Below are 230,686 nucleotides of genomic sequence, written 5' to 3' on the forward strand. Positions count from 1 at the left end.
TGCGTGGGGGTTGAGCGCGCAGTTCCCCGCGCCCCTGTCGTGCCAGCGCCTCGTCCGTACGTGCGGGTGTGGGGGGCTGAGCGCGCCGTTCCTCGCGCCCCTGTCCCGCCTGGGTGGGCGGCTCGTTGCGCGTGCGGGTGTGTGGGGGGGGAATTGCGCAGTTCCCCGCGCCCCTGGCGCCGGGGGGGGGTGGGGGCGTGGGTTGCTGCGTCTCTGCGCTGTTGGGGCTGCTGTGTGTCTAGGTGAGGGGTGGGCCCGGTTCTGGGGTTGGGGTGGGCTCCGGGGACGGTGGGACCGGGGACGGGGCGGGTTCTGGTGTCGGGGTCGGGGGTGTGGGGACCGGCGGGGGTTCCGGGGTGGGTACCGGGCCCGGGGTGGGGCCCGGGTGGACCGGGTCGGGGAACGGGGTTGTCATGGGCGGGCCCTCCAGCCTGTTGGTGAACGTCGGCTCTGGACTACTCCCCCGCGTACCCGGGGCACGGACGGCCACTCACCCGTGCGGCCGCCGCCAGGCCTGGACGTGGGCTGGACAGCACCGGTACCGCCGTCGCCGTGAGCCGCTCCGCGGGGGACATCGAGGCCTGGGCCAGGACTATGGCGTCGGCGTCGGTTACCGCGTCGGCCGCCTCGGCCACCAGGTGGGCGTACTTCGTCCGGTCGCCGGCCGCGAAGCACTCCCACGCGCCGTCGACGAGCCGGGTCCGGACATGCACCGGGCGCCTCGCGCGACGGGCTTCCTCCTGTACCAGTGCCGCCGTCGGGGACAGGGTGCTTTCCACTGTGGCCAGGACGACGATCCGGGGGCCCGCGGTCACCGCGGCGGCGGCCATCGGCCGGTCGACCCGCAGGACCGGCACCGGGGCGCCGACCGCCTCGGCGACCGCGCCGATCGTCGAGCAGGTGCACAGCACGGCGGTGGCACCGGCGTCGACCGCGCGGGTCACGGCGTCGCGCACCTCACCCGTCACGGCCTCCGGCCCCTCGCGGCGGGCCCGGTCGAGCAGGTCCTCGTGGACAAGGTGCGTGAGGACCAGCCCGGGGTGGTCCTCGTCGCGCAGCGCGTCGAAGACGGGGACGTGGACGGGTGAGGTGTGCAGCAGCGCGAGCACCGGCGGCTCAGAACCCCTCGGGGTGCGCCTCGAGCCACTTCATGGCGGCGCCCCGCAGCGCGGGGTCGGCCGCGGGAGCCTCGTCGGGGTGCCGCTCCGCCCAGCGGACGACGTACGGGCAGAGCGGGGCGACGGTGACGCCCTCGCGGCCGGCGATCGCGTACAGCTCCCGCGCGAGCGAACCCGCGATGCCCTGCCCCTCGTGCGCGCGCTCGACGACGGTGTGCACGGGCACCAGCGCCCGCTGCGGCGATTCGAGCACGAAGTACTGGATGTGGCCCACGACTTCGCCGTCCTGCACGGCCTCCAGGCGGCCCGCCGCCCGGTCGTCGCGGATCTCGGTCTCGCTCATCGGCACTCCTTGTCGCACAGGGGACGGTTCAGACCGCTCCGGCGGCCTGCGGGCTGCGTCGCTGGCCGGAGCCCGGCACCGGTTCGCCCGGGTCGGCCCCCAGCGCCACGATCCGGTTGCCGCCGTCCACATGCACCACCCGCGGCACCAGCGCCCGCGCCTCGGCGTCGGTGACCTGAGCGTAACTGATGACGATCACCAGATCGCCGGGGTGCACGAGGTGCGCGGCGGCCCCGTTGATCCCGATCACCCCGGACCCGCGCTCGCCCTCGATGACATACGTCTCCAGACGGGCGCCGTTGGTGACGTCGACGATGTGCACCAGCTCACCGGGCAACAGATCGGCCGCGTCGAGCAGTTCCGCGTCGATGGTCACCGATCCCACGTAGTGCAGGTCGGCCTGGGTGACGGTGGCCCGATGGATCTTGGACTTGAAGAGGGTACGCAGCATGGAGTGCTCCCGGAATCCGCTCCCTGCCCGCTTTCGCGGGTCAAGGGCTGTTTCTCACGTGTGGCGCCGATCGTACGCGGGGCGTGAAGGTCCTGCGCTCCCCTGCCACACCCGGTTCCGGGGCCGTGGCCACCTGCCATGATGGGGGCGGACGGACACCTACCCGTTCTGTGTCTCAGTGGGGGGCGAGGGGCAGTGGCACATCGGAATTCGGCCGACGACCACCAGCAGCAGCTGCATCAGCAGGGCTGGGAGGCCGCGGTCTCCCTGCACCGGTATCTGAGCGGCGGAGGCGAGTTGGCCCCGGTCCCCACTCCGGGCATCCTGCTCGAACAGGGGGAGATCGCGTACGGAGACGTGTCGGCGCACTACTCGCGCTTCTACGGCACGAACGCGTCCTACAACCACCACTCGGGGTTCTACTTCGGGTCGCCGATGTTCGTCGCCGCCGGGCTGATCGGGGAATCGGTGGTGAACAGCAGCAACCGCAACCGGGCCCAGGCGGCGGCCCAGCCGCAGTGGCGGGACTTCTCGCCCTGCCGCGCGATCCTGACCGAGCGCCGCATGCTGCTGCACGTCGCGGCCGAGAACCGCTGGGTCACGGTGCGCCACCACGAGCTCGTCAGCTTCCTGCCGGTGCTCGAACAGTGGGCGCTGTTCACCGACTACCAGCAGTGGGAGCCGATGCGGCTGGCCGGGCCGAGCGTGCCCTGGCTGACCGCGGCGACGATCTCCGTGCTGAACCGGGGCCGCTCCGAGTACCAGCAGCTTCCTCCCCTGCCGCTGCCGGGCTGACGGCCGGGCGAGCGGGGCGCGCCCGCGGGTCAGCCGGCGCGCTTCAGCGTGCCGGTGTCCTCCACACCCTTGACCTCGTAGCGCAGGCTGCCGTCGCCGAGCGAGGTCAGGACGACGTCGACCTCGTCGAGGCAGCTGGTCGGGCTGTCCTCCTCGGTGATCTCCTCGTGGAGCTGGATCGAGTGCCCGGTGTCCATGGTGAGGGTCCACCGGCCGCTGCACGCCAGTGACGGGTACGCGACGGTGGCCACCCGGTCGCCGAGCTTCCCGCCGGTGTAGTCGACCGAGACCGAGTACTGGCTGCTGCCCGAATTGCTCACGTTCCCGGTCCACTTGCCCTTGTAGTCGGCGAGCGGCACCTTCGGGGACTCCGTGGAGGAGCCCGCACCGGACGCCCCCGAGTCCGCCGGATCGTCCTTCCCGCGCAGGCCGGGAATGATCATGGAGAGTGCCACGGCGACCACGGCGAGGGCGGCACAGGTGACCAGCACGGGGCCGACCCGGCCACCACGGCGGTCGCCCGGCCGACGGCCGCCCTGAGGGAAGCCTCCTCCCGGGACCGGCGGCATCGGCGGTGTGGCCGTCGTCGTCCAAGGCGTCGGCGTGGGCGTCGGCGTCGGCATCGGTGGCATCCCCGGCACGGGGGTGGGTACGGGCGGCATCGGCGTCGGCGTCGGGGTGCCCGGCGGCGGAGGCGGGACGTGCCCGCCGTGCATCGTCGGCATGGCGTGCACGTCGTCCCCCGCACGGCCCGTGGCCGGGTTGACGACCTGGGTGGGCGACGGCTCCTCCAGGTCGAGGAGGCTGGAGGCGTGCCGGCCGAGCTCCGCCATCAGGCTGCCGGGCAGCCAGGCGTCCGGGTCGGCGTCCGCCGTGGCCGCCTCGGCCATGGTCACGATCTCGGACGGCGGGATCCGGTCCTCGGGCCGCTTGGCGAGGCAGCGCGCCACCAGCGCGGCCAGCGGCTCGGACATCCCGTCCAGGTCCGGTTCGTCCTCGGTGACGCGCAGCATGATCGCGTGGGCACTGCTGTCGGGACTGCCGAACGCCTGCCGGCCGGTGGCCGCGAACACCAGCACCAGACCGAGGCTGAACACGTCGCTCAGCCCGGTGATCTCCCGGCCCAGGATCTGCTCGGGCGACATGTACGCCGGGGAGCCGACCATCGCGCCGGTGCGGGTCAGCACACCGCCGTCCGCCGCGCGGGCGACACCGAAGTCGATCACCCGGGGTCCGTTGACGGTCACCATGACGTTCGACGGCTTGAAGTCCCGGTGCACCAGCCCGCAGCCGTGGATGCTCTGCAACGCACGCGCCAGGCCGGAGGCCAGGTGCCAGACCGACCGCTCCGGCAGCGGCCCGCCGACCCCGGTCACCGCCTGGTGCAGTGTGGGGCCGGCGACGTATCCGGTGGCGACCCAGGGGGTGTCCGCGTCGGTGTCGGCGTCCAGGACCGGTGCGGTCCACTCGCCGCCCACCCTGCGCGCGGCGGCCACCTCGGCGCGGAACCGCTGGCGGAACTCCGCGTCGTACGCGAACTGCGGGTGGACCAGCTTCACGGCGACCGTACGGCCGCGCTGGGAGCGCCCGAGGAACACCTGCCCCATGCCTCCGGCGCCGAGCCGCCGGAGCAACCGGTAGTCCCCGACCCGTGTCGGATCTCCGGGCCGCAAGTTCTCCATGATGGTCCTGTCCCCCGTATCCCCTCGTCCGAGGGATGCGACTGCCGCGCCTTGCGCGCCGCCCGACGCCGGGTCGTTCGACACGGCACGGCGGCGCGACGCTCATTACAACATCAAGGTTGCGACGCGAGGTTACTCGCTCAGTTCCGGCCGCCGGGCCCGTACGCCCTTCGTCACCTCGGCAGGCGGTCCTGGAGGCGGCGGTAGTGGTCGCGGACCGGTTCCGGCAGGGCCGGCTCCGGGCTCGCCCTCGCCCAGCAGTACCTCCTCGGCCGCGTCGAGGAGACGGGCGCGCGGCGCGGGGGCGGTGGGCTCCGGTACGGGCACCACCGCGCGGGGCCGCGGCAGCGCGCCGCGTTTGCGGGCCCGGTACGCCTTGGCCTGGCAGGCGCGTGAGCAGTAGACCGGCGGGCGGCCGCGCCCCGTCGGCGCGGTCGGGCCGCCGCACACCGCGCACGCACTCATCGACGCCTCCAGGCTTCCTCACGCGTGACGCAGAACGTAGTCCCTCATGTGACGAAAAGGACAGGTCTCCCGGCGCACGGGGCACCGTCGACACAGGGCCGCAGCCCGTCCGTAAGCAGCCGTCCCCACACCCGCAACCCGCAGTTGATGCGGTACGGAAAACCTCTCCGAGTGTGACAGCCGTACAGACACCACCCGGAAGCGCCCCCCGGACCTCCCGGTTCTCCCGGGCGCTCCGGCGTCTTCCGGTTCGCCGGATACTCGTACTGCTTCCGCTCGCGCTCGTCGCGGTGGTGGCGGTGCGGCACCGTGCCGTGCTCGTCGAGGGCTTCGGGCATCTCGCGACGGCCAAGTGGCCCTGGCTGCTGGCCGCGGCCGGTGCCACCTGTCTCACCTGGGTCGCGGCCGCGGTGACCCGGCAGGGCGCGGTGGTGGACCGGCTGCCCGCGCTGCGGCTGCTGGTCACGCAGTTCGCGGCCGGCTCGGCCAACCATCTGCTGCCCACCGGGCTCGGCGCGAGCGCGGTCAATCTGCGGTTCATGACGGTGTGCGGGCTGCCGCCGGCCCGCTCCTCGGCCGCGGTCGCCCTGTATCTGATGGCCGAGTCCGTCGCCCGGGTCGGTCTGCTGGCGGCGCTGTTCATCGCCTTCCCGCACGCGCTGCGGCTGGACTCCCTGCTGCCGGACGGCGCGGTGCTCCCGCTGCTGGCGGGTGTCGGAGGCGCGGCCTTGGTTGTGGTCGTCGTCCTTGCCCTCGTACGGCGGCTGCGGACCGCCGTCTTCACCTTTGTGCGCAGCGCCCTTGGCGAGGCGCGCTCGGTGCACACGCGTCCCTCGCGGGCGCTCGCGCTGTGGGGCGGCTCGCTGGCGTTCCCCGCGCTCCAGGCCGCCGGGCTCGCGGCGGTCGGGACGGCGCTGGGGCTGCCGGTGTCGCCGTGGCACATGGCCCTCGCCTATCTCGCGGCGACGGTCGCCGTGGCGGTGGTGCCCACGCCGGGCGGGATCGGCTCGGTCGAGGCCGCGCTGATCGTGGCACTGGTCGCGGCCGGCGGCCCGGTCGCGGTGGCGACGGCCGTGGTGCTGGCCTACCGCGTCATCACCGTGTGGCTGCCCCTGCTGCCGGGGGCACTCACCCTGGGCGCCCTGGTCCGCCTGAAGGTGATCTGAGGCGCGGGCGACCTCTCACCCCCGGTGCTCACCACGGCACCCGCACCCCGTCCCGGAAGAAGCCGCCCGTCGGCCCGTTGTCCGGCAGGGTCGCCGCCCAGACGATTCCGGCGGCGCCCTCGCGGACGGGGCGGCCGCCGTGGCCGCCCATGTCCGTGGCGACCCAGCCGGGGCAGATGGCGTTGACCAGGACGCCGTAGCGGCGCAGTTCGCCGGCCAGGAGGCAGGTGAGGGCGTTGAGCGAGGCCTTGGAGACGCTGTACGCGGGGGTGCCGCCGCTCATCGAGGCGAGCGAGCCGCCCTCGCTGCTGACGTTGACGACCCGCGGACGCGGGCTGCGCTCCAGCAGCGGCAGCAGGGCCTGGGTGACCCGCCAGGCGCCGAACAGGTTGGTGTCCAGGGCCCGTTGGACCTCCGCCAGATCGGCGGTACGGGCCTGGGCCCAGGTGTCGTAGAGGATCGCCGCGTTGTTCACCACGACGTCCGCGCGGCCGTACCGGTCGGCCACCCACTCGCCCATCGCCGTCACGCTCGCCGGGTCGGCGACGTCCAGCTGTACGGCGGTGACGCGTTCGCCGCCAGGGTCGATGCGGGCCGCGGCGGACTCGCCCTTGGCCCGGTCCCGGGAGCCGAGGACCACCAGGTGGCCCCGGTCGGCGAGTTGGCGAACCACCTCCTCGCCGATGCCCCGGTTGGCGCCGGTGACCACGGCGACCGGCGCCGCCTGCTGCTGTGCCATCTGGAAACTCCCCCAGTAACGTGCGGACTCGCGGAGTCGTACGGAAGGGGATTTCACCATGTCGGTCCGTGTCGAGCGTCAGGGGCCCGTCACCACGGTCGTGCTGTCCCGTCCGGAGGTCCGCAACGCGGTGGACCGGCCCACGGCCGACGAACTCACCGCGGCCTTCCGGGAGTTCGACGCCGACGACGAGGCGCGCGTGGCGGTGCTGTGGGGCGAGGGCGGCACGTTCTGCGCGGGCGCCGATCTCAAGGCGCTCGGGACCGCGCGCGGCAACCGGGTGATCGAGGACGGCGACGGGCCGATGGGGCCGACCCGGCTGCGGCTGGGCAAACCGGTGATCGCCGCCGTGGCCGGGCACGCCGTCGCCGGGGGTCTGGAGCTGGCCCTGTGGTGCGATCTGCGGGTGGCCGAGGAGGACGCGGTGTTCGGGGTGTTCTGCCGCCGCTGGGGTGTGCCGCTCATCGACGGGGGCACGGTACGGCTGCCGCGGCTGATCGGCACCAGCCGTGCGCTGGACCTGATCCTCACCGGCCGCCCGGTGCCGGCCGCCGAGGCGTACGAAATCGGCCTCGCCAACCGTCTGGTGCCCACCGGCACGGCCCGTGCCGCCGCCGAGGAACTGGCCGCCGGCATCGCCCGTTTCCCGCAGTCCTGTCTGCGCTCCGACCGGGCGTCCGTGCTGGAGCAGGACGGACTGCCGGAGGAGGAGGCGATGCACGGTGAACTGCGTCACGGCTCCCGGGTGCTTGCGGAGAGTCTGGAGGGCGCCGAGCGGTTCGCCTCGGGTGCGGGGCGGCACGGGTCGTTCACCGACGTCTGACCCGGGTGTGTCTCCGGCCGTACCTACGGAACTCCTACCGCAGCCGTCCACGGCGGCGGCGCACAACCGGCCGAACTGTCCGTCAGAACCCGCTGAGCCGCAGCTCACGTCGTCGCGCGGGTACGAACTGGTGTGCCGGATACGGCAGGATGAGCGGTCGTGCCCCGCCGTGCGGGCGGGTGCCCTGGCACATCCCGGAACCGAACAGGTGACTACGTGACGAGACTCCCCATCCGGCCGTCGGCCGTGCCGTCCGCCGCAGAGCCTCTGCCCGGAGGTGAGCGGTGACCCGCGAGCTCACCCTGGACGATCTGATGCTGGCCGGCATCGCCCTCGTCGCGGGCATCCTCGCGGCGTTCCTGCTGCGGCTGCTGCTGCGCTGGCTGGGCCGGCAGGCCGACCGGACCCGCTGGGACGGGGACGACGTGATCGTCTCCGCGCTGCGCACACTGGTGCCGTGGGCCGCGGTGTTCGGTGGCGCGTCGGCCTGTACGGCGCTGCTGCCGCTGACGAAGACCGTGCAGCACCACACCAACCAGACGCTGACCGTGCTGCTCATCTTCGTGGTGACGGTCGCGGCGGCGCGGCTGATCGCCGGCATGATGCGCTCGGTGACGCAGTCCCGGTCCGGGATCGCGAGTTCGGCGACCATCTTCGTCAACATCACCCGCGTACTGGTGCTGGCGATCGGTTTCCTGGTGGTGCTCCAGACGCTGGGCATCTCGATAGCCCCGATGCTCACCGCGCTGGGCGTCGGTGGTCTGGCCGTGGCGCTCGCGCTCCAGGACACCCTCGCGAACCTCTTCGCGGGGATCCACATCCTCGCCTCCAAGACCGTGCAGCCCGGCGACTACATCAAGCTGAGCAGCGGCGAGGAGGGCTATGTCGAGGACATCAACTGGCGTCAGACGACGGTCCGCAACCTCTCCAACAACCTGGTCGTCATCCCCAACGGCGAGCTCGCCAAGACGAACATGACCAACTACATGCGTCCCGAGCAGGAGCTGACGATCCTGCTCCAGGTCGGTGTCGCCTACGACAGCGACCTCGACCAGGTCGAGCGGGTGACGAACGAGGTCATCGCCGAGGTGATGAAGGACGTCGAGGGCGCACTGCCCGACCACGAGCCGATCGTCCGTTTCCACACCTTCGGCGACTCGCGGATCGGGTTCACGGTGATCCTGGGTGTCGGCGAGTTCAGCGACCAGTACCGGATCAAGTCCGAGTTCATCAAGCGGCTGCACCGGCGGTACCGCAAGGAGGGCATCCGGATTCCGGCGCCCGCGCGGACGGTGGCGCTCCAGCAGGGCGCCGTGGTCATCCCGCAGCAGCGGGGTGCGGAGAACGAGCCCGGCGACATCCACTCCGCCCGCGTCGACTGAGGTTCCCGCGGTCCTTTCCACCGAAGCCCCCGGTCCCGACATCCGCCGGGACCGGGGGCTTCGTCCTGCTGCTTCAGAGAGGGGAACCGAACCCGGCTACAGCGTGGCCGAGTTGTCGTGGTGGTTGCTCCTGCGCCGCTCGGGGGCGATGGAGGCGGACGACTTGACCGGGGTGACGGTCCAGTCCGGGTGTCCGGGCATCCGCGGGGTCTTCGTGCCGTAGAGCCAGTCCCGCAGGAAACCGGTCACGTCCCGGCCGGAGGCCTCGGAGGCGACGGCGATGTAGTCGTCCGTGGACGCCGAGCGGTTGCGGAAGCGGTCCAGGAAGGTGCGCTCGACCGTGTTGAACGCCGCCTCGCCGATCTCGTTGCGCAGCGCGTAGAGCACCAGGACGCCGCCGAGGTAGCGCTGGCTGTCGAAGAGGTTCACCGCGTTCGGGGCGGCGACCGGACCGGAGGTGTGGCGCCACTGGTCGCCCTGCGCGTAGGTGTTCTTCATCCGGGCCTCCAGCGTGGTGAGGCCGATGGAGTCCGGCCAGCCGCGCTCGTAGCGGTACAGCAGCCCGTAGAAGTCGGCGTGGCCCTCGTTGATCCACAGGTCGGCCCAGGTGGCCGGGGAGACCAGGTTGCCGAAGTAGGTGTGGACCAGCTCGTGCATCATGTGCGAGCCGATCTTGGACTCCTCCTGGAGGAGGTAGCCCGGCCGGTACACCGTGAGGGTCTGCGTCTCCAGGCCGGTGAAGCCGCCGGGGAGTTCGGAGACGTCGGCGTTGACCGGCAGCAGACCGTAGGTCTCGAACGGGTAGGCGCCGAGGCGGTTCTCCAGCCAGCTCACCAGGTTCGGGGTGAGCGCGAGCGCCGGTTCGAGGGCGGTGGCCCGGGAGACCGGGACGACGTCCCGCAGCGGCAGCCCGTGCGGGCCCTGCCGGTCCTTGATCACGTAGTCGCCGACGGTGATCTGCACGACCTCGGTGGCGATCGGCGAGCGGGAGCGGTACGTGTACGCGGTCCGGCCGCCGGCGAGCTTCTCGGTGCGGACGAGCTGTCCGCTGGCCACCCCGCGCACCGCGTTCGGGACGGTGAGGCGGAAAGTGAAGTCGGCCTTGTCGGAGGGGTGGTCGTTGCACGGGAAGACCGTGTGCGCGGAGTCGGGCTGCGGGCAGATCGCGTAGCCGTCCTCGGTGGGTATCCACGCGGTGTGCGCGAGGGCGCGGCGCGGGTCGGCGCCGTAGGTGACGCAGACGGTGAGCGAGGCGCCGGAGGGCAGCGACTTGGCCGGGGTGACGCGGAGCTTCTCACCGGCCTGCTCGAAGGCCGCCGTGCGGCCGGCGACCTTCACGCCGCGTATGTCGAGGCCGAGGGCGTCGAGCGAGAAGCGGGACAGGGCCTGCGTGGTGGTGATGCTGAGGGTGGCCACGGCGTCGACGAGGCGGGTCGTCGCGTCGTAGGCGAAGTCGAGGTGGTAGGCGGAGACGCGGTACCCGTCGTTGCCCAGGCTCGGGTAGACGGTGTCGCCGAGGGTCTCCGCGCCGGGGGTGCCGGCGCTCTTCGCGCTGCGCTCCCCCGTGGCCGCGTATGCCGTAGAGCCCCCGGTCAGTGCCGCGGCGGTGCCGATCAGTGCGGCTGCCGGTGCGGTCACTCTGCTGCGATATCTCATGTTCAGCTTTCGGTCGGGCGGCCGGGTGGTCAGTCCCGGTCGTCGTCGGATCGGAAGACGATCTACTTCCATGACCATCACAGCGGTGATTCGGTTGCACGGAGAACGACTTGATTTCGCTCAACCTCGTGCGGCCCCCCGCCGGAGGCACATTTGGTGTCCGGCCGCTGTCGAGGCGCGGCCGGTCACGAGATATCTTGATGTCGAGCAATGTTGCAGACGTGGAGCGGAGCACCCGGTGACTGACTCGACCATCATCTACACGCACACTGACGAGGCCCCGGCCCTGGCAACGTATTCCTTCCTGCCGGTGGTCCAGGCGTACGCCTCGCAGGCGGGTGTCGACGTGGAGACGCGTGACATCTCGCTGGCCGGGCGGATCATCGCCGTGTTCCCGGAGTACCTCCAGGAGGGGCAGCGCATCCCGGACGCGCTGGCGGAGCTGGGCGAGCTGGCCAAGACGCCCGAGGCCAACATCATCAAGCTGCCGAACGTCTCGGCGTCGATCCCGCAGCTCAAGGCCGCCGTGGCCGAGCTGAAGGAGCAGGGTTACGCGCTTCCCGACTACCCGGACGACCCGAAGAGCGACGAGGAGCGCGAGATCCGCGCCCGCTACGACAAGATCAAGGGTTCCGCCGTGAACCCGGTCCTGCGCGAGGGCAACTCCGACCGCCGCGCCCCGGCCTCGGTCAAGAACTACGCGAAGACCCACCCGCACCGCATGGGCGCCTGGAGCGCCGACTCCAAGACCAACGTGGCGACGATGGGCGTGGACGACTTCCGCTCCACCGAGAAGTCCGTGGTGATCTCCGAGGCGGGCTCGCTGCGGATCGAGCTCAAGGGCGACGACGGCTCCACCACCGTGCTGCGCGAGTCGGTACCCGTCCTCGCGGGCGAGGTCGTCGACGCCTCCGTGATGCGGGTGGCCGCGCTGCGCGAGTTCCTGACCGCACAGGTCGCCCGCGCCAAGGCGGAGGGGGTGCTGTTCTCCGTGCACCTGAAGGCCACGATGATGAAGGTCTCCGACCCGATCGTCTTCGGCCACGTCGTGCGCGCCTTCTTCCCGAAGACGTTCGCGCGGTACGGCGCCCAACTCGCCGCCGCCGGTCTGTCCCCGAACGACGGCCTGGGCGGCATCCACAAGGGCCTCGAAGGTCTGGCCGAGGGCGCCGAGATCCGGGCGTCCTTCGACGCCGAGCTCGCCGAGGGCCCGGCGCTCGCCATGGTCGACTCCGACAAGGGCATCACCAACCTGCACGTGCCGTCCGACGTGATCGTCGACGCCTCGATGCCGGCCATGATCCGCACCTCCGGCCACATGTGGGGCCCGGACGGCCAGGAGGCCGACACCCTCGCGGTGCTGCCGGACTCCTCGTACTCCGGCGTCTACCAGGCCGTGCTCGACGACTGCCGCGCCCACGGCGCCTACGACCCGTCGACCATGGGCTCCGTCCCGAACGTCGGCCTCATGGCGCAGAAGGCCGAGGAGTACGGCAGCCACGACAAGACGTTCGAGATCCCGACCACCGGCACGGTCCGGCTGGTCGACCAGAACGGTGACGTGGTCATCGAGCAGACCGTCTCCGCCGGTGACATCTTCCGGGCCTGCCAGACCAAGGACGCCCCGATCAAGGACTGGGTGAAGCTCGCCGTCACCCGCGCCCGCGCCACCGGCGACCCGGCCGTCTTCTGGCTGGACGAAACCCGTGCGCACGACGCCAACCTGATCGCCAAGGTCGAGGCCTACCTGCCGGAGCACGACACCGAGGGCCTGGACATCCGCGTCCTCGCGCCGGTCGACGCCACCAAGCTCTCCGTGGAGCGCATCCGCCGCGGCGAGAACACCATCTCGGTGACCGGCAACGTGCTGCGTGACTACCTCACCGACCTGTTCCCGATCCTGGAGCTGGGCACCAGCGCCAAGATGCTGTCCGTCGTGCCGCTGATGGCGGGCGGCGGTCTGTTCGAGACGGGCGCCGGCGGCTCCGCGCCCAAGCACGTCCAGCAGCTGGTCAGGGAGAACTACCTGCGCTGGGACTCGCTCGGCGAGTTCTTCGCGCTGGTGCCCTCCCTGGAGCAGTACGCGAAGACCACGGGCAACGCGCGTGCCCAGGTCCTCGCGGACACGCTGGACCGCGCCACGGCGACCTTCCTCAACGAGGACAAGTCCCCGACCCGCCGGGTCGGCGGCATCGACAACCGCGGCAGCCACTTCTTCCTGTCCCTGTACTGGGCGCAGGAGCTGGCCGCGCAGACCGACGACGCCGATCTCGCGAAGGCGTTCGCGCAGCTGGCGGAGACGCTCGCGGCGAACGAGCAGAAGATCGTCGACGAGCTGAACGCCGTCCAGGGCTCCCCGGCCGAGATCGGCGGCTACTACCAGCCCGACCCGGCGAAGGCGGCCGAGGTCATGCGCCCGTCCGCCACGTGGAACACGGCCCTCGCGTCCCTGAGCTGACCCTCACGGGCCCCACGCCCCACGAACCGTCTCCGCCCCGACCGGCACATGGCCCGGCCGGGGCGGAGGCGTCCGCGCCGCTGCGGGTCCGCTGTGGCTGTCCGCGCAGTTCCCCGCGCCCCCAGGTGCGTGAACTGACCGGCCGCCATCAAGAGCCCCCGCCTCGTCCGAGGCACGTGCGGGTCCGCTGTGGCTGATCGCGCAGTTCCCCGCGCCCCTACGTGCGTGGCCTGACCGGCGGCCATCAAGAGCCCCGCCTTGTCCGAGGCACGTGCGGGTCCGCTGTGGTTGATCGCGCAGTTCCCCGCGCCCCTGGGTGGGCGATCTGAGCGTCGGCCCCACCGGGTTCGGCGTCATCCGCCCAGGGGCGCGGGGAACTGCGCGACAAGCGGCAACGCCGGGGCCCTGGTGGCCGACGGCCGGATCCCCCACCCGTACGCCACTGACAACGCCCCCGGAGCCGCCCCATGGCCACCGCCCAGCCGCCCTCCCACGAGCTGCTGCCCGGCGCCGCCGACTCCCCCGTGCTGCTCCACGTCCCCCACTCGGCGCGCGAGATCCCGTCCGACGTGCGCGGCGGCATCGTGCTCGACGACGCGGCGCTGGAGCGGGAGCTGGACCACATCACCGACGCGCACACCGCGCGGATCGCCGCCGAGGCCGCCGGGCTCGCCGCGCTCACACCCTGGCGGTTCGTCAACCGGCTCTCGCGCCTGGTCGTCGATCCGGAGCGGTTCCCGGACGAACGGGAGGAGATGCTCGCCGTGGGCATGGGGGCCGTCTACACGCGGACCACCCACCGGGAGCCGCTGCGCGCCGACGACACCGACCCCGGGCCGCTCGTCGAGCGCTACTTCCACCCGTACGCCCGCGCGATGGCGGCGGCCGTCGCGGACCGGCTGGCGGCCACCGGACGGGCCGTGATCGTCGACGTCCACTCCTACCCCGGCGCCGCGCTGCCCTACGAGCTGCACGGCGCCGGACCGCGCCCGGCCGTCTGTCTGGGCACCGACGCCTTCCACACCCCGCCCGAGCTGCTCACGGCGGCCCGCCGGGCATTCGCGCGCTGCGGCGAGACGGGGCTGGACAGCCCGTTCGCCGGTACGTATGTGCCGCTGGAGTTCTACGGCACCGATCCGCGGGTCGGCGCGCTGATGGTGGAGATCCGGCGGGACTCGTACATGACGGAACCGGGCGGGCCCACGACGGACGGTCTGCCGCGGCTCGCGGCGGCACTGGCGGAACTGATCGACGCCGTACCCCGGTGAACGCCATTGAGCCATGACCTCGTAGGCCTCCGCTCCTTCTTTCGGCTCCTCCTGGGGCGCCCCCGCGCGACAGGCGGGCGGGGTGAGGAGAGGGTGAGGTCATGACCGAGGAGACCACCACGCTGACCGGGCAGGCACCGCCGCCGGTACGGGACTGGCCCACGCCCGACCTGGACGGGACCGCCTTCGACCCGGTCCTCGCCGACCTCATGCGCGAGGGCCCGCTGAACCGCATCCGGCTGCCCTTCGGCGAGGGCTGGGCATGGCTGGCCACCCGCTACGAGGACGTGAAGGCGATCACCAACGATCCGCGCTTCGGCCGCGCGGAGGTGACACAGCGCCAAGTGACGCGGATGGCACCGCACTTCAAGCCACGGCCCGGTTCGCTCGCCTTCGCCGACCAGCCGGACCACAACCGGCTGCGCAAGGCGGTGGCCGGCGCGTTCACGGTCGGCGCGATGCGGCGGCTGCGCCCGCGCGCGCAGGACCTCCTCGACCCGCTGGTGGAGGGTGTCGTCCAGGACGGCCCGCCCGCCGATCTCATCGAGCGGGTCCTGGAGCCGTTCCCGATCGCGCTGGTCAGCGAGGTCATGGGGGTGCCGGCCGGCGACCGGGAGAAGGTGCACGCCTGGACGCGGCAGATCATCTCCACGTCCGGCGGCGCCGAGGGCGCCGAGCGGGCCAAGCAGGGGCTGTACGGCTGGATCACCGAGACGATCCGTGCCCGCGCCGCCGGGGGCGACGAGGACGTGTACTCGATGCTGGGCGCCGCCGTGGCCCGTGGTGACCTGGCCGAGGAGGAGGCGATCGGGCTCGCCGGGCCGCTCCAGATCGGCGGCGAGGCCGTCACCCACAACTGCGGGCAGATGCTGTATCTGCTGCTCACCCGGCCCGAGTTGATGGCGCGGATGCGGGACGGCACGGACGGGCGCGGGGAGCTGATCGAGGAGCTGCTGCGCTTCGTTCCGCACCGCAGCTCGGTGGGGCTGGCGCGGATCGCGCTGGAGGACGTCGAGGTGCGGGGCACGCTGATCCGGGCCGGTGACCCGGTGTACGTGTCGTACCTGGCGGCCAACCGCGACCCGGAGGTCTTCCCCGACCCGGACCACATCGACCCGGACCGGGCCGCCAACCCCCATCTGGCGTTCGGCAACGGGCCGCACTACTGCACCGGCGCCGTACTGGCCAAGCTTCAGACGGAGCTGCTCCTCACCACGCTGCTCGACCGGCTGCCGGGTCTGCGGCTCGCGGTCCCGGCCGACCAGGTGATGTGGCGGAAGAAGACCATGATCCGGGGGCCGCAGACCCTGCCGTGCACGTGGTGAGGCGCCGCTGAAGGGGCGCGGGGAACCGCGCGACCGGCCAGGGCGGCGCCGCGGCGGACCACCGCGCGCCACCGTGATCCACAGCGCGCCACCACGCGCCACCGTGATCCGCCGTGATCCGCCGTGATCCGCCGCGGACAGGGTCCTAGGCCCGGAGCCACTCCGTCACGACGACGTCCGCGTCGGTCCGCAGCCGCAGGGCGAACGGGCCGATCGGCGGCGCCTGGCTGGTGAACCGGCCGAGGGCGTCGACGGTCAGGACGTCCGGCGTGGCGGGCCGGGGCCCGCCGAGCACCTCGATCCGGGCCGGCTGGGGCGGCAGCACCTGACCCATGAGTCCCTGGGACGTCACCTCGACGTCCACGGTCAGCTCACCGGTGCGGAAAGTGAGCATCCGCGGCGGGTCCGTCACCCCCCTGACCGGGATTCCGTCGACCAGGGAGTCGAACGTCAGCTCGGCGATCCGGGCGTCGAGGTCGTGCAGCACAAACGCCTCGACGGCGAGCCTGCGCAGCTCGACCGGGACCGGGTCCAGGACGGCGACCGCGCGGCGGAGGTCCGCCTCCAGTGGGCGGATGTCGAACTCCTCCTCGTCGGCCTGTTGGTTCTGTTCGTCGAGGGGCTCGTCGCCGTAGCCCTCGAAATCGTCGTCTTCGTGGCGGTTCACAGTGCTCCCCGTGCTTCGAGTCGGGCCCGCAGGCGACGCAGACAGCGCTGGCGCAGTGGCCCGATGCTGCCCACGGCGATGCCGAGTGCGGCCGACACCTCCTGGTAACTGGGCGGCGGCGAGGCCATGAGCACGCGCAGCAACTGCCGGCAGCGCTCACCGAGTTCCTCGAACTCCTGCCACACCCGGCGGATCCGCTCGCTCTGCGCGGCGGCCTCCTCGGAGTCGAGCAGCGACTCCTCCGGTGTGGGTTCCTCGCTCACCCGGTCCAGCACGTTCGGGTCGTCGGTCGGCGTCAGCCGCCGCAGGCTCTTGATGACCTTCAGGCTTTCGTGCCGCGCGGTGCTCGCCAGCCATGATCCGGCCTTCTGCGGCTCCCGGATCCGGCCGAGATGCTGGGCGAAGCGGAACCACACGGTCTGGTAGACCTCGTGTGCGTCCGCGTCCGACAGGCGGTGCGCGCGCACCACCGACCACACCAGCGGGCTCAGCCCTTCGACCAGCGTCTTCCATGCCGCCGCGTCGCCGTCGACGGCGGATTGAACGAGCACGCCGACATCTGCACGATCCACGGACCCACCCCTCGTGTACGGCATGTCATCGTACGCCGTGACAGGGGTGGCTCCCGCACTCGAGCGGAATCCGGCGTTCAGTGTGGATCTCATCCGTCGATCGTGGGGTTCGCGACCGGAACCGGCTGCCACGTGGACGGCAGCAGCGCGGGCACGTGTCCGCCCCGCACCTCGGCCAACTCGGTGTTCTTCTCCAGGAGTTGGCGGGCGGCCTCGCGCGGGTCGCGCTCGCCCTCGGCGGTCATGTGGGCGGCGACCATGGCGGCGACGACGGGGGTCGCGAAGGAGGTGCCGCTCCACTGGGCGAGGCCCTCGAACATCACCTGGTCGGGCTTGCCGGAGGTGGTCTCGCGCTCCTCGCTGAGCACGCCGCAGTGCCGGGGGTGGGTGCAGGTGCAGCCGTAGGTGTAGCCGTAGCGGCAGTCGTCGTACGTCGAGTGCTGGTACACGTAGGGGCGCGGGGCGTCGAAGCCGGTCAGGGCGCTGGTGACGCGCTCGCCCGGGGCGAAGACGCGGACCCAGGGGCCGTGGTTGCTGAAGCAGGCGGCGTACTCGCCGTCGCTGCGCAGCGCGCCGACGGACAGCACCGCGTCCTCGTAGCCGGGCCGGGTGGCGTAGGCGGCGGGCCAGAACGGGGTGGCGCTGCCGTTGTTGCCGGCGGCGGCGACCAGCAGGGTGCGCTGCTCGCGCAGAGCCTGCACAAAGCCCTCCAGGCCGAGCAGGCCGTCGGTGCGGCCGTTGGAGGTGCCGGCGGACAGGCTGAGGATGTCGGGCCAGCCGCTCTCGTCGACCGCGTCGAAGAGCTTCTCGCCGAACTCGGACTCCAGGATGGCGCCCACGTCGTTCAGCGTGTTGCGCACGGTGACGTCGGTGTTGGGGGCGACGGCGGCGACCAGGCCCGCGATGAACGTGCCGTGGCCGACGTACAGGCGCAGCAGGCCGTCCGCGCCGGTCTCCTGTATCTGGAGATCGCCCTCCGCGCGGGCGATGGGCGGGTAGGAGCGGTAGTCGTGCACGAGGCCGTTGTCGATCACCAGGACGCCGACGGCGCCGGCGGGGTCGTAGGCGGTGTCGGCGACGGCCGGGTTGGGCTGCGGGCTCTCCAGGGCGGGCACCGGCTCGTCGCCGGGGCAGGAGTTCACCGGCGCGATGTGCACCACGTGGTTGCGGCTGATCAGACGGCGTCCGGTACGGCCCTCGGGGCCGCGCAGCGCGCGCAGGGCGCCGGCGACGGCCAGGTCGCCGCTGCGGCCGCCCTGGGCGGGGTCGCCGACCTGGATGCGGGTGATGCCGGAGCGGTTCGTCTGCGGGCTCGCGCGCCGCACGTGGTCGGGGACGAGGCCCTCGGTCGCGGTGAAGTGGGTGCGGACGGCGTCCTCGACGGCGACGGCGTCCTCACCGTCGCGCGCGAGGACCACACCCTTCTCGTAGATGAACTCGGCGGAGTCGTCCGGGCCCATCGCCAGCGGTACGTCGGGCAGGGCGCGCTGGATCTCGTCGAACTGCTCGTGGAATCGCTGTAGTGCCATGGCGTGTCCTCCCACTGAGGCGGCGGTCGTCAATCAGAGCCGGTTGATGGCCGATTGATACAGACCCAAACCCGTGTGACGTGGTTCCGCGCGCACTACCATCCCAGGGGTGACAGCGGGAAGCGACTCGGTTCTCGAACTGCTGCCGATGGTGTTCGCGGCGCCGAACGACGCCCTGGCGGGGGCACGGCGTGTGCTGGGTGCCGAGGCGGCGCCGTTGCACGCCTCGGTGGCCCATCAGGTGATCGGGATCTGGCAGCGGGACTTCGGCGACACCCGGCTCGCCCTGCACCATCTGCGGCGCGCCCGGGACTTCGCGGTGCGCGCGGACTCGGCCGAGCGGGAGGCGGACGTCCTCGGCACGCTCGGGGTGGCGCTGATCCACGCGGGGCAGACCCGGCAGGGTCAGGAGGCCCTGGAGCGGGGGGTGGCGCGCGGCACGGGGCACACCCGCGCGCGGGTGCTGTACCGGCGGGCCTACGCCGGGTGGGTGCTCGGCCATCATCGTGCGGCACTGGAGGACGTACGCCGGGCGATTCCGGTGCTGCGGCAGGCGGACGACGTCATCTGGACGGCGCGGGCGCTGACGCTGCGGGCGACGGTGCATCTGGCGCTGGGCGCGGTGGACCGCGCGGACGCCGACTTCACGTCGGCCGAGGCGCTGTGGGAGACCACCGGCCAGGAGCACGACAAGGCGGACGCGGTGGAGAGCCGGGGACTCGCCGCGTTCCGGTCCGGGGACGTGCCTGCGGCGCTGCGACTGCTGGCGGAGGCGGAGGAGCGGTACGCGAAGCTGGGCACGCCGACGTTCATGCTGAACATCCGGCGGTGCGAGGTGCTGATGGCGGCCGGTCTCGCACCGGAGGCGCTGGCCGAGGCGGACGCGGCGATAGCGGAGCTGGACGGTATCGGCGGCCAGTCGACCCGCAAGGCGGAGCTGCTGCTGACGGCGGCCAGGGCCGCGCGGCTGGCGGGTGATCCGCACACGGCGATCGCGCGGGCCGCGCTGGCGGTACGGCTGTTCGCGGGGCAGCGGCGCAGCTGGTGGGAGACGCATGCCCGGCTGGTGCTGATCGAGGCGCGGGTGGCGACCGGGCGGCGTTCGGGACGGCTGGTCGCGGACGCGGCGGCGGTGGCGGAACGGCTGGCCTCGTTCGGGGCGCCGGCCGCTCCGGAGGCGTCGCTGCTGGCGGGGCGAATCGCGCTGCGGCTGGGCTGGCGCACGGACGCGGAGCGGCATCTGGCGCTGGCCGCGCGCAGCAGGCACAGCGGGCCGCCGCTGGCGCGGGTGACGGGCTGGGCCGCGCACGCGCTGCGGGCGGAGGCCGCGGGTTCCCGGCGGGGTGTGCTGGAGGCGTGCCGGCGTGGCCTGGACGTGCTGGACGACCACCGGATGACGCTGGGCGCCTCGGAGCTGCGGGCCAGGGCGACCGAGCAGGGTGCGGAGCTGGCGGCGCTGGCGCAGCGGGCGAGTCTCGCGCACGGCGGGCCGCGGCGGCTGCTGGTGTGGAGCGAGCGCTGGCGGGCGACCGCGCTGAGCGCGCCGCCGACCCGGCCGCCGGCCGACCCGGAGCTGCTCGGCGATCTGACCGCGTACCGGGAGATCGCCGCCCGCGCGGAGGAGGCCCGCAGGGACAGCCGGCCCGTGCCGGCCCTGGACCGTGAGCAGCGGCGCCTGGAGCGGGCGATCCGCTCCCGGACGCTGCATCTGCGGGGCGAGACGCCGGGCGGGAACGACCGCTTCGACGTGGGCCGGCTCCTGGACCGGCTGGGCTCGACGCTGCTGGTGGAGCTGGCGGTGGTCGACGGGCGGGTGCAGGTGCTGCTGTGCGGGCAGGGTCGGGTACGGCGGTTCGAGGCGGGGCTGCTGGCCGAGGCCGAGCAGGAGGCGGAGCACGTACAGGCGGGGCTGCGGCGTCTCGCCCATCCCGGCGCGGACGCCCGGCTGCCGCTCGTGGAGGCGATGGGGGCGCGGCTGGAGGAGCTGCTGCTCGGCCCGGCAGCGGCGCATCTGGGCGGCGGCCCGGTGGTGGTCGTACCGCCGGGACGGCTGCACCGTGTGCCCTGGGCGCTGCTTCCGGCGCTGCGGGAACGGGTGGTGAGTGTGTCGCCGTCGGCGACCAGCTGGCTGCGGGCGCGGGAGACCGAGCCGCCGCCCGGTGGCCGCCATGTCCTGGTCCGTGGTCCCGGTCTGTCGACGGGGGGCGCGGAGGTGCCCGAGGTCGCCGACCGGTACAGCGAGCCGACCGTGCTGGAGGGCGACGACGCGGGGGTGTCCCGGGTCCTTGAGGAGCTGGACGGGGCGGCGCTCGCGCACATCGCCGCGCACGGCGCGTTCCGCGCCGACAGTCCGCTCTTCTCGTCGCTGCGGATGTCCGACGGGCCGCTCATCGTGCACGACTTCGACCGTCTGGACCGCAGCCCGTACCGGATCATCCTGTCCTGCTGCGACACCGCCCGCTTCGCCTCGGTCGGCGCGGACGAACTCCTCGGCCTGGTCACGGCGTTGCTGCCGCACGGTACGGCGGGTGTCGTCGCGTGCAGCGCGCCCGTCAACGACGCGGCGGTGGTCCCGCTGATGCTGGCCCTCCACAAGGGCCTGGGTGCGGGCCTGTCCCTGGCGGAGGCCCTGCGGGACGCGCGGGCGGCGCTGCCCGGTGACGCGACGCATCAGGCCACGGGGTGGGCGTTCACGGCGTTCGGGGCGGCCTGAGGGCGCGGCGCCCCTAGGAGGACGTGGCCGTGGCCGTGGCTGTGGTTCCGGGGAGCGTGAAGGTGGTGCGGCCGGTGGCGAGGTCCCACAGCCTGGCCGTACCGTCCCAGCTGCCCGTGGCCAGGGTCTTCCCGTCGGGGCTGAACACCACGTGCGCCACTTCTCGGTTGTGTCCGGTGAGGGTGGCCTGGGTGCGGGTGGTGGCGAGGTTCATCAGCACAACGCTGCCCGCGTACTCGCCGAGGGCCAGGGTCTTCCCGTCCGGGCTGAACGCCGCCGAGAGGACTCCGCTGTCGCTGTCCCCGGCGGTGGTGGACCGCTTGGTGGCCACGTCCCACAGCGTGACGAACTGTTCCCCGGCGACGATGGCCAGGGTCTCGCCGTCCGGGCTGAACACCACCGAGGCGACAGGACGCTTGAGGCCGGTGACCGTGGCGAGGGAACGGCCGTCGGGCACGCTCCACAGGCCTGCGGTCTTGTCGGTGCTGCCACTGGCGACCGTCTTGCCGTCCGGACTGAACGCCACCGCGTAGACGTTGTCCGTGTGGTCCGTGATGGTCACCGTGTTCCGGCCGTCGGCGACGTTCCAGAGCCGGACCGTGTAGTCCGCGCCTCCGCTGGCGAGGGTCTTGCCGTCGGGGCTGAACGCCACCGCGAGGACTCCGCCACCGCCGGTCTCGCCGTTGTGGCCGGTGAGTGTGGCGGTGACCCGCCGGGTGACCGGGTCCAGGAGCCGGATGCCGTTGTCCCCGCAGCCCATGGCCAGGGTCTTGCCGTCCGGGCTGAACGCCAGGGAGTACACCCCGGTGTCGTCGCCGGGGTTGAGGGTGGCGGTCCGTCTGCCCGTGGCCGTGTCCCACAGCGGGACTTCCGGCGTGAGGTAGCCGGCGGTGGCGAGCCGCCCGCCGTCGCGATCGAACACCACCGTGGTGACCGGATCGGGTGACGCCGAGGCCGAGGTCCCGCCGTCCTTGTCGCTGCCGGACATCGACATGACGATTCCGGTGGGCACGCCAACCGCGGCGACGGCGGCGAGCCCACCCAGCAGAATCGTCCGACGCGGGACGTCTGGCCAACGGGAGGGAGGGGTCTCGGCCGGGGTACGCGGGCCGGCCGGCCCTTCACTCACCTCTTGCGGGACACAGACAACGGGGTCGGGCGGGCTGGGGGGTTCAGCGGCCGGTTCGGGGCGCTCCGCGTGCGGGGCGGGTGCCTCGGTGACCGGCTCCGGTGGCTCGGCCGGGGCGGGGGCCACGGCGGTCGGCTCCGGTGATTCGACGGCCGGGGCGGTCGGCCCGGCTGCCGGGGCGGGCATCTCGACCACCCGGGCAGCCGGTTCAGCAGCCTGCTCCAGGGGCTCGGTCCGCGTGGGCGCAAGCGTCCGCAGCAGTGCCGCCGCCGCCTGCGACACCACCCGGCTGTCGTCGTCGGCGAGTCGTCGGACCTCCTCGCGCACCCGCTCGCGGACCGTGTCGTTGCCGATCCGGTGCAGGTCGGTGAGCCCGTCCAGCGCGGCGAGCCGGCCCGTGGCGATCGGGCTCTCGATCGCGTGCCGCAGATACGTCGGCAGCTCCCAGTTGATGTTCCTGGCGACGACGATGCGGCCCTCGACGTTGTCCTGCCGCTTCGGCCGCTGCTGGGGCATCTCCTGTACGACCCGGTCGTGGACGTAGCCGTACAGCTCGTCCAGCGTGATGTCGCCGTCGCCGTCCAGGTCCGCGCTGCCGTCGCGCAGCCCCTCCACCAGGAAACGAGTGAACACCGACTGGGCGGCCTCGCCGTGCGCCTGGTTGCCCTCGAAGGAGTACTGGGTGGCGTCGGAGGCGGTCAGCACCGTACGACCGTGGCCCTGGAACCGTTCCAGGGTGTGCACCGCGGTGTCGGCCTTGGTGATCCGCCCGGCGGGAAACGCCCCGCTGTAGCAGCAGTCGAGGATCAGCACCTTCTGCCGGGACATACAGGCGGACATCGCCCGGTCGACGTGCTCGGCGGGCAGCCCGGTGAACAGCAGGCTGTCGCGGCGGGTGTTGCTCATCGCCAGGTACAACTGGCCGTCGTCGTCCTTGAGTCCGTGCCCGGTGAAGTACAGCAGGGTCAGGTCGTCGCGGCGCCGGTCCCGGTAGAAGTCGCCGATGGCCTCGCCGACCCGGTGGTGCGGCTGGTTGGTCAGCGACGTGACCTCGAACCCCGCGATCCGCGGATCCCTCAGCACCGCGGCGAGCGCCTCCGCGTCGTGCGCCGGTGCGGTCAGCCGCCGCAGCCCGCTGTCCTGGTAGTCGTACGTGGCGATGAGCAGCGCGAGGCGGCGTCCCATGGTCAACTGCCCGAGTGGCGGCGGATGTACGCGTCGACCAGGTCCCGGCGCTCGGCCTCGCTCGCCCGCTCCAGCTCGATCGTGTCACCGTCGATGGTCACGGAGACCCGGTGGCGGGCGGTGGACCGGCCGAGCCAGTCGCGCACGGTCTCGACGAGGAGCGCGAACACTCCGCCGGAGGCGCTCAGCGCGACGACGATCGCCCCCACCGTGACCGGATCGGTGCCCTTCGCACGATCGGGCGCCGCGCCCGCCGGAGCCGTGCCGTCGGCGGCCGTGCCGACCGGGCCGGGGCGGACCGACTCGACGTCCAGTGACGTGATCTCGGCCCGCAACTGCCGTACCGGCCGCTCCGCGGCCTCCGCGTCCAGCTCCGGGTCCGGCGCGACGACCAGCCGCACCTCCATCAGCCCGTCCGCACGGCCGGGTCTTGTGGGAACGTCGTCCTGCATGTCTCTTCCCCCGATTCCCCCGATGGTGAGTTGCCGCGGAGCCGCACCACCCAGTGTGGGGCCGCGGGCCTGTCCGCGGCAGCGTTCCGGGGGACGTCGCACGGGGCCGACCCGTTGCGGGCGGGTCAGGCCGAGCGGGTGTCCGGCTGTTCCATCAGCCACGGGAGTGCGGTGCGGTCGCTCGCGCCGAGGCGGGCGTAGGCGCTGTACAGGTGGTTGCCGACGGTACGGACGGACAGCGTGAGGCGTTCGGCGATCTGGCGGTTGCTGAGGCCGGCCGCCGCGAGGGCGACGATCTGGCGCTGGCGGGTGGTGAGTTCACCGAGGGCGAGTCCGGACAGGGCCGGGGTGCGGGCGCCCTGGCAGTGCCGGGCGAGGGCGATGGCCCGGGTGCGGGAGGTGCGGGCGGCGCTGGGGTCGCGGTGGGCGCCGGCGGCCTGGGCGTACGCCTCGGCGGCGAAGAGGAGGTAGCCGCGCTCCTCCAGCGCCGTCGCCGCCTCGTCCAGTGCGGGCCCGTCGGCCGCGGCGAGCGCCTCGGCGTGCCGGGCGAAGGGGGTGCCGGGCGGCAGCTGGGCGAGGGCCGGGTCCGGAACACCCCGGCGTACGGCGTCGTACGCCTCCTCCGCCCTGTCCAGGCCCTCCGCGTGTCCGCGGTCCGCCCGCGCCCCCGCCCCCCGGTCCACCGCACCGGCTTCTCCCGACTGGACCGCGGACAGGGCGAGTTCGGCCAGGCAGGGCTCGTCGTCCGGGGTCTCGCGCAGGCCTTCGCGGGCCCAGGCCGCCGCTTCGCGGAGCTCGCCGCGCAGACGGGCGTACCGGGCCCGGCAGGAGGCGTAGTCGGCGGGTACGGTGCCGCCCTCCGCCACGAGCCACTCCCCCACCGGCGTCGACGCGTCGCGGACGTCGGACCTCTCGATACGGTCCTGGAGCACAACCGCCTCGGACTTGAGGGCGGGGGCCAGCTCGTCGGCGGTGCGGGCGAGGCGGCGGGCCCGCAGCGAGCCGGCGGCGGCGCGCAGCACCGGGCCGTAGAGCGGGCTGGTGAGGTGGATCGCGCCGGTGTCGTCGAGGGCGATCAGGCCGTCGGACTCGAGGCGTTCGAGGATCGGGAGCTCGAACTCGTCGAGGTGCGGTGCGAGGGGTTCCGCGAAGGCGACGCGGTCGAGTGTCTCGCGCTCCTCGGGGCGGACGCGGCCGAGGACGGGCGCGGTGCGCAGCCGGACCGTCTCGGTCAGCGGGACGGGGCCGCGCCAGGCGAACAGGTCCGTGCCGGGGACCGCGCTGAGCGGCCCGTGTTCGCCAATCGCGTGGGACAGGTCGCGCAGCAGCCGCAGATCGCCCTCGCACAGGCGGCGCAGCCGGTTCACGGTGAGCGGTTCGAGTGTGCCGCCGGTGCCGGTCGTCAGGAGCTGGGTCATCTCCTCGTCGGGCAGGGGTTCGAGGGCGAGGCGGGGCAGCAGTTCGCCGGTCCAGAGGCGGGAGACGGCGCCGGGGAGCGGCGCGCTGTCGCGGGCGACGACCATCAGCCGGGTCCGGCCGTGCACGGCCAGGTGGTGCACGAGGGCGGCCGAGGCGTCGTCCAGCAGATGGGCGTCGTCGACCAGCAGCAGCCTTACGCCCGAGAGGAGTTGGACCGCGCGGTGCAGGGACACCGACTCGGGCAGCAGGTGCGCGAACGCGGCGAACGGGATCCGGTGCGTGCCGGGGGTCCCGGCGACCCGGGCGCAGTCGGTGCCGCGCAGCGCCTCGGTGGCGAGCCGGGTCTTGCCGCAGCCGGCCGGCCCGGTCACGACGATGCCGTGGCGTCCGGCGGTCAGCGACCGGCGGACCAGCTCCAGTTCCTCCTCCCGGCCGGTGAACGGCCAGGGCAGCTCGAGCGTTCGCGCGTCCCGTTCGAATGTCGTCACACAGGCATGAGCGCGGCTACTCAGATCTGATACACGGCGACTTGAGTAGACCTCGACTCAAGTCGCCGGGCCCGGTTGGCGGCAGTCTGGGTGCATGACCGGTCGCTACTGCTCGCTCCCGCAGCAGCCGGCCCCCGCGTTCGCACCGGGGCTGGCCGCGGAGCGGCTCAGCGCGCTCATCGGCGGACGGCCGATGTGGGTCAACGGCACGGTCCTGCACTACTACTTCTTCGACGGCGACGGCGACGGCTCGGTCATCCCGGTGCCGGGGACCGGGGAGACCCGGCGGGTGTCGTGGGTCGGCGCCAAGGAGCAGCAGGACGTGGTCCGGGGCTGCTTCGAGGAGTGGCAGGGGCTCGGCCTCGGGGTGTCCTTCGCGGAGGTCTCCGACCGCTCGGAGGCGGAACTGCGGATCGGGTTCCAGCTCGGCGACGGCTCCTGGTCCACGGTGGGCCGCGACGCGCTCCGGCTCGGCCAGAACGAGCGGACGATGAACCTCGGCTGGGATCTCACCGCGCCCGGCGAGCGCGCCACCGCGCTGCACGAGATCGGGCACGCGCTGGGGATGCTGCACGAGCACCAGAGCCCGTTCGCGGGCATCCACTGGGACGACGAGGCGGTCTACGCCGACCTGGCGGGCCCGCCGAACTTCTGGGACCGCGACACCACGTTCTTCAACATCCTGCGCAAGCTGGACCGCGACGAGGTCAACGGCTCGCTGTGGGACCCGCAGTCGATCATGGAGTATCCGTTCTCGTCGGGCCTGATCCTGGAGCCGGAGCGGTTCCGTGCGGGGCTCACCCCGCCGGGGACGCTGTCCGCGCTGGACAAGGAGTTCGCGCTCCGCTGGTATCCGTCGCTCACCGCGCCGCCGGCGCCGGAGCTGGTGCCGTTCCGCTCGGCGCCGCTGCGGCTCGGACCGGGCGAGCAGGCGGACTTCCGGATCGAGCCGCCGCAGACCCGCGAGTACACGGTCGCGGTCTTCGGCGCCGGGGACGCCGTGACCGTCCTGTTCGAGGAGCGGGACGGCGAACCGCGCTTCGTCGCCGGTGACGACGACGGCGGCGCACCGCACAACGCCACGCTCACGGCCCGGCTCGTCAGGGGCCGCCGCTACTTCGTCCGTGTGCGCCTGTACTCCGGCTGGGGTTCGGGCGAGACGGCGGTCATGTGCTGGTGAGGCACACGACCGCGCCACGCGGGCGGCTGGACCACTGTCCGGCACCGGGGGAGCGGTGGGGTCTCGTTACCTTCGGGGGAGGGAAACGAGGCCCCACCTCGCCACACCGGGCCCAGGGCTTCAGGAGGCCGCGCGCCCGACCGACGGCTCGTCCGGGTGCGCGAGCCCCAGGTGGTCGCGCAGGGTCGTCCCCTCGTACTCGGTGCGGAACACCCCGCGCTCCTGGAGCAGCGGTACGACCGTGTCGGCGAACGCGTCGAGGCCGCCCGGGGTGATGTGCGGGACGAGGATGAAGCCGTCACTGGCGTCGGACTGGACGTACTCGTCGATGGTCGCCGCGACCGTCCGCGCCGAGCCGACGAAGTTCTGCCGGTTGCCGGTCTCGATGACCAGGTCGCGGATCGACCAGTTGTGGGCGGCGGCCAGCTCGCGCCACTCACGGGCGGTGGCGACCGGGTCGCGGTACATCCGCACCTGGGCGCGGCCCCGGGCCACGGTGTTCTCGCCGGGCAGCGGGTCGATGTCGGGCAGCGGGCCGTCGGGGTCGTAGGCGGACAGGTCCCGGTTCCAGACGAACTCCAGGTGCTTGATCGCGGTCGCGCCGCTGACCTGCTGCCGGCGCACGTGCCGGGCGAGTTCCTCGGCGTCGGCATCCGTGTCGGCGAGGACGAAGCTGGCGGCGGGCAGGATCAGCAGCTGGTCGCCGCGGCGGCCGTACTTGGCGAGCCGGGACTTCACGTCGGTGTAGAAGGCGCGCCCGGCGTCCAGCGTGGCGTGCCGGCTGAAGATGGCGTCGGCGCCGGCCGCGGCGAACTCGCGGCCCTCCTCGGAGTCCCCGGCCTGGAAGATCACCGGCCGGCCCTGCGGGCTGCGCGGCACGTTGAACCGGCCGTGGATGTCGAAGTGCTGCCCCTGGTGGACGAAGGCGCCCGCCTTGGCGTCGTTCAGGAAGATCCCGGCGGCCTGGTCGGCGACGATCTCGTCGCCGCGCCAGGAGTCGAACAGTTCGTGTGCGGTGGCCAGGAACTCCTTGGCGCGGGAGTAGCGCTCGCCCTGCGGCAGGAAGCCGCCGCGCCGGAAGTTCTCGCCGGTGAACGCGTCCCAGGAGGTGACGACGTTCCAGGCGGCGCGGCCGCCGGAGAGATGGTCGAGGCTCGCGAACTGGCGGGCCACCTCGTAGGGCTCGTTGAAGGTGGAGTTGATGGTGCCGGTGAGGCCGAGGTGCTCGGTGACGGCGGCGAGCGCGGTGAGCACGGTGAACGTGTCGGGGCGGCCGACGACGTCGAGGTCGTAGATCCTGCCGCCCTGTTCGCGCAGGCGCAGGCCCTCGGCGAGGAACAGGAAGTCGAACCGGGCGCGTTCGGCGGTCCGCGCGAAGTGCGCGAAGGAGCTGAACTCGATGTGGCTGCCGGCCTCCGGGTCGCTCCACACGGTGGTGTTGTTGACGCCGGGGAAGTGGGCGGCCAGATGGATCTGCTTCTTGGGCTTGCTCATGGTCGGTCGTCCCTCCGGCTCAGACTGCCGTGGCTGCGGCGTAGCGGTTGGCGGGGCGCGCGAGCCCGAGCAGACCGCGCAGGGTGTCCGCCTCGTAGGCCCGGCGGAAGGCGCCCCGGCGCTGGAGTTCGGGCACGAGCCCGCGGCTGATCAGGGGCAGGTCGTGGCCGACCACGGCGGGCCGCAGCCGGAACCCGCTCAGCCCCGCCGCCCGGAACTCCTGGAGCAGGTCGGCGAGTTGGGCCGGGGTGCCGGCGAAGACCCGGGCGTCACTGGTGTACGGCTCCCCCGCGAGCGCGTCGAGCCGTTCCCGGCGTGCGTGGGCCGCGGCGGCGGCGTCGTCGAGGAAGACCACGAGGTCGGCGAAGACGTGCAGGGGTTCGTCGGCGCGGCCGGCGGCGACCTGTTCGGCGCGGATCTCGGCGACGATGGTGCGGGCGTGGTCGGTGTCGTGCGGGGTGACGTACCCGACGTCGGCCTGGCGGGCGATGAGCCGGTAGGGCACGGTGGCGTGCCCGAGGGCGGTGACCGGCGGCTGGCCCTGCGGCGGGCGCGGGGTGATGGAGGGGCCCTTGACGCTGAATCGGCGGCCCTCGAAGTCGATGTAGTGCAGCTTGTCGCGGTCGACGAAGCGGCCGGTCGCCTCGTCGCGGATCTCGGCGTCGTCCTCCCAGCTGTCCCACAGCCGGCGCACCACCTCGACATGGTCGGCGGCCTCGTCGAACAGGTCGGCGACCAGCTCCTGGGTCTCCGGGGCCTCGTACGCCTCGATCCTGGGGATGGTGCGGCGGCCGAAGTGGGCGGCCTCGTCGGGACGGGCGGTGATCTGCACCCGCAGTCCCGCTCGGCCGGTGCTGACGTAGTCGAGGGTGGCGATGGCCTTGGAGATGTGGAACGGCTCGGTGTGGGTGGCGACGACGGTCGGCACCAGGCCGATGTGCCGGGTCAGCGGGGCGACGCGGGAGGCGATCAGTACGGCGTCGAGCCGGCCGCGTACCTGGTCGGTGCGGTCGTCGGGGTCGAGGAACCGGGAGGTCTGCGGGCCGAGGCCGTCCTCGATCGTGACGAAGTCGAGCAGCCCGTGCTCGGCCTCGGCGACCAGGTCGGCCCAGTAGTCGGCGGTGAACAACTCCCCCGGACGGGACACCGGTTCGCGCCAGGAGGCGGGATGCCAGCCGGTGCCGTCCAGGGCGACGGCGAGATGCAGCGGGGAGTCGGCGGAGGGATCGGCGGAGGGGTCAGCGGACACGAGGGGTGCCTTCCTACTTGCCTGCGGGCGGGTCAGGAGTTGTCCAGGGGCAGGCCGGGCGGGTCCACCTCGGACTTCTCGACGGCCTCGGCGGAGAGGTTCCAGGCCTTCAGCCACTGGGCGTACTGCCCGTTCTCGATGAGGTGGTTGATGGCGGCGGCGAGGGGTTCGGCGAGGCCGCTGCCCTTCTTGGCCGTCGCGGCGATCAGGCCCTGGAGGGTCTCGCCGGCGCCGGAGAACTGGCCCGCGATCCGCGTCGCGTTGGGTGTGCCGGCGGTCTTCGTGGCGTGGTAGCTGAGGCTCGGGTTGGGGCCGAAGTAGGCGTCGACCTTGCCGCTGGTGAGGGCCAGGTAGAGGCTGTTGGTCTCCTGGTAGTACTTGACCGTGAGGTCCTTGCCCTCCTCGGCGAGCTTCGCCTTCCACTCCAGGAGGATCTTCTCCTGGTTGGTGCCGTTGCCGACGGTGACGGTCTTGCCGGCGAGGCTGCGGTAGTCGCCGTCGAAGTTCCAGTCGCTGTCCTTGGGCACCTCGAAGGCGAGGTCGTCCTTGCGGTAGGAGGCGAACTCGTACTTCTTCTTGCGCTCCTCGGTGACGGTGACGTTGGAGATCGCCACGTCGACCTTGCCGCTGTCGATGCCGATGAAGAGGTTCTCCCAGGTGGAGTTGGACACCTCGGGCTTGAGGCCGAGCACCGCGGCGACCAGCCGGCCGAAGTCGGGCTCGGAGCCGGTGAGGGTCTTCTGGTCGTCGCCTATGTAGCCGAGCGGTGGATTGCCGGACGGCAGGGAGCCGGAGCCGACGACCAGGGTGCCGCGCTTTCTGACGGCGTCGGGCAGCAGGGCGCTGATCGACTTCACCTCGGCGACCTTGAGCGAGGTCTCCTTGGCGGCCCCGTTGGAGAGCCGGCCGATGGTGACCGTACCGGCCGCGTCGGTCGTGGTGGCGGCGTCGCTCTCGCCGCCGCAGGCGGAGAGGACCGGGGTGAGCGCGGCGAGCGCGGAGGCGGCGGTGAGTCCGCGCAGGAGGTGGCGGCGGGAGAGGGCGCTGGGCATGACGGTTCCTGTCTGTGGAGTCTTTACGGTCTTGGCGGGAGGGGGCGCCGGGCAGCGGCCCTTGCTTCAGAGGACCTTGCTGAGGAAGTCCCTGGTCCGTTCGTGCTGCGGTTTGTCGAGCACCTCGGAGGGCGGGCCCTGTTCGACGATGCGGCCGGCGTCGAGGAAGACGACCCGGTCGGCGACCTCGCGGGCGAAGCCGATCTCGTGGGTGACGACGACGAGGGTGGTGCCGCTGGTGGCCAGGTCCTTGATCACGGCGAGCACCTCGCCGACGAGTTCGGGGTCGAGGGCGGAGGTCGGCTCGTCGAAGAGGATCACGCCGGGGCGCAGCGCGAGGGCGCGGGCGATGGCGACCCGCTGCTGCTGGCCGCCGGACAGCTGGCGCGGATAGGCGTCCGCCTTGTCGGCGAGTCCGACCCGGTCGAGGAGCGAGAGCGCCAGCTTGTACGCCTCGGCCTTGCCCGTGCGGCCGGTGGCGACGGGCGCGGCGGCCACGTTGTCGACGGCCGTGAGGTGCGGGAAGAGGTTGAAGTTCTGGAAGACGAAGCCGATCCGCCCGCGCTGGCCGAGGATGGCCCGCTCACTCAGCTCCTTGAGCCCTTCGCCGTGGCGGCGTACGCCGATGAGTTCGCCGTTGACGCTGACGTACCCGATCTCGGGCTTCTCCAGGTGGTTGATGACCCGCAGCAGGGTGGACTTGCCGGAGCCGGACGGGCCGAGGATGACGGTGACCTCGCCGGGCCGCACGGTCAGGTCGATGCCGTCGAGGACCCGGTGGGCGCCGTACCACTTGTGCACCCCGTGCACCTCGACGGCGGCGGGCACGGCGGAGACGGTGGTGTTCGTGGAGACGGTGGCGGTGGCAGCGGTGGCAGTCATACGGCGGTCTCCCTGCGGGCGCGTTCCCGTACGTCGCGCACGGCGGTACGGAGTCGTTGCAGCGGGGTCGGCGGCAGGGTGCGGGTGGCTCCCCGGGCGTAGTACCGCTCGACGTAGAACTGGATGACGGAGACCACGCTGGTCAGGATCAGGTACCAGACGGTGACGACGAGCAGCAGCGGGACGATGTCGCCGGGGTAGGTGGCGCCCATGGTCTGCGCGGAGCCGAAGAGGTCGAGCAGTGAGACGTAGAAGACCAGGGAGGTGCTCTTGATCAGGCCGATGAGCTGGTTGACGTAGTTGGGGGTGATGGAGCGCAGGGCCTGTGGGAAGACGATCCGCCGGAACTGGTAGCGCTTGGGCAGTCCGAGCGCCGAGGCGGCCTCGTGCTGGCCCTGGTCGACGGAGAGGATGCCGCCCCGGACCACTTCGGCGGCGTAGGCGGCCTCGTTGAGGCTGAGGCCGATGACGGCGACCACCATGTCGGTGGCGAGCCGTGACTCGTCGAAGGTGAGGAAGGCGGGTCCGAACGGGACGCCGAGGCTGAGCGTGCGGTACAGGGCGCTGAAGTTGTAGAGGAAGAGCAGCACCACGATCAGGGGGATCGAGCGCAGCGCCCAGATGTACGTCCAGCTGACCGCGCGCAGCACCGGGCTCCTGGACAGCCGGGCGAGGGCGAGCAGGATGCCGCCGAGCAGTCCGAGGACAGCGCTGTAGGCGGCGACTTCGAGGGTGATCAGCAGGCCGTCGAGGATGGTGGGGCGCAGGAACCAGTAGCCGAAGCGGTCCCACTGGTAGAAGGGGTTGGTCGCCAGGCCGTGCACGAACTGGGCGACCACCACGAGGACGACGGCGGTGGCGATCCACCGCCCGGGGCGGCGCAGTGGCTGAACCCGCTGTGCGGTGAGGGGTTTTGACGGGGTGTCGGGTGGCGTCGGCGCCTCGGCGAGGGACACGGCGGCGCCCGGGGGTTCACTCATGGTGGACTCCGGCTCGGAGGGAACGCCCCGGAGCCGCGGCGGGTCACGCGCGCCCGCGCCGCACCGGCGGCCCGGAGGAGGGCCGCGGTACGGGTGGACGGCGCGCGGGGCGCACGGGACCGGGGGTTCGGGCGGGCGGGGACGGCTCACCGCGGTGCGGTGGCCGTCGGGTGCGAGGCCGGGGAGGGTGTGGTCAGACCCGGCGGCGGGCTCGGCCCGAGGCGGTACACAGTGCGCTGCTGACGCGGAGCAGATCTACGGCGCGATCGGCGACCAGACGGTTCGTACGCGGGCGTACGCAGCCGTGGGAGCGGCGTGCTGCCGTCCTCGTCGCTGCGTGCATGTCCGTCGTCCTTCGTGGTCGCGGCCCCGGAAGGGACCAGGTCAGGCCTGGTACCGAAGTCGGGGCAGGTGTCCGAAAGTTAAGGCCGACGGTCGAGCGGATGTCAATGCCGGTCCACTGGGTGGGACGGGTTCAGGACCGGTCGGCCCGCAGCCGCGCGCCCCCCGCGCCGGTCGCGTGGACGGCCCAGTCCAGGATCTGGACGGCCGCTCCGGCCCCTTCCAGGCCGCGGCAGTGCGCCTGGTGGCGGCGGGCGATGCCGTCGAGGTCGAGGTGGGCGCCGAAGGCGGGGTGGGCGGTCAGCCGGCGCGCGTGGTCCCACAGCGCGGAGTGGCCGGCGACACGGTGCACGACCCCGGCGTCGAGGTGGTGCCGGTGCACGGTGTCGAGCTGGACCAGGGTCACCCACAGCACGACGTCGGCGGCGGTGAGCCGGTCGCCGAGGAGATACGGCTGTACGGCGAGCCGTCGCTCCAGCTCGGTCAGCGAGGTGAGCAACGCCTCGGCGGCGGTGGCGCGTTCGGCGGCGTCGGTGCCGGCCTCCCCCGCGTACTGTGCGGCCGCCTCGACGCCGTCCGCGCACAGCCGCTCGACGTCCTCGATGGCCGCGTCCAGCCCGCACGGGTGCAGGGCGGGGCGGTCGGCGCCGAAGTGGCGGGCGAGGTCGCGGACGATGTCGGGGGCGTGGGAGCTGACGATCCGGCCGGACCAGTCGTCGACGAGCACGGGCGCGAGGGCGGGTCCGGCGTACCGGTGGGCGCTCGCCTCGTACAGGGGCTCCAGTTCCGCGTGGCCGCCGCCGGGGCGGTCCGGGACGGCGGGCAGCAGGGTGACGGGACAGCAGTCGGCGAGGCCGAGCAGGGTGTGGGTGACGGCGACGCGCAGTCCGGCGGGGTCGGCGGGCGAGAGGTGGAGCCGGTAGCGGCGCGGCACGGCGTAGTGCCCGCTGCGTGCGTCGCGGCCGATCCGGCCCCGGAACGCGGGGGTGGTACACGCGGTCGAACGGGTGGCTGCGGACGGTGTGACAGTCATGGGTCTCCCCGGAATCGGGCGCGCGGACGGACGCGCGACGGGCTCGACGCGCAGTACGGGGGGCCTGTGTGCGGCCAATGTGGGGGCGGTGAGCGGCCTGTTGGGGTCGCCGGCCCCCGGTGGCGGACGTCTCTCCGGGCTCAGCCCCGGTGGCTGATCGCGCTGCACACACGCAGCAGGTCGATGTGACGGCGGGAGGTGAGCAGGGGCGACCGCCGGGGCCTGTGACTCGCCCGGCCGGCAACCGCTTCAACGCGCCCCATGATTCCCTACCCGTTCGCTAGGATTCCCTACTGGAGTGTCGATCGCCCCTCGTCCGGCGTCAAGACCGCGTCCACGGACCGGTCGTGTGCGCTCACCTCCGGCGTCCGGCACGGCAACGCCCCGGACCCCCTTGGAGGGGAGCCCGGGGCGCGTTTCTCACGCCGTCGTACGGATGACTCAGCCGGTCGGGAACGAGTCCGGCGTCCGTATGCGGTCTCGGATCCAGACACCGGCCTGCTTCAGGGACGAGGTGCCGGTCCAGGGGCCGCCGGAGTTGCACGTCCCCTCGTTGAAGACGGCGCCGGAGCGTCCGTCGTCGGAGAAGTTCCAGTTGACCCAGGAGATCTTCTTGCTGGCCATCAGATCGATGTACCGCTGGGACATGGAGAAGTCGTTCGAGCCCTCGCCCGCGTAGTTCTGGGTGCCGAACTCGGTGACGAACATGGGGATCCGGTCGGCGGCCCGGGAGAGGGTGTTGAGGTAGTCCTCGCGGTGCGAGAACGCGTAGAAGTGGAAGGTGTACATGATGTTGGAGGCGTTGACGGGGTTGTTCACGACCTCCGTCTCGTTGCCGCCCTCGGAGACACCGAGGGAGGACCAGGCGCGCGTCCCGACGAGGACCGGGGCGTTGTTGTCGATGTTGCGGATCACCGGGATGATCTGCTCGGCGTAGGACTTGATCGTGCTCCAGGAGACGCCGGACGGCTCGTTGGCGATCTCGTAGAGGACGTTGGGCTTGTCCTTGTGCCGGTTGGCGATCTCGGTGAAGAAGGTGCGGGCCCGGGACAGGTTGGCGTTGGGGTCGCCCGGGGTGAGCATGTGCCAGTCCACGATCACGTACATACCGCGGCTGGTGGCGTCCTCGATGAGCCGGTGCGCGAGGTCGGTGAACTTGCGCGGGTCGGTCTCGTAACCGCCTTCCTGGACGTACGTCGACACGCGGAGCACGTCGGCGTTCCAGTCCGTGGCGAGCGCGTTGAGCGAACCGGACGTCAGACACTGCGCGTACCACTGGGTGCCGTGGGTGGACATACCGCGCAGCTGGATGGGGTTGCCGGACTGGTTACAGAGCTTGGTGCCGCAGACCCTGAGCTGGCCGTTGGCGCCCACGGGGGTGGTGCCGGGCGGCACCGTGCCTCCGATGTCGACGGTCAGGTGGTCGACGTTGGGCCCACCGTTGGAGGTGGTGGCGGTGGCGCGGATGGTGTTGTTGCCCGCCCGGAGTGCGGCGGTGAGGGTGCTGGTGTTCCAACTCGTCCAGGCGCCGGTGGAGTTGAAGGCCCTGCCGGTGGAGACGAGGGTGCCGTTGACGCGGATGTCCATCGCGCGGTTGGCGGTGGTGCCGTTGGCGAAGCGCAGCGCGAGGGTGGCGTTGCCCGCCGTGGCGGCGTTGACGTTCCACTCGACGTAACTGCCGGTGAGGTTGTCGTAGTTGACGAAGCCGCTGCCGGTGAAGCCGGTGTGGTTCGACTCCACGACGCCCTGCGAGACGGTGGCACTCTCCGCCTCGTAGGTCTGGACCGCGGCAGCGGCGGGTGGTGCCGCGGGGGGTGGCGCGGCGGCGGTGTCGGCGGCCGCGCTGGGCGCGACCAGGGCACCGGTGAGGGCTGTTGCGAGGAGAACGGACCGTGCCCAGAAGCGCGGTCGGGTGGTGCGTGGGGGTCTCACCATGATCTCCATCTCGTTGACGACGAAGCCGGATTGGTAAGGAAACTTTCCTAACAATGAGAAATAGCAGTGGCGGTGGGACGGCGGCAAGAGGTGTGACAGCGCGGTTGTGGGGCGGGCGCGGGTCCGCAACTCCCCCGTGACGTACGGCTGTCGGGTGTCCGGCCCGGTCAACCTGGCCTTGTGGAGCTTCCCGTGGGCGTCGGCCGCGGACAGGACGGCTGTGAGGTTCTTCGCGGCGGCAGACGTGTGGTGCTGCGGGCGGACGGAAGAGACATGCGGGTGCGGCTACCGGGAAGCCGAAGTATGCGGCGGCGAGGAATCCGCGGAATTGTCGTCGGCCCGCACCCCGGGGACCGCGCGGTCGCCCAGGTCGAACAGCCGGTCGCGGATCTTCCGCTCGAACTGGCTCTGCGTGGTGGCGATGTGTTCCAGCATCCGTTCCTCGGCGAGTGCGGCCTCCCCCGCGGCGACCGCCTCCGCCACGGCGAGATGCTGCCGCCCCGCGACCTCCAGCGACCCGGGCGCGTCCCCGTGGAAGAGCAGCACGTCGGACTGTCCGGCCAGCCGCCGCACACCCGCGACGCTCGACCGTAGGAACACGTTGTGCGAGGCGGCGCCGACCGTGTCGTGGAAGGCAGCGTCGGCCCGCGCGAAGGCGTCCGCGTCATTTTGCGTGGCGGCGTCCAACGTCGCCCGGGCGTGGTCCTTGATGGCCCGCACCTGCGCGGGAGTGGCAAGGCCGGCGGCACGGCGGGCCGTCTCCGCCTCGATCACCGACCGGTAGTCGAGGAGCATCAGGACGTCTTCCATACTCGTCGGCCGGAACCGGAGGAACTGGTCGTCCACCGGACCGCCGGAGCCCTCCGCCACGAAGATGCCCGCACCCCGCCGCACACTGAGCCGGCCGATCGCCGCCAGGACCTTCACGGCCTCCCGCGTGACATTGCGGGTCGCGCCCAGGATCTCGGCGAGGCCCCGCTCGGTGGGGAGCCGGTCACCGGGCTGGAGGCCCTGCTCGGTGATGTACTCCAGCAGTTGCTCGGCCACCAGCTCGTACCCCGGCCGGTAGGGGCGTGACGCCTCGTCCTCCGCCTGCCCCGACACGCGCGACGACGGATCGGTCACGATGCACTCCCTCTCGCCGACGGAATGAGTCCGGTTCATACGGTGGGTCACTCTGGCATCGACGTAAAGCGCTGGACAGACGTTGACGCCTGAACGCGGCCCGCGACATACGAAAGGCCGCCCTCTCCTTGTGGAGAGAACGGCCTCCGACGGCTTCTGTGCACCGTCGGGACGACAGGATTTGAACCTGCGACCCCTTGACCCCCAGTCAAGTGCGCTACCAAGCTGCGCCACGTCCCGTTGCCCGTCACGCCGTTGACGCGTGATCGTGCAGGTCAACCCTACCGCATCCGCGGGACCGCCCCGTGCGGCCGCGGCCTGCACGGGGCGGCCTGCACGGGGCGGTCGGGACGGCGCCCGGGTCCGTCAGGTCCGCGGCCCCGAGGCCACCGTCGCCGCCTCCCCCTCCACGGAGGTGACGTCCACGGACCTGACCTCGGCCGTCACCGGTTGCCCGGCGGCGCGGGCCTTGGCCCCGGACCGGGTGGCCGGCACCAGGAACGCGGCCAGGGCGGCGGCGAGGAGCAGCACCGCGAGCAGGGTGAAGCCGTGGGTGTACCCGGAGTCGTAGGGCAGACCGCTCGGCTGGACGTGGCCGGTGACCAGGACCGAGGTGACGGCGGCGCCTATGGAGCCGCCGATGGTGCGGATGTTGGCGTTCATGCCGGTCGCGGCGCCGGTCTGGGCGGGCGGCACACTGCCGACGATGAGGTTGGCCATGGCGGCGAAGGCGAGACCGATGCCGAGGCCGAACACCCCGGCGACGAAGGCGACTTGCCACTGCGCGTTGTGCCAGAGGGCGAGGAAGCCGCAGGCCACTGCGCCGAGCGAGGCGCCCGTGATGAGCAGTGCCTTGGCGCCGACGATCGGCTCCAGACGCCCGCTGAGCACCCCGGAGAGGAACATCGCGAGGAGCATCGGCAGCATCAGCAGTCCGGCGGTGGTGACGCTCGCGCCGAAGCCGTATCCGGCCGAGGACGGTGTCTGGACGAACCCGGGGAGGAAGGTCCAGATCGCGTACATGCCGGCGCCGAACAGCAGGGCGGCCGTGTTGGTGGTCCACACCGCGGGGAGCCGCATGACCCGCAGGTCGATCAGCGGGGTGCGGGAGCGCGCCTCGGCGTAGAGCCACAGCACGAACAGCACCACGGCGGCGGCGAACAGGCCGATCACCCGGGCCGAGCCCCAGCCCCACACGGTGGCCTGGCTGAGCGGCAGCAGCAGGGCGACGAGCCAGGCGGAGAGCAGCACGGCACCGAGCCAGTTCACACTCCCCTCGGCCCGGCTGGGCGACTCGGGCACATGGCGGGCGGCGATGAAGACGGTGGCGGCGACGATCGCGACCGGGATCCAGAACAGCCAGCGGTAGTCGAGCGCGGAGACGATCGGGCCGGCGGCCACGATGCCGACCCCGCCGCCGGCGGCGATCACGGCGGACAGGTTGCTGATGCTGCGGCTGACCATGCCGGGCGCGAACTCGTCCCGGATGATGCCGAAGGACAGCGGGAACAGCGCGCCGCCGACACCCTGGACGACCCGGGCGACGATCAGCATCCCGATGTTCGGGGCGAGCGCGGCGAGCAGACAGCCGACCAGCACGGTGACCAGGACGGCCACGAGCGTGCGCTTCTTCCCGATCAGGTCGCCGACCCGGCCGAGGATCGGGGTGAAGACCGAGGCGGACAGCAGATACGCCGTCATCACCCAGGTCACGGTGGTCTGTGAGGTGTCCAGTGCGTGCTGGACGGTCGGCAGGGCCGGCGCGATCAGCGACTGGAGCATGGAGAAGACGCCCGCACCCGTCGCGAGGACCGCGAAGGTGAGGCGGGAGGACGTGCGGGACATGAACAGCCTTCCCGATCGGTGGGTACACCGACGGCCGCTCGGTGGCGGTCGTGAACGTTGGGGGATGCGCGGACGGGGATGTCGTCTCGTGGGCGGGTGCGGCCGCACTCGCCCACGGCGGAATCTCCCCGCACTGCTAAAGTGGAGGTACGCCTCCACTCTACCGGAGGCCACCCTCCGTTTCAATCCGGGTCGCTCGGGAGGCCGCCATGACATCGCCGACGTACGCGCTGAGCGAGTTCGTGGCGTCCCGGCGGCCGCAGCGCAAGGACGCCGCGCGCAACTACGACGCCCTGCTGGCGGCGGCGCGCGACGCCTTCGCCGAGCACGGCTCCGAGGCCTCCCTTGAGGACATCGCGCGGCGGGCCGGCGTGGGCATCGGCACCCTCTACCGCAACTTCCCGACCCGCCGGCACCTCTTCGAGAGTGTGTACGCGGAGGAGGTCAACGAGCTGTGCCGGGCGGCCGAGGAGGTCGCCGACCGGGAGCCGTGGGAGGCGCTGACCACGTGGCTGGAGCGGTTCGCGGCCTACATGGTGACCAAGCGGGCCATCCGCGACGCGCTCGACAGCGAGTCGGACGTCCTGCTGACCTGCCGCGACTCGATGTACGCGGCGGGCACCCCGCTGTTCGAGCGGGCCCAGCGGGCCGGTGTCGTCCGTCCCGACATGGACTTCGGCGACCTGGTGCGGATGGTCGCGGGCATCACCTCGACGGCCTTCGTGGACGACGCGCAGCGCGACCGTGTGATGGGCATCGTGCTGGACGGCGTACGCACGTCCCGCTGAACGCCGAGGGGGGCGGCCCGCAGGCCGCCCCCCCTCACCTCGCCACCACAGGAACCCTCGTCAGTGCGCGTCCCCGGGAACCTCACCCCGGTAGAAGGCGATGGTCCGGTCGGCCATGGCGCGGGCCGCCCCCGCGTCCTCGCCGGCCGCCACGCTCGCCTCGTACCAGCCCTCGCCCGCGGCCGTGACGAACGCCTTGCCCTCGTCGGACAGGCTCCACGCCTCGGCCTCGGCGGGACCGACCTGCGGCTGACCGGCCAGGTGCCGGAAGAGGCCCATGACGGACAGGTCCCAGCCGATGCCGACCGCGCCGGGTCCGAACCGGGCCCACCGCTCGTCGTCGACGTGCGCGATGTGGTCCAGTTCGAAGCGGGTACGGTCCTCGCTCTCCGGTGTCAGCCGCAGCTCGACCCAGCTGACCTCGCCGCCGTACTCCCAGGTGACGAAGAAACCCTTGGGCGGGTCGCAGCGCTCGACGGTGCCGGAGGCGTTGCCCTCGATCGCGTACCGGCCGCCGAGTGCGAGTTCGCCGGAGACCGGCGCGAACCAGCGCGGCAGGCGCTCGGTGTTGGTGCAGGCGTCCCAGACGTCCTCCAGCGGGGACTCGTAGGTCTGGCTGACGGTGACGATCCGCGCCTCGCCGGCCTTGAAGAGGCGGGTGCCGACCTGGCGGTGCACGGCGTTGATCTGGTGGGTCACGTCGATCACGGGTTGCTCCTCGGTGGTTCCTCGCCGCCCAGGCGGCGCTCGCGTCTGCCGCGGGCCAGTTCGGTGCCCAGGGCGTCCAGTCGGGGGGTCCAGAAGCGGCGGAAGCGGTCCAGCCAGACGTCGACGTCCCGCAGCGGTGCGGAGTCGACCGCGTAGAGGCGCCGGGTGCCGTCGGGGCGCACGGTCGCGAAACCGTTCTCCCGCAGCACCTTCAGATGCTGCGAGACCGCGGGCTGTGAGATCCCGAACTCCTCGCGGATGACCTCACTGACCGCCCCGGACGTCATCTCGCCGTCCGCGAGCAGCTCCAGGATCCTGCGGCGCACGGGGTCGCCGAGCACATCGAAGGCGTGCATGGCGCGACAGTATCACCGGTCGCTTATATAAGTCACTACTGATGCTTCGTGGGTGGCCGGGCTTCCGGCCTCAGCCCGCCCGGTAGAGGGCCGTCAGCAGTTCGACCACCGCGGGGGCGGCCGGGTGCGGGTCGTCGCGCCACCAGGCGAGGCGTACGGCGACGGGTTCGGCGTCCCGGACCGGGCGGTAGGCGATGCCGGGGCGGCGGTACTGGTGGGCGGTGGAGTCGGCGGTCAGGCCGATGCAGCGGCCGGTGGCGATCACGGTGAGCCAGTCGTCGACGTCATGGGTCTCCTCGGTCTCGGGCCGGCCGTCGGGGGGCCACAGGTCGGGGGTGGCGGTGCCGGTGCGGCGGTCGATCAGGAGTGTGCGTCCGGCCAGTTCGGCGAGCCGTAGCGAACGGCGGCGGGCCAGCGGATCCTCGGAGGACAGCGCGCACAGCCGTCGCTCCAGGCCCACGATCACCGAGTCGAACCGCCGCACGTCCACGGCCCGGCGGACCACCGCGAGATCGCAACTGCCCTCCAGCAGACCGGCGGTGGGCGAGTTCGAGCGCACCAGGTGCAGTTCCGTGTCCGGATGCGCGGTGCTCCAGCGGCGCTGGAAGGGCAGGGTGTGCCGGCCGAGCGCCGCCCAGGCGTAGCCGATCCGCAGCCGGGCGGGCCCGGAGGTCGCCTCGCCGACCAGTTCCTCGACCTCCGCGAGCACCCGCCGGGCGTGTGCCACGACCCGCAGTCCGGTGGCGGTGGGTGCCACTTCGCGGGAGGTGCGCCGCAACAGCCGTACGCCCAGGGCGTTTTCGAGCGATGCCAGGGTGCGGGAGACGGCGGCCTGGGAGACGCCGAGGGAGTGGGCGGCGTCGGTGAAGGTGCCCTCGTCGACGATCGCGACGAGACAGCGCAGCTGCCGCAGTTCCAGATCCATACGCCCAGCGTATAGATCGGTCGACCTATTCATTTTGCGCAATCGCGGGCCGCGCGCACGATCGGGCCATGCGAACCGCTCCCGTACGCACACGGACCGCGCACCCGCTCCCCCAGGAGCACTCCGAACGGCCGCTGGCCGGGGCCCTCGCCATGACCGGCAGCGGTCTGTCCAACCAGGTCGGTGCCGCGATCGGCGCGCTGGCCTTCCCGGTGCTGGGCCCGGTGGGTGTGGTGGCCGTGCGCCAGTACGTGGCCGCCGCCGTACTGCTGACCGTCGGCAGGCCGCGCGTACGGGAGTTCACCTGGCGGCAGTGGTGGCCGGTGCTGCTGCTCGCGCTGGTCTTCGGCACGATGAACCTCAGTCTGTACACCGCGATCGACCGTGTGGGTCTTGGTCTCGCGGTGACCCTGGAGTTCCTTGGCCCGCTCGCGATCGCCCTGGCGGCCGCGCGCCGCCGGCTCGACGCGTGCTGTGCGCTCGTCGCGGCGGCGGGTGTGGTGGTCCTGATGCGGCCAGGACCGTCCGCGGACTACGTCGGGATGGGCCTGGCCCTGCTGGCGGCCGGCTGCTGGGCGGCGTACATCCTCCTCAACCGCACGGTCGGCCGACGGCTGCCCGGGGCGACGGGGTCGGCGGCGGCGGCCGGGGTGTCGGCGCTGATGTTCGTGCCGGTGGGGGTGGTGGTGGCGCTGCACCGGCCGCCGAGCGCGCAGGCGGTGGCGTGTGCGGTGGTGGCGGGGGTGCTGGCGTCCGCGGTGCCGTATCTGACCGATATGTTCACGCTGCGCCGGGTGCCCGCGCAGACATTCGGGCTGTTCATGAGTGTCAATCCGGTGCTCGCGGCGCTCGTGGGCCTGGTGGTGCTGGGGCAGGGGCTGGGCGCGGCGGAGTGGGCGGGGATCGGGGCCGTGGTGGCGGCGAACGCGCTGAGCATGGCGGTACGGCGGTGACCGGTCCCCCGAGTGCTCTCCCGTGCGCCGGGCACCCGCTTATGAGTACGGCTACTCACGACTCGGCCGGTGTGCCGGGCCGACGATGGACACCTGATCACGTCCCCGCTCACCGGGAGTACCGATGGACCGTCGTGCCCTTGTCCGTCTGACCGTCGCCAATCCCGCCTCGGCGGTGTACCTGACCGCCGTCGGGGCCTCGATCGCGGTGTGTGTCGCCACGCCGTTGCTGAACGAGACCGGGGACGCGGGGCTCGTCTGGGTCTGGCCCGCGTTCTTCACGGCGCCCACCTCCCTGGTGCTCGCCCGGCCGCTGGCGGCGACCGGGACCGATGTGCACATGGCCGGGTACGTCGGCTGGATCGCGGTGAGCGCGCTGGTGCAGTCGTTCGCTCTGGGCTCGCTCTACTCGTACCTGCGCCGGGGCCGGCCGCGCCGCGGGGCCCGCGGGATGCGTACGCAGTGAGCCGTGGGCCCGGCCGCGACGGAGTGTCCGCCCGGGGCCGCCGATCCCGCACACTCTGTCGGCGTCACGCGCGGGTCGCCGCTGGCTAGGGTCGCCGTATGGACCACAGCTTTGTTGTGCACGTGCCCGACGCCGAACTCGAACCGGAGCCGCTCGAACCCGGGCAGGTCGTCTCCGGGCTGCCGGAGGTGACCGGCAAGGTCGTCTGGGAGTCGGAGGACGGCCGGCAGATCCGGGGCGTCTGGCAGATCACACCCGGCGTGGTCCAGGACATCGAGGCGGACGAGCTGTTCGTGGTGCTGAGCGGCTCGGCCACGATCGACGTCGAGGACGGGCCGACGCTCACGGTGGGGCCCGGCGACATGGCGGTCCTGCGCGAGGGCGACCGTACGACGTGGACCGTGCACGAGACGCTGCGGAAGGTGTACTCGATCAACCTGTGACGTTCCGGGCGTCCCGCACCGGGCCCGTGGTGCCGCGGATCTCCAGGGTCGGCACGGTCAGCTGGAGCCGTCTGGCTCCCCCGCCCGTCTCCAGCCGGTCGAGCAGACAGCGGGCGGCGCGGCGGCCGACCTCGTGGCCCGCGTTGTCGACGGTGGTGAGCCACACGTGGCGCAGGCGGGAGATGCTGGTGTTGTCGTAGCCCGCTATCGAGAGGTCGCCGGGGACGTCCAGGCCCAGGTCGGCGGCGGCCGAGAGGGCACCGACGGCGGCGATGTCGTTGACGGCGAGGACGGCCGTGGGCCGGTCGGCGCGGGCGAGGAGCCGGACGGCGGCGCGGTGGCCGCCCTCCTCGGTGAGGTCGCAGGGTTCGACCAGGGCCTCCCCCGCCAGACCGTGCTCGCGCATCGTCGACTCGAAGCTGTTGCTGCGCAGTTCACCGACCGCGCCGTAGCCGGCGAGGTGGGCGATGCGCCGGTGGCCGAGCCGGATGAGGTGCTCGGTGACCAGCCGGGTGCCCCGCTCGTCGTCACCGGCGACGACGTCCACACCGGGCGGCACCTCGTCACGGGCGCCCGCGACGACGACCGGGAGACGGGCGGCGACCGGGCCGAGCGCGGTGGGGTCGGGGAGGGTGCCGACGACGACCACTCCGTCGACACCGAGGTCCGTGAAGGGCCCGGTCAGGTCGTGGCCCGCGCGGCGGTTGAGGCGGGCGTCGGCGAGCAGCATGTGCAGGCCGGCCGCGTGCAGCAGGGAGTTCAGTCCGTCGAGGAGGTCGACGAACCAGGGGTTGCGCAGATCGTTCAGGAGGACCCCGACCGTCCGGGTGCGGCGTTCGCTGAGGCTGCGGGCGGCGGCGTTCGGCCGGTAGCCCAGGTCGCTCGCGGCGCGCAGGACGGCGTCCCGCTTCTCGGGGCTCACCTGGTCGGAGCCGCGCAGCACCAGGGAGACCAGTGACTTGGAGACTCCGGCCTGTTCGGCCACGTCACGGATGGTCGGCGGTCTGCGCATGGGATGGACCGTTCCATGCGGCTCGCCGGGTTGTCAAAGGGGTTGACACCGGCAATTCCGGCGCTGATCGTGGCCTGGACAAGCTTCTGGACCGGTCCAATGAAGGGTTCGTCATGGTGGAGGCGCTCGGGGTAGCCGTGGTCGGTTTCGGCTGGATGGGCCGGGTGCACACCCAGGCGTACGCGCGCGTGCGGCACCACTTCCCGGGTCTGGCGCTGCGCCCCGAGCTGGTGACGGTCGCGGAGGAGGTGCCGGGCCGGGCCGAGGAGGCCGCCGCGCAGTTCGGGTTCGCCTCGACGACCCGCGACTGGCGTGCGGTGGTGGCCGATCCGCGGATCCGCGCGGTCAGCATCACCGCGCCGAACTTCCTGCACCGGGAGATCGGCGTCGCGATGGCCGGGGCCGGCAAGCACATCTGGATCGAGAAGCCGGTCGGGCTGACCGCCGAGGACGCCGGCGCGGTCGCGGCGGCGGTCGCCGGGGCCGGCGTCCAGGGCGCGGTCGGCTTCAACTACCGCAACGCGCCTGCCGTGGAGGCGGCCGGCGCCCTGATCACGTCCGGGGAGATCGGCACGGTCACGCACGCCCGCATCCGCCTCTTCAGCGACTACGCGGCCCACCCGGACGGTGCTCTGACCTGGCGGTACGAGCGGGAGCGGGGCGGCAGCGGGGTCCTCGGCGACCTGGCCTCGCACGGCGTCGACCTGGCCCGGTTCCTGCTGGGCGACCTCGCGGCGCTCACCGCGGACACGGCGGTCTTCGTGCCGGAGCGGGCCCGGCCGACCGGCGCCACCGCGGGCCACTCCCGCGCGGCGGGCGGCGAACTCGGCCCGGTGGAGAACGAGGACTACGTCAGTTGCCTGCTGCGCTTCGCCTCGGGAGCCCGGGGCGTGCTGGAGGCCTGCCGGGTCTCGGTCGGCGAGCAGAACAGCTACGGCTTCGAGGTGCACGGCACCAGGGGCGCGGTCTTCTGGGACTTCCGCCGGATGAACGAGCTGGGTGTCAGCCGCGGCACCGCCTACCAGGACCAGCCCGTCAGCACGGTGTACGTCGGTCCGGGCGACGGCGAGTTCGCCGCGTTCCAGCCGGGCGCGGCCAACGCCATGGGCTACGACGACCTCAAGGTGATCGAGGCGTACCGGTTCCTGCACTCGGTCGCCGAGGGCCGTCCCCACGGGGCGACGCTCGACGACGCCGTGCGCGCGGCGGCGGCGCTGGACGCCATGGCCCGCTCGGCGGAGAGCGGCGCCTGGGTCAACGTACCGGCGTCGTAGGGATGTTGTGGGGCAGGTTGTAGGGCGTCACGACCTGGATCGGGGACGGCAGGGTGGGTCCGGCGGGCGGCAGTGCGCCCTGGGCCCGCATGACGAGGTGGCAGGCCTCGCGCATGTCCTGGCGCAGGTCGTGGTGGAGGACCGCGGACAGCCGGTGTTCGCGCAGCAGCCGGGTGTTGTCGTGGTCGAGGTCGTGCGCGACGAACACGGCGCACTCGCGGCCGAGGTCGGCGAAGGCGCGCAGGGTGGCGATGTTGCCGCCGCCGATCGAGTAGACGGCCCGGATGTGCGGGTCGCGTTCCAGGGCGGCGCGGACCAGGTCGTACTGGGTGGCGTCCAGGCCCTGGCCCTCGGTGATCTCCACCAGGACCCGTTCGGGGTGCCGGGCGCGCACGGCGGCCCGGAAGCCCATCTCGCGCTCCTCCTCATTGCGGAAGAAGCCGCTGCTCAGGCTGGTGAGGATGTTGCCGGGTCGGTCGCCGAGCCACTGGCCCACGAGGTACGCGGCGGTCGCGCCGGCCGCGCGGTTGTCGCTGCCGACATGGCCGAGGCGGGCGCTCGCGGGCAGGTCGGTGACCAGCGTGACGACGGGGACGCCGGCCGCGGTGAGCCGGCCGACGGCCTCGGTGACCTCGGGGACGTCGGGGGCCTTGAGGATCACACCCTGGGAGCCGCGCCGGGCGATCCGGTCCAGGGTGCGCACCAGCTCCTGGACGGGGCCGGTCTCGCGGAAGTGGAAGCGCGAGCGGAGCACGGCCGGGTGCAGGGAGGGCAGTTCGGCCTCCAGGGCGGCCCGTACGGCGGTGCTGAACCGCTCGGGCGCCTGCATCACGATGTCGACCATGAAGGTGCGGCCGACGAGCCGGACCTGGGTGCGCTGCCGGTCGAGGTCGGCGATCGCCCGGCGCACCTCGTGCTCGGTGCTCTCCCGGACCCCTCCCCTGCCGTTGAGCACCCGGTCCACGGTGGCCTCGCTCAGGCCCGCCTGACGTGCGATCTCCCGGATCGGGAACGGGTGGCCCATACGTCGGCTCCTTGAGGGGTTTTTGATGGCTTCCTGCTGGTTGTTCGAGGGGTTTGTACTGACAAGAATGACAGGGCGGCGTTGTGGTTGTCACGGCGTCGCCCCTTGCGAAGAAGGGACGACGATGTCCTCCTCCACCTCAACAGGCCCACGCGTCTGGCTCTCCGGGCAGGACTGCGATCTCGACGCCTTCCGGGCGCTGGTCGAGCGGACCACCGACGCCGCCGACCACCCGCACGCGGTCTCCGTGGACCGGAACGTCCCGGTGTACGACAGCGATGTGCTCACCGCCGACCGCCGCGAGGTGCAGTCCGAGCTGGTGCACGCGCTCACGGACGGGCCGGGCATCGTGGTCTTCCGCGGGGCGCTGGACCCGTCGGTGGTGGACCGCCTGACAGCCGTCTTCGACGCGCTGATCGCGGAGCAGCGGGCCTCGGGTGCGGGCGGCGGGGACCACTTCGCCCGGCCGGGCGCCAACGACCGGGTGTGGAACGCGCTGGAGAAGGCGGCCCTGCACGACCCCGGGACGTTCGCCGACTACTACGCCAACGACGTCCTCGCCCTGGTCTGCGAGGCCTGGCTCGGCCCCGGCTACCAGCTCACCTCCCAGGTGAACGTGGTCAACCCGGGCGGCGCCGCCCAGACCGTCCACCGCGACTACCACCTGGGTTTCCTCTCCGACGCGACGGCGGCCGGATATCCGGCGCACGTCCACCGCCTCTCCCCCGTCCTCACCCTCCAGGCCGCGGTCGCGCACTGCGACATGCCCGTCGAGACCGGCCCCACGATGTACCTGCCGTACTCGCAGGCGTACGAGCCCGGCTATCTGGCGTGGCGGCGGCCGGAGTTCCAGGCCTACTTCGGCGAGCGGCACGTCCAGCTGCCGCTCGCCAAGGGCGACGCCGTCTTCTTCAACCCGGCGCTGTTCCACGCCGCCGGCACCAACCGCTCGGCGGACGTCCGCCGGTCGGCCAACCTCCTCCAGGTGTCGTCCGCGTTCGGTCGCGCGATGGAGACGGTGGACCGGGAGGCCGTGGTGAACGCCGTCTACCCGGTGCTGCTCAAGCGGCGCGCCGACGGTGCCTCCGCGTCCTGGCTGGAGCATGTGATCGCCGCGAGCGCCGAGGGCTACCCGTTCCCCACCAACCTCGACAGCGACCCCCCGGTCGACGGTCTCGCCCCGCCCTCCCAGGCGGACCTGGTCCGCCGGGCGCTGCGCGGGGAGTGGGAGCCCGGGGCGCTGCGGGACGCCCTGCGGGACGCGGCCGGGCGTCGCGAGAGCTGAAAGGAGCTCAGGAGCATGGGACTTCTCGACGACAAGGTCGTCCTGGTGGGCGGCGGCAGCCAGGGCGTCGGCGCGGCGATCGCGCGGGCCGCGGTCCGTGAGGGGGCCGTGGTCGCCGTCTCGAGCCGGCGCGCCGAGCCCGGTGAGGCGCTGGTGGCGGAGCTGGCCGCGGCGGGCGGCAAGGCGCTGTTCGTACGGGCGGATCTGGCCGATCCCGAGCAGGCGAAGGGGTCCGTGGCCAGGGTCGTGGCCGAGTACGGGCGCGTCGACTGTCTGGTGAACTCGGCGGGGCTGACCTCTCGGGGCACGCTCCTCGACACCACGCCGGAGCTGTTCGACGCGCACATCGCGATCAACCTCAAGGCGCCGTTCTTCACGATGCAGGCGGCTGTCGCCGACATGGTGGGGCGTGGGGCGCCCGGCACCATCGTCAACATCATCACGTCCTCCGCGCACGGTGGGCAGCCGTTTCTGGCGCCGTACGTCGCCGCCAAGGCGGGGTTGATCGGGCTCACCCGCAACGCCGCGCACGCGCACCGGTGGGACCGGGTGCGGATCAACGGGCTGAACATCGGGTGGACCTCCACGGAGGGGGAGGACGCGACGCAGCGGGCGTTTCACGATGCCGGGGACGACTGGCGTGAGCGGGCCGCTGCGCGGCTGCCGATGGGGAAGCTGGGGCAGCCGGACGAGATCGCGGACCTTGTTGTCCTGCTGCTTTCGGACAGGTCCGGGGTGGTTACCGGGTCGGTGATCGACTGGGATCAGAACGTGCTGGGGGGGCTCGACTAGGAGAGTGCCACTCGGTGTGTCGTTGTCGTGTGCGGCTCCGTTGTGGCTGGTCGCGCCCCGCGGCGGAGCCGCAAATCGAAACAGCCCCGCGCCCCTGGAGGGCGTTGCAGTCCCCTTCGTTTTCAGCTCAAGGAGTTTCAGTCATGCGTATCGGAATCCTCGGCCTCGGCCGCATCGGCGCCTTTCATGCCGAGACCCTGGCCGGGCTCGATGTCGTCGAGTCGCTTGTCGTGACCGATCCGTTCGTGGACGCGGCCAAAGCCGCCGGGGAGCGGTTCGGGGCCGAGGTGGTGGATTCGCCGGAGGCGTTGCTCGCGGCCGGGGTGGACGGGATCGTCGTCGCCGCTGCCACCGACGCCCATCCGGCGTTGATTCTGGCCGGGGTGGAGGCCGGGGTTCCGGTGTTCTGCGAGAAGCCCGTCGCCAAGGCCATGAGTGAGGGCGTCGAGGTGCTCAAGGCGCTCGCGGGGTCCGACGTGCCGGTCCAGATCGGGTACAACCGGCGCTTCGACACCGGGTTCGTGGCCGCGCGGGCCGCCGTGCGCAGCGGTGAGCTGGGCACCCTGCACACCGTACGGTCGACGACGCTGGACCCGGCGCCGCCGCCCGCCGCCTATGTCGCCGCGTCCGGTGGCATCTTCCGGGACTGCTCGGTGCACGACTTCGACATCATCCGCTGGGTGACGGGCCGCGAGGTGACCGAGGTGTACGCGGTCGGCGGCAACCGGGGTGCCGACTACATCCGGGAGGCGGGCGACGCCGACACCACGGGCGCGGTGCTCACCCTCGACGACGGCACGATCGCGGTGGTCTCCAACAGCCGGCACAACGGCCGGGGGCACGACGTGCGGATGGAGCTGCACGGCTTCGACGACTCGATCGCCGTGGGCCTGGAGGACCGGCTGCCGCTGCGTTCGGTGGAGCCGGGGGTGACGTTCCCGGCGGGGACGCCGCACGACTTCTTCATGGACCGGTTCGCCGCCGCCTACCGGGCCGAGCTGACCGCGTTCACCGAGGTCGTGGCGGGCACCCGGCCCTCGCCGTGCACGGTCGCGGACGCGCTGGAGGCGGGCTGGATCGCGGAGGCGTGCACGCTGTCGCTGCACGACCACCGGCCGGTGCGCGTCGACGAGGTACGGGTCGGCTGACGGCCCGCGTCAGTGGTGGAAGCCCGGCTGCTCCTCGACGTGCGCGGCCGGGCCCGCGGACAGATGCTCGACGGCCTTGCGGATGTCCTCGGCCAGCAGGACGACCTTGTCGTAGCTGATGCCGTGCCGGACGAGGACCCTGGCGATGACCGTGTCGCCGCGGTCGGCGGGCAGCGGGTACGCCGGGACCTGCCAGCCGCGGCGGCGCAGGTGGTCGGTGAGGTCGTACAGCGTGAACGGGCTGTTCCTGGGGTCGGTGAGGGTCCAGGAGACGGCCGGGAGAGCCTCCTGTCCGTCGTGCAGCACGGTGAAGGGGCCCATGTCGCGCAGCTTCCCGGCGAGCATGCCGGCGGTCTTGGCGCAGGCGCCGTGCACCTCCTTGTATCCCTCGTGGCCCAGGCGCAGCAGGTTGTAGTACTGGGCGACCACCTCGCCGCCGGGGCGGGAGAAGTTGAGGGCGAAGGTGGGCAGGTCGCCGCCGAGGTAGTCGACGCTGAAGACGAGGTCGGCGGGGAGCAGGTCGGCCGAGCGCCAGACGATCCAGCCGACGCCGAGGGGCGCCATGCCGTACTTGTGGCCGGAGGCGTTGATGGAGGCGACACGCGGCAGCCGGAAGTCCCAGACGAGGTCGGGCTGGAGGAACGGGGCGACGAAGGCGCCGCTCGCGCCGTCGACGTGGATCGGGATGTCGAGGCCCGTCTCCTGCTGGATGCGGTCGAGTTCGGCCGCGAACTCGGCGACGGGCTCGTAGGCGCAGGTGTAGGTGACGCCGAGGATGGCGACGACGCCGATGGTGTTCTCGTCGACGTAGTCCCGGAGTTGGTGGGCGCGCAGCCCCAACGCGTCCTCTTCGAGGGGGACTTGGCGCAGCTCCACGTCGAAGTAGCGGGCGAACTTCTCCCAGCAGACCTGGACCGGGCCGGTGACGATGTTGGGGCGGTCGGTGGGCTTGCCGGCGGCGCGGCGGCGTTCGCGCCAGCGCCACTTCAGGGCGAGGCCGCCGAGCATGCAGGCCTCGCTGGAGCCGGTGGTGGAGCAGCCGAGGGTGGTCTCCCCCTCGGGTGAGTTCCACAGGTCGGCGAGCATGTGGACGCAGCGGTTCTCGATCTCGGCGGTCTGCGGGTACTCGTCCTTGTCGATCATGTTCTTGTCGAGGCACTCGTCCATCAGCGCGTGCACCTCGGGCTCGGCCCAGGTGGTGCAGAACGTGGCGAGGTTCTGCGAGGCGTTGCCGTCGAGGGTCAGCTCGTCGTGGATCAGGGCCTTGACGGCGCGCGCGTCGGAGACGCCGCGGGGCACCTGGTACTTCGGCAGCGCCCGGCCGCTGATGGGCAGCGAGTAGACGTCGTCGAACGGGAGCGCGTCCTCGTTGTTGGTCTGGTGCAGGGCCATGGGGCCACCCCTTCCTCCAGTCCGCAATCTGGCACAGGGGCGGGGTGGCCGCCCGCCGGGCGCATCCGGACGAGGGCCCGGTACAGCGGACCGCGCCGCTGCCCTGCGCGGCTGCCCTGCGCGGCAAACGACGACTCCGGGCTCGTACGAGGTGCTGTTTTGTCATCCAGGTGCGTAGACGCACATGGGTGTGAACTCCTACGGTCTGCGGGCAGCGCTGAATACGAGTGCCGAACGGGAGTCCCGGATGCGCCGTAGTGCCTCACCCCTCTCCCTGGTTTTGCTGGGCGTCGGTGTGTTCCTTCTTGTCCTCGCGCCGATGCTGGTGTGGTACGTCAAACCGCGTGCGGCGGTGAACCCGATCGACATCGATGTGACCGCCGTCTACAAGGGCAGTGGCGACTACTTCGACGTCGACGAGGCGGAGACGGTCGAGGACCGGCCGATCACGGTCACCCAGCGGGTCCGGGGCGATGTCTCCGAGAGCGAGCACAGCGGCAACGCCGTCTGGGACATCGTGACGACCGTCGACACGGAGAAGTCGCTGCCGGCGGCGGATCCGCACGACGCACTGGACTTCGCGACCGCCCGCTGGGTCACCGACCGGCGGACGAACCGGCCCGTGCACTGCTGCGACGAGCAGCCGTACCACGAGGGCGAGGCGTATCTGAAGTTCCCGTTCGACGTGGAGAAGCGTGCGTACCGGTGGTGGGACAGCACCGGTGACACCACCGTGACGCTCTCCTACCAGGGCACGGAGAAGGTGCGGGGCTACCAGGGGTATGTGTTCACCGGCAAGGTGGCGCCCATGAAGGTGGGCACACGTCAGGTGCCGGGGGCGCTGGTGGACCGGCCGGAGTCGTCGCAGGTGATCGCCGAGGAGTGGTACTCCAACCACGGCATCAAGCTGATCGTCGACCAGGCCACGGGCCGTACGCTCTACGCCGAGATCGGTCCGCGGCGCACGCTGCGGGCGCCGGGGGCGGACGAGGACGCGGTGACGCTGCTGGACGTGGAGAAGCTCGCGTTCACTCCGGCCACGCAGAAGTTCGCCGTGGAGAAGGCGGAGACGGACAGTGGGCAGCTGAAGGCCTTGGGTACGACTGTGCCGGTTGCCGGCGCGTTGGCGGGTCTTCTGCTTGCGCTGGCGGGCGGGGTTCTGCTGGCTCGTGGTCGCCGTGACGGGGGCTCCGGTCCTGAGGATGCCGGGCCGCCGCCGGAGCCGGCACCGGCGCCTCCGGCGGAGCTCACGCCGACGGCCCGCCCCTGAGAAGGTCGTCTTTCGGCTGCGGGCCGGTGGGGCCGTTCGCGCAGTTCCCCGCGCCCCTGAAGAGGCCGTCGTTCGGGCGCGGGCCCGGTGGGGGCTGATCGCGCAGTTCCCCGCGCCCCTGAAAGCCTCCACGCCTCCCGGCATCCCGTCGGCGTCGGGCTGCGCGACGTCCTCACCGCGGCGGAGCGTTCAGGCTCCGCAGGACCTGAGGAACTTGCGGGTGCGGACAGCGATCGGCAGGGGCTTGTCGGGTTCGCAGGGGTACATGTCCTGTTCGACGATCGCGAACAGGTCGACGCCCAGGCGCTGCGCGGCGACCAGCACAGGCGCCAACTCCGGCACACCGGACGGTGGTTCGCACATCACACCGCGTTGGACAGCCGGCCCGAACGGGACCTCGTTCGCCACGACGTCCGCGAGGATCTCCGGGTCCACCTGCTTGAGGTGCAGGTACCCGATCCGCTCCCCGTACGTCTCGATCAGCTTGACGCTGTCCCCACCGCAGTAGGCGTAATGCCCGGTGTCCAGACACAGGTTGACGAGTTCGGAGTCGGTGGAGTCGAGGAACCGCTCGACATGCGCCTCGGTGTCGATGTGGGTGTCGGCGTGCGGATGGACCACGATGTCCAGTCCGTACGTCTCCTTCACCTCGTGCCCGAGCCGCTCCATGCCCTTGGCCAGATGGGCCCACTGCTCGGCCGTCAGCTCCGGCGCCTCCAGGATCTCGGCGGTCTTGTCGTCGCGCCAGAAGGACGGGATGACCACGAGGTGCCGGGCGCCCATGGCCTGGGTGAGCGCGGCGACCTGGCTGACGTGCTCCCAGGTGGACTCCCAGACGGACGGCCCGCGGTGCAGCCCGGTGAACACGGTGCCCGCGGAGACCTTGAGGTCGCGCTTGGTCGTCTCGTCGGTGAGCCGGGCCGGGTCGGTCGGGAGATAGCCGTAGGGACCCAGCTCGATCCAGTCGTAGCCGGCGTCGGCGACCTCGTCGAGGAAGCGCTGCCAGGGCACCTGCTGGGGGTCGTCGGGGAACCAGACGCCCCAGGAGTCGGGGGCCGAGCCGACCCTGATTCGGTCCAGCGCAGCGGGCATTTCAGGACTTCCCTTCGGATGACGCGGGCGGTGCGGGTGTGGCGGAGGGTGCGGTGGTGGAGGGTGCCGTGGTGGCAGGCGCCGTGGCCGTGAGGTCGTCCGCGTCGGGGAGCCCCCCGACGTCGACGCCGCGCACCTGGGACAACTCGTGCTTGAGGGCGGCGAGTTCGGTGCCGCCCGCCATGTGGTTGGTGAGCTCCTCCAGGCTGACCCGGCTGCGGTCGGCGGAGAGTTCGAGGGTGCCGAGGCGGAGCACGCTGAAGTGGTCGCCGACCATGTAGGCGTGGTGCGGGTTGTGGGTGATGAAGATGACGCCGAGGCCGCGGTCGCGGGCGGCGGCGATGTACCTCAGGACCACACCGGACTGCTTGACGCCGAGGGCGGCGGTCGGCTCGTCGAGGATCAGCACGCGGGCGCCGAAGTAGACGGCGCGGGCGATCGCGACGCACTGGCGCTGGCCGCCGGAGAGGGTGCCGATGGGCTGTTCGAGGTCGTCCAGGACGATGCCCATGTTGCGCAGTTCCTCGTCGGCGGTGCGCTTCATACGGGCGATGTCGAGGCGGCGGACCGGCCAGGGGCCGATGGTCATCTCGGAGCCGAGGAAGAAGTTCCGCCAGACCGGCATCAGCGGCACGGTCGCCAGGTCCTGGTAGACGGTGGCGATGCCGCGGTCCAGGGCCTCGCGCGGGGTGCTGAAGCGGACCGGCTCGCCGTCGACGAGGAAGTCGCCCTCGGTGTGCTGGTGCAGCCCGGAGACGATTTTGATCAGGGTGGACTTGCCGGCGCCGTTGTCGCCGAGGACGCAGCTGACCTTGCCGGGGTGGACGGCGAGGTCGACGCCGTGCAGGGCGCGGATGTTGCCGTAGGACTTGCCGGCGTTGCGCAGTTCGACGATCGGGCGGCCGTCCTCGGGGTCCGTGTCCGGGAGGACGGCGCCGTGGGTGCCGGTGGTGTTGCCTGTCATTTCTTCGATCACCTCCGGGTCGCCGTGCGGCGGACCCACAGATTGATGAGCACGGCGCCGAGCAGCATCACACCGAGGAACGCCTTGAACCAGTCGGGGTTCCAACCGGCGTACACGATCCCCTGGTTGACCATGCCGAACATAAAGGCGCCGAAGACCGGGCCGATCGCGGAGCCGTAGCCGCCGGTCAGCAGACAGCCGCCGATGACGGCCGCGGCGATGTAGATCAGCTCCTGGCCGACGCCCTCGCCGGACTGCACGGTGTTGAAGGAGAACAGCTGGTGCATGCCGACGAACCAGGCGCCGAAGCCGACCAGCATGAACAGCGTGATCTTGGTGAAGGTGACCGGGACGCCCACGGCACGGGCGCTCTCCTTGTTGCCGCCGACGGCGAAGATCCAGTTGCCGTACTTGGTGCGCAGCAGCACCCAGGTGGCGAGGGCGGCGAAGACCAGCCACCACACGACCGTGATCTTGATCTCGACGCCGCCGATGTCGAAGGACGAGGCGAAGAGCGATCTGGCCTGGTCGAAGCCGTCCATGTTGCTGATGTCGTCGGTGGCGACGTTGCCGGTGACGAGTTTGGTCACCGCCAGGTTGACGCCCTGGAGGATCAGGAAGGTGCCGAGGGTGACCAGGAAGCTGGGCAACCCGGTCTTCACCATCATCCAGCCGTTGAACGCGCCGACGGCGAGCGAGACCACGAGCGCGACGACCACGCCCACCCAGACGTTGAGGGTGAGCTGGTAGCTCAGCATGCTCGCGGTCAGCGCCGAGGTGATCACGGCGACACCGGCGGAGAGGTCGAACTCGCCGCCGATCATCAGCAGGGCGACGGGCAGCGCCATGATCCCGATGGTCGAGGCCTGGTAGAGGACCGTGGCCATCGAGTTGCCCTGGCGCACCGCGGGCGCGGCGATCAGGAAGAAGACGAACACGGCGACCGCACCGAGGAAGACACCCACCTCGGGCCGGGCCAGCAGCCGCAGCGCCAGGGGGCGTTCGCGGGTGCGGCCGTCGGCCTGCCGGGGGCCGGGGGCCGGCGGTGTCTGCACCGCCGGCCCAGCCTGCTGGGTCATACCCATCACCGGGTGCCCTTCGCGGCGAACTGGGCGACGGCCTTGACGTTGGTCTTGTCGACGAAGGCCGGCCCGGTCAGGACCGGCTGCTCACCGCCGCCGCTGTAGTTGCCGTTGTTCTTGTAGAGCCACAGCCCGTCGACCGCCAGGTAGCCCTGGAGGTAGGGCTGCTGGTCGACCGCGAACTCGATGTCGCCGCTCTCGATGGCGCTGGTCAGATCCTTGTTGAGGTCGAACGTGGCGACCTTGGCCTTGCTGCCGGTCTCGTCCACCGCCTTCACCGCGGTCAGCGCGAAGGGCGCGCCGAGGGTGACGACGTGGTCGATCGCGGTGTCCTGGCGGAGCTTGGCGGTGATGGTCGACTGGACGGACGGCATGTCGGTGCCGTTGACGTTCAGCACCTCGGTGGTGCCGGTGAACGTCTTCTTCACACCGTCGCAGCGCTGGGTGAGGCCGATGTTGCCCTGCTCCTGGATGACACAGAGGGCCTTCTTCGCGCCGTCCTCGTTCAGGCGCTTGCCGAGCGCCTCGCCGGCGACGGTCTCGTCCTGGCCGAAGAACTCCATCAGGCCGAGCGACTTCCAGTCGCTGACACCGGAGTTGAGGCCGACGACGGGTATGCCGGCCTGCTCGGCCTTGGCGAGGACGGACTTGAGGGCGTCCGGCTTGGCGAGGGTGACGGCGATGCCGTCGACCTTCTGGTCGATGGCGTTCTGCACGAGGTTGGCCTGGTTGCCGGCGTTGGGGTCGGCCGAGTAGATGAGCTTGACGTTGTCCTTGTCGGCGGCGGCCTGCGCCCCCTTGCGCACGATGTCCCAGAAGGTGTCTCCGGGGGCCTGGTGGGTGACGAGGGCGACGGTCATCCGGGGCGTGGTGGCCTTGCCCGCCGAGGCCCCGTCCCCGCCCTCCTCGGCCTTTTTTCCGCCGGAGCTGCTGGAGCAGCCCGCGAGCGCGAGGGCGGCTGCCGCGACCACGGCGAGGGCGGGAGTGATTCTGCGCGAGCGAGAAGAGCGGTCCATCTTTCCTGCACCTCACTGTGCGGCCGGGGAAAGGGTGGGGTTTTCGCCGGGACCCGGCCGGGTCCCGGGAGAACCCGGTGCCCGGGATCCAATCCCCTGGCGCGCCCGCTGTCAATACTTTGTTAAGACATCATTTCACAATCAGGTCCGAATGTAAGTACAAACTATTGACAGCGGCCACACCCGGCACCTAGACCTGACCAGGACGCCGAGTACCCCGCAAGGAGGTGCCCCCGTGGCGACGTCCGGAGCCCTGCCCGTCTCCGCCCTCGCTTCCCTGGACTTCGCGCTCGACCGCGCGAGCCCGGTGCCGCTGTACCACCAGCTCGCCCAGCAGCTGGAGGCCGCGATCGAGGGCGGCGCGCTGCCCCCGGGGAACCTGCTGGGCAACGAGATCGACCTCTCCAACCGGCTGGGCCTGTCCCGCCCCACGGTCCGCCAGGCCATCCAGTCCCTCGTGGACAAGGGCCTGCTGATCCGCCGCCGCGGCGTCGGCACTCAGGTCGTGCACCGCCAGGTGAAACGACCGCTGGAACTCAGCAGTCTCTACGACGATCTGGAGGCCGCCGGCCAGCAGCCCGCCACCCATGTGCTGCGCAACGAGGCCGTCCCGGCCACCGACGACGTGGCCGCCGCCCTGGGCGTCCCGGAGGGCACGGAGGTCGTGGTCCTCGAACGGCTCAGACTCACCCACGGCCTGCCGGTCGCGTTCCTGTGCAACTACCTGCCGGCCGCGCTGCTCACCGCGGACACCCTGCGGCTGGAGTCGACCGGCCTGTACCGGATGATGCGCGCGGCCGGTGTCAGCCTGCACAGCGCCCACCAGACGGTCGGCGCCCGCTCCGCCTCCCCCGAGGAGGCCGCCCTCCTCGACGAGCGCCCCGGCGCCGCCCTGCTCACCATGCGCCGCACGGCCTACGACGTCACCGGCCGGGCCGTGGAGTACGGCACGCACATCTACCGGGCGTCCCGGTACGCCTTCGACTTCCAGCTCCTCGTCAGGGGCTGAGAGCAGGGCCTGCGGGGCAAAGGGGGCCGGGGGCAGAGTCAGCGGACCCGGAGGCCCTCACTGAACGGCGTGTGGGGCCGCTCCAGGCGTTCGCCGTCCACGGTGATGTCGACCGCCTCGTTGTAGAACGCGAGCAGGCCCTTCACGGCCGCCACCGCGGGCAGCGGGTCCGGATAGCTCCACAGCACGTTGGGCGGTACGCCGTCCTCCTCGTGCCACGACCAGTACTCGGCGGTGCCCTTGTACGGACAGGCCGTGCCGTGGTCGGTCGGCGCGAAGAGGTCCAGGCGGACGTCCTCGCGGGGAAAGTAGTACCGGGTCGGCAGTGACGTCTCGAAGAGCAGCACCGGGCGGACCGTCTCGGCGACGGTCGTGCCGGCGATCTCGACCAGGACCTGGCGGCCGCTGAGCAGCGCGTCGACGCGTTTGTGCGGGTCGCGCGGGTGGACGAAGACCTCCTCTTCCTCCTCGTACCAGTGGTCGAGTCCGCTGTCCGGGCGCAGGAACCAGGCGAAGGCGATGTGCCCGGCCAGGTCGGCCGCCGGGAACGTCCAGGCCGCGTTCTCCACGACCGCGCCCTCGGCGTGGAGGTCGTAGAAGATCCGCGTCCCGGTGTGGGTGCCGACGGCCGGGTTCCGCGCCGGGCGGAGGAGGTCGGTGCGGACCTCCTCGCGCGGGAAGGCGTACTGCGGGACGGGCAGTTGCGGCTCCCACACGAGGACCGGGTGCCGGCTGTCCACGACGGTGGTCTCGCCCTTGACGCCGCGCACCCGGCGTTCGGAGGGCTCCCACAGGAGGCCTTCGGGCGTGGTCCGGATGGCGCGCTCGGTGGGAAGCATGGAGATGCCCCGCTTTCCTTCGGCTCTCTCAGCAGCCTACTGCGGGCCCCTCCGGGCGGCGCGCGGTCAGTGGACCGCGTCCAGCCGCGCCCGCTGCCCGGCCGTCAGCTCCAGGTCGACCGCCGCCAGGTTCTCCTCCAGCTGCGCCACCGACGAGGCTCCGGCGAGCGGCAGAATGGGCAGTTCGCCGCCCAACTGCCAGGCCAGGACCACCTGGTTGACGGTGGCGCCGGCCTCGCGGGCCACGTCCCGCAGCACGGCGAGGCGGGCCGGGGTGCCGGGGTGGTCGTAGTCGGCGGGGACCGGCTTGTCGTCGCGTACGTAGGCGCCGGCCAGCAGCGGTGAGTAGGCGACCAGGGTGAGGTCCGGCTCGGCCCGCAGATACCCGGCGAGTTCGGCGCCCGCGTGTCCGAGGCTGCCGTCCGGGAAGAGGTCGCTCGGGACGTCGTAGCGGGGGCGCAGCAGGCTGTGCTGGTACTGGAGGACCTCGTAGCGGGGCAGTCCGGCGGCGGTCGCGAGGGCCCGGGCGCGCTCCACCCGCCAGATCGCGTGGTTGCTGACGCCGAGCAGTCCGACGGTGCCCTCGGCGACCAGGTCGGCGAAGCCCTCGACGGTCTCCTCCAGCGGGACCCGGTGGTCCTCGATGTGGGCGTACAGCAGATCGAGCTTGTCGACGCCGAGCCGTTCGCGGCTGCGTTCGGCGGCCTCGCGGATCGTCTTGGCCGACAGGCCCTCGGGGTTGTCGATGTAGCCGGTGCCGGGGGCGAGCGGGCGGGCGCCGAGCTTGGTGGCGATGACGATCTCGTCGCCGACCCCGCGGGAACGCCGCCACCGGCCGAGCAGTTCCTCGCTCTGGCCGCCCTGGCCGCCGTCCTCCCAGAAGGCGTAGTTGTCGGAGGTGTCGATGAAGGTGCCGCCCGCCTCGACATAGCGGTCGAGTACGGCGAAGGAGGTCGCCTCGTCGGTGCGCGACCCGAACAGCATGGCCCCGAGCGCGAGCACGCTCACCTCGCGGCGGTGGGCCGGATCGGTGCCGATGGTGCGGTACTTCATGGGGGTTCCCTCCCGTTCGGGCCCGGGTGTCCGGGCTCGAACGGGAGTCTGCTCGTTGAAGTGCGCTTCAAGTCAAGGGCAGTTCACCCACGGTGGGCGAACGGCCCGTCCAGCGCGGCCCATTGGAGCAGCATGATGGTCTTGGCGTCGGCGATCTCGCCGGTGCGGATCATCTCCAGGGCCTTGCGGAAGGGCAGTTCGAGGATCTCGATGTCCTCGCCCTCCTCGTCGAGGCCGCCGCCCTCGTGGGTACGGGTCGACGGCCCGTACTCGGCGGCGTAGAAGCTGACGCGCTCGGTGACCGACCCCGGGCTCATGTAGACGTCGAAGACATGGCGGACCTCGCCGATGGTGTGCCCGGTCTCCTCCACCACCTCGCGGCGCACGGCGAGTTCGGGGTGCTCGTCCTCGTCGTCGAGCAGTCCGCCGGGTGTCTCGATCAGCAGCCCGTCGGGGTGCCCGTTCACGTACACGGGGAAGCGGAACTGCCGGGTGAGCAGTACGGTCTCCCGCCCGGTGGCGTAGAGCAGCACCGTCGCCCCGTTGCCGCGGTCGTGCGTCTCACGCTCCTGGGTGCGCCAGGTGCCGTCGGCGTGCTGGAGGTCGAAGGTGGTGGTCCGCTCGACGTACCAGTGACTGGACAGCAGTCTCACGTCCCGGACCCGGACGCGTGGGTTGCCGGTGAGGTCCAGTCCGGTGCGGTGCAGGCCGGTGCGGCCGCGGCGGTCGGGGGTGTCGGCACCGGCGGTCATCGGGCACCTGCCGGGCGGACGGGACGAAGGGTGCGGTGGTGCGTGGGTTCCATGCCCGATTTCTAACACCCCGCCCGTGCTCGGCGGCCGTCGCGTCAGCCGGCCCGCGGTTCGGGCTCGGTGGGGGTTCGTCGCAGGGCGCCTCCGAAGTACATCTGGGCGAGCTCCGGGTCGGTCAGGATCGCGGCCGCGGGGCGTTGGGTGACGACCCGGCCGCTCTCCATCACCACGCCGTCCGTGGCCATCCGCATGCCGAAGCGGACGTTCTGTTCGACGACGAGGATCGTCTTGCCCAGGTCGCGCAGCAGCATCACGGAGCTGTAGAGCGTCTGGAGGGCCTTGGGGTCGAGGCCGACCGAGGGCTCGTCGAGCAGCAGGAGGTCGGGGTCCAGCATCAGGGAGCGGGCGAACTCGACCGCGCGGCGCTGACCGCCGGACAGGTTGCCCGCGCTGTCGTCGGCCCGCTGCCGTACCAGCGGAAACAGCTCGGTGACCTGGTCGTAGCGCCGGCGGACGAGCTTGCGGTCGCGGCGGATGATGTACGCGCCGAGCAGGACGTTCTCCCTGACGGTGAGGTTGGGGAAGAGCGCGTCGGCCTGGGGCACCTGGGAGACGCCTCGCTGGAGGATCTCCGCCGACGAGCACCGCTCGATGCGTTGTCCGGCGAGGGTGATCTCACCCAGCCGTGGTGACAGCAGGCCGCTGACCACTTTGAGGACGGTGGACTTCCCGGCGCCGTTGGGTCCCACGATGCACGCGAGGGCGCCCTTGTCGACGTTGATGTCGACGCCCTGGAGGACATCGCCTCCGCCGTAGCCGGCGACGAGGCCGCGGATCTCCAGCATCACTGCACCGCCTCCTGTTCCAGCTGGAAGTCGTCGCCGAGGTAGGCGTCGATGACATGGGGGTCGGTCCTGATGGCGTCGGGGGTGCCGGACGCCATGACCGACCCGCGTGCGAGCACATGGATCGGGTCGCACAGGTCGAGCAGGAACGGCATGTTGTGCTCGACGATGAGGAAGGTCTTGCCGTGCCTGTTGAGCTCACGGATCATCTCGGCCATACGCTCGATCAGGACGGGGTTGATGCCGCCCGCGGGCTCGTCGAGCAGAATGATCGCGGGATCGAGCATCAGGATCTGCGCCAGTTCGACCAGCTTGCGCTGGCCGTAGGAGAGGGCCCGCGCCTTCTGGTCGCGGAACGCGCGCATTCCCACGAACTCCAGCAGTTCGTCGGCCGCCGCCGCCTCCGGACCGCTGACGGCGATGCGCCCGAGCTGCCGCCAGGAGAAGTCCTGCTGGGCGGCGACGACGTTCTCCAGCACGGTCATCTCACCGAACAGGCGGGTGATCTGGAAGGTGCGGCCCAGACCGAGGTGGGCCCTCTCCCAGGAGGGCGTGCCGTCGATCCGCCGGCCGTCCAGCGTGATCGTGCCGGAGTCCGGGGCGATGGTGTTGTCGATCAGGTTGAACACCGTGGTCTTTCCCGACCCGTTGGGACCGATCAGGCCGGTGATGGAGCCCCGGGGCACGGAGAAGGAGCAGTCGTCGACCGCCTTCAGTCCTCCGAAGCTCTTGCGGAGCCCGGAGACCTCCAGCAGCGCCGGGGCCGGCTCGGCCTCGCGCACGGCGGGACGGGTGTGCCGCGCGGAAGCCGGGGACGGCAGCGAACCGCCGGTGCCGATGCGGGCTCCGACGAGTCCGGCCTTCCCCGCGGTGCGGCGCCGGTCGAGGAGGGACTCCAGGGCGGGCAGCACCCCGTTGGGGAGGAGGACGACGACGGCCATCAGCAGGCCGCCGAAGAGGAAGAGCCGGGTGTTGCCGCCGCCGAGGCTGTTGTTGGCGAACTCGTTCAGCGGCTCGATCATGAACGCGCCGATCACCGGACCCCACAGGGTGGCCTTTCCGCCGATCAGGAGCGACAGGATGATCTGCACGCTGATCAGGATGCTGAACATGCCGCGTGGGTCGATGAAGGTCAGGTAGTAGCCGTAGACCGCGCCGGCCATGCCGACGAAGACGCTGCTGGCGACGAAGGCCAGCATCTTGTGGGTGGGCAGGGTGATGCCGATGGTGGCGGCCTTGGTCTCGTCCTCCCGGATCGCGACGAGTCCCATGCCGAACTTGGTCCGCCTGATCCACCAGGTGGTGAGCAGTTGCAGGGCGAGGACGGCGACCAGGGCGTAGTAGAAGGGCCAGTTGATGATGTCCCTGCTCCATGACGGCAGCGGGAGCGTCAGCCCGGCGGTGCCGTTGGTGAGGCCGACCCAGTTGATGGCGACGACCTGGGTGAGGAAGAGGAACGCGACGGTGATGATGACGAAGGAGGGACCGCTGGAGCGCAGCGAGACCAGTCCGAGGAGTACGGCCGCCAGCGCGGCGACGACACCGGCGACCGGGACCCACAGCCAGGGCGAGACGCCGTCGAACCGGGTCGCGAGGATGCCGATGGTGTAGCCGCCGAGTCCGATGAAGGCGCCCTGGCCCAGGGAGACGTAACCGGCGAGGCCGGTGATGATGTTGAGCCCGCCGGCGCCGACGGCGAAGACCAGCGACAGGATGAACATGTTCTGGTAGTAGGTGTCGTCGGAGACCAGCGGAAGGGCCAGCAGGGCGACGGCGCCGATCGCGGCCAGGATCCGTCCGAGCCACAGTGGCCGGGCGAGGGTTCGGGGATCGATGTTCATGTGGCCACCGCGTCCTCACGGAGTCGGGACCCCAGGAGACCCTGCGGCCGGAAGAGCAGGACGGCGAAGACGACGACGTAGGGCACGGCGGTCGCCCAGGACGGCGAGACGTACACGGAGGTGAGGGTCTCGGCGACGCCGAACATCAGGGCGCCGAGCACGGCTCCTCCCATGCTTCCCATACCGCCTAGGACGACGATCGCGAGCAGGCGGGCGATCCACTGGTAGTGCGCCCCGGGTACGAAGGGGTACATCACCCCGACGATGGCGCCGCCCGCGCCGGCCGCCGCGATGCCGAGGGCGAACACGAGCGCGCCGACGGAGGTGACCTTGATCCCGACCAGCTGTGCGCCGGCGGGGTTGACGGCCGCGGCGCGGATCGAGCGGCCGAGCCAGGTCCTGGTGAGGACGAGCCAGAGGGAGGCCAGGACCAGCACGGCCACGAGACCGCCGTAGACCTGGGCCTTGGGGAGGAAGAGGCTGCCGAGGAGGAAGGACTCGTCGGCGTAGGCCGGGCGGACGGCGGTGGAGTCGTTGCCCCAGATCGTGCCCATGGCCGCTTCGAGTACGAGGGCCAGTCCGAAGGTGAGCAGCACCGTGGACGACATGGGCGCGCCGCGGAGCGGGGAGACGACCCCGCGGTAGGTGAGCCAGCCGAGAGCGAAGACGACCGGTGTGGTGATCAGGATCGACACCAGCGGGTCGATGCCCAGGCCGTTCCACAGGGCGTAGGTGAGGTACGCGGAGAGGATCAGGAAGGCCCCGTGCGCGATGTTGATCACGCGCATGACTCCGAAGATGAGGGTCAGTCCCGCGGCGGCGAGGGCGTACACGCCGCTGAGCAGGAGGCCCAGGATCAGGTTCTGGAGCAGCTCGGTCATCCCGTGCCCCCCGGCTTCCAGCCCTGCACGATCCGGGAGGTGGTGGCGACGTTCGCCGGCAGGACGATCTGCACCTGGCCGTTCTGCCACTGCCCGGTAAGGAACGAACCGGTGGGGCTTCCGTCGTCGTTCCAGCCGAGCTTGCCCAGGATGGTCTGTACGTCGTTGGCGCGCAGCCAGTCCGCCATCCTGCCCTGCTCGGAGACGTTGCCGACCTGCTCCACGGCCGCCTGGAGGATCTGGCCGGCCGCGTAGGCGTCGGCGGCGTCCTCGGGCGGGGCGTCCTTGAACATCGCGCGGTACTGGTCGACGAACTCCTGGTTCCCGGGCGTCTTGGCCTGGACGGCGTGGCTGATCGCGAACATCACGCCCTCGGTGTTCTCCGGCCCCACCGCCTTGGCGTACTGGGTGCCGAGGGAGGGTGCGGTCGTCTGGTAGAGCCACTTGGGCTTGAAGCCGGCCTTGACCATCGAGCGGACCAGCCCGACACCGTCCTCGAACTGTGCGCCGTTGACGACGAGGTCGGGTGCGGCGGCCTTCATGGCGCCGGCGATCGAGTCGAAGTTCTTGGTGTCAATCGCGTAGGTCTTCCGGTAGACCGTGCGCACCCCGGCCTTCTCCAGGATCTTCCGGACGCCGTCCGCGGTCGGTCCGGCGAACGGGTCGTCGATCGCGGGGTACGCCGCCGTCCTGGGACGCTGCGCCGCGGGCAGGCCCGCGATCCAGTTGGCGAAGCCGGCGCCCTGCTTGTCCGCGGTGGCCTGCTGGCTGAAGAAGAGGTACTTGAAGCCCCGGCTGAACATCTCCGGGGACCCGCCCGCGGGTTCGATGTAGAGCATCTGGTTGCGCTCCGCGACGGCGGAGGCCGGGAGGTTGAGCAGCGAGGAGAACGTGCCGAGCAGCAGTTCGACCTTGTCCTGGCTGATGAGGGCGTTGTAGTCCGCGACGATCGCGTTCTGGTTGGACCCGTCGTCCTTGATCACCAGCTGGACTTTGCGGCCCAGCAGGCCGCCCTGCTTGTTGATCATTTCCTGCCAGACCTGGTATCCGCGCTTCGCCGCCTGTCCGGGCTGCGAGAACTCGCCGGTCAGCGGGAGGGACGCGCCGATCTTGATCGGTCCGTTCGAGTCGCTTCCGGCCCCGCTGCCACAGGCAGCGGTGACCAGGAGCAGGCAACTCACGGTGGCCACGGCCATGAGCCGACGGCGTTGTGGGCTTGTAGGCATCGTTCCTCCTTGCCGACCGCAATCGATTGCGGTTGCGCGCAGTTTCATGAAGAAAGGCTCACCACGTCAAGGACTAGGGCAAAAATGGTTCTAGTCCAGCCATTGCGGCCCATTGACAGGATTTCGATAGCTCGGTTCGTTCGACTGCACTGCAAACGAATGCAGCGAGGTCAGGCAAGGATCCGCACGGGCTCCTCCAGCACCGCGACGAACGCCCGCATCCACTCGGCGGCGAGGACGCCGTCCACCGCCCGGTGGTCCACCGAGAGCGTCACCCGCAGCACACTGCGGACCACCACCCGGCCCTTGACCGCCACCGGTTCCTCGTGTGCCGCGCCGACGGCGAGGATCGCCGACTGGGGCGGGTTGATGATCGCGGCGAACTCCTCGGTGCCGTACATCCCGAGGTTGGTCACCGTCAGCGCTCCGCCCTCCAGCTCCTCCTGCCGCAGCCGGCCGTCACGGGCCCGGGCGGCGAAGTCCCGCACACCTGCCGAGACCGCGGAGACGGTCATGCTGTCGACGCCCCGCAGCACCGGGGTGACCAGGCCCCGTTCGGTGACCATGGCGACCGAGACGTCGACCGCGGTGAATCGCCGCAGCGCGCCGGGCAGCCACACCACGTTCATCGCGGGCACCAGCGTGTGGGCGCGTGCCGCCGCCTTGACCACCAGGTCGTTCACCGAGATCCGCAGGTCGCCCGGACCGTTGAGCCGGGTGCGCAGCGCGAGCAGCCGGTCGGCTCTGACCGTGGCCCGCAGATAGAAGTGCGGCACGTCCCGTTTGCTCTCGGTGAGCCGGGTGGCGATCGCGTTCCTCATCCGGGAGTGCGGGGTGTCTTCGTGGGCCGCGGGGTGGCGTGGACGGACTGGGGAGGGGGGCGTCGGGGACGGGGACGGGGGCGTCGGACCCGGGGACGGGGGCGTCGGACCCGGAGGCGGCGGGACGGTGCCGGGGACCGGCGGGACGGTGTTCGGGGCCGACGGCATGGTGGCCGAGTCCGGCGGGACGGTTTTCGAGGACTGCGGGGCGGCGTCCGACGGCGACGGGGCGGTGGTCCTCGCGTTCAGGGCCGCCTCCACGTCGCGGCGGGTGATCCGGCCGTGTGGTCCGGTCCCGGTGATCTCGTCCAGCGGCAGACCCGCGTCGCGTGCGACCCGGCGCGCGAGCGGACTGGAGAAGATCCGCCGGCTCCCTCCGTCCGGGGAGGCGACGGCGGGCTCCTGCGGTGCAGCTGCCGCCGGTACGGGTGCCGCCGCGGGTGGGGCCGGATCCGGCGAGGAGTTCCGCGGAGGCGGCTCCGGGACGCGGGTGTCCGGGACCGTACGCCGCTCCGGTGCGGTCCCCTCCGGCGCCACGACCCCGAGTTCCGCCAGGACCGCGTCGACGTCCACGGGCTGCTCCCCCGGGCCGCCCAGCAGCGCGATCGGCGCGCCGACGTCGACCTGGGAGCCGGCCGGCACCAGAAGGCGCAGGACGACTCCGGCGGCCTCGGCCTCGACCTCGACCACCGCCTTGTCCGTCTCCACCGCCGCGATGGGGTCGGCGGCCTCGAACTGTGCCTGGTCCGCGACGAACCACTCGTGCAGGACCGCTTCCGTCACGTTCGCGGCCACCTCGGGCATACGCAGTACGTGCGCCATCTCAGAACCCCGTCATCTCGCGCAGCTTCGCGGCGACTTCGTCGCTCCGGGCGATCGCGGCCCGTTCCAGCACCTTGCTGATGCTCGGGGACGCCTCCCCGCCGGTGACCCGCTCCACGGGGTGGTCGAGCCAGTCGAAGAGCCGGCGCTGGATCTCGTCGGCGAGCCAGCCGCCGTAGGACGTGCCGGGTGGGCCCTGCTCGGCGATGAGGACCCGTCCGGTCTTGCGGACGCTCGCGCCGATGGTGTCCCAGTCGATGCTCGCCCGGTCCAGCCAGCGCAGGTCGATCACCTCGGCGTCCACGGAACCGAGCCGCTCCACCGCTTCCAGGGCGTGCGCGACCATCGCCAGGTAGGTGATCACGGTGACCTCCGAGCCGGTGCGCCGCACCGCGGCCCGGCCGACCGGCAGGCAGTAGTCCAGGTCGTCCACCGGCCCGGCACCCACGGACGTGTACAGGTCGACGTGCTCCAGCACGACCACGGGGTCCTTGCAGCGCAGCGCGCTGTTCATCAGCCCCACGTAGTCGAACGGAGTGGTCGGGGCGACGATGCGCCAGCCCGGCGCGGTGGCGAACACGCCGGCCGGGTCCATCGAGTGCTGCGAGCCGTATCCGGTGCCCATGGCGACCTTGCTGCGCAGGACGAGGGGTACGTCGCCCTCGCCGCCGAACATGTGGCGCGCCTTGCCGATCTGGTTGAACAACTGGTCGGCGGCCACCCACATGAAGTCGGCGTACATGAACTCCACGACCGGGCGGAACCTGCCGTCCAGGGCGATCCCGCCGCCCAGGCCGGTGAACGCGTTCTCGCTGATCGGGGTACCGAGGATCCGGTCGGGGAAGCGCTCCTTCAACCCGCGGGTGGCCCCGTTGGTGCCGCCGTTGAGCCGGTGCACGTCCTCGCCGAGGACAACGACCGACTCGTCGGTCTCCATCCGGCGTCCCAGGACGGCCGCGACGGCGTCGACCAGCCGCTGCTCCGCCAGCTCGCCCTGGTAGGAGTCCGGTTCGGCGAAGCGCGCGTCGGCGAACTCGGTGAGGTCCCCGCGGATCCCGACGTCGGCGAACGCCGGGTCGGGCCACTCGGCCGGCCTGATCCTGCGCTCCCCCGGTTTGCCGCCCGGCAGGGGCTCCAGCAGGATGTCGCCGGTCTCCGCCATGCACCGGGCGGCGCGCGCGGTGGTCTCCGCGATCTCGTCCCGCGTCATCAGGCCACGCCTGACCAGGTGGGCGGCGACCTGGTCGATGGGGTCGCGGGCGCGCCAGCTCCGTTCCTCCTCCTTGGACCGGTAGCCGAAGGAGGAGCCGGGGAAGCCGCCGTTCTGGTGGAAGTACCGGTAGGTGTCGGCCTCGATCATCGTGGGGCCGTGTCCCGCCCTCATGTGGGCGACGGCCTCCCGCATGGCCAGGTGTACGGCGAGGGGGTCCATCCCGTCGACCTTCCAGCTGGGGATGGCGAACCCCTGCCCCCGGGCGGAGAGCCGCGGTTCGCCCGTGGCCTCGGCCACGTTGGTGGACACCGCGTAGAGGTTGTTCTCGATGAAGAAACAGACCGGCAGTCGCCAGGCCGAGGCGAGGTTGAACGTCTCCAGGGTGGAGCCGATGTTGACGGCGCCGTCCCCGAAGTAGGTGACGGCCACGTCCTCGGTGCCCGCCTGCCGGGCGGCCCAGGCGTATCCGGCGGCCAGCGGGACCCCGCCGCCGACGATGGCGTTGGTGCCGACCGCGCCCGCCTCGTGCCACTGGAGGTGCATCGAGCCGCCGCGTCCGTGGCTCCAGCCGCGGTCCAGGCCGCAGATCTCCGCCAGGGTGCGGAGCAGGAGCTCGCGGATCTCGGGAGCGGGGTCGGCCGTCGGGTCCAGGCCCTTGGGCGCCACGTGGTGGAGTGCCTTGGCGAGGAACTGGTGGTGACCGCGGTGGGAGCCGTTGACGGCGTCCGCCGAGGTGAGCGCGAGGACGGAGCCGACGGCGCCGCCCTCCTGCCCGATGCTGGAGTGCGCCGGACCGTGGACCAGGCCGGCTCCGGCCAGTTCGAGTACGTACTCCTCGAAGGACCGGACCAGAGCGAGCTGGCTGAACATGGTGCGCAGCAGCTCGGGGGACGCCGCGTCCCAGTCCGCCTCCGTGGCGACGACCTCGACCCAGGGAGATGCGGGTTCGAGCTTTCGGTGCTGTGTCACGGCCAGCCTCCTCAATCGTTTGCAGTGGCAGGCTGCCACAGGATTGGATCCATAATCCATAGACGTGTAGTACTCAGATCATGATTTTTCTGGAATCATGCGCCATGACCTTCATGGCTACTCAGCAGATGGGATCCAATATGGCCATTCCAGGGTTGAAGCGTCTGGACCACATCGGATTCACGGTGCCCGACCTGGAGGAGGCGACCCGCTTCCTCGTCGACGTCCTCGGGTGCGAGTACCTCTACTCGCTCGGGCCGTTCCGCGGCGAGGACGACTGGATGCGCGACCACCTGAACGTGGATCCCCGGGCGGAGGTGCGGGAGAACCGCTTCTTCCGCTGCGGCGACCAGGCCGTCTTCGAGGTGTTCGACTACACCGCCCCCGACCGCGAGGAGGTCCCGCCGCGCAACAGCGACGTGGGCGGCCACCATGTCGCCCTGTACGTGGACGACCTCGACGAGGCCGTCGCCTACCTGCGCGACCGCGGGGTCCGGGTGCTGGCCGGTCCCACGGCGAGCCGGGGCCCCGCGGAGGGCAACCGCTGGATCTACTTCCTCGCCCCCTGGGGCATGCAGTTCGAACTCGTCTCCTACCCCCAGGGCAAGGCCTTCGACAGGACGCGGCAGCGGTGACCCGCCCGCATCCCGCCGCCGGCGCCCCGGACTCCGTGCCCGCAGCCGCGCCCGCGGCCGCCACGAGCACAAGGGTGGCCGCCTATCTGCGGGAGGCGATCCTCAGCGGCGCCATCGCACCCGGCACCCGCATCCGGCAGGAGGAGATCGCCGAACGGCTCGGGGCGAGCCGGCTGCCCGTCCGCGAGGCCCTGCGGATCCTGGAGGCGGAGGGCCTGACCGAACACGAGGCCAACCGGGGTGCCCGGGTCCCCCGGCTGACCGCGCGGGAGGCCGACGTCGTCTACCGGATGCGCGAACGGCTCGAACCGCTCGCGCTCGCCCAGAGCATCCCGGCGCTGGCACCGGCCGCGGTCGAGCGGCTCGCCGACGTCCAGCGGCGTATCGAGGCGACCACGGATCTCGGCGAGTTCCTCGACCTCGACCGGGAGTTCCATCTGGGTTCCTACGCGGGATGCCCGGTCCAGCAGCTCACCGCGACGGTCACCCGGCTCTGGAACTCCACCCAGCACTACCGCCGGGCGTACGTGGCGCTCAGCGGCCCGGACCGGATGTGGGTGATCAACGCGGAGCACCGGCTCATCCTCGACGCGGTGGAACGCGGTGACACCGACGGGGCCGAGCAGTGCCTCGGCGGCCATATCCGGCGCACCCGGATCGCGCTCGGCCGGCACCCCGAGATCTTCGCGGAGACCTCGCGCTGACGGGTGGAGCCGCTGCCGCGTTCACCAGGCGACCGCGATGTACTTCGACTCCATGTAGTCCAGGACTCCCTCGTGTCCGCCCTCCCGGCCGATCCCGCTCTCCTTGGTGCCGCCGAAGGGCGCGGCGGGGTCACTGACGAGTCCCCGGTTCAGTCCGACCATGCCGGAGTCGAGCGCCTCGCTGATCCGCAGACCACGCGCGAGGTCGCCGGTGTAGACGTACGAGACGAGTCCGTACTCGGTGTCGTTGGCCAGCCGGACGGCCTCCGCCTCGGTCTCGAACGTGACGAGCGGGGCCACCGGTCCGAAGATCTCCTCCCGCAGGATCGGGGCGTCGGACGGCACGTCCACCAGGACGGTCGGCTCGTAGAAGAAGCCCTGGCGGTCGGGGCGCCGGCCACCGACGACCGCCCGCGCTCCGGCGGCCACCGCGGAGCGCACAAGGGAGTCCACCTTGGCGACGGTGTCCTCGTTGACCAGCGGTCCCACCTCGGTGTCCGCGTCGGCACCGGGGCCGATCCGGATCTCCCGCATCCGCCGGGCGAGCCGGGCGCCGAACTCCTGCGCGACGGACGCCTCGACGTAGAAGCGGTTGGCCGCGGTGCACGCCTCACCGCCGTTGCGCATCTTGGCGACCATCGCGCCGTCGACCGCGGCGTCGAGGTCGGCGTCGGCGAACACCAGGAACGGCGCGTTCCCGCCCAGTTCCATCGAGCAGTTGACCACCTGGTCGGCGGCCTCCTTGAGCAGCAGCCTGCCGACCTCGGTGCTGCCGGTGAAGGACAGCTTGCGCACCCGCGGGTCGTGGAGCATCGCCGACACCACCGCGGAGGACCTGCGGGAGGGTACGACGTTGACCACCCCCGGCGGAACACCGGCCTCCGCCAGGATCGCCGCCATCGCCAGGGCGGTCAGCGGAGTGTCGCTCGCCGGCTTGAGGATCACCGTGCAGCCGGCCGCGAGCGCCGGTCCGATCTTGCGGGTGGCCATCGCCGCGGGGAAGTTCCAGGGGGTGACGAGCACCGCGATCCCGACGGGCTGTTGGACGACCAGGATCCGGTTCGCCCCGGAGGGCGCGGTCAGCACCGTGCCGTACGCACGGACCGCCTCCTCCGCGTACCAGCGGAAGAACTCCGCCGCGTAGGCGACCTCGCCGCGGGCGTCCGGGAGTGCCTTGCCGTTCTCCAGGGTCACCAGCCGGGCGAGTTCCTCGGCCCGCTCCGTCATCAGTTCCCAGCCGCGCCGCAGGATCTCGGAGCGTTCCCGGGGCGGGGTGGCCGCCCAGTCCGCCGCGGCCTTCTCGGCGGCGTCGACGGCGTGGAGCGCGTCCGCCGGCGTGCCGTCCGCCACGGTCGTAATGATCCGGTCCGTCGCGGGGTCGCGGACCTCGAAACGGCCGCCCTCCGAGGCCTCGGTCCACTTGCCTCCGATGTACAGCTCGGTCCGGCCCGCCGGGTCCGGGAGTCCGTAGTCCATGGTCAAGCACCTTTCACACGGTCGTGCTCAGTAGGCGTTGGCGACAACCAGGTCCTGGGCCGGGAACAGGGTCAGGACGCGCGGGCCGTCGGGGGTGACGACGACCTCCTCCTCGATCCTGGCGGCCGAGAAGCCGTCGCCGGCGGGGCAGTAGGTCTCCAGCGCGAACACCATCCCGACCTGGAGTTCGACGGGTTCGCGCATGCTGTTCAGCCGGGAGATGACCGGCCGCTCGTGCAGACCGAGGCCGAGCCCGTGGCCGAACTGGAGGCCGAACGCGGCCATCTCGTTCTCGAAGCCGAACTCCTCGGCCCGGGGCCAGACGGCCGCGACCTCGTCCGTGCCCGCTCCGGGCTTCACCGCCTCGATCGCGGCGTCCATCCAGCCGCGGGCCCTGGTGTAAGCGTCGCGCTGGGAGGCGGTGGCACTGCCCACCCCGAAGGTGCGGTAGTAGCAGGTCCGGTAGCCGTTGAAGGAGTGGATGATGTCGAAGAACGCCTGGTCGCCGGGGCGGATCAGCCGGTCCGAGAAGTTGTGCGGATGCGGGTTGCAGCGCTCGCCCGAGACCGCGTTGACCGCCTCGACCTGGTCCGACCCCATCTCGTAGAGCCGCTTGTTCGCCAGCGCCACGATCTCGTTCTCCCGGATGCCCGGCTTCAGGACGTCCACGATGTCCTGGTAGACGCCGTCGACCATGGCCGCCGCCTGGGTCAGCAGCATGATCTCGTCCGGGGACTTGATCTGGCGCGCGTCCAGCATCAGTTGCTGCGCGTCCACCACCCGCAGGCCCTGCCGCTGCATCTCGAAGAGGAACGCCGGTTCGACGATGTCGACGCCGACCGGGGCGTCGGCGACTCCGGCGTCCACCAGCAGCCCCTTGATCTGGCGGACCGCCGACTCCATCAGGCCGGCACTGGGTGCGATGGCTCCGCGCAGGCCCAGCATGCCCGCGTGGCAGTTCGCGGGGTCCAGCCACGGGGCGTACAGCCGGTGGTGGCGGGCCGCGGAGCCGAAGTCCCACAGCATCGGCTCGCCGCCGCGGGTGAGCAGCGCGTAGCGGGTCATCTTGTCGCCGAGCGCCCCGCCGATCCAGGTCTGCGTGGTGTAGCGGATGTTGTAGAAGTCGAAGAGCAGGAAGGCTCCGCACTCGCTCGCCCCGAGCGACTCCCTGACCCGCGCGAGCCGGTACTCCCTGAGCCGGTCGAAGTCGACCCGCTGCTCGTAGTCGACGGCCATGTGCCCCGGCGCCGCCATGGGCGCGAGCTGCGCGGCGCCGGGACCGGCGGTCACAGCGCGACCTCGTCGGCCCCGCCGAGGCCGTCGTCGACGGCCACGTTCTCGGGGCTGAGCTTGAGGGCGGAGTTCTGGGCCTGGAGGTCCAGCAGGATGGCGAAGTCCTCCTCCACCCGTCCGCTGCCGACGCTGGCCTGCACCAGCTGGGCGGTGGCCGCGGCGAGCGGCATCGGCACGTCAAGCTCGCGGGCCGCCGCCAGTCCGAGGTCGAAGTCCTTGCGCAGCAGTACGGGTGTGAACGTCGGCGTGTAGTCCAGGTTCACGAACGCGGGTGCCTTGTACCGGGTGAACTGGGACCCCATGACGCTGTTGTTGAGGAAGTCGAGGAACGCCGCACGGCTGACGCCCCCCTTCTCCGCGAGCACGGTGATCTCGGCCAGGGACTGGGTGACCACACCGAGGAACAGGTTGTGGCAGATCTTCACCAGCCGCGCCACGTCGCCGTCACCGGCGTAGGTCACCGACCGCGCGATCCGCCGCAGGAAGGGCTCCACACGCGCGTACGTCTCCTCGGGGCCGGAGGCGACCATGCTGAGCTCTCCGGCGCGGACCACCCTGCCGTTTCCGCTGACCGGAGCGGCGACGAAGGCGACACCGCGCTCGGTGCAGGCGGCGCGGATCGCCTCCGAGGACGCGGTGGACACCGTCGAGCAGTCGACGACGGTGCCGGGCAGCCGGGTGGTGTCCTGGAGCAGTCCGCCCTCGCCGAGCAGGACCTCCTCCAGGTCGGCCGGTGTCGAGACCATGGTGAACACGATGTCCAGGCCGCGGAGTTCGGCCACCGTGTCGGCGACGGCGCAGTGGTGCGCGGTCAGGGGCTCGGCCTTCGCCCGGGTGCGGTTCCAGACCGTCACGGTCGCGCCGGCGTCGCCGAGGCGGGCCGCCATGGCCGCGCCCATCCGCCCGGCTCCGATCCAGCCGAGTCGCAGCTCGGGCAGGTCGGTCGAGGTGTTGTTCATGAGCCACTCCTGCAATCGATTGCATCGCGGGTCGCAGCAGAGCGCACGACGACCGCTCTGCAAACGACTGCAAGCTTCGACCGAGCGCAAGCTCCGCGTCAAGCGTCGGGAGGCACTGGATATACTGAAGCACCCCGATAACGTCGCCCTCGGTCGGCACACAGGGTGGTCACCAGATGCTGCAAACGACTGCACTCAGCAGGTAAACTCTGCTCGACTGGTGGCCGAGGGATCCCGGGAGACAGCGATGAACACGACTCTGGTGACGGGAGAGTTCACACCGTCCGTGCTGCTCTCACTGGCGGATCGCTCCGGGCGGCTGGAGCGGGCCGGACTCACGGTGGAGCGGGTCCCGGTGACCTCGTCCCCCGCGCAGTTCCGCTCGCTCCTGGCGGGCGAGCTCGATGTGGCGCTGACCAGCCCGGACAACGTGATCGCCTACCGGTTCGTCCCCGACAACCCGCTCGGCGCCCGGGCGGACGTACGTATCGTCTCCGCCGTCGACCGAGGCATGGGCCTGGCGCTCTACGGCCGTCCGGGCCTCGGCGGCGCGGAACAGCTGCGCGGGGCGGTGGTGGGGGTGGACGTCCCCACGTCCGGCTTCGCCCTCGCCCTCTACGCCCTGGCCGACTCCCTGGGCGTGGGGCGCGAGGAGTACGAGGTGACCGCGCTCGGCTCGACCCCCAAGCGGCTGCGTGCCCTCCTCGACGGCGAGTGCGACGCCACCATGCTCAACGCGGGCAACGAACTCGTCGCCGAGGCGGCCGGGTGCCGGAGACTGGCCGCCGTCGCGGACGTCTGCCCGCCCTACCTGGGTACGGTCGTGGGTGTCGCCGGTGAGCGCTGCCTGGCGCCCGCGCACCTGCTGGCCGGCGTGCTCCGGGACACCGCGCGCGCCGTGGTCGCCGGTGAACTCGACGAGGAGGCCACGGCCGAGGCGGCTGGGCTCCTCGGACTCGAACCCGGACCGGCCCGGCAGTACCTGGCCAGGATGAAGGACCCGCGCGAGGGCCTCGTCACCGAGGCGGACGTGGACCGTGCGGCACTGGCGACCCTGGTCGGACTGCGGCAGCGCTACCTGCCGGTGTCGCAGAACGGCACGGACGCGCTCGCCGCCGCGCTCGACCCCGGCGCCGGTCTGATCGCCGACCTGCCCTGACCCCACGAGGTCCCGACCGCCCCGCGGTCACGACCGCCTGACCATGGCCCACCCGACCCGCGGCCCCTCGCCCATTGACCACGACCACCTGTCCCGCGACCGCCACCCATTGACCACGACCACCCGCCGCGCGACCGCCGCTCATCAACCACGACCACCCGCCGCGCGACCGCCACCGATTGACCACGCCCCGGCCACCCGGCGCCCACCCCGCGCCACGACCCAGCACCCGATGGCCGTCACCCGTCACCCGTCCCACGCCACGACCCACCCCCGCCCCGTGCTCGCCACCCACCCCGCACCACGGTCCACCCACCCCGCGCCACGGTCCACCCACCCCGTGTCCGCCACCCCGGCGACCTTGTCGCCTACGACCCCTAGGATTCAGCTGTGCAGAAACCAACGCTCCGGGACGTGGCACAGGCCGCGGGTGTTCATGTCGCCACGGCGTCACGGGCGCTCAACCCCAACACCCGGTCGCTGGTGAACGCCGACACCGCCCGGCGGGTCAGCCGCGCCGCCAAGTCCCTCGGCTACCGCCCCAATCCGATCGCCCGCAGCCTGAAGACGGCGAAGTCGCTCACGGTCGGTGTGGTCCTGCCCGATCTGACCAACCCGCTGTTTCCCCCGATCGTCCGGGGCATCGACGACCTGCTCGGCCCCGCCGGGTACAGCGCGCTCATCGTCAACACGGACAACGACCCGGCGCGGGAGAAGGCCCAGATCGACTCCCTGCGCTCGCGCCAGGTCGAGGGGCTGATCGTCGCCACGGCCCGGCTGAACCACCCGCTGCTCACCGAACTGCACCAGCAGGACGTGAAGATGGTGCTGGTCAACCGGCGCACGGACCATCTCGACGTGTCCTCCGTCGTGCCGGACGACGCGGCGGGGATCGCACAGGCCGTCGCGCACCTCGCCCGGCTCGGGCACCGCCGCGTCCTGCACCTCGCCGGACCGGCCACCACCTCCACGGGCATCACCCGGGCCCGCAGTTTCCGCAACGCGGTACGTGAGTTCGACCTCGTCCAGGACCCGGCGCTGATCGCACCCTGCGACTTCTGGGCCGAGGCCGAGGGCGCCCGTGCGATGCGCGCGGCTCTCGACGCCGGTACCGAGTTCACGGCCGTCATCGCGGGCAACGACCTGCTCGCCCTCGGCGCCTACGACGTCTGCGGCGAGCGCGGCATCGCCTGCCCCGACGACATCAGCATCGTCGGTTTCAACGACATGCCCTTCCTCGACAAGCTGCGCCCCGCGCTGACCACCGTCGCGGTGCCGCACCAGCAGATCGGTGTGGAGGCGGCCCGGATGCTGCTGGAGGCGATCGACGGACCGGCCAGGCCGGCGCGCTCGGTGCTGCTGCCGGTCTCCCTCGTCGTGCGGGCGTCGACGAGGAAGCCGGCGGCCGGCTGACGCTCAGTCCCGCGGCGGCCAGGTGGGGATCTCGCCGCGGCCCGACGGGAACCGGACGTTCTTGGAGCGGACGAACTCGTGGAGTGTCTCCAGCGCGTTCTCCCGCCCGAACCCGCTGCCCTTGACCCCGCCGAAGGGCGAGCCGAGGAAGGCCCGGCGCATGTAGTTGTTCACGAACACCATCCCGACCTCGAGCCGTGCGGCGATACGCCAGGCCCGGGCCTCGTCGGTGGTGCAGATGGCGGCGGTCAGCCCGTACGCGGTCCCGTTGCAGACGTCGATCGCCTCGTCCTCGTCGGAGAAGCGCATCACGCACGCGACGGGCCCGAAGATCTCCTCCTGGGCCAGGGTCATGTCGGCGGTGACGTCGGCCAGTACGGTCGGCGGGACCCAGTAGCCGCCGCTGAGCCGCTCGTCGGTGGGGAGCTTCCCCTGGGTCACCAGCCGGGCGCCCTCGTCGAGTCCGGTCCGCAGATGGGCCAGGACCTTGTCCCGCTGCCGGGCGTCGACCATCGGACCCACGTCCGTGGCCGCGTCCAGCCCGTCGCCCACCACGAGCCGCTCGGTGGCGGCGGCGAACCGCTCCAGGAACGCGTCGTGCACGGAGTCGTGCACGAGGATCCTCGCCGTCGACGTACACGCCTCGCCCTGGTTGTAGAACATGCCCTCCAGCGCCACGTCGACCGCCACGTCCAGATCGGCGTCGGCGAGGACGAGGAGCGCGTTCTTGCCACCCAGCTCCATGGTCGCGTACGTCAGGTTGCGCGCCGCGCTCTCGAGGACGCGCCGGCCCGTCTCGGTCGCCCCGGTGAAGGTGATGCGCTCCACCTGGGGATGCCCCGCCAGCGCCTTGCCCGCCTCGACACCGGGTACGGCGTTGAGCACCCCCGGGGGCAGGATCTCGTTCGCGAGCTCCACCAGCCGCAGCACGGTCAGCGGCGCCTGCTCACCCGGCTTGACCACGACCACGTTGCCCGCCGCGAGCGCGGGCGCGCACTTCTTGGTGAAGTGGATCGGCGGCCAGTTGAACGGCAGGATCGCGGCGACCACCCCGTACGGCTCGTACACCACGCGGGCCTCGATCGGCCCCTGGTCCAGGATCTCCCCGCGGAGGGTGTCGGCGAGTCCGCCGTAGTAGTCGTATCCGGCGTGGCTGTAGGAGAGGTCGAAGCGCAGCGCGTCACGGCGCGGCTTGCCCACCTCGCGCGCCTCGATCTCGGCCAGCTCCTCGACATGCTCGCGGATCTTCGCGGCGACCTGGTGCAGCAGCCGGCCGCGCTCGCGCGGCGGGGTGTCACGCCAGCTCTTCAGGGCGCGGCGGGCGTCGGCGACCGCCAGGTCGACCAGGGCCGTTCCGCCGGAGACCACTTCGGCGAGCGGCCGGCCGGTGGCCGCCTCCGTCACCGTGAAGGTGTCGTCGTTCCCGGGATCGACGAACTTGCCGCCGACGAACGCACCCCACACCTCCCGCCCGGCCGGTGGACGAGGGGCTGCATCGGACGCGGTTGTACTCATACCGGCTCCTCACAGGGGGCTCGAAAGACGGCGCAGCGCGAACTCCGACCGTGGGAGCATCTCCACCCAAAGCATCACTGCAACCGATTGCAGACGCTAGCCCAGTCCGGAAATGAACGTCAAGACTCCGGGCCGGTCCCACCTGGCCCGGACAACGACGGAGGGCCGGTCTCGGATGCTCCCGAAACCGGCCCTCTGTGACGACTGTCTCCAGTCGGGACGACAGGATTTGAACCTGCGACCCCTTGACCCCCAGGAGTGGGCGTCGAGAGTATTTTATGGACATAAAGTAATTAACTGTGCCGTAGTGCGTGCGTGGACGACTGCCTCGTGCACAATCGCGCACGCTGTATGGTCCCCAACTGGTCCCCACCGCGACGATGACTCTGCCGCCGGGGCGGTTTGTGAGGCATGCCGACGCCGTGGCCAGGGCGCGGCCAGCTGGACACCCTCGGACGCTGCCGCAAACGTTTCGCTACTCCGCGGACGTCATATCCAGCCTCGGCTGCACCTGTCGGGTTCGACTCTGCAAGGGGCCTGTCCTTTGGAAGGGCTCCCAGACGGTAGCCCGCCACGTCACACCGGAAAGCTCACTTTCGGCAGTCCTCCCGACAACCTTGAACCGGCTGGTGCCCCGGTGTTCGGCAAAACCTGGGTAGGCGCTGTCGGCCACGACGGAGTACCTTCGGCTCGCAGATCCGGCCGACGATTGGACTACAGCCAGCGGCTCGGCCTGAGAGCGTCCCCACCAGCGCACGCGATTTCCACGGCACTGCGCCAGCGACCTGCCCGACCGCAGGTGCGCTCGGTGTTGACCCCATCTCGTCACGCGGAGCCCGGTCCCGCGCGACCAGCCAGTTTCATCGGATCACGCCACAAGGTGCATTCCCTCCGTTCCCGCTTTTCACGCGCCCCGACAAGACAGATCCGTGCAGCGAACACTGGTCCCCAACGCTGGCCCCCAAGGCAACGTTGCACGCCCTCTTACTGTTCGCGAGGAGAGGCTCGCCTCGACATCGCGGGGGCAATTGGCACGGCTTGCCCACCTCCCACTCCGGCGCCTCCGCTCCCATGCGGGTAGGCAGCGTGTTGTACCAGGATGGCGGGGCGTGTCCGGCCTGCCGAGCGTGCGTGTGCGCGACGCATGGCGCTATGCGGGTCCACGTCGACCCGCTCACCCCACGCCGTGCACCACCACGCGGCCATCTGCGCCCCAACTCCTCGCTCTGTTCCCATCGTTGCATCGAGCTGTCCCCACTTCACCCCACTTGCCCGCCTTGGGTCCGAAGGTGATCACCGGTGCTGGGCAGGCCCCACACCTTGTGCTCGTCACACGGGTCGGCCTCCTCTGACTCGATGGCTCGCCCGAGCCTCGGAGGGAAATGCCAGGAGCCCGGCCCCCATTCGGGAGGGCCGGGGCTTGTTCCGACTGGCTGAGGAGCGCCGTCGATCACTAGGCCGGCGCTCGCAACAGTCGTTCCCGAGTGGCCTCGGGCAGCACCCGGCGCAGGACGGGTGCAGTCGAGGTGAGGGAGGCGGCGAAGGCTGCCACGAGGTCGTCCGGAACGCTGGAACTGAAGGAGACTGCCCACAGGCAGGGGGCACCGAGTGCGGGCTCGGCCCATGCCTGCCATCCGGTCGGTCCCGCCTCGTCGGCCACGGTAGTCAGGGCACGCGGGTCGGCGTCCTGGATGAGGGGTGCGACCTCGCCGAGGCTGATGGGCGAGGTGAACGTCGGGTCCGTCGCCGCCCTGGGGCTGGTCGATGTCGCGGCGCCAGCCGTGTGCGGCGACGGCGTCGAGGACCTGCTCTGGGTCCGTGCCCCGGTCGACTGAGGAGCTACAGAGACCTGGCGGGCGGCAACGAATCCTCCGTATGGGGATTCGACATGATCTACAAGCGCCTCAACCGCCGCCTGAGTTCCGCCGCGAAAGGGCTGACGCTGCCACGATGGACTTCACCCCTGCCCACGCGGCCCAGCAGACGCGAGCGATCGCAATGCGAGGGTCACCCACCTCTCGCGCTCCTCCCGAGGCGTCAGGGCGGTGGGCGCATGGGTCAGCAGTAGTTCCACGTCGCTCACCGTGACATCGGGCCGGAGGTCACCGTCGCGGTGCGCGGCGGCGATCAGGTACTTCGTCACCGACTGCGCCTGAAGCTGCACCTCTGGCGGCAGACACGGGCCCCCCGCCGGGCTCAGTTCGCGAAGCAGACGCTCCTCGTTGACATCCACGACCGCTCGACGGAACAGCTCCGCGAGCTCTGCGTATCCGGTGCTGTGCCCCGCTTCGACATTTCTCACCGCCGCGGCATGTGTGTCCTCGATCTCCGCGCCCAGTTCGGCGAGCACGGCCTCCATGAGGTTCTGCTTCGCAGGGAAGTGGCGGTACACCGTGCCTACCGCCACCCCCGCCTCACGGGCGATCTCATCCATCTCGACGGCTAGTCCCCGGGTCACTATCAGCGACCGAGCAGCGCGTGTGATGCCTGCTCGATTGCGGACCGCATCTGCCCTCAGCCGTGGACCACCGCTCGCGCTTGCCATGGCGACAGCGTACCCGTCACTTGCAGAAGGTGAACGTGTGGTTCACTATAGAAACTGAACCACTGATTCATGTTAGGGGCAGGCAATGACCTCCTGGAACACGTCGAACATCCCCGACCTGACCGGCCGCACGGCCGTTGTGACAGGCGGGAACGCGGGTATCGGCTTCGAGACCGCCCGGGCCTTGGCAGAGCGTGGCGCCGAGGTGGTGCTGGCCTCTCGGAACGTGGACAGAACCAAGGCTGCCGCCGCTCAGATCACCGGGGATTTGCCCGGAGCCAGGGTCAGTGCCGTCGAGCTCGATCTCGGAGATCTGGCCTCGGTACGCGCTGCTGCCGAATACATCAAGGAGAGTTTCGAGAGCCTGGATCTGCTGATCAACAACGCGGGTGTGAACAAGACCACGGGCGATACCCGCGACGGATTCGAGACACAGTTCGGCATCAACCACCTCGGCACCTTCGCCCTGACTGGGCTCCTGATCGAACGGCTGCTGCCGGTCCGGGGTTCACGCGTGGTGACGGTGAGCAGCGTGGTGCATCGCACCGGGCGGCTGGACTTGTCAGACCTCACTTCCGCGGGCAACGACCACAAGAACTACGCCCGCTCCAAGTTGGCCAATCTCCTCTTCACCTATGAGCTGTCCCGGCGGTTGGCAGCTGCGGGTGCCCCCACACTGGCGACTGCCGCACACCCGGGCATCGCCAGCACCGACCTGTCCCGCAAGGACGCCCCTCCCGGCATCGACGCGTTCGCCAACAAGGTGCTTGGCAGGACCGCCGAGCGGGGAGCACTGCCGACCCTCCGGGCGGCGACCGATCCCACCGCCCCGGGCGGCGCGTTCTACGGCCCGGGCGGATTCCTCGGCCTCTTCGGTGACCCGGCAAAGGGCCAGTCCGCCGGCGCATCGCACGACAGGGAGCTCCAGCAGGGGCTGTGGGTTGTGTCCGAGCGCCTCACCGAGGTGACCTATCCCCTTCCGGCACTCTGACCGAGAGCATGGAGGCGGGGTCGGCCTGCTGAGAGGTGGGGCCCTTTGGCGGTGGCCTCACCAATGCCTGACTGTTCCTTGGCCCGGCCCCGTGCCCTCGAAGGGCTCTCCTGAGCCGGGCCCAACCGGTCAGCCCCTCGAAGACTCCGTCATCAGGATCTTCCCGAGCCGTGTCGACAGTTCGGCGGGGGCGGATAGGTACGGCGAGTGTCCGGTCGCCAGCCGCTCGACGTGCGAGGCATGGGCTGACATCGCTTCCTGGAGGGCCGGCGGGATCGCCCGGTCCTTCTCGCACACAATGTAGGTGGAGGGAATCGTCCGCCACGAGGCACGGCTCACCGGCTGTGCGAAAGACCGCAGGCTCTGGTCCACCAACTCCGCGAGGGCGGTCTCCGCGGCGGCATCCGTCAGGTCGCCGTACAGAGACGTGCGCGGGTCGTCGATCAGCGGGAAGATGCCGCTCTGGTCCTCGGGTGTGGGGAGCCGGTGTATGTCGTACATGGACTCGCCCTCAGCGGGCATATACGCCGCGAGATAGACGAGGTGTACGACATTGGCGTGACCGGCGGCCTCTTGCGTGACGGGGATACCCCCGTAGGAGTGAGCGAGAACGGCCACCGGTCCGTCGATGGTTCGGAGCTGATCGCCGATGGCGGCCGCATCTTCGTTCACGCCGGCCGTCCGGATGCCCTGCTCGCCGGAACTCGGCAGTTCCACCGTCCGGCTGTCCCAGCCGTCGGCGGCCAGTGCCTCCTGCAATGGGACCCAGCAGGAGGATTGGTGCCACGCCCCGTGCACCAGCAGCAGCGTGGGACGCCCGTCGTTCGTCTTTTCCATGGATGTCTTCCTCATTAGTCATGAACTGCGCTTGTCACGGGTGCCGTTGCTGACTCGTCGGCGGCAACTCGCCACGTGCGTCCGGCCGCCGGGGGTGTCTCAGTCGCCGATACTCGCGAGACTGCTCAGGCGGAAGTCGCCAACGCGTGTTCCTGGGGCATGAAGACCAGCCTCTGCCCGCTCGTCAGTCGCCTGCCCCAGGCCTCCTTCACCTCGGCCAGCGGAACAGTGACGGCCTCCGTACTCACGGCGGCTCCGGGCAGCAGCGCGATCAGTGACCGCAGCGCGGTGTCCACTCGGTCCGGGACGGCGGACCCGGCTCCGCTGCCGCGGATCTCGACGTTGATTCTGCGCAGGACATCGGAGGGCAGTGCGATGGATGGACCGGCCATGGACCCCACGGCCACCCACCGCAGCAACCGGCGCGGGTCAGGACGTCCGTCGGCGATGGCGGCGAGGGCCACCTCGGCCGGATGGCCCCACAGATAGTCGATCACGGCGTCGACATCCCCGGCGACGTCCTTGAGGGACGCGGCGACATCGTCGTCGCTCGCGTCGAGGGACACCGTGTGGTGAGCCCCTGCCCGGGACAGCTCCCGCAGCGCTTCTGCGTTGCGTCCGACGGCCACCACCTTGTCGGCGCCTCGCAGCAGGGCGAGTTGTACGGCGGCGCGGCCCGCGTTGCCTGTGGCCCCGAGGACCAGTACCTTGCCGCCGGCCTGGAGCTCCGCCCGCTCATACAGAGCCAGCCACGCCGAGATCATCGGATTCACCAGAGCGGCCGCCGTTGCCGGGCCCAGCCCGTCCGGAAGCGGAATGAGTGAGGATCGTGGCACCGCGGCTCGCTCGGCCATGCTGCCCTGCGGCGGCACGAGACCGGAGAAGTAAACCAGTGCCCCCGACTCCAGGCGCCCGACCCCGTCGTATCCGGGCACGAGCGGCAGTCGGTCTCCGCTGGTGGCGTGGGTGCCCCCCGCCACGGCCCGCACCAAAGGGTGCAGCGCGGCGGCCAGAACATCAACCACTACTTCTCCGGCCGACGGTTCGGGATCAGGAACGGCCTCATAGCTGGGTGAGTCACCGAAGGCGTGGATGACGGCGGCGAACATATGTGGTCTCCCAGAGGTGCTGGAGTGGTGGCGGATGTGTGTCTGCAACTGGTGAATTCCAGACGGCCATCCAGACCGTCACTCAATGTAGGACCGACCGGTGCGGGCCCTGACGCTGCCACGGCGGCGACGGGCCCGGTCGGTGTATGCCACCGCTCAGACAGTGGACACGATCTCGTCGTAGTCGAGACGCGGAAGACGCGGGTGGTAGGAGCCTTCCTGCGGGAAACCCAAGGTGATCACGGTGAGAACCGTGTGGTCACCCTCGGGAAAGAAGTCCTTGTTGATACCCGCGGCGTCATAGCCGGTCATCGGTCCGGCGGCCAGGCCGGCGGCACGAACACCGACTATGAAGTACGCGACCTGCAGTGCGCCGTTGAACTCTGCGGACGCCTCGCGCATGTCTCGGGCGGCGAAGATCGTGTCCTTGGCATCCGGGAAGTGCGGCACAAGGCGGGGCAACTCCTCCTGGAACTCGTAGTCGGCGGCAAGGATCGCGGTCACTGGCGCGTTGAGTGTCTTCTCCTTGTTGGGCTCGAACATGTGCGAGACCAGGCGCTCGCGTGCCTCCTGGGAGCGCACAAGGACGATGCGCAGGGGCTGCTGGTTGAAGGAGGTCGGGCCGTACTTCACGAGCTCATGGATGGCACGCAGGGTGCTTTCGGGCACCTCCTCGGCGCTGAATGAGTCGGCAGTGTGCGCTTCGCGGAACAACTGGTCCTGAGCTGCGGAATCAAGTGTGAGAGGGGTGGAAGTGGTCACGAGACACCTCGATTGGAGATCGCGCGTGGGGATGTGGCTCGCCAGATGAAGGGAGCGGCGGGGCCAAAGCCACAGTGGTGGCGGCACCCTCTCCGCAGACTAATGAACGAGCGGTCATTAAAGCGTAACGCCATCGTCCGCTAATGACCAGCCGGTCATGAGGACTCCTGGTCCCCTACGCTGACCGCATGGACAAGCCGACGAGCCCCGCACCCGCACCTACGCGCAAGCGCGTCCGCGATCCTGAGGCCCACCGTGCTGCGATCCTGAACGCGGCGCGGGCCACGTTCACCGAGTACGGATACGCGCGGGCCACCATCCGGGAGATCGCCCGCCGGGCGGGTGTGACGCACGGGCTGGTGATGCGCCACTTCCAGTCGAAGGAGAACCTCTTCATCGCCGCGGTGCCGGGTGCGCGGGACGTGGAGCAACTGGTGCAGGGGGACCCCGACACCCTGCCGGCACGCATCGCACAGGGCTACGTGGCCCGCATGGAGGAGGGCGCCGCCGGCGACCCCTTCGTCGCTCTCATCCGCAGCGCCGCCTCCAATGAAGAGACCGCGGTAAGGCTCTACAACGCCATGCACGAGCGCAGCATGGCGGGCTACCTCAAGGCCGTCACAGCGCCCGACGCGGAGATCCGGATCGAGCTCCTCGCCGCGGAACTCATCGGTGTCACCTTCAGCCGCTACGTCATCCGCCGCGGACCACTGCTGGAACTCTCCCCCGACCAGCTCAGCGGCCACCTCGCACGCGTGATCCGCGCGATTCTGACCGACTGACACCGGTCTCGCCGAGGCAGTTCGACGGCACACCACCCCACCCAATGGATCCATTCTGATATACAGAGCAAACCAGAGCGGCGATGTCGTCAGCATTTGGGTTACGCGCTCCTTACTTATGGATCCATACTCTGTAAAGTATGGCGCACCCGCGTGTCGGAGGCCCGCCGAGCCGCCTCGGTTTGTTCCGCCTGTGCCCGCTTTCGCGGCCTGGCCGAACGAATCACCGGCGGCCTGGTTCGACCTGCCCCGAGGGCGGTGTCACACCCCTTGCAGGAGGGGCCATCACTCAGGCGCCCGATCGGGACCGCGGCCCTCTCGCATGTCGCCCGGACAGCGTCGCCACTGGGTGTCGAGCGGCACAGCAGAGGCACAGAACAAGAGGAGACAAGATGACCACGTCAGCCCACCCGGCGCCCTCGGAATCCAGCCCGGCGGAGACCACTTCGCCGGCAGTTATCGGCACAGCGCTCTACCAGGGCAAGAGCTATCGCCTGATTCACGAGGCCGAGCGAGACCTGATCTGGCTCGACCACACGACCGCCTACCTCTCGTGGACCGAGGGCGACACCTGGGCGAAGAGCCTCAACGAACCAGGCGTCCTCACCTACCAGTTGGAGCCCGGAGTCCACGTTCAGTGGGACGGTGACTGGCGTCTGCCGGCCACGCCGCACCCCGCGTACGAGTTCGGCTACGACGGAAAGTCGACCGCCGGTTTCAACGTCACGAGCAGCGACCTGGGCCACCTCTACTACAACTCGCTGGGGAACAAGGGCAACCAGGCACTCGACGGCACCTTCCCCCAGCCGGACGCCGGTCTGAAGAACACCGGCCCGTTCGAGAACCTGAAGATCGACTTCTACTGGCAGAACGAATACGCCGACCACCCCTCGCTCGCCTGGTTCTTCGGCACTCACATCGGCTACCAAGGCGACGACGAAAAGGACTGGCCGTTCAACTACGCAATCGCCGTCCGTGGCGGGCGAGTTACCCGGACGTCCCTGGAGTCCATCGGCACCGTCACCTACGAGGGCAGTCAGTACAAGCTGATCTGGGACGAGGCGCAGAATCTCGTCTGGCTCGACTACACCTCGGGTTTCAACAACTGGCACAAGCAGACGGAGTGGGCCGCTGGGCTCAACTCCGAAGCCGTGCTGACGTACAACCTGGATCCGGCCTACGAGGTCTCGTGGACGAGCGACTGGCGCCTGCCTGCGACCGAGGACGGCCCCGCCCACTACGGATTCGACGGCACCAGTCTCTGCGGATACAACACACAGAACAGTGAGTGGACTCGTCTGTACTACAACGCTCTGGGCAACAAGGGCCTCCAGGGCTTCGACGGCAGCCTGCCGGACCTGCCAGACCCTTCTGAGCAGCCCGTGGACGAGGACGGCGCCTTCGACTTCGCGGCGGCCTTCGGTCAGATCTTCTCCAACCAGGACCTGTTCGAGAACCTGAAGGCCGAGCACTACTGGTCGAGCACGGAGTACGGCAGTTACCCGGCCAAGGCCTGGTACATCATCACCGGCGTGGGGTATCTGGGCGCGATCAACAAGCAGTTCCACTTCAGCTACGCCATGGCCGTGCGCCCGGCGGAGGTCCGACGTACCGAGGTGTGACTCGGATGGCTGTCCGGCTAGTCCCTGGCAGCCATCACTGTTGGAGGCAGTTGGATGCCCTCGGGCACCGGCTGCCTCCTCAGGCGTGCGGGCCGGATTGCGGCACACAGGTGGGGCCTTCCGAGCGGTGGGTAGCGCGTACGCCGCTCGGAAGGCCCCGGTTTCCCCGCGCCGGGTCCGCCTCCCGCGACGGACCCGGCAGAACACCTAGCCGGACTTCTCCACCTCATCGAGGAAATCGAGGACGCGGGGCAGGACCACGTCCGGGACTTCCAGGATGGGACTGTGACCGATCTTCTCGAGGCGCCACAGGGTGGCGTTCGGCAGGTGCTCGACCATTTCGTCCTGCCAGGGGACGGGACGCGGCTTGTCCTCCTCGCCGGACACGACGAAGACGGGTGCGCTGATCTGGGGAAGCAGGTGCACGGCGGTGCCGCGCTCGATGACGCCCGCCATGGCGGGGCGCAGGGTCCTGGGTACTTCGGCGATCCGCGATTCCCACAACTTGACGATGTCCTGCTTGGCAGGATCGTTGCGGGTGGTGGCCCCGAACATGATCTCCACCGTCTCCTGCAGAACCTCGTCGACGAAGCCCCGGCGGCCGACGTTGTCGACCCACTCGCGGAAGACCACCAGTTGATCGGCGGGCTCGGAGCAGGCGGAGGATCCGAGGACGACCATCGACTTGATCAGACCGGGGCGGGCAACCGCCAGCCGGAAGCCCACATCACCGCCCATGGACTGCACGAGCAGGTGTACTCGCTCCAGGTTCATGGCTTCGGCCAGCGCGACGACATCGGCGGTGACCGTATCCAGGTGAATGAAGTCGCCGTCTGCCGCCGCGCTCCTGCCCTGACCTCGGAAGTCGGGTCGGACGACCCGGTACTTGCCGGCGGCGGCATCTCTGAAGCCCTCGAACATGCGGCCGTCGAGGAACAGCGAGTGGAGGGCCAGGACGACGGGAAGATTCTCCTCGCCGGTGTCACGGACGAACAGCTCCGTTCCGTTGACCTTGATCCTCTTCTCGATTTCGGTACTCATGGGAGGCCTCTCACAACAGTGGGAAAGGGACGGGGTGTACTCAGGCTTTGGGAAGTCGGGCGTCAAGGAAGCCGACGGCGGACTCCAGGGCCGCGTCGGCATCCTTGAGGTCCTCGGAGAACAGGTGCCACACGTGCGGCATCCCTGGCCACACCTCAAGGTTCACCCGTACCTGTGCTGCGGCCAGGTGCTCGGCGAGACGCACCGCGTCGCTGAGCATGATCTCGCGCTCACCGACCTGGATCAGTACCGGAGGCAGGCCGCTGACATCGGCGAACACCGGTGAGGCCAGTGGGCTGTTCAGCGGGTTGTCGCCCAAGTAGCTGGCGGCCATGGTGCGCAGAGCCTCCGGAGTGCACAGGGGATCCGCCTCGGCCTTCGTGACGATCGACGCGCCGGTGTGCTCCAGATTGGCCCAGGGAGAGATGGCTACCGCCGCCGCTGGGAGCGGCAGTCCGGCGTCACGGGCCGCAACCAGCAGCGCGACGGCCATGGCACCGCCGGCGGAGTCACCCGACACGACGATGGAGCCGGCGTCGTAACCCTCCTTGAGGAGGGATTCGTACACTGCGAGGTTGTCGTCGATGGCCGCCGGATAACGGGCGTCAGGAGCCAGCCGGTAGTCGGGGATCACGGCCTCGGCCCACAGTCCGCGGGCATAGCGGCCTACGAGTCCTCGGTATCCCCGCGGCTCCCCCGCCAGGTATCCCCCGCCGTGCAGGTAGAGCAGGACGCGGCCGGGAAGCGTATCGTCGGGCCGCACCCGCGTCGCTGGAACACCGTGAGCCCGATAGTCCTCGTAGGTCACGCCGTCAGGAGCGGGAAAGCGCGTCACGAACCAGTCGGCGTAGGCCTCGCGCGCGGCAGCGAGGTCGTCGAAGCGCCCCGCCTCCAACGCGTCCAGAGCAGCTCCGAGCTTCTCGATCCAGGGCGCCACCAGGGGTTCGAGCTCCGGAGCGCGGGGGGTATTCGCGGACTGCGTCATGGCATCAGCCTTCTCACGAAGAGGAGTGGCGGGATACGCGGCTCGCCTCATCCTCGGCCAGGGTTTACTACCAGCCAGCCTGGCACCTAATGGATCCATACACAATGCCACGTTTCGCTTTCGTGACATTATGATGTCTCAACCTGGCAATTTCCTGAGAGGTATACACATCAGTTTGATTCATGGATCCATGCAAGGAAGAGTGAACGTCGTGATCGGGACGTGGGCGCCACCATCCGCCGATGGACCGGCGCGCCCGGTCAGCGTCGTGCCGAGGCGAGTAGCAGGCGGCGGCTGGTGCCGCTCAGGGCCGTGGCAGCCACGAGGATGCCGCCCTGAAAGAGGAACTGGACGTAGGACTCCGCACCGAGCAGGGACAGTCCGTTGAAGGTGACGGTGACGATGAGAACGCCGACGAGCGTGCCCAGGATGTGGAAATCGCCGTCCCTGAGCACGGATGCGCCCAGGAAGACCGCCGCGAAGGCGTTCAGCAGATAGCCGTCGCCGGCGGTGACCTGACCGCTGCCGATCCGCGCTGACAGCAGGATTCCTGCCAGTCCCGCGCACAGACCGCAGATCGCGAAGGCGATCACGGTGATGCGGGCGACGCGCACACCTGCCATGCGAGCGGCTACCTGATTGGTGCCCACCGCCTGCATGTGGTGTCCGAGCAGCGTGAAGTTCAGGGTCAGCCACAGGCCACCGAGAACTATGACGGTGAGGATGACGGGCGCGGGGACGCCCATCACCGAGGCGCGGGCGATGTCGGTGAAGGGCCCGGGCTTGAGGGTGATGGGTGTGCCGTTGGAGTAGGCGTAGTTGATGCCCAGCAGCATGGTGCTGGTGCCCAGGGTGGCGACGATCGGGTCGATGCGCAGCTGTGCGACGAGCAGCCCGTTGGCCAGTCCGATGACTCCGGCCGCCGCCAGAGCGAGGAGTATGGCGGCGAGCCAGGGCAGACCACTGCGTTCCAGGAAGCCGACCGCGAGGATGCCGGAGAGGCTCACCACGGCGGCGAAGCTGAGGTCGAACTTACCCGCCACCAACGGCAGGGTGAGGCCGCCGGCGACGATGGCCAGTGTGGCGCTCTGGTTGAGGATGTTCAGGAGGTTCTGTCCGGTCAGGAACGCCGGGCTGGCCGCGGTGAAGCCGATCAGGAGCAGGACGAGGACGCCGGGGGTTCCGTACCTGCCTGTCAGGAGCAGAATGCGCGGTGCGTTGCCCGGTGCGGCCCCGTTGTCGGCCGACGGCTTCGCGGCCTGTTCGATGGTGCCTTCCATGGCGGGGGTCTCCAGTTTCTCGATCGCGCGACGAGGTTCACGCGTAGCAGAGGTGCAGCATGTTCGGGACGGTGATCTCGTCCGACGTCAGTTCGCCGACGATGTGGCCTTCGGCCATGACGAGCACGCGATTGCATTCGAGGAGCTCTTCGAACTCCGAGGAGATGACCAGGACCGCGGTTCCGGACTCATTCGCTTCACGGATCCGCGCGTAGATGTCGGCACGAGCGCCCACGTCCACGCCGCGGGTGGGTTCGTCCAGGATCAGGACCTTCGGACGGGTGGCCAGCCAGCGGCCCATGACGACCTTCTGCTGGTTGCCGCCGCTGAGGCCTACGACGGGTCGGCGGGCATCCGGTGTCTTGATCCCGAGGGTGCGGCAGGTGTGGTTTGCCGCGGCTCGGGAGGAGCGGGGGCGGATGAAGGGCAGCCACTTGCTGACACGCCAGCGGTGCCACACCGTGATGTGGAGGTTGGCTTCCACGGAATGCGTGAGGAAGAGCGCCTCGGACCGCCGTTCCTCAGGGACATAGGCGACGCCCTGACTGATGGCCCGCGTGATCGTGCGCGGCCGGTAGGGCTTGCCGTCCAGCACCATGGTGCCGCTGTCCGGGCGGTCGGCGCCGAAAACGAGCCGCGCGAGCTCCGTACGTCCGGAGCCGACAAGGCCGGCGATGCCGACGACCTCACCCTCGTGCAGGGTGAGAGACACGTCCCGGACAGTGCGTCCACGGCTTACGCCCTGGAGGCGCAGGGCAACGCCGGTGTGTTCGGTCGGTGCGAAGGCCGTGACTCCGGCCCCGGGCGTGACCTCGTGGCCGACGATGGCTCGCACGACGGCCTCACGGGTGATCTCCACTCGCGGCAGCGCCAGGGACACCGATCCGTCCTTGAAGGCAGTGACCCGGTCGCACACGTCCGTGACCTCGTCCAGCCGATGGCTGATGAACACCACGGCCACACCGGAGGCGGCCAGCTCGCGGGCGACCTCCAGGAGCTTGGCGGCCTCCTGGGCGTCCAGGGAGGCGGTCGGCTCGTCCATGGCGATCAGGGCCCGGTCCTCGACCAGAGCCCGCGCGATGGTGACGAGCCATTGCTGATGAACGGTCAGTTCGGAGACTGGAACATCGAGCGAGAAGTCGATTCCGACCCGCCGGGCAGCACGGAGCACCGCGCTGGGCACGCTGTTGAAGCGCCGCAGGCTCAGCATCGAGCCCTCGTGGCTGCCGAGCATGATGTTCTGTGAGCCGGTGAAGGACCTCACCAGGTTCAGCTCCTGGTGGATGAAGGCGAGTCCCAGGCGGGCCGCGTCGGCCGGACCGTGGATCTGGGCAACTTCGCCGTCGATCAGAACGTCGCCCGCGTCTGCCTGTTCCAGACCGGCCAGGCAGCGGATCAGTGTGGACTTGCCGGCACCGTTCGCTCCGACGAGCCCGTGTATCTCGCCGCGCCGGAAGGAGACGTCGACGCCGCGCAGAGCGCGGATGGCGCCGTAGGCTTTTGCGAGGCCCCGCACTTGGACGAAGGGCTCTGTGTGGCCCGGCGGCGCGGGGTCTCCGGCGCTGGGTAGCGTCGCTGGTGTTGTCATGACTACTTCCTCAGCTCGGGGTGTTCAGCCAGGAAGTCGTCGACGTTGCTCTTGTCGATGATCTTGTAGTCGCCGTCGATCTCGATCGGCTTGAAGTCGTCGGGAGCGGACCAGTACTTCTCGAAGAGCTGGGCGATCTCGCGGCCCTGGGACGGTCCGTCGATCCACTGGGTCGCGGTCAGCTTCCCGGCCTTCACCAGGGACAACGCTTCCGCGGTGCCATTGAGCCCGTAGGTGCTGACGTCGGTACGACCGAGCTGCTGAAGGGCCGCGGCGGCGCCAGTGGCCGGGTCGTCGAAGCAGGCCCACACGGCGAGCTTGCCGCCCTTGGGGTGGGCCTGCGCCCACGCCTGCGTCGCCTTGTCCGCCGACTCGACCTGGCCGGGGATCGTGATCTGCTGGGCGTCGACCTTGATGTCCGTCTTGGCCACGGCCTCGTCGAGGGCCTGCTCGCGGCGCTGACAGGGCAGTCCGGGACGGTAGCCGAGGGCCAGCAGGGCACCTGTGGCGTCAAGGTCGTCCACGACCCGCTTGGCCATCGGCTCCCCGATGGCCACGTCGGCGGCGATGGGTACGCCGGACCCGAGGCCGCCTCCCCAGTTGGCCACGGGGATGCCCGCGGACTGCGCCGAAGCAACACCCGACGCCAGTGCGTCGGTGGGGAACACGGAGATGGCGATCGCGTCCACACCCTTGGTGGCGAGATTGGTCAGCGCCGTGTTGGCGGAGTCGACACTGCCGTTGGCGTCGACCTCCGTCACCTTCCAGCCCTTGCTCTTGCCGTAGGAGGCAATCGCGTCAAGGGCACTGTTGGCGTAGACGTCCGAACCGGAGAACCGGATCAGTCCGACGGTCTTGGCCCCTCCCTCCCCGGCACCGGTCGCGCCGGCATTGCAGCCGGCGAGGACGGCGGTCAGGGCGCTGGAGCCAGCGAGAGCTATTGCGACAGTTTTGCGGCGTTTCACGGCGCGCTCCTTCGGAAAGGCGGCGGAGTCGGCGTACGCGACGGCATGAGCGGGACTCCGCGGCCTGCGGGTGAGTCCGGGGCGAAAGCCCGGGTGGGCGCGTTCTCGTCGCCGAAGCCGGGTGGGCCTGAGCGACAGCGCTGGCGGGATCCTCACCTATCGAGGTTCCGTCAAATGGATCCATCTGTGAAGACCCTTTGATGATTCTGAGATTCCACCTGGAATCAACCCACGTCAACAGCTCAGGCGCACTCACCTGCATCACGTTTAGATAACGTGATCATCTTTATGGATCCATACCGAGTTTGGCCGTAGCCGCCCTTCGCTGTCACATGTCCGTGAGGGCACGCAAAAATGGCGGACCGTCCTGCTACGGTCCGCCATCAAGTGGACGAGGATGCGTCAGCCGATCGGCGCCATCAGTCGGCGAACAGTTCGGGGTGACGCGAGAGCGCGAGCCGCGTACGGCGGATGTGCCCCGCAAGGAAGCGTTCCGCGTCGACGGGATCGCCCCGCTTGATCGCCTCTATGATCAAGCGATGCTCAAAATTGATCAATTCGCGACCCGTCGGATCAATGAGATGAGCGTAGGCGCGCCTGTAGTGCTGGGTTGTGTTCCAGAAGCGGCGAACCATGCTGAGGAGCTGTTCAATGCTGCAGCCCGAATAAGTGATCAGGTGAAGTTCCCTGTCGAGGCTGAGAAACCGATCGACATCGCTGTTCGACTCGATCTCACGCTGGATTTCATCCAGCCGGTGGAAGTCGTCCGAGGTGAGGTTCGGAATCGACTCACTGAGCGCCAGGGGCTCCACCCTCTCCCGCAGTTTATAGGTGGCCTGGCATTCGGCGAGGTCCATCTTCGAGACCCATGCCCCGCTGTTCGCCTTGAGGACGACCAGGCCCTCGGACTCCAGAATCCGCAGGGCCTCGCGGACCGGCAGCCGGCTGGAGCCGAAGGCCTCGGCGACATCCTCCTGCATGATTCTCGCGCCGGGGCGCAGGTCCCCGAGGAGAATCTGCTTACGCAGTGTGTCGGCGACCCTCTGGCTGGCGACCGAGGACGATCCGTCGAGGCCTGGCGGCATGGTCTTCCTAACGTGGCGGTTGATCTGACTTCTCAGGTTGCCACAACCTCACCCCCTGGCCCTCCCTCTCATCGAGCGCACTCTCGTACGCCTTGCCATAGGGGAAGGAGACAAGCTCCAGCTGCATCCCCCAGGGAGTGAGGAAGTAGACCCAGCGCTGGCCTTCGCTCGGACCGCCACTGGCGGTGGGCTCCCCCAGGACCGTCACATGGTGCGACCGCAGGTGGTCGACGGCCGCGTCCAGGTCCTGGACGTAGAAGGCCAGGTGATGGCCACCGATGTCGCTGTTTCGCGGCGGGACGGGGTGCTGGTCCGGCGACTTGTACTGGAACACCTCGAAGTTGGGACCGTTGGCGCAGCGGAAGAAGGCCAGTCGGTCCATCACAGCTCGTGGGTGGACATTGAGATGGTCGGCCATCCATGTGTCGTCGGACCGGAAGGGCCCCAAGGTGTAGACCAGTTCACATCCGATGACCTCGGTGAAGAATCGGGTGGCGGCCTCCAGATCGGGCACCGTGAAACCAACGTGCTCGACGCCCGCCAGTCCCGGCAGACCACGCCGTCCGGTCGAAGTCACCGCGGCCCCCGGGGCAGCGGCTCGGACGGCCTGCGACGCTTGGGAACCTCGATGGCCTCGACGATCAGACCGACGCTGTCCTGGGTGTCGAAGTAGGCGAACCCACCGTCGCCGTCCTGCCCGTATCCGCTGCCGGACTGCAGCAGTCCGACACCACCCGAGGTCACCTCACGGATCGTCTTCTCCGCGGACGGGATCCAGAAGCCCAGGTGGTGGAGTCCGTAGCCGTGCTCGTCGATCCACTCCGTATAGATGCTCGGCCCCTCCAGGGACTCGATCAGTTCCACCTGCGGTGCGGCTCCGGTGAGAGCGACCCGCATCCGGAAGGTGCCCGGCTCACCGCGGTAGGTCAGCTGGGGCACGCTGTCGGGACCGTAGGTGTAGACGAGCCAGTCATCGGCTCCCAGCAGTGCCGACCAGGTGGCGATGCCTGCCGCAAGGTCCGGCACGAGGATGCCGACCTGGGCCACCGGCAGTCCCCGCAAGGGCGACGGCAGGACGCCGGGATCCGGGAACCTGCCCGAGAGACCGCTCATCGCAGGGTCTCCTTGACGAAGTCGCGCACCGTCCGGTTGAACTCGACGGGATTCTCGATCATCGGGTAGTGCCCGGTGCCCTCCAGGACCGCGATCCGGCTCCCGGGGATACGTCCGGCGACCTGCTCGACCATTACCTGCGGGACCAGCCAGTCCGCGTCGCCGCGGAGCAGCAGCACCGGGCTCGCGATGCGACCGACCTGATCGCGGCGGTCGAAGCCGGCGTATCCGGTGAGGTCTGCGGCGATCACCTCGGGACAGACACGGCGCAACTGCCACACGACCTCGCGCGCCCGGTCGGGCGGGGTGCGATGGCCGGTCATGGATCGGGACCAGCCCTCCAGGATCTGAGCTCCGTTCAGCAGCAGCATCTCCAGCAGCGTGTCACTGACGGTCGGCGTGTAGTCGGAGCCCTCCGCCGAGATGACAGCGCGGTAGAAGTCCGGCCTCCGGGAGGCCAGTTCGAGCACCATGTTGCCGCCCATCGAGCAGCCGACGATGGCCGGGTTCTCCAGGCCGAGGGCTTCGATGAACGCCTCGTTGAAGTCGGCGTGGTCACTGATGTCGCGGAAGGCGCCGTCGACGGGTTCGAGAGTCTTGCCGTGACCAGGCGCGTCGACGGAGATGACGCGGAACTCGTCCGACAGTCCCTCCACGACATGGCGGTACATCAGGGTGTCCTGACCCGCCGCGTGGATACAGACGATCGGAACGCCCTCGCCGGCCTCTTCGTAGTAGGTCCGTAGGCCGTTGACCTCGATGTAGCGGCCGGTGACCGCGGTGTGGCGTCCGGTCTGCGGGTCGGGAGAGTACGGGCCGGGCTGGGCCGCGGGCCTGCCGGCCGTGGCCAGCGCGCCGAGGAGGTGCCACATCGCCTTGACGTTGCGCATGGCGGCGATGCCGTCGCCCTCCACCGTGATGCGGCCGAGCCCCGGCGACGTACCCTCGAACCAGTCGGTCTGCCCGTCGATCACACGGCGCCATTCCTCGTCCGGAGCGACGATGGTGATGTCGGCTCCCTGCGGATGCGGCCCCTGCCGCACGGAGACGGCACGTCCGTCGCGTGTATCCACCGTCCAGGAAGTGTGATCACTGCGGAACTCGATGCGGGCCGGGAAGTACTTCGCCGCCTCCATCCACTGGGTGTCCGCGTTGAGTTCGGTTCGGACCGCCTCCCACCAGGAGTCCTGCTCGAACTCCTTGAGATCGCTGGGGCCGCTCGGTGTCTTCGACATGACCATCCTCCATTGGATCCATGCTCTTTCACGACAGACCATCACGCTCTCAACATGCCTAGTCAATGCCCTGACCCGCAATGCTTAAGTAACATAATGATAACCTGACCTTGTATATGGATCCATTCGGCGGGACTGTGAGACACAGCAAGAGCTGGGTGTTCAGGCCCGGCCGAGCCATGCGCTCACGTCCTGGAGGCGCCCGTGCCCACACACAAGAAACTCAGCCCCGCCGCCCCCTGGGTCGAGGTCGTCGCGACGAGGAAGGACTGGGACGCTGCCGACCCGGCCCTGCTGACCTCGATGTTCGCCCAGACACTCCTCATCAGGACCTTCGAGGAGTACGTCCTCTCCCTCGCCTCCCAGGGGCTGGTGCACGGGCCCGCTCACTCCAGCATCGGCCAGGAGGGCGGTGCTGTCGGCTCGGTGCTCACGCTCACCAGCCGCGACTACGTCAACGGCTCGCACCGCGGACACCACCAGTTCCTGGCCAAGGCACTCGGCCACGTGGCTCCCGACGGCATAGACCCGCGAGCTCCCCTGTCCGATGCGGTACGCACGGTGCTCTCCCGCAGCCTGTCGGAGATCTGCGGTCTCGCCGACGGGTTCTGTCGGGGGCGCGGTGGATCCATGCACCTGCAGTGGCGTGAGGCCGGAGCGATGGGCACCAACGCCATCGTGGGCGGTGGCGTCCCCCAGGCCGCCGGGTTCGCCTGGTCCGCCCGGCACGCGGACACGGACGCGGTCTCCGTCTCCTACTTCGGCGACGGCGCGGTCAATATCGGATCCGTTCTGGAAACCCTCAACCTCGCCGGCGCGTGGCAGCTTCCGGTGTGCTTCTTCATCGAGAACAACCAGTACGCCGTCTCCACCCACGTCAACGAGGTCACCGCCGAACCACGGCTGTCCGCGCGCGGACTGGGGTTCAACATCCCCAGCTGGCGCGTCAACGGAATGGACCCGCTCGCGGTGTACCTGGCAACGGGCGAAGCCGTCGCCCACATGAGGGCGGGCCATGGCCCCACAGTCGTCGAGGCGGACGTCTACCGCTACTTCCACCAGAACGGCCCGTTCCCAGGCAGCGCCTTCGGCTACCGCAGCAAGGATGAGGAGAAGGAATGGCGGGACCGCGACCCCCTGGCACTCATCGAGTCCCACCTGATCCGCCGGGACATCCTCACCGAGGCGGAAGTCGCCCAGTGCACAGCGAGCGCCAAAGCCGAGATGGAGGCCGTCGCGAGCGAGCTCCTCGAACCCGTGCCGGGTGGCAAGCCCGGTCAGCAGCAGATCAGGACGGAGCTGTGGCCGGATCCTGATTTCAGGGATGTGGGGATCCGCGGGGACCTCAGTGAGTTCGACGGGGCACAGACCGCCGAACTGCCCTCCTTCCAGGGGAAGACGGAGGAGCGCAAGTTCATCGACGTGGTGGCCGAGGTCATGGGACGGCGCATGGCCAAGGACGAGCGTATCGTCGTGCTCGGAGAGGACGTCCACCGACTCAAGGGCGGTACGAACGGCGCCACCCGGGGCCTCCCCGAGGCATTCCCCGGGCGCGTTCTTGGAACACCCATCAGCGAGAACGCGTTCGCCGGCCTGGCCGGCGGTATCGCCCTCGAAGGGCGCTACCGGCCCGTCGTGGAGTTCATGTACGCCGATTTCATGTGGGTGGCCGCCGACCAGCTGTTCAACCAGATCGGCAAGGCCCGGCACATGTTCGGGGGCACCAGCGACGTTCCTCTCGTACTGCGTAGCAAGATCGCCATGGGTACCGGATACGGTTCTCAGCACTCCATGGACCCGGCCGGGATCTTCGCCACCGCTCCGGGCTGGCGTATCGCCGCACCATCAACGCCGTTCGACTACATCGGCCTGATGAACAGCGCGCTGCGCTGCAACGATCCCGTCGTCGTCCTGGAGCATGTGGACCTCTACCCGACTACGGGCGAGGTCCCTTCGGACGACTGGGACTTCTGCCTGCCCGTGGGCAAGGCCGCGGTACGGCGCGAGGGTTCGGACCTCACCATCCTGACGTACCTGGCCATGACGAACTACGTCCTGGAAGCCGTGCAGAGCAGTGACATCGACACCGAGGTCATCGATCTGCGCTGGCTGGACCGAGCGAGCATCGACTGGGAGACCATCGGCGCGAGTATTCGCAAGACCAACAACGTCCTCATCGCCGAGCAGGGAGCCGTCGGTACTTCCTACGGCGCATGGCTGGCGGACGAGATCCAGCGCCGCTTCTTCGACTGGCTGGACCAACCCGTCCAGCGAGTCACCGGAGGCGAGGCCTCCCCCAGCATCAGCAAGGTGCTGGAGCGGGCCGCCATCGCCCAGACCGACGAGGTCGCAGCAGAGCTCAAGAAGATCACCGGTCGCTGAACCGCCGACATCTACGCCACACGGAGGAAACCATGGCTGAGCTACTCCGCATGCCGGAGGTCGCGGCCGGTTCGACAGCAGCGGTCCTGTCCGGCTGGCCCCTAGCCGAAGGTGCATCGTTCCACGCGGGCGACGCACTCATGATCGTCGAAACCGACAAAGCCGAGGTGGACGTTCCCGCCACTGCGGACGGAACCCTGGTCAAGATGCTCGTTCCCACCGGCAGCGAGGTCGAGGTGGGCAGCCCGATCGCGGTAATCGGCGCTCCCGGCGAGGTGGTGAGCGACCTCGACGACCTTCTCGCGGGACTGGGCGTCGCCGAGCCGTCGGAGGCCAAGCAGGCCGTCCGGCGGGAGATTCCCGAGCCCGAACCCGCTGCTGAAGCTGCTCCGTCACCGGACACCGATCTCCCACCTGCGAATGGGCGGATCTTCTCCAGTCCTTTGGCGCGCAGGCTGGCCCGCGAAGCGGGAATCGCCATCGACACCATCACCGGAACCGGGCCGGGTGGCCGCGTCGTCCGGGACGACGTCACGACCGCCATCGCCATCCGGACACGGCAACCCGCCGCCACCACGGCGGCTCCTGCCCCTGCCCCTGCCCCTGCCCCACAGTCCCCTGCCGCGTCCGGTTCGACGCTCCCCGGCGTAGGTACGACGTATGAGGTGATTCCGCACTCGCGGATCCGGCGGGCCATCGCCGGCAGACTGACGGAGAGCAAGCAGAACGCTCCTCACTTCTACGTCAAGGGACAGGTCCGCGCCGGGGAGCTTCTCGCGCTCAGGCAGCGCATCAACGCGGACGGCGGGGTGAAGATCTCGGTCAACGACCTGCTCATCAAGGCCATCGCCAAGGCGCACGTCCAGGTACCCGAGATGAATGTGATCTGGACTGCTGACGCGGTGCACCGTTTCCACACCGTCGACGTCTCGGTCGCCATAGCCACCGAGAGCGGGCTGGTCACACCTGTGCTGCGGTCGATCGAGTCGCTCTCCCTGTCTGCCATCTCCGCACAAGTGCGCGCCTTCAGCGAGCGAGCCCGCAGCGGCGCGTTGCGCCAAAGCGACCTGGAGGGAGGGTCGATCACCATCAGCAACCTGGGGATGTACGGAGTCGAGGAGTTCAGCGCGATCATCAATCCGCCTCAGGCTGCCATCCTGGCCGTTGGAACGACGCAGCGGACACCGGTCGTCACCGAGGACGGTGGCCTCGAAGCAGCGGAAGTGATGACGCTGGTTCTCTCCGCCGACCACCGGCCCGTGGACGGCGCCCTGGCGGCACGGTGGTTCGCCGCCCTTCGGGAGAACATCGAAAAGCCGGTCCGTCTGCTGGTCTGAAGGAAACTGCTCCGCCCCTGGCCATGGCATGGGGCGGAGCAGGGGCTTACTCAGGACGAGGCGGGCGCAGCGGTGATCTTCCACGTCTGCCGGGCGGCGTCGGCCTTCGTGCATGTACTGAACGTGAGAGCCCGGCGATACCAGGGCTCGCCCGGCTCTCGGTCGCCCGCCTCGAATGCTTCCTTGCCGATGGTCAGGCACATCGACGAGTCCAGTGCCGTCTTGATCTTTCCGGATCCAGTCATGCTCACTTGCTGCGCAGCAGCACCCGTGCAGTCTTCGACCACGCTGAGCGCGTCTTCGCGCACGGCGGTCTGCCCAATGGCGACCACTTCCAGGCAGGCGTCAAGACGCGTGTAGAGGACCTTTCCAGGGTCCTCGGTCAGAGCCGAACGGGATATCCGCTGGTCCAGGGTGATGGTTCCGGATTCGGGCAGCCCGGTCTTGCAGGTATGGGCCTCCAGCGGCCACGCGGCCTCACGGTGGTTGTCGATGTTCCCGGAGCTGGGGTAGCCCGGCACGTCGAGGCAGAAGTGCCTCGGCTCCCCCAGCTCGGCAACGAGTTGCACCATGATCTCGTCCTCCTCGGTGGGCGCCTGAGCACCGCTCTGTGCGCTCAGCCGCGCTGCCGCCGGAGCGACGCCGTCAGCAGGACGACTGTCTGCCGCGGCGCAGCCCGCCACAGCAGTGAGAGCTGCCGCCACCGCGCCCACGCGCAATGAGGACCTCGTCATCGCTTCATCTCCTCGGAGTGAACTACCAGAGTGTGGATCCACAGAAAATATCTATCGCCCGCTATGTCCAAATAGTCCGGACACTTCACTGGCGGTAAACTCTGATCGGATCCATTGAGTAGTTTCATGCTATCGGTCAGACAGTCGCCCCTCCCCGCTGCCCGTTGAAGGAGTCCGCCCATGCCCCCTCCCGCATCGACCACCGCCAGTGCGACACCCGGGCCCGGCTCCGCGGAGTTCTACCAGGAGCGTCGACGCTGGTGGATCCTTGCGATCCTGGGCATCGCTCAACTGATGGTGGTCCTCGACGCCACGATCGTGAACATCGCTCTTCCCTCCGCTCAAGCTGATCTCGGGTTCTCCGACAGCAGCCGCCAATGGGTCGTCACGGCGTACTCGCTCGCCTTCGGCAGTCTGCTGCTGCTCGGCGGGCGCATCGCGGACCTCTTCGGGCGCAAGATCACGTTTCTCACCGGTCTCGCGGGCTTTGCCGCCGCCTCCGCCGTGGGCGGTGCCGCCGGCGGGTTCGAGATGCTGGTCATCGCCAGGGCCGTACAAGGTCTGTTCGGTGCCTTGCTGGCACCTGCCGCACTGTCCTTGCTGACAACGACGTTCACCGACGCCAAGGAAAGGGGTAAGGCCTTCGGCATCTACGGCGCCATCGCGGGCGCGGGCGGCGCTGTGGGCCTCCTGCTCGGCGGGCTGCTCACGGAGCATCTCAACTGGCGCTGGACGCTCTACATCAACATCGTCTTCGCGGTCGTCGCTCTGGCCGGTGGGGCCGTTCTCCTGCAACGCACCCCGAGGGTTCGTACGTCTGCCCTGGACGTCCCCGGCACGGTCCTGGCCAGCGGAGGCCTGTTCAGCGTTGTCTACGGATTCGCCAACGCGGAGACGCACGCGTGGGGGTCTCCGCTCACATGGGGGTTCCTCGCCATCGGTTGCCTGTTGCTCGGTGCCTTTGGATGGTGGCAGACACGAGCGGCGCATCCGCTGCTGCCGCTGCGCATCCTCCTCGACCGCAACCGAGCCGCCTCCTACCTCTCCATGCTGATCGTGGGGGCGGGCATCTTCGGCGTGAGCCTCTTCCTCACGTACTACTTGCAGCTGGTACTCGGCTACACGCCCGTACGGACGGGTCTCGCCTTCCTGCCCATGGTCGCCTCGATCATGTTGGCCTCCACGGCCGGCAGTACGGTGCTCGGAAGCCGCTTCGCAGCCAGGCCGCTGGTTTCGGTCGGGATGGTGCTCGCCGCGGCCGGGATGCTCTGGCTCACCGCACTGAGTACGGACAGCGGCTATGCGGCCCACGTTCTCCCTCCTCTGGTAGTCAGCGGGTTGGGGATGGGGCTGATCATCTCGACCGCCATGAGCCAGGCCACCGGGCGCGTACGGCCCGAGGACTCCGGGGCCGCTTCGGCGATGGTGAACACCGCCCAGCAGATCGGCGGCTCGCTCGGCACCGCACTGCTGAACACACTGGTCGCCGCCACGACAGCGAGCTATCTCGTCGGCAAGGACGCGTCCAGCCCGACCGTTCAGGCACAGGCGGGCATTGAGGGGTACGCCACGGCCTACCGCTGGTCAGCGTTGTTCTTCGTCATCGGTGCCGCCCTGACCGCTGTTCTGTACCGGCGGCACAACCCGGCCGACGTCGACGACAACACCTCCACCGCAGTCCCTCTGTGACACATGGACCCATTGGCGGCCTCAAGTCACCCTCGACGCGCGTCGGTTCCAGCAGCCGGTAGATCCAGAGCACCGAAGGAAACCTCCGCCCAGATGTCGTGAGACGACATGACCGGCAGCGCCCGGTCCACAGCCGGCGCTGCTCCGGGCTCACCCCAGACACGCGTGGTCCACTGTGCCGTGTCGAGACGGGGCCACCCGGGCCGACCCGAGCGGGCGAAGTCCGTGATCGCCTGCCGGACATGTGCGCTGAGCTCCTGCTCGTAGAGCGAGAACCCCTGCGGGTAGAACATTCGGTCGAGCTGGCTTCCGACGGCCCCGAACACGAGCGGCGCTTCCGCACCGTGGGGGGTCTTACGGCCCGCCGACTCGATGGGGTGTGCCAACTCGTACAGATACGCAGATCCACCGGACGAGGCCTGAGCCTCGGCCAGACGTACAGCGGGCATACGGAAGATCCAGTCGGACATCACCAGTTCGTACAGATCCCCTGCGTCCAAGCGGGGGTTGGCAGCACGGTAGGCAGCGGCGGCACCGGGCGGGCCCGAGAGGTCCAGGACTCGGTCCAGTTCGGCCTCACCTGGCGCGGTGGCATCTTCCCCGGGTGCCGGAGGGCCGGCCATGAGCTGGAAGAACCGGTACTCGTCACGGTTGTAACCGCACAGCAGATCAACGCCGACGGCTGCCCCGGCCCCGATGGCCGTGAAGGGATCAGCGGGCAGGGACTCCCCGTCCACGACCGGCGAGTAAATGGTGGGCATCAGCGCCATCCGCCCCCATGTCTGCACGTAGGCCCCATGCCTGGCCTGGAGCTCGAAGTCGGCCCTGGCCACGTCGGCCGACGTCATCCGAGCGAAGTCGTCGACCACCGGTTTGCAGCCCAGATCCGCCGCCAACTGTGCCGAAATCACCTCGGCCAGTTCCGAAGTGAGGTAGCTGCCGGCAGGACTCATCAGGACGGCACGTTGGAACAACTCCCGGGCTGCCGGCATCACCAGGAGCGCCGCAAGCGCATTCGCGCCGGCTGAACCGCCGAACACGGTCACCTGGTCAGGGTCGCCCCCGAAGACCGCGATGTTGCGCTGGACCCATGTGAGGGCGGCGATCTGGTCCAGCAGACCTCGGTTGTCCGGGGCACCCTCCAGTCGTGCGAACCCTTCGGCGCCAAGCCGGTAGTTGAGGGTGACGACCACGGCACCGTTCTCCGCGGCGAGCCGGCTGCCGTCACATCCGGGATCGGCACCGGTGCCGACCAAGTAGGCACCTCCGTGAAGCCACACCAGGACAGGGAGCCGGCCCGCACCACGATCAGGCGTCCACACGTTGAGGGTGAGAGTTCCCACGCCACCCTCGTCCTGGCTCACCTGGACCGGCCCCTGCCAAGGCAGGAACTGGGACACCGGGGGGCCGAACTCCACGGCGTCCCGCGTCCCGTCCCAGCGCCCGGCCGGGACCGGAGCGGCGAACCGTCGGCTCCGGGTGGGCGGCTGCGCGTACGGGATTCCCCGAAACACACTGACGGGGCCCTCAACCGTGCCGCGCAGGGCTCCATCAGGCGTGCGCACGACGGGATGGCTACTCATGTCTCAGCTCCTGGATGTGAGGGGTACGTCCGCTGCTCACAACGACTCCCGCCTTCAAACCGGTCACACGGCAGTTCCCCGGTGGGCAGCTCACCGTGCGTCAGGGATCCGGGCGAGCTCCCTGACGAAGCACGGGCCACTGGACCGACGTTGATGCCCCTGGCCATCCCGAGTGGATGGAAACAACCTAATGGATCCATGTGCACAGATCTTGACACGCCAGCAGGCCAAGGTTAACCGTAATGGGCAGCTGAGGGAACCCTAGCCCTCAACCCCTCAAGTGGATCAACATAATATGGATCCATTGACTGAAGTCACGCCAGGGCACTGACACTTCATCGCGACGGAGCCCGCTGTGCGCACTCCTCTGCCGGCCATGAGGGGTGCGACTTCCCGAGGAGCAGGGAATCCGCCTGCACGCAGCCCTCGTCCGGACCCTCCGCGCCAGCAGCGTCACCTGAGCACAACAGCCCCCCATGTCCTCCCCCCCTCGTTCCGCATTCCGCTCTGGTCGTCGAGCCGTCGACACGGTGGCGGGGCGCGCGATTCCGCGTGCCTCGCCGTACCCGCAGGCGTTTCTGAGAGGACAAGCCATGGTTCACAGTCCGGCACCGCAGACAGGATCAGACCCACTTCCCGACGCCTCACCCGCCGAGGCGCGACCACGCAGGGGACTCTTTCTGGCCCTGCTGTGGTCGGCCCAGGTCCTGAGCGCTTCCAGCGTCATCACAGCCTTCGCCCAGGCCGATGTGGCACAGCACTTCCACACACAGCACATCGCCTGGTTCGGGCTCGTCTACAGCCTTGTCGGAACGCTCCTCACACCGTTCGCCGTCAGATTCGGTGACATTTTCGGCAAGCGGCGCACCATGCTCGTGCTCATCGCCCTCGGTCTGGCCGGCGACGTGATCACCGCTCTCGCGCCCACGTACGGCGTCCTCCTGGGCGGCCGGGCGCTCGCCGCGTGTTACGCGCCCATGGCCGCCCTGGTCTTCGCGACGGCCCGCGATGTCCTGCCGCCGCGAAAGGTCGGTCAGGCCAGCGGCACCATCGGTGCCACCCTCGGCGCAGTTGTCGCCCTGTGCCCGGTGATCGCCGGCTGGCTGATGGACGACTTCGGCTTCCGCGGCGCTCTCTGGTTCGTCACAGCCGTGACAGCCATGGCCTTCGTCCTGGTGTACTCCTTCCTCCCCGAGACACCTCGCCGCAGTCGCGGCGAGCCGTTCGACTGGTGGGGCGGCCTGCTCCTGGGCGGAAGCATCAGCGCGCTCATATACGCCATTGGCCAAGGCGGCACGTGGGGTTGGACGAGTGCACGGGTGCTGGGGCTGATCGCTGGAGCTCTGGTGAGCCTCGCCGCCTTCGTCCTGGTGGAGCGCGCCGTCGAGCATCCCATGCTGGACGTACGAATGCTGGTGCGTCGCAGGGTGAGCACCGTACTCGTGGCGACATCCGTGGCTCAGGGGACGGCCTTCACCGCGGCCGCCATCATGACGGTGGTCATCCCTCTGTATCCACGCATCCCGGAGGTCTCGGACGGGCTGGGCTGGACAGCCATGCACAGCGCCCTCGTCGGACTGCCTGCGGGCGTAGTCCTCTTCTTCGTGGGCATGGCCACGGGCCTGGCCTCACGGCGTACCGACCCCCGGATGCCCTGGCTGCTCGGGCTGACCCTGACCGTCGTAGGCATGCTGCTCCAGGCCTTCCACCACCACAGCGAGACGCAGATCATCGTCACCGGTGTTGTCGCCGCTCTGGGCATGGGCATGATCTACGCCAGCGTGCCCATCCTGGTGGTCGGAGCCGTCTCCGCGCGCGAGCAGGGGGTAGCGAGCGGAATGTCGCTCATGCTGGTCGGCCTGATGACCACGGTGGCCGCCCAGGTCATCTACACGGTCATGGGGCAGCACTCCGTACTGATGAAGGGCACTGCGTTCTACCGCGATGCGGGCTACCAGCAGGCCTACTTCACCCTTGCCGGGTTCGTGGCGCTCGCCCTGCTCCTTTCGCTGTTCATTCCCAAGCCGCGCCTTCCCGACGAGGCATGAGCGGCGTTACTCGCCTCGGCCCGACAGGAAGACCGGCGGCCGGACCGAGCTCACCGCGCCCCTGGCGGCGGGTCCTCCGCGATGTCCTGCCAAAAGGCCACATAGGTCTCGGCGAGCGCGATGCCGAGGCGCAGGGGCGCCATACGACGCTCTCTCCCCTTCCCCGACCGTGACTTGAGGATGTCGTCATACAGAGCAAGCCGCTCCCGGTAAAGCTCGATCTGCTGCCGGGCAAGTGCCGTCAGTTCCTCGGCCGACAGGAACTCACTGAAGAACAGCTGCATGACGGCCGTGTCGCGCATCTCGAAGATCTCCTGCGGCGCCGTGCGCAGCCAGCCTTCGAGAGCCGCCCGCCCACGGCCCGTGAGGCTGTAGGTCACGCGCCGGCGTCCCGCCTCCTCGCCTTGTTGGGTGAGGAGACCACCGGCGGCCAAACGCTTGGGCTCGCTGTAGAGCTGCGAGTGCGGAAACGGCCAGAAGTAACTGATGGAGCGGCCGGCCGCCCGTTTCAGGTCGTACGCGGAGGAGGGCCCGCGCAGCCCGACCAGCCCTAGGACCAGGTACGAGACAGGGCTGAGCCGAAGAGACGTCCCGTCCTCGTCGGCGGCGTCGGCGTCCGGCACCGGATCACCGGAGTCGATCTTCATTGACATGGTCCGTTTCGGATCGTAGGTTTCGGACTATTCTACAAGTCCGTCTTCTGAGCCAGCGGGTCTTGGCAGCGACGGAGGTGTCATGAACTTCGACGGCAGCGACCAACGAATCACCTCGTCGTACTGGCCTGCCGACGAGTCCGACGAGGTGCGCGACCACACCATCGGCCGCGTCCTGAGCCTGGCCGCATCCCGGTGGGCCCGGCGCACCGCTCTCGTGGACGGGTGCCCCCAACTGGACGGCCGACGCTGGACGTTCGAGGATCTGGAGAAGGAGGCCAAACGCGTGGGGCACGCTCTGCTCGCGCGCTTCTCCCCCGGTGACCGTCTCGCGATCTGGGCGGCCAACTGTCCTGAGTGGGTTCTGCTGGAGCTCGGCGCAGCCCTGGCCGGCCTCACCCTCGTGACGGTCAATCCCGCTTACCGCCCCGCAGAGCTCGAGTACGTCCTGCGCCAGTCAAAGGCGCGGGGCATCGTGGTGCAGCGCGAGCATCGTTCCCGCGACCTGCTGCACACGGCTGCCACCGTGTCCAAGGCGCTGCCATGGCGCTGCGAGGTGATCTCCCTCGGAGATTGGCACAGCTTCGTCCGCACCGGCACCGAGGACGGCCCGCTGCCGTATGTACGCCCGGGAGACACCGCGCAGATCCAGTACACGTCCGGCACGACCGGCTTTCCCAAGGGTGCGTTGCTGACCCATAGGGGACTGGCCAACAACGGGCGCCTCTACGCGCGTGCGATCGGTGCCGAACCCGACGATGTGTGGGTGAACCCCATGCCGCTCTTCCACACGGCGGGCTGCGGTCTTGTCACCCTGGGAGCCTTGCAGACCGGTGGCACTCACGTGCTGCCGGCAGGCTTCGACGCCGGCGTCATGCTCGATCTGTTCGCTGCCGAACGGGGCACCCTACTGCTCAGCGTGCCCACCATGCTCATCCGGATGCTCGACGAGCAGGCGTCAGTTCCTCGCGACCTTTCCTCGTGGCGAGTCACGACCCTGGGCGGCGCTCCCGTACCGCCCGAGTTGGTGCACCGTGCGGAGCGGGAGCTCGGCGTGCAGGTGGCGATCGGTTTCGGACAGACCGAGACGTCGCCGTACATCACCCACACCCGGCCCGCCGATCCACACCCGCGGTGGTGGGAGACCGTGGGCCGGCCTTTACCGCAAGTCGAAGTGAAGATCGTGGACCCCGTCGACGGCGACACCCAGCCGTTGGACCAGATCGGCGAGGTGTGTACCCGCAGCGTCTGCGTGATGCAGGGCTACAACGACGATCCCGACGCCACGGCCGCCGCGATCGACGCGGAGGGCTGGCTCCACACGGGCGACCTGGGGTCCCTCGACTCTCACGGATACCTCCGTATTCAGGGGCGCCTCAAGGAGATGATCATCCGCGGCGGAGAGAACATCTACCCCCGCGAGATCGAGGACGTTCTCTTCACCCACCCCGACCTCTCCGGTGCTTGTGTCGTCGGGCTGCCCGACGACACCTGGGGCGAGATCGTCGCCGCATTCGTCAGCCTGCGTCCGAATGCCTCCACGGACGCCCCCGCCCTCACGCGGTTCTGCCGGGAACAGCTGGCGTCGTTCAAGGTCCCGCAAGTGTGGGAGTTTGTCGCGGACTTCCCTCAGACCGCCTCCGGGAAGATCCAGAAGTTCATCCTCAAGGAACGGCTCCTCCACCGCGATGGTGAGGTGTGAGGCCAAGTCACCTCACCCGGCCTCACTCAACCCCGACCGGCTCGTGGCGTGGCAGGCAACCTTCAATCACATCGCGAAACCCACCACCCGCACTCAGTCCAATGTCCCTCCTCAGCAGCGGAGCAAGAACAGTGATCAGCGTGCACATCCGCTACGAAATCGCCCCCGAGCGCCTGGCCGACTTCGAAGAATACGGGCGCCGCTGGATCTCCCTCGTCAACCGCTTCGGCGGTACCCATCACGGCTACTTCCTGCCCAGCGAGGGTGACAGCGACGTCGCCTATGCCGTCTTCTCCTTCCCGAGCCTGGCCGACTACGAGACCTACCGCATCGACAGCGCCACGGACCCCGAGTGCCAGGAGGCCTTCGAACTCGCCCGGCGCACCGGCTGCATCAAGCGCTACGAGCGCCGGTTCCTGCGCCCGGTCCTCTGATCAAAGCACGCCTCATCGGGTGACATGACGGCTCACGGGAGGGAGCGCACAACGGGCGCAGCTTGGCCGGCGAACGGCGTGCCCATTCACCGGCTCACCGGCACAGGGACCGCACCCAGGCGCACCGCAGCGTAGTTGAAGGCGCGTTTCCGCCGACAGACGCGGAAACGTCGCCCCCAGCTGCCCCTGTCTGCCACGACCAGCACGCGCTCATCATGCGCCCCTTCCCACGACACCCGAGGTCGACCGATGCCGAAACGACCACCCCTACGCAAGGACGCGGAACGCAATCGCTGTCGCATCCTCACAGCCGCCCGCGAGGTGTTCCGGGACTACGGCACAGGCGCGACGCTCGACGACGTCGCACGGCATGCCGAGCTCGGAGTTGGCACCGTGTACCGACGTTTCGCCAACAAGGAAGCGCTGATCGACGCTCTCTTCGAAGACATGGTCGACAGAGTCGAAATCCTCACCCGGCAGGGACTGGCAGCAGAGGACCCATGGTCGGGGCTGACCCAGTGTCTCATCGATGTCTGCGAGGTACAGGCCTTCGACCGGGGGCTACGAGAGCTGATGCTCGGCACGGGCAAGGGCCCCGAGCGTCGGTCGCACGTCCATGCCCGGGTGGGTGCGGCCGTGGCAGAGCTTCTGGAGCGAGCCCAGCGCCAGGGAACTCTGCGGCCGGACATCGTCCCGGCCGACATACCCATGATCCAGCTCATGGTGGCCGCCATCAGCGACCATGCCGGCCGGCCCGAACACTGGCGCCGCTATCTCGCGCTGGTCATGGATGGCCTGCGCACGCAGCCCGGAGCCACGTCGCCCCTTCCGGCATTCACCGGCGATGATGAGCCATCGGGCGCTCTCTCAGATGGATCCACAGCGACTGGACCTTGACGGACTCAGGAGCAAAGGACGACGATAATCCCAGATGAAAACCGCCACACCATCGAGCGGTTGACACATATGGATCCATGAAGTGGATCGTTCGTATGGATGGCCCCGCCGCGCATCAAGGACCGGCGCGCCCGACAACCGGGCAAACCCCAGCCGTTGACACGACAGCACCCCGTTCACGTGTTTCTTTCTCCGTGCCCCTCGCCGCACGGCCTTACGTCGAAGGATCGCCATGAGCAAGCAGCAGCACTGTGATGTCCTGATCATCGGTGGCGGGCCGGTGGGTCTTAGTGCGGCGCTCCAGCTGGCCAAACTCGGCGTCGACGTCTGGTGCGTCGAGCGCCGGTCGACCCTGTCCAGGCATCCGAAAGCGGGGGGCATTCATCCCCGTACTGTGGAGCTCTTCCGCCAGTGGGGTCTCGCAGATGCCGTTATCGCGGCAGCTCTTCCCCCGCACCGCGGCAGGGGATTCGGCTGGACGACCCGGCTCATCGGCGGCATCCACCTCGGACACGTGATGTTCGACGACGACCCCGCAGAGCAAGCGGAATCTGCCGAGGCCAGTCCGGAAGCCGGTTGTTTCACACCTCAGGACGACGTGGAGCCGATCCTGCATCAGGCACTGCTCCGTGCGGGCGGACGCTACTCCTTCGGCACGACTGCCAAGATCCTGGAGCAGGACGACAACGGGGTGACAGTAGCCGTCAGCGGCGAACCCCTCACGCAGACCGTTCGTGCGCGGTACGTCATCGCCGCCGACGGCGTGCGGAGCGCCACACGTGACGCCCTGGGCGTCACGGAGTCCACCGCTCCTGTCTTCGGCGAGTCAATCGGCGTGTACTTCCGCAGCCAACGGCTCACGCAGCTCACTGAATCCAACCCGTACGCCCTGTCGTGGATCATCAACGCGGACATCGTCGGCTCATTCGCCCGGATAGGCAAGGAGGACAAGTGGATCTTCAATTTCGGACGTGATCCGCAGCTCCCCGACAGCGCCTACGACGAGTCGTCGTGCCTGGCCCGACTGCGTGAAGCCGCCGGCGACGCCGACGTGGACGTCGAGGTGCTGAGCATCCTGCGATGGCGCCACGAGGCGGCGGTCGCAGATTCATGGCGCGTGGGACGTGTTTTCCTGGCCGGCGACTCCGCACACCGTTTCCCGCCCCACGGCGGGTTCGGCATGAACAGCGGAATCCAGGACACGGCCAACCTGACCTGGAAACTGGTGCGGGTCCTGCACGGTGTCGCGGACGACTCCCTGCTGGACACCTACGAGCAGGAACGCAAGCCGGTCGCCGAATACAACGTCATGCAGTGTCTGGTCAACACCGAACGACTCAAGTCCACCGGGTTCATGGGGTCCGACCCGTCCGAGCTCGCCGCGATCGAGTCGCCCGAGGGGGAACCGGTACGCCGGCGCATCGCAGAGAGCGTGCCCGCCCAACGCGAACAATTTCGTTCCCAGGGACAGCAGTTCGGCTTCATCTACGAGTCCACGGCGCTGGTCGGCGACGACACTGAACCCGAGCGCTCCACGGTCAGCGACTACCACCCGACAGGACACCCCGGCGCTCGCGCACCGCATCTGTGGATCGAATACCCGGCAGGTACTCCCCGATCCACCGTCGACCTGAGCGACGGCGACTTCGTAGTACTCGCCGGGCGCGCAGGACAGGCCTGGACTTCGGCCGCCAACTCACTCGGCCTGCGTTGCGTCGTGATCAGCCCACGCATGACGGCAGCTTCCGGCACGTCCTTCGAATCCGTCTACGGCATCGAGGCCACGGGTGCTGTCCTCGTCCGGCCCGACGGACACGTTGGCATGCGGGTGCGTACCGGTCCGTCGGACCCGACAGGTGTGCTGCGCGCCGGGCTCGACCAGATCCTCCATACGCGGACGGCATCCTGAACCTTCGCCAGGTCCTGGCCACCGACGAACACGACCTCATGTCGTCCGACAAGCGATGCTGTTCAGTCGAGGAGCGTGGGAGGGGTGTGTCAGTTTAACGGCTGATCTTGGTTGTTGAGTGGTCAGCTGTTGCTCGGGGTCAGGCGTCCCTCGCAGGCGATCCGGAACGCGTTCAGGGGTGTTTTCCCACGCATGGTCCAGCATTTGCGGCCCTTGCCCGTGGGGTCCAGGCTCATCAGGGCCATGTAGATGCACTTGAGAGCGGCGGCCTCGTTGGGGTAGTGGCCATGGGCGCGGACGGACCTGCGGATGCGGGCGTTGACGCTCTCGATCGCGTTCGTGCTGCAGATGACCTTGTGGATCTCGACGTCCAAGGAGAGGAAGGGTACGAACTCGGCCCAGCCGTCCGACCAGAGCTTCACGATCGCCGGGTACCTCCGGTCCCACGCTTCCTGGAACTCCAGCAACCGCTCCGTGGATGCGTCCTCGCTGGGTGCGGTGCAGACGGGCCTGAGCGCCTTGGCGGCCTTGTCCCAGTCCTGACGGGCGGCGCAACGGAACGAATTCCGCAGCAGGTGAACCACACACGTCTGGACCATCGTGCGAGGCCAGACGGCGTCAACGGCCTCTGGAACGCCCTTGACGCCGTCGCAGACCAACATCAGCACGTCGTCGACCGCGGTTCTTCAGCTCGGTGAACACGTGCAGCCAGTACTTCGCGCCCTCGCCGCCCTCGCCGGCCCACATGCCGAGGATGTCGCTGGTGCCGTCAACGGTCACCGCCATCGCCACGCAGAGGGGACGATTCACGACCTTCCCGTCCCTGATCTTGACGTTCATCGCGTCCATGAACAGGACCGGGTAGACGCGGTCGAGAGGGCGCTTCCGCCATTCGGCCATGCCCTCCATGACTTGGTCGGTGATCGTGGAGATGGTTTGCTTGGACACCTCGGCGCCGTACACCTTGGCGAGATGAGCCGATATCTCCTCGTGGTTCCGGGGCGCGCGGTGTCGGCGAGTGTCGTCGGCTCGGCCATGGTCAGTCTTCCACCGGTCGGATCACGGCGACGGGACAGTCCGCGTGACGCAAGGCCGCCCGGCGGACCGGGTGCAGCAGCGCACCCAGGGGACCCCTGGGGCCGTGTGCCGGCACGACGACGAGCTGAGCTTCCGCACCGGCCTCGACGAGCGCCCTACGGAGCCCGCCCGGGATGTGGACGTGGCGGACTGCGGTGTCCGGGTGTTTCTTCTCCAGCGAGGTGAGGAGGTCGGTGAAGCCGTCGGCGGGTGATGCGTTCCGCTCGCGTGTCCCGTCCAGGACGGCCACTTCCGCGCCGCGGGCCGACGCCTCGGCGAACGCGAACTCCGCCGCTGCCCTGGCCACGGCAGTGTCACCGTCGGCGACCAGGACGACGGGACCCGCGGGGTCCGGGCTGCCCCGTACCACCAGCACGGGTGAGCAGCCATGGGCTGCCAGCCGTCCGGCGACAGAGCCGCGCCGCCCACCGCCGTGCCTACGGGCCGGTGTACGGCCTCCGACCACGGTGAGGGAGGCGTTCCGGGAGGCGGACGCCAGGACCGTCGCGGGGTCACCCATGAGGACCTCGTGTGTGACGCGTACGCGGGGCGCGGCTCGTCGGGCCCGGCGCTCGGCCTCTTCCAGAGCGCCCTTGACCACCTCGCACGCTCCGGGCGCGCCCCGGTCCCACGGGGGCACACCGGGCGGCACGTTTGCCGACGACCATTGCAAGGCGTGCGCCAGCCGTAGCCCCACCCCGAGTCGGTCTGCCTCGCGTGCCGCGGCCTCCACCGCCGTCATGCACGGCTGCGAGCCGTCGACTCCCACCACGACCGGACGTGTCACGAGACCCGCCGCCGGACCGTCCATGACGGTCCCCCCTCCCCCTCGCTCGGCCTGAACGGGACCCGGGCAGCCGCCGGCCGCGGGCACGCGGCCGGCGGCATCGGGCGCGACGGCCCGGTCCTGTTCCTCTCACATCAGGCTCTCCGCACGCACCGTGCCCGGGACAGGGCCGGTCGGTCCCCGGCCGCACACCGTCCGGCCCTGTTCCGGCTGTTGCCCGTCCCCTGACGCTGATAGCCGGAAGAAGACCGTGCAGCGCGGCTGCCCGCCATGGGTCGCGCCAGGCCGAGGATGTTTCCATGACCGGACCTGTCGGACCCGTCGTCGTCGGACTCGACGGCTCCCCCGCGAGCGTGACCGCCGCATGGTGGGCCGCCGACGAGGCAGCTCGCAGACGGCTGCCCCTGGTCCAGCTGCACTCATGGACCACCCAGCCGCTCAATGTGCCCATCCCGCAGGAAGCAAGCAGCACTGCGGGCGGGACGTACTGCGGCGCGCGGAGGCAGAGTTGCTGCATTGCCACCCCGATCTCGGCCTGACCACCGAGCTGGTGCCGGAGCCCGCCTCCAAGGCGCTGCTCGAACGCTGCACGGACGCGTCCGCGCTGGTGCTCGGCTCTCGTGGGCACGGCTCGCCAGCCGGCTTCCTGCTCGGTTCCATCAGCCTGCACGTGCTGGGGCTTGCGCCGTGCCCGGCCGTCGCCGTCCGGGCCGGCGACCTGGCCGTGGAGGAGAGCTGCCTCCACCCCGCCGCCGAGGAACGGGACGCGGTGGTGGGCGTCCCAGACCCGGTGTCGGCTGCGGACCCAGTGCTGGAGTTCGCGTTCACCGCCGCGCAGGCGTCCGGCGTCGGTGTGCGTGCCGTACAGGCGCGCGCTCACGAGGCCGAGGCCGAGGAACGCGCCTTGTTCGGTGCCGCGTTGGCGCCCTGGCGGGAGAAGTTCCCCGACGTGCCGGTCGTGGAACAGGCCGTCACGGGCTCGGTCGCGCAGGCTCTGGTGACCGGCTCCGCGCGCAGCCGGCTCACCGTGATCGGCCGCCGCCGGCACACCTCGCCCCTGGCGTGGAAACTCGGGCCCGTCGCGCACACCGTGCTGCACCACGCCAAGAGCCCGGTCGCCATCGTTCCGCACGGCTGACACCGGCAGGCAGCAGGACAGCAAGAAGGGGGGCGGGCCCCCTCCATCTTGCTGTCCTGTCCTTCTGTCCTTCTTCGTTCGGCATCGCTGACAGGTCGTTCAGTCGTGCGGCACCAGTGCGACGGACCGGGGCACATGATGGATCAGCGCGTGCACCACCGGACCGGTGTCCGGGCCGACACCGATACGGCGCCTGCGGCGGCCCACCACCGGCAGACCGGCCCCTTCCGCGGCCCTCACCTGGACATGCCCGGCGCGCCCCTCGTGGAGGGTCTTGCGGACGGTCACGCCCGGGTACTTCGCGCCCCAGGGTTCGAGCTGCCCGGTCAGTTCGCGTTCCGCCTCTCCCTCTGATGCCGGCCCGTGCCTCCGCCCCGGCCACACCCCTGCTGAGCGGCACGTGCCAGGTACGCACTGCGCGTAGCGGCGCGTGCCGGAGTTCGGCGGCGCGGAAGGCGAAGTCCAAGACGTCGTCGCAAGGGCCCTCGGTGTCGACGGCGACCGCGACCTCCCGGTAGGGGGTGCGGGCCGACGCCTGCTGGAACCCGTCAGCCAGGTGCTCGTGCGCCTCGGTCTCGGCGGCGCGGACGAGGACGACCGGGCGGTCCACGTGGGCCATGGTGGCCCTGCGACCGACCCGAACAGGAAGCCGCCGACGCCGCCCAGCCCCTGGCTTCCGATCACGAGCAGCTCGGCGTTCTCCGCCTCGGCGAGCAGCGCCGGACCGGGCTGCCTGTGCACCTGCTCCGCGGCGATGTACAGCCCCGGGTACCGGTCATTGAGCCGTTCTACGGCGGCGCGCAGCACCCGGCGTGCGTGGAACTGCGGTGCGCGCAGTTCGGGCAGACTGGCGTCGCCGTCGTCCTCGGGCAAGCCCTCCCAGCATGCACCAGACGCAGTGGCAGTCCGCGCAACAGGGCTTCCCGGGCTGCCCAGTCGGCCGTGGCGATACTCTCGCGCGAACCGTCGACCGGCTACGACAGTCCGAAGCACGGTCGTCAACTCCCTCTGTTGTCAGTGCTGTCGGAGTAGCTGGTCTGCGGCGGTCCCTCACCGATGCGGTACGACGGCCACGGGGCAGCCGACGTGGTGGATTGCCGCGTGGGTGACGGGCCCGGTGCGCGGGCCGACCGGCCGCTCGGCGAGCCGGTGGCCCACGACGAGGAGGCCCGCTCCGGTGGCGGCCCGGACGAGGGCGGTCGTGGGCTTGTCCTCGACGACGCTCTCCAGGACCGCCACATCCGGGTGCTTGTCCCGCCACACCTGGAGCACGGCCTTGAGGAAGCCCAGCCACTCGTAGGACCGCTGGGGCTCCTTCACCAGGCCGATGTCCCCGGCACCGAGGCCGATCGGGCTGGGCGCCTGCCAGGCGTGCACGGCCCGCAGCCGGGCGTGGCGCCGCCGGGCCGCCTCGAAGGCGAACTCGATGACCTCGTCACACGCGTCGGAGAGGTCGAGGGCGAGGACGACGTCCCGGTAGCCGGTGTCTGTCGAAGGGCTCCCGTTGTCCGCCGGCAGATGCTCGTCGGCAGCCTTCTCGTCCGCCCGGACCAGGACTACGGGCCGGGTGGCCCGCGCGACGACACCGAGTGCGACCGAGCCCACCAGGAACCCCGTGAACCCGCTCAGCCCGCGCGAACCCAGCACCATCAACTCCGCCTGGTCGGCGAACTTCAGCAGGGCCGCTGTCGCAGGTCCCTCCATCTGCTCGTCGGTCAGACGGACCTCCGGGCACACGGTGCGGATCCGGTCCTCCGCCTGTCGCAGCGAGCGCCGCGCCAGATGCCGCTGGGCCGCGTTCGCGATCTCCCTCTCGCCCTCCTCCTGGCGCGGATGCCAATTCCAGGCATGCACCAGAAGCAAGGGCCGCTCACGCCGTACAGCCTCGCGGGCCGCCCACTCGGCGGCGGCCAGGCTCTCGGCGGAACCGTCGACTCCGGCGACAACGGGCAGCACCATCACGACACCTCCCAGCTGGTCGGCTCTCTGTCCTGCTTCCAGCCTGGCGTTGCGGCTCGCGGGGGAGGAGGGGCTGCAAGGTCCTTCCCCGGGGCCGACCGGCCCCGGTCCAGCGGGAGTTGCCAGGCCAGGGTTCCCGGCGCGGCTCCTGGTCCGGCCTCACAGACGTGTGCGCGGCCGGAGCCGAAGCCCCGGCCGCGCACACGTGGTACGACTCGGCTGCCCTGCCCTCAGCCCTGCCGCACCGGGATGGTCCTGGTCGCCGTCTTCTCCTCCGGGACCGGGACCGTGATGGTCAGCACACCGTCCTTGTACGACGCTGCTGCCTCCTCGCCCTTCGACCCGGCGGGCAGCCGGACGGAGCGGGTGAACGTGCCGTAACGGAACTCGGTGCGGTGCTTCTCTGTGGTCTCCTCGGCGCGCTCGGACCGCAGGGTCAGCACGTCCTCGGTGACGGTGATCTCGACGTCCTTGGCGGGGTCGATGCCCGGGAGTTCGGCGCGCAGCGTGTACGTGCCGTCCGCGAGGTGGTCCTCGACCCGGATGCCGTGCGGTCCGGGAAGCGTGTACCTCCCGGGGAACCCGGACTCGACCCACCCGAACAGATCGGGCAGTGCCGGCCAGCCCGGGAAGCGTTCGATCATGCCGTTCATGTCACTTCTCCCTCCTCGGTGCCTGCCTTGCGCCACTTCCAGGGTTCTGCCCGGGCGCCGAGGAGCGCGTGGGCCGAACGGTCCTCTCAAGGGTCCGGTGGGATCTGGCGGTTCACCGTGCGGGCAGGTCGGGGTCGAGGTCCGGGCGGCGCAGCGGGCCCTCCAGTTCGCAGTTCACGTCCACCACGCCTTCGACGGCCCGTACCAGGCGGACGACGAGTGGGACGAGGGTGGTGTCGCGGACGTGGCCGGTGAGGGTGACGACACCGTCGTGGACCTCCACGTCGACGGGGCGTACGGGAACCGCCAGCAGGTGTGCGGCGATCTCGTGGCGTACGTCCTCGGCGATGTCCTCGTCGCCGCGCAGGAACACGTCGAGCAGGTCGGAGCGGCTCACGATGCCCTTCAGCATGCCGTCGCCGTCGACCACGGGCAGCCGCTTGACCCGGTGCCGGGCCATCAGCCGGGCCGTCTGGGCGAGGGTGGCGTCGGCGGTGACGGTGACCGCGGGGCTGGTCATCAGCTCTCCGGCGGTCACGGCGCGGGCCTTGGCCCGCCCGGTCGCGTGCCGGGTCCGCGGGTCCGCGGGATCCCGGTCACGGAACGCCTCCTTCGGCAGCAGGTCGGCCTCGGAGACGACGCCGACGACCCTGCCGTCGGCGTCCAGCACGGGCAGCGCGCTGATCCGACGCTGCCGCATGGTCCTGGCGATGTCCTTGAACTCCGCCGCGTCACGCAGGGCGACGACGGTACGGGTCATCACGTCGTCGACGACGTACGGGGTGCCGGGCATGGCGTCCTCCCGTGGTGCTGGGATGCCGCTGTGGCACGTCCAGGGTCGGGCATCCCAGCGACCGGGGCTTGGGCCGAGCGGCCCATATCCCGAAGTCCGGCTAGTCCTGTGCGACGGGCACCCACCAGACCAACGCCGTTCCCCCGCCCTCAGGGCTGCTCAGTTCCAGTTCGCCGCCGAGCTGCTGCGCGCGCTCGGCCAAGTTGCGCAGTCCGCTGCGGCGGCCGTCGGCCGGGATGCCGACGCCGTTGTCGGTGACCGTGAGCCGCACCCGGCCGGAGCCGACCGTGAGAGCGACGTCGGTTCGGTCGGCGTGGGCGTGGCGGGCGATGTTGGTGAGGGCCTCGGAGAGGACGGCGACGACGTGGTCGGCGGTCTCGCGCGGCACGTCGGTGTCGATCAGGCCCTCCATCCGCACGCTGGGCGCGAAGCCCAGCACCGGGGCCGCCTCACCGGCGATCCGCACCGCACGGGCACGCAGCCCGGTCCCGTCGGCGCCGTCGCGCGAGCGAAGGCCGAAGATCGTGGATCTGATGATCTTGATCGTCTCGTCCAAGTCGTCCACCGCGCGCACCACTCGCTCGGCGGCTTCGGGGTGTTCGATGAAACGGCCGGCGCTCTGGAGCGTCATGCCCGTGGCGAAGAGCCGCTGGATGGCGAGGTCGTGCAGGTCACGGGCGATACGATCGCGGTCCTGGAGCACCGCGACCTCCTCGGCGTCCGCGCGCCGCTCCGCCAGTTCGATGGCGACCGACGCCTGCGCCGCGAAGCCCTTCAGCGGCTCGATCTCCTTGCCGGAGAACGCCGTGGCACCGGCCTCCCGGACCAGCAGCACGACGCCCCGGACCGCCCCGGGATCCGTCCCGATGGGGACCGCCACGGCGGGGCCGAGCCCGGCGGAGAGGGCGGGCTCGGGCGGCACCAGCTCGTCGTGGGACACTTCACCGCTGGTGGCGGGGGCTCCGGAGACGAAGGCCGCACCGATCAGACTGCCTTCCCCAGGCACCACCAGGCCCCGATGCGCCTCCGCGTCCCTTCCCACGGCGAGTTCCATGACCAGCGAGCCGGTGTCCGCCATCGGCACCGCGACCACAGCAAGCGCCGCACCCGTGATCTCCCGGGCGCGGTCGGCGATCAGCTCAAGGACCTCCCTCTGCTCGCCACCGGCCATCAGCGTGTGGGTGATCTCCGCGTTCGCCCGCAGCCAGCGCTCGCGCAGCCGGGACTCCTCGTAGAGGCGGGCGTTGTCGATGGCGACCCCGGCCGCCACGGCCAGGGTCGACGTCACCGAAATGTCCTCCTCGTCGAACTGCGCCCCGCCCCGCTTCTCGGTCAGGTACAGGTTGCCGAAGACCTGGTCGCGCACCCGGATGGGGACGCCGAGGAAGGTGTTCATCGGCGGGTGGTTGGGCGGGAAACCGTAGGACGCCGCGTGTTCGGAGATCTTCGCGAGCCGCAGCGGTTCGGGGTGGTGGATCAGTTCACCGAGGATGCCGTGACCCTCCGGGTAGGGGCCGATCCGGGCGATCCGTTCCTTGCTGACGCCGACTGTGTGGAAGGCGGACAGCCGCCTGCCGTCCGGGCCGATCACCCCAAGGGCCGCGTACTCGGAGTCCACCAGGACTGCCGCGGCCTCCACGATGCCGCGCAGGGCCTGCTCCAGGTCCAGTTCCCGGCCGACGGACAGCACCGCCTCCAGGAGGCTGTGCACCCGGTCTCGGGTGCCGCGGGCGGCGTCCAGACGTGCCTGGAGCTCCTCCAGCAACTCGTCCAGCCGCAACTGCGGCAACCGTACCCGGGCCGGCTGGGTCTCCCGGGGCTCTTCGAGGCTTCCCACCTGTGTCTCCTCTGGTCCCTGGGACGGGCTGACACCGGCCGCTCCGGTCAAGGGTCACGCTACCGGCGCGAGGCACGCGACGGTACGGGATCGGAGCCTGTTCGCGGGACGGCCCGGCGACCGACCGGGGGCCGTTCGGTCCCGGACGAGGGACGGACGGCACCTGCCGGGCGGCGACACGGACGGCCGAGGCTGAATGCACGTCGCGATCAGGAGACCGAGAAGAGCGGGCGCACCGGTACGACCGAGGACAGACCGAGTGCGGCGGGCCGGTCCGACATGCCGGTACGAGCCCCGAGCCGAGGAGTACGGCGTCATGGTGCGTTACGTGTACGACTTCCGCGAGGGCCGCCGCGAAATGGCGGATCTGCTGGGCGGCAAGGGCGCGAACCTGGCCGAGATGACCCGGCTGGGCCTGCCGGTCCCGCCGGGCTTCACCGTGACCACGGACGCCTGCCGGGCCTTTCTGGCCACCGGCGTGGAGCCGCCCGACATGGCCGTGGAGGTCTCACGGCACCTGTCCGCCATCGAGGCGGGCGCGGGCCGCCGACTGGGGCAGCGGGACGACCCGCTGCTGCTGTCCGTCCGCTCCGGGGCCCGCTTCTCGATGCCCGGGATGATGGAGACGGTCCTGAACGTAGGCCTGAACGACGACTCCGTGCTGGGGCTGGCCAAGGCCTCGGGCAGCGAGCGATTCGCCTGGGACTCCTACCGGCGGCTGGTGCAGATGTTCGGCGCCACGGTCATGGGCGTCGACCCGGCCCTGTTCGAGGAGGCGATGGCCCTCCTCAAGGAGGCCCGCGAGGCCCCCGACGACCTCCACCTGGACGCGACCGACCTGGCCCGGCTCGTGGAGACGTACAAGCGCCTGATCCGCGACGAGGCCGGTGAGGAGTTCCCGCAGTCTCCCGCCGAGCAGCTGCGTCGCGCGATCCTGGCGGTCTTCCAATCCTGGAACGGCGAACGCGCCCGCCTCTACCGGCGCCGCGAGCACATTCCCGACGACCTGGGCACCGGCGTGACCGTACAGCGCATGGTCTACGGCAATCTCGGCGCCACGGCGACATCCAAAGGCGGCGGCAGCGGCGTCGCCTTCACCCGCGACCCGGCCACCGGCCGCCCCGGCCTCTACGGCGACTACCTGCCCGACGCGCAGGGTGAGGACGTCGTCGCGGGCATCCGCAACACCGTGCCGCTGGCCGAGCTGGAACGGCGGGACCCGGCGTCGTACACCCAACTCCTCGGCTATATGAGGACGTTGGAGACGCACTACCGGGACCTGTGCGACATCGAGTTCACCATCGAGCGCGGCAGGCTGTGGATGCTCCAGACCCGGGTGGGCAAGCGCACCGCCGAGGCCGCGTTCACCATCGCCGCACAGCTGGCCGACGAGGGGCTGATCACCACGGACGAGGCCCTCGCGCGGGTCGACGGCGACGGGCTGGCCCGGCTGATGTTCCCGGCCTTCGACACTTCCGCGGCCGGTGCGGCGCTCGCCCACGGCCTGCCAGCCTCGCCGGGGGCGGCGGTCGGCGCGGCCGTGTTCGACTCCGCGGCGGCGGTACGGCGGGCCGCGGCCGGCGAGAAGGTGGTCCTGGTCCGCCAGGAGACCACCCCCGACGACCTGCCCGGCATGATCGCCGCCCAGGCCGTGCTGACCAGCCGGGGCGGCAAGACCAGCCACGCGGCTGTGGTCGCCCGCGGCATGGGCAAGGTCTGCGTCTGCGGCGCCGAGGAACTCACCGTGGAGGACCGGCGTTTCACCACGCGCGGAGGCGTGGTCGTCGAGGAGGGCACCGTCATCTCCGTGGACGGTTCCGCCGGTGCCGTGTACCCAGGGGCCGTGCCGCTGGCCGACTCGGCCGTCATGCGGCTCCTGGAGGGCGGTGGCGAGCGGTCGGCGGGCGTGGTCGACGCGGTGGCCCGCGCGCTCGAACACGCGGATTCCGTACGGCGGTTGGAGGTGCGGGCCAACGCCGACACCCCCGAGGACGCCCGCCGCGCCCGCCGCTTCGGGGCGCAGGGCATCGGGCTGTGCCGTACCGAGCACATGTTCCTGGGCGAGCGCCGCAAGCTGGTCGAGGAGATGATCCTGGCCGCCGACGACGGTGCGCGCGAACGGGCACTCGCAGCCCTGCTCCCGCTCCAGCGCGCGGACTTCACCTCCATCCTGGAGGCCATGGACGGCCTGCCCGTCACCATCCGGCTCCTCGACCCGCCGCTGCACGAGTTCCTGCCCGACCGCACCGAACTCGCCGTCCGCGTCGCCGCCGCCGCCGAACCGGACCCGCACGACGTCGAGTTGCTCGACGCGGTGAACCGCATGCACGAGGAGAACCCGATGCTCGGCCTGCGCGGGGTCCGACTGGGCCTGGTGATACCGGGACTGGTCGCCATGCAGGTGCGTGCCGTCGCCGAGGCGGTCGTGGCCCGCGTCAGGGCCGGAGGCGCGCCGCGGGCCGAGATCATGGTGCCGCTCGTCGGCGCGGTCGAGGAACTGCGCATTGAGCGAGCCGAGGTTGAGCGGGTGCTCGCCGAGGTGTCCGAGGAGTCCGGCGTGCCCGTGCGCTGCCCGGTCGGCACGATGATCGAGCTGCCCCGTGCAGCCCTCACCGCCGGCAGGATCGCCGAGGAGGCCGAGTTCTTCTCCTTCGGCACCAACGACCTCACCCAGACCACCTGGGGCTTCTCCCGCGACGACGTCGAGGCCGCGTTCTTCTCCGAGTACCTCGACAAGGGCGTCTTCTCCGCCTCGCCCTTCGAGACCCTCGACCGGGACGGGGTGGGCCGCCTGGTCCGCATCGCCGTCGACGAGGGGCGCGCAGCGCGCCCCGGCCTGAAGATCGGCGTCTGCGGCGAACACGGCGGCGACCCCGAATCCGTCCACTTCTTCCACACCGCCGGACTGGACTACGTGTCCTGCTCGCCCTTCCGGGTGCCGGTGGCACGGCTGGAGGCGGGGCGGGCGGCACTGGCCGGGACCGAGGGCAGCGACAGCCGGTGAGAACGACCTGCCCGACACACCACCACCATCACGAGGAGCACGGCACATGACCGACACGGACCCCAGCGCCCCGGACGCGCTCACAGCCGTCCGGATCCGCACGGACGGCGACGTGGACGACGAGACACTCACCCACATCCGGACCAAGGTCGGCGCGGCCCTCGCCCGGCCCGGGCTGCCGGACGTCAGCGGCCGGGTCACGATCAGCCGCGACACCGCACACCACGTGGTGCTGCCGTGGGCAGCCGGGGCCGAGATCCAGGTGGGCGCCCACCTCGTCGTCGTCCACGCCCGGGAGGCGGACGCGCACACACTCGCGGACCGACTGGAGGACCGGCTGCGCGCCCAGGTGGAGCGGGCGGAGCATCGGGCGGAGTCGGCCCGCAGGACGGCGGAAAGGCCGCCGTGGCGTGGTGGACAGGCGGGAGAAGGTCATGCTCCTGCGCCCGCCGACGGCTCCTCGCCCACCGAGGGGTCTTCCCCGGCTGCATAAGGGCCGACCGGACCCGCATCGGGGCCCATCGGCCCTTGGGAGGGGCCGTGCCCCGGACGACAGTGGAGGCAGGAGCGGTACCGATCCCCCGCGGTGCCGCTCCTGCCCGTAGCCCCGGCAGCCCGTACCCGCAGCAGTCCGCACTCCGCCGGCGGCCCCGGACAACCACAACACACCCGACGCACGCACACGGAAGCCCGCATGTCCCACGACGACAGCTCAGCAGCCGTTGCGCCCCGCCACCGAGTCGAACTCGACAGTGCCGAGGCGCTGCGGCTGCTGGGCAGCGTGTCCCTGGGCAGGATCGTGTTCACCCGGCACGCGCTGCCGACCGTCCGCCCGGTCAACCACGTCCTGGACGGCGGTGACATCGTCATCCGCACCCACGAGACCGCCGCGCTGACCTCCCACGCCCAGGGGAGCGACGGTCCAGGTGTCGTCGTCGCCTACGAGGCCGACGCCATCGACCCGGACACGCATCTCGGTTGGAGCGTGGTGGTGACGGGGTACGCCCGTCTGGTGACCGACCCTGGTGAACTCGCCCGCTACGAGCGGATGTTGCGACCGTGGGTCGAGCAGAGCATGGACCGGGCCGTCCGGATCCGGCCGGACCTGGTCACCGGCGTCCTGCTCACGGCAGACCGATGGCCGGACACGGCGTGAACCGTATCCGGCCGTCCGAGGTGAGCGGCACCGGTCGGTGGCCGTTCACCCGCCGGGGACGATGACCACGGGGCAGTGTGCGCCGTGCAGCAGCGCGTGGGTGACCGGTCCCGGGCGGCCGTCAGGGCGGGATCCGATGACCACGACGACGGCGTCCCGAGTGGCCTCCACCAATGCGTGCGCGGGCGCGGTGCGGACCGTACGGCTGTCCACCTCCACACCGGGGTGGAGTTCCCGTATGCCGGCCAGGGCGAACCGGGCCACAGCCTCCTCGGCGTGCTCCAGGGTGGCCTGCCGCCGCTGCCCGGGACTTGTCGCCGGGATCGGCGAGGGCGGTTCCGGGGTGGTGTGCCGGTGTGTCCAGGAGTGCAGCACGCGCAGCCGCGCACCGCGGGCCTCGGCTTCCCGGAATGCGTATCCGGCGGCCTCTGTGGCGGTGTCGTCCGCCAGGCCGAGCAGCACGTCACGACCGCGGTCGTCGTGCGGGTTCTCGCCGCGTACGACCATCAGCGGGCCGCGCGTGCGGGCGGTGAGCCGCGTGCTCACCGCGCCGAGCACGAACCCGGCGAGGCCCCCGAGGCCCCGGGTGCCCACGACGGTGAGCACCGCGTCCGCGCTCGCCCGCGCCAGCGCCCGTACGGCGTCGCCCTCCACGGCGCGAGTCTCCACAGGCAGGTGGGGGTGCCGTTGACGTACCCGTGCGGCGGCGGAGGCCAGGACGGGTCCCGCTTCGTCGCGGTCGGGCACGGCGTACAGCACACGTAGTGCCGCACCGCGTCGGGCCGCCTCGCTCGCGGCCTGGTCCAACGCCCGAATGGAGGCCAGTGAGCCGTCCACTCCGGCGACCACGTGTTGCTGAGTCATGGCCTGCTTCCCTTCCGCTCGTCCTGTCTGTACAGGGGGTGCCTTCACCGCGATGCTCGTCGCCCGCCGAGGTGGCGGACAGGTGCCGTGGGTACCCGCCGGGACGCCGAACGGCCCGCGGGAGAAGGGCCGTTCGGTCTCTGGCGCAGGCGTGGCCCCGTGCCGGGCAGCGGAGTTCATGCCCTGAGGTCCAGGCAGCCGTACAGGCTCTGCCCGCCGGCGAGTTCGCGTCCGGTCACCAGCTCCGGCTCGATGCGGACGAAGACCTCCTCGGGTGCGGGCGCCCAGGAGCGCGGGCCGGTACGGGCCAGCCGGGCGTGCTCCGCCGGGTCGGTGACGACGGTGGCGGTACCGGTGACGACGACGCTCCAGCCGGAGTGCCGGGCCGCGTCGACGGCGTCGGCCTCGAAGGCGACAACCGCGCCGTCGACCGCGCGCGCCAGCTCCGAGGCCGCCGAGGTGCACAGCACCACGGCTCCCCGCTCGTCCAACGTGAAGTTGACCGGCAGCACCGCGGGCAGAGCCAGGCGGGTGTGGACGATGCGGCCGATCGGAGCCCGCGCCAGCAGCCGCAGACACTCGTCCCGGCCGAGTTCCCGGAATCCGTCGTTGGCGTACATCGGCCGCTCGTCTCTCGTCAGTGCCGTTCACGTGGGTGAGGTGTGGCGGCGCCGGATCACACACGGATCCGGCGCCCGGTGACCGTGTCCGCCGCGACCCGCATCCACAGGTCGCGCCCACCGCCGGCCCAGGGCCTGCTGTGGACCTGGCCGTCGAGCCGGCGGGTCTCGGCGGGGTCGGTCACGGTCTGCGCGTTCCCGAGCACCAGGACGCTCCAGCCGGAGCTGAGGGCGTCGTCGACGCGGTCGACCTCGAAGGCCACCCGGTGGCCGGCCGCCAGCGACGGTGTCGCGCCGACAGCCGTCCGGAAGACGATCGCGCCGTCGACGACGCCGTAGTTGACGGGCACGACGAGCGGCCCCTCGTCGGCGGGCACCGCGATCCGCCCCACACCGTGCGTACCGAGCAGGGCCCGGCACTCGTCGGCGTCCAGCTCCGTGAACTGCGGTGTGCGGGCGGCCTGTTCGCGGCCGGGCGGGAGATCCGCGGTGCCGCCGGTGAGCTCCGTCGTCGTGGTCTCCAGTGCCGCGGCCAGGCGTCCCAGTACGCCGCGCTGGGGTGCGGCGCCGGGATGTTCTTCCAGGTGGCTCAGGTAGCTGAGCGCCATGCCCGCCCGGTCGGCCGTCTCCTGCCGGTTCAGGCCCAGTCGTGCACGGCGTGCGGCGATACGGCGGCCCAGGTCGCCCAGGGGGCGCTCCTCCACCGGTGTCCCGTCATCGGCCGGTGTCCGTTCGGTCATGGTCGTCATCTCCGATCCTCAGGCCGTGCCCACGGCCACGACGTCGTGCCGTTCTCCGCCGAGTACGACCTTCAGGGCGCCGGTGTCGGCGGCACGGGCGAAGACGTCGTACGCCTCTTCCATGCGGTCGAGCGGGAAGGTGTGCGTGACCAGCTGTGAGGTCGGCAGCCGTCCGGCCGCCGCCATGCGCAGCAGGGTCGGGGTGGAGTACGTGTCGACCAGGCCGGTGGTGATGGTGATGTTCTTGATCCACAGGTCTTCGAGGTGCAGGGTCGCGGGCTTGCCGTGCACACCGACGTTGGCGACATGGCCACCGGGGCGGACCATCCGGGTGCACAGCTCGAAGCTCTCCGGAACCCCGACCGCCTCGATGACCACGTTGGCGCCCAGTCCGTCGGTGAGGTCGGCGACCAGCTGCTCGGGGGCCTCGCGGGCGTCGGCCACCGCGTCGGCGCCCAGCTTGCGGGCGGCTTCCAGCCGGGCCGGGGCCAGGTCGACGGCGACGATCCGCTCCGGGGAGAACAGCCGGGCGGTGCTGATCGCGGCGAGCCCGATGGGCCCGGCACCGACCACGACCACCGTGTCCCCGGGACGGACATGGCCGTTGAGCACGCCCACCTCGTAGGAGGTGGGGAAGATGTCGGCCAGCAGGACGGCGTCGGCGCTGTCCATGGTGGCGGGCAGCGGGTGTACGGACAGGTCCGCGTACGGCACCCGGACGTACTCGGCCTGGGTGCCGTCGATCAGGTGGCCGAGGATCCAGCCCCCGCCGCCCCGGCACTGGCCGTAGCCGCCCTGGCGGCAGTAGGCGCAGCGCCCACAGGCGGTGATGCAGGAGACCAGGACCCGGTCTCCGGGACGCACCGTCCGCACATCGCTGCCGACCTCGACGATCTCGCCGACCGCCTCGTGGCCGAGCACGGTACCGGGGCGCACCTCGGGCACGTCGCCCTTGAGGATGTGCAGGTCCGTGCCGCAGATGGTGACCGAGTCGACGCGTACGACGGCGTCGGTGGGCTCTTTGACGGCCGGGTCCGGTACGTCCTCCCAGGCGGACTGTCCGGCACCGTGGAACACGAAGGCTTTCATGACGCTCCTCACCCCAGTTCGTTCGGCTGCGGGGCCCGGGGCCCGGCGACGAGACGTCGGCAGCCGGTCGTGACCGGTGGCGCCGTCACGCCGGAATCGCCCCGCATGTCCAGCCTGGCCCTCGTCCGCGGGTGCCGCTTGGGCCGGTCGGGCCCTTCTCACCGGCCGGACGGGAACGTGTGCGCCCGCCGCGCAGGACTGCCCCAGATGTCCCACCGAACGTGGCCGGAGGGGACCGTTCGGCCCTTCCTGACCGTCCGTCGGCGTGGCTTGGATGTGCCCATGTCCGACAACCTCACGTGGCCTGTATCGCCCCTCGCGGCCCCTGTGGTCCACACCGCCGACGGGGCGACCGTCGTGACGCCGTCCGGTGAGATCGACCTCGCGACGGCGATTCCGCTGACGGCACTCCTCGACTCGCTGACCTGCGGCCCGCACCCCGACCTGGTGGTCGACCTGACGTCCGTGTCCTTCATCGACTGCGCCGGGCTCGGAGCCCTGTGCCGGGCCCGCAACCGGGTCCTGGCCCGCTCCGGACGGCTGCGTCTGGTCGCCGGTGGTCGCGGCTTCTCGCGGGTCGTCCGCGCCGCCGGGCTCGGCGGGGTCTTCGAGATCCGGCCCTGCCTGTCGGGGGTGCTGCCAAGTCCCGTCGCGATCTAGGCCGTTCGGCCCCATACCCCGTCGCGAAGAGGTCCCGGGCGGCCCCACGACAGCACCTGGTCGGCCCGTGTTCCGGCCCCGGCGGGGCTGCCACCTTCGAAGGGTGACGAACGACTGGAGGAGGTGCGGAGTCATGGGACCCGGAAAGCCGATGAGCAACCGGTTCTGGCGCCTGCGGAGCAACCCGCTGCGGCGGCGCGACGACATCGTCGAGGGCTGGGTCGTGCTGGCCGTATGGACCCTCGCCGTCGCGGGAGGTACCACCGTCGGCCTGGTCGCGGCACACGCCACCGAGGTGACACTCGACCAGCAGCGCGCGCAGCGGCACTCCGTGCATGCCGTCCTCCTCGCCGACGTACCGAAGCCCACGGTGAGCAGGTTGTCCTCGGGTGACAAAACCCGGGCAGAGGTCCGCTGGACGGCACCCGACGGCTCCAGTCGCACCGACCGCACCTTGGTCGACACCGGCCTGAAGTCCGGAACCCGTGTCGTGGTCTGGCAGGACGGCCAGGGCAAGCTGGTCACCGAGCCGCCGAGTGCCACCGAGGCCGCCGTCGAGGGGGCCGTCATGGGCGGCTTCGCGGGGCTCTCCCTGGTCGGCGGCGTCCACGCCGTGGGCACGCTCGCCCGCTGGCGGCTCGACCAGCGGCGTATGGCGGGCTGGGACCGGGAGTGGGATCTGGTCGGCCCGCAGTGGGGGCACCGCGCCGGCTGAGGCCCGGCCCCCTGAAAACCTCCGAGGAGGTACAGACATGAACGACACCCCGGCACACCTTGCGACGTCTCCCGGGCGCATCGCCACGCCACCGGTTCCCGGACGCGTCATCGTCACCCGCACCACCGGCGAGGCATACGGGATCTCCGTACGCGGGCACGAACTCACCATCGACCAGCCGGTGGCCGCCGGCGGAAACGATGACGGCCCCACTCCGGTCGAGCTGTTCGTCGTCTCGCTCGCCTCCTGCGTCGCCTACTACGCCGGACGGTTCCTCCAGCGCCATCACCTGCCTCGTGAGGGGCTGCGCGTCGAGGCGGACTTCACGATGGCCGACGACAGGCCCGCCCGGGTCGCGTCGATACGTATCAGCGTCCTGCCGCCCTCGCAGCTGAGCGAGCCGCAGCTGGCGGCCCTGCGCGCGGTGGTCGACCACTGCACGGTCCACAACACACTGCGACAGCCGCCCGAGGTGTCGGTCGAGATCGGCTGATCCGGCGAGAGCGGCAGAGAGAAGGCAGATCGACATGGAACGTGTGATCATCGCATACGTCGGCCGCCCGGCGCCCTGCCACGCGGCTGCCCGCTGGGCCTCCTGGGAAGCGACCCGGCGCGGGCTTCCGCTCCGGGTGCACCGCCACTGGACCCCCGCCGTCGCCGAGGTGGCGGAGATGGTCGTGGCCGGCGCGCGGGACCTGGACACCGTGGCGGGTGCGCCCTGTCCCGTAGTCCTGGTCCCCGAGGAGTACGGGGAGACCCACGCAGCGGAGGCAGTCCTCGGCGTGGACGCTCGACACCCCGGGGCCGGAGCCGTCGGCTTCGCCTTCGACACCGCCCGGCGCTGGGGTGTACGGCTGCGTGCCGTGCACGCCTGGCACTTCCCCTCCTGCGCCACCGAACTGCCCTTCGGGATACCGGAGGAGGACCGAGCCGCCTGGGAGGACCACGAGGTGCAGCTGCTGTCCGACACGCTGCGACCCTGGCGGGAGAAGTACCCGGAGGTGGCGGTGCTGGAGGACGTCCGGCTGCTCACTCCCGTCCAGGCGCTCGTTCAACGGTCCGCGAGTTCCGGGCTGCTGGTCGTCGGCCGGAGGGAGCCGGACGGACCCGGCGCGGTCGTGCGCGGGCTCGCTCGTGAGTCCCTGTGCCCCGTCGCTGTGGTGCCCTCATAGCCGTACGCCATGCGGAGGGGGCGGTCCTGGTACCAGGACCGCCCCCTCCGCTCACCACTCACCGTCTTCCTACCGGCGGGCCAGCTCGGCGGCCACTCGTCCCGCCCACTCCTCGATGACGGTGAGGTCCCGGAAGTCCCCGCCCTTCCCGGAGCGCAGGATCATCCGGGCCACCCATCCCTTGGCGCCTTCCTCCAGACAGCCGCCGAAGGTGACGTGCTCGCGGGCGTCCAGCCGGGTCATGGCCTTCTTCACTCCGGGCACGGGCGGGATGTCCCGCCCGACCGCCTCGGCGCCGAGGGGGCCGCTGCTGAAGAGCCACAGCGGGCGTCCGGCGAGGGCCCGGCCGTGGCGGCGGACGAAGCGGCGGGCGTCCTTGTGCCAGCGCCCCGCGTACAGGGCGCCGCCGACCACGACGGCCTTGTACGACGCGACACTCGCCACGGACCCGGCGGGCAGTACGTCGACCGTCAGTCCGTCCTTGCGCAGGACATCGGCCACCGCCTGGGCGATCTCCGCGGTCGATCCGTTCCTCGTTCCGTAGGCGACCAGCACGCTGCTCGGCATGGCGGTCCGCCTCCTCTCCTCAGGGTCTCGGGCTCACAGCCGGCGCAGCCAGTCGTCGGTCACGCCGTGCACGGCCGGTTCGTCGGGGCGCAGCCGGTCGTCGTCCAGGCGCCAGGTGAGCCGGCCGACCACGCCGACCACGCCGTCGATCTGGCGGACCATGGAGACGGCGATCTCCGTCTCGCTCTTGCGTTCCATCTGCCCGGTGAGGGTGACAACCCCCTCGGTCACGGAGACGTCAATGCTGTGGGGCGGTATCCACAGGGCCCGCACGAGCACTCCCTGGACGACGACCTCTCGGATCTCTTTGTCGGGCCGGAGGAAGACCTGGAGCAGGTCGTGGCGGGTGACGATGCCGACCAGGCGGTCCGCCTCGTCGAGCACCGGCAGCCGCTCGACGCGCCGCCCGGCCATGGTGCGGGCGGCCTCGACGATGGTGTCGTCGGCGTGCACGGTGATCGGGGGTTCGGTCATCAGCTGTCCGGCGGTGCGCGCCTGTGCCTTCCGGGCCTGTCGCCGGGCGCTGCGGGTCAGGTCGGCGAGCCGCCGGCGGCGCGGCGGGTCGAAGGGGTCGGGGGTCGCTGCCTGGCGGACCATCAGGTCCGTCTCGGAGATCACGCCGATGACCTTGTCGTCCTCGTCGACCACGGGGAGTCCGCTGATGCGGTGGTCGGCCAGCAGCCGGGCCACCTCTTTGAACGGGGTGCCGTACGTGGCCCGGACGACCTCGGTGGTCATCACGGAGCCGACCTTGTCGTGCTTCATGGCTCTTGCCTCCTCGAAAGGGTCAGCGTGATCAGCGCAGTCGGCGCAGATAGGGGTCGTGGGGGCGGCGCGGCAGCAGGCGGATCCGTGCGTCGAGCACCGTGACCTGGCCGGGTGCCGCGAGTACCGGGTTGAAGTCGGCCTCGGCGAGCTGCGGCAGGTCCACCGCCATTCGGGACAGCCGCAGGAGCAGTTGTTCCAGTGCTTCGAGGTCGACGGATACGCTGCCGTGCGCACCGAACAGCAGCGGCGAGCAGCGCGGGGACGTGATCAGGTCGTGCACGTCGTGGTCGGTGAGCGGGGCCAGGCGGGCCGCGTGGTCGGCGAGTACCTCCGTGGCCGTGCCGCCGAGCCCGAACAGGACGAGCGGCCCGAAGACCTCGTCCTGGACGACGCCCGCGAACAGTTCGGTGCCGCGCGGGGCAAGGGGCTGGACGACCACGCCGGTCATCAGCCCGGCGAACCGTGTCTCCAGGTCCCGGAACGCCGCCCGGACCTGGGAGTCGCCCCGCAGGTCGAGGTGGACGGCGTGCTCGGTGGTCTTGTGCACAAGCCCTGGCCAGTGGGCCTTCATGACGACCCGGCCGTCGAGGCCGCGCAGCCGGTCCGCGGCCTGCACGGCGTCGTCCTCGGTCTCGGCCCAGGCCCACGGGATCTGCGGGATTCCGTAGCAGGCGAGCAGGGCGGCGCAGGTGCGCGGGTCGAGCCAGCCGCCGTCGGAGTGCGCCACCAGGTACTCCTCGACCAGCGTGCGGGCCCGTTCCGTCTCGACGCCGTCGAGGTCGGGGACGGTGCCGACGGGCCGGGCGAGCCAGGCCGCGCGGTCGGCGGCGTGGGCCAGCGCCCGTGCCGCCGCCTGTGGTTCGGCGTACGCGGGGATCGTCCCTCCGGCGGTCGCGGGCAGCAGCTCGACGGACCGGTCCTGTTCCAGGCGTACGACGGCCAGGGGCTTCCTCCAGTGCGCGGGAGCCCGGGTCAGGGCCCGCACCAGGTCGTCGCCGGTCGCCTCGGCGACCGCCGTGGGGACCAGGGCCACCAGCACGGCGTCGATTCCCGGGCACCGCATGAGCCGGTCCACGCACGCACCGAGTTGTTCCTCGCCCACGGCGGCGGTGGCGTCGACCGGGTTGCCGACCGCGGCGCCCTCGGGCAGTACGGCGAGCAGGTCGTCGACGGTCGCGGGGGTGAACGGCGGCAGGGCGAGCCCGGCCTCCGCGCAGGCGTCGGCCGCGAGGACACCGGCGCCGCCCGCGTTGGTGAGGATCGCGACCCGGGACCCGGCGGGCAGTGGCTGGGAGTGCAACAGGGCGGCGGTTTCCAGGAGTTCGCCGACCGAGCGGGTCGCGGTGACACCGGCCTGGGTGAACAGGGCCTCGCGGGTCATGGTGCGGGTCGCGGCGGCGGCCGTGTGCGAGGCGGCGGCGCGGCGGCCCGCGTCGGTGCGGCCCGCGTCGACGGTCAGCACCGGCATCCGGCGGGCCACCCGGCGTGCCGTACGGGAGAAGGCGCGCGGGTTGCCGAAGGACTCCAGGTGCAGCAGGGCCAGGTCGGAGCGGCCGTCTCCCTCCCACCACTGGAGCATGTCGTTGCCGCTGACGTCGTACTTGTCGCCCAGGGAGACGAAGGAGGAGACACCGATCCCCAGCCGGGACAGCCCGTCGAGCAGGGCGATACCGATGCCGCCGGACTGCACGGCCACCCCCGCGCTGCCGGGGCGGGGGTGGTTCGCGGCGAAGGTGGCGTCGAGACGCAGGTCCGGGTCGGGAGCGGCGATGCCGAGGCAGTTGGGGCCGACGAGGCGCATGCCATGAGCGCGGCAGGTGGCGAGCAGGTCCCTTGCCTGGCACGCGTCGAGACCGGCGGTGACGACGAGCAGAGCACGGACGCCCGCCTTTCCGCACTCTTCGGCGGCGGAGGGGACGGCAGCGGCGGGTACGGCGAGTACCGCGAGGTCTGGGGTCCTGGGCAGGGCGCCGACGGAGGGGTGACAGGGCACGGAGAGGATCGAGTGCGCGCCCGGGTTCACCGCGAACAGGCGGCCGGTGTAGCCGCCTTCGCGCAGGTGGTGCAGGATCGCCCGGCCGACCGATCCGGGTTTGCGCCCGGCGCCGACGACGGCGACGACGTCCGGTCGCAGCAGGGGCCGCAGACTGGCCACGTCGGCCGCCCGGCCCCGCGCCTCCACGGCCGACAGGTAGGTGTCGTCCTCGGCAAGCCGGATCGTGCAGCGCACCTCCGGGCCCTCGAAGCGCCGGGCGGTGCGCAGGCCGAGGTCGGCGAAGAGCCGCAGCGCCTCGTGGTTCTCGCTGAGCGCGTCGGCGGTGAAGGCGGTGACGCCCTCCGCGCGCGCCGCCGAGACCAGGTGCTCGACGAGCAGGGTGCCCACGCCGCGGTGGTGCAGCCCGTCGGCGACGGCGATGGAGATGTCGGCCTCGGTGCCGCTGTCGCCGGTGTCGTACTCGGCGAGGCCGATTACCTGACCGTGGTTCTCCGCCAGCAGGGCCCGGTATCCGGGGCGTGGCGCGGCGCAGGCCCGGTCGGCGGCCATCGCGGCGGATCGCCGGCTCGCGGCGAAGAACCTCAGCCGCAGGTTCTCCGGGGACATCTCCTCGTAGAGGCCCTCCAGTTGGTCGTGGTCGCCCGGCACGACCGGGCGGATGCACACGGTGGTGCCGTCCGCGAGCAGGGCGTGCACCGGGGGGCGGTCGAGCGTCTTGTCCGTCATCGGGGTCTCCTCCAGGCCTGTCCTTGCACTTCGAGCATCCAGCGGATCGGGGAGAGGGCCCATGGGCTGCCCGGGGTGGACCCGGGGCCGGTCGGCCCAACGTCCCGCGCTGGTGGTCCCGGGCATGCGGAAGGGGCCGGTGATCGGCGGCACCGGCCCCTTCCCGACCGAGGTCACTCGCCGGCGGCCAGGGCCGTGAGATCGAGGAGCCGGTTGGTGTAGCCCCACTCGTTGTCGTACCAGCCGAAGACCTTGACCAGCGTTCCGTTGGCCTGGGTCAGCGCGGGGTCGAAGACGCAGGAGGCGGGGTCGCCGATGACGTCGCGGGAGACGATCGGGGCCCTGGAGACGCGCAGGATGCCGTGCAGCGACCCGGCCGCGGCCACGGCGAACGCCTCGTTGATCTCGTCCGCGCTCGCCTCCCGGTTCAGGACCACGGCGAGGTCGGTGAGCGAGCCGTCCTCGACGGGCACGCGCACGGCGATCCCGTCCAGCGCCCCGGCCAGCTCCGGTACCACCAGCCCGACCGCACGGGCGGCTCCCGTACTGGTCGGGATGATGCTGAGAGCGGCCGAACGGGCCCGGCGCAGGTCCTTGTGCGGGCCGTCGATCAGGGCCTGGTCGTTGGTGTAGCCGTGGATGGTGGTCATCACACCGCGCTCGATACCGAAGGCCTCGTGCAGCACCTTCACCATCGGGGCGACGCAGTTGGTGGTGCAGGACGCCGCTGAGACGATGCGATCGCGATGGCGGTCGTACGTGGTGTCGTTGACGCCCATGACGATGGTGGCGTCCGCGTTCTTGCCGGGCGCGGACAGCAGCACGGTGTGCGCCCCGCCCTTCAGATGCAGGGCTGCCGAGTCACGGTCGCGGAAGCGGCCGGTCGACTCCACGACGACGTCGGCGCCGTGGTCGGACCAACGCAGGGCGGCCGGGTCACGTTCCGCTGTGACGGTGATGCGGCGGCCGCCGACGGTGATCGAGCCGTCGTCGTGCGCAACATCGCGCCCGATGTGCCCGAACGTCGAGTCGTACTCCAGTAGATGGGCCAGGGTGCTGGGTGAGGTGATGTCGTTGATCGCGACCACCTCGACGTCCTGGGTGCCCGCCTCGGCCCGGTCCAGGGCGGCGCGCAGATAGGTGCGGCCGATCCGGCCGAAGCCGTTGATGCCGACGCGTACGGTCATGACGGTGAACTCCTTTCACGGGAACAGTTGTTCAGCTGTTCCAGGTCCAGTCGGCGACTTCGGGAAGGTCGGTGCCGTGCTCTCGGATCCAGGCGGCGTGGCGGGTGCGGGCGTCGGCCATCCGCTGACGTATTGCGGCGGCGCGGACCGCGAGGCCGGGGACGCGGTCGATGACGTCCATGACCAGGCGGTAGCGGTCCAGGTCGTTGCGGACGACCATGTCGAACGGGGTGGTCGTGGTGCCGGACTCCTTGTAGCCGCGTACGTGCAGGTTGGCGTGGCCGGTGCGGCGGTAGGCCAGCCGGTGGATCAGCCACGGATAGCCGTGGTAGGCGAAGATCACCGGCTTGTCGGTGGTGAACAAACCGTCGTACTCGAAGTCGCTCATCCCGTGCGGGTGTTCCTCGCGCGGCAGCAGACGGGTCATGTCGACGACGTTGACCACGCGCACGGCGAGCTCGGGCAGGTGGCGCCGGAGCAGCTGAGCGGCGGCCAGGACCTCCTGCGTGGGGACGTCCCCGGCACAGGCGAGGACGACGTCCGGTTCGCGGGAGCCGTCCTCCGTCCCGGCCCACTCCCAGACGCCCGCGCCACGCGCACAGTGGACCCGCGCCTGCTCCATGGAGAGCCAGTCGAAGCAGGGCTGCTTGCCGGCCACGATCACGTTGACGTAATCGCGGCTGCGCAGGGCGTGGTCGGCCACGGACAGCAGGGTGTTGGCGTCCGGCGGCAGATAGACCCGTACGACTTCGGGGCTCTTGTTGAGGACGTGGTCGACGAAGCCCGGGTCCTGGTGGGAGAAGCCGTTGTGGTCCTGGCGCCAGACGTGTGAGGTGAGCAGGTAGTTGAGGGAGGCGATCGGGGCCCGCCAGGGCAGCTCCCGCGAGGTCCTGAGCCATTTGATGTGCTGGTTGACCATGGAGTCGACGATGTGGACGAACGCCTCGTAGCAGGAGAACAGTCCGTGTCGGCCGGTGAGGAGGTAGCCCTCCAGCCAGCCCTGGCAGGTGTGTTCGGAGAGGATCTCCAGTACCCGGCCGTGCCGGTCGAGATGTTCGTCCACCGGCAGGTGTTCGGCCTGCCAGGCCTTGCCACTGGCGTCGAAGACGGCCTGGAGGCGGTTGGAGGCGGTCTCGTCCGGGCCCACGACACGGAAGTCCCGGCGCAGCCGGGTGTCGTGCATCACCCGCTCCAGCAGGTCACCGAGAACGCGGGTCGGCTCGTGCAGGGTCGTGCCCGGCTTCTCCACAGCCACGGCGAAGTCGTCCAGGGACCGGATGGGCAGGTCCCGGACGAGGAGGCCGCCGTTGGCGTGCGCGGTGGCGCCCAGGCGCCGGGTGCCGTCGGGGACGCAGGCCAGGACGTCGGCGCGGGGGCGGCCGTCGGCGTCGAAGAGTTCCTCGGGCCGGTACGAGCGCAGCCACGCCTCCAACTGCCGCAGATGCTCCGGGTTTTCGCGTACGGCGGCCAGCGGCACCTGGTGGGCCCGCCAGGTGCCCTCGACGGGGACGCCGTCGACCTCGGCGGGGCCGGTCCAGCCCTTCGGGGTGCGCAGCACGATCACCGGCCAGTGCACGCGCTCGGCGACGCCGTCCTCACGGGCCGAGCGCTGCATTGTGGCGATGCGGTTCAGCGCGTCGTCGAGGGCGGCGGCCATGGCGCGGTGGACGTTGGCCGGGTCGTCGCCGGTGACGTGGATCGGGTCGTGGCCGCAGCCCCGCAGCAGGGCGTCCAGTTCGGCTTCCGGCAGGCGGGACAGCACGGTCGGGTTGGCGATCTTGTAGCCGTTGAGATGCAGGATCGGCAGCACGGCGCCGTCGTGGACCGGGTCGAGGAACTTGTTCGAGTGCCAGGAGGCGGCCAGCGGCCCGGTCTCCGCCTCGCCGTCCCCGATGACGCAGGCGACCAGCAGGTCCGGGTTGTCGAAGGCGGCGCCGTAGGCGTGCGACAGCGAATAACCCAGCTCGCCGCCCTCGTGGATCGAGCCCGGCGTCTCGGGCGCAACGTGGCTGGGTACTCCGCCGGGGAAGGAGAACTGCCGGAACAGCCGCTCCATGCCTTCCGCGTCGCGTGGCACGTCCGGGTACGTCTCGCTGTAGCTGCCCTCCAGCCAGGAGTTGGCCAGCACGGACGGCCCGCCGTGGCCGGGTCCCCATACGCACAGCGCGTCCAGTCCACGTGTCCTGATCACCCGGTTGAGGTGGGTGTACACGAGGTTGAGGCCGGGCGAGGTGCCCCAGTGGCCGAGCAGGCGCGGCTTGATGTGCTCCGGTGTCAGGGGCTCGGTCAACAGTGGGTTGGCGAGCAGGTAGATCTGCCCGGCGGTGAGGTAGTTGGCGGCTCGCCAGTGGGCGTTCAGGGTGCGCAGTTCGTCGTCGGTAAGTACGGTGGCGTCCTGGTGTTCGACGCGTTCGACCTCGGGCATGGGATGGCTCCGTGGTTGGGTCATCGGACGGTGGAGGCGGCATGGCCGGTAAGAAGGCGGCGAGGGTGCCGCGTGAGACCTACGAGAAGGAACTGCTGCGTCTGCAGACGGAGTTGGTGAAGCTCCAGGAGTGGGTACGGGCGGAGGGCGCCCGGCTGGTCGTGGTCTTCGAGGGGCGGGACGCGGCGGGCAAGGGCGGCACGATCAAGCGGGTCGCGGAGCACCTCAACCCGCGTGTCGCCCGGATCGCGGCGCTGCCGAAGCCGACCGAGCGCGAGCGCAGCCAGTGGTACTTCCAGCGCTACGTCGAGCATCTGCCGGCGGCCGGGGAGATCGTGCTGTTCGACCGGTCCTGGTACAACCGGGCTGGAGTCGAGCACGTGATGGGCTTCTGTACGAAGGAGGAGTACCAGCTGTTCCTGCGCCAGTGCCCGGTCTTCGAGCGGATGCTGATCGAGACGGGGATCGTGCTGCGCAAGTACTGGTTCTCGGTGAGCGACACCGAGCAGCAGGAGCGGTTCCGGCGCCGCCTGGAGGATCCGCTGCGCCGCTGGAAGCTCTCCCCGATGGACCTGGAGTCGATCACCCGCTGGGAGGAGTACTCCCGGGCCAAGGACGAGATGATGGTGCACACCGACATCTCGGAGGCCCCCTGGCACATCGTGGAGAGCGACGACAAACGGCGGGCCCGCCTGAACATGATCGCGCACCTGTTGGGCTCGGTGCCCTACGACGACGTCCCGCCGCCGGTGCTGGAGCTGCCCGCGCGCCCGCCGTCGACCGGCTACCGGCGCCCGCCGCGCGATCTGCAGACCCGCGTCCCCGACCACGCGGCGAGCCTCTGAGCAGCCGGTCATCCCGGTCACCCCTGCTCGGGCACGATCACGACCGGGCAGGCCGAGTGGTGCAGCACGCCGTGGGCGACCCGGCCCAGCTGGAGCCCGAAATGCCGTTGCCGGCGGCGGGCGCCGAGGACCAGGAGGTCGGCGTCGCGCGAGGCGTCCACCAGGACCGTCCGGGTGTGGCCCTCGACCGTACGGCGGTGCACCTCGACATCGGCGGGAACGTCCTGAAGCGCCTTCTCCAGAGCCTCCACGGCCTGCTGCTCGTGCAGCCGGGCGGGTTCCCCGGCCAGCAGTGGGTGGTCGGTGGTCTCGTGCGCGGGGCACCGCCAGGCCCGCACGGCCTCCAGCCCGGCCCCGCGCCGCCGCGCTTCCTCGGCGGCGAAGCGCACCGCCGCCGAGGCCACCGGCTGCTCGCCCACGCCGACGACCACACGTCCGTGGGTCGTGGGAAGGGCCTGGTTGTCGTGGCTGCCGCGCACGATCACCATGGGGCAGTGGGCGTGCCCGGCCACGGTCAGGCTCACCGAGCCGAGCAGCGCCTCGGCGATGCCGCTGCGGCCACGGGTGCCGGTCACCAGGAGGGAGGCGCTGCGGCTCTCCCTCAGCAGCGCGTACTCGGGTTCCTCGGGCTGTACGTCGGTGGCGACCCTCACCTCGGGCCGACGTGCCGAGGCCCGCCGGGCGGCGGTCTCCACGACGTCCTCGGCCCGTACCTGCACGGACGGCTTGCTCAGGTCCTCGGCGAGCTGGGCGCCCTCGTACCGTTCCCACAGAGTGGCGTACACCAGCCGCAGCGGCAGCCCGCGTGCGGCGGCCTCGTCCGCCGCCCAGTCCACGGCCCGCAGCGCGGGCTCGGAGCCGTCGACGCCAACGACGATCGGCAGGTCCGTCGTCATCGCCGTCACCGCCCCGCGTCCAGGTCGAAGACGATCCGGGCCTTGACCTCGCCACGCAGTACCTCGTCGATCGACTCGTTGACGGAGGCCAGCGGGCGGGTCTCGCAGATGACCTTCGTACGGCCGGCCGCGTGCAGCTGGAAGACTTCGGAGAGGTCCTGCCGGGTGCCGACGATCGAGCCGATCACGCTGGTGCCGTTGAGGACGGTGTCGAAGACGGGCACGCGGACCGTGCCGTGCGCGGGCAGGGCCACCATGACCAGTTTGCCGCCGCGCCGCAGTCCGGCGTTGACGGCCTCGAAGGAGGCGTCGTTGACGGCGAGCGCGATCGCGGCGTGCGCGCCGCCGTGCTGTTTCAGGACCGCCCCGACGTCGTCCTTGCGGGCGTCGATGAGGATGTCGGCGCCCAGTTGGGCGGCGAGTTCGAGCTTCTCGTCGGTGACGTCGATCGCCGCGACGGTGGCCCCGGCGATCTTCGCGTACTGCACGGCGAGGTGGCCCAGGCCGCCGACACCGGAGATGGCGACGAGCTGGGACGGACGCACATCGGCGACCTTGAGAGCCTTGTACGTGGTCACGCCCGCACAGGTCAGCGGCGCGGCGTCCGCGGCACTCACGCCCTGGGGCACCGGCTGGGCGAAGTCGGCCCAGGCCAGCATCTTCTCGGCGTACCCGCCGTCGCACCCGTAGCCGGTGTTGACCTGCTGCTCGCACAACGTCTCCCAGCCGGACAGGCAGTGTTCGCACCGCCCGCACGCCTTGCCCAGCCAGGGCACGGCGACCCGCTGCCCGACGGACAGGTGGGTGACGCCGTCGCCGAGCTTCTCGACGCGGCCGACACCCTCGTGGCCGGGGACGAACGGCGGGTTGGGCTTGACGGGCCAGTCGCCGTGGGCGGCGTGGATGTCGGTGTGGCACAGCCCGGAGGCCTCCACACGGACCCGGACCTGGCCGGGGCCGGGCTCGGGGTCGGGACGGTCCTCGATGACCAGGGGTTGGGCGAAGGCTCGGACGACTGCTGCCTTCATGACTGCTGCTCCAAAAGGAATAGGGGGCGGGGGCGAACGGTGGGTCAGCCGTGGGCGACGACGGCCACGGGGGAGGCGGCGTGGTGCAGGACGCCGTGCGTGACCGGACCGATGTGGGCGCCGAACGCGCGGCGGCGGATGCGGCGGCCGATGACGACCAGGGATGCCTCGCGGGAGGCATCGATCAGGTGATCTGCGGCGCTGCCGATGCGGGGCCGCAGGACGACCTCGGTGCCGGGGTGCTTGTGCCGCCAGGGGCGCAGGATCTTGGTGAGGGCTGCGGTCTCCTCGCGGAACAGTTCGTCGTTCAGACCCGAGTCCATGGCCAGGCCGTAGGCGTAGTAGGGCGGCAGGCGCCGGCAGTAGACGACCCGCACGCCCGTGTCGCGCCGGGCAGCCTCAGCGAACGCGAAGTCGATGACCGCGTCGGCGGGAGTGTCGGCGTCCAGGCCCAGGACCACGGGCCGGAACGGGGACGCTGCGGACGGGATGCCCGCCGGGTCCATCTGGTGCTCGTCGGCGGCCTGTTCGCCGGCCCGGACCAGGACCACGGGTACCTCGGCGTGGGCGACGACGGAGAGTCCCACGGACCCGACGAGAAATCCACCGAGGCCGCTCAGTCCACGCGAGCCGAGGACCAGCAGTTCAGCGTCCTTCGCCGCGTCCACCAGGGCTTCCGCGGGCGTGCCGGTCGCCTGCTCGACGCTCACCTCCACGCCGGGGTGGCGCAGCCGGATGCCGTCCGCCGTCTCGCGGGGAACCCGCTCGCTCCAGTGCTGGTGTGTCTCGGCACCGAGCAGCGGGGCCTGTGCCATCGGCGCCGGCACGGGCTCCCAGACCTGGACCAGCTTCAGCGGCAGGTCACGCAACCGTGCCTCACGGGCGGCCCACTCGGCCGCGGAACGGCTCTCGGCGGAGCCGTCGAGTCCGACGGTGACGGTGCGGGTCATGATGTCCACCTCCTGATCGGGGGTTCTGATTCAAGGTTCGTCCTCGCACGCGGCACCCGGCAGGGGCCGCAGGTCCCTCCAAGGGGCCGAACGGCCCTGGCCGGTGTCCGGTACGGCGGACCCGCTGCCGGGCCCGCCGCACCTCCCGCGGTCACCGCAGCCAGCGGCTGCGACGGACCAGCGGGAGCTTGGCCCAGAGCCTGCCGAGGCCGAGGGTGTCGCCTGCGGCGACGGCGGCCAGGGCGATGAGGGCGACGGCGTAGACGAGGTGGTAGTCCGCGAACGGGTTCGTCGACATGCTCGGCGAGCCGTCCGAGAGATGCCGGGCGGGCGGCCACTCGGCCAGCCACATGAACGCCATCATCAGCGTGCCCGCGGCGGCCGCGAAGCGCAGAGCGACGCCTGCAATGAGCGCGATCCCGATTCCGGCCAGGCCGAGCATGAACAGCCAGTCGGCCCAGGCGGCGCCCGCCCAGGAGTGGAACGTGGACTCCATCGGGCCCGCGGCCACGCCGCTGAGGAACCCCTTGGTCGGCGAGCCGCCGTCGATCCAGCCCTTGCCCGAGGGTGTGGCGTAGCCGAGGCCGAAGGTCTTGTCGAGGAAGGCCCACAGGAAGACGAACCCGGTGAGCAGACGCAGGGATGCGAGGACGTACGCCCCCGTGGTGTGCGTGTCGCTGAGTGCCGACACGGCGGACTCGGAGGTGGAGGCGTTCCGGTTCCTGCGGAAGGACGGCAGGTGGAAGCCAGAGCTCCGGTGAGGGTGCTCGTGCACGGCCATGGTGGTGATCCCTTCGGGGAGGAGGGGGCGGTCCGGTTCGGTTTCTGACACCTCTCACTCTGGTCTCGCGGGACGACGACCGCCGGGTGCCGATGGACCATGACCGTTGGGCTGAACGGCCCTGTTTCCAGGGACCGTTCGGGGACTCGCGCTGCCTCCGCTGTACAAGGCTCGCGGTTGCGGCCGGGCCGGTGGATCCTGAGGCCCGACGCGGGAAGGTGGTTCATGAGGCAGGAGACGGGAGCGCACACACGGGTGTGGCACCGCCTGGCACCCGGAGCCGTCGTGCTCCTCGGTTACCGGCGTGCCTGGCTGAGGGGCGACCTGCTGGCCGGGGTGACGGTGGCCGCGTACCTCGTCCCCCAGGTCATGGCCTACGCAGGCGTGGCCGGCCTCCCGCCGGTCGCCGGGCTGTGGGCGATCCTGCCCGCCCTCGCCCTGTACGCCCTGCTGGGTTCCTCACGCCTGCTCTCGGTCGGCCCCGAATCCACGACCGCCCTGATGACGGCCACCGTGGTCGGCCCCCTCGCCGCGGGCGACCCCGGCCGTTACGCCACCCTGGCCGTCACCCTCGCGGTCACCGTCGGACTCCTGTGCCTGGTGGCGCGGGCGGTACGCCTCGGCTTCCTCGCGGACCTGCTCTCCCGTCCGGTCCTGATCGGCTACCTGGCGGGGGTGGCACTGATCATGATCGTGGACCAGCTGCCGAAGCTCACCGGAGTACGGACGACCGGTTCGGAGTTCTTCCCCCAACTGTGGTCCTTCGTCTCCCACTTGCCCGATGCCCACGCGGCGACCGTGATCCTCTCCGCCGCCGCGCTGGCGTTCCTGTTCACGGTGCCGAAGCGTGTACCGGGCCCGCTGCTGGCCTTCGTCCTGGCTACCGCCACCGTGGTCGTGTTCGACCTCGACGACCGGTACGGCATCAAGGTGATCGGCGACATTCCCTCCGGCCTGCCCGCCCTGGTCGCGCCGGACCTGAGCGAGCTGCCACGTCTCGTACTGCCCGCCCTCGGTGTGCTCATCGTCGCGTACACCGACTTCATCCTCACCGCGCGGGCCTTCAACACCGAGGACTCCGGGCTCGACGCCAACCAGGAGTTCCTGGCGCTGGGCGCCGCCAACCTGGGCGCGGGCTTCCTGCACGGCTTCCCCGTCAGCAGCAGCGCAAGCCGCACCGCCCTCGCCTCCTCGGCGGGCGCCCGCAGCCAGGCGTACTCGCTGGTCGCCGGTGCCTTGGTGCTCGCCGTCCTGCTCTTCCTCAGCCCGCTGCTCACCCGGGCGCCCTCCGCGGTCCTCGGCGCGCTCGTCGTCTACGCCGCCGTCCGGATGATCGACCTCGCCGGCTTCCGCCGCCTCGCGTCCTTCCGCCGCCGTGAGCTGCTGCTCGCGCTTGGCTGCCTGGCCGGGGTGCTCGCCCTCGGCATCCTCTACGGCGTGCTCGTGGCCGTCGGCCTGTCGGTGGCCGAACTGTTGAGCCGGGTCGCTCGGCCGCACGACGCAATCGAGGGTGTCGTGCCGGGCGTGGCCGGCATGCACGACGTCGACGACTACCCGATGGCCCGCACGATCCCCGGCCTGCTCGTCTACCGCTACGACTCCCCGCTGTTCTTCGCCAACGCGGAGGACTTCCGTCGCCGTGCGCTGGCCGCCGTGGACGCACAGACCGCGCCCGTACGGTGGTTCGTCCTCAACACCGAGGCCAACGTCGAGGTCGACATCACCGCCCTCGACGCGGTCGACGAACTGCGCCGTGAACTCGCCCGCCGGGGCGTGGTGTTCGCGCTCGCCCGCGTGAAGCAGGATCTCCTGGACGACCTTGAGGCGTACGGCCTCGCCAACTCCGTGGGGCCGGAGCTGATCTTCCCGACGCTGCCGACGGCAGTGGCCGCGTACCGCCACTGGGCCGACGCGAAGCAGGACCGGACCGGAGCGAAACCCGATGAGAGCCATGATCAGGGTATCTAGGCCAAATCGGCACGACACGGCGCCCGGTGGGCTGTGAAAATGCCGGCGTGAAACTTCTTTCGTCGCCGGTGATCGGGTGCGCAGCCGAGATCGCCAAGGACATCCACCCCAAGGAAGAGCTGGAACTCCTCTTCATGAAGGCCGGTCTGGACAGCTTCGTACCGACCGACCCCTACACCAAGGCCGAACTGGTGATCAGGACGGTCCGAGGCGCCCAGCAGCAGGCAGCCGACGCCGACTTCGCGGCCCGTAAGGCGCTGTATGAGTTCGTACGGCTGATCGCGGAGCGGACAGCTCCCTCCGAGCAAGGTGACATCCCCACCGGAACACCTTTCTGGCGCCTGAGTGAGGCCCTCAGGGCAGACGGCTTCGACCTCGTCGCGGAGTACGAGATCTCCGAGGACACGTGGGGTCGCTCCATGACGAACCTGGTCGGCGTACGACTCCTCCCTCTGGACGAGCCCCGTGTACCGCTCAGTAACGAGATCACGTCCCTGGAGCACGCCTTCGACCGGCTCGGGATGACCGTCGCGAGGAACTGCTACCGCCAGGCCGTGGACAACCTCGTGGAGCAGCGGTTCGAGGCGGCGAACGGACAGTTGAGAGCGATGTTCGAGGCGGTCGTCGTACACGTGGCCACGGCTCACGGATTCACCACCACGAGACAGGGGGCGGGAGGGCCGGCCGTCCGGCACCTCATCGACCAGGGCTTGTTGCCCGAGAACGACGGAGGTTCCTTCGTGCGCGGCCTGTGGCAGATCACCCACACCAACGGGTCGCACCCAGGTACCTCCGACGCCGGGGAGGCGCGCTTCCGCCTTCAGGCCATGACCGGTGCGGCCCGCTACCTGATCGACCGCTTCACCCCGGTTCAGTAGGCCACCACGCCGTGCACGCGGAACCGCTCCCGTACCTGCTGAACCGAATCCTGTGCCGGGCCGGGCGTATCGCGCAGCGGGAACGGGAGGCCGAGGGCCTCGTACTTCGCGGCGCCGAGCCTGTGGAACGGCAGGACGTCCACGCGGTCGACCGAGTCGAGCCCGGCCACGAAGTGGGCCAGACCTTCGACCGCGTCGGGATTGTCGGTCCAGCCGGGTACGAGGACGTACCGGATCCACATCGGGATCCCGAGCCGGCCGAGGCGGGTGGCGAAGTTCAGGGTGGGACGGAGGTCACCGCCCGTCAGTCGCCGGTAGGTCGGGACGTCGAAGGACTTGATGTCCAGCAGAACCAGGTCGGTGTCGGCCAGCAACTCGTCGGAGGCGCGGGCGCCCAGGAAGCCGGACGAGTCAAGGGCGGTGTGCAGTCCGGCCTCCTTGCAGCGGCGCAGGATCTCGCCGGTGAAGGCGGGTTGCAGAAGCGGCTCGCCGCCCGTGACGGTCACTCCGCCGCCGGCCGCGGTGATGAAAGCGCGGTACTTCTCGATCTCCGCCATCACCTCGTCGACGGTCGCCTCCTTCCCGTCGCGCATGTGCCAGGTGTCGGGGTTGGCGCAGTACAGACAGCGCAGCGGACAGCCGGAGACGAACAGGACGAACCGGGTCCCGGGACCGTCCACGCCGGTGGACAGGTCCCAGGAGTGGATCCGGCCGATGACGGTCATCGGGACTCGTGGAAGGTACGGCTGATCACGTCGAGCTGCTGCTCGCGGGTCAGACGGACGAAGTTGACCGCGTACCCGGAGACTCGGATGGTCAACTCCGGGTGCTTCTCCGGGTGGTCCATCGCGTCCTCCAGCGTGGCCCGGTCCAGGACGTTGACGTTCATGTGGAAGCCACCGGCCGCCATATAGGCGTCGAGGATGCCGACGAGGTGCCGAGCGCGCTCGTCGGGCACGTGCCCGAGTCCTTCCGGGGTGATCGTCGTGGTCAGTGAGATCCCGTCGCGGGCCTGTTCGTACGGCAGCTTGGCCACCGAGAGCGCCGAGGCGGCGACCCCGTGCCGGTCCCGTCCGTTCATCGGGTTGGCGCCGGGGGCGAAGGGTGCCCCGGCGCGGCGGCCGTCGGGGGTGTTGCCGGTGTGGTGGCCGTAGACGACGTTCGAGGTGATCGTGAGCACGGACTGGGTGTGCTCGGCATCCCGGTAGGTGGGATGCCGGCGCACCTTCGCCATGAACGACTCCACCAGACCTACGGCGATGCTGTCGGCGCGGTCGTCGTTGTTGCCGTACGCCGGGAAGTCGCCCTCGGTGCGGAAGTCGACCGCAAGCCCGGTGGCGTCCCGGAAGACCTTCACGCGCGCGTACTTGACGGCGGACAGGCTGTCGGCGGCGACGGACAGGCCGGCGATGCCGCAGGCCATGAAGCGGTGCACCGGGTGGTCGTGCAGGGCCATCTCGATGCGTTCGTAGGCGTACTTGTCGTGCATGTAGTGGATGACGTTGAGGGCGTCGACGTACGTCTTCGCCAGCCAGTCCAGGACGCGGTCGTACGCCGCCGACAGCTCGTCGTGGTCCAGGTACTCCCCGGTCAGCGGGGGCGCCGCTGGCGCGATCTGCTCGCCGGTCATCTCGTCCCGGCCGCCGTTGACGGCGTACAGCAGGGCCTTGGCGAGGTTGACCCGTGCCCCGAAGAACTGCATCTGCCTGCCCATCGCCATCGCCGACACACAGCAGGCGATCGCGGTGTCGTCCCCGGTGCACGGACGCATCAGCTCGTCGGACTCGTACTGGACGGCGCTGGTGTCGATGGAGGCCTGGGCGCAGAACTCCTTGAATCCGGTGGGCAGCCGGGGCGACCACAGGACGGTCAGGTTCGGCTCCGGGGCCGGGCCGAGGTTGTACAGGGTCCGCAGGAAGCGGAACGAGGTCCGCGTGACCAGCGTGCGGCCGTCCTCACCCATGCCGCCGATGGACTCCGTCACCCAGGTCGGGTCGCCGGAGAACAGGGCGTCGTACTCGGGGGTGCGCAGGAACCGTACGATCCGCAGCTTGATCACGAAGTCGTCGATCAGCTCCTGGGCGCGGGACTCGTCGATGAGCCCGGCCGTCAGGTCCCGCTGGAGGTACACGTCGAGAAACGTGGACGTGCGGCCCAGGGACATCGCGGCGCCGTTCTGCTCCTTCACGGCGGCGAGATAGCCGAGGTAGAGCCACTGCACGGCCTCGTGGGCGGTGGCGGCGGACCGGGAGACGTCACAACCATACGTCGCCGCCATCTCGGCCAGCTCCCCCAACGCCCGTATCTGCTCGGCGAGTTCCTCCCGGTCGCGGATGACGTCGGCGGTGGAGGGACGGGCGTCCAGCAGAGTCCGCTCGGCTTTCTTGGCCTCAATGAGCCGGTCCGTGCCGTACAGCGCGACCCGCCGGTAGTCGCCGATGATCCGGCCGCGGCCGTAGGCGTCGGGCAGCCCGGTGATGATGCCGGCCCTGCGGGCGGCCTTCATCTCGGGAGTGTAGGCGTCGAAGACACCGTCGTTGTGGGTCTTGCGGTAGGTGCCGAAGACCCGTGCGACGAACGGGTCGGGCTCGTAGCCGTACGCCTTCAGACCGCTCTCCACCATCCGCAGGCCGCCGTTCGGCATGATCGCGCGCTTGAGCGGGGCGTCGGTCTGGAGGCCGACGATCAGTTCGCGGTCGCGGTCGATCCAGCCGGGGGCGTGCGAGGTGATCGTGGAAGGGGTGGCGGTGTCGACGTCGAGGACGCCCCGGCGCCGCTCCTCCGGGAACAGGCCGCTGACCTTCTCCCAGACCGCGCGGGTGCGGTCGGTGGGTCCGGTCAGGAAGGACGCGTCGCCGTCGTACGGCGTGTAGTTGTCCTGGATGAAACCGCGCACGTCGACGCGCTCGCGCCAGCCGGTGCCCGCGAAGTCCCGCCAGGCGTCGGTCGTCCGGTGGTCACCTGTCACGGTGATGGTCATCGCCGTTTCCTTCCGTGCTTGTGGTCCGCTTCCGATCCTGGTGAGTGGCGGGGGCCGCGGGCAGTGCCGACCGGGGCCACTGGCGGGGGCCGATCGGCACTGCCTCGCCCGCCGTACGGCCTCAGGCGGTGGTGAGATCGGGGCGGACGAGCGTGCCCGACCGGCCGTGGACGATCTCGTACGCCGCGTCCAGGGCCCCGATCGCCGCCGGCCCGCCGGTGCGCTCGGCGAACCGGGCGGCGGCCTCGGCCTTCGGCCCCATGGAGCCCGCCGGGAAGCCACCGCCGCGCAGCTGGTCGGGGGTGGCGTCGAGGACGGGCCGTTGGTACGGGGTGCCGTAGCCCTCGTACACGTTCGGTACGTCGGTGAGGATGAGCAGGAAGTCGGCCTTGAGATCCTCGGCGAGCAGGGCGGCGGTGAGGTCCCTGTCGACGACCGCCTCCACCCCGGTCAGCGCGCCGGTGTCCGGGGCGGAGGTGACGGGGACGCCTACGCCGCCCGCGCAGACGACGGGTGTGCCGCCGCCCAGCAGTTCGTGGACGGTGTCCGTCTCCACGATCCGCTCGGGTGCCGGCGAGGGGACGACGCGACGCCAGTCCGCCCCGTCCCTGGGGATGTGCCACCCGTTCCTGCGGGCCAGGAACCCGGCCAGCTTGTGGGGGTACACCTGGCCGACGAACTTCGTGGGCCGCTCGAAAGCCGGGTCCTCGGCCCGGACGACGGTGTGGGTGACCGGGGCGGCGATGCGGTGGCCGGGCAGGGCGTTGTACAGGGTGCGAGCCAGCAGGGAGCCGATCATGGCTTCGGTCTGGGCGCCGAGCAGATCCAGCGGGTAGGGGGCGGTGCGGGCGCGGGCAGCCCTCCGCACGGCTTCGCCCTGGCGATGGTGGCGCCGAGTCCACGGGCGCCGCACGCTGTGCTCGGCCTGTCCGACCCCCCGGGACGGACAGGCTCCGGTTCCCCGTGCGGTCTGGCTCGCGCACCCGGTTCATGAGCGCTGCCGAGGTGGAAACGGCCTTCCTGAAGAGGCAGACGCGCCGTGCGCAACGCGAACAGCGACATGGTCACCTGCTGGAGGCCATCGCCGAGCAGAAGGCGTTCGACGCCGGGTCGGTGTCGCAGGCGAGCTTCGTCAAGGTGCCGCTGGCCGTCACCCTGGTGCCGGACATGCCGGGCTCGTTGCCGTGGGACAGGACGGCGTTCGAGCGGTCTCGGCAGCAAGGTCGCGCCGAAATGGCCTTGTTGAACGAGCGGCATACGATGTTCGACGCGGTGGAGCCGATGGCGGACGGCTTCGTCGCCCGGCAGGATCCCGGTACGACTCGCCAGGTCGTCGCGGTGTTCGCGGACGACGGAAGCGCCGGGGCGGAGTACCCGCTGTCCCCTCGGCCTCCTTTCCGAGGGCAGGACGAAACGCCGGACAAGGCCCCCCGGATCGGTACGGGCGAGCTCACGGAGGTGGTCGTCTCCGCGCTCGGGGTGCTTGGTCGGCATGCGACGGATCGTGCGGGCACCGTCGGCCCCTGTACCGTCCGCCTGACTCTCAGCGGTCCCTGGTCCGAGCATCCGGGCGGGCCGGCGCCGGAGTGCGGCCGGTCGCCCTGACTTCCGGCACCCGGCCGGCCGAGCGGGCCTCGGCGGAGATCGGCGCCTTCGTCGAGGATCTCGTGCAGCCCGGACCCGCGCTCATCCAGGCTGCCGATCTGCTCCTGACCCGTCTGGGGCGCCGGTTCGGACAGGTGGAGTCTCCCTACACCGCATCCGATGGGGCGTTGATCGAGGACAAGCGGACACCGTATTTCCCTGGCGAGCTCTACCGGTGGGCCACGCAGGTGGACGTTGTCATCCGGAAGTACGACAGCCGCTGACACGGAGCAGACCGACGCGGTCGTCTGGAACTGACGGGGCCGCCTCGGTCTGAGCTTCTCAGTGGTGCGTCAGGGTCCGCCGGGGCTGACTGGCTTCCTGAGATGTGCCGCCCCGGAGGCCGGCGGGCGGACGGGGCAGTCGACGGCGCTGCTGCAGCCGTACGACCAGTGCGTCGGCTACGGCACTCACCACGAAGGTGATTGCCGCGGAGATCACCAGCAGAACGGCGAACAGCTTCCAGTCGGGTGTCAGTGAGGTACCCACAGTGCTCACCCCCCTCCAACAGGCGGGTCGTCTCACACCCTCATGGAACAGCCGAGGCGACGCGGCCACATGGTGCCGGATGTCTTGCCTGCCGGACCCGAGTGGCCCGGCCGATGGACCGGATGGCCCATATTCCGCCCCTGGTCGGCGGAGCCACCCTGGCCATGGCAGGTCCCACACTCCGCCGGGAGGCACGCCATGATCACCACCCCGACGCCCAGCATGCTGCGCGCCCTGCCCGCCGAGCACCGGCACCGGCTGATGCACGTCGCACGCGAGGTGCTCATCCCGCAGGGGACACGCCTGTTCGAGGAGGGCGGCAAGGCCGAACGGTTCTGGATCATCCGCACCGGCACCGTCGAACTCGACATGCGGGTACCCGGCCGCCGCGCGGCCGTCATCGAGACCCTCCGCCACAACGAACTCGTCGGCTGGTCCTGGCTGTTCGCACCGCACGCCTATCACCTGGGCGCCGAGGCGACGACTCCCGTGCGGGCGTACGAGTTCGACGCCACGGCCGTCCGGCTGATGTGCCAGGAGGACCCGGCGATGGGCAGCGCCGTCGCCCAGTGGGTCGGCGACGTGCTCGCCCACCGTCTCCGCTCCGCCCGGACCCGGCTGCTGGACCTGTACGCCCCGTACGGCGCCGGCAGCACCGTCTGAACCATGAGGAGTCACCGTGCACGGCACCCCGCACATCGTCAGCGACGTTATGACCCACACTGTCACCGCGGTCGGCCGCGAGGCGACCTTCAAGGAGATCGTGCGGATGATGCAGGACTGGAGGGTCAGCGCGCTGCCCGTCCTTGAGGGCGAGGGCCGCGTCGTCGGCGTCGTCTCCGAAGCCGACCTGCTGCCCAAGGAGGAGTTCCGCGACAGCGACCCCGACCTGTACACCCAGCTGCGCCGCCTGTCCGACCTCGCGAAGGCCGGCGGCGTGCGGGCTGAGGAGCTGATGACCGCCCCGGCACTCACCACCCGCCCCGACGCCACGCTCGCCGAAGCCGCCCGGACCATGGCACGGGCCAGGGTGAAACGGCTGCCCGTGGTCAACCAACTGGGCATGCTGGAGGGCATCGTCAGCCGGTCCGACCTCCTCAAGGTCTTCCTGCGCGACGACGAGGAACTCGCCGAGGAGGTCCGCCGCGAGGTCGTGTCCTACCTCTTCCCGCCGCCGGGCTCAACGGTCCGCGTCCAGGTGCACGACGGCGTGGTGCAGCTGGTGGGCCGGGTCCGGGACACCTCCCTGGTCCCTGTGGCGGCCCGCCTGGTGCGCGCCGTGGAGGGTGTGGTGGACGTGGACTTCGAGCTGGACCGATCGGACTCCAGCTCACAACCCACCCGATCGATCCCGTAGACGGCACCGGCCCTGATGACAGGGCTAGCAGACGGCGAGTTCGGGGTGTTCCGCGTCGGGCGGGAAAGTGACGCCGAGCTGTTCGACGGGCATCCGGGACACCTTCTCGTGGCGCCCGTCGAGGTTCGTGCAGGTCGCGGTCCAGCGCAGAGCGGCGGCACCGTCGGCGGAGGGGTGTCCGTACAGCACGATCGGGGCCAGCCGTACATCCGCGCGAGCACGCAGGTCCACGGCAGGGAACTTGATCACCAGGCCGTCACCCGAGGAGCTGTACTCGGGCAACCGGGGGCCTGAAGGACCGCGCCTGGCCGCAGGGAGCCCAAGGGAAGGGATGCCTGCCGAGACCACACCCATTCCGGCGGCGAGGGTCTTCTTCCCGAACGGCGCCGGAGGCTCAGGCCAGAGATGATCGCTCAAGTCCGGCAGAACGTCGGGGATCCACACGATGGCCCGGTATCCCGGATCCAGCGTCGCGATCACCTGCACCTGGTGGAGCATGGCATCGGACCGGTTCTCCAGCCGCAGGACCAACGGATCCCGCTGCAACGCCGCCGCCTGCTCAAGCGCCCGCGGCAGCCCGGGGCGGCACTTCTCCAGGTAGGCATCGATCTCCTCTCGGTACTGCTGCGGCGTACGGATTTCTCGTGACAGCGTGTACGACAGGGAACTGCTGGCGATCTCGTGCAGCCGCAGAATCTCGTCGACTGCCCGCTGCCGCCCCTCGGGAAGGGCGACATCGTCCCGTTGCCGACGCGGCCGCCGCTCGGGCTCTGGGAGAGAGACCAGAAGTGCGCGACGCCGCTTTTCCACGAGCGCTTCGATGACGGACTCCCCAACCGTCACATCCACCGCGGCGCCCTCCTCCACCGAGAGATCGAGATCCATCGCGGGCCCGGCCCGCAGCCCGCTGTTCACCAACTGGTACACCAAGTCCGGCGAGAGGTACCGGGTGTCGTCGCCGTGCCGAACCGGGATCGCGACCCCGCCTTTGACGAGCTTTCCGTCCTCGTTGAGGATCTTGGTGACCAGTGCCCAGCGGGCGCTCTCGGGGAGCGCCGGCACTTCGATCACCAGATAGCCGAGGCCCGGGTCGCCGGGATCGTCGTACCAGGAGAACTCGACGCCGATGGGCGGGCGCGCAAGGTCGGCGATGACAGCCTTGTACCGCTCGGTGTTCACCAATCGCTTCGCGAAGGGGACCGGCTTCACCACGGCCTCGTGGAGGTCGGTCGGCCGCCGTGTCGCCGTGAAACCGCACACGAGAAGACCTCCGGCCGCGTTGGCGAACGCCGCTACGTCCTTGGCCAGTTCGTACTTCTTCGCGTCGAGGCTGAGGTCGTACGGGCCCGCGGGCCCAACGCCCTTGAAGTCCACCCATTCGGACTCCGGCATCCCCACGATGGCTTCGGGCCGCTGTTGGGCGAGGAGGGTGACGATCCTGACGCGGCTGTCGGTCACGGTCATGACCGGCAGCCTACTGAGCGTGCGAGTCGGTCACCGGTGTCCGACCTCCCGACCGGATCCGCGCCCGGGCGCCGCGTGACCTTGCCGGGATCGGGAACAGCCAGGGTCCGCAGGGTCCAAGCGCCGACCCACCGCCGACCTGCCCATGGCCTTGTCATGGCGCCCGGACCGGGCTCGTGGCCTCTGGACCGGTATGATTCCCTGCCCCGACCGTCCGCCCATAGGGCCACTGCCGTACCGGCGGCAGCGTCGTGAAGCCGGTCCGGGGGAATCTGCCCGCCGGCCCGGCCCGGCAGCCCACCAGAAGCCACCGGTCCATGCCCCTACGGGCAACAGGGGGCACATCCGGAACCCACTAGGGCCGACCGGCCCTAGTACATCCGGCCCCGGCGAGCGATGATCGTCGACACGGGCGACCCACAGCCCGTATGCCGCCGGGGACGAGGGGCCGTCATGACCGAGACACGCACCTTCACGGAGCAGAACCCGATCCGCGTGTTCCTGCTCGACGACCACGAGGTCGTACGACGCGGCATCACCGACCTCCTCGACGCCGAACCGGACATCTCCGTGATCGGCGACGCGGACACCGTCGAGCACGCCCTCGTCCGCGCTCCCGCTCTGCGCCCGGACGTCGCCGTGCTCGACGTACGCCTCCCGGACGGCGACGGCATCACGGTCTGCCGAGAACTGCGCAGCCGGATGCCGGAGCTGACCTGTCTGATGCTGACCTCGTTCGACGACGAGGACGCCCTGCTCGATGCGATCATGGCCGGGGCCTCCGGCTATGTCCTCAAGCAGATCAGAGGCTCCGACCTGGTCTCGGCGGTCCGCACGGTCGCCTCCGGCCAGTCCATGCTGGACCCCGCGACCACGGCCCGCCTGATGCGCTCGCTGCGCGCCGACCCCGCCGAGACACCGGCCCTGTCGCCCGAGCTGGCGAGCCTGTCGCCCCGTGAGCGGGACATCCTGGCCCTCATCGGCGACGGCCTCACCAACCGCGAGATCGGCAAGAAGCTCTACCTCTCCGAGAAGACCGTCAAGAACCACATATCCCGCCTCCTGGCCAAGCTCGGCGTCCAGCGCCGCGTCCAGGCCGCGGTCCTCGCCTCCCAGCTGGAGCAGCCGGACACCGGCGACAAACCCACGAGGTGAGAGGGCCGTCCGGACGTCCGGCGGGGCCGTACGGCCCCTGCCCTCCCCACCGGCCGGGCGCCACCCTGGTGCAGTCACCGAAGGCCCCGCCCCCGCTTGGGTGCAGGGCGGGGAGGAGGTTCCGATGCGCACCGCGGTCCTCGACGGCACCACCTTGGAGACGCTGCTCTCCGCGGCTGTGGCCGCTCCATCCATTCACAACACTCAGCCCTGGCGCTTCCGCCTCGACCTGGACACGCTCACCCTGGAGATCCGCGCCGACACGTACCGCGGCCTGCGCCACACCGACCCCACCGGACGGGCCCTTCACCTGTCCGTCGGCTGCGCCGTCCTGAACCTGCGCATCGCGGTCGAGCACTTCGGCTGGACACCGGTGACCCGCCTTCTCCCGCGCCCCGACGAGCCCGACCTGCTCGCGACGGTCCGCCTCGCCGACACAACCCGGCCAACCACCACCCACCCCGCCCTGTACGACACCGTCTGGCGCCGGCACAGCAGCCGCCTCCCTTTCTCGGGGCGGCCACTGCCCACCCCCGTCCTCACCGAACTCACCGAGGTGGCCCACACGGAGGGTGCCCTGCTCCACCACCTCCCTCCCGCCCGGACCGACACCGTGCTACGGCTCACCCGCGAGGCCGAGTACCGCAACACGACCGATCCCGACCGAGCCGCGGAGAGCCGCCGCTGGGTGACCGGACCGGACACACGCACAGGCACCGGCCTGGGCATGCCACCCGAGGCGCTCGGCCCCCAGGACTTCCTGGACCACATCCCGATGCGGGACTTCGGCGCCCACCTCCACCCGGACAGGCTCCCCGCCCGCCCCTTCGAGAAACGGCCCACGATCGCCGTACTGACCACCGCGCACGACCGCCGCACCGACTGGCTGCGCGCGGGCCAGGCCCTCGAACGTGTCCTGCTGACCGCCACAGCGCACAACGTCCGCGCCTCCCTCCTGCACCAGGCCCTGGAGTGGCCCGACCTGCGCGAACGACTCGTGCCTCCGGCCGGCCCCCGTACCTGTCACCCACAGATGGTGCTCCGCCTCGGATACGGCCCCGAAGGCCCGGCCACGCCCCGCAGCGGCCACGCTCTCCTTCTTCGGGAAGAGACCTGACGAGTAGACCGCGCGCCTGGGACAGAGGAACGGCTGATCCGGCGGGACGAGGACCACTGGGGTCAGGCTTCGCGGAGGTCCGCGAGGATCCGCCGGATGTCCGGGTCAGCGTCGCGGGTGTGGGAACCCGACCGGCTCGAACGGACAGGGCAGCCGGAGTGTCAGGTGGATCAGCCTCCACCAGGTAACCCACCTCCGTCAGGATGCCGAACAGGGCGGCGTGCAGATGACGTCGTGCGGCTTCCTGACGGCGTGGGCCGGGCAAGGCCGGTCTGCCAGTGGTGCTCCAGCGAGGGGCGCTGACCGCGGGAAGCGCGGCCGCTCGGCGAGACGCGTTGGCGCGCTGCACGGACCTCCAACTGCGTCAATAGACGTGGTGGTGAAACACTCATATGACCGCCTGCCACCGTTCGATTGGACGGCAATGCAGCCCGGAAACGCCGGTTAGCCAAACCGACGTCTTCGGAGACGATTAGTGCATCAACGTCCGTCCCGAGCACAACCACAGACCGAAACGACGATGACGGCACGTCGCCGCTGCCAGCTGAAAACCCGCTGCGCGTTCTCCGTTCGCGAACTGTGCTGTCCGTCTCTGGAATATTCCGCAGATCCTTCTAGCGTTCCGTACTCCCCGGAGAACAGCCGCCCTTGCTCAATGAACCGATAGCAACGATTGCCGGCGCCGAACCGCATCGCGAGAAGGAGTCCACAGCGGACCATGCAGTTACTCATCTCCGTGCCATGTCACCTGATAGCCGAGCGTCTCTGCTCACCAGCGCCTGGTATTCAACCAGTGACCTCGCTGCCTGCCTGAGGGTCGACGCCTCAACCCTGCGCCGCTGGCGCACCGCCCAGCCACCCCAGGGGCCGCCGTTCGTCACGCTCTCCGAACGCGTCGTCATGTACAGCGCCCTTGACGTCGAGGAATGGCTGCGCCACCGACGTACCGTCCCGACCAAGGGACACAATGGCCGATAAGACCAACGTTCCTGTCGGTGTCCGGCTCTCGACTGATATCGAATACCGTCCTGACCGCCCCACTGCGTATCGAGCTCGTGTCCGGTGGACCGATCCGACCAGCAGGCGCCGCCTGTCGTTGTCCGAGGGAAAGGACAGCGAAGAAAAGGCCCAGGAGTGGCTCCAGGCCATCATCGAGGCCGCAGAGTCCGGCCTGAGCCCGTCGCTGGCCACCATGAAGCTCACCGAATACGGCGAAGCGAACATGGACCTTGCCCTGCGCGGCCTCGAGTTGAAAACGCTGGACCCCTACCTTGCAGGATGGCGGATGCGCGTGGTCCCCGCCCTGGGCCATCTCGCGGTACGAATGATCACCAACGGTGTCGTCGACCGCACCGTGCAGAACTGGATCGCCGACGAGCGCAGCCGGTCCACGGTGAAGAACACCATCGCCGTCCTGGTCCGCGTCATGGAGCAGGCAGTCCGCGACGGCATCATCAAGGTCAACCCCGCCAGGGTGACCGGCTGGCAGAAGCTCTACAAGCAGGTTGAGGACGAACTCCAGGACCCACGAGCGCTGGCCCTGCCCGACTGGGAGACCCTCACTGCGCCGGCCGAGGCGCTCGTGGCTGCCTCCCACGACCAGTACCGCGGCTGGGGAGACGTCGTCGTCTTCGCCGCGTGCACTGCCGCACGGATCGGCGAGGTCTCAGGCTGCCGTATCGGGGACGTAGGCACCAACAAGTGGATCTGGACCGTGCGGCGTCAGACCACACCCGTGCCCGGCGGGCTGACCGACACGGGCACCAAGGGCAAGCGAGCCCGCAAGGTTCCCGTCGTCGAGGAGATCCGTCCCCTCGTCGCTCAGCGCGTCCTGTCCGCCGGCCCCAATCCCGACGCCCGCCTGTCCACCGGCCCGCGCGGCGGACGCATCTCCACCGCCGTCCTGCGCGACGCCACGCACGGGGACGACGTGGTCGCCAAGCTCGGCTACGAGCACCTGCGTCGCATCGCCGGCCACGGATCGCTGACCACGACCCAGCGGTACCTGCATCCCGACGTACACAAGATCACGGCAGCCGGGGCAGCGCTTTCCGTGCACCTCAGCGTGTTGCGCGCACCGCGCTCACTGCCGACCCCGATCGTCATGACCCGCTGACCCCGGTCAAGGGCGCCGGTCCCCAACTGGTCCCCAAAAATGATCAAGGGCCGGTTTCGGATATCTCCGAAACCGGCCCCGACCTGCGACTGTCTCCAGTCGGGACGACAGGATTTGAACCTGCGACCCCTTGACCCCCAGTCAAGTGCGCTACCAAGCTGCGCCACGTCCCGCTGCGCCACCGCGGAGAACCGCGTGATCGCGCGAACAGCACTCTACCCCACGCCCGGGTACCCGCCCGGAGCGGCCGGGGCGGACAATCGGCGTATGGACGGCAGGGAACGTACGGAGCGCACTGATCGGCACGTGGAACCCGACGCGCGGGACCGGGACGAGGACGGCCGGGCCCGTAACGCCCGGCCGCGTGACGGGCTCGGGCGGCCGTTGCCGTACGGCACGGACGGGGTGGAGCGGCAGCCCGAGGGCCTGGTGCGGACACCGGAGGAGACGGTGGTCGAGGCGCAGGCGCTGCTGGACGCCGGGAAGCCGTTCCACGCGCACGAGGTGTTCGAGGACGCGTGGAAGTCGGGGCCCGACGAGGAGCGCACGCTGTGGCGCGGCCTCGCCCAGCTCGCCGTGGGCCTCACCCACTCCGCGCGCGGCAACCCCACCGGCGGGGCCCGGCTGCTGCGCCGCGGCGCCGGGGTGATCGAGGAGTGGGCGGCCGGGACCGGGCGGGCGCGGCCCTATGGGATGGAGCTCGGCGGACTGGCCGACTGGGCACGGGAGTTGGCGGCCGAGGTGGAGCACGGGGCGGCGAAGGTGGACGCGGCGGCGCGGGCGCCGGGGCTGCGCGGCCGATAGCGGCGGCTCCCGGTCGGTACGGCCGCCGACGTCACTGTCAGTGGGGTACGGCAGACTCGGGGGTGTGCGAGAGATTCATGTCATCGGTATCGGCGCGGGCGACCCCGAGCAGCTCACCCTCCAGGCGGTCCGGGCGCTGCGCAGCACGGACGTGTTCTTCCTCCTCGACAAGGGCGAGGTGAAGTCCGACCTCACACAGGTGCGCCTCGACATGCTGGAGGCGCACATACCGGAGGGCGGCTACCGGGTCGTGGAGGCGCGGGACCCGGAGCGGGACCGGCGCGCGGGCGGCGCGGCGTACTCACCGGCCGTCGGTGACTGGCGCAGCGCCCGCGCCGGTATCTACGAGCGGCTGATCGCCGAGGAGCTGGGCGAGGACGAGCGCGGCGCGTTCCTGGTCTGGGGGGATCCCGCGCTGTACGACAGCACGCTCGGGATCCTGGAGGAGGTGCTGGCCCGCGGCGAGGTGACCTTCACGTACGACGTCGTGCCCGGCATCAGCAGTGTCTCGGCCCTGGTCGCCCGGCACCGCACGGGGCTGAACCGGGTGGCGCGTCCGGTGCAGATCACCACGGGCCGACGGCTCGCGGAGGGCTTTCCCGAGGGGGTGGACGACGTGGTGGTGATGCTCGACGCCCACCAGGCCTTCCGGCGGTACGCCGACCAGGACATCGACATCTACTGGGGCGCGTACCTCGGCACACCGGACGAGATCCTGGACTCCGGGCCGATCGCCGAGGCCGCGCCCCGTATCGAGCGGTTGCGCGCCGAGGCCCGGGAGCGCAAGGGCTGGATCATGGACACGTATCTGCTGAGACGCAAGCCCGGCGAGCACTGAGGCACTGAGGCGGGCCCGGGGACACACGAGCGGCCCCCTCCCGCGTGCGCGTGCGCCGCCGCGGTGTGATCGTGGCCGCGTGACAGTCGCCGCGGAAACCGCCCCGCCCGCAGCCCAGCCGCCGGTGCTCGACTCCCGTCGGCGCAACGTCGTGTTCGTGACGATCATGCTCGGTGTGCTGCTCGCTGCCCTCGACCAGACCATCGTGGGCACCGCGCTGCCGACGATCGTGTCGGACCTGGGCGGCGCCGAGCACATGTCGTGGGTGGTCACCGCCTATCTCCTCGCGGAGACCGTGGCGACCGTCCTGGTCGGCAAGTTCGGTGACCTGTTCGGCCGCAAGGTGGTCTTCCAGGTCTCCGCGATCGTGTTCATCACCGGCTCGTTCCTGTGCGGCCTCGCCTCGAACATGACGCTGCTGATCGCCTGGCGCGGTATGCAGGGCATCGGCGCCGGCGGTCTGATGGTGACCGCGATGGCGCTGATCGCCGACGTGATCCCGCTGCGCGAGCGCGGCAAGTACCAGGGCGCGATCGGCGCCGTGTTCGGTGTGGCGACGGTCATCGGGCCGCTGCTCGGCGGGCTGTTCACCGACCATCTGACCTGGCGCTGGGCGTTCTACGTCAACGTACCGATCGCGATCCTCGTGGTCGTCGCCGCGGCCCGCACCATCCCGGTGGTGAAGTCGGCGTCCCGGCCGGTCATCGACTATCTCGGCATCGCGCTGGTCGCGGTGGGGGCCAGCGCGCTGATCCTCGCGACGAGTTGGGGCGGCAACGAGTACGCGTGGGGCTCCGGCGTCATCATCGGACTGTTCGTGGGCGGGGTGATCGCGCTCGGGCTGTTCTGCTGGGTGGAGACGCGGGCGGCCGAACCGATGCTGCCCATGCGGCTGTTCGCCAACCCGGTGTTCACGGTGTGCTCGATCCTCAGCTTCATCGTGGGCTTCGCCATGCTCGGCGCGCTGACGTATCTGCCGACCTATCTCCAGTACGTCGACGGCGACTCGGCGACGCTCTCCGGGGTGCGCACGCTGCCGATGGTCATCGGCCTGCTCATCGCGTCGGTGTTCAGCGGCAACGTCGTCAGTAAGACGGGGCACTACCGCGTCTTCCCGATCGTCGGCACGCTGGTCATGGGTGTCGGGCTGTATCTGATGTCCCTGATGGGGCCGGGCTCCAACGCCTGGCTGGAGTCGCTGTACATGTTCGTGCTGGGCACCGGCATCGGTCTGGGCATGCAGGTGCTGACGATCGCCGTGCAGAACACCGTCGACTACACCGACCTGGGCACCGCCACGTCCGGCGTCACCTTCTTCCGTACGCTGGGCAGTTCGTTCGGCACCGCCGTGTTCGGCACGATCTACACCAACTCGCTCACGCCCAACCTGCGGGACGGCGTCGAGTCCGCCGCGGCCTCCGGCACCACCGATCCGGCGACCCTGGCCAAGGCCGCGAGCAGCCCCGAGGGCCTGCACGGGCTGCCCGCCGGCACTGCGAGACCCATCGTCGAGGCGTACGCGGACACCCTTCAGATGGTGTTCCTGTGGGCCGTGCCGGTCGCGGTGATCGGCTTCGTCGTCGCCCTGTTCCTCAAACAGGTCCAGTTGCGCGACAGCGCCCGGCTGTCCTCGACGGACATGGGCGACGGTTTCGCGCAGCCGGCCGACGCGGACTCACAACGTGTCCTGGAGGCGTCCGTCGGCCGCATCATCGGCAGCACCGACGAGGACACCGCACGCCGTCTGCTGCGCGACTCGGACACCCGGCTCGACGTGGCGGGCGCGTGGGCGGTCATGCAGGTCGGGATGTTCACGCGGCTCGTCGGCCACTCCAGCCTGGGTCTGATCTCGGCCCGCCACCGTCTGCCGCCCGAGGTACTGCTGCCCGTCTTCGACCGGATGGTCCAGGAGGGCTACCTCACCCGCGACGGCTCACTGCTGTCGCACACCGCGGCCGGCGAGCGGGAGGCCCATGTCATCGGCGAGGCCTGGGGCACCTGGCTGAAGGACCGGGTCCGCGAGGACATCGGCCGCCCCGAGGGCCAGGCCCTCCGCGCGGCCGTGGACACCATCGCCAAACGCCTCCTGGTGGAAGACCTGAGCCAGACGGTCCCCACCCGCACCCGCCAACTCACCAAGCCCAAGGCCCCAACAACCTGACCGGCCAGGTCATCAAATCCCAACCGCCCGGCCACCACGAGCCCGCGGGCGACATGCGACCCGATCAGGGGCGCGGGACCGTATCAACCTGCGGCTCCGCCGCGCGGGCGCGAAACCCACCACGAACCCGCAGGCGACGAACCACCCCATCAGGGGCGCGGGACCGTATCAACCTGCGGCTCCGCCGCGTGGACGCGAAACCCACCACGAACCCGCAGGCGACGAACCACCCGATCAGGGGCGCGGGACCGTATCAACCTGCGGCTCCACCGCGCGGGCGCGAAACCCACCACGAACCCGCGGGCGACGAACCACCCCATCAGGGGCGCGGGGAACTGCGCGAAACCCACAACGAGCCCGCACCCTCCCACCCACAGCAGCACAAGTCATCCCCCCTCCAACACCGCCCCGCGCCCCAGCCACGCCACCGCCGCGGCGACATCCGGCACCACCCCCACCCCCACCGGCACCGGCGGCCGCCGAACAACAACAACCGGCAACCCCCGCACACGCGCCGCGGTCAGCTTCGCGGCAGTAGCCACTCCCCCACTGTCCTTGGTCACCACCACGTCAATACGGTGCTGCCGCAACAGCGCGCACTCCTCCGGCACCCCGAACGGACCGCGCGCAAGCACGACTTGGGTGTGCGGCGGCATCGGCGGCTCCGGCGGATCCACCGACCGTACGACGAAGTACGTGTCCGTCAGCCGCGCGAAGGCGGCGAGACCGAGGCGGCCGGTGGTCAGCAGCACTCGGCGGCCGAGCCCCGGAAGAAGGTCGGCGGCGGCGTCGAGGCTGGGAACGTGGTGCCAGCGGTCCCCGGGACCGGACTCCCACCCGGGCCGTCGCAGCACCACGGCCGGAACGCCGGCCTCCGCACAGGCCCGCGCCGCGTTCGCCGTGATCGACTCGGCGAAGGGATGGGTGGCGTCCACGACCGCGTCCACCCGGTGCTCACGCAGCCATGAGGCGAGTCCGTCCGCGCCGCCGAACCCGCCGACCCGCAGCTCCCCCGCGACGGCGCCGGGCCGCGCGACCCGGCCGGCCAGCGAGGTGGTCACCCGTACACCGGGCCGCGCGGCCAGCTCGGCGGCCAGCTCGCGGGCCTCGGTGGTGCCGCCGAGGACGAGGATGTGCGGGGACATGGGGCGAGGGTACGGGACCCCGATGTGCGCCACGGCCGGGTCCTAGCGCAGCAGCAACTGGAGCCCGCCGAGGACCGTCGCGCCGATCACCAGCTGCTCGAACAGACGCTGGTTGATCCGGTTCACGGCCCATTTGCCGATGAACGCGCCGGGCACGACGAACACCACGAGCGTCGCGTCGAGCAGCAGCGACCGTCCGTCGATCAGCCCGAGCCCCACGCTGAAGGGCACCTTGGAGACGTTGACGATCAGGAAGAAGAAGGCCGACGTCCCCAGGAAGCCCAGCTTCCGGAAACCCGCCGAGAGCAGGTACATCGACATCACCGGGCCGCCCGCGTTGGCGACCATGGTGGTGAAGCCGCCGAGGACCCCGTACGAACGGGCCTTCACCTTGCCCGCGCGGGTGGTGATCTCGTCCGGGTCCGCCTCCCGATCGGCCTCCCTGCGCCGCCGCCAGACGGTGACGCCGGCCATCAGCAGCAGGATCGCGCCGATCGAGGTGCGCACCTGCGCGTCGTCGGCCCAGAGGAGAAAGACGGTCCCGACGAGGACACCCGCCCCGACCGCCGGGAACAGCCGCCACAGGGTGGGCCAGTGGGCGTGCCGCCGGTAGCTGAGGACGGCGAGCACGTCCCCGGCGATGAGTACCGGCAGCAGGATCCCGGTGGAGGCGCGGGCGGGGAGTACGGCGGCGAAGACGGCGAGGCTGACCGTGTTGGCCCCGCTGACGGCGGTCTTGGAGAAACCGACCAGCAGCGCGGCGAAGGCGAGAGCGGCGTACTCCCAGCCGGTGATGTGCCAGAGCGTCATCGTGTCCATGCGGACACCGATGCTATGCCCACGCATCTGCGCGGCGTAAGGAGTGTCTCGGCACGTGGCCCCTGCGCGGACGTGGCGTCGGCCACAGTCGGCGGGTGGCCGAAGACCGACTCCGTCCCGCCGCACCGTCGTGCCAGACTGCGTCCGGCGCCCGAGCGGGCGGCCGTGTGGAGCAGTTGAGCAGAGGAGCGCCTTGTGACCGGGACCGAGCCGACCGGCCCGCTGATCGACACGACCAGGCCGCACCCGGCACGGGTGTACGACTGGTTCCTCGGCGGCAGGGACAACTACCCGGTCGACGAGCAGCTCGGCCACCAGATCATGTCCATCGACACCGGCGCCCCGCGGGCCGCCCGCGCCAACCGCTGGTTCATGCACCGGGCCACCCGGCTGCTCGCGGGACAGCAGGGAATCAGCCAGTTCCTTGACATCGGCTCCGGCATTCCGACCGAGCCCAACCTCCACCAGATCGCCCAGTCGGTGACACCCGGGGCCCGGGTCGTCTACGTCGACAACGACCCGATCGTCCTCGCCCACGCGGCCGACCTGCTGAGCGGCACCCCGGAGGGGGCGACGGAGTACCTCCAGGCCGACGCGCGCCAGCCGGCCCGGATCCTCGAACAGGCCGCCCGCGTCCTGGACCTGGACCGTCCGGTCGCGCTGTCCCTGATCGCGCTGCTGCACTTCATCGCGGACGACGACGGCGCCCAGGACATGGTGGGGACGCTGGTCGAAGCGCTGGCGCCGGGCAGTTTCCTGGTGCTGTCCGCGCTGACCGCTGACTTCGAGCCGGACAACGTGAAGCGCGGCATCGAGGCGTACACGGCCGGCGGTGTCACGCTCGTCGCCCGCTCCCAGGCCGAGTTCGGCAGCTTCTTCAAGGGACTTGAGGTGCTGGAGCCGGGGGTGGTGGCGCTGCCCGCCTGGCATCCGGAGCTGGCCGAGGACGAGTCGGACATCGGGAACGGTCCGGTGTCGCTGTACGGCGCGGTCGGCCGCAAGCCCTGACCTCGCCCGAGCGGCCCCTCAGGTGAGGCGGCTCAGCGCCGCGGACACCAGCGTCCGCGCCCCCGGCACCAGCACGGACAGGTCGGGGGCGAAGTGCGGGCTGTGGTTGCCGGGCACGTTGGCGAACTTCTCGGTGAGGGAGTCGCCGGGCGCCGCCTCCCACACGTCGGCGGCCGTGGTGGTGACGTACCAGTAGTCGTACGGGACGCCGGCCGGGGCGAGCAGGGAGAAGTCCTCGCTGCCCATCGTGGGGCCGAAGTCGAACACAGTGTCGTGGCCGAGGAGTTCGCGGTGGACGGCGGCGATCTCCTCGTCGAGTGCCTTGTCGTTGACGGTGTTCGGGAAGCCGGGGTGGACGGTGATCTCCGGCGGGACCGGGCATCCGGCCGCCTGGCACTCGCCCCGCACGATGCGCTCGACGGCCGCCAGGACCCGTGCGCGCACGCTGTCGTCCTGGGTGCGCAGGTTCAGCGCGAGACGGGCCTCCGCGGGAATGATGTTGTGTCTGGTTCCGGCGTGGAACTGCCCCACCGTCAGCACCGCGGAGTCCTTCGCGGCGACCTCGCGGGCGACGACGCTCTGCAACCGCGTGACGATGTGGGCGGCCGTGACCACCGGGTCGACGGTCGACTCCGGGCGTGAGCCGTGGCCGCCGACACCGTGCACCACCACGTCCAGTTCGACCTCGGCGGACATCGTCAGGCCGGGGGTGTGCGGGTAGAAGCCGGCGAGGCCGGGGGCCGCGTGCTGGCCGAACAGGGCGTCGGGGCGCGGGAATCTCTCGTGCAGCCCGTCCGCGACCATGGTCTGCGCTCCCCCGCCGCTCTCCTCGGCGGGCTGGCCGATCACCACGACCGTGCCGGACCAGGTCTCGCGGGCGGCGGCGAGAATCTCGGCGGCGGCCGTCAGCCAGGTGACGTGCAGGTCGTGGCCGCAGGCGTGCATCACGCCGTCGACGGTAGAGGCGTAGGCGAGACCGGTGGCCTCCCGGACGGGCAGGGCGTCCATGTCGCCGCGCAGCCCCACCACCGGCCCGTCGCCGTTGGCGAGGACGCCGACCACGCCGGTGCGGCCGACGCCCTCGGTGACCGTGTAGCCGGCCGACTTCAGCCGCTCGGCGAGCCTCGCGGCGGTGCGGTGCTCGTGGAAGGACAGCTCGGGGTGGCGGTGCAGGTCCTGGTAGAAGGCCTCGAGGTCGGCGGGGAGCAGTGCGGAGGTGAGGTCCCTGGTCAGTCGGGCGACGGAGGCCGGCTCGCTCATGCTGCTTCCTTCTCACGGGAGGGTGGACGCAACCACGCTGCACATCCTGCCCCGGAACTCCCTCCACCACCCGGACTACAGGTCCAGGCCCGGCAGCCCCAGGACCCGCGCGACCGTGCGCAGCACACCGTTGTCGTTGTTGGAGGGCGCGAGGTGGCGGGCGCGCGCCACGATCTGCGGGTGGGCGTTGGACATGGCGAAGGACCAGTCGGCGGTGTCCATCATCTCCAGGTCGTTGAGGTAGTCGCCGAAGACCATGGTCTGCGCGGGTGTGATGCCCAGTTCGCTCTGGAGGCGGCGGATCGCGGCGCCCTTGTTGGCGGTGCTGTTCATGACGTCGACCCAGTGCTCGCCGGTGACCACGACCTGGTGCGTGCCGGCGAAGGGCGCGAGGGCCGGGGCGGTGGCCCGCTCGACGGCGCCGAAGTCGAAGATGGCCACCTTGAGGATCTCGTCGTCGACGGCGGTGACGTCCTCGACCGACTCGTTCTCGATGTAGTACTTGCGGATCTCCGCCAGGAAGGCCTCGTCGGTGCGCTCGACGTACGCGGACCGCTTGCCGCAGACCACGGCGCCCACGTCCACACCGTCCGCCACCAGCTCCCGTACCGCGCGGACGACGCCGGCGCTGACGTCGGGGTGCAGCGGGTCGGAGCTGAGCTCCTCGCCGTCGCGGACCACGTATGTCCCGTTCTCGGCGATGAACAGCATGCCCTGCTCGACGCCGCGGAACTCGCGGGCCAGCGTCGCGTACTGCCGCCCGCTCGCCGGGCTGAACAGCACGCCCCGCTCGCGCAGCAGTTCCAGGACGCGCCACAGTTGCGGCGGGGCCTGCTTGTCGTCGTCGAGGAGCGTGCCGTCCATGTCGGTGACGACGAGCCGGATGTCGGCGGGACCGCCCGCGGCCTCGGCCTCGGACGGGGTGCGCAGGGGCGAGGTCGGGTGGGAGTGGGGCATGGACCGCTTCCTGTGGGGTGCCGCCCCCGGACGGGCCGTGGACAACTGTTCGTTCCGGGTACGGCCGTCCACCCTACCTGGGGCGTCGCTCGCCCATTCCCGGGACAGCCGATCATGCGCGCGGCACAATGGCGACGACGATCGGGCCCGCCCAGGTGGACGCGCCGGCCATCCAGGAGGACGTATGACCCCTCTCGCCGATCCCGTCCCCGGTGGCCGTCCCGGGGAGGTGGAGCGGGCCGTGGCCCTGGCCTCCGAGCTGGCCGGCCGCGGGGTGCACGGAGTCGTGTTCGCCTACGTCGACACCGCGGGCGTGTGCCGGGTGAAGACGGTCCCGACGGGCAAGCTCGCGGCGGCCGCCGCGTGGGGCGTCGGGATGTCGCCGGTGTTCGACACGTTCCTCGCGAACGACGCCATCGTCACCACGGACGTCCTGGGCTCCCCCGACGGCGATCTGCGGCTCTACGCGGACCTCGACCGGCTGACGGTCCTGTCGGCGCAGCCCGGCTGGGCGTGGGCGCCGGTGGACCGGATCACACAGGACGGCGCGGCGCACCCGGGGTGTTCCCGTACCTTCCTGCGCCGGCTCGTGGACCGGGCGGAGCGTGAGGAGGGGCTCGGCTTCCTCGCGGGTATCGAGATCGAGTGGGCCGTCGGCCTGGGCGCGGCGCCGGACGACACCTTCGTACCGGCGGTGTCCGGTCCGGCGTACGGGGCGATCCGGCAGGTCGGGCTGAGCGACTACGCGGCCGATCTGCTGGCGGCGTGCGCGGCGCAGGGGCTGGACGTCGAGCAGTTCCACCCCGAGTACGCGCCCGGGCAGTTCGAGCTGTCGGTGGCGCCGCTGGATCCGGTCGCGGCGGCCGACCGCAGTGTGCTGGTCCGGCAGACGATCCGGGCGGTGTCCGCGCGGCACGGTCTGAAGGTGTCGTTCGCCCCGGTGGTGCAGGCCCAGGGCGTCGGCAACGGCGGCCATCTCCACCTGTCCGCGTGGTACGGCGGCGAGAACCTGCACGGCACCGGTGACCGCCGGTACGGCATGACGGCCGGGGCCGAGTCCTTCACGGCCGGTGTCCTCGCCCATCTGCCCGGTCTGACCGCCGTGACGGCACCCAGCCCGGCCAGCTATCTGCGGCTCAAGCCCTCTCAGTGGGCCGGGGTGTTCACCGCGTGGGGCCGTGAGACCCGGGAGGCCGGGCTGCGGGTGGTCACCGGCACCGCAGGACAGCGTGGACGGGCCGCGAACCTGGAGGTCAAACCGGTCGACCTGGCCGCCAACCCGTATCTCGCCCTCGGCTGCGCGATCGCCGCCGGGCTCGACGGGATCGGCTCCGCCGCCGTACTGCCGGAGGAGATCACCGGCGACCCGGTGCGGTTCGACGCGGCCGAGGCGCGGGCCAGGGGCGTGCGCAGGCTGCCGGTCTCGCTGACGGAGGCCGTCGCGGAGTTCCGCGAGGACGAGGTGCTGCGCGCCGCGCTCGGGCCGGTCCTCGCCGACGCGGTGACCGCCGTACGAGAGGGCGAGATCGCGGCGGTGGACGGCCTCGACGACGAGCGGGTGGCGGCGGCCTACCGCTGGAAGTACTGACATGGCGATCACGGGAGACGCCGCGACGGGGGCGGTGCGTGCGGCGCTGGACGCGCTGCCGCTGGTGGACCACCACTGCCACGGGGTCGTCACCGGCCCCCTCGGCCCGGACGAGTTCGCCGGTCTGCTCACCGAGGGCGAACCCTGGCCCGGCGTCTCGCCCTTCGACACCCCGGTCGGTACGGCCGTCCGCCGGTACTGCGCCCCGCTGCTCGGCCTGGAGCGTCACGCGCCGCCCGAGGAGTACGTACGGCGGCGCGCCGAGCTGGGCGCCGAGGAGGTGAACCGGCGCTTCCTGGCCGCCGCGCGGACCGGGGTGTTCTGCGTCGACACCGGGTACGCGCCCGACCGGCTCACCCCGCCGGACGCCCTGGCCGCCGCGGCGGGCGGACAGGCGGTGGCCCACGAGGTCGTACGGCTGGAGAGTGTCGCCGAGGCGGTAGTGGCCGGCGGGGTCGAGGCCGGCCAGTACGCCGACGCCTTCCGGGCCGCCGCGCTGGACGCGGTGAGACGGCCGGGTGTGGTGGCCGTGAAGTCGGTCGCCGCGTACCGCACCGGCTTCGACCTGGACCCGGCGCGCCCCGACGACCGGCGGGTCACCGCGGCGGCCCGGCGGTGGCTGGCGCGCGGCGGGCGGCTGGAGGACCCGGTCCTGGTCCGGCACCTGCTGTGGACTGCGGTCGATCTGGGGCTGCCGCTGCAACTGCACACCGGGTTCGGCGACAACGACATCCGGATGCACCGGGTCGATCCCACCCACCTGACCGACTGGCTGCATCTGACCTCTGGCACGATTCCCGTGCTGCTTCTGCACTGCTGGCCGTACCAGCGGCAGGCCGGTTATCTGGCCGCGGTGTTCGAGCAGGTGTACCTCGACGTGGGTCTCACCCTGCACCACGTCGGTCCGGTCAGGGCCCGTGCGGTACTGGAGGAGGCGCTGGAGATCACACCGTTCCGCAAGCTGCTGTACAGCTCGGACGCCTTCGGGCTGGCCGAGTTCTACCATCTCGGCGCGCTCGCCTTCCGGCGCGGGCTGGCCGAGCTGTTCCAGGACCGGGTGGACGCCGACGAGATGAGCGCTGCGGACGCGCTGCGGATCGCCCGATGGGCGGGCCGGGACAACGCTCACCGGATCTACCGGTTTTCCGACAACACCTGAAAGTATGATCAGCCAATGTCTGACTTGACCGATACCACGCCAGGCTGGCTCTCCTCCGACGAGCTGGAGATGGCCCGCGCCCGGATGCCGATCCTCTACGTCGAGGCGGTGCCGGTGCGCGTCGACGACAGCGGCGAGGTCACCAGTGTCGGCCTGCTGCTGCGCATCGGGCCCGACGGCACGGTCAGCCGGGCCCTGGTCTCCGGCCGGGTGCTGCACCACGAGCGGGTCCGTGACGCGCTTCTGCGCCACCTGGAGAAGGACCTCGGCCCCGTGGCCCTGCCCCGTGTGCCGTCCTCGCTCCAGCCGTTCACCGTCGCGGAGTACTTCCCGACCCAGGGCGTCACGGCCTACCACGACCCGCGTCAGCACGCCGTGTCGCTGGCCTACGTCGTCCCGGTCACCGGCGACTGCCGGCCCCGGCAGGACGCGCTCGACCTGGTCTGGTTCACCCCGCAGGAAGCGGCGTCCGAGGCTCTGCACAGCGAGATGCCGGGTGGCCACGGCGTTCTGCTGAAGCAGGCCCTCGCCCATGTCGGCGTGGCGCTGTAGTCCTTCGGCCCTTCTGGAGGACCGTTTCGTCCGGCCGGGGAGACCGGCCGGGGAGCCGGCCGTACCTCCCCGGAGGCCTTCCGTCACGGGTGGTCGGGCCGGGAGAGCGTCCCGGTGTCACGTCGTGGTGTCGGTGCGGAGGACGGCCAGGATCTCCGCGCAGATGGCCAGGGTGGTCTCCGTGGGGGTGCGGGCGCCGATGTCCAGGCCGATCGGGCCGTGGACACGGGTCAGCAGGTCCTCGCCGACGCCCGCCTCCACGAGCGCGGCGGTCCGGCGCGCCTGGGTGCGGCGGGAGCCCAGCGCGCCGACGTAGGGCACACCGGACGCCAGGGCGGTGCGCAGCGCGGGGACGTCGAGATCGGGTTCGTGGCTGAGGACGACCAGACAGGCGGCGGCCGGCCGTTCGGCGATCAGTTTCCGGACGTCCTGCGCGGTGTGCGCCTCGGTGCACCGCCAGTCCAGCAGCGCCGCCTGGGCCGCGAGCAGCTCGGCCAGCTCACCGCCGCCGGCGACGATCAGGTGCGGGACGGCCGGGCAGGCCTCGACGAGCAGCAGCCCGTCCTCGGCGGCCAGCGTCTCGCGTCCCGCGCGGTGCCGGTCCAGCAGGTCGCGGGCCTGGTCGAGCGCCGGTCCGGGGACGACGTCCCGCGTCTCCCCGCCTCGTCCCGCCGGTGTCACGACCGCGCTGACCGCGTCCGCCCGGTCCCCGTCGAGCCGGGTCACGAGCGCCGCCTCGGCGCCGTCGGCCATCAAGTCCCACCAGCGGGCCGGGACCGCGCCCAGCGGCTGAAGCAGCACCTCGGCCTGTCCGCCGCAGGTCAGCCGCGCCTCGGCGACCCGCTCGCCGTGCACGGCGACCGCGCACACCCGGGCGGTGCCGCCCTCGGCCAGCAGGGCGGCCGCCTCCGCGGCCAACTCCGTGTCGAACGCGCCCCGGTACAGGCTCCCGACGACCGTCCCGTCCGCGCCGACGAGGATCGCGTCGGACGGCCGCCGGGGTCCGAAGCCCTGTTCGGTCAGCGGTCGCGCCAGTACCGCCGCCCGCCCCTCGGCGGCCCACCGCCGTGCCGTCCCGGCCAACTCGCGCATGATCGCGGCCCTCCTCGCTGCGGTGCCGGCCCCGACGGCCGGTGACCTGGAGTCTAGTGAGGTCGTGCGCGCCGACCACAGGCTCCGGGGCGACGCCGCGCATACCGGCTTTATCAGGCAGTTCCTTGACATACACGTTGATCGGTGACAAACATCGCGAGCGTCAACCAGACGTTTCTGGACGACGTACAAAGCTTGAACGACTTGTTTTCTTGAATCCCTCGGGTTTGTGCGGTTAGGTTTGGCGTCGTGACCGCACCTCCCCCCACCCCCGCCGAGGAGCTGCGCGGTGCAGGCCTGCGTGTGACGGCCGCCCGCGTCGCGCTCCTGGAGACGGTCCGCGGCGGTGCCCACCTCGGGGTCGAGGCGATCGCCTCGGGGGTCCGCGACCGCGTCGGCCACATCTCCCTGCAAGCCGTCTACGAGGGTTTGCACGCGCTCACGGCGGCGGGACTCGTACGCCGTATCGAGCCGGCCGGCAGCCCGGCGCGGTTCGAGGGACGCGTCGGCGACAACCACCACCATCTTGTGTGCCGCTCGTGCGGGGTCGTCGTCGACGTCGACTGCGCGACCGGCGAGGCCCCGTGTCTCGACGCCTCGGACGACCACGGTTTCACGATCGACGAGGCCGAGGTCATCTACTGGGGCCTGTGCCCCGCCTGTTCCACCCCCTCGTCTTCCACCCCCAGCAGTTCCTGAGCAGTGATCCAGAAAGTTCGGAAGGATTCCCATGGCTGAGAACCCCGATGCGATCGTCACCGACGCCAAGACGGACGGCGAGGGGGGCTGCCCCGTCGCGCACGGCCGGGCCGCGCACCCGACCCAGGGCGGCGGCAACCGTCAGTGGTGGCCGGAGCGGCTCAACCTGAAGATCCTGGCCAAGGACCCGGTCGTCGCGAACCCGCTGGGCGCGGACTTCGACTACGCCGAGGCGTTCGGGGCGCTTGACCTCGCGGCCGTGAAACAGGACATCGCCGAGGTGCTGACCACCTCGCAGGACTGGTGGCCGGCCGACTTCGGCAACTACGGCCCGCTGATGATCCGGATGGCCTGGCACAGCGCGGGCACCTACCGCATCAGCGACGGCCGCGGCGGTGGCGGCCGGGGCCAGCAGCGCTTCGCCCCGCTGAACAGCTGGCCGGACAACGGCAACCTGGACAAGGCCCGCCGGCTGCTGTGGCCCGTGAAGAAGAAGTACGGCCAGTCCATCTCCTGGGCCGACCTGCTGATCCTCACCGGCAACGTCGCCCTGGAGACGATGGGCTTCGAGACCTTCGGCTTCGGCGGCGGCCGTGCCGACGTCTGGGAGGCCGACGAGGACGTGTACTGGGGTCCCGAGACCACCTGGCTCGACGACCAGCGCTACACCGGCGACCGTGAGCTGGAGAACCCGCTCGGCGCCGTCCAGATGGGCCTCATCTACGTCAACCCCGAGGGCCCCAACGGCAACCCGGACCCGCTGGCCGCGGCCCGCGACATCCGTGAGACGTTCCGCCGGATGGCGATGAACGACGAGGAGACCGTCGCCCTCATCGCCGGTGGCCACACCTTCGGCAAGACCCACGGCAACGGCCCGGCCGACGCGGTCGGCAACGACCCCGAGGCCGCCTCCATGGAGGAGCAGGGCCTGGGCTGGAAGTCCACCCACGGCTCCGGCAAGGCGGGCGACGCGATCACGTCCGGCCTGGAGGTCACCTGGACCACGAAGCCGACCCGGTGGAGCAACGACTTCTTCGACATCCTCTTCGGCTACGAGTGGGAGCTGACCCAGTCCCCGGCCGGCGCCAACCAGTGGGTGGCCAAGGACGCCGAGGCGATCATCCCCGACGCGCACGACGCGTCGAAGAAGAAGCTCCCGACGATGCTCACGACGGACCTGTCGCTGCGCTTCGACCCGATCTACGCCGAGATCTCGCGCCGCTTCCACGAGAACCCGGCCGAGTTCGCGGACGCGTTCGCCCGCGCCTGGTACAAGCTGACCCACCGTGACCTGGGCCCGAAGTCCCTGTACCTCGGCCCGGAGGTCCCCGCGGAGACCATGCTGTGGCAGGACCCGCTGCCGCAGGCCGAGGGCGAGACCATCGACGCCGCCGACGTCACGGCTCTCAAGGCCAGGCTGCTCGACTCCGGCCTGACCGTCTCGCAGCTCGTCTCGGCCGCGTGGGCGTCGGCCTCGACGTTCCGCGGCAGCGACAAGCGCGGCGGCGCCAACGGCGCCCGGGTCCGCCTGGAGCCGCAGCGCGGCTGGGAGGCCAACGACCCCGACCAGCTCGCGCAGGTCCTGCGGGTCCTGGAGGGTGTCCAGGCCGACTTCAACTCGGGCGCCAAGAAGGTCTCGCTGGCCGACCTGATCGTCCTCGGCGGTGCCGCCGCGGTCGAGAAGGCCGCCAAGGACGCCGGTGTCGCCGTGGAGGTCCCCTTCACCGCGGGCCGGGTCGACGCCACCGAGGAGCACACGGACGCGGAGTCGTTCGCCGCGCTGGAGCCGACCTCCGACGGGTTCCGCAACTACCTGGGCAAGGGCAACCGGCTGCCGGCCGAGTACCTGCTCCTGGACCGGGCGAACCTGCTGACGCTGAGCGCCCCCGAACTGACCGTGCTCGTCGGCGGTCTGCGGGTCCTGGGGGCCAACCAGGGCGGCTCGACGCACGGTGTCCTCACCGAGACCCCCGGTGTGCTGACCAACGACTTCTTCGTCAACCTGCTCGACATGGGCACCTCGTGGAAGTCGACCTCCGAGGACCAGACGACCTTCGAGGGCCGTGACGCCTCGGGTGCCGTCAAGTGGACCGGCACCCGTGCCGACCTGGTCTTCGGCTCCAACTCGGAGCTGCGCGCGCTGGCCGAGGTCTACGCGAGCGACGACGCGAAGGAGAAGTTCGTGAAGGACTTCGTCGACGCGTGGGTCAAGGTCTCCAACCTGGACCGCTACGACCTCGTCTGATCCCTCCGCCCACCGGCACCACACGGTCCGGGCGGTATGAAGTCCGGGCGGCCCCCACGGGTCGCCCGGACTTCGTGTTCCGGGCCGGTGTCCGGGAACGGCGGAGGTGCCCGGACGAGTTGTCCCTGTAGACACCGGCGTGGGAAGGTCCAACATGATCATCTTCGGCACCAAGGGATACCTGTACCAGCTGGCGATCCTGACGCTGGTCTGCGGCAGCTGCGGCAACCCGGCGGCGCACACGCTCAGGAAGCGGGTCACCAAGTTCACGCTGTTCTTCGTCCCGCTGTTCCCGGTCTCCACGAAGTACGGCACGCAGTGCACCTTCTGCGGCGCCGAGCAGAAGATCACCGGGGAGCAGGCGGAGCAGTTGCAGACGCAGGCCGCGAACGGCCAGGCCGGGCCGGCGTACGGACAGCCGCAGCAGCAGCCGTACCAGACCTGACCGCCGGGCCGGCGCCACGGACCCGACGGTGACGCCGGGTTGATGCCGCGGCGATGCGGCTGCATCGAAGGATGCAGTGCGCTCTCGTCCACGCGCAGGACGAGAGCGGCCCGGAAGGCCGGAACGCTGGTGGTATGACCGAGAGTCTGCGCACCTCCACGGACACCGCCGGTACCGGCATCGCCGCACCGCGGGGCCGGATGCCCCTGCTCGACGTGTTGCGCGGGGTCGCGATCCTCGGCACGTTGATGACGAACGTCTGGATCTTCGCCACACCCGGCTCGGAGTGGGCGTTCCTTCAGGGTGCGCCCGTCGCGGATCCCTTCGAGCAGCCGGCCGAGGCGCTGTTCCGGTTCCTCGCGGACGGCAAGTTCCTGTCCCTGCTGACGATCCTGTTCGGCGTCGGCCTCGCCATCCAGTACGACTCCGCGAAGCGGCGGGGCACGGCGTGGCCGCGCGGCTACCGGCCCCGGGCGCTGTTCCTGTTCGCCGAGGGCACCGTGCACTTCGTGCTGGTCTTCGGCTTCGACGTGCTGATGGGGTACGCGCTCACCGCGCTGCTGGCCGCCCGGCTGCTGGTGCGTTCGGAGCGGCGGCGCCGGATCGTCATGCGGGTCTCGGTCAGCCTGCATGTGCTGGTGATGGCGGTCATCACGCTCGCACTGCTCGCCGACCCGGCCGACGAACACCGTGGCGCCTCCGCCGCGACGGTGGAGATCTACGCCCACGGCAGTTGGCTCGACCAGATCTCCTTCCGGCTGGAGAACGCGATCGCGCTGCGGATGGAGCCGGTGATCTCGTTCGGTCTGCTGCTCTTCCTCTTCCTGCTCGGTGTGCGGCTCTACCGGGCCGGGGTGTTCGGCGCGACCGACCGGGGGCGGCTGCTGCGGGCCCGGCTGGCGTGCTGGGGTCTGGGCATCGGCCTCCCGCTCAACGCGGCCCTGTATCTGGGCGGCGAGGACCTGTTCTTCCTCGGCCGCTATGTGGCCGCGCCGGTCGTGGCCCTGGGCTATCTCGGCCTGATCGGTGTCCTGCTGGACCGCGCCCGGGTGCCCGGCGCCGCGACCCGCGGACTGAGCGCCGTCGGCCGTACCGCCCTGACCTGTTACGTCCTCCAGAACACCCTGTGCATGCTGGCCTGTTACGGCATCGGACTCGGTCTGGCGGAGAGCCGGGCGGGCAGCGGGCCGTGGTGGGTGATGGGCCTGTGGGCCGTGATCTGCGCGATCCTCGTCGGCGGCGCCTCCCTGTGGCTGCGCCGCTTCTCCCACGGCCCGCTGGAGTCGGTGCAGCGCTGGGCACTGCGCCGCTGAGGCCCGCTCGTGGGCCGGCCGGTCCCCTTTGTAGGCCGGCCCGTGTCCCGGTCCGTCCCCGCAGATCCGGAGGGTCGTCGTGGAGCTCGTCTTCTCCGGTCGCGTGGTCGAGTGGCGTGGGCCCGCGCCGTACTACTTCGTGCCCGTGCCGCACGACGAGTCGGCGGACATCCGTGAGGTGGCCGCGGCGGCCACCTACGGCTGGGGCATGGTCCCGGTGCGGGTCCGGATCGGCGGGACCACCTTCGAGACCTCGCTGTTCCCCAAGGACGGCGGCTGTCTCGTGCCGCTGAAGGACGCCGTCCGAAAGCCGCGGGGGCTGACGGCGGGCACGGACGTGACGGTGGAGATGACCGTCCGCCTGTAGCCGGCCGCGCGCCGTGCGCGTCAGCCGAGCGGGAACGCCGTGGCGGTGAGGCGTTCGGAGAGCGTCCACAACTCGGCGGCCAGCGCCGGATCCTGGGCCGCGTCGCTGCGGGACACGGGTGCGGGGCGGCCTCGCCGGCCACCACGGCCGTCCGGGCCGACGTAACTCCCGCCCGCCAGGGGCCGGGTGGCCGCGAAGAGGGTGGGCAGGGCGCCGTCGGCGCCGCTCTGCATGACGAACCGGCCGACGACCGCCGCCACGAGTTTCATGGCGGGTCCGAGGTGCCGGTTGAGGCCGGTCGTCGCGGCGCCGGGGTGTGCGGCGAGGGCGAGCACGGTGGATCCGGACGCGGTCAGACGGCGTTGCAGTTCCAGCGTGAACAGCAGGTTGGCGAGCTTCGAGCGGGCGTACGCGGCCGACGAACGGTAGGGCCGGTGCTCCCAGTCGGGGTCGGAGAGGTCCGGCGGGGCGCCGCGGTGCGCGTTGGAGGCGACGGTGACCACACGGTCGGTGATCCGCGGCAGCAGCAGGTTGGTGAGGGCGAAGTGCCCCAGGTGGTTGGTGCCGAAGTGGGTCTCGAACCCGTCCGCGGTCCTGCCGAGGGGCACGTTGGCCACCCCCGCGTTGTTGATCAGGATGTCGACCGGGTGGTCGACGGAGGCGGCGAACGCGCGCACGGACGCGAGATCGGCGAGGTCGAGAGGGCGTACGTCCGCCCCGAAGGGCAGTTGCCCGGCCGTCCGCCGGGCACGTGGGACATCGCGTACGGCCATGATCACGTGCGCCCCGGCGAGGCCGAGCGCGCGGGTGGTCTCCAGGCCGAGCCCGCCGCCGGCGCCCGTGATGATCACGGTGCGTCCGGTCTGCGGCGGGAGGTCCTCGGCCGTGAAGGGGGCGGTGTGGGGTGAGCTGGTCATGACCCCAATGTATTCACCGGTTACATTGTAGTCAATGGGTACATGGGGATAGGGTGAGGCCATGACCACGGCCCGCCCCTACCACCACGGCAACCTGCGCAGCGCCCTGCTGCGGCAGGCCGAGCTCGTCCTCGACGAACGCGGAACCGAAGGCCTCTCCCTGCGCGAACTGGCCCGCGACGTGGGTGTCAGCAACGGCGCCCCGCGTCGCCACTTCGCCGACAAGGGCGCACTGCTCGACGCTCTGGCCGAGGAGGGCTTCGAGCGGCTGGGGCGGCGGCTGGACACGGCACTGGACGACTCCGACGGCGACTTCGCGGAGCGGCTGGCCGTCTTCGCCCGGACCTATGTGGCGTTCGGCGTCGAGCACCGCGCGCTGCTGGGACTGATGCACCGGCCCAAGAGCGAGGCGCCCGACGACCGGCTGCGCGCCGCCAACGACCGGGCCTTCGCGGCGCCCCTGCGGCTGCTGGCCGAGGCGCGGGCCCGCGGCGACATCGACCCGGACACCGGTGGCCGCGCCGACATGACGCTGCTGGCGCTGCTCCAGGGCCTGACCGTGCTCGCGGCCACGGGTATGCACGGCGAGCGCCCGCTCGACGAGCTGGTGACCGGCACGGTCACCACCCTCCTGAACGGGCTGCGCCCTCGCTGACGGCACCCCCGCGGCCTTGAGCTCCGCTTGAGGAGCGGGCCCCGGCGGCTGACACCCGCCCGGTCCCGGCGGCATCATCGCCGGATGCGTGTTGTTCCCGTCGCCTACCGGCCGGTGCTCGCCAACCCGGTCTTCCGGCGGCTGATCCTCGGCTTCGGTGTCTCCTACCTCGGCGACGGGATGAGCTTCGTCGCGGTGGCGTGGCTGGCCATCGAACTCGCGCCGGAGGGGACCGCGGGGCTCTGGGTGGGGGCCGCCGTGGCCTCGTACACCCTGCCCGGTGTGGTGGGCGCGCTGGTGCTCGGCCGCCGGCTGCGCCGGGTGCCGGCCAAGCGGCTGCTGCTCGTGGACAACGTGGTCCGCGGGGTCTTCCTGGGCGCGGTCCCGCTCGTCTGGGCCGCCGGACTGCTGACACCCCCGCTCTACGTCGTGCTGCTCGCGGGGTCTTCACTGCTGCACGCGTGGGGCAGCGCGGGCAAGTACACCCTGCTCGCCGAGTTGCTGCCGGAGAGACAGCGGCTCGCGGCGAACACGCTGGTCGGTTCGCTGAACTTCGGTGCCACGATCGCCGGGCCCGCGATCGCCGGTGTGCTGGTGACGTACATGAGTTCGGCACTGGTGCTCGGTCTGGACGCGCTGACGTACGTCTTCCTCGCCGTGCTCGTCGCGCGGCTGCGGCTGCCCGCGTCGGGGGACGCCTCGCCGGTGGACGGGAAGGCCGCGCGCGGCGGGTTCGCGCTGCTGCGCTCCCACCCCGAACTGCTCGGCCTGCTCACCCTCACCTGGTTCTTCAACCTGCTGTACGGCCCGGTCGAGGTCGCCCTGCCCCTGCATGTGACCAACGACCTGCACGCGCCGGGCACCCTGCTCGGTCTGTACTGGGCGCTGTTCGGCGTGGGCGCGGTGCTCGGCGGGCTCACCGTCGGCGCGCTGCGGCAGCTGCCGCTGTGGCCGGTGACCGTCGCCATCGTGGTCGGCTGGGGGCTGACGCTGCTGCCCTTCGCCTTCGACGTGCCGACGGCCGTCACCCTGATGTCCTTCACGCTCGGCGGCGCGATCTACGGGCCGTTCGTCGCCCTGTCCGTCACGCTCATGCAGGCCACGTCACCGCCGGAGCACCTGGCCTCGATGCTCGCCGCCCGCAGCGCCGCGCTGCTCACCGCCGCCCCGCTCGGCACCGCCCTGGGCGGCCCGCTCACCGGCGCGCTGGGACCCCGTACGACACTCGCCGCCTCGGGTGTGGCCACGGTGGTGCTCGGTGCCGTGGCCTGCGCGCTGCTGGTCGCCGGCGGCGGACGGGCGCGGCCACCGGAACCGGAGCGGGTGGGGTCAGCCCAGCAGGAGTGATCTGGGCTGGGCGGAGAGCGCCCGGTCGAGGACGAGGGACGCGGCTCCGACGGCGGCGACGTTCTCGCCGAGTGTGGTGGAGACGACGGTCGTCGGGTGGGTCGGCTTCACGAAGGGGGACCGCGCGACCATCGGCTCCACGGTGGACAGCAGCCGGTCGGCGAGCAGCTGCCAGGTCGGTCCGCCGAAGACGACGGTGTCGACGTCGAGGAGCGTGGCCGCCGCGCAGACGCCCCGGCCGATCCGGATCGCCAGCCGTTCGATGATGCCGTCCGCCGCGGCCTCCCCCTCGGCGGCGAGCTCGGCCAACCGCTCCAGTCCGCGCTGGGCGTCGGCCGGGTTCGTCACCGTGTACTCGGCGCCGAGCACCCCCAGGGCGACGGCCTCCTCGACGAGGGTGCGGGTCGAGCAGGCCGCGCCGAGCCCGCCGACCTCGCCCGCGTTGCCGGAGACCCCGCGCAGCACGGTGTCCTCGACGACCAGGCCCATGCCGGAGCCGGTGCCGAGGTAGAAGAAGAGCAGGTTGCGGCTGTCGGTGGCGGCGCCGGTCCAGCGCTCGGCGACCACGGCGGCCGTGACGTCCTTGTCGAGCAGCGCGGGGAAACCGGTGGCCGCGCTGAGCTTGTCGCGCAGCGGGTAGCGGCCCCAGCCGGGCAGCTCGGGCGGGTCGACGACCCAGCCGGCGGTGGCGTCGATCGGCCCCGGCGCGGCGATCCCCAGGCCCAGCACCCGCTCCCGGTCGGCGCCGGACTCCGCGACGATCGCGGACACCGAGGCGGCCATGTCGGCGACCGTCCCGTCGGTGTCGCCGCCGCTCGGGGTGCCCTCGCTGCGCTGCGCGACGACCGTGCCCAGCAGATCCACCAGGACACAGGTGATGACCGCCGGGTCCAGGTGCACACCCACGGCGTAGCGGGCGGCGGGGACGATCTCCAGGAGGGTGCGGGGCTTGCCGCTGCCGGTGCTGCGCTTGCCCGACTCGCGGGCGAGGCCCTGGTCGAGCAGGCGACGGGTGATGTTGGAGACCGTCTGCGCGGACAGCCCGGTGGAATGGGCGAGTTCGACCCGGCTGAGCCCGGTGGGATGGCGGCGGATGGCGTCCAGGATCACGGACTCGTTGAAGTCACCGACCCGTGGCAGGTTCGTGCCGCGCCGGATGAGGGACTTCTCGGTGCTCCCCGTCATGGTGGTCAACGCAGTTCTCCCGGCCCCGGACGGCGGCCCCGGGGGGCCACCGCTCCGGCGCGTCCAATTTGTAGAATCCTATGACACAACTGTGTACCCCTGGACCGATCTTGCACGTATCGGACAGTGGGCCTCCGCTTCAGGGGGTCCGGGGCGCCGCGCCCGCCGGGCGCAGTCGCAGCGTACGGATCTGGAAGGGCCTGAGACCGAGGTCGACGGCCGGCTCACCGGACGCGGGCGTCAGCTCCTGCTCCGGCTGCTCCAGGAGGTCGCAGTCGAAGGCGGCGGCGAGCGGGAACCCGGCCGTCAGGCGCGCCCCGACCGCTCCCCCGCACGCCTCGTACAGCCGCACCACGACATCGCCGGAGCGGTCGTCGGCGAGTTTCACCGACTCCACGACGACGTCGGTGGTGTCGAGTGCGACCAGCGCGGGGGCCTGCGCGGCGGCGGGCCGCAGCGGAAGGTTCAGCGCGTAACCGCCGGCGACGGCCTCCTCGACGCCGGCCCCGGGCAGCAGCGCGTAGGCGAAGGTGTGCCGGCCGCGGTCGGCCTGCGGATCGGGGCTGTGCGGGGCCCGCAGCAGCGAGAGCCGGAGTGTGGTGGTGGTGCCTCCGTCCTCCCGGGTGTCGCGGCGGACGTCGTGCCCGTAGGTGGAGTCGGTGACCAGGGCCGCACCCCAGCGGCGCTCGCCGACGTGCACCCAGCGGTGTGCCCACAGCTCGAAGCGGGCCGCGTCCCAGCTGGTGTTCTCGTGCGTTGGCCGCCGCACATGACCGAACTGGATCTCGGCGCTCTCCTGTTCCGCGTGCACGTCGAGCGGCCACGCCGCCTTCAGTACGGTGTCGCGCTCCTGCCAGTCGATGTCGTTGCGGACGGTCACCTGCCGGCTCTCGGCGGCGAGTTCGACGTACTGCACGAACCGGGAGGAGCCGTGGGTGCGTTCGACCCGCACCACGGCCAGCAGCGGTCCCTCCTCCACGAGGGTCACCGACTCGGCCTCGTCGAGGTCGTGCACGGTGTCGCGGTAGTAGGGGTCGAGGTTCCAGGCCGACCACAGGTTCGGGTCGTCGGGGTGCAGCTGGAGGAGGTTGCCGGCGGCGCCGGGCGCGATCGCCTCGCGCCTCGTCGCACGGTCGTGGACCGAGGTGAGCAGTCCGCGCCGGTCCACCACGACGGTCAGCACGCCGTTGTCGAGGACGAATCCGCCGTCCCGGGCGGTGGCGGCGACCGCACCCCGGTCCGCCGCGACGGTGGTGCCGGAGGCGAGGGCGCCGGCCTCGACGAGGACGGCGGTACGTCCGTCCGACAGTCGCTGGCCGCCGGGCGCCTCGGGGACGACAGCGACCTCGCGGCGGGCGTAGGGCCCGGCGTTGAGCAGCGCGGGCGGGCCCGGGAGCCGGGCGGTGGACTCGGCGATCACCGCCTCGAGTTCGGTGTGGATCTCGGCGTACTCCCGCTCGGCCTGCTGGTGCACCCAGGCGATGGACGAGCCCGGCAGGATGTCGTGGAACTGGTTGAGCAGCACCCGCCGCCAGGCCGCCTCAAGGCGCTCGTACGGGTAGGGCGCCTCGGCGTGCACGGCGGCGGTCGCGGCCCACAGTTCGGCCTCGCGCAGCAGGGCCTCGCTGCGCCGGTTGCCGCGTTTGGTGCGGGCCTGGCTGGTGTAGGTGCCGCGATGGTTCTCCAGGTACAACTCGCCCCGCCACACGGGCAGTTGATCGAGCTCGGCGCGGGCCGTCGCGAAGAACTCGTCGGGCTGCTCGATGACGACCCTGGGCGAGCCCTCCAGGTCGCGCAGCCGGCGGGCCTTCTCCAGCATGGTGCGGGTGGGGCCGCCACCGCCGTCGCCGTAGCCGAAGGGGGCGAGGGAGCGGGTCGCCACGCCCTTGTCGGCGAAGTTGTGCTCGGCGTGGGCGAGTTCGGCCGCCGTGAGGGAGGCGACATAACTGTCGACGGGCGGGAAGTGGGTGAAGATCCGGGATCCGTCGATGCCCTCCCAGGCGAAGGTGTGGTGGGGCAGCCGGTTGGTCTCGTTCCAGGAGAGCTTCTGGGTGAGGAACCACTTCGCCCCGGCCAGCTTGGCGAGTTGGGGGTAGGCGGCGGTGTATCCGAAGGAGTCGGGGAGCCAGACGCCGTGCTGCTCGACGCCGAACTCCTCGGCGAAGAAGCGGCGTCCGTGGACGAGTTGGCGGGCGAGGGCCTCGCCGCCGGGGAGGTTTCCGTCGGCCTCGACCCACATACCGCCGACCGGCGCCCAGTTGCCGTCGGCTGCGGCCTTCTTCATCCGGGCGAAGATCTCCGGCCGCTGTTCCTTCATCCACGCGTACTGCTGCGCCGAGGAGCAGGCGAAGACCAGCTCGGGGTACTCCTGCGCGAGGGCGGTCATGTTGGTGAAGGTGCGGGCGCACTTGCGCACGGTCTCCCGGACCGGCCACAGCCAGGCCGAGTCGATGTGCGCGTGGCCGACCGCGGCGATCGTGTGCGCGGAGGCGTGCGCGGGCCGGGACAGCACGTCGGCCAGCCGGTCGCGGGCCCCGGCCGCCGTGCCCGCCACGTCGGCGGGGTCGACGGCGTCGGCGGCGCGGCGCAGGGCGTGCAGGATCTCGTGGCGCCGGGAGGAGCCGAGCGGCAGCTCGTGCATCAGCTCGTCGAGCACCTCGACGTCATGGATCAGATGCCATACGGCGTCCTCGCGCACGGCGATCTCGGCCTGCCGGAGCCGGTAGAGGTGGGTGTCGCCCGCGGTGTCCGGGGAGCCGTACTCGATGCCGCGGCCCGCGCTCGCGACGATCGGCGGGTTGGCGGCCAGCTCGACCAGCAGGTCGACGCGGTCGCCGCCGGTGGCGGACTCGGCGAGGAGCACGGTGCGGTTGTAGGGGTGCAGGCCCTGGAGGGGTGCTCCCTGGGCGTTGTGGACGAGGCCCTCCGCCTGGCCGCCGGGGCCCTTGGTCAGGTCGAAGTCCAGGTCGAAGAGGGCCTCGACGCGGCGGCCCGCCCACTCCTCGGGGATGTCGGCGGCGGCGCGCAGCCAGGTCGTCGCCCAGGGGCGGCCCCAGGTGGCGCCGAGGGTGAAGGGTTCGTAGTCGGCGGCCAGCGCGTCGGCCACGGGCACCGGTTCGCCGTCGACGAACCAGGCGCTCAGGTCGAGGGGGCGCACGGCACTGTAGAGCGCGGGTCGCACCACCCGGTCCAGCAGCTTGCGGATCCGGGCCTCGGTGATCCGGCGGTCGTCATGCACGGTGCTGGTCCTTCCAGGGGTCGTACGCGGCGTCGGGCGCGGGCAGCCGGACGGTGTCGCGTTCGCCGTCCGGCCAGGTGACGTCGGCGAGCAGGGTGGTGCCGTCGGCGCGGGCCGTGACCCGCGGGAGGGCCGCGGGGTCGGTGGAGCCGAGGTGGACGAGGGCGATATGGAGGGTGCCGTGGGCGACGGGCCCTTCGGTCTCCAGGACGGGGGTGGCGGACACGGCGCCGAGGGCGTTGCTGTCGGTGCGGGTGACCACGGAGGCCGTGGCCAGTCCCCGGACTCCGGTGACCGTCGAGACCAGCCCTTCGGCGCCGGCGATCCGGGCGGTGCCGCCGTCCTGCCGGCCGGGCTCGGGAGCGGTGTCCGGGTCGACCGCCAGCGCCCAGCCGCCGACCCGCAGGACATGTCCGTCCCGCTCGGTGCCGGCGGGGTCCACGCGTACGGCCCTGACCTCGACGGAGCCGCGCAGCGCGGATCCCACGGTGATCCAGGGGCCGAGGGTGTACGGGGCGATCGGGCCGCCGAAGACGTCCCAGGTGGCGTCCTTCAGCCAGTGGGCGCGGCTGCGGGAGACGGCCGTGGTGGTACCGATGGCGAGGGTGGTCGCGGGGCGGCGGTGGGAGGCCCGGCCCGTGGCGTCGAGCAGCACGACCGCGTTGTCGAGCGGGTCGGCGTCCGCGCTGCCGCCGGGGACGGTGGGGTCGCCCGGTGTCTCGGGGGCGGTGTGCGTGGAGTAGGCGAAGCGCGCGTAGCCGGGGTCGTCGGCGTGCGGGCGGGCCGGGTCGGCGTGGTCGCCGCCGTGGTTGACGACCCGGACCACACCGTCGGCGGCGGTGCCGGACACCAGCCAGCCCGGCGCGGTCAGGGAGCGGCTGAAGTCGCCCTGTTCCACGGCCAGTTGAGTGGCCGGCTCGGTCCACACCGGGTGGTCCGGGGGCAGTACGAGACCGATGAAGCCCTTGCTCGCCCAGTACGGCGAGGCGGGTCCCGAGTAGCCCTGGAGGATGCCGCGGAAGGGCCGGTGCCAGCCGAGGGTGAGCAGTCCCTCGGCGTCGGTGGCCCCGTGCTCGGTGAAGTGGTCGAGCATCCGGCCGGCGAGCGCGCGGGTCTCGCCGGGCGCGAGGGGGGTGGCGTCGAACAGGGCGCCGGTCCACACCGGGGCGAGCGCGGCATGCCGGTAGGTGAGGGAGCGGCCCTGGACGAGCGGCGATCCGTTGGCGCCGACGAGGTGGCGCTGGTCCTCCAGGAACCGGTGCAGGCGGGCCCGGTAGCGGTCGAGCAGCCCGGCGGGCGCGGCGTCGCCCAGGATGCGGCAGAACCACAGCGGGTACAGGTGCATGGCCCAGCCGTTGTAGTGGTCGAAGTTGCGGTGCGCGGCGCCGGTGAGGCCGTCGGAGTACCAGCCGTCGCCCGCGTACCAGCCGTCGGTGAGCGCGACGATCCGGTCCAGGTCCTGCTGGCTCCACTCGCCGCCGGCCGTGCGGGCGAAGGCCTCCGTGACGCCCTGGAACCAGATCCAGTTGTTGCCCGGCATCGGGTCCCCGACCATCGGCGCCAGCCACTCCAGGACGTGCCGCCGGACCGTGTCGTCGAGCCGGTCCCAGATCCAGGGCCGGGTCTCGTGCAGCGCGAGCGCGACGGACGCGGCCTCCACCTTGGCCTGGTTGCGCTCGGCGAACGTGGGCCAGCGCCCGGGGTTGTCCGGGTCGGTGCCCGCGGCCAGCCCCGCCGCGTACCAGCCGGCGAGGTCGTGCGGGTCCTGCCCGCCGGCTCCCGCCAGCCGGAACCCGGCCAGCAGGAACGTACGGGCGAAGCCTTCGAGTCCGTCGCTGTGTCTGCCGTTGTGGCTGGGCACGCCCGGGAGGTGGATCAGGGCGTGGTCGTCGGTGGCGTACGGCCGGACGGCGAGCAGCATCCGGTCCGCGATCCGCTCCCAGCCGGCGCGGTCCTGTGCGGGCGTACGGTTCATGAGTTGCGGATCTCCCATGCCTGTTCGTACTCGGCGCGCATCTTGTCGCCCGCCTTCCGGCGCCAGTCGCGCATCGCGTCGTCCCACTCGCCGAGCCGGTCGCGGCCCTGCATGATGCCCATGCGCAGGCTGTCGAGCTGGGCGCCGAACAGCTTGGACATCTTGGCGTCGGTCGCCGAGTACAGCGGCTCTGCGGGGTTCGGGATCAGCACCTTGACGACCTCCTTCTGGAAGGCGTACTGGGTGGGCACGATCTCCGGCTTCTGCGGGTAGTACAGCGTGAACGGCGAGTCCGTGGCGAAGATCGTCGGCAGGGTGACCTCGGCCGTGCCCTTCGGCGTGAGGATCGGGTCCGGTCCCTCGAGGGTGTGGTCGGCGCCGCGCACACCGTACTTGCGCAGCAGATAGCTGTCGGTGCCGAAGGGGGCGGCGAGGGCGTTGAGCGCGCGCAGGATCTGCTGGACGCGGGCCTTGGGGGCCTTCTTGATGATGAGCGTCGCGTAGTTGGCGCGGCCCTGCCACTGGCCGCCGCGGGTGCTCGCGTCCCAGTCGGGCGGCAGCATGTAGCCGATGTCCAGGCCCTCGGAGACGGGCCCGTAGGTGGTGTAGTAGTCGTTCCACGCGCCGGGCGCGTCGAGGTTCATGGCGATCTGGCCGGTGCCGAACCACTCCTTGGCCTTGCCCTTGACGGCGAAGGCGTCCGGGTGCAGGACGCCCGCGCTCTGGAGCTGGTGGACGGCGTCGAGGGCCCGCTTGCACTCCTCGGTCTCGTAGTAGTGGGTGAACCTGCCGTTCTCCTCCCGCCACCAGTTGGGCGCGCCCTGCGCCTTCATCGCGGACTCCCAGACGGTGACGGGGTCACCGAGGGCGTACTGGTGGGCCTTGGCGTCGGTGAGGTCCTTGCAGACCTGGACGAACTCCCGCCAGGTTCTCGGGTTCGGGTCAAGGCCCTTCTTCTCGAACAGGTCGAGCCGGGTGTAGACGGGGCTGCCGGAGATCGGACGCGGCATGGGGATCGCGTAGATCCCGCCGTTGCGCACGCAGGGGAGCCAGGACTCGGTGGGGATGTTGGCGAGGTAGGGGTAGTCCCGGACGTTGTCGCCGGACAGGTGCGGGGAGAGGTCCTCGAAGAGGATGTCGAGCATGTCCGGGGTGGCGGCGCTGTTCTGGTCGGCGGGCAGCATCAGCATCGCGTCGGGCAGGTCGCCGCCGGCGAGGGTGACCGCGAACTTCTGCGGGTAGTCGTTGACCGGTGTGATCTGGAAGTTGAGGTCGCACCCGACGTACTTGTTGAGCGCCCGCCACATGGTGTTCTGGCCGACCGGCGGCGGCACCGGGTTGAAGATCAGGTTCATGATGGTGATGTCCGGGCCCTTGGCGGGCGGGCCGTCCGGGAACGCCTTGGCGGGCTCGGCCGGGAAGTGCCGGTAGCCGGCCGGGACACCGTCGGCGGTGGCGGGCATCGAGGTCGGTACGCCCTGGTACTGGATGTACGTGGGCAGTTTCGCGTTGGCGTTGGCCAGGTTGGCGGGCCGTGGCTTGAAGTCGCCGCAGCCGGTGAGGGCGAGACCGGCGCCGAGTCCGGCGGTCGTGGCGAGGAAGCCGCGGCGGCTCAATGATGGCTTCATGGTTATCCCTTCACCGCCCCGATCATGACGCCCTTGTTCATGTGGCGCTGGACGAAGGGGTAGACGATCACGATGGGCACGATCGACAGCACGAGGATGGCCGCCTGGAGGGACTGGGTGGGCGGCACGGGGGCTCCGGCGGCGACGTCGAGCTGGCCGCCGCTGATCGTGGCGTTGTTGATGACGTAGGTGCGCAGCACGAGCTGGACGGGCCACTTGGAGGCGTCGTTCATGAACATCAGCGCGTTGAAGAAGGCGTTCCAGTACGTGACGGCGTAGAAGAGGCCGATGACGCCGATGGAGGCCTTGGAGAGCGGGATCACGATCCGGGTGAGGATCGACCACTCCGAGGCGCCGTCGATCCGGGCGGCGTCGATCAGTTCACGCGGCAGGTTCATGAAGAACGAGCGCAGCACGATGACGTTGAACGCGTTGATCATCGTGGGCAGGATCAGCGACCAGTAGCTGTTGATGAGGCCGAGCTGCTTGACCGTGAGGTAGGTGGGGATGACGCCCGGCACGAACAGCATGGACATCAGCAGCAGCATCAGCACCGGCTTGTGCCCGAAGGAGCCGGGGCGGCTCAGCCCGTACGCCAGCATGATGGAACTGGCGAGGCTCAGGGCGGTACCGACGACGGTGACGCCCACGCTCACCGTCATGGCCTTGGAGACCAGGCCGCCGGAGAGCAGCGCGGTGTACGCGTCGAAGCTCGGGTTGTCGGGCCACATCACGAAGCCGCCGGCCCGGGTGACCTGGGCCGCGTCGGCGAGCGAGGTCGAGACGATGGCCACGAAGGGCAGCACGACCAGGAGTACGCACACCAGCAGGAGCAGTGACTTCAGGGCGCGCCACGGCGGGGAGCCGGGGCTCTCGCCGGGGACGGCGCTGTAGGACCTGCGGGGTTTGACGCGATGTGCGGGACGGGTGGGTGACAGCGTTGTCATGACCGGTAGACACCTTCCTCGCCGAACAGGTGGGCCACCTTGTTGGCACCCAGCACAAGCAGGACGCCGACCACGCCCTTGACCAGACCGACGGCGGCCGCCACGCCCCACTGCCCGCCGACGATGCCGTTGTTGAAGACGTAGGTGTCCAGGACCTCGCTGCTGTCCAGGCCGACGGCGGTCTGCTGGAGCAGGATCTGTTCGAAGCCGACGGACAGGGCGTCGCCGAGGCGGAGGATGAGCAGCAGGATCACCAGGCCGCGCAGCGCGGGCAGGGTGACGTGCCAGGTCTGCTTCCAGCGGCTGGCGCCGTCCATCGCGGAGGCCTCGTAGAGGTCGCGGTCGACGCGGGAGAGGGCGGCCAGGAAGAGGATGGTGCCCCAGCCGGCGTCCTTCCAGATCACCTGGGAGGTGAGCAGCGTCTTGAAGAAGTCCGGGTTGCCGATGATGTTCCAGGTGCCCATGTCGTGGGACTGGAGGAACAGGTTGACCATGCCGGTGTTGCCGAGCATCTGCTGGAACAGGGCGACGATGACCACCCAGGACAGGAAGTGCGGCAGGTACAGGACGTTCTGCACCCACTTCTTGACGCGCTCGCTGACCAGGCTGTTGAGCGCGAGCGCCAGCACGATCGGCACCGGGAAGACGAACACGACCTGGATCAGGGTGAGTTCGAGGGTGTTCACCAGAGCGCGGAGGAACAGCTGGTCGCCGTTGAAGATGACGTCGAAGTTGGCGAGCCCGCTCCACGGGCTGTGCATGATGCCGATGTACGGCTGGTAGTCCTGGAACGCGATGACGTTCCCGAGCAGCGGGACGTAGTGGAACAGCAGCACCGCCACGAGGCCCGGGACCACGAACCAGAACAGGGCCGTGTCGCGGCGGTGGCGTGGGCGCAGTGACCGCAGCCGGCCCTTGCCCGGCGGCCCGCCCTTCTCGGCCGTACCGGCGGCCGGTTCCTGAAGAGTTGTCATGGAGAGAAAGCCCTTTCTTCGCAAGACGGGCGAGATCCGGCCACCTCCCGGAACCGGCACGAGTATGTAAATCCAATCGATGGGTTAACGTCAATGCTTCAGACAGGTAAATTCCGGCAATGGCTCAGTCGACTGGCCGGGACCTGGTGAATCGGCCGGTAAGCGCTTGCGGGAGCGGGGGGTTGGGGGCGAGACAACGGGGGGTGTTGGGGCCGTCGGCGGTGGCGCCGGCACGTCCGTCAGGCCAGGCGGGTGAGTGCCTCGCGGGTGACCTCGCCGAGGAGCGGTTCGCCCGCCAGCCAGCGCTCGACCTCCGCGACGGCGTAGCGGCCGAGGCGCGCCACCTCGGCACCCTGGGCGCCCGCGATGTGCGGTGTGACAAGGACGTTGGGCAGCGACAGCAGGGGGTGGCCGGACGGCAGGGGCTCGGGTTCGGTCACGTCGAGGTAGGCCTCGAGCCGGCCGGAGGCACACTCGCGCGTCAGGGCCTCCGTGTCGACGAGGGCGCCCCGGGCCGTGTTGACGAGCACCCCTCCGTCCGGGATGAGCGCGAGCGTCTTGGCGTCGAGCAGGCCGGTGGTCTCGGGGAGCAGCGGGGCGTGGACGCTCACCACGGCCGAGCGCCGGCACAGTTCGGCCAGCTCGACACGTTCGGCACCCAGCAGGCGTGCCTCCTCGTCGGTCACGTACGGGTCGCTCAGCAGCAGGCGGTGGCCTGCGTCGGAGCGGCCGAGTGCGGCCAGCACGCCGCGTCCGATGCGGGAGGCGCCGATGATGCCGACGGTGGCGCCGTCGGCGCCGGAACGGTCGTGGAAGCCCGGCCAGCCGTCGCCGTAGCGGGCGGCCATGGCGAGGGTGCGGCGGGCGGCGAGGGTGATGAGGGCGAGGGTGTAGGCCACGACGGGGCCCGCGTTGGCGTCGGCCGCGGACGACACGACGATGCCGCGCTCCCACACCGCGTCGCTCACCAGCGACTTCACGCTGCCGGCGGCATGCGCCACGGCTCGCAGCCGGGGTGCGCCGGCCAGGACCTCGTCCGTGAGCCGGGGGCAGCCCCAGCCGCTGATCAGGATCTCCGCGTCGGCGAACTCCTCGGGGAACGCCCCGCCGGAGGCCGCCGGACCCGGGACGAGCCGTACGAGGGTGGAGAGCCGTTCGCGCGCCTCCGCGGGGAGCACGTGCTCGGCCACGGCGGGATCGATGACGTAGGCCGCGACGGGCAGCTCGGATAGGGCGGGCATGGGGTGGGGCCCCTTTCAGGTTTTCGTCCGTTGTACATGCCTGAGGGGCGGGCCACCCGGGCCCCGCCCGAGAGCCGGGGCCCGGTGCCCCACCGACGGCGGGCCGATCCCGGGTGTGCCGGGTCCGCCGTCGGTGGGGCGGGGCGGCGGGGTGCGCCCACCCGCGCCTCCGTCGCCCGCTCAGGTGCGCGGCATCCGCAGGGTCACCATCTGGAACGGGCGGAGGTCGAGGACGACGCCGCCCTCGACCGTGGCGGGCCGCTCGGCGTCGGTGAGGGGGCGCTCCAGGAGGTCCGTCGGGACCGCTCCGGTGGCGCCGTCGACGGAGAGTGTGGTGCGGGCCCGGCCGCCGGCCGCCTCGTACAGCCGTACGATCAGGTCGCCGCTGCGGTCGTCGGCGAGTTTGACCGCGCTCACCACGACGGCGTCGTTGTCCACGGTGACCAGTGCCGGGACGGCGTCGGTGGCGCCGGTGATCCGGCGTTCGGGCAGGTTGGCCCGGTAGCCCTCGCGGACCGCGTCGGCGATTGTCGCGCCCGGCACCAGCGCGTGCCGGAAGCGGTGGACGCCCTGGTCGGTCTCGGGGTCCGGGTAGCGGGGCGCGCGCAGCAGTGACGCCCGTACGGTCGTCGTCGTACCGCCGTCGGCGCCGGTGCGGACCGCGCGGGTGACGTCGTGGCCGTACGTGGCGTCGTTGACGACGGCGACCCCCCAGCCCGGTTCGTCGACGTGGACGAAGCGGTGGTTGCAGGCCTCGAACTTGGCCCACTCCCAGCTGGTGTTCTGGTGGGTGGGCCGGTAGGCGTGGCCGAACTGGGTCTCGGAGGCGTACCGGTCGGCCTTCACGTCCAGCGGGAACGCGAGCTTGAGGAAGCGCTCGGTCTCGTGCCAGTCGACCTCGGTGTCGATGTCGAGCCGCTTGGCGTCCGCGGGGACCGCGAGGAGCTGGGTGACCCGGGAGTCGCCGAACGCCCGCTCGACACGGACCGCGTCGCCCTCGACGGTCAGCGCGGTCACGTCGGTGAGGTCGCTGCCGACGTTGCGGTAGAAGGCGTCGACGTCCCAGGCGTCCCACTGGTTGGGGAAGTCGGGGTGCAGCTGGAGCAGGTTCGCCGCCTGTCCCGGTGCGATCGTCTCGCGGTCCGCCGCCCGGTCGTAGGCCGAGACGACCAGACCGCGCCCGTCTATCTCGACCCGGAGCATGCCGTTGTCCAGCACGTATCCGCCGCCGTCGCGCGGGACGGGGACCACGGACTCGCCCTCCGTCGGGGCGGCGGAGGCGGCGCCGGCCGGGACGCCGCGGCGGGTGTGCGGCGCCGGGTTGAAGACCAGTTCCCGGGTCCCCTCCCCCGCCAGGGCACGCTGGGCGGCGTCGATGATCGCGTTCAGCTCACCGGCCAGGCGCGCATACGTCTCCCGCGCCTCACGGTGCACCCAGGCGATGGACGAACCGGGCAGGATGTCGTGGAACTGGTGCAGCAACACCGTCTTCCAGATCCGGTCCAACTCCTCGTAGGGATAAGGGAATCCGGTCCGCACGGCGGCCGTCGCGGCCCACAGCTCGGCCTCGCCGAGGAGGTGCTCGCTGTGCCGGTTGCCGCGTTTGGTCTGCGCCTGGCTGGTGAGGGTGGCGCGGTGCAGCTCGAGGTACAGCTCGCCGACCCAGACGGGCGGATCGGGGTACTCGGCCTCGGCCTTGGCGAAGAAGTCGGCGGGCGCCTCCCAGGCGACCGCCGGGGCGCCCTCCAGGCTGCGCATCCGGGCGGCCTTGGCGACCATCTCGCGGGTGGTGCCGCCGCCTCCGTCGCCGTAGCCGGTGGGTGCGAGGGAGTGGCGGGCGACGCCCTTCTCCTTGAAGTTGCGCGCCGCGTGCGCGAGTTGACTGCCCGTCATCTCGCAGTTGTAGGAGTCGACGGGCGGGAAGTGGGTGAAGATCCGGGTGCCGTCGATGCCCTCCCACTGGAAGGTGTGGTGGGGGAAGCTGTTGGTCCTGCTCCAGGAGATCTTCTGGGTGAGGAGCCGGTGCGAGCCCGCCGCCTTGATGATCTGCGGGAGGCCGGCGGCGAAGCCGAAGGTGTCGGGCAGCCACGCCTCGTCGTTCTCGATCCCGAACTCCTCGAGGAAGAACCGCTTCCCGTGCACGAACTGCCGGGCCATCGCCTCGGAGCCGGGCATGTTGGTGTCCGACTCGACCCACATGCCACCCGTCGGCACGAACCGCCCGTCCGCGACGGCCTTCTTGACCCGGGCGTACACCTCGGGCCGGTGCTCCTTGATCCAGGCGAACTGCTGGGCCTGCGACATGGCGAACACGAAGTCGGGCTCCTCCTCCAGGAGGGCCGTCATGTTCGACGTCGTGCGGGCCACCTTGCGGACCGTCTCGCGCAGCGGCCACAGCCACGCCGAGTCGATGTGCGCGTGCCCGACCGCGCTGATCCGGTGGGCGGCCGGGGCGGCGGGCGTGGCGAGCACGTCGGCGAGTGCGTCGCGGGCCGCCTGTGCGGTGCCGTTGACGTCCTGGAGGTCGACGGCGTCCAGGGCGCGGCCGACCGCGCGCAGGATCTCCCAGCGGCGGGCCCCGTCGACGGGCAGTTCCGCCATCAGCTCGCCGAGGACCTCGAGGTCCATGACGAGGTTCCAGACCGTCTCGTCGAAGACGGCGAGGCGCAGCTCCCCGAGCACGTACTGGGGTGCGTCGCCCGCGGTCTCCTTGTCGCCCATGCGCGTCGGCTGGAACGGCACACCGCTCGCGTCGATGTCGGGGTTGGAGGCGGCCTCGACACGCCACTCGACCTGTTCGCCGCCGGCGACGGGCGCGCCGACCCGGACGTAGGAGTTGCGCGGATGCAGCCCCTTGACCGGTGTTCCGTCGGGCCGGTAGACGAGGCCCTCGCACTGGAAGCCGGGGGTGCGCGGGGTGAAGCCGAGGTCGAGGACGGCCTCGACCGTACGGCCCGCCCACTCGGCGGGGACGGTGCCGGTGACCTTGAACCAGCTGGTCCCCCAGGGGCTGCCCCACGGGGTGCCGGCGGCGATGGGGCGGGTGGGTGCCGCCAGCCCCTCGGCGACGGGGACGGGTTCGCCGGTGGTGGACCAGATCTCCACGGTCAGGGGTGCGGTGACGGGGTGGACGGCGGGCCGGAGGCGTTCCCTGAGGACGCGGTCCAGGCGCGCTTCGACCAGGTTCCGGTCGTCGTGCATGCAGTCTGTCTCCTGTGTGCTGCGCGGGTGCGCGCGGGCGGTGGGACGGCGGCGGGACGGTGGGGCGGGGCGGGGCGGTGGGACGGGGCGGGCGGTTGATGGGCCGGCGGGCCGGTCAGCCGGTCGTTCTGGCGGTCAGCCGGTCGTTCGGCCGGTCAGAGCACGGCGTCGGCGTCGGCGCCGGTCACGGGGGCCGGGCGCTCGCAGGTACTGGTCACGGGGAGGGCCACGCCCTGGTCCGCCGCGTCCATGAGGGTGAGCATGATGTCCAGGACGTGGGCGGCGAGTTCGGCGGACGCGCGGTGCGGGCGCCCGGCCGACAGCGCCCCGGCGAGATCGGCGAGTCCGACGCCCCGCCCCGCGTCCTGGTAGCCGGCGGACACCGGCACGGTCTCCCAGCCCTCGCCGCGGTGGATCTCGACGGCACCGTCGAAGTTGTTGGGGTCGGGCACGGACAGCGAGGCGTCGGTGCCGTGCACCTCGATGCGCGGCAGCCGCGCGGCCCGTACGTCGAAGCTCATGATCAGCGTCGACAGGGCGCCGCCCGCGTGTTCCAGGACGCCGGTGATGTGGGTGTCCACCTCCACCGGGAAGCTGTGCCCGGCGCGGGGCCCGCTGCCGATGGTGCGCTCGGCGCGCGGTCGTGACGAGGCGCCGAGCACCCGGACCACGGGGCCCAGCAGATGGACGAGGGCGGACAGATAGTAGGGGCCCATGTCGAGCAGCGGGCCGCCGCCGGGCCGGTAGTAGAACTCCGGGTCCGGGTGCCACTTCTCGTGGCCCGCCCCGGTCATGAAGGCCGTCGCGGAGACCGGCCGGCCGAGCAGCCCGTCGTCGACCGCCTTACGGGCCGTCTGGACGCCGGTGCCGAGCACGGTGTCGGGGGCGCAGCCGACCCGCAGTCCGGCCGCGGCCGTCAGTACGGCGTCCGCCTCGGCGCGGGTCGCCGCGAGCGGCTTCTCGCCGTAGACGTGCTTGCCCGCCGCGAGCGCGGCCAGGGCGACCTCGGCGTGCGCGGCCGGAATGGTGAGGTTGAGTACGGCGTCGACGTCGTCCCTGGCCACCAGTTCGGCGACCGACGCGGCCACGGCGACCGCTCCCCCGGCCTGTTCGGCGACGCTCTCCGCGCGGCCCCGGTCGAGGTCGGTGACGGCGGTCAGCCGCAGGGACTTGAGGCCGTCCAGCGTCGAGAGATAGGCGGCGCTGATCTTGCCCGCGCCCACCATGCCGATCCTCAGCGGCTCGCCCACAGCAGTCCCCTCTCGGTCAGCGTCCGGACCTCCGGCACGTCGAAGTCGTCGGGCTTGTGCCCGATGGTCGAGACGAACACCCGTCCCGCACCCCAGGTCCTGGTCCAGACGGCGGGCAGCACCGCGGGCCGGTCGCGGAGTTCGTCGGGCGGGAAGGTGGTGGTGGCCAGTACGTCGATGTGCGGGTCGGTGAGCACCCAGTACTGCTCGGTGTGCACGTCGAAGTCGTGGAGACCGGCGATCACCGGGTGGTCTGCCTGTTCGGGCAGCAGCCGTACGGTGTGGTCGTGGAAGCCCGGGGGGTGCATCACGAACTTGCCGCCGGTCAGCAGGTGGTAGGTGTGGTCGTGGAAGCTGTCGACGATGCCGCCGTGCCAGCCGGCGAGTCCGGTGCCGCCGCGTACGGCGGCGGCCAGGTTGGCGCTCTGGTCCCGGGTGACGGTCCCCATCGTCCAGCACTGCACGATCAGGTCGGTGGCCGCCAGGCGCTCCGCGTCCTCGTACACCGCGAGGTCCTCGGAGGTCTCCACGACGAACCCCTGCTCCTTGAGGAACGGGAGGAACGCGTCGCTGATCTGCACGGGTTGGTGCCCGTCCCAGCCGCCGCGGACGACCAGCGCCCGTCGGGTGTCGGTGGTCAAGGTGATTGCACACTCCCCTCGGCGCCGCGCGGGAGGGCACGGCGGTCGGGATTGAAGGGTGTCGGCCGACGCACCGTGCCGGCAGGGGTGAGCGCCGGCGGGACTCGGTGCCATGTGAACCTATGAATCACCTCAGGACTTTGTCAATACGTTTTACGAAGTCCGGCAGGCCTCCTCGCGAGCCGCGGGGCCTGCGTGTATCCGCAAAAGCCGCGGCCGAGTCCGCTCCCGGCAAAGGGGGGAAAGCCGTCAGGCGCGGGAGCGCAGCATGCGGCGCATTCGGTCGGCCCGGTCCAGGAGGTTCGTGCGGACGACCGGGACGACCTGTGCCGCGAGGTCCTGCGCTCTTTCCACGAAGGCCGGGTCGATGCCGAACAGCGGAAAGAGGCTTCTGGTGTAGGTCCTCGCCGCCACGGTTCCGCTGTGGTGGATGGTCTGCACGAGGTCGAGGTAGGCCTCCGTGTGGGGCCTGAGCAAGTCGTCCCGGCCGGCGCTCCAGAACAGTGCCGCGACCGAGTGGACCGAAGCGACAGGTACCGCGCGGTCCGTGACCAGCGTCTGCCACACCGCTTTCTTCTCGGCCGCGTCCGGGGTCGCGGCGCGGACCTGGAGCCTGCTGACCCACGCGTCGGGATCCGGGTCGCGGTCGAGCAGCGCCTGCGCCTCGGCAGCGGTCGGACTTCCGAGCTGCGCCTTGCGGACCAGTGCTCGCCACTGGAGATCGATGTCCTCCCCGGCCTCGGCCTCGAGCCACGCGACCTCCTCCACATCGGCCGCGGTGCGAGCGAAGCCACGCAACGCCGCTTTACGGTGGGCGCCGACGCCGGAGAGGCCGCGGCACGCCGCAGCCACCGCTCGCAGCAACTCGTCCCGCTCCGACGCCGGGCTCCACAGATCCGCCGCCTCGACAGCCAGGTCGAGATACGGCCCGATCACCGACGCGGACGTCTCGACAGCCAGCACTCCGGTGAGGCACAGCACGGCCTCGGCGGCTGTCGCCTCACCGTTGACCAGCATGTCCCAGGCCGTGGTGACGGCGACACCCCGCGCGGTCGCCGTGGGCAGACGAGCGGCGTTGCGGAAGAACGCGTCTCTGGTCGTGGCGTCAGGTCTCGTCGAGGCGAAGGTCAGGTCCTCGTCGTTCACCAGATACACGTCGGCTCCCGCGGGCAGGTCGAGCCGGGTCCGTTCACCCGCCACCTCGACTTCGACGAGCGCCGTCCGCTCAAGGCGGTCCCCTGAACGCGCGTAGGCGCCCACAGCGAGCACATGCGGGCGCGGCCGGCCACCCGGCCCCTGAGCGACCAGGGCAAACCCGTCGCCGTCGTGGTCAAGAGTCAGCCGGTCGGTGCCCGCTGTTTCCAGCCATCCCGCGCGCCACCGGTCCAGGTCGCGTCCGCCGGCGTCGGCGACCGCGTCGATCAGGTCGTGCAGCGTGGTGTTGCCCCAGGCGTGCGTGGCGAAGTAGTGGGTCAGACCCGCGGAGAAGTTCTCCTCGCCGACGTACGTCATCAGCTGGTGCAGTACGGACGCGCCCTTGGGGTAGGTGATGGCGTCGAAGGTCGCCTCGGCCTCGGAGACGTCGCGGACCTGCTGGCGGATCGGGTGCGACGTCGGTCCCTGGTCCATGAAGTAGGCCTTGAGTTTCTCGCCGGCCAGATGTGCCGTCCAGGCGTCGGTGTACGACGTCACGCTCACCGCGGCCCAGTTGCTCGCGAACTCCGCGAATGCCTCGTTCAGCCACAGGTCGTCCCACCAGCGCATGGTGACGATGTTGCCGAACCACATGTGCGCGAGTTCGTGCAGCAGGTACCGCGAGAAGATGTCCCACTCCGCCCTGGTCGGCGTACTCCTGCGCAGGAACCAGTCCATCCAGGTGACGCAGCCGAAGTTCTCCAGCGCTCCGGGGAACTCGGGTGTGAAGACCTGGTCGTACTTGTGCTGCGGAAACGGCATGCCGAACTTGCCCGCGAAGAACTCGAGCCCCTGGGTGGTCAGGGTGAACAGCTCGTCGGCGTCCCGGTCCAGGATCGAAGCCAGCGACCGCCGGGCGAAGAGCCCGAGATCATGACCGGCTCCGCTCCGGCGCAGTTCGTAGTACGGGCCCGCGTTGATCACCGTGTTGTACGCCGCCAGCGGCGGCGTGGGCGGGAAGGTCCAGCGTCGCACGGGGCCGAGGTCTTCGATCTGCGGGTCACCGCTGTTGCTCAGCACCCGCCAGCCGGCAGGAGCGGTCACGGTGAACACCCACTGAGCCTTGAGGTCCGGCTGGTCGAAGCAGGCCAACAGGTACCGGGCGTAGTCGGGACTGAAGTCGGTGTAGACATACGTCTCGCCGTCGGCGGGATCGACCGCCTTGTGCACGCCCCGGCCGTCGGCCGAGCACTCCGTCACCGAATCCACCGTGAGGACGTTGCGCTCGGCGAGACCGGTCAGCGCGATCCGGCCCTCGACGGCCGGCCCCAGCACGACCCCGTTGAGCGTGGCGCCCTCGACCGCCGCCGCACAGTCGGCAAAGGTCTCGGCCCCGGGCCGGTGACACGTAAAGGTGATCGTCGACGTGCACCGGACCCGCGAGCCGGTCAGCAGATCCGACAGGTCGACGGCAACGTCGTACCGCTCGACCGTCAGCAGGCTCGCGCGCCCCTCGGCCTCGGTCTGGGTCAGACTCCTGCCGCTCATCACTGTCCCTCGCAGAGATTCGTTCATTTGCTGCCAACCACCCGCTCGGCAGCACGGTAAACGATCGGCCGGACGGCGTGGGGCCGGGTGAGCGCCTGCCGGGGGGCTACTGGCGGCTTCTGGGCTCACCTCGGTGATACCCCTCCCTTCCCTGGTGCGACCGGCGTTGCGTCACCGGCGGCCGCTGCGGGCCGGCCGGCTGCGGATGTCGCGGCAGCGGCCGGGTGTCGCGGCCCGGAACTGGCTCGGCTCGGGAGGGTAGGGGTGGGTGCGCCCGGCCCTCCGCACCTCTTCGGCGGCCGCCATCTGGTGTGTTCCCCCGAGCAGGGCGGTGACCTTGTGCACGGTGTGTGCCCCTGCGGCCGTGTCACCGAGGGCCGTCTGCGCTTCGGCGGCCCTCAGCAGATACAGGGCGCACACGTAGGGCGGCAGTCCGAGGGACCGCTCCTCCAGCACCGGGGCGAAGCGCCTGAGCGCGGATTCGGGCCGGTCCATGTCCAGTTCGGAGACGCCCTCCACCAGGCCGAGCCAGCCCTCGCGGTCGACCGGCGGTGTGGCCGGGGCATTCGCGGACGTGGCGGTCAGGGCCCGGCGCCCGGTGACGAGGGCCCGCTTGCGGCCCAGGTCGTCGCCGCGCAGTGCGTGGACGCGGCTGAGCTGTGCCTGCTGGAGGGCGACCAGGGCGGGGGCGACCGGACCGGGGTGCCGGCGGAGCAACGTCTCGACGGCGCCCAGCAGTTCGGCGGCCTCGTCGGGCATGGCCAGGTCGAGGTACTGGCCGGAGTGCAGACTGAGGACGACCGCGGCGAGGCCCGTGTCGGCGGCGGCCGCGGCGCAGCGCAGGGCGGCGAGGTAGTACCGCTGGGCCTTGATGTGGTGGCCCTGGAGCCGGGTGACGAATCCGCACACGGTCAGGCCCTCGGCGGCGAGGGCGAGCGGGTAGGCCCGGTCGGGACGGGAGGCCCCGGCGCGGGTGCCTGTGCCGTCGCAGGCCCCGGTTTCGGTGATCAACTGGCGGGCCAGCTGGCCCAGTTCCAGTTCGAGGGCCGCCACCAGCCAGCCGGCGGAGAAGTTCCGCGCGAAGGTGGTCAGCGCGCGGAGCCGGACGCAGGCCTCGGGGACGCCGTCGGGGCCCGGTGCGTGCCCGGTGAGCGGGTCGCCGTACTCAGGATGTGCGGGCGGGGAACCGGCGGGTGCCTTCGCGAGGGACTCGGCCATGGCGTCCCGCCAGGGATCCAGCAGGGAGCCGACGGCGCTGCCGGTGGCCAGGAGGTACTCCTGACGGGCCGGGTTGCGGCCGTCGACGGCGTCCAGGATGGCCTCGGGCACGGCCGACGCCGTCCACGGCAACTCCAGCAGCAGACCGTCCCCGTTGGCGAGGTGCAGCCAGTCGGGCCAGCTGCGGCTCAGCACCTCTTCCTCGGGGACCCCGTGGACATGGGCGATGGCGAACTGGGCCGTGCGTTCCGGCACGACCCGGCCGGCCTCCCAGCGGCCCACCTTCTCCCGGCGCGCGGCCATGTGTCCGTAGCCGAGTGTGGCGTGGGTGTCGGCGATCAGACGGGCGTACTCACTGTGGGTGTAGCCGGCGCGGGACCGGAGCACGGCGAGGGGATGGCGGTAGGTCTCGGTGGGGGCCACGGCTGCGTATTGACTGGGCATCGATTCTGTCGACCCTCGGTGAAGTGTGGTGCGGCGTGGGGGAGTTGTGGTGCCGCCCGCGGACTCTCGGCGGCCGTGATCAACGCGTCGTGTCGGGCGGCTGCTCACCGGAGACCGGTCAACAGCCGTGCCGGGAGCTGCCGGTGGCTTCCCGTTCCCGGGCGTGGGACCGCGCGAACTCCACCACCTGCGCGGCCATGGTCTCCATCTGTTCCCGCACCCGGGGATCGGCACAGCGGCCGTCTGCGGTGAATCCGGCCTCCGTGGTGTTCATGACCACCCCCAGGGGGGTCGGCCAGCCTCTGAGCGCGTGCACGGTCGTCCGCAGCGCGCCCAGGGTGGACACCCCGCTCTGCCAGCCCTGCGCCACGCTCAGACAGCCCACCGCGCGACCGCTCAGGTACGGGCGTTCGTCGTCCCGCAGTTCCTCGATGTGGTCCAGGGCGTTCTTCAGCAGTCCGGACACACCGCCGTGGTAGGCGGGACTGGCGATCACCACACCGTCCGCGTCGGCCAGCGCGGTCAGGAGCCGCTTGGCCGGTGGCGACAGATCCGGTTCCGCCGGGTCGTACATCGGCATGACCAGGTCGGCGCCGCCGATGAAGGTGACGGCCGCGCCCTGCCGTTCGGCCCCGGCGAGGGCCGCGCGCAGGGCGCGGTCCGAGGTGGAGGCCGGCCGGAGCGAACCGCCGATGCCAAGGACGTTGACTGGTCTCTGAATAGCTGTCCCCAAGTACACGTGACGACTGTATTCAGGTGCCTCCATTCGCCGTTCTGTCCGCGGTAACGCGGTATTGGCCGCGCATAGGACGGGCAATTACAGCGCCGTGGGCGGGCGGTCGACGACGGCCGTTAGCGTGGGGCGAAGCCATCCCCGTACGGCCCCAGGAGGAAATCAGCATGGCCCAGACCACCGCCGAACGGGTACCCACCCGCGAGGAACTGATCGAGCGGGCACGGGAACTCGTCCCCTTGTTGCGGCGCAACGCGGAGCAGACGGAGAAGGATTCGAAAGTCCCGGACGAGAACATGTCCGCCCTCCGCGACGCCGGTCTGCTGCGGTTGAGTACGCCGCACAAATGGGGTGGCTGGGAACTGCCGATGCGGCATCAGGTCGAAGTCCTCTCCGAACTGGGCCGGGGCTGCCCGTCCACCGCCTGGATCGCGGCCAACCACGCGGCCTCGGTGGACCTGGTGATGCTGATGCCGGAGCCGGGTCTCACCGAGATCTACGGCCGGGATCCGGACGCCGTGATGCTGTCGGCCGCGAGCCTCGACCCCGCGCTGCGCGCCGACCGGGTGGCCGACGGGCTCCGGGTCAACGGGCGTTTCCCGTACGCCTCGGGCTGTGAGCTGTCGGACTGGGCGTTCCTCGCCTGGGTGCCGGTGTACGAGGACGGCAGGCAGACCGGGGTGGCCAATCTGCTGGCGCCACCCCGCGAGCTGCGCGTGGAGCACACCTGGACGGTGGCCGGACTGCTCGGCACGGGCACCCACGCGATGATCGCCGAGGATCTCTTCGTACCGGACCGCTTTGTGCAGTTCGCGCCGCTCAAGGCCAACGGCGAGGCCGATTCGCCGATCGCGCCGACCGTGCTCATCCAGGGCAATCTGCACTCGCTGTCGTCCCTGGTCGGGGCGGCCCGCGGCGCGCTGGACCTGGTCCGCGCAAAGCTGGAGGAGCACAAGCCGCTCGCCTTCTCCACGTACTCTCGGGCGATCGACTCGCTTTCCGTGCAGCAGGAGTTCGCCGAGGCCACCCATCTGATCGACACCGGCACCCTGCACATGCTCGCCGTGGCCGACGGCTTCGACTCCGTGCCGGACGGCGAGGAGGCGACCCCGGCCGAGCGGGCCCGGCTGCGGATGCACATGGTCAGTTCGCTGGAGCGCTGCCGCGAGGCGATGCAGCGGCTGCTGGACCTGGCGGGCACCAGCGGGTTCGCGCAGGCCAATCCGGTGCAGCGGTACTGGCGGGACCTGGAGATCGGCAGCCGGCACACGGCGCTGAACCGGCCCATGATCTTCGAGGACTACGCGCGTTCGCTGCTCGGCACCGGCGACCCGGTGTCCCTGCTGTTCTGACACCTCCCGGCCGGTACGAACGGCCCCGCCCGGACGCGCGCGTCGCGTCCGGGCGGGGCCATTCCCGTGGGGGCCGGCCGGCTCGCTAGCGCAGTGCCTCCGCCAGCTCCGCGGGCAGCAGGCCGCCGGCGCCGAAGCCGGGCGGCAGGGCGAAACCGGCCGGAGCGGGCACGGTCGTCGCGGGGACGTCCGTACCCGCGAGCCGGTGCAGTTCCGGGCTGACCACCACCGTGGTGTGCCCGGCGGCGCGGGCCGCGGCGACCTGTCCCCCGATGTCGGCGGCGAGGGCTCCCGAGGTGTCGCCGGACTCCGCCACCAGCACGGGGAAGACGGTCAGGGCCGCCTCGGCGCCCGTCGCGGTGCGGTACCGCACCGGAGGGCACGGGGCCATCGCGCGCACCGCCGCCGAGCGGGCCACAAACGCCCGCAGGGTGGTGTCGTCCAGGTCGGCCAGCGCCGGATCGAAGCGCCGCAGCGCGTCCGGCGTACCCAACTCGGCCACGTACGCGACCCCGCCGGCCGGCGGCGGCCCCACGGCGTCACCCGCGGGCGTCGCGGGTGCGACCTCCCGGGCGCGGTCGCGCGGCGGAGGTGTGGCCACGCCGGTCAGGGCGTGCACCAGCGGCAGCGCGTCCTGCTGCCGGAGCAGGTCGCAGACCTCGCGCAGACCCGCCGCCAGCCGGTCGACGGCGTCGTCGCCGATCGCGTACGACGGCTGGATCCGCAGGGTGTGCGACGCGCTGCCCGTCGGCATCAGCCGCAGCCCGTGCCGGCGCAGCAGGAACCCGGAGACGGCGAAGCCGAGGAAGCCGGTGCGGGCGTAGTTGCGGATCACCGGCGAACCCGCGTGCGACTGGTCGGCGAACTCGAAGCCGACGAGCAGCCCCCGGCCGCGTACCTCGCGTACGACGTCGCCGTACTCGGCGTGGATCTCGCGGAGCGCGCCGAGCAGCCGTTCCCCGCGCTCGGCGGCCTGCCGGTAGGCCGCTCCCCCGTCGCGCTCCAGCATCTCCAGCACCTTCTCGGTGACCGCGCAGGAGAAGCTGTCCTTGGCGTACGTCGAGCTGTGCAGCAGCTCGAACTCCTTGACGTACGAGGACTGCCGGACCAGCAGCAGGGAGGTCTTGGCCAGACCGCCGCCGATGCTCTTCGCCAGCGTGTAGTAGTCGCCGGTCAGGCCGATGTGGGTGCTCGCGAAGAAGGCGCCGGTGCGTCCGGCGCCGGTCTGGATCTCGTCGACGACGAGCGGGCACTCCAGGGTGCGGCAGACCTCGGTGATCCGCTCGGCCTGTGCGGCGCCGAGCACCCTGATGCCGCCCTCGCCCTGGATCGGCTCGACGACGAACCCGGCGACGAACGGCACGGGCCGCCGCCGTACGTCGACGACACCGTCCTCGGCGACGACGTCCAGCGCGAACGGCTGCTCGGTCTCGACGTACTTGAGCGCCTCCTCCGGCCGGTCGGCGGGGACGAAGCGGGCGTGCGCGCCGAGCCCCTGGAACGGCGGCCGGAACGTCGGGCTGTGGGTCAGCTGGAGGCTGCCGACGAGCTTGCCGTGGAAGCCGCCCTCCAGGGCGAAGAACTCCGGCGGCCTCGCCATCGCCGCCGCGTTCTGCCGCTGCGCCTCGGCCAGCAGCGCGTCGATGTCGCCGTCCGGGCCGGCCAGTTCGGCCGCGGCGGAGGACAGTACGGCCGTGCCCGCGAGGACCTGGGCGCGGGCCTGTTCGGCGTGGGCGGCGAGTTCGGCGGCGAGCGCGCCCAGCCGGAACACACGGGCCAGTTCGGCGTGTTTCATGGCCGCCTCGACGGCCTCGGCCCCGCTGTTGGCGAAGACCACCTCGTACGGCTCACCCGCGTCGAGTTCCCGCCAGGTGATCACGTCGAGCGCGGCGGCGACCCGCTGGGCCTCGGTGCGCTGGGAGAGCTGGGCGTGGCTGGGCGTGCCGGCGTCGAGCAGATCCTTGGCCAGCGCGACCAGTTCGGGGGGGTTGTGGCCGAAGAACAGCGAGCCGAACCCGCCGACGAAGTCGGTGACCGGGGTCAGGGCGCCCTCGTCACCGGCGAGGTACATGGTGTCGCCCTCGGCGCGGACGTACTCCACGTCGAGTCCCCAGGTGGACAGGGCCCTGCTCAGATAGCGCTCGGCCAGCTCTTCCGGCGCGCGACCGGTCTCCTGGCTCGTCCCGCGGCCGGTTTCCTGGCTCGTCTCGCGGCCGGTTTCCCGGTTCGTCCCGCGGCTGGTTTCCCGGTTCGTCTCTTGGCTCATCTCGCGGCTCCTCACAGGGACGCGGCGGGTGCGAAGGCCCGCAGCGGGTTGATGCGGTCCGCGCCGATGCGCTCGCGCAGCTCGGGCGCCGTGACGCCCAGGCCGGGTTCCGGTGCGAGACACAGCACACCGACCTTGCCGACGTGCGCGTTGTTCTGCACCAGCCGGGCGGCCTCGGCGGCCTCGGTCAGCGGATACAGAGCGGACAGGGTCGGTGCGATCGCCCCCGTCTCGACCAGGCGCCCGGTCTCGGCCTGCTCCTGGAGGTTCGCGCCGTGGCTGCCGACGACCCGCTTGAGCCGCATCCACAGATAGCGGTTGTCGAACTCGTGGTGGTAGCCGGTGCTGGAGCCGCAGGTGACGACCGTGCCGCCACGGCCGAGCACGAACACGGAGATGCCGAAGGTGGCACGGCCGACGTGCTCGAAGACGATGTGCGGGTCGGTGCCGGTCTCGCGGCGGATGATCCTCCCGAGCCGTTTGCCGATGGCCACCGTCTCCTCCGGCGTCGGCTCGGCGGTGTCGGTGAGCCCGATCTCGGCCCGGTCGACCACCACGTCACAGCCCAGCCGGCGGACCGCCTCCGCCTTGCGCTGCGAGCCGACGACGCCCACGGCGATCCCGCCGCCGTTCTTCACGAACTGCACGGCGTACGCGCCGAGTCCGCCGGCGGCGCCCCAGACCAGCACCACGTCACCCTGTTTCATCCGGGCCCCGTTGTCGCTGACGAGCATCCGGTACGCGGTGCTGCCGCACATGGGGGTGACGGCGGCCTCCTCCCAGGTGAGATGGGCCGGCTTGGGCACCAGCATGCTGGCGCGGGCGATCGCGAACTCGGCGAGGCCGCCGTAGTTGGTCTCGTAGCCCCAGGCGCGCATCTCGGTGCCCAGCATGGCGTCGGCGTGGGTCACCGGCTCCTGCTCGTCGACGTGCACGGGGTGGACGACGACATGGTCGCCGACCTTCCAGCGGCGCACCCCGGAGCCGGTCCGCACGACCACACCGGCGGCGTCCGAGCCGACCACCTGGAACGGGCGGTCGTGCCGGGCCGCCCAGCCGCCCTGCGCCGCGTACTTGCGCAGGAAGGTGAAGGTCGGAATGGGCTCGAAGGTCGCCGACCAGACGGTGTTGTAGTTGATCGAGCTGGCCATCACCGCCACGACCACTTCGTCCGGCGCCAACTCGGGCATCGCGACCGGGCCGACCCGAAGTGATTTGCGTACGTCCTTGTGCTCGACGTCACGGAACATTTCCGTGTCCTCCGCGCGTATGTGCGCGGCGACGAATTCATCGGGAAGTTCCGTCTGTTCGATCACGTCCGGCGGCCGGTTCTCAAGAATCGCTTCCAGAAATGGATTCACGGCAGCTCCCAGCCTTTCTGAGGTCCCCGGGGAAGCTAGCAGCGGGGGGTAACCGCATGTTCACCCCGGCGAGCCGGGGGACCGGCGACACGGATTACTCGCGAATTGCCGTGCGGTGGATCACCGCGCCTAACGTCCTTTCCGTGGCTTTAGACGTGCATGACGAGTCTGTTCACCGGGAACCCGTGGCCGTTGTCGGAATCGCGTGCCGGCTGCCCGGCGCCTCCGGCCCCGACGAGTTCTGGCAGCTGCTGCGCGAGGGACGGGGGGCGGTCACCGACGCACCCGCCGACCGGTGGCTCGACGCCCCGGTCCGCGTACGCCGGGGCGGTTTCCTCGACCGCGTGGCCGACTTCGACGCCGGCTTCTTCGGCGTCACCCCCCGCGAGGCCGCGGCCATGGACCCCCAGCAGCGCCTCGCGCTGGAACTCGGCTGGGAGTCCCTGGAGAGCGCGGGAATCGTGCCGGAGTCCGTGCGCGGCACGAGGCTCGGGGTCTTCGTCGGCGCGATCGCCGACGACTACGCCCGGCTCACCGCGGCCGCAGGCCCGGACGCCGTCACACCCCACACCCTGGCCGGGCTCGGCCGCGGCCTGATCGCCAACCGGCTGTCCCATCTGCTGGGTGCGCGCGGGGCCAGCATGAGTGTCGACACCGGCCAGTCGTCGTCCCTGGTCGCCGTCCATCTCGCCTGCGAGAGCCTGCGCTCGGGAGAGTCGCAGGTGGCGCTCGCGGGCGGTGTCCAGCTCAACCTCACCGGCGCCGCGACCGTGGGCGTCGAGCGGTTCGGCGGACTGTCGCCGGACGGCGAGTGCTGGACCTTCGACGCCCGCGCCAACGGCTATGTCCGCGGTGAGGGCGGCGCGTTGGTGGTCCTCAAGCCGCTGCGCCGGGCGCTCGCCGACGGTGACACGGTCTGGTGTGTGATCCGGGGCGGCGCGGTCAACAACGACGGCGGCGGCGCGGAGCTGACAACACCGGACCCGGACGCCCAGCGCGAGGTGATCGAGGCGGCCTACGACCGGGCGGGCGTCGACCGGACGGCCGTCCAGTACGTCGAGCTGCACGGCACCGGCACACGTGTCGGCGACCCCGTCGAGGCGCGGGCGCTCGGCGCGGCCCTCGGCCGGTTCCGCCCCGCCGACCAGCCACTGCTCGTCGGTTCGGCGAAGACCAACGTGGGTCACCTGGAGGCCGCCGCCGGTATCACCGGCCTGCTCAAGGTGGCGTTCGCGCTGCACGCCGGGGAGCTGCCGGCCAGCCGCAACCACCGTGAGCCGAACCCCCGTATCCCCATGGCGGAATGGCGTCTGCGCGTCCACGACCGGCTCACTCCGTGGCCGCGTCCGGACGCCCCGCTCGTCGCGGGCGTCAGCTCCTTCGGCATGGGCGGGACCAACTGCCACCTGGTGGTGACGGCGGCACCGACGCGGGCCGAAGCGCCGACGCCCACAGGCGAGTCCGAGCCCGTCCGGCACTCCCTCCCCCTGCCGTACGTCGTCTCGGGGCGGGGTGCCGACGCCCTGCGGGCCCAGGCGCGGCGGCTCGCGGAGCATGTGCGTGCGTGGCCGGACGTGCGGGCGGACGATCTCGCGGCGTCGCTGCTCACCACCCGTACCGCGTTCCCCACCCGTGCCGTGGTGGTGTCCGACGGGCCCGAGGCCCTGCCGGCCCGGCTCGACGCGCTGGGAGAGGGCGCCGCGGGCGCCGGGATCGTCGAGGGCGAGGCCGCCGGCACCAGCGGTGTCGTCGCGGCGCTGTTCACCGGACAGGGCGCCCAACGGCTGGGCATGGGGCGTGAGTTGTACACGGCCCACCCCGACTTCGCGGCCGCCTTCGACGACGTGTGCGCGCACCTCGACCCGGAGTTGGACCGGCCGCTGCGCCATGTGCTGTGGGCGGAGCCCGGGTCGCCCCAGGCCGATCTCGTGCACCGTACCGGCTACGCGCAGCCCGGCCTGTTCGCCGTGGAGGTCGCGCTCCACCGGTTCATGACGGGTCTCGGGGTACGGCCGGGGCTGCTCCTCGGCCACTCCGTCGGCGAACTCGCCGCGGCGCATGTCGCCGGGGTGCTGTCCCTCGCGGACGCCTGCACCCTGGTCGCCGCCCGCGGCCGGCTGATGCAGGCGCTGCCCGCGGGCGGTGCGATGACGGCCGTGGAGGCGGACGAGGAGGAGGTCAGGGCGGTACTGCGCGGTCTGGAGGAACAGGTCGGCATCGCCGCGGTGAACGGGCCGCGGGCCGTGGTGATCTCGGGCGACGCCGACGTGGTCGACGAACTCGCCGACCGCTGGCGCGGCGAGGGCCGCCGGACCCGCCGGCTGCGGGTCAGCCATGCCTTCCACTCCCCCCGGATGACCGGCATGCTCGACGAGTTCCGTACGGTCGCCCGCTCGATGTCGTACGAGGAGCCGCGGCTGCCGATCGTCTCCACCGTCACCGGCGATCTCGCGACCCCGGCCGAGCTGTGCGACCCGGAGTACTGGGTGCGCAACGTGCGCGACGGCGTCCGGTTCCTGGACGGTGTACGACGGCTGGACGCGGCCGGTGCCACCACGTATCTGGAGCTCGGGCCGGACACCGTGCTGGCCACCGCGGCCCGCTCCGGGGTTCCCGAGGGGCGCCGCTTCCTCGGCACGATGCGCGCCGACCGGCCCGAACCCACCACCGTGGTCGAGGCGTTGGCGGGGCTGTTCGTCTCCGGCGCGGAGGTGGATCTGACCGCGCTGACCGGCCGTGGGCGGCGGACTCCCCTGCCCACGTACGCGTTCCGCCGGCGCAGGCACTGGCTGCCGGAGGGGAACGCGGAGGCCCCGGCTGCCCCGGCTGCCCCGGGTGGGCCCGTCGAGGAAGTCCCGGTGTCTCCCGTGCCCGCCGCCCGGGATCCCCTGGATCTGGTACGCCGGCACACCGCCGCCGTCCTGGGCTGGGACGCTCCCGGTGACATCGCGGTCGACCGGTCGTTCCGCGATCTCGGACTCACCTCCGCCACCTCCGTGGAGCTGAGCGTCCGGCTGGCGTCGGCGACCGGCCGGGCGCTGCCGGAGACGCTGGTCTTCGACCACCCCACGCCGGGGCTGCTGGCCGGGCATCTGCGGGACGGGACCGGGGCGGAGGGGGAAACGGAGGCGGAGGCGGAGTCCGTGCCGGATGCCACCGGTGGCACGGAGGGTGCCGACTCCACGGAGGATCCGGTCGTGGTCGTCGGTATGGCCTGCCGTTTCCCCGGTGGTGTCCAGTCGCCCGAGGATCTCTGGCGGGTCGTGGCGGACGGTGTCGACGTGATCGGGCCGTTCCCGGACGACCGCGGCTGGGACCTCGACAGCCTGTACGACCCGGACCCGGAGCGCCGCGGATCGTCGTACGTCCGCGAGGGCGGTTTCCTGGCCGACGTGGCCGGGTTCGACGCCGCGTTCTTCGGCATCAGTCCCCGGGAGGCGGCCGCGCTGGACCCGCAGCAGCGGCTGCTCCTGGAGACGTCGTGGGAGTGCCTGGAGCGGTCCGGCATCGCACCCGACTCGCTGCGCGACAGCGACACCGGCGTTTTTGTCGGCGCGACCTTCCAGGAGTACGGGCCGCGGATGGGCGAGCCCTCCGACGGCTCCGACGGTTACCTCTACACCGGCACCACACCGAGCGTCGCATCCGGACGGATCGCCTACGTCCTCGGCCTGCGTGGGCCCGCCGTCACCGTGGACACCGCCTGCTCGGCCTCGCTGGTCGCCGTGCACTCGGCGGCGCGGGCGCTGCGCGGCGGGGAGTGCGCACTCGCCCTCGCGGCGGGCGCGACGGTCATGCCGACGCCGGGTGTGTTCGCCGAGTTGAGCCGCCTGGGCGGGCTGTCACCGAACGGCAGGTCGAAGGCGTTCGCGGCGGCCGCGGACGGCACCGGCTGGGCCGAGGGGGTGGGTGTGCTGCTGCTGGAGCGGCTCTCCGACGCGCGGCGCCACGGGCACCCGGTGCTGGCCGTGATCCGTGGTTCGGCCGTCAACTCCGACGGCGCGTCCAACGGGCTGACCGCCCCGAACGGTGCCGCGCAGCGCCGGGTCGTCGGCCGGGCCCTCACCGCCGCCGGGCTGTCCGGCGCCGACGTCGACGCGGTCGAGGCGCACGGCACGGGCACGCGGCTCGGTGATCCCATCGAGGCGCAGGCCCTGATCGCCACGTACGGTCAAGGGCGTTCCGCCGAACGGCCGTTGTGGCTCGGCTCGGTCAAGTCGAACATCGGGCACACCCAGTCCGCCGCGGGTATGGCCGGCGTGATCAAGATGGTCATGGCCCTGCGGAACGGCACGCTCCCCCGCACGCTGCACGTCGACGAGCCGTCGCCCGGCATCGACTGGAGTTCGGGCGCGGTACGGCTGCTGACCGAGCCGGTCGACTGGCCCCGCACGGACGGTCGGCCGCGCCGGGCGGGTGTGTCGTCGTTCGGCATCAGCGGGACCAACGCGCATCTCATCCTGGAGGAGCCACCGCTACCGGGCGACCGGCTGGCCGGGCGGGGCCACCCGTCGGCGGACGATCCGGCGGGGCGGAGCTCGTTGGCGGACGGTGCGACGGGGCGGGGCTCGTTGGCGGACGGTGCGGCGAGGCGGGGCTCGTCGGCGGACGGTACGGCGGACGGGCGGGGTCTGTCGGCCGGCAGTCCGGCGGGGCGGGGCCTGTCGGCGGACGATCCGGCGGAGCGGGGCCTGTCGGCGGACGATCCGGCGGAGCGGGGCTCGTCGGCGGCCGAGGCGGCGGACGGGCGGGGTCTGTCGGCCGGCAGTCCGGCGGGGCGGGGCCTGTCGGCGGGCGATCCGGCGGAGCGGGGCTCGTCGGCCGACGAACCGGCGGACGGGCGGGGCCTGTCGGCGGACGATCCGGCGGAGCGGGGCTCGTCGGCCGACGAGCCGGTGGCGGGGCATGCGTTGGCCGACGAACCGGCGGAGGGGCCGGAGTTGGCCGACGCTTCGGACGGGTCGTCTCTGTCGGGTGCCGCTCCCGTGGTGTGGCCGCTGTCGGCGAAGACGCCGGGCGCGCTGCGGGAACAGGCCGCGCGGCTGCGGGAGCGTCTCGACGCCGACCCCGAACTCGCCCTGCACGACGTGGCGTTCACCCTGGGTGTCGGGCGCGCCGCGCTGCGGCACCGTGCCGCCGTCGTGGCCGCGGACCGGGCCGGATTCGCGGACGCGCTGGACGCGATCGCCTCCGGCACCCCGGCCGCCGCGGTGGCGCTGGGCGAGGCACACGACCCCGGCCGAGTCGCCTTCGTCTTCCCGGGCCACGGCTCGCAGTGGCCGGGCATGGTGACCGCGCTGTACGCGCAGGAACCGGCGTTCGCCGACCGGTTGCGCGCGTGCGCGGCGGCGATCGACCCGCTCGTCGGCTGGTCCCTCCTCGACACCGTGCTCGGCCGCCCGGGCGCCGCCGACCTGGAACGGACCGACGTGGCACAGCCGGTGCTGTTCTCCGTGATGGTGTCCCTCGCCGCCCTGTGGCAGGCGCACGGGGTGCGCCCCGCCGCCGTGGTGGGTCACTCGCAGGGCGAGCTGGCCGCCGCGTGTGTCGCCGGGGTGCTGACCCTGCCGGACGCCGCCGAGGTCGCGGTGCGTCGCAGCCGTCTGTTCGCCGAACGGCTGCCGGGCCGGGGCATGATGGCCGCGATCGAGCTCTCCGCGGACGACGTGCGCCGCCGGATCGCCGAGCGGGCGGTCCCCGTCGACGTGGCGGTGGTGAACGGGCCCCTCGCGGTCACCGTCGCCGGGGAACCGGACGAGATCGAGCGGTTCGTCGCCGGCTGCAAGGCCGACGGCATCCGCGCCCGGATCGTCGTACGGGCCGGGGCGTCGCACTGCGCGCTGGTCGAGCCGATGCGCGAACCGCTGCGGGAGCTGCTCGCCGGAATCCCGCACCACCGGCCGCGGATCCCGTTCTACTCGACGGTGACCGGCGGGCCGCTCGACGCCGACGACCTGGACGCCGGGTACTGGTTCCGCAACGCCCGTGAACCCGTGGACTTCCAGGGCGCGGTGCGTGCCCTGCTCGCCGACGGACATGGTGCCTTCGTCGAGTGCAGCCCGCACCCGATCCTCACGTCGGCGCTGCTGGACACCGCCGAGGAGGCCGGCCATCAGCCGGTGGCGGTGGGCACGCTGCGCCGCGACGAGGGCGGCCGGGAACGGTTCCTGCGCTCGCTCGCCGAGGCCCATGTCCGGGGCGTGGCCGTGGACTTGGGCACCACACTCGACGGCACCGGCGCCCGCCGCACGGAACTGCCCACGTACCCCTTCCAGCGCCGCAGGCACTGGCTGGCGCCCGGCACCGGTCCGTCCGACGTCGAGGCCGCCGGGCTGGTCCCGGCCGACCATCCGCTGCTCGGCGCGGTCCTCACCGAGGTCGACGGGGACCGGGCCGTGCTGACCGGCCGGGTCTCGGCGCGCTCGCCGGGCTGGCTCACCGATCACGCGGTGGGCGGTACGGCGTTGCTGCCCGGTACGGCCTTTGTCGAGCTGGCGCTCCGGGCCGGGGACGAGGTGGGGTGTGCCCGTGTCGAGGAACTGACCGTGGAACGGCCGCTGTTGCTGCCCGAGGGCGCCACCGTGCAGCTGCGGGTCACCGTCGAGGGGCCCGGGGCCGACGGCGGGCACCCGGTCGCGGTGCACGCCCGTCGTACGGCCGGCGACGACGAACCGTGGACGCGGCACGCCGTCGGCATCCTGACGGCGGCCGTCGCGGCGCCGCAGGCTCCGGTCACCGCCTGGCCGCCGCCGGACGCCGAGCCCGTCGACGTGAGCGCGTTCTACGCCGAGCGCGCGGCGGACGGATACGGGTACGGGCCGGCGTTCCGGGGCCTGCGGGCCGCCTGGCGGCGGGGCGCGGAGACGTACGCCGAGGTGGCACTCGACCCGGCGCAGCACACGGACGCCGGACGGTACGCCGTACACCCGGCGCTGCTGGACGCCGCGCTGCACGCCGAGTTGCCGCGCGGCGGGGGCGGGGGGCTGCGGCTGCCGTTCCTGTGGTCCGGCGTCACCGTCGCGGCGGCCGGTGCCACCAGTCTGCGGGTGCGGATCGCTCCGGCGGGCGGCGACGCCGTCAGCGTGACGGCGACCGCGCCCTCCGGCGCCCACGTGGCGACCGTCGAGTCGCTGCTGCTGCGCCCGGTCGCCGCGTCGGACCTGACGGCCGGGCCCACGGGCGGGGCGGCACTGTACGGCGTCGACTGGCAGCCGCTGCCGTCGGGCCCCGCACCCGCCGCCGCCGACCTGACTCTGCTGAGCGTGGGACGGGCTCTGGTGGAGGGGACGGCGGGTGGTGACGTCTCGACGGTCGATGCCCGTGCAGAGGCGGCCGATGTCCGTACCGTCGAGGCCGATGTCCGTGCAGTGGCGGCCGATGTCCGTGCCGCCACAGCCGATGTCCTCGCCGGTCTGCGTGCGTGGCTCGCCGAGGAGCCGTCGGTCCCGGGTCTGCTGGTCGTCGTCACCCGAGGTGCCGTCGCCGTGCGTGCGGACGGCGAGGTGAGTGACCCCGCGCAGGGGGCCGTCTGGGGACTGGTTCGCTCCGCGCAGGCCGAACATCCCGGGCGGTTTCTGCTCCTCGATGTCGACGCCGTGGGTGACGAGGACGGTGTCCGCCGTGCGGCGGCGCTCGCGGTGGCGGCCGGGGAGACCCAGGCGGCGCTCCGGGCCGGCGAGGTGCTCGTCCCGCGTCTGGTCCGGGCGGCGCCCGTCGCCGGGCACGCGGTCGGGCCGGACGGCACGGTACTGATCACCGGCGGGCTGGGGGCCCTGGGTGGGGACGTGGCCCGGCAGCTCGTCTCCGCCGGCTGCCGGCACCTGCTCCTCACCGGGCGCCGGGGCGAGGACACACCAGGAGCCGCCGAACTGGTCGCCGAACTCACCGCCGCGGGCGCCGATGTCCGGGTCCGCGCCTGCGACGTGGCCGACCGCGCCGCGCTTGCCGCGCTGATCGCCGACGTACCCGCCGAGAACCCGCTGACCGGTGTGTTCCATCTGGCGGGTGCGGTCGACGACGGCCCGTTGGAGACGATGACGCCCGAACGCCTGGACGCCGTCCTGCGCCCGAAGGTCGACGCCGCGATCCACCTGGACGAACTGACCCGCGATCTCCCGCTGTTGGCGTTTGTGCTGTTCTCGTCCGCCGTGGGTGTGCTCGGTACGCCCGCACAGTCGGCGTACGCGGCGGCCAACGCCTTCCTCGACGCCCTCGCGCACCAACGACGGGCACGGGGACTGCCGGGGGTCTCGATGGCGTGGGGCCTGTGGGAGCGCGGCAGCGGGCTGGGCGAGCTCACCGGGACCGACCTCGCGCGACTGCGCCGGTCCGGCCTCGCCCCGATGTCCACGGCCGACGGACTGGCGCTGCTCGCCGCGTCGTCCGGCGGTGACCGGGCCGTCGTACTGCCCGCCCGTCTCGACCTGGCGGCGCTGCGCGGCCGGGCGCGGGACAACGTACTCCCGCCGCTCCTGCGTGGTCTGGTCCGGGCCCCGGCCCGTGCCCAGGCCGACGCTCCCGGTGAGGAGAACGGGACGGCCGGAACACTCACCGGGCTCGCCGGCGCTCTCGCCGGGCTGTCGCGTCCCGAGCAGGAGCGTCACCTCCTCGATCTGGTCCGCTCCCACGCGGCCACCGTCCTGGGCCATGACGCCGCCGACCGGGACGCGATCCCCGCGGACCGGGCGTTCCGCGAGTCCGGCTTCGACTCGCTGACCGTGGTGGAGCTGCGCAACCGGCTCCGGGCCGCGACCGGTCTGCCCCTGCCCGCCACCCTCCTCTTCGACCACCCGACACCAACAGCCCTCGTCGCACACCTGCGCGAGCGGGTGCTCGGCGTCGCGCCCGCCCCGGCCGCACCGGAGCCGGTGACCGGACGCCCGCCGGAGGTGGCGGACGACCCGATCGCCATCGTGGCGATGGCGGGCCGCTTCCCCGGCGGCGCCACCGGCCCGGAGGAGCTGTGGCGGCTGGTCGCCGACGAGGTGGACGCGATCGGCGAGTTCCCGCGGGACCGCGGCTGGGACACCGACCGGCTCTTCGATCCCGACCCCGCGCGGACCGGCCGGTCGGCCACCCGCCACGGCGGTTTCCTTTACGACGCCGGGAAGTTCGACGCGACGCTCTTCGGCATCAGTCCGCGCGAGGCCCTCGCCATGGACCCGCAGCAGCGGCTGCTGCTGGAGATCGCGTGGGAGGCGTGGGAGAACGCCGGCATCCCCGTCTCGGCGGTCCATGGCAGCCGTACCGGTGTGTTCACGGGGGTCAGCTCCCACGACTACGCCGTACGGACCGAACGGCTCCCGGAGGGGGTGGAGGGCTATCTGATGACCGGCGGCGCGGGCAGTGTGGCGTCCGGCAGGATCGCGTACACCTTCGGTCTGAACGGTCCCGCGATCAGTGTGGACACGGCGTGCTCGTCGTCACTGGTCGCCCTGCACCTGGCCGTCCGCTCCCTGCGTTCCGGCGAGTGCACGATGGCACTGGCCGGCGGGGTCACCGTCATGTCGACGCCGACGACGTTCGTGGAGTTCTCGCGTCAGCAGGGGCTGGCGGTCGACGGCCGCTGCAAGTCCTTCAGCGCCGACGCCGACGGCACCGGCTGGTCCGAAGGCGCCGGCATCCTCCTCCTCGAACCCCTCTCCCACGCCCAACACAACAACCACCCCGTCCTCGGCATCATCCGCGGCACCGCACTCAACCAGGACGGCGCCTCCAACGGACTCACCGCACCCTCAGGCACCGCACAACAACACGTCATCCACCACGCCTGGCAAGACGCCCACCTCACCGGCACCGACATCGACCTCATCGAAGCCCACGGCACCGGAACCCGACTCGGCGACCCCATCGAAGCCCAAGCCCTCCTCACCACCTACGGACACACCCACACCCCCCAACACCCCGCCTGGCTCGGCTCACTCAAATCCAACATCGGACACACACAGGCGGCGGCGGGCGTCGCCGGGGTGATCAAGATGGTGCAGGCCATGCGGTACGAGCGGATGCCCCGCACCCTGCACGCCGACGAGCCGACACCGGAGGTCGACTGGGGCACGGGTGCGGTCCGCCTGCTGAACGAGGCCCGGCCGTGGCCGCGCAGCCCCGAACGGGTCCGGCGGGCCGCGGTGTCCTCCTTCGGCATCAGTGGCACCAACGCCCACGTCATCGTCGAAGAGGCACCGGCTGTGGAAGAGGCGCTGATCGCGAACGGTGTACCGGCCGTGGAAGAGGGCGTCCCACAGGGCGCCGAACCCCGACCGAACTCCCCCGTCCTCCCGTTCCTCGTCTCCGCCGCCTCCCCCACCGCCCTGGACGGCCAGGTCGATCGTCTCTCCACCCTGCTCCGGGACCCCGCGGCCGACCCGCTGGACATCGCGTACTCGCTCGCCGTGACCCGCTCGCCGCTGCCCCACCGGACCGCGGTCGTGGCCCGCACCCCCGCCGAGGCGCTCGCCCAACTCGCCCTCCGCACCGACGAGACGGTCACGGGCGACCGCAGGCCGGGCATGGTGTTCTCGGGGCAGGGCGCGCAGTGGGCGGGGATGGGCGGCGAACTGGCCGCCGCGTACCCGCTGTTCGGGCGGATCCACGCGGAGGTGTGCGAGCGCTTCTCGCCCCACCTGGCGAAGACCATCGCTTCGGGGGACGGACTCGACCGTACCGAGTCGGCCCAACCCGCCCTCTTCGCCCACCAGGTGGCTCTCTTCCGCCTGCTGGAGTCCTTCGGCATCCGGCCGGACATGGTCGCCGGGCACTCCCTGGGCGAGATCACCGCCGCGCATCTCGCGGGCGTGTTCGACCTCGACGACGCCGTCACCCTCGTAGCCGCCCGTGGTCGGCTGATGCAGGCGCTGCCCGCGGGTGGGGTGATGGTGGCCGTGCAGGCCTCCGAGGACGACGTCACCCCGCATCTCGCCCCCGGAGCCGCGCTCGCCGCCGTCAACGGACCGGCCTCCGTGGTCGTTTCGGGCACCGCTACGGCGGTCGGGGCCAGCGTCGACTCGCTCCGGGCCGTCCGCGGGGACCTCCGTACCAAGCGGCTCAGCGTGTCCCACGCCTTCCACTCGCCCCTCATGGAGCCGCTGCTCGACGAGTACGCCGACGTCGTCGCCGGCCTCACCCTGCGCGAACCTCAACTCCCCTTCGTCTCCGGCCTGCTCGGACGTACGGTCGAGCAGGGCGAGCTCACCGAACCCGGCTACTGGGTCCGCCACACCCGCAGGCCCGTCCGGTTCGCCGACGCCGTCACCGCCATGACCGCCGGCGGTGTCGACACGTTCGTCGAGGTCGGCCCGGACGCCACCCTCACCGGGCTGATCACCGACACAACGGCCGTCTCCCTGGCCCGGCGGGGCACCGCAGAGACCACCGCGTTCCTCACCGGCCTCACCCGGCTGCACACGGCCGGCATCCCCGTCGACTGGGCCGCCTACTTCGACGGCACAGGTGCCCGCCGTATCACCCTGCCCACCTACGCCTTCGACCGGCGGCACTACTGGATCGCCGACGGGGCGCCCCCGGAGACGGCGACCGCCCCGACTCGGGCGACCTCCGAGGCGACCGGCTCCCTCCTGCCGGACAGGCTCGCCCAGCTTCCCGAGGGTGATCGGGACGCCCATCTGCTCGACGTCGTCTGCGAACAGACCGCGGCTGTCCTCGGCCACACCGAGCCCGGTGCGATCGTCCCCGAAAGGCCGTTCCACGAGATGGGCTTCGACTCGCTGACCGCGGTCGAGCTGCGCAACCGGATCAACCGGGTCAGTGGTCTGTCACTGGCCGCCACGGTGGTGTTCGACCACCCCACACCGACCGCGCTCGCCGGACATCTGCGGGCACTGCTGAGCCCCGGTCCGGGCGCCGGCACCGGTCCCGACCATGGCACCGGCTCCGGCTCCGACGTCGGCTCCGGCTCCGGCTCCGGTCCGGAAGTGTCACTCGACGACCTCTTCGCGCTCGTCGACAGGGAACTCGGCCCCCACGGCCCGGAAGAGAGCTGACCCATGACCACCCCGAACGAGCGGAAGCTCACCACCTATCTGGAACGGGTCACGGCGGAGCTGCGGCGCACCCGGGAGCGGGTCACCGAGCTGGAGTCCGTCGACGACCCGATCGCCGTGGTGTCGATGGCGTGCCGGTACCCGGGCGGCGTCCGTACCCCCGAGGACCTCTGGCGGCTCGTCCACGACGGCGTCGACGCGATCGGTGAGTTCCCGCAGGACCGTGGCTGGGACCTCGCCGACCTCGCCCTGCGGTCCGACACCACTCGCGGCGGCTTCCTCGACGGAGCCGGGGACTTCGACCCCGAGTTCTTCGGTATGTCGCCGCGCGAGGCCCTGGCGACCGATCCGCAGCAGCGGCTGCTGCTGGAGGTGGCCTGGGAGGCGATCGAACGCGCCCGTATCGACCCGACCTCCCTACGATCCACGTCCACCGGGGTCTTCGCGGGCTTCGCCGGTCAGTCCTACACCGACATGGACAACGGTCCGGACGAGTTGCGGGGGCATCTGCTCGCCGGCGGCGCGGCCAGTGTCGCGTCCGGCCGGATCGCGTACACGCTCGGCCTGAACGGCCCGGCCATCACGGTGGACACGGCGTGCTCGTCGTCACTCGTCGCCCTGCACCTCGCTGTCCGCTCCCTGCGCTCCGGCGAGTGCACGATGGCACTGGCCGGCGGGGTCACCGTCATGTCGACCCCCGGTGCCTGGATCGAGTTCTCGCGTCAGCAGGGTTTGGCGGTCGACGGACGCTGCAAGTCCTTCAGCGCCGACGCCGACGGCACCGGCTGGTCCGAAGGCGCCGGCATCCTCCTCCTCGAACCCCTCTCCCACGCCCAACACAACGGACACCCCGTCCTCGGCATCATCCGCGGCACCGCACTCAACCAGGACGGCGCCTCCAACGGACTCACCGCACCCTCAGGCACCGCACAACAACACGTCATCCACCACGCCTGGCAAGACGCCCACCTCACCGGCACCGACATCGACCTCATCGAAGCCCACGGCACCGGAACCCGACTCGGCGACCCCATCGAAGCCCAAGCCCTCCTCACCACCTACGGACACACCCACACCCCCCAACACCCCGCCTGGCTCGGCTCACTCAAATCCAACATCGGACACTCGTCCGCCGCCGCGGGGGTGGGCGGTGTCATCAAGGTGCTGCTCGCGCTGCGCCACGAGACCGTGCCGCGGACGCTGCACGCCGACGAGCCGACACCGGTCGTGGACTGGTCGGCCGGGGCGGTGAAGCTCGCCGTCCGGGAACAGCCGTGGCCCCGCAACCGCGAGCGGATCCGGCGGGCCGGGGTGTCCTCCTTCGGCATCAGCGGCACCAACGCCCACGTCATCGTCGAAGAGCCGCCCGCGGCCGAGGACCCGACCACGGCGGAGGCCACCCCTCGGCCGGAATCCCCCGTCCTGCCCTTCGTCGTCACGGCCGCGACCCCCGGCGGCCTCCGCACCCAACTCGACCGCCTCGCCGACCACTTGGCCACTGTCGCCGACGACTCCCTCACAGACGTGGCGTACTCCCTGGCCACCACCCGCGCGGCCCTGCCCTACCGCGTCGTCGTCCCGGCCCGTACGCGGGAGGACCTCGTCCGTGGGCTGACCGCCGCGACTCAGGCATCCGACCCCGCCGGGCGGCGACGGATCGGGGCGGTGTTCTCGGGGCAGGGCGCCCAGCGCGCGGGTATGGGCCGTGAACTGGCCACCGCCTTCCCGCTGTTCGAGCAGGTCTACTCCGACATCTGTGAGCGGTTCTCACCCACGCTGGCAAAGGTGATCGCCTCGGGCGAGGGCCTGGACGGTACCGAGTACGCGCAGCCCGCGCTGTTCGCGTTCGAGGTCGCGCTGTTCCGGCTGCTGGAGTCCTGGGGTGTGCGGCCCTCCGCGGTGGCCGGGCACTCGCTGGGCGAGATCACCGCGGCGCATGTGGCGGGCGCGATGGACCTCGCGGACGCGGTGACGCTGGTGGCCGCGCGGGGCCGGCTGATGCAGGCGCTGCCCGGTGGCGGCGAGATGGTCTCGGTGCGGGCCTCCGAGGACGAGGTCCGTCCGCTGCTGCGCGACGGCGTGGACATCGCGGCCGTCAACGGGCCCCGTTCGGTGGTGATTTCGGGCGAGGCGACGGCGGTCGGTGCGGTACTGGCCGACCTGGGGCGGGTCGGCCGTACGAGGCTGCGGGTCAGCCATGCCTTCCACTCGCCGCTGATGGAGCCCATGCTCGACGACTTCGCCGCCGTCGTGCGCGGACTGACCCTGCGCGAGCCCCGACTCACGCTGATATCAGGCCTGTTCGGGCGGGCGGTACGGCCCGGTGAGGTCACCGATCCGCGGTACTGGACCCGGCACGCACGCGAACCCGTCCGGTTCGCCGACGCCGTCACCGCCATGACCGCCGGCGGTGTCGACACGTTCGTCGAGGTCGGCCCGGGTGCGGTACTGACCGGCCTGATCAGCGAGGCGCCGGTCGCCGTGGCTCCGGCGCACCCCGCCGACGACGAGCCGCTCAGCCTGCTGACCGCACTCTCCCGGCTCTTCGCGGCCGGCGTACCGGTGGACTGGCCGGCCTTCTTCGCCGGCACCGGCGCCCGGCCGACCGACCTTCCCACCTACGCCTTCGACCGGCGCCGGTACTGGCAGCCCGCCCGGCGCACCGGCGACCGCCCCGCCACCGGGCATCCGTTGCTGACCTCGGTCGTCGAGGATCCGGACAGTGGCCGTGTCACGCTGGTCGGGCGGACGGCGGGTACGCGGGTGCCCTCCACGGTGTGGATCGAGGCGGCCCTGCGCGCGGCCGACGAGGTCGACTGCACCACCGTGGAGTCCCTCACCGTCGACGCCGTACTCGTCCCGCCGCGCGGGGGCGCCGAGTTGCAGGTAGTCGTCGACGCGGCCGATTCCGACGGCCGCCGGGACGTCCGGCTCCATGCCCGTCCCGCGGACGGCGGCGCCTGGACCCGGTACGCCCACGGCCGGCTCAGCCCGGTATCCGCCGTACCGCCCGCCGACGTCACCTCCGGCCCGACCGACCTCTCCGTGGACGGCGACACAGCCGACACCGACACCGAACACTACGTACTGCACCCGGAGTTGCTGTCCGCGGCGACCGGCCACCGGCCCGTGCTCCGGTGGCGGGGTGTGCGCGTCCACGCCGCCGGAGCGCGTACGGCCCGGGTGGTGGCCACCCCGCCGGGCGGACCGGAACTGCTGCTCGCCGACCGCGCCGGGCGGGTGATCGCCGGCGTGGACGGAATCACGTACGGGGATCCGCAGCCGGCGCTCTCCTCGACCGATCTCTACCGGACGGTGTGGACACCGGTCGTACTCCCCACCGCCGCCCCCCTCGCCCCGGCCACCACCCGCTCCCTCACCCCGCCCCCGACCGGCCCCCTCGCCCCGCCCGCCGCCAACACCCCCGTCCCACCCGTCGAACACGTCACGGGCCCCCACGCCCTGCACCACGTGCTCGACACCGTCCAGCGCGTACTCACGGGCCCGCCCACCACCGCCCCGCTCGTCGTACTCACCCGGAACGCCGTCGCGGTGGACGGCGGTGCGCCCTCCGACGCCGGCCCCGTATGGGGTCTGCTGCGCTCCGCGCAGTCCGAGCACCCCGGTCGGCTGGTGCTCGTCGACGCCGAGGCCGGGGCCGACGTACCGCCGTCGCTCCTCGCCGCGGTGGCGGCCTCCGGGCTGACGCAGGTGGCGTTGCGTGACGGTCGGGTGCTGGAGCCGCGGCTGGCTCCCGTCCCGGCGCCCACGGCCTCCGGAGTGTGGCCCACCGACGGCGCCGTCCTGATCACCGGTGGCACCGGAGCGCTGGGCGCCGCCGTGGCCCGGCACCTGGCCGCCGTACACGGCGTCCGGCACCTGGTCCTGACCAGCCGCAGCGGCGCCCGTGCCGCAGGTGCGGCGGACCTCGTCGACGCGCTCGCCCGGCTGGGCGCCGAAGCCCGGGTGGAGGCCTGTGACGTCGGCGACCGGGAGTCCCTCGCGGCGCTCCTCGACCGGGTCCGCGCCGAGCGGCCGGTGCGCGCGGTGGTGCATGCGGCGGGTGTGCTGGACGACGGGGCGTTCACCGCGCTGACGCCGGACCGGCTCGACGCCGTATGGCGCCCCAAGGCACAAGCCGCCCGGTATCTGGACGAGTTGACCCGCGGCGACGACCTGACCGCGTTGGTGCTGTTCTCCTCCGTCGCCGGTGCCTTCGGCGGCCCTGGGCAGGCCAACTACGCCGCCGCCAACACCGCGTTGGACGCGCTGGCGGAGCGGCGGGCCGCGGCCGGTCTGCCCGCCGTCTCGGTGGCGTGGGGACCCTGGGCGCTGGACGAGGGCGGTATGGCCTCGGGGACGGATCTCGCCCGGGTCGCCCGGGAGGGCTTCGGGACGGTCTCCGTCGAGCGCGGCACCGCCCTGCTGGACGCCGCCGTCGCGTCCGGGCTGCCGTCCGTCGTCGCCTGCCCGATCGATCTGGACACGGTACGGCGGCAGCCGTTGATCCCGCCCCTGCTGCGCGGCCTCGCCCGGCGCGGGGCCCGGCGTGCGGTGGCCGACACCGACGGGACGCTGCTCGCCGACGACCTGGCCGCGCTGCCGGTGGCCGACCGACGTACTCGGATCCTCGATCTCGTACGGACCCGGGTCGCCGCCCTGCTCGGGCTGGACGGGCCGGCCGCCGTCGGCGCCGGCGTGCCGTTTCCCGAGCTGGGTCTCGACTCGCTCGGTTCCGTCCAGCTCCGCAACCAGCTCGACGCCGCGTCCGGGCTGCGGCTGCCGCCCACGCTGGTCTTCGACCATCCGACCCCGGAGTCCGTCGCGGACCGGCTGCTGGGCGACCTCTTCCCCGGCACGGCGGTCGACGACGCGCCCACCGCGGAGGACTTCCAGGCCGACGTACACCTCGCCGACGACATCCGGCCCGCCGCCACGGTCGTCCGGGTCACCGACGACCCGGACGAGGTGCTGCTGACCGGCGCGACCGGTTTCATCGGTGCGTTCCTGCTGCGGGACCTGATGCGGACCACGCGGGCGAGGGTGCGCTGTCTGGTGCGTGGCACGGACCACGCCGACGCGGTGGGCCGGCTGACGGAGAACCTGCGGTGGTACGGACTGTGGGACGACGTCGACCCGGCCCGGCTGGACGTGGTCCTCGGCGATCTCGCCCAACCCCAACTCGGGCTGACGGAGGCGGTGTTCGACGGGCTGGCCCGCTCGGTCGACCTGGTGGTGCACGCGGGAGCGCAGGTCAACTGGCTTCAGCCGTACGGTGCCCTGAAGGACGCCAATGCCGGCGGCACCGCCGGGATCCTGCGCCTCGCGGCCCGGCACCGGACCGTCCCGGTGCATCACATCTCCACCACCGGGGTGTTCGCCCGGCCGGTGACGCGCGGGGTGCCGCTGCGGCCCGAGGATCCGACCGGGCCGCCGGAGGCGCTGCGCAACGGCTACTCGCAGAGCAAGTGGGTGGCCGAGCAACTCATCGGCCTGGCCCGGGAACGCGGCCTGCCGGTCACCGTGCACCGGGTGGACCTGGTCTCCGGCGACCAGGTCCAAGGCGCCTGCCAGACACGGGACTTCGTGTGGCTCAGCGTCAAGGGCATGCTCCAGGCGAAGGCGTTCCCCACGGACCTCGGCGGCAGCTTCCAGCTTGTGCCGGTGGACTACGTGAGTGCCGCCGTACTCGCGCTCACCCGCAGCCCGGACGCACAGGGCCGTACCTTCCACCTCTCCGGCCGCAGCCCGGTCCACTTCGGTGAACTCGTGGCGCATCTGCGGTCGTTCGGCCACCGGCTCGTCGAACTGGACCGTCCCACCTGGCACGCCCGGGTCACCGCCGATCCGGGCAACGCGCTGCTGCCGCTCCTCGAGTCGTTCGAGGCGGTCTCCGCGAGTGCCGATCCGAACGACGTCTACCTCGCCATGGACAGCTCGGCCACCGACGACGCGCTGGCCGGCACCGGAATCGTGCGCCCCGAACCCACGCGGGAGCTGTTCCGCACCTACGACGAATTCTTCATCCGCACGGGCTACTTCCCGCAAAAAGAGGATTGAGATGCTCATCCCCACCACCGACCAGCGGACCCGGCTGCGCGAGGTACCCCTCGACGGGCACGGGCTCTCCCCCGACGACATCGTCACCGTGGCCAGGCACCCGGGCACCCGCCTCGTCACCCTCGCCGCGGACGCGGCCGGGACGATCGCGGCGTCCAACGCGATGAAGCACTCCCTGATCGAGTCCGGCACCCCGATCTACGGGGTCACCTCGGGGTTCGGCGACAGCAGCGCCCGGCAGATCTCCCAGCGCAAGACGAGCAGCCTCCAGGACAACCTGATCCGGTTCCTCTCGTCGGGCGTGGGCCCCATGGCCGAGGCCGACGTGGTCCGGGCGACCATGACGATCCGCGCCAACTGCCTCGCCCGTGGGGTCTCCGGGGTCCGGCCCGAGCTGGTCTCCGGGCTGATCGACCTGCTCAACGCGGACATCCTGCCGCGGATCCCGGAGCGCGGCTCGGTGGGCGCGAGCGGTGATCTGGTGCCGCTGAGCTATCTGGCGGCGGCGCTCACCGGGCGGGGCACGGTGACGCACCGGGGGCAGGAGAAGCCGGCGGCGGTCGCGCTCGCCGAGAGCGGTCTGAGCCCGCTGGTCCTGGAGGCCAAGGAGGGGCTCGCCCTGGTCAACGGCACCTCGTTCATGTCCGGTTTCGCGGTGCTCGCGCTGCACGACGCGCGGGAGCTGATGTTCGCCGCCGATCTGTGCACGGCGCTGACCAGTCAGGTGCTGCTCGGCAACGCCTCGCACTTCGCCCCGTTCCTGTTCGAGGCGAAGCCGCACGAGGGCATGGTGAGCAGCGCCGCGACGATCCGTTCGATCCTCACCGGCGACACCGCCGCGGACCCGGGGATCCGCCGGCCCGACGCGGACTTCGGGGAGCTGGAGCGGCCGATCCAGGACCACTACTCGGTGCGCTGCGCCCCGCACGTGACCGGCGTCCTGCGCGACACGGCGGACTGGGCGCTGCGCTGGCTGACCGTGGAGGTGAACTCCGCGAACGACAACCCGCTGTTCCATGTGGCCGAGGGCGCGGTGCGCAGCGGCGGCAACTTCTACGGCGGTCATGTCGCGCAGGCGATGGACGCGCTGAAGACGGCCGTGGCCAGCGTCGGCGATCTGCTGGACCGGCAGCTGGAGCTGGTGGTGGACGAGAAGTTCAACAACGGCCTCACCCCGAACCTGATCCCGTGGCTGGAGCCGGACGACTACGAGGCCGGGCTGTTCCACGGTTTCAAGGGCATGCAGATCACGGCGTCGTCGCTGGCCGCCGAGGCGCTGAAGTGGACCATGCCGGCGGCGTCGTTCTCCCGGTCCACGGAGGCGCACAACCAGGACAAGGTGAGCATGGGCACGATCGCGGCGCGCGACGCCCGTTCGGTGGTCGAGCTGGTCCAGCGCATCGCCGCCATCCATCTCATCGCCCTGTGCCAGGCGGCGGATCTGCGGGGGGTGGGACGGCTCAGCGCCCCGACCCTGGCGGCGTACGGCGCGGTGCGTAACGTGTGCGAGTTCCTGGACCGGGACCGGCCGCTGGACACCGACATCGAGCGGGTCGTCACCCTGATCCGCTCCGGTGAACTGCGCGGTGTGGTCGAGCTTCAGATGCCGGACGCGGGCTCCGGGCTGGTGGTCCGGTGAGTACGGCGGTGTCCGCCGTCACCGCGGTCGCCGAGGTGCTCTGTGAGGAACGCGCCGACGGGACACGGGTGCTGCGGGTCGGCGAGGAGCTGCGGGAGTATCCGCCGACGCTCGGGCACGCGCTGCGCCGCTGGGCCGCCGAGTGCCCGGAGCGGACGCTGGCCGCCGAGCGGGACGGGGACGGCTGGCGGCGGTTGACGTACGGCGAGGCGGCCGAGGCCGCGGCGGCGGTCGGCCAGGCCTTCCTGGAGCGGGGGTACGGGCCGCACGCCCCCGTGCTGCTGCTGTCCGGCAACTCCCTGGACCATCTGGTGCTCACGCTCGCCGGCTATCTGACCGGTGTGCCCGTGGTCCCGGTCAGCGTGGCCTACTCGGTGCGCAGCACCGATCACGCGCGGCTGCGCGCCATCGCCGCCCTGGTGCGGCCGGGGCTGGTGTACGCCGACGACGGCGTCCGCTTCCGCTCCGCCCTGGACGCCGCCGCGGTGGCCGCGGGCACCGCGCCGCGGACGCTGGTCTCCCACTCCCCCACCGCGGGCGACCTCACCGTGGGCGCGCTGCGGAACACCGTGGTCACCGGCGCGGTGGACAGGGCGTTCGAGTCGCTGAGCCCCGACACCGTGGCGAAGATCCTGTTCACGTCGGGCTCGACCGGCGGCCCGAAGGGGGTGCTCAACACCCATCGGATGCTCTGCGCCAACCAGCAGATGATCCGGCAGGCCTGGTCCTTCCTGGAGTCCGAGCCGCCGACACTCACCGACTGGCTGCCGTGGAGCCACACGTTCGGCGGGAACCACAACCTGCATCTGGCGCTGTGCAACGGCGGCACCCTGCACATCGACGACGGGGCGCCACTGCCCGCCGCGTTCGAGCGCACCGTCGACGCGCTGCGCGTGATCCCGCCGTCCGTCTGCGTCAACGTACCCGCGGGCTATGCCCTGTTGGCGCAGCGCCTGGAGAGTGATCCCGCGCTGGCCCGGCAGGTGCTGTCGCGGATCAGGGTCATCATGTACGCCGGTGCCGATCTGCCGGACGCGCTGCGGCGGCGGCTGCACGCCGTCGCGAGGTCGGCGACGGGCCGGGACGTCGACATCGTGTCGTCGTGGGGCGCGACGGAGACCGGGCCGGCGGCGACGTCGACGTACGGCGGGGTGCGCGAGGGCATCGGTATCCCGCTGCCGGGTGTCGAGCTGAAGCTCGTCCCGCTCGACGGGCGGGCCGAACTCCGGGTGCGCAGCGCCTCGGTCGCCCCCGGATACCTGGGCGCGGAGATGTCGGACGCGGTCGACGAGGAGGGCTACTACCGCACGGGCGACGCGGCGCGGCTGCTCGACCCCGGTGATCCCCGCCGGGGGCTGGTCTTCGACGGCCGGACCGCCGAGGACTTCAAGCTCGCCAACGGCACCTGGGTGGTCACCGGCCGGCTGCGCAACGCCCTGCTGTCGGCCGCCGGGGTGCTGTCGGACGTGGTGCTGGTCGGCGGCGACCGGGAGCATGTCGCGGCGATCGCCTGGCCGGCCCCGGCCCGCGCCAACGAGCTGCTCGGTACGCGGGCCACGGATCCCGCGGAGCTGGTCGGCCACGTCGGACTGCGCCGGCATCTCGCCGGGGTGCTGGCCGCGCTCAACCGGGGTGGCGGCGCCGCGTCGCGCGTCGAACGGCTGGTGCTGGTGGCCGAGCCGCCGAGCATCGACGACGGCGAGATCACCGACAAGGGCTATCTGAACCAGCGCCGGGTGACCGAGCGGCGCGGGGACGTGGTCGACCTGCTGTACGCCGCCGACCCCGACCCCGCGCGCGTCGTCACCGCCCGCGAGTAGCGCTCAGCGGCGCAGGCGCTCCACCACGGAGTACAGGCGCAGCAGTTCGGGCGCGACCGGCCGGCGGCGCTCGCCCGGGGCGCGGGATCCGGGCGCGCAGCCCGCCAGTTCGGTGTGTTTGGCGGCGCGCAGGCCCTGCGGTACCCGCGCGTACGCCACCTCCCGCAGCAGCGGCTGGCGGAACGCGAACCGGATGGGGCCGTCGGCGCCGGTGCCGAGCGTCGTGAGGACGCCGCGCCGGGTGAGTTCGTCCAGTGCGGCCGTCACCTCGCCGTCGCGGCGTCTTTGCAGCGCGGCGAGGGTCTCCGGCCAGACGGCGTCGCCGATCAGGGCGGCGTCCTGCGCGACGGTCCTGAGGTCGGCGGGCAGTTCGTCCAGTCTGGCCTGGAGGGCGCCGCGCACCGCCGTGGGGATCAGCGCGGCCACCCCGCCGTAGCCGCCGTCGCCGGCCGCCGGGGTGTCGGCGCACGCGCGGCGCAGCGCGAGGCGGACGAACTCGGCGGCGAACATGGGGTTTCCGTCGGCGAGCGCGGTCACCGTGTCGGTGAGTTCCCGCAGTGCCTCCGTCCGTGCTCCGGTCGCCGTCAGCAGATCGGGGGATCCGCTGGTCTCGATGATCATCCGGGTCTGGCGGGCGACGGCGTCGTCCGAGAGGCGCGGCAGTTCGACGGTGACGATCCGCTCGGGTGCCCGGGTCCAGTCCGGGCGCCGGTGGAAGAGTTCGGGGCGGGCCGCCGCGACCACACCGAGGCGGCCGGGGCCGGCCGGCACGGCGAGCCGGTCGATGATCCGCAGCAGGTTCTCGTCGGCGCCGTGCAGGTCGTCGACGATCAGGACGACGGGCCGTTCGGTGGCCAGGCCCTCCAGCAGGGTGAGCCATGCGGCGACCATCTCCTCGGCCACGACGGCCGGTTCGTGGTCGGGGACGTGGCCGATCGCGACCAGCAGCCGTTCGAAGACGCGGCAGGCCTCGTCGCTGTCGGCGATCACCCGCTCGATCGTCGTCCACAGTTTGTCCCGCGCGGTCTCCGGCGGGTCGTCGGCCCCAATGCCGCAGCTGGCGCAGAGTTCCGTGGCGACGACCCCGAGCAGACTGTCGTCGACGGTGCAGGGGAAGACGTGGGCCAGCAGCGGCCGCTCCGCCGGGGCGCGGCGGGCGGCCAGCCGTTCGAACTCGACGAGCATGGAGCTCTTGCCCATACCGGCCTCGCCCACCACGAGCGCCACCCCGGGCCCGGTCCGGTCGCGGTCGAGCATGCCGGCGAGGGTCCGTACGCCCTCCGTGCGGTCGATGAGGGGCAGGCCGCCGTCGCGGCCGCCGGGGGTCCGGATGCCGCGTACGGTCCACATGGCGGAGGAGACCCGGGCGCGCTGGTAGTCGATCCGGCTGGCGGACTGCTCCCTGGTGTCCTCGCTGACCCAGACCTCGTCCAGGGGGACGAGCGGCAGCAGGGACTGGGCGCGGTCCAGCGCGGTGCTGGTCACCGTGGGCGGGCCGCCGTCGGCGGCGTAGCGGACGAGGGCGTCGCCGGTGTCGACCGCGGCCCGGATGCGCAGCCCCTGCGCGGAGTTACGGCGGCGTCGGAGGCGGTGGCGGACGGCCAGCACCATGAGCACCGCCTTCATCGGTTCGTTGCCCCGGCTGTGTCCGGCGCCGAAGACGACCAGCCAGAAGGAGCCGATCCGGGCCGCGACCGTGCCGTCGAACCTGTTCGCCTCGTCCCCGACGACGTTGTGGAGGGACGCCATGGCCTCGTCGATCCGCTCGGGGTCGCCGCGGTCGTCCCCTGCGGGCACGGACGCGTTGATCCAGGCGACGCTGACCTCCCTGCGTTCCCGCACCCGTTCGCCGGGCCGCGCGGTTACGGCGGGGCGGGGTGCCGTGGGCTCGGGGGCGGTGGGGAGCGGGGCGGCCTGGACGGAGGCCGGAGGATCGGGCCGTACGGTGGTCGCGCGGGCCGTGGTGGGCAGCGGCCGGACGTGCAGGGCGGGGTCGTCGGCGAGGATCGCCTGCTGCAACTCCTGGAGCCGGCGCCCGGGTTCAAGGCCCAGCTGCTCGGCCAGTTCGGTACGGATCGCCGTATAGGCGTCGAGCGCCTCGGAGTGCCGTCCGCCACGGTGGAGCGCGAGCATCAGCTGGCCGACGAACCGCTCCCGCCACGGCTCGGCCCTGCTGAGCGCCTGGAGTTCGGGAATCACCGCGTGGTGCCGCCCGAGAGCCAGCTCCGCGTCGAAGTACTCCTCCAGGACGTCGAGCCGGGTCGTCTCGGTCGCCTCCAGCTCGGGCCAGCCGACCCCGGCCTCGACCAGGTCGGACAGCATGGGGCCGCGCCACAGGTCGAGCGCCGCACGCCAGCGCAGCGAGGCCGTCGCCACCGAGCCCTCACGCATCCGGGAGCGGCCCTCCGCCACCAGGTCGTGGAAGCGGTGCAGGTCGAGCGCGTGCGGATGCACCTCCAGCAGATAGCCAGGAGGACGGGACCGGAGTGACACGGCGTCGGACGGGATGCCCTGTCCGTCGGTGTCGAGGAGGGCACGCAGCCGCCACACCGCGTTCTGCACCATCTTGCGCGCCGACACCGGTGGGGCGCCCTGCCACAGCGCCGCGACCAGCTCGCTGGTGGCCGTCACCCTGTTCGGGCGCAGCAAGAGGTAGCTGAGGACGGACCGCGGTTTGACGCCGCTGAGTTCCAACGGTGTGCCGTCGCGCAGCACTTCGAGCGGTCCGAGCACGTTGAACCGTAGACTCCCCGAATACGCCGCGGCGGTCACCCACGGGCTCCGGCAGCCGGATCCGGCACGGATAAGGGGACGTCGGCCCCGGCGTCGTCGAGGCAGTGACAGGGCTCGCCCGGGATCTTCCGGTCCGTGTTCATGCACCCACCCTTTCGCCGCCCACCCGTGTGTGGCGGGCTTCCGGCATGTTCCACCGGCGATCAGACGGCACGGGACCGCGCGGGGGCAAGGGAAGGGCCTTCGGCGGGGTACGTTCGGGCAGCGGCCGGAGACGCTCCGGCCCTCATGACGGCTTCCGGCCAGCGCCCTGTCCGGCGCGCGCAGCAGCTTGCGCAAGGTTTCCCTAGGAGTAGCCGCGGCCCCTGAAGGCGATCTTCCACGGAGTGTGCCGCGATGTGACTGTGAGGAATGTCCGCGGGCGTTGCCGGCGGTGGTTCAGCAGTGATCAGGTCCTCAGGAACTTCGTTCTCCCGACCCCCACCCGGAAAACAACTTTCCCTTCAGGACGGCCAATGAGCACGATCAAGGTAATGGTTCACACCGACGACCCCATCGTCCGGATGGGTCTGGCCGGCCTTGTCGAGGCGGAGCCGGATTTCGTCCTCATTACTTCCCCCGTGGACCAGGAGGGCGTCGACGTCGTCGTCCTGGCCGTGGAGTCGGTCGACGCGTCCACCGTGGAACTGCTCCAGAAGTTCGCGGTCGACGGCTCGTCCGAGACCCGGTTCTGCCTGATCGTGGGCGGGAGATGGCAGGCCGACGTGTCGGTCGCGATCCAGCGGGGGGTACGGGCGGTGCTCTGGCGGTCCGAGTTCACCCCGCAGCGGTTCACCCGTACTCTGCGCGCGGTGCACAAGGGCTGGGGGGATTTCCCGCCGACCATCCAGGGCGGGCTCCTCGACCACATGGAGCGGGTCCGCAGCGAGGTTCTGGCCCCTCGTGGACTCACCGCTTCGGGCTTCTCCGCGCGCGAGCTGGACATATTACGGCTCATGTCGTCCGGATTCACACTGCCCGAAATCTCGGAGAAGCTGTGCTATTCCGAGCGCACGGTCAAGAATGTTCTCTACGCCCTGACCAAGCGGTTCAATCTGCGGAACCGGACACATGTCGTCTCCTACGCGATACGCGCCGGTCTGATCTGATGAGCCGCGTCACGGCCGGGCCGCGGTCACGGGTAGGCGCCGGCGAGGACGGCGGTGGCGAGCTCGACGCGCGAGCGCAGACCGGTCCGGGCGAACAGCCGGTTCAGCCGGCCCTCCACACCGACCTCGCTCAGCGCGAGCGCCGCGGCGATCTGGCGGTTGGTCAGCCCCTCGGTCACCAGCGACGCGAGCAGCCGCTCGTTCTCCTCGGTGGCCCGGCGGCGGCCCGGCACCGGCGCCCCGGACCTCCGCATCGCCGTCCGTGTCCGGAACCGCCACACCAGCGCGTCCAGCTGCCCGAACAGGTCGTACGC

The 230,686-nt window shown here is 71.2% G+C and carries 182 protein-coding genes, 2 tRNA genes and 3 pseudogenes (1 of these 187 cut by a window edge); 73 read left to right on the forward strand and 114 right to left on the reverse strand.

The features are described from left to right. Positions 1 to 455: 455 nt before the first annotated feature. Genes ACIQAC_RS05755 through panD form a run of 3 tightly spaced genes read right to left on the reverse strand, consistent with a single transcriptional unit; the run spans position 456 to position 1,912 of the window. Complete coding sequence (locus ACIQAC_RS05755) at positions 456 to 1,109, reverse strand: aspartate/glutamate racemase family protein (RefSeq protein WP_402187326.1); 654 nt, start codon at positions 1,107 to 1,109, stop codon at positions 456 to 458. Between the two features lie 7 nt (positions 1,110 to 1,116). Beyond that, positions 1,117 to 1,461 (reverse strand): GNAT family N-acetyltransferase, encoded by a 345-nt coding sequence (locus ACIQAC_RS05760; protein ID WP_402187329.1) that lies wholly within the window; start codon positions 1,459 to 1,461, stop codon positions 1,117 to 1,119. 28 nt (positions 1,462 to 1,489) lie between these two features. After that, positions 1,490 to 1,912 (reverse strand): aspartate 1-decarboxylase, encoded by a 423-nt coding sequence (panD, locus tag ACIQAC_RS05765; protein WP_402187332.1) that lies wholly within the window; start codon positions 1,910 to 1,912, stop codon positions 1,490 to 1,492. A gap of 195 nt (positions 1,913 to 2,107) precedes the next feature. On the opposite strand from panD, the gene ACIQAC_RS05770 reads away from it, so the two are divergent. Continuing rightward, positions 2,108 to 2,707, forward strand: a complete 600-nt coding sequence (locus ACIQAC_RS05770) for a hypothetical protein (protein ID WP_402187334.1) — start codon at positions 2,108 to 2,110, stop codon at positions 2,705 to 2,707. A gap of 29 nt (positions 2,708 to 2,736) precedes the next feature. Here ACIQAC_RS05770 and ACIQAC_RS05775 read toward each other — a convergent pair whose 3' ends face one another. Further along, complete coding sequence (locus ACIQAC_RS05775) at positions 2,737 to 4,389, reverse strand: serine/threonine-protein kinase (protein ID WP_402187337.1); 1,653 nt, start codon at positions 4,387 to 4,389, stop codon at positions 2,737 to 2,739. Positions 4,390 to 4,521: 132 nt separating this feature from the next. Next, positions 4,522 to 4,854 carry a hypothetical protein gene (locus ACIQAC_RS05780; RefSeq protein ID WP_402187339.1) on the reverse strand — a complete coding sequence of 111 codons (333 nt, stop codon included), beginning with the start codon at positions 4,852 to 4,854 and terminating at the stop codon, positions 4,522 to 4,524. 173 nt (positions 4,855 to 5,027) lie between these two features. On the opposite strand from ACIQAC_RS05780, the gene ACIQAC_RS05785 reads away from it, so the two are divergent. Continuing rightward, positions 5,028 to 6,020 (forward strand): YbhN family protein, encoded by a 993-nt coding sequence (locus tag ACIQAC_RS05785; RefSeq protein ID WP_402187341.1) that lies wholly within the window; start codon positions 5,028 to 5,030, stop codon positions 6,018 to 6,020. Between the two features lie 28 nt (positions 6,021 to 6,048). Here ACIQAC_RS05785 and ACIQAC_RS05790 read toward each other — a convergent pair whose 3' ends face one another. Then, positions 6,049 to 6,759, reverse strand: coding sequence for an SDR family oxidoreductase (locus tag ACIQAC_RS05790; RefSeq protein ID WP_402187343.1), 711 nt, complete (start codon positions 6,757 to 6,759; stop codon positions 6,049 to 6,051). 58 nt (positions 6,760 to 6,817) lie between these two features. Here ACIQAC_RS05790 and ACIQAC_RS05795 point away from each other — a divergent pair, with 58 nt between their 5' ends. After that, positions 6,818 to 7,582: a crotonase/enoyl-CoA hydratase family protein gene (locus ACIQAC_RS05795; protein ID WP_402187346.1), complete on the forward strand. Its 765-nt coding sequence runs from the start codon at positions 6,818 to 6,820 to the stop codon at positions 7,580 to 7,582. 284 nt (positions 7,583 to 7,866) lie between these two features. Further along, positions 7,867 to 8,964 carry a mechanosensitive ion channel family protein gene (locus ACIQAC_RS05800; protein WP_402187348.1) on the forward strand — a complete coding sequence of 366 codons (1,098 nt, stop codon included), beginning with the start codon at positions 7,867 to 7,869 and terminating at the stop codon, positions 8,962 to 8,964. A gap of 96 nt (positions 8,965 to 9,060) precedes the next feature. Here ACIQAC_RS05800 and ACIQAC_RS05805 read toward each other — a convergent pair whose 3' ends face one another. Continuing rightward, positions 9,061 to 10,620 (reverse strand): M1 family metallopeptidase, encoded by a 1,560-nt coding sequence (locus tag ACIQAC_RS05805; protein ID WP_402187351.1) that lies wholly within the window; start codon positions 10,618 to 10,620, stop codon positions 9,061 to 9,063. Positions 10,621 to 10,858: 238 nt separating this feature from the next. Between ACIQAC_RS05805 and ACIQAC_RS05810 the strand changes: the two genes are divergently transcribed. The 3 genes from ACIQAC_RS05810 (at position 10,859) to ACIQAC_RS05820 (ending at position 15,671) form a co-directional block, all read left to right on the forward strand. After that, the gene (locus ACIQAC_RS05810; RefSeq protein ID WP_402187353.1) at positions 10,859 to 13,078 is read left to right on the forward strand and encodes an NADP-dependent isocitrate dehydrogenase; all 2,220 of its coding nucleotides are present in this window, start codon (positions 10,859 to 10,861) and stop codon (positions 13,076 to 13,078) included. A 467-nt stretch (positions 13,079 to 13,545) separates the two neighbouring features. Next, positions 13,546 to 14,346: an N-formylglutamate amidohydrolase gene (locus ACIQAC_RS05815; protein ID WP_402187355.1), complete on the forward strand. Its 801-nt coding sequence runs from the start codon at positions 13,546 to 13,548 to the stop codon at positions 14,344 to 14,346. Positions 14,347 to 14,447: 101 nt separating this feature from the next. Then, positions 14,448 to 15,671: a cytochrome P450 gene (locus ACIQAC_RS05820; RefSeq protein ID WP_402187357.1), complete on the forward strand. Its 1,224-nt coding sequence runs from the start codon at positions 14,448 to 14,450 to the stop codon at positions 15,669 to 15,671. Between the two features lie 145 nt (positions 15,672 to 15,816). On the opposite strand, the gene ACIQAC_RS05825 is transcribed toward ACIQAC_RS05820, so the two are convergent. The 3 genes from ACIQAC_RS05825 to ACIQAC_RS05835 all read right to left on the reverse strand — a co-directional run bounded on the left by ACIQAC_RS05825 (position 15,817) and on the right by ACIQAC_RS05835 (position 18,439). Then, a complete protein-coding gene (locus tag ACIQAC_RS05825) occupies positions 15,817 to 16,338 on the reverse strand; it encodes a hypothetical protein (protein ID WP_402187360.1) in 522 nt (173 codons plus the stop codon). Beyond that, a complete protein-coding gene (locus ACIQAC_RS05830; protein ID WP_402187363.1) occupies positions 16,335 to 16,934 on the reverse strand; it encodes an RNA polymerase sigma factor in 600 nt (199 codons plus the stop codon). The genes ACIQAC_RS05825 and ACIQAC_RS05830 overlap by 4 nt, the downstream gene beginning before the upstream one ends. 65 nt (positions 16,935 to 16,999) lie before the next feature. Continuing rightward, entirely contained in the window at positions 17,000 to 18,439 is a 1,440-nt protein-coding gene (locus ACIQAC_RS05835) for a S8/S53 family peptidase (RefSeq protein WP_402187365.1), read from the reverse strand. Between the two features lie 148 nt (positions 18,440 to 18,587). On the opposite strand from ACIQAC_RS05835, the gene ACIQAC_RS05840 reads away from it, so the two are divergent. Beyond that, positions 18,588 to 21,152, forward strand: coding sequence for a CHAT domain-containing protein (locus tag ACIQAC_RS05840; protein WP_402188196.1), 2,565 nt, complete (start codon positions 18,588 to 18,590; stop codon positions 21,150 to 21,152). 13 nt (positions 21,153 to 21,165) lie between these two features. On the opposite strand, the gene ACIQAC_RS05845 is transcribed toward ACIQAC_RS05840, so the two are convergent. From ACIQAC_RS05845 to ACIQAC_RS05855, 3 genes are all read right to left on the reverse strand, one after another. Beyond that, positions 21,166 to 23,466, reverse strand: coding sequence for a caspase family protein (locus ACIQAC_RS05845; RefSeq protein ID WP_402187367.1), 2,301 nt, complete (start codon positions 23,464 to 23,466; stop codon positions 21,166 to 21,168). A 2-nt stretch (positions 23,467 to 23,468) separates the two neighbouring features. Next, entirely contained in the window at positions 23,469 to 23,918 is a 450-nt protein-coding gene (locus tag ACIQAC_RS05850) for a hypothetical protein (RefSeq protein ID WP_402187369.1), read from the reverse strand. Positions 23,919 to 24,043: 125 nt separating this feature from the next. Continuing rightward, positions 24,044 to 25,825 carry a LuxR C-terminal-related transcriptional regulator gene (locus ACIQAC_RS05855; RefSeq protein WP_402187371.1) on the reverse strand — a complete coding sequence of 594 codons (1,782 nt, stop codon included), beginning with the start codon at positions 25,823 to 25,825 and terminating at the stop codon, positions 24,044 to 24,046. Positions 25,826 to 25,919: 94 nt separating this feature from the next. Between ACIQAC_RS05855 and ACIQAC_RS05860 the strand changes: the two genes are divergently transcribed. Further along, positions 25,920 to 27,005, forward strand: coding sequence for a M12 family metallopeptidase (locus ACIQAC_RS05860; RefSeq protein ID WP_402187373.1), 1,086 nt, complete (start codon positions 25,920 to 25,922; stop codon positions 27,003 to 27,005). 120 nt (positions 27,006 to 27,125) lie between these two features. Here ACIQAC_RS05860 and ACIQAC_RS05865 read toward each other — a convergent pair whose 3' ends face one another. The 11 genes from ACIQAC_RS05865 to ACIQAC_RS05915 all read right to left on the reverse strand — a co-directional run bounded on the left by ACIQAC_RS05865 (position 27,126) and on the right by ACIQAC_RS05915 (position 38,942). Then, positions 27,126 to 28,499 (reverse strand): NtaA/DmoA family FMN-dependent monooxygenase, encoded by a 1,374-nt coding sequence (locus ACIQAC_RS05865; protein ID WP_402187376.1) that lies wholly within the window; start codon positions 28,497 to 28,499, stop codon positions 27,126 to 27,128. 19 nt (positions 28,500 to 28,518) lie between these two features. Beyond that, the gene (locus tag ACIQAC_RS05870) at positions 28,519 to 29,748 is read right to left on the reverse strand and encodes an LLM class flavin-dependent oxidoreductase (protein ID WP_402187378.1); all 1,230 of its coding nucleotides are present in this window, start codon (positions 29,746 to 29,748) and stop codon (positions 28,519 to 28,521) included. A gap of 32 nt (positions 29,749 to 29,780) precedes the next feature. After that, positions 29,781 to 30,800, reverse strand: coding sequence for an ABC transporter substrate-binding protein (locus ACIQAC_RS05875; protein WP_402187381.1), 1,020 nt, complete (start codon positions 30,798 to 30,800; stop codon positions 29,781 to 29,783). A 66-nt stretch (positions 30,801 to 30,866) separates the two neighbouring features. Beyond that, complete coding sequence (locus tag ACIQAC_RS05880) at positions 30,867 to 31,682, reverse strand: amino acid ABC transporter ATP-binding protein (RefSeq protein WP_402187383.1); 816 nt, start codon at positions 31,680 to 31,682, stop codon at positions 30,867 to 30,869. Next, a complete protein-coding gene (locus ACIQAC_RS05885) occupies positions 31,679 to 32,662 on the reverse strand; it encodes an amino acid ABC transporter permease (RefSeq protein ID WP_402187385.1) in 984 nt (327 codons plus the stop codon). Before ACIQAC_RS05885 ends, ACIQAC_RS05880 begins: the two co-directional genes overlap by 4 nt. Before the next feature lie 475 nt (positions 32,663 to 33,137). After that, positions 33,138 to 34,037: a glutathione S-transferase C-terminal domain-containing protein gene (locus ACIQAC_RS05890; RefSeq protein WP_402187386.1), complete on the reverse strand. Its 900-nt coding sequence runs from the start codon at positions 34,035 to 34,037 to the stop codon at positions 33,138 to 33,140. Positions 34,038 to 34,177: 140 nt separating this feature from the next. Further along, complete coding sequence (locus ACIQAC_RS05895; RefSeq protein ID WP_402187389.1) at positions 34,178 to 34,300, reverse strand: putative leader peptide; 123 nt, start codon at positions 34,298 to 34,300, stop codon at positions 34,178 to 34,180. Between the two features lie 178 nt (positions 34,301 to 34,478). Then, positions 34,479 to 35,981, reverse strand: coding sequence for a cellulase family glycosylhydrolase (locus ACIQAC_RS05900; RefSeq protein ID WP_402187391.1), 1,503 nt, complete (start codon positions 35,979 to 35,981; stop codon positions 34,479 to 34,481). A 276-nt stretch (positions 35,982 to 36,257) separates the two neighbouring features. Continuing rightward, positions 36,258 to 37,097 (reverse strand): FadR/GntR family transcriptional regulator, encoded by an 840-nt coding sequence (locus tag ACIQAC_RS05905; protein WP_402187393.1) that lies wholly within the window; start codon positions 37,095 to 37,097, stop codon positions 36,258 to 36,260. 166 nt (positions 37,098 to 37,263) lie between these two features. Further along, positions 37,264 to 37,337, reverse strand: a tRNA-Pro gene (locus tag ACIQAC_RS05910). A 126-nt stretch (positions 37,338 to 37,463) separates the two neighbouring features. Further along, complete coding sequence (locus ACIQAC_RS05915) at positions 37,464 to 38,942, reverse strand: MFS transporter (protein ID WP_402187396.1); 1,479 nt, start codon at positions 38,940 to 38,942, stop codon at positions 37,464 to 37,466. A gap of 209 nt (positions 38,943 to 39,151) precedes the next feature. Between ACIQAC_RS05915 and ACIQAC_RS05920 the strand changes: the two genes are divergently transcribed. Then, complete coding sequence (locus ACIQAC_RS05920) at positions 39,152 to 39,730, forward strand: TetR/AcrR family transcriptional regulator (RefSeq protein WP_402187398.1); 579 nt, start codon at positions 39,152 to 39,154, stop codon at positions 39,728 to 39,730. A gap of 60 nt (positions 39,731 to 39,790) precedes the next feature. Here ACIQAC_RS05920 and ACIQAC_RS05925 read toward each other — a convergent pair whose 3' ends face one another. From ACIQAC_RS05925 to ACIQAC_RS05935, 3 genes are all read right to left on the reverse strand, one after another. Next, on the reverse strand, positions 39,791 to 40,438 hold the full coding sequence (locus tag ACIQAC_RS05925; protein WP_402187400.1) for an SRPBCC family protein: 648 nt from the start codon (positions 40,436 to 40,438) through the stop codon (positions 39,791 to 39,793). Further along, complete coding sequence (locus ACIQAC_RS05930; protein WP_402187402.1) at positions 40,435 to 40,794, reverse strand: ArsR/SmtB family transcription factor; 360 nt, start codon at positions 40,792 to 40,794, stop codon at positions 40,435 to 40,437. The genes ACIQAC_RS05925 and ACIQAC_RS05930 overlap by 4 nt, the downstream gene beginning before the upstream one ends. 70 nt (positions 40,795 to 40,864) lie before the next feature. Then, positions 40,865 to 41,719: a LysR family transcriptional regulator gene (locus ACIQAC_RS05935; protein ID WP_402187405.1), complete on the reverse strand. Its 855-nt coding sequence runs from the start codon at positions 41,717 to 41,719 to the stop codon at positions 40,865 to 40,867. Positions 41,720 to 41,787: 68 nt separating this feature from the next. Here ACIQAC_RS05935 and ACIQAC_RS05940 point away from each other — a divergent pair, with 68 nt between their 5' ends. The 3 genes from ACIQAC_RS05940 to ACIQAC_RS05950 all read left to right on the forward strand — a co-directional run bounded on the left by ACIQAC_RS05940 (position 41,788) and on the right by ACIQAC_RS05950 (position 43,581). Continuing rightward, complete coding sequence (locus ACIQAC_RS05940) at positions 41,788 to 42,672, forward strand: EamA family transporter (RefSeq protein ID WP_402187407.1); 885 nt, start codon at positions 41,788 to 41,790, stop codon at positions 42,670 to 42,672. A 124-nt stretch (positions 42,673 to 42,796) separates the two neighbouring features. After that, positions 42,797 to 43,138, forward strand: a complete 342-nt coding sequence (locus ACIQAC_RS05945) for an SCO4225 family membrane protein (RefSeq protein ID WP_402187410.1) — start codon at positions 42,797 to 42,799, stop codon at positions 43,136 to 43,138. Positions 43,139 to 43,236: 98 nt separating this feature from the next. After that, positions 43,237 to 43,581, forward strand: coding sequence for a cupin domain-containing protein (locus ACIQAC_RS05950; protein ID WP_402187413.1), 345 nt, complete (start codon positions 43,237 to 43,239; stop codon positions 43,579 to 43,581). Here ACIQAC_RS05950 and ACIQAC_RS05955 read toward each other — a convergent pair. Beyond that, entirely contained in the window at positions 43,571 to 44,593 is a 1,023-nt protein-coding gene (locus tag ACIQAC_RS05955; RefSeq protein WP_402187416.1) for a LacI family DNA-binding transcriptional regulator, read from the reverse strand. The two genes, ACIQAC_RS05950 and ACIQAC_RS05955, sit on opposite strands and share 11 nt — an antisense overlap. Before the next feature lie 113 nt (positions 44,594 to 44,706). On the opposite strand from ACIQAC_RS05955, the gene ACIQAC_RS05960 reads away from it, so the two are divergent. Continuing rightward, positions 44,707 to 45,867 carry a Gfo/Idh/MocA family protein gene (locus ACIQAC_RS05960; RefSeq protein WP_402187418.1) on the forward strand — a complete coding sequence of 387 codons (1,161 nt, stop codon included), beginning with the start codon at positions 44,707 to 44,709 and terminating at the stop codon, positions 45,865 to 45,867. Here ACIQAC_RS05960 and ACIQAC_RS05965 read toward each other — a convergent pair. After that, positions 45,848 to 46,891 (reverse strand): LacI family DNA-binding transcriptional regulator, encoded by a 1,044-nt coding sequence (locus ACIQAC_RS05965; protein ID WP_402187421.1) that lies wholly within the window; start codon positions 46,889 to 46,891, stop codon positions 45,848 to 45,850. The two genes, ACIQAC_RS05960 and ACIQAC_RS05965, sit on opposite strands and share 20 nt — an antisense overlap. Before the next feature lie 124 nt (positions 46,892 to 47,015). Between ACIQAC_RS05965 and ACIQAC_RS05970 the strand changes: the two genes are divergently transcribed. The 3 genes from ACIQAC_RS05970 to ACIQAC_RS05980 all read left to right on the forward strand — a co-directional run bounded on the left by ACIQAC_RS05970 (position 47,016) and on the right by ACIQAC_RS05980 (position 50,116). Continuing rightward, positions 47,016 to 48,176: a phytanoyl-CoA dioxygenase family protein gene (locus ACIQAC_RS05970; RefSeq protein WP_402187424.1), complete on the forward strand. Its 1,161-nt coding sequence runs from the start codon at positions 47,016 to 47,018 to the stop codon at positions 48,174 to 48,176. A 15-nt stretch (positions 48,177 to 48,191) separates the two neighbouring features. Further along, complete coding sequence (locus ACIQAC_RS05975) at positions 48,192 to 48,968, forward strand: SDR family oxidoreductase (RefSeq protein WP_402187425.1); 777 nt, start codon at positions 48,192 to 48,194, stop codon at positions 48,966 to 48,968. Positions 48,969 to 49,111: 143 nt separating this feature from the next. Further along, positions 49,112 to 50,116 (forward strand): Gfo/Idh/MocA family oxidoreductase, encoded by a 1,005-nt coding sequence (locus tag ACIQAC_RS05980; RefSeq protein WP_402187427.1) that lies wholly within the window; start codon positions 49,112 to 49,114, stop codon positions 50,114 to 50,116. A 9-nt stretch (positions 50,117 to 50,125) separates the two neighbouring features. Here the strand turns inward: ACIQAC_RS05980 and ACIQAC_RS05985 are convergent, their stop codons facing one another. Continuing rightward, positions 50,126 to 51,508 (reverse strand): glutamate decarboxylase, encoded by a 1,383-nt coding sequence (locus ACIQAC_RS05985; RefSeq protein WP_402187430.1) that lies wholly within the window; start codon positions 51,506 to 51,508, stop codon positions 50,126 to 50,128. A gap of 247 nt (positions 51,509 to 51,755) precedes the next feature. On the opposite strand from ACIQAC_RS05985, the gene ACIQAC_RS05990 reads away from it, so the two are divergent. Then, positions 51,756 to 52,778, forward strand: coding sequence for a DUF3068 domain-containing protein (locus ACIQAC_RS05990; protein ID WP_402187432.1), 1,023 nt, complete (start codon positions 51,756 to 51,758; stop codon positions 52,776 to 52,778). Between the two features lie 189 nt (positions 52,779 to 52,967). On the opposite strand, the gene ACIQAC_RS05995 is transcribed toward ACIQAC_RS05990, so the two are convergent. From ACIQAC_RS05995 to ACIQAC_RS06010, 4 genes are read right to left on the reverse strand one after another with little or no spacing between them, the layout of a single operon-like run. Beyond that, a complete protein-coding gene (locus ACIQAC_RS05995) occupies positions 52,968 to 53,870 on the reverse strand; it encodes a sugar phosphate isomerase/epimerase family protein (RefSeq protein WP_402187435.1) in 903 nt (300 codons plus the stop codon). 1 nt (position 53,871) lies between these two features. Then, positions 53,872 to 54,834: an ATP-binding cassette domain-containing protein gene (locus tag ACIQAC_RS06000; protein ID WP_402187438.1), complete on the reverse strand. Its 963-nt coding sequence runs from the start codon at positions 54,832 to 54,834 to the stop codon at positions 53,872 to 53,874. Between the two features lie 8 nt (positions 54,835 to 54,842). Further along, positions 54,843 to 55,919: an ABC transporter permease gene (locus tag ACIQAC_RS06005; RefSeq protein WP_402187441.1), complete on the reverse strand. Its 1,077-nt coding sequence runs from the start codon at positions 55,917 to 55,919 to the stop codon at positions 54,843 to 54,845. Continuing rightward, positions 55,919 to 56,932 (reverse strand): sugar ABC transporter substrate-binding protein, encoded by a 1,014-nt coding sequence (locus ACIQAC_RS06010; protein WP_402187443.1) that lies wholly within the window; start codon positions 56,930 to 56,932, stop codon positions 55,919 to 55,921. The genes ACIQAC_RS06005 and ACIQAC_RS06010 overlap by 1 nt, the downstream gene beginning before the upstream one ends. A gap of 235 nt (positions 56,933 to 57,167) precedes the next feature. Here ACIQAC_RS06010 and ACIQAC_RS06015 point away from each other — a divergent pair, with 235 nt between their 5' ends. After that, positions 57,168 to 57,941 (forward strand): GntR family transcriptional regulator, encoded by a 774-nt coding sequence (locus ACIQAC_RS06015; RefSeq protein ID WP_402187446.1) that lies wholly within the window; start codon positions 57,168 to 57,170, stop codon positions 57,939 to 57,941. 38 nt (positions 57,942 to 57,979) lie between these two features. Here the strand turns inward: ACIQAC_RS06015 and ACIQAC_RS06020 are convergent, their stop codons facing one another. The 9 genes from ACIQAC_RS06020 to ACIQAC_RS06060 form a co-directional block, all read right to left on the reverse strand. Further along, positions 57,980 to 58,780, reverse strand: coding sequence for a DUF427 domain-containing protein (locus tag ACIQAC_RS06020; RefSeq protein ID WP_402187448.1), 801 nt, complete (start codon positions 58,778 to 58,780; stop codon positions 57,980 to 57,982). A gap of 66 nt (positions 58,781 to 58,846) precedes the next feature. Beyond that, a complete protein-coding gene (locus ACIQAC_RS06025; protein ID WP_402187451.1) occupies positions 58,847 to 59,833 on the reverse strand; it encodes an aldo/keto reductase in 987 nt (328 codons plus the stop codon). 83 nt (positions 59,834 to 59,916) lie between these two features. Further along, on the reverse strand, positions 59,917 to 60,585 hold the full coding sequence (locus ACIQAC_RS06030) for an NUDIX domain-containing protein (protein ID WP_402187453.1): 669 nt from the start codon (positions 60,583 to 60,585) through the stop codon (positions 59,917 to 59,919). 95 nt (positions 60,586 to 60,680) lie between these two features. Further along, positions 60,681 to 61,430 carry an ABC transporter ATP-binding protein gene (locus ACIQAC_RS06035; RefSeq protein ID WP_402187455.1) on the reverse strand — a complete coding sequence of 250 codons (750 nt, stop codon included), beginning with the start codon at positions 61,428 to 61,430 and terminating at the stop codon, positions 60,681 to 60,683. Further along, positions 61,430 to 63,271 carry an ATP-binding cassette domain-containing protein gene (locus ACIQAC_RS06040; RefSeq protein WP_402187457.1) on the reverse strand — a complete coding sequence of 614 codons (1,842 nt, stop codon included), beginning with the start codon at positions 63,269 to 63,271 and terminating at the stop codon, positions 61,430 to 61,432. The genes ACIQAC_RS06035 and ACIQAC_RS06040 overlap by 1 nt, the downstream gene beginning before the upstream one ends. Further along, positions 63,268 to 64,152 (reverse strand): branched-chain amino acid ABC transporter permease, encoded by an 885-nt coding sequence (locus ACIQAC_RS06045; RefSeq protein ID WP_402187459.1) that lies wholly within the window; start codon positions 64,150 to 64,152, stop codon positions 63,268 to 63,270. The genes ACIQAC_RS06040 and ACIQAC_RS06045 overlap by 4 nt, the downstream gene beginning before the upstream one ends. Then, positions 64,149 to 65,378, reverse strand: a complete 1,230-nt coding sequence (locus ACIQAC_RS06050; protein WP_402187461.1) for an amino acid ABC transporter substrate-binding protein — start codon at positions 65,376 to 65,378, stop codon at positions 64,149 to 64,151. Before ACIQAC_RS06050 ends, ACIQAC_RS06045 begins: the two co-directional genes overlap by 4 nt. 170 nt (positions 65,379 to 65,548) lie before the next feature. Next, positions 65,549 to 67,021, reverse strand: a complete 1,473-nt coding sequence (locus tag ACIQAC_RS06055) for a dihydrolipoamide acetyltransferase family protein (RefSeq protein WP_402187464.1) — start codon at positions 67,019 to 67,021, stop codon at positions 65,549 to 65,551. 1 nt (position 67,022) lies between these two features. After that, the gene (locus ACIQAC_RS06060; protein ID WP_402187466.1) at positions 67,023 to 69,203 is read right to left on the reverse strand and encodes a thiamine pyrophosphate-dependent enzyme; all 2,181 of its coding nucleotides are present in this window, start codon (positions 69,201 to 69,203) and stop codon (positions 67,023 to 67,025) included. Positions 69,204 to 69,343: 140 nt separating this feature from the next. Between ACIQAC_RS06060 and ACIQAC_RS06065 the strand changes: the two genes are divergently transcribed. Next, a complete protein-coding gene (locus ACIQAC_RS06065) occupies positions 69,344 to 69,838 on the forward strand; it encodes a VOC family protein (protein WP_402187468.1) in 495 nt (164 codons plus the stop codon). Continuing rightward, positions 69,835 to 70,542 carry a GntR family transcriptional regulator gene (locus ACIQAC_RS06070; RefSeq protein ID WP_402187470.1) on the forward strand — a complete coding sequence of 236 codons (708 nt, stop codon included), beginning with the start codon at positions 69,835 to 69,837 and terminating at the stop codon, positions 70,540 to 70,542. The genes ACIQAC_RS06065 and ACIQAC_RS06070 overlap by 4 nt, the downstream gene beginning before the upstream one ends. 21 nt (positions 70,543 to 70,563) lie before the next feature. Here the strand turns inward: ACIQAC_RS06070 and ACIQAC_RS06075 are convergent, their stop codons facing one another. Genes ACIQAC_RS06075 through ACIQAC_RS06085 form a run of 3 tightly spaced genes read right to left on the reverse strand, consistent with a single transcriptional unit; the run spans position 70,564 to position 74,270 of the window. Further along, positions 70,564 to 72,018, reverse strand: a complete 1,455-nt coding sequence (locus tag ACIQAC_RS06075) for an NAD-dependent succinate-semialdehyde dehydrogenase (RefSeq protein ID WP_402187472.1) — start codon at positions 72,016 to 72,018, stop codon at positions 70,564 to 70,566. 27 nt (positions 72,019 to 72,045) lie between these two features. Beyond that, positions 72,046 to 73,308: a M24 family metallopeptidase gene (locus ACIQAC_RS06080; RefSeq protein ID WP_402187474.1), complete on the reverse strand. Its 1,263-nt coding sequence runs from the start codon at positions 73,306 to 73,308 to the stop codon at positions 72,046 to 72,048. After that, positions 73,305 to 74,270, reverse strand: a complete 966-nt coding sequence (locus tag ACIQAC_RS06085; protein ID WP_402187476.1) for an NAD(P)-dependent oxidoreductase — start codon at positions 74,268 to 74,270, stop codon at positions 73,305 to 73,307. The genes ACIQAC_RS06080 and ACIQAC_RS06085 overlap by 4 nt, the downstream gene beginning before the upstream one ends. 247 nt (positions 74,271 to 74,517) lie before the next feature. On the opposite strand from ACIQAC_RS06085, the gene ACIQAC_RS06090 reads away from it, so the two are divergent. After that, on the forward strand, positions 74,518 to 75,429 hold the full coding sequence (locus ACIQAC_RS06090) for an ABC transporter substrate-binding protein (RefSeq protein WP_402187478.1): 912 nt from the start codon (positions 74,518 to 74,520) through the stop codon (positions 75,427 to 75,429). A 390-nt stretch (positions 75,430 to 75,819) separates the two neighbouring features. After that, positions 75,820 to 76,842 (forward strand): LacI family DNA-binding transcriptional regulator, encoded by a 1,023-nt coding sequence (locus ACIQAC_RS06095; RefSeq protein ID WP_402187481.1) that lies wholly within the window; start codon positions 75,820 to 75,822, stop codon positions 76,840 to 76,842. Between the two features lie 3 nt (positions 76,843 to 76,845). Here the strand turns inward: ACIQAC_RS06095 and ACIQAC_RS06100 are convergent, their stop codons facing one another. From ACIQAC_RS06100 to ACIQAC_RS06110, 3 genes and pseudogenes are all read right to left on the reverse strand, one after another. Beyond that, positions 76,846 to 78,357 (reverse strand): aldehyde dehydrogenase family protein, encoded by a 1,512-nt coding sequence (locus ACIQAC_RS06100; protein WP_402187482.1) that lies wholly within the window; start codon positions 78,355 to 78,357, stop codon positions 76,846 to 76,848. Between the two features lie 1,453 nt (positions 78,358 to 79,810). Continuing rightward, positions 79,811 to 80,171: pseudogene (locus ACIQAC_RS06105) on the reverse strand (DUF317 domain-containing protein); the annotation flags it as partial. A gap of 143 nt (positions 80,172 to 80,314) precedes the next feature. Beyond that, entirely contained in the window at positions 80,315 to 80,902 is a 588-nt protein-coding gene (locus tag ACIQAC_RS06110) for a helix-turn-helix domain-containing protein (protein WP_402187484.1), read from the reverse strand. Between the two features lie 85 nt (positions 80,903 to 80,987). On the opposite strand from ACIQAC_RS06110, the gene ACIQAC_RS06115 reads away from it, so the two are divergent. Further along, positions 80,988 to 81,893 (forward strand): oxidoreductase, encoded by a 906-nt coding sequence (locus ACIQAC_RS06115; protein WP_402187486.1) that lies wholly within the window; start codon positions 80,988 to 80,990, stop codon positions 81,891 to 81,893. A 129-nt stretch (positions 81,894 to 82,022) separates the two neighbouring features. Here the strand turns inward: ACIQAC_RS06115 and ACIQAC_RS06120 are convergent, their stop codons facing one another. The 3 genes from ACIQAC_RS06120 to ACIQAC_RS06130 form a co-directional block, all read right to left on the reverse strand. Next, positions 82,023 to 82,730, reverse strand: coding sequence for an alpha/beta hydrolase (locus tag ACIQAC_RS06120; protein ID WP_402187489.1), 708 nt, complete (start codon positions 82,728 to 82,730; stop codon positions 82,023 to 82,025). 125 nt (positions 82,731 to 82,855) lie between these two features. Next, complete coding sequence (locus ACIQAC_RS06125) at positions 82,856 to 83,755, reverse strand: zinc-binding alcohol dehydrogenase family protein (protein WP_402187492.1); 900 nt, start codon at positions 83,753 to 83,755, stop codon at positions 82,856 to 82,858. 240 nt (positions 83,756 to 83,995) lie between these two features. Next, positions 83,996 to 84,601, reverse strand: coding sequence for a malonic semialdehyde reductase (locus tag ACIQAC_RS06130; protein WP_402187494.1), 606 nt, complete (start codon positions 84,599 to 84,601; stop codon positions 83,996 to 83,998). A gap of 188 nt (positions 84,602 to 84,789) precedes the next feature. On the opposite strand from ACIQAC_RS06130, the gene ACIQAC_RS06135 reads away from it, so the two are divergent. Then, a complete protein-coding gene (locus ACIQAC_RS06135; RefSeq protein WP_402187497.1) occupies positions 84,790 to 85,383 on the forward strand; it encodes a TetR family transcriptional regulator in 594 nt (197 codons plus the stop codon). A gap of 392 nt (positions 85,384 to 85,775) precedes the next feature. Beyond that, positions 85,776 to 87,005: a hypothetical protein gene (locus tag ACIQAC_RS06140; RefSeq protein ID WP_402187500.1), complete on the forward strand. Its 1,230-nt coding sequence runs from the start codon at positions 85,776 to 85,778 to the stop codon at positions 87,003 to 87,005. A 207-nt stretch (positions 87,006 to 87,212) separates the two neighbouring features. Here the strand turns inward: ACIQAC_RS06140 and ACIQAC_RS06145 are convergent, their stop codons facing one another. The 9 genes from ACIQAC_RS06145 to ACIQAC_RS06185 form a co-directional block, all read right to left on the reverse strand. Next, positions 87,213 to 88,046, reverse strand: a complete 834-nt coding sequence (locus tag ACIQAC_RS06145; RefSeq protein WP_402187503.1) for an alpha/beta fold hydrolase — start codon at positions 88,044 to 88,046, stop codon at positions 87,213 to 87,215. A gap of 40 nt (positions 88,047 to 88,086) precedes the next feature. Further along, entirely contained in the window at positions 88,087 to 89,031 is a 945-nt protein-coding gene (locus ACIQAC_RS06150; RefSeq protein WP_402187505.1) for an alpha/beta hydrolase, read from the reverse strand. 260 nt (positions 89,032 to 89,291) lie between these two features. Then, positions 89,292 to 90,311, reverse strand: a complete 1,020-nt coding sequence (locus tag ACIQAC_RS06155; protein WP_402187507.1) for an ABC transporter permease — start codon at positions 90,309 to 90,311, stop codon at positions 89,292 to 89,294. 37 nt (positions 90,312 to 90,348) lie between these two features. Then, positions 90,349 to 91,899 (reverse strand): sugar ABC transporter ATP-binding protein, encoded by a 1,551-nt coding sequence (locus tag ACIQAC_RS06160; protein ID WP_402187509.1) that lies wholly within the window; start codon positions 91,897 to 91,899, stop codon positions 90,349 to 90,351. 2 nt (positions 91,900 to 91,901) lie between these two features. After that, entirely contained in the window at positions 91,902 to 92,864 is a 963-nt protein-coding gene (locus ACIQAC_RS06165; protein WP_402187511.1) for a sugar ABC transporter substrate-binding protein, read from the reverse strand. A gap of 419 nt (positions 92,865 to 93,283) precedes the next feature. Further along, complete coding sequence (locus ACIQAC_RS06170) at positions 93,284 to 93,949, reverse strand: GntR family transcriptional regulator (protein ID WP_402187513.1); 666 nt, start codon at positions 93,947 to 93,949, stop codon at positions 93,284 to 93,286. 7 nt (positions 93,950 to 93,956) lie between these two features. Continuing rightward, positions 93,957 to 94,526 carry a VOC family protein gene (locus ACIQAC_RS06175; protein WP_402187516.1) on the reverse strand — a complete coding sequence of 190 codons (570 nt, stop codon included), beginning with the start codon at positions 94,524 to 94,526 and terminating at the stop codon, positions 93,957 to 93,959. Next, a complete protein-coding gene (locus ACIQAC_RS06180) occupies positions 94,523 to 95,062 on the reverse strand; it encodes a VOC family protein (protein ID WP_402187518.1) in 540 nt (179 codons plus the stop codon). Before ACIQAC_RS06180 ends, ACIQAC_RS06175 begins: the two co-directional genes overlap by 4 nt. Continuing rightward, entirely contained in the window at positions 95,059 to 96,297 is a 1,239-nt protein-coding gene (locus ACIQAC_RS06185) for an alpha/beta fold hydrolase (protein WP_402187521.1), read from the reverse strand. The genes ACIQAC_RS06180 and ACIQAC_RS06185 overlap by 4 nt, the downstream gene beginning before the upstream one ends. Before the next feature lie 204 nt (positions 96,298 to 96,501). On the opposite strand from ACIQAC_RS06185, the gene ACIQAC_RS06190 reads away from it, so the two are divergent. Both ACIQAC_RS06190 and ACIQAC_RS06195 read left to right on the forward strand, forming a co-directional pair. Next, positions 96,502 to 98,679: a thiamine pyrophosphate-dependent enzyme gene (locus ACIQAC_RS06190; RefSeq protein ID WP_402187524.1), complete on the forward strand. Its 2,178-nt coding sequence runs from the start codon at positions 96,502 to 96,504 to the stop codon at positions 98,677 to 98,679. Between the two features lie 32 nt (positions 98,680 to 98,711). Then, positions 98,712 to 100,016 (forward strand): 2-oxo acid dehydrogenase subunit E2, encoded by a 1,305-nt coding sequence (locus ACIQAC_RS06195; protein ID WP_402187526.1) that lies wholly within the window; start codon positions 98,712 to 98,714, stop codon positions 100,014 to 100,016. A gap of 50 nt (positions 100,017 to 100,066) precedes the next feature. Here the strand turns inward: ACIQAC_RS06195 and ACIQAC_RS06200 are convergent, their stop codons facing one another. Beyond that, positions 100,067 to 100,750: a hypothetical protein gene (locus tag ACIQAC_RS06200; RefSeq protein ID WP_402187528.1), complete on the reverse strand. Its 684-nt coding sequence runs from the start codon at positions 100,748 to 100,750 to the stop codon at positions 100,067 to 100,069. A gap of 180 nt (positions 100,751 to 100,930) precedes the next feature. On the opposite strand from ACIQAC_RS06200, the gene ACIQAC_RS06205 reads away from it, so the two are divergent. Further along, positions 100,931 to 102,439, forward strand: a complete 1,509-nt coding sequence (locus tag ACIQAC_RS06205) for an MFS transporter (protein WP_402187531.1) — start codon at positions 100,931 to 100,933, stop codon at positions 102,437 to 102,439. A 26-nt stretch (positions 102,440 to 102,465) separates the two neighbouring features. Here ACIQAC_RS06205 and ACIQAC_RS06210 read toward each other — a convergent pair whose 3' ends face one another. After that, on the reverse strand, positions 102,466 to 104,022 hold the full coding sequence (locus ACIQAC_RS06210) for a carboxylesterase/lipase family protein (protein ID WP_402187533.1): 1,557 nt from the start codon (positions 104,020 to 104,022) through the stop codon (positions 102,466 to 102,468). A 593-nt stretch (positions 104,023 to 104,615) separates the two neighbouring features. Between ACIQAC_RS06210 and ACIQAC_RS06215 the strand changes: the two genes are divergently transcribed. Beyond that, positions 104,616 to 106,070 (forward strand): MFS transporter, encoded by a 1,455-nt coding sequence (locus ACIQAC_RS06215; protein WP_402187535.1) that lies wholly within the window; start codon positions 104,616 to 104,618, stop codon positions 106,068 to 106,070. A 50-nt stretch (positions 106,071 to 106,120) separates the two neighbouring features. On the opposite strand, the gene ACIQAC_RS06220 is transcribed toward ACIQAC_RS06215, so the two are convergent. Then, positions 106,121 to 106,717 carry a PadR family transcriptional regulator gene (locus ACIQAC_RS06220; protein ID WP_402187538.1) on the reverse strand — a complete coding sequence of 199 codons (597 nt, stop codon included), beginning with the start codon at positions 106,715 to 106,717 and terminating at the stop codon, positions 106,121 to 106,123. Positions 106,718 to 106,805: 88 nt separating this feature from the next. Here ACIQAC_RS06220 and ACIQAC_RS06225 point away from each other — a divergent pair, with 88 nt between their 5' ends. The 4 genes from ACIQAC_RS06225 to ACIQAC_RS06240 all read left to right on the forward strand — a co-directional run bounded on the left by ACIQAC_RS06225 (position 106,806) and on the right by ACIQAC_RS06240 (position 111,665). Beyond that, positions 106,806 to 108,425, forward strand: coding sequence for an AMP-binding protein (locus tag ACIQAC_RS06225; RefSeq protein WP_402187539.1), 1,620 nt, complete (start codon positions 106,806 to 106,808; stop codon positions 108,423 to 108,425). Between the two features lie 101 nt (positions 108,426 to 108,526). Then, positions 108,527 to 108,859, forward strand: coding sequence for an NIPSNAP family protein (locus tag ACIQAC_RS06230; RefSeq protein WP_402187541.1), 333 nt, complete (start codon positions 108,527 to 108,529; stop codon positions 108,857 to 108,859). 249 nt (positions 108,860 to 109,108) lie between these two features. Beyond that, positions 109,109 to 109,756 carry a TetR/AcrR family transcriptional regulator gene (locus ACIQAC_RS06235; protein ID WP_402187543.1) on the forward strand — a complete coding sequence of 216 codons (648 nt, stop codon included), beginning with the start codon at positions 109,109 to 109,111 and terminating at the stop codon, positions 109,754 to 109,756. A 232-nt stretch (positions 109,757 to 109,988) separates the two neighbouring features. Next, entirely contained in the window at positions 109,989 to 111,665 is a 1,677-nt protein-coding gene (locus tag ACIQAC_RS06240) for an FAD-dependent oxidoreductase (protein WP_402187545.1), read from the forward strand. A gap of 122 nt (positions 111,666 to 111,787) precedes the next feature. Here the strand turns inward: ACIQAC_RS06240 and ACIQAC_RS06245 are convergent. Both ACIQAC_RS06245 and ACIQAC_RS06250 read right to left on the reverse strand, forming a co-directional pair. Further along, positions 111,788 to 112,658, reverse strand: a pseudogene (locus ACIQAC_RS06245) (IS256 family transposase); the annotation flags it as partial. A gap of 46 nt (positions 112,659 to 112,704) precedes the next feature. Beyond that, the gene (locus ACIQAC_RS06250; RefSeq protein ID WP_402187547.1) at positions 112,705 to 113,553 is read right to left on the reverse strand and encodes a universal stress protein; all 849 of its coding nucleotides are present in this window, start codon (positions 113,551 to 113,553) and stop codon (positions 112,705 to 112,707) included. 275 nt (positions 113,554 to 113,828) lie between these two features. On the opposite strand from ACIQAC_RS06250, the gene ACIQAC_RS06255 reads away from it, so the two are divergent. Together ACIQAC_RS06255 and ACIQAC_RS06260 are read left to right on the forward strand one after the other, a co-directional pair. After that, entirely contained in the window at positions 113,829 to 114,068 is a 240-nt protein-coding gene (locus tag ACIQAC_RS06255; protein WP_402187549.1) for a universal stress protein, read from the forward strand. Further along, the gene (locus ACIQAC_RS06260; RefSeq protein WP_402187550.1) at positions 114,038 to 114,667 is read left to right on the forward strand and encodes a universal stress protein; all 630 of its coding nucleotides are present in this window, start codon (positions 114,038 to 114,040) and stop codon (positions 114,665 to 114,667) included. Before ACIQAC_RS06255 ends, ACIQAC_RS06260 begins: the two co-directional genes overlap by 31 nt. Positions 114,668 to 114,766: 99 nt before the next feature. Here the strand turns inward: ACIQAC_RS06260 and ACIQAC_RS06265 are convergent, their stop codons facing one another. From ACIQAC_RS06265 to ACIQAC_RS06290, 6 genes and pseudogenes are all read right to left on the reverse strand, one after another. Further along, positions 114,767 to 114,955, reverse strand: a complete 189-nt coding sequence (locus ACIQAC_RS06265) for a hypothetical protein (RefSeq protein ID WP_402188231.1) — start codon at positions 114,953 to 114,955, stop codon at positions 114,767 to 114,769. Between the two features lie 399 nt (positions 114,956 to 115,354). Further along, positions 115,355 to 115,660, reverse strand: a pseudogene (locus ACIQAC_RS06270) (universal stress protein); the annotation flags it as partial. A 57-nt stretch (positions 115,661 to 115,717) separates the two neighbouring features. Then, positions 115,718 to 116,626, reverse strand: a complete 909-nt coding sequence (locus tag ACIQAC_RS06275) for a universal stress protein (RefSeq protein WP_402187552.1) — start codon at positions 116,624 to 116,626, stop codon at positions 115,718 to 115,720. Between the two features lie 230 nt (positions 116,627 to 116,856). Continuing rightward, entirely contained in the window at positions 116,857 to 117,279 is a 423-nt protein-coding gene (locus ACIQAC_RS06280) for an Hsp20/alpha crystallin family protein (protein WP_402187554.1), read from the reverse strand. Between the two features lie 112 nt (positions 117,280 to 117,391). Further along, positions 117,392 to 118,072, reverse strand: coding sequence for a CBS domain-containing protein (locus ACIQAC_RS06285; protein WP_402187556.1), 681 nt, complete (start codon positions 118,070 to 118,072; stop codon positions 117,392 to 117,394). 100 nt (positions 118,073 to 118,172) lie between these two features. Further along, positions 118,173 to 119,909: a GAF domain-containing protein gene (locus ACIQAC_RS06290; protein ID WP_402187557.1), complete on the reverse strand. Its 1,737-nt coding sequence runs from the start codon at positions 119,907 to 119,909 to the stop codon at positions 118,173 to 118,175. A 316-nt stretch (positions 119,910 to 120,225) separates the two neighbouring features. On the opposite strand from ACIQAC_RS06290, the gene ppdK reads away from it, so the two are divergent. From ppdK to ACIQAC_RS06305, 3 genes are all read left to right on the forward strand, one after another. Further along, complete coding sequence (gene ppdK / locus ACIQAC_RS06295) at positions 120,226 to 122,913, forward strand: pyruvate, phosphate dikinase (RefSeq protein ID WP_402187559.1); 2,688 nt, start codon at positions 120,226 to 120,228, stop codon at positions 122,911 to 122,913. 46 nt (positions 122,914 to 122,959) lie between these two features. Next, positions 122,960 to 123,406 (forward strand): hypothetical protein, encoded by a 447-nt coding sequence (locus tag ACIQAC_RS06300; RefSeq protein ID WP_402187561.1) that lies wholly within the window; start codon positions 122,960 to 122,962, stop codon positions 123,404 to 123,406. 201 nt (positions 123,407 to 123,607) lie between these two features. After that, positions 123,608 to 124,069: a pyridoxamine 5'-phosphate oxidase family protein gene (locus tag ACIQAC_RS06305; protein ID WP_402187562.1), complete on the forward strand. Its 462-nt coding sequence runs from the start codon at positions 123,608 to 123,610 to the stop codon at positions 124,067 to 124,069. A gap of 45 nt (positions 124,070 to 124,114) precedes the next feature. Here the strand turns inward: ACIQAC_RS06305 and ACIQAC_RS06310 are convergent, their stop codons facing one another. From ACIQAC_RS06310 to ACIQAC_RS06325, 4 genes are all read right to left on the reverse strand, one after another. Then, positions 124,115 to 124,933, reverse strand: a complete 819-nt coding sequence (locus ACIQAC_RS06310) for a universal stress protein (RefSeq protein ID WP_402187564.1) — start codon at positions 124,931 to 124,933, stop codon at positions 124,115 to 124,117. A 176-nt stretch (positions 124,934 to 125,109) separates the two neighbouring features. Further along, positions 125,110 to 125,553 (reverse strand): pyridoxamine 5'-phosphate oxidase family protein, encoded by a 444-nt coding sequence (locus ACIQAC_RS06315; RefSeq protein ID WP_402187565.1) that lies wholly within the window; start codon positions 125,551 to 125,553, stop codon positions 125,110 to 125,112. A 56-nt stretch (positions 125,554 to 125,609) separates the two neighbouring features. Next, positions 125,610 to 126,302 carry a pyridoxamine 5'-phosphate oxidase family protein gene (locus ACIQAC_RS06320; RefSeq protein WP_402187567.1) on the reverse strand — a complete coding sequence of 231 codons (693 nt, stop codon included), beginning with the start codon at positions 126,300 to 126,302 and terminating at the stop codon, positions 125,610 to 125,612. Between the two features lie 9 nt (positions 126,303 to 126,311). Further along, positions 126,312 to 127,382, reverse strand: a complete 1,071-nt coding sequence (locus tag ACIQAC_RS06325) for a zinc-dependent alcohol dehydrogenase family protein (RefSeq protein WP_402187569.1) — start codon at positions 127,380 to 127,382, stop codon at positions 126,312 to 126,314. 282 nt (positions 127,383 to 127,664) lie between these two features. Between ACIQAC_RS06325 and ACIQAC_RS06330 the strand changes: the two genes are divergently transcribed. The 4 genes from ACIQAC_RS06330 to ACIQAC_RS06345 all read left to right on the forward strand — a co-directional run bounded on the left by ACIQAC_RS06330 (position 127,665) and on the right by ACIQAC_RS06345 (position 129,929). Then, the gene (locus ACIQAC_RS06330; protein ID WP_402187571.1) at positions 127,665 to 128,042 is read left to right on the forward strand and encodes an STAS domain-containing protein; all 378 of its coding nucleotides are present in this window, start codon (positions 127,665 to 127,667) and stop codon (positions 128,040 to 128,042) included. Between the two features lie 133 nt (positions 128,043 to 128,175). Further along, complete coding sequence (locus ACIQAC_RS06335; RefSeq protein ID WP_402187572.1) at positions 128,176 to 128,757, forward strand: hypothetical protein; 582 nt, start codon at positions 128,176 to 128,178, stop codon at positions 128,755 to 128,757. 37 nt (positions 128,758 to 128,794) lie between these two features. Beyond that, positions 128,795 to 129,250 carry an OsmC family protein gene (locus tag ACIQAC_RS06340; RefSeq protein ID WP_402187574.1) on the forward strand — a complete coding sequence of 152 codons (456 nt, stop codon included), beginning with the start codon at positions 128,795 to 128,797 and terminating at the stop codon, positions 129,248 to 129,250. Between the two features lie 34 nt (positions 129,251 to 129,284). Beyond that, entirely contained in the window at positions 129,285 to 129,929 is a 645-nt protein-coding gene (locus ACIQAC_RS06345) for a universal stress protein (RefSeq protein ID WP_402187576.1), read from the forward strand. Positions 129,930 to 129,998: 69 nt separating this feature from the next. On the opposite strand, the gene ACIQAC_RS06350 is transcribed toward ACIQAC_RS06345, so the two are convergent. The 5 genes from ACIQAC_RS06350 to ACIQAC_RS06370 form a co-directional block, all read right to left on the reverse strand. Next, entirely contained in the window at positions 129,999 to 130,496 is a 498-nt protein-coding gene (locus ACIQAC_RS06350) for a flavodoxin domain-containing protein (protein WP_402187578.1), read from the reverse strand. A gap of 33 nt (positions 130,497 to 130,529) precedes the next feature. Then, on the reverse strand, positions 130,530 to 131,261 hold the full coding sequence (locus tag ACIQAC_RS06355; RefSeq protein WP_402187579.1) for a CBS domain-containing protein: 732 nt from the start codon (positions 131,259 to 131,261) through the stop codon (positions 130,530 to 130,532). Between the two features lie 31 nt (positions 131,262 to 131,292). Next, positions 131,293 to 133,986, reverse strand: a complete 2,694-nt coding sequence (locus ACIQAC_RS06360) for a GNAT family N-acetyltransferase (protein ID WP_402187581.1) — start codon at positions 133,984 to 133,986, stop codon at positions 131,293 to 131,295. A 173-nt stretch (positions 133,987 to 134,159) separates the two neighbouring features. After that, positions 134,160 to 135,173 carry a type I glyceraldehyde-3-phosphate dehydrogenase gene (gene gap, locus ACIQAC_RS06365; RefSeq protein ID WP_402187582.1) on the reverse strand — a complete coding sequence of 338 codons (1,014 nt, stop codon included), beginning with the start codon at positions 135,171 to 135,173 and terminating at the stop codon, positions 134,160 to 134,162. A 31-nt stretch (positions 135,174 to 135,204) separates the two neighbouring features. Continuing rightward, entirely contained in the window at positions 135,205 to 137,598 is a 2,394-nt protein-coding gene (locus ACIQAC_RS06370) for a phosphoketolase (protein WP_402187584.1), read from the reverse strand. Between the two features lie 41 nt (positions 137,599 to 137,639). Between ACIQAC_RS06370 and ppk2 the strand changes: the two genes are divergently transcribed. Beyond that, a complete protein-coding gene (ppk2, locus tag ACIQAC_RS06375; RefSeq protein WP_402187586.1) occupies positions 137,640 to 138,443 on the forward strand; it encodes a polyphosphate kinase 2 in 804 nt (267 codons plus the stop codon). 17 nt (positions 138,444 to 138,460) lie between these two features. Here ppk2 and ACIQAC_RS06380 read toward each other — a convergent pair whose 3' ends face one another. The 4 genes from ACIQAC_RS06380 to ACIQAC_RS06395 all read right to left on the reverse strand — a co-directional run bounded on the left by ACIQAC_RS06380 (position 138,461) and on the right by ACIQAC_RS06395 (position 142,098). Further along, positions 138,461 to 139,339, reverse strand: coding sequence for a universal stress protein (locus ACIQAC_RS06380; protein WP_402187588.1), 879 nt, complete (start codon positions 139,337 to 139,339; stop codon positions 138,461 to 138,463). Positions 139,340 to 139,344: 5 nt separating this feature from the next. After that, on the reverse strand, positions 139,345 to 140,367 hold the full coding sequence (locus ACIQAC_RS06385; RefSeq protein WP_402187590.1) for a zinc-dependent alcohol dehydrogenase: 1,023 nt from the start codon (positions 140,365 to 140,367) through the stop codon (positions 139,345 to 139,347). A 44-nt stretch (positions 140,368 to 140,411) separates the two neighbouring features. Beyond that, a complete protein-coding gene (locus tag ACIQAC_RS06390) occupies positions 140,412 to 141,317 on the reverse strand; it encodes a universal stress protein (RefSeq protein ID WP_402187592.1) in 906 nt (301 codons plus the stop codon). 151 nt (positions 141,318 to 141,468) lie between these two features. Then, on the reverse strand, positions 141,469 to 142,098 hold the full coding sequence (locus ACIQAC_RS06395) for a hypothetical protein (protein ID WP_402187593.1): 630 nt from the start codon (positions 142,096 to 142,098) through the stop codon (positions 141,469 to 141,471). A 225-nt stretch (positions 142,099 to 142,323) separates the two neighbouring features. On the opposite strand from ACIQAC_RS06395, the gene ACIQAC_RS06400 reads away from it, so the two are divergent. Further along, the gene (locus tag ACIQAC_RS06400; protein ID WP_402187595.1) at positions 142,324 to 144,066 is read left to right on the forward strand and encodes a SulP family inorganic anion transporter; all 1,743 of its coding nucleotides are present in this window, start codon (positions 142,324 to 142,326) and stop codon (positions 144,064 to 144,066) included. 47 nt (positions 144,067 to 144,113) lie between these two features. Beyond that, the gene (locus ACIQAC_RS06405; RefSeq protein WP_402187596.1) at positions 144,114 to 144,944 is read left to right on the forward strand and encodes a hypothetical protein; all 831 of its coding nucleotides are present in this window, start codon (positions 144,114 to 144,116) and stop codon (positions 144,942 to 144,944) included. On the opposite strand, the gene pflA is transcribed toward ACIQAC_RS06405, so the two are convergent. From pflA to ACIQAC_RS06420, 3 genes are all read right to left on the reverse strand, one after another. Continuing rightward, positions 144,938 to 145,669: a pyruvate formate-lyase-activating protein gene (gene pflA / locus ACIQAC_RS06410; RefSeq protein ID WP_402187597.1), complete on the reverse strand. Its 732-nt coding sequence runs from the start codon at positions 145,667 to 145,669 to the stop codon at positions 144,938 to 144,940. The two genes, ACIQAC_RS06405 and pflA, sit on opposite strands and share 7 nt — an antisense overlap. Continuing rightward, positions 145,666 to 147,924 carry a formate C-acetyltransferase gene (pflB, locus tag ACIQAC_RS06415; RefSeq protein WP_402187598.1) on the reverse strand — a complete coding sequence of 753 codons (2,259 nt, stop codon included), beginning with the start codon at positions 147,922 to 147,924 and terminating at the stop codon, positions 145,666 to 145,668. The genes pflA and pflB overlap by 4 nt, the downstream gene beginning before the upstream one ends. Positions 147,925 to 148,045: 121 nt before the next feature. Further along, on the reverse strand, positions 148,046 to 148,792 hold the full coding sequence (locus ACIQAC_RS06420; RefSeq protein WP_402187600.1) for a carbamate kinase: 747 nt from the start codon (positions 148,790 to 148,792) through the stop codon (positions 148,046 to 148,048). 122 nt (positions 148,793 to 148,914) lie between these two features. On the opposite strand from ACIQAC_RS06420, the gene ACIQAC_RS06425 reads away from it, so the two are divergent. Continuing rightward, entirely contained in the window at positions 148,915 to 149,529 is a 615-nt protein-coding gene (locus ACIQAC_RS06425; RefSeq protein ID WP_402187602.1) for a hypothetical protein, read from the forward strand. Continuing rightward, entirely contained in the window at positions 149,511 to 149,792 is a 282-nt protein-coding gene (locus tag ACIQAC_RS06430; protein WP_402187604.1) for a hypothetical protein, read from the forward strand. The genes ACIQAC_RS06425 and ACIQAC_RS06430 overlap by 19 nt, the downstream gene beginning before the upstream one ends. A gap of 58 nt (positions 149,793 to 149,850) precedes the next feature. On the opposite strand, the gene ACIQAC_RS06435 is transcribed toward ACIQAC_RS06430, so the two are convergent. Further along, positions 149,851 to 150,057, reverse strand: coding sequence for a hypothetical protein (locus tag ACIQAC_RS06435; protein WP_402187606.1), 207 nt, complete (start codon positions 150,055 to 150,057; stop codon positions 149,851 to 149,853). A gap of 198 nt (positions 150,058 to 150,255) precedes the next feature. Here ACIQAC_RS06435 and ACIQAC_RS06440 point away from each other — a divergent pair, with 198 nt between their 5' ends. Together ACIQAC_RS06440 and ACIQAC_RS06445 are read left to right on the forward strand one after the other, a co-directional pair. Continuing rightward, positions 150,256 to 150,720, forward strand: a complete 465-nt coding sequence (locus tag ACIQAC_RS06440; RefSeq protein WP_402187607.1) for a cyclic nucleotide-binding domain-containing protein — start codon at positions 150,256 to 150,258, stop codon at positions 150,718 to 150,720. Between the two features lie 16 nt (positions 150,721 to 150,736). Continuing rightward, entirely contained in the window at positions 150,737 to 151,414 is a 678-nt protein-coding gene (locus ACIQAC_RS06445; RefSeq protein ID WP_402187608.1) for a CBS domain-containing protein, read from the forward strand. Between the two features lie 24 nt (positions 151,415 to 151,438). Here the strand turns inward: ACIQAC_RS06445 and ACIQAC_RS06450 are convergent, their stop codons facing one another. After that, positions 151,439 to 152,878 (reverse strand): helix-turn-helix domain-containing protein, encoded by a 1,440-nt coding sequence (locus tag ACIQAC_RS06450; protein WP_402187610.1) that lies wholly within the window; start codon positions 152,876 to 152,878, stop codon positions 151,439 to 151,441. A 453-nt stretch (positions 152,879 to 153,331) separates the two neighbouring features. Here ACIQAC_RS06450 and ACIQAC_RS06455 point away from each other — a divergent pair, with 453 nt between their 5' ends. The 3 genes from ACIQAC_RS06455 (at position 153,332) to ACIQAC_RS06465 (ending at position 157,266) form a co-directional block, all read left to right on the forward strand. Further along, complete coding sequence (locus ACIQAC_RS06455; protein WP_402187611.1) at positions 153,332 to 154,033, forward strand: response regulator; 702 nt, start codon at positions 153,332 to 153,334, stop codon at positions 154,031 to 154,033. Positions 154,034 to 154,157: 124 nt separating this feature from the next. Continuing rightward, entirely contained in the window at positions 154,158 to 155,150 is a 993-nt protein-coding gene (locus ACIQAC_RS06460; protein ID WP_402187613.1) for an Acg family FMN-binding oxidoreductase, read from the forward strand. A gap of 967 nt (positions 155,151 to 156,117) precedes the next feature. Beyond that, positions 156,118 to 157,266 (forward strand): tyrosine-type recombinase/integrase, encoded by a 1,149-nt coding sequence (locus tag ACIQAC_RS06465; protein WP_402187614.1) that lies wholly within the window; start codon positions 156,118 to 156,120, stop codon positions 157,264 to 157,266. A gap of 99 nt (positions 157,267 to 157,365) precedes the next feature. Here ACIQAC_RS06465 and ACIQAC_RS06470 read toward each other — a convergent pair. Further along, positions 157,366 to 157,439 (reverse strand) — tRNA-Pro (locus ACIQAC_RS06470). 94 nt (positions 157,440 to 157,533) lie between these two features. Here ACIQAC_RS06470 and ACIQAC_RS06475 point away from each other — a divergent pair. The 3 genes from ACIQAC_RS06475 (at position 157,534) to ACIQAC_RS06485 (ending at position 161,069) form a co-directional block, all read left to right on the forward strand. Then, positions 157,534 to 158,070 carry a DUF309 domain-containing protein gene (locus tag ACIQAC_RS06475; RefSeq protein ID WP_402187616.1) on the forward strand — a complete coding sequence of 179 codons (537 nt, stop codon included), beginning with the start codon at positions 157,534 to 157,536 and terminating at the stop codon, positions 158,068 to 158,070. Between the two features lie 64 nt (positions 158,071 to 158,134). Next, positions 158,135 to 158,908, forward strand: a complete 774-nt coding sequence (gene cobF / locus ACIQAC_RS06480; protein ID WP_402187618.1) for a precorrin-6A synthase (deacetylating) — start codon at positions 158,135 to 158,137, stop codon at positions 158,906 to 158,908. A 79-nt stretch (positions 158,909 to 158,987) separates the two neighbouring features. After that, positions 158,988 to 161,069 carry an MDR family MFS transporter gene (locus tag ACIQAC_RS06485; RefSeq protein WP_402187619.1) on the forward strand — a complete coding sequence of 694 codons (2,082 nt, stop codon included), beginning with the start codon at positions 158,988 to 158,990 and terminating at the stop codon, positions 161,067 to 161,069. 386 nt (positions 161,070 to 161,455) lie between these two features. Here ACIQAC_RS06485 and ACIQAC_RS06490 read toward each other — a convergent pair whose 3' ends face one another. After that, on the reverse strand, positions 161,456 to 162,214 hold the full coding sequence (locus ACIQAC_RS06490; protein ID WP_402187620.1) for a cobalt-precorrin-6A reductase: 759 nt from the start codon (positions 162,212 to 162,214) through the stop codon (positions 161,456 to 161,458). Between the two features lie 42 nt (positions 162,215 to 162,256). After that, positions 162,257 to 163,033, reverse strand: a complete 777-nt coding sequence (locus ACIQAC_RS06495) for a sulfite exporter TauE/SafE family protein (RefSeq protein ID WP_402187622.1) — start codon at positions 163,031 to 163,033, stop codon at positions 162,257 to 162,259. Between the two features lie 195 nt (positions 163,034 to 163,228). Between ACIQAC_RS06495 and ACIQAC_RS06500 the strand changes: the two genes are divergently transcribed. After that, entirely contained in the window at positions 163,229 to 164,041 is an 813-nt protein-coding gene (locus ACIQAC_RS06500) for an SAM-dependent methyltransferase (protein WP_402187623.1), read from the forward strand. Positions 164,042 to 164,059: 18 nt separating this feature from the next. Here ACIQAC_RS06500 and ACIQAC_RS06505 read toward each other — a convergent pair whose 3' ends face one another. Together ACIQAC_RS06505 and ACIQAC_RS06510 are read right to left on the reverse strand one after the other, a co-directional pair. After that, positions 164,060 to 165,301: an amidohydrolase gene (locus ACIQAC_RS06505; RefSeq protein WP_402187625.1), complete on the reverse strand. Its 1,242-nt coding sequence runs from the start codon at positions 165,299 to 165,301 to the stop codon at positions 164,060 to 164,062. 75 nt (positions 165,302 to 165,376) lie between these two features. After that, positions 165,377 to 166,258, reverse strand: a complete 882-nt coding sequence (locus ACIQAC_RS06510) for a Cof-type HAD-IIB family hydrolase (RefSeq protein WP_402187626.1) — start codon at positions 166,256 to 166,258, stop codon at positions 165,377 to 165,379. 184 nt (positions 166,259 to 166,442) lie between these two features. On the opposite strand from ACIQAC_RS06510, the gene ACIQAC_RS06515 reads away from it, so the two are divergent. From ACIQAC_RS06515 to ACIQAC_RS06525, 3 genes are read left to right on the forward strand one after another with little or no spacing between them, the layout of a single operon-like run. Beyond that, entirely contained in the window at positions 166,443 to 167,846 is a 1,404-nt protein-coding gene (locus tag ACIQAC_RS06515) for a glutamine synthetase (protein ID WP_402187627.1), read from the forward strand. A gap of 1 nt (position 167,847) precedes the next feature. Next, on the forward strand, positions 167,848 to 169,005 hold the full coding sequence (locus ACIQAC_RS06520) for an amidohydrolase family protein (protein ID WP_402187629.1): 1,158 nt from the start codon (positions 167,848 to 167,850) through the stop codon (positions 169,003 to 169,005). A gap of 15 nt (positions 169,006 to 169,020) precedes the next feature. Then, positions 169,021 to 169,557, forward strand: coding sequence for an NUDIX hydrolase family protein (locus ACIQAC_RS06525; protein ID WP_402187631.1), 537 nt, complete (start codon positions 169,021 to 169,023; stop codon positions 169,555 to 169,557). A gap of 117 nt (positions 169,558 to 169,674) precedes the next feature. Here ACIQAC_RS06525 and ACIQAC_RS06530 read toward each other — a convergent pair whose 3' ends face one another. After that, on the reverse strand, positions 169,675 to 170,649 hold the full coding sequence (locus tag ACIQAC_RS06530) for an XdhC family protein (RefSeq protein ID WP_402187632.1): 975 nt from the start codon (positions 170,647 to 170,649) through the stop codon (positions 169,675 to 169,677). A 249-nt stretch (positions 170,650 to 170,898) separates the two neighbouring features. Here ACIQAC_RS06530 and ACIQAC_RS06535 point away from each other — a divergent pair, with 249 nt between their 5' ends. From ACIQAC_RS06535 to ACIQAC_RS06555, 5 genes are all read left to right on the forward strand, one after another. After that, a complete protein-coding gene (locus ACIQAC_RS06535; protein WP_402187634.1) occupies positions 170,899 to 171,348 on the forward strand; it encodes a Fur family transcriptional regulator in 450 nt (149 codons plus the stop codon). 31 nt (positions 171,349 to 171,379) lie between these two features. Next, positions 171,380 to 173,593 (forward strand): catalase/peroxidase HPI, encoded by a 2,214-nt coding sequence (gene katG, locus ACIQAC_RS06540; protein ID WP_402187636.1) that lies wholly within the window; start codon positions 171,380 to 171,382, stop codon positions 173,591 to 173,593. Between the two features lie 154 nt (positions 173,594 to 173,747). Beyond that, positions 173,748 to 174,038, forward strand: a complete 291-nt coding sequence (locus tag ACIQAC_RS06545) for a zinc-ribbon domain-containing protein (protein WP_402187637.1) — start codon at positions 173,748 to 173,750, stop codon at positions 174,036 to 174,038. A gap of 134 nt (positions 174,039 to 174,172) precedes the next feature. Beyond that, complete coding sequence (locus tag ACIQAC_RS06550; protein WP_402187639.1) at positions 174,173 to 175,351, forward strand: DUF418 domain-containing protein; 1,179 nt, start codon at positions 174,173 to 174,175, stop codon at positions 175,349 to 175,351. A 79-nt stretch (positions 175,352 to 175,430) separates the two neighbouring features. Further along, positions 175,431 to 175,718: a DUF1905 domain-containing protein gene (locus ACIQAC_RS06555; protein WP_402187641.1), complete on the forward strand. Its 288-nt coding sequence runs from the start codon at positions 175,431 to 175,433 to the stop codon at positions 175,716 to 175,718. A 20-nt stretch (positions 175,719 to 175,738) separates the two neighbouring features. Here ACIQAC_RS06555 and ACIQAC_RS06560 read toward each other — a convergent pair whose 3' ends face one another. Then, a complete protein-coding gene (locus ACIQAC_RS06560) occupies positions 175,739 to 176,635 on the reverse strand; it encodes an oxidoreductase (protein ID WP_402187643.1) in 897 nt (298 codons plus the stop codon). Positions 176,636 to 176,696: 61 nt separating this feature from the next. Here ACIQAC_RS06560 and ACIQAC_RS06565 point away from each other — a divergent pair, with 61 nt between their 5' ends. Continuing rightward, the gene (locus ACIQAC_RS06565; RefSeq protein WP_402187644.1) at positions 176,697 to 177,290 is read left to right on the forward strand and encodes a TetR/AcrR family transcriptional regulator; all 594 of its coding nucleotides are present in this window, start codon (positions 176,697 to 176,699) and stop codon (positions 177,288 to 177,290) included. A gap of 84 nt (positions 177,291 to 177,374) precedes the next feature. Continuing rightward, the gene (locus ACIQAC_RS06570; RefSeq protein WP_402187646.1) at positions 177,375 to 178,637 is read left to right on the forward strand and encodes an MFS transporter; all 1,263 of its coding nucleotides are present in this window, start codon (positions 177,375 to 177,377) and stop codon (positions 178,635 to 178,637) included. On the opposite strand, the gene ACIQAC_RS06575 is transcribed toward ACIQAC_RS06570, so the two are convergent. The 13 genes from ACIQAC_RS06575 to ACIQAC_RS06635 all read right to left on the reverse strand — a co-directional run bounded on the left by ACIQAC_RS06575 (position 178,620) and on the right by ACIQAC_RS06635 (position 200,000). Continuing rightward, a complete protein-coding gene (locus tag ACIQAC_RS06575; protein WP_402187647.1) occupies positions 178,620 to 179,822 on the reverse strand; it encodes an ROK family transcriptional regulator in 1,203 nt (400 codons plus the stop codon). The genes ACIQAC_RS06570 and ACIQAC_RS06575 overlap by 18 nt on opposite strands. A gap of 139 nt (positions 179,823 to 179,961) precedes the next feature. Then, positions 179,962 to 183,060, reverse strand: a complete 3,099-nt coding sequence (locus tag ACIQAC_RS06580; protein ID WP_402187649.1) for an alpha-mannosidase — start codon at positions 183,058 to 183,060, stop codon at positions 179,962 to 179,964. Further along, a complete protein-coding gene (locus ACIQAC_RS06585) occupies positions 183,053 to 185,035 on the reverse strand; it encodes a DUF2264 domain-containing protein (RefSeq protein WP_402187651.1) in 1,983 nt (660 codons plus the stop codon). The genes ACIQAC_RS06580 and ACIQAC_RS06585 overlap by 8 nt, the downstream gene beginning before the upstream one ends. After that, on the reverse strand, positions 185,032 to 186,663 hold the full coding sequence (locus tag ACIQAC_RS06590; RefSeq protein WP_402187653.1) for an extracellular solute-binding protein: 1,632 nt from the start codon (positions 186,661 to 186,663) through the stop codon (positions 185,032 to 185,034). The genes ACIQAC_RS06585 and ACIQAC_RS06590 overlap by 4 nt, the downstream gene beginning before the upstream one ends. 2 nt (positions 186,664 to 186,665) lie before the next feature. Further along, positions 186,666 to 187,610 (reverse strand): carbohydrate ABC transporter permease, encoded by a 945-nt coding sequence (locus ACIQAC_RS06595; RefSeq protein ID WP_402187655.1) that lies wholly within the window; start codon positions 187,608 to 187,610, stop codon positions 186,666 to 186,668. Then, complete coding sequence (locus tag ACIQAC_RS06600) at positions 187,607 to 188,584, reverse strand: ABC transporter permease (protein WP_402187657.1); 978 nt, start codon at positions 188,582 to 188,584, stop codon at positions 187,607 to 187,609. Before ACIQAC_RS06600 ends, ACIQAC_RS06595 begins: the two co-directional genes overlap by 4 nt. A gap of 239 nt (positions 188,585 to 188,823) precedes the next feature. Then, the gene (locus ACIQAC_RS06605) at positions 188,824 to 189,825 is read right to left on the reverse strand and encodes a hydroxyacid dehydrogenase (RefSeq protein WP_402187659.1); all 1,002 of its coding nucleotides are present in this window, start codon (positions 189,823 to 189,825) and stop codon (positions 188,824 to 188,826) included. A 180-nt stretch (positions 189,826 to 190,005) separates the two neighbouring features. Then, the gene (locus ACIQAC_RS06610; RefSeq protein WP_402187660.1) at positions 190,006 to 193,026 is read right to left on the reverse strand and encodes an alpha-mannosidase; all 3,021 of its coding nucleotides are present in this window, start codon (positions 193,024 to 193,026) and stop codon (positions 190,006 to 190,008) included. A 155-nt stretch (positions 193,027 to 193,181) separates the two neighbouring features. After that, positions 193,182 to 194,276, reverse strand: a complete 1,095-nt coding sequence (locus tag ACIQAC_RS06615; protein WP_402187661.1) for a Gfo/Idh/MocA family protein — start codon at positions 194,274 to 194,276, stop codon at positions 193,182 to 193,184. Beyond that, entirely contained in the window at positions 194,261 to 194,917 is a 657-nt protein-coding gene (locus tag ACIQAC_RS06620; RefSeq protein WP_402187663.1) for a ThuA domain-containing protein, read from the reverse strand. The genes ACIQAC_RS06615 and ACIQAC_RS06620 overlap by 16 nt, the downstream gene beginning before the upstream one ends. 249 nt (positions 194,918 to 195,166) lie before the next feature. Continuing rightward, positions 195,167 to 197,599, reverse strand: coding sequence for an aminopeptidase N (gene pepN, locus ACIQAC_RS06625; protein WP_402187665.1), 2,433 nt, complete (start codon positions 197,597 to 197,599; stop codon positions 195,167 to 195,169). Between the two features lie 171 nt (positions 197,600 to 197,770). After that, entirely contained in the window at positions 197,771 to 199,240 is a 1,470-nt protein-coding gene (locus ACIQAC_RS06630; RefSeq protein ID WP_402187667.1) for a transcriptional regulator, read from the reverse strand. A 139-nt stretch (positions 199,241 to 199,379) separates the two neighbouring features. After that, entirely contained in the window at positions 199,380 to 200,000 is a 621-nt protein-coding gene (locus tag ACIQAC_RS06635; RefSeq protein ID WP_402187668.1) for an NADPH-dependent FMN reductase, read from the reverse strand. A gap of 161 nt (positions 200,001 to 200,161) precedes the next feature. Here ACIQAC_RS06635 and ACIQAC_RS06640 point away from each other — a divergent pair, with 161 nt between their 5' ends. Continuing rightward, positions 200,162 to 201,346: an acyl-CoA dehydrogenase family protein gene (locus ACIQAC_RS06640; protein WP_402187670.1), complete on the forward strand. Its 1,185-nt coding sequence runs from the start codon at positions 200,162 to 200,164 to the stop codon at positions 201,344 to 201,346. Between the two features lie 85 nt (positions 201,347 to 201,431). Here ACIQAC_RS06640 and ACIQAC_RS06645 read toward each other — a convergent pair whose 3' ends face one another. Both ACIQAC_RS06645 and ccrA read right to left on the reverse strand, forming a co-directional pair. Continuing rightward, positions 201,432 to 203,612: an aminotransferase class III-fold pyridoxal phosphate-dependent enzyme gene (locus ACIQAC_RS06645; RefSeq protein ID WP_402187672.1), complete on the reverse strand. Its 2,181-nt coding sequence runs from the start codon at positions 203,610 to 203,612 to the stop codon at positions 201,432 to 201,434. Positions 203,613 to 203,623: 11 nt separating this feature from the next. Next, the gene (gene ccrA, locus ACIQAC_RS06650) at positions 203,624 to 204,973 is read right to left on the reverse strand and encodes a crotonyl-CoA carboxylase/reductase (protein WP_402187673.1); all 1,350 of its coding nucleotides are present in this window, start codon (positions 204,971 to 204,973) and stop codon (positions 203,624 to 203,626) included. 185 nt (positions 204,974 to 205,158) lie between these two features. On the opposite strand from ccrA, the gene ACIQAC_RS06655 reads away from it, so the two are divergent. The 4 genes from ACIQAC_RS06655 to ACIQAC_RS06670 are packed head-to-tail and all read left to right on the forward strand — an operon-like array spanning position 205,159 to position 226,491. After that, positions 205,159 to 216,972 carry an SDR family NAD(P)-dependent oxidoreductase gene (locus ACIQAC_RS06655; protein WP_402187674.1) on the forward strand — a complete coding sequence of 3,938 codons (11,814 nt, stop codon included), beginning with the start codon at positions 205,159 to 205,161 and terminating at the stop codon, positions 216,970 to 216,972. A 3-nt stretch (positions 216,973 to 216,975) separates the two neighbouring features. Further along, complete coding sequence (locus ACIQAC_RS06660; RefSeq protein WP_402187676.1) at positions 216,976 to 223,032, forward strand: thioester reductase domain-containing protein; 6,057 nt, start codon at positions 216,976 to 216,978, stop codon at positions 223,030 to 223,032. Position 223,033: 1 nt separating this feature from the next. After that, a complete protein-coding gene (hutH, locus tag ACIQAC_RS06665; RefSeq protein ID WP_402187677.1) occupies positions 223,034 to 224,671 on the forward strand; it encodes a histidine ammonia-lyase in 1,638 nt (545 codons plus the stop codon). After that, on the forward strand, positions 224,668 to 226,491 hold the full coding sequence (locus ACIQAC_RS06670; protein WP_402187678.1) for an AMP-binding protein: 1,824 nt from the start codon (positions 224,668 to 224,670) through the stop codon (positions 226,489 to 226,491). Before hutH ends, ACIQAC_RS06670 begins: the two co-directional genes overlap by 4 nt. Positions 226,492 to 226,494: 3 nt before the next feature. On the opposite strand, the gene ACIQAC_RS06675 is transcribed toward ACIQAC_RS06670, so the two are convergent. Continuing rightward, the gene (locus ACIQAC_RS06675; RefSeq protein ID WP_402187680.1) at positions 226,495 to 229,224 is read right to left on the reverse strand and encodes a BTAD domain-containing putative transcriptional regulator; all 2,730 of its coding nucleotides are present in this window, start codon (positions 229,222 to 229,224) and stop codon (positions 226,495 to 226,497) included. Between the two features lie 533 nt (positions 229,225 to 229,757). Here ACIQAC_RS06675 and ACIQAC_RS06680 point away from each other — a divergent pair. After that, positions 229,758 to 230,372: a response regulator transcription factor gene (locus ACIQAC_RS06680; protein ID WP_402187682.1), complete on the forward strand. Its 615-nt coding sequence runs from the start codon at positions 229,758 to 229,760 to the stop codon at positions 230,370 to 230,372. A 26-nt stretch (positions 230,373 to 230,398) separates the two neighbouring features. On the opposite strand, the gene ACIQAC_RS06685 is transcribed toward ACIQAC_RS06680, so the two are convergent. After that, positions 230,399 to 230,686, reverse strand: partial view of an AAA family ATPase gene (locus tag ACIQAC_RS06685; RefSeq protein ID WP_402187684.1) — the final stretch only. Its footprint extends 2,658 nt past the window's final position; the window shows 288 of its 2,946 coding nt (coding positions 2,659-2,946); its start codon lies off the right edge, out of view; it ends in the stop codon at positions 230,399 to 230,401.

This window comes from Streptomyces sp. NPDC088387 (genome assembly GCF_044753385.1).
GTDB lineage: Bacteria > Actinomycetota > Actinomycetes > Streptomycetales > Streptomycetaceae > Streptomyces.

Coding starts and splice junctions, on each gene's coding strand:
- ACIQAC_RS05760 (WP_402187329.1), bottom strand. CDS start 1,461: ATGAGCGAGACCGAGATCCGCGACGACCGGGCGGCGGGCCGCCTGGAG.
- panD (WP_402187332.1), bottom strand. CDS start 1,912: ATGCTGCGTACCCTCTTCAAGTCCAAGATCCATCGGGCCACCGTCACC.
- ACIQAC_RS05775 (WP_402187337.1), bottom strand. CDS start 4,389: ATGGAGAACTTGCGGCCCGGAGATCCGACACGGGTCGGGGACTACCGG.
- ACIQAC_RS05780 (WP_402187339.1), bottom strand. CDS start 4,854: ATGAGTGCGTGCGCGGTGTGCGGCGGCCCGACCGCGCCGACGGGGCGC.
- ACIQAC_RS05790 (WP_402187343.1), bottom strand. CDS start 6,759: ATGGCACAGCAGCAGGCGGCGCCGGTCGCCGTGGTCACCGGCGCCAAC.
- ACIQAC_RS05795 (WP_402187346.1), top strand. CDS start 6,818: ATGTCGGTCCGTGTCGAGCGTCAGGGGCCCGTCACCACGGTCGTGCTG.
- ACIQAC_RS05805 (WP_402187351.1), bottom strand. CDS start 10,620: ATGAGATATCGCAGCAGAGTGACCGCACCGGCAGCCGCACTGATCGGC.
- ACIQAC_RS05815 (WP_402187355.1), top strand. CDS start 13,546: ATGGCCACCGCCCAGCCGCCCTCCCACGAGCTGCTGCCCGGCGCCGCC.
- ACIQAC_RS05820 (WP_402187357.1), top strand. CDS start 14,448: ATGACCGAGGAGACCACCACGCTGACCGGGCAGGCACCGCCGCCGGTA.
- ACIQAC_RS05830 (WP_402187363.1), bottom strand. CDS start 16,934: ATGCCGTACACGAGGGGTGGGTCCGTGGATCGTGCAGATGTCGGCGTG.
- ACIQAC_RS05835 (WP_402187365.1), bottom strand. CDS start 18,439: ATGGCACTACAGCGATTCCACGAGCAGTTCGACGAGATCCAGCGCGCC.
- ACIQAC_RS05840 (WP_402188196.1), top strand. CDS start 18,588: ATGGTGTTCGCGGCGCCGAACGACGCCCTGGCGGGGGCACGGCGTGTG.
- ACIQAC_RS05845 (WP_402187367.1), bottom strand. CDS start 23,466: ATGGGACGCCGCCTCGCGCTGCTCATCGCCACGTACGACTACCAGGAC.
- ACIQAC_RS05850 (WP_402187369.1), bottom strand. CDS start 23,918: ATGCAGGACGACGTTCCCACAAGACCCGGCCGTGCGGACGGGCTGATG.
- ACIQAC_RS05860 (WP_402187373.1), top strand. CDS start 25,920: ATGACCGGTCGCTACTGCTCGCTCCCGCAGCAGCCGGCCCCCGCGTTC.
- ACIQAC_RS05865 (WP_402187376.1), bottom strand. CDS start 28,499: ATGAGCAAGCCCAAGAAGCAGATCCATCTGGCCGCCCACTTCCCCGGC.
- ACIQAC_RS05875 (WP_402187381.1), bottom strand. CDS start 30,800: ATGCCCAGCGCCCTCTCCCGCCGCCACCTCCTGCGCGGACTCACCGCC.
- ACIQAC_RS05880 (WP_402187383.1), bottom strand. CDS start 31,682: ATGACTGCCACCGCTGCCACCGCCACCGTCTCCACGAACACCACCGTC.
- ACIQAC_RS05885 (WP_402187385.1), bottom strand. CDS start 32,662: ATGAGTGAACCCCCGGGCGCCGCCGTGTCCCTCGCCGAGGCGCCGACG.
- ACIQAC_RS05890 (WP_402187386.1), bottom strand. CDS start 34,037: ATGACTGTCACACCGTCCGCAGCCACCCGTTCGACCGCGTGTACCACC.
- ACIQAC_RS05895 (WP_402187389.1), bottom strand. CDS start 34,300: ATGGGGCGCGTTGAAGCGGTTGCCGGCCGGGCGAGTCACAGGCCCCGG.
- ACIQAC_RS05900 (WP_402187391.1), bottom strand. CDS start 35,981: ATGGAGATCATGGTGAGACCCCCACGCACCACCCGACCGCGCTTCTGG.
- ACIQAC_RS05915 (WP_402187396.1), bottom strand. CDS start 38,942: ATGTCCCGCACGTCCTCCCGCCTCACCTTCGCGGTCCTCGCGACGGGT.
- ACIQAC_RS05920 (WP_402187398.1), top strand. CDS start 39,152: ATGACATCGCCGACGTACGCGCTGAGCGAGTTCGTGGCGTCCCGGCGG.
- ACIQAC_RS05930 (WP_402187402.1), bottom strand. CDS start 40,794: ATGCACGCCTTCGATGTGCTCGGCGACCCCGTGCGCCGCAGGATCCTG.
- ACIQAC_RS05935 (WP_402187405.1), bottom strand. CDS start 41,719: ATGGATCTGGAACTGCGGCAGCTGCGCTGTCTCGTCGCGATCGTCGAC.
- ACIQAC_RS05940 (WP_402187407.1), top strand. CDS start 41,788: ATGCGAACCGCTCCCGTACGCACACGGACCGCGCACCCGCTCCCCCAG.
- ACIQAC_RS05945 (WP_402187410.1), top strand. CDS start 42,797: ATGGACCGTCGTGCCCTTGTCCGTCTGACCGTCGCCAATCCCGCCTCG.
- ACIQAC_RS05950 (WP_402187413.1), top strand. CDS start 43,237: ATGGACCACAGCTTTGTTGTGCACGTGCCCGACGCCGAACTCGAACCG.
- ACIQAC_RS05955 (WP_402187416.1), bottom strand. CDS start 44,593: ATGCGCAGACCGCCGACCATCCGTGACGTGGCCGAACAGGCCGGAGTC.
- ACIQAC_RS05960 (WP_402187418.1), top strand. CDS start 44,707: ATGGTGGAGGCGCTCGGGGTAGCCGTGGTCGGTTTCGGCTGGATGGGC.
- ACIQAC_RS05965 (WP_402187421.1), bottom strand. CDS start 46,891: ATGGGCCACCCGTTCCCGATCCGGGAGATCGCACGTCAGGCGGGCCTG.
- ACIQAC_RS05970 (WP_402187424.1), top strand. CDS start 47,016: ATGTCCTCCTCCACCTCAACAGGCCCACGCGTCTGGCTCTCCGGGCAG.
- ACIQAC_RS05975 (WP_402187425.1), top strand. CDS start 48,192: ATGGGACTTCTCGACGACAAGGTCGTCCTGGTGGGCGGCGGCAGCCAG.
- ACIQAC_RS05980 (WP_402187427.1), top strand. CDS start 49,112: ATGCGTATCGGAATCCTCGGCCTCGGCCGCATCGGCGCCTTTCATGCC.
- ACIQAC_RS05985 (WP_402187430.1), bottom strand. CDS start 51,508: ATGGCCCTGCACCAGACCAACAACGAGGACGCGCTCCCGTTCGACGAC.
- ACIQAC_RS05990 (WP_402187432.1), top strand. CDS start 51,756: ATGCGCCGTAGTGCCTCACCCCTCTCCCTGGTTTTGCTGGGCGTCGGT.
- ACIQAC_RS05995 (WP_402187435.1), bottom strand. CDS start 53,870: ATGCCCGCTGCGCTGGACCGAATCAGGGTCGGCTCGGCCCCCGACTCC.
- ACIQAC_RS06000 (WP_402187438.1), bottom strand. CDS start 54,834: ATGACAGGCAACACCACCGGCACCCACGGCGCCGTCCTCCCGGACACG.
- ACIQAC_RS06005 (WP_402187441.1), bottom strand. CDS start 55,919: ATGGGTATGACCCAGCAGGCTGGGCCGGCGGTGCAGACACCGCCGGCC.
- ACIQAC_RS06010 (WP_402187443.1), bottom strand. CDS start 56,932: ATGGACCGCTCTTCTCGCTCGCGCAGAATCACTCCCGCCCTCGCCGTG.
- ACIQAC_RS06020 (WP_402187448.1), bottom strand. CDS start 58,780: ATGCTTCCCACCGAGCGCGCCATCCGGACCACGCCCGAAGGCCTCCTG.
- ACIQAC_RS06025 (WP_402187451.1), bottom strand. CDS start 59,833: ATGAAGTACCGCACCATCGGCACCGATCCGGCCCACCGCCGCGAGGTG.
- ACIQAC_RS06030 (WP_402187453.1), bottom strand. CDS start 60,585: ATGACCGCCGGTGCCGACACCCCCGACCGCCGCGGCCGCACCGGCCTG.
- ACIQAC_RS06035 (WP_402187455.1), bottom strand. CDS start 61,430: ATGCTGGAGATCCGCGGCCTCGTCGCCGGCTACGGCGGAGGCGATGTC.
- ACIQAC_RS06040 (WP_402187457.1), bottom strand. CDS start 63,271: ATGAACATCGATCCCCGAACCCTCGCCCGGCCACTGTGGCTCGGACGG.
- ACIQAC_RS06045 (WP_402187459.1), bottom strand. CDS start 64,152: ATGACCGAGCTGCTCCAGAACCTGATCCTGGGCCTCCTGCTCAGCGGC.
- ACIQAC_RS06050 (WP_402187461.1), bottom strand. CDS start 65,378: ATGCCTACAAGCCCACAACGCCGTCGGCTCATGGCCGTGGCCACCGTG.
- ACIQAC_RS06055 (WP_402187464.1), bottom strand. CDS start 67,021: ATGGCGCACGTACTGCGTATGCCCGAGGTGGCCGCGAACGTGACGGAA.
- ACIQAC_RS06065 (WP_402187468.1), top strand. CDS start 69,344: ATGGCCATTCCAGGGTTGAAGCGTCTGGACCACATCGGATTCACGGTG.
- ACIQAC_RS06075 (WP_402187472.1), bottom strand. CDS start 72,018: ATGGACTACGGACTCCCGGACCCGGCGGGCCGGACCGAGCTGTACATC.
- ACIQAC_RS06085 (WP_402187476.1), bottom strand. CDS start 74,270: ATGAACAACACCTCGACCGACCTGCCCGAGCTGCGACTCGGCTGGATC.
- ACIQAC_RS06090 (WP_402187478.1), top strand. CDS start 74,518: ATGAACACGACTCTGGTGACGGGAGAGTTCACACCGTCCGTGCTGCTC.
- ACIQAC_RS06100 (WP_402187482.1), bottom strand. CDS start 78,357: ATGAGTACAACCGCGTCCGATGCAGCCCCTCGTCCACCGGCCGGGCGG.
- ACIQAC_RS06110 (WP_402187484.1), bottom strand. CDS start 80,902: ATGGCAAGCGCGAGCGGTGGTCCACGGCTGAGGGCAGATGCGGTCCGC.
- ACIQAC_RS06115 (WP_402187486.1), top strand. CDS start 80,988: ATGACCTCCTGGAACACGTCGAACATCCCCGACCTGACCGGCCGCACG.
- ACIQAC_RS06120 (WP_402187489.1), bottom strand. CDS start 82,730: ATGGAAAAGACGAACGACGGGCGTCCCACGCTGCTGCTGGTGCACGGG.
- ACIQAC_RS06135 (WP_402187497.1), top strand. CDS start 84,790: ATGGACAAGCCGACGAGCCCCGCACCCGCACCTACGCGCAAGCGCGTC.
- ACIQAC_RS06140 (WP_402187500.1), top strand. CDS start 85,776: ATGACCACGTCAGCCCACCCGGCGCCCTCGGAATCCAGCCCGGCGGAG.
- ACIQAC_RS06145 (WP_402187503.1), bottom strand. CDS start 88,046: ATGAGTACCGAAATCGAGAAGAGGATCAAGGTCAACGGAACGGAGCTG.
- ACIQAC_RS06150 (WP_402187505.1), bottom strand. CDS start 89,031: ATGACGCAGTCCGCGAATACCCCCCGCGCTCCGGAGCTCGAACCCCTG.
- ACIQAC_RS06155 (WP_402187507.1), bottom strand. CDS start 90,311: ATGGAAGGCACCATCGAACAGGCCGCGAAGCCGTCGGCCGACAACGGG.
- ACIQAC_RS06160 (WP_402187509.1), bottom strand. CDS start 91,899: ATGACAACACCAGCGACGCTACCCAGCGCCGGAGACCCCGCGCCGCCG.
- ACIQAC_RS06170 (WP_402187513.1), bottom strand. CDS start 93,949: ATGCCGCCAGGCCTCGACGGATCGTCCTCGGTCGCCAGCCAGAGGGTC.
- ACIQAC_RS06180 (WP_402187518.1), bottom strand. CDS start 95,062: ATGAGCGGTCTCTCGGGCAGGTTCCCGGATCCCGGCGTCCTGCCGTCG.
- ACIQAC_RS06185 (WP_402187521.1), bottom strand. CDS start 96,297: ATGTCGAAGACACCGAGCGGCCCCAGCGATCTCAAGGAGTTCGAGCAG.
- ACIQAC_RS06195 (WP_402187526.1), top strand. CDS start 98,712: ATGGCTGAGCTACTCCGCATGCCGGAGGTCGCGGCCGGTTCGACAGCA.
- ACIQAC_RS06200 (WP_402187528.1), bottom strand. CDS start 100,750: ATGACGAGGTCCTCATTGCGCGTGGGCGCGGTGGCGGCAGCTCTCACT.
- ACIQAC_RS06205 (WP_402187531.1), top strand. CDS start 100,931: ATGCCCCCTCCCGCATCGACCACCGCCAGTGCGACACCCGGGCCCGGC.
- ACIQAC_RS06210 (WP_402187533.1), bottom strand. CDS start 104,022: ATGAGTAGCCATCCCGTCGTGCGCACGCCTGATGGAGCCCTGCGCGGC.
- ACIQAC_RS06215 (WP_402187535.1), top strand. CDS start 104,616: ATGGTTCACAGTCCGGCACCGCAGACAGGATCAGACCCACTTCCCGAC.
- ACIQAC_RS06220 (WP_402187538.1), bottom strand. CDS start 106,717: ATGAAGATCGACTCCGGTGATCCGGTGCCGGACGCCGACGCCGCCGAC.
- ACIQAC_RS06225 (WP_402187539.1), top strand. CDS start 106,806: ATGAACTTCGACGGCAGCGACCAACGAATCACCTCGTCGTACTGGCCT.
- ACIQAC_RS06230 (WP_402187541.1), top strand. CDS start 108,527: ATGTCCCTCCTCAGCAGCGGAGCAAGAACAGTGATCAGCGTGCACATC.
- ACIQAC_RS06235 (WP_402187543.1), top strand. CDS start 109,109: ATGCCGAAACGACCACCCCTACGCAAGGACGCGGAACGCAATCGCTGT.
- ACIQAC_RS06240 (WP_402187545.1), top strand. CDS start 109,989: ATGAGCAAGCAGCAGCACTGTGATGTCCTGATCATCGGTGGCGGGCCG.
- ACIQAC_RS06250 (WP_402187547.1), bottom strand. CDS start 113,553: ATGGACGGTCCGGCGGCGGGTCTCGTGACACGTCCGGTCGTGGTGGGA.
- ACIQAC_RS06255 (WP_402187549.1), top strand. CDS start 113,829: ATGACCGGACCTGTCGGACCCGTCGTCGTCGGACTCGACGGCTCCCCC.
- ACIQAC_RS06275 (WP_402187552.1), bottom strand. CDS start 116,626: ATGGTGCTGCCCGTTGTCGCCGGAGTCGACGGTTCCGCCGAGAGCCTG.
- ACIQAC_RS06280 (WP_402187554.1), bottom strand. CDS start 117,279: ATGAACGGCATGATCGAACGCTTCCCGGGCTGGCCGGCACTGCCCGAT.
- ACIQAC_RS06285 (WP_402187556.1), bottom strand. CDS start 118,072: ATGCCCGGCACCCCGTACGTCGTCGACGACGTGATGACCCGTACCGTC.
- ppdK (WP_402187559.1), top strand. CDS start 120,226: ATGGTGCGTTACGTGTACGACTTCCGCGAGGGCCGCCGCGAAATGGCG.
- ACIQAC_RS06300 (WP_402187561.1), top strand. CDS start 122,960: ATGACCGACACGGACCCCAGCGCCCCGGACGCGCTCACAGCCGTCCGG.
- ACIQAC_RS06305 (WP_402187562.1), top strand. CDS start 123,608: ATGTCCCACGACGACAGCTCAGCAGCCGTTGCGCCCCGCCACCGAGTC.
- ACIQAC_RS06310 (WP_402187564.1), bottom strand. CDS start 124,933: ATGACTCAGCAACACGTGGTCGCCGGAGTGGACGGCTCACTGGCCTCC.
- ACIQAC_RS06315 (WP_402187565.1), bottom strand. CDS start 125,553: ATGTACGCCAACGACGGATTCCGGGAACTCGGCCGGGACGAGTGTCTG.
- ACIQAC_RS06320 (WP_402187567.1), bottom strand. CDS start 126,302: ATGACGACCATGACCGAACGGACACCGGCCGATGACGGGACACCGGTG.
- ACIQAC_RS06325 (WP_402187569.1), bottom strand. CDS start 127,382: ATGAAAGCCTTCGTGTTCCACGGTGCCGGACAGTCCGCCTGGGAGGAC.
- ACIQAC_RS06330 (WP_402187571.1), top strand. CDS start 127,665: ATGTCCGACAACCTCACGTGGCCTGTATCGCCCCTCGCGGCCCCTGTG.
- ACIQAC_RS06335 (WP_402187572.1), top strand. CDS start 128,176: ATGGGACCCGGAAAGCCGATGAGCAACCGGTTCTGGCGCCTGCGGAGC.
- ACIQAC_RS06340 (WP_402187574.1), top strand. CDS start 128,795: ATGAACGACACCCCGGCACACCTTGCGACGTCTCCCGGGCGCATCGCC.
- ACIQAC_RS06345 (WP_402187576.1), top strand. CDS start 129,285: ATGGAACGTGTGATCATCGCATACGTCGGCCGCCCGGCGCCCTGCCAC.
- ACIQAC_RS06350 (WP_402187578.1), bottom strand. CDS start 130,496: ATGCCGAGCAGCGTGCTGGTCGCCTACGGAACGAGGAACGGATCGACC.
- ACIQAC_RS06355 (WP_402187579.1), bottom strand. CDS start 131,261: ATGAAGCACGACAAGGTCGGCTCCGTGATGACCACCGAGGTCGTCCGG.
- ACIQAC_RS06360 (WP_402187581.1), bottom strand. CDS start 133,986: ATGACGGACAAGACGCTCGACCGCCCCCCGGTGCACGCCCTGCTCGCG.
- gap (WP_402187582.1), bottom strand. CDS start 135,173: ATGACCGTACGCGTCGGCATCAACGGCTTCGGCCGGATCGGCCGCACC.
- ACIQAC_RS06370 (WP_402187584.1), bottom strand. CDS start 137,598: ATGCCCGAGGTCGAACGCGTCGAACACCAGGACGCCACCGTACTTACC.
- ppk2 (WP_402187586.1), top strand. CDS start 137,640: ATGGCCGGTAAGAAGGCGGCGAGGGTGCCGCGTGAGACCTACGAGAAG.
- ACIQAC_RS06380 (WP_402187588.1), bottom strand. CDS start 139,339: ATGACGACGGACCTGCCGATCGTCGTTGGCGTCGACGGCTCCGAGCCC.
- ACIQAC_RS06385 (WP_402187590.1), bottom strand. CDS start 140,367: ATGAAGGCAGCAGTCGTCCGAGCCTTCGCCCAACCCCTGGTCATCGAG.
- ACIQAC_RS06390 (WP_402187592.1), bottom strand. CDS start 141,317: ATGACCCGCACCGTCACCGTCGGACTCGACGGCTCCGCCGAGAGCCGT.
- ACIQAC_RS06395 (WP_402187593.1), bottom strand. CDS start 142,098: ATGGCCGTGCACGAGCACCCTCACCGGAGCTCTGGCTTCCACCTGCCG.
- ACIQAC_RS06400 (WP_402187595.1), top strand. CDS start 142,324: ATGAGGCAGGAGACGGGAGCGCACACACGGGTGTGGCACCGCCTGGCA.
- pflA (WP_402187597.1), bottom strand. CDS start 145,669: ATGACCGTCATCGGCCGGATCCACTCCTGGGACCTGTCCACCGGCGTG.
- pflB (WP_402187598.1), bottom strand. CDS start 147,924: ATGACCATCACCGTGACAGGTGACCACCGGACGACCGACGCCTGGCGG.
- ACIQAC_RS06425 (WP_402187602.1), top strand. CDS start 148,915: ATGAGCGCTGCCGAGGTGGAAACGGCCTTCCTGAAGAGGCAGACGCGC.
- ACIQAC_RS06440 (WP_402187607.1), top strand. CDS start 150,256: ATGATCACCACCCCGACGCCCAGCATGCTGCGCGCCCTGCCCGCCGAG.
- ACIQAC_RS06450 (WP_402187610.1), bottom strand. CDS start 152,878: ATGACCGTGACCGACAGCCGCGTCAGGATCGTCACCCTCCTCGCCCAA.
- ACIQAC_RS06455 (WP_402187611.1), top strand. CDS start 153,332: ATGACCGAGACACGCACCTTCACGGAGCAGAACCCGATCCGCGTGTTC.
- ACIQAC_RS06460 (WP_402187613.1), top strand. CDS start 154,158: ATGCGCACCGCGGTCCTCGACGGCACCACCTTGGAGACGCTGCTCTCC.
- ACIQAC_RS06465 (WP_402187614.1), top strand. CDS start 156,118: ATGGCCGATAAGACCAACGTTCCTGTCGGTGTCCGGCTCTCGACTGAT.
- ACIQAC_RS06475 (WP_402187616.1), top strand. CDS start 157,534: ATGGACGGCAGGGAACGTACGGAGCGCACTGATCGGCACGTGGAACCC.
- ACIQAC_RS06490 (WP_402187620.1), bottom strand. CDS start 162,214: ATGTCCCCGCACATCCTCGTCCTCGGCGGCACCACCGAGGCCCGCGAG.
- ACIQAC_RS06495 (WP_402187622.1), bottom strand. CDS start 163,033: ATGGACACGATGACGCTCTGGCACATCACCGGCTGGGAGTACGCCGCT.
- ACIQAC_RS06505 (WP_402187625.1), bottom strand. CDS start 165,301: ATGAGCGAGCCGGCCTCCGTCGCCCGACTGACCAGGGACCTCACCTCC.
- ACIQAC_RS06510 (WP_402187626.1), bottom strand. CDS start 166,258: ATGCCCCACTCCCACCCGACCTCGCCCCTGCGCACCCCGTCCGAGGCC.
- ACIQAC_RS06515 (WP_402187627.1), top strand. CDS start 166,443: ATGACCCCTCTCGCCGATCCCGTCCCCGGTGGCCGTCCCGGGGAGGTG.
- ACIQAC_RS06520 (WP_402187629.1), top strand. CDS start 167,848: ATGGCGATCACGGGAGACGCCGCGACGGGGGCGGTGCGTGCGGCGCTG.
- ACIQAC_RS06525 (WP_402187631.1), top strand. CDS start 169,021: ATGTCTGACTTGACCGATACCACGCCAGGCTGGCTCTCCTCCGACGAG.
- ACIQAC_RS06530 (WP_402187632.1), bottom strand. CDS start 170,649: ATGCGCGAGTTGGCCGGGACGGCACGGCGGTGGGCCGCCGAGGGGCGG.
- katG (WP_402187636.1), top strand. CDS start 171,380: ATGGCTGAGAACCCCGATGCGATCGTCACCGACGCCAAGACGGACGGC.
- ACIQAC_RS06545 (WP_402187637.1), top strand. CDS start 173,748: ATGATCATCTTCGGCACCAAGGGATACCTGTACCAGCTGGCGATCCTG.
- ACIQAC_RS06550 (WP_402187639.1), top strand. CDS start 174,173: ATGACCGAGAGTCTGCGCACCTCCACGGACACCGCCGGTACCGGCATC.
- ACIQAC_RS06560 (WP_402187643.1), bottom strand. CDS start 176,635: ATGACCAGCTCACCCCACACCGCCCCCTTCACGGCCGAGGACCTCCCG.
- ACIQAC_RS06565 (WP_402187644.1), top strand. CDS start 176,697: ATGACCACGGCCCGCCCCTACCACCACGGCAACCTGCGCAGCGCCCTG.
- ACIQAC_RS06570 (WP_402187646.1), top strand. CDS start 177,375: ATGCGTGTTGTTCCCGTCGCCTACCGGCCGGTGCTCGCCAACCCGGTC.
- ACIQAC_RS06575 (WP_402187647.1), bottom strand. CDS start 179,822: ATGACGGGGAGCACCGAGAAGTCCCTCATCCGGCGCGGCACGAACCTG.
- ACIQAC_RS06585 (WP_402187651.1), bottom strand. CDS start 185,035: ATGAACCGTACGCCCGCACAGGACCGCGCCGGCTGGGAGCGGATCGCG.
- ACIQAC_RS06590 (WP_402187653.1), bottom strand. CDS start 186,663: ATGAAGCCATCATTGAGCCGCCGCGGCTTCCTCGCCACGACCGCCGGA.
- ACIQAC_RS06595 (WP_402187655.1), bottom strand. CDS start 187,610: ATGACAACGCTGTCACCCACCCGTCCCGCACATCGCGTCAAACCCCGC.
- ACIQAC_RS06600 (WP_402187657.1), bottom strand. CDS start 188,584: ATGACAACTCTTCAGGAACCGGCCGCCGGTACGGCCGAGAAGGGCGGG.
- ACIQAC_RS06605 (WP_402187659.1), bottom strand. CDS start 189,825: ATGCCCGCCCTATCCGAGCTGCCCGTCGCGGCCTACGTCATCGATCCC.
- ACIQAC_RS06610 (WP_402187660.1), bottom strand. CDS start 193,026: ATGCACGACGACCGGAACCTGGTCGAAGCGCGCCTGGACCGCGTCCTC.
- pepN (WP_402187665.1), bottom strand. CDS start 197,599: ATGAGCGGCAGGAGTCTGACCCAGACCGAGGCCGAGGGGCGCGCGAGC.
- ACIQAC_RS06640 (WP_402187670.1), top strand. CDS start 200,162: ATGGCCCAGACCACCGCCGAACGGGTACCCACCCGCGAGGAACTGATC.
- ACIQAC_RS06645 (WP_402187672.1), bottom strand. CDS start 203,612: ATGAGCCAAGAGACGAACCGGGAAACCAGCCGCGGGACGAACCGGGAA.
- ACIQAC_RS06660 (WP_402187676.1), top strand. CDS start 216,976: ATGACCACCCCGAACGAGCGGAAGCTCACCACCTATCTGGAACGGGTC.
- hutH (WP_402187677.1), top strand. CDS start 223,034: ATGCTCATCCCCACCACCGACCAGCGGACCCGGCTGCGCGAGGTACCC.
- ACIQAC_RS06680 (WP_402187682.1), top strand. CDS start 229,758: ATGGTTCACACCGACGACCCCATCGTCCGGATGGGTCTGGCCGGCCTT.